Origin of the sequence: Parabacteroides johnsonii DSM 18315, from assembly GCF_025151045.1 — a bacterium.
GTDB lineage: Bacteria > Bacteroidota > Bacteroidia > Bacteroidales > Tannerellaceae > Parabacteroides > Parabacteroides johnsonii.
The window spans coordinates 288,358-519,043 of sequence record NZ_CP102285.1 but is presented as its reverse complement, the minus strand read 5'-3'; the positions used below and the strand labels follow the sequence as shown (position 1 = coordinate 519,043).

Sequence of the window (230,686 nt, the reverse complement as noted above, 5' to 3'; positions counted from 1 at the left end):
CATTTTTCAACTCCGCCACCAGCGTATAACGATACGGGTATTCAGCCGACCATTTGTTAGGAGCCTTTACATTTAATAAAGCCTGCGAAGTTTGCGTCTGGCCCGGATTTATGACATCTACTGTTGCCGAAGCAGCCACATTATCGACTTTCGTGTTCTCATCCGAATATAGTTTGTTGGCATACAGCGTATATTCCAACTTATACCCTTTAGCCGCTTTCTTATCCAGATTCCGTACATCAGCCGAGATCGCCAGCGAGCCATCCCTATAAGCAGCATCCAGATCAGGAATCACGATCAGGTCGCGAACGTGTACTTTCGGAGCTGAATAAAGAGCGACCGTCCGGAAAATTCCCGGCAGGCGGAACATATCCTGTGCTTCCAGAAAAGAACCGTCGGAACTGCGATATACTTCGGCGGCTACCACATTCGTTCCTTTACGGAGATAAGGAGTAATGTTGAAATTAGCCGTATTGCGTGAATTCTTGGAGAAACCCACATAACGACCGTTAATCCACAGATAGAAGAAAGAGTCGACTCCATCAAAGCTGATAAAAACTTCTCGTCCGTCCCAATCCTGCGGTATCTCGAAGTCACGACGGAAAGAACCGACTTCATTCCGGTGCTTGTAAGTCGTCCAGTTTGTCGGCGGAGTACGCATCACGCCTCCGCGCCAGTCGTCGACCGCCACTTTATGCTGGAAGATTACCGGCTGGTTCACATAGATTGGAACTCCATATTTCAAGCTACCGTCTTTTTGGACTCCGTATATATTCCAACTGGAAGGAACCGGAATATTATCCCAACCGGATACATCAAACTCTGTCTTATAGAAGTCTTTCGGCCGTGAATCGGGATCAGGCGCCCAATTGAACTTCCAGTTTCCATCCAGAGACTGCCAAAATTTACTGTTTTCCGGCAATACTTTACGGGCACTTTCCACATCCTGGAAAGGGAAAATATAAGCATGCGGTTGTTCTTTGTTCAGAGCCAGGTTCTCAGGAGACTCCCACTCTTTACCGGTCGGTGCTTCCACCGGTCCGTAACCAAATCCCCCAAGCGGCAATTGATCAGCCATGCTATAAAAAGAAGCACAGCAGAGCGCTAAGGCTAACGAGATTTTTTTCATGATGTTCATTTTAGGAATAATAGATTTTATTTGTGTATTCATTCTTAGACGTGCCAAATCGTTTACAAATATACGCAATTAAGATAAAAGCATAAAAGAGATACCCCTCAAAAAGCAAAATCCAAGTATCTTTTTATCAAAGAGTCCTTGAAAGAACTATTTCCTAATTATCATTTCGACAGAGAAAAGAACTGAATAGCGTTCATATCGATATGTTAAAAAATATTACCCGCTATAGTAATTCCATTTTCATGGGGTAGAAAATAAATTTTCACGGTATAGCAGTGACATTTTGATATATCCACCACATCGTTATATATTTGTGCCATGAAAGCAAATTGAATAAAAAATGGAAAGATATATTTACGCACTTTTGCTACTCTTCGCTTCCGTCTCGCTTCAGGCGCAATATCCGTTGCTCAGCAAAGATGCCGAGATCAGCTTGTTGACTGTTTCGCCATCGGAAGACGAAGTGTACACAGTTTACGGACATACGGCTTTACGGGTAAGAGATACCTCGAAAAAACTCGATACCGTATTTAATTACGGGATATTCGACTTCTCAAAGCCCAACTTCATCTACCGGTTTGCAAAAGGAGAAACCGATTACAGACTCGCAGCGCAATATACACGCGACTTCCTGATCGAATATGAGATGCGGGGGAGCGAAGTCACCGAACAAATCCTGGATATCGATTCCGCAGGAAAAGCACGGATATGGGAAGCCTTGATGATTAATAACCGGCCGGAAAACCGCGTGTATCGCTATAATTTCTTTTTTGACAATTGTGCGACAAGACCCGCCGCCATTATCGAAAATCAGACAGATGGAAAAATAGATTATGATGCACCATTCAAGCAGCAGACGTTCCGCGATCTCATCAACTATTGTACACGTAACAGACCTTGGCTTACGTTCGGGTGTGACCTGGCACTTGGCAGCCCGACCGACCGGATCGCGACTCCCCATGAAATGATGTTCCTACCGCCCTACTTGAAAGAAGCGTTCGGCACTGCAACCATTACCGGCGCAGACGGTTCCCGGAAAAAATTGGTAAGTTCAACCAAAACATTGGTAAACGGGCTTGCCGATGAAGAAAGACCGGACACGGGTTTCTTTACGCCACTTGTCAGCTGTTGGGCCTTTTTCCTGGTCGTGTTGGCTGTCACGTTCATAGAATGGCGTCGCAAATCTTATTTCAGGATTGTCGATTGCCTCTTGTTTCTCATCGCCGGAATAGCAGGAATCGTACTGTTTTTCCTGAGTTTCGTTTCGACACATCCATGTGTTTGCCCGAACTGGAATATTATCTGGTTGCAACCTTTTGACTTGGCAGCTGTTATTTTGTTTACAGTAAAAAAGTTAAGAAAGGCCGCATATTATTATCATTTTATTAACTTTGCGGCGCTTACGCTGATGCTGGCTGGCTGGCATTTCATTCCGCAGCATTTAAATACAGCATTTATCCCGCTGGTAATGAGCATTTGGCTCCGTTCGGGATATGGCGTTTACAGAAAAATATGGAACATCGGGTACGGAAAATATTAACATCGCTTATCGCAATTCTGGCAGCAACCAATCTGGAGGCTCAACAAAGCACGCCCAAATTGGTCGTGTGCATCACCGTCGACCAGTTGCGGGGCGATTATATAGAATACTTTTATAATACATTCGGCGAACGCGGTTTCAAGCGGTTGATGAATGAAGGACTGGTGTATAACAACATCCGGTTCGAATTCTCTGACATCGACGAAGCCAGTGCCTTTGCCACCCTATTTACCGGAAGTAATCCTAATTTCAGCGGAATATCAGGAAAGAATATCTACGATTTTGACAAGGAAAAAGAGGTTTCGGTCTTATATGATCCGGACTATATCGGCAATTATACGAAAGAACATTATTCTCCCCGGAAACTGATCAGCTCCACGATCGGAGATGAACTGAAAATCGCTTCCAAAGGCAGAAGTGACGTATATGCCATTGCTCCCAACCCCGAAAGTGCGATCCTTTCTGCCGGACATGCGGCAAACGGTGCTTTTTGGATGGACGATTACAACGGCAAATGGGCGACAACGACCTACTACAAAGGGCTTCCTTGGTATGTGGACCGCTACAACAACGGCCCGGAATCCCTGTCGGCCCGTTTGGAGCAGATGGCTTGGACACCGTCTTTGTCACCGGACAAGTTCAACGCATTCCCATACGTATTAGACGAGATACCTTTCAAATACACATTCAAAGAAAATACGAACGAGTGTTTCTTCAACCTGAAGACCTCTCCTTTTATCAATAAGGAAATCAATCGCTTGGCGCTTCAGTTCCTCGAATACGGGGCTTTCGGTACACGTTCCTGTCCGGATATGCTTGCCATCACTTATTATGCAGGCAACTATCGTGGCAATATGCATAAGGAATATACCCGCGAGATACAAGACACCTATTATCAGTTGGACAAGGATCTGGAACAGTTGTTGGACAAGATCGACAAGAAGGTCGGACTGAGCAACACGCTGATCGTATTTACCGGTTCGGGATATTATAAGAGTGAAGAAGAATATCCTGACGGCATGCAGTTGACGAATGGCGAATTCCATCCGAAACGTTGCGTCGCATTGCTCAATATGTATCTGATGGCTATTTACGGTCAACATACAAGTTGGGTAAAAGGATTCTATAACAATCAGATCTACCTGAACCGCAAAGCGATAGAAGACGCAAAGCTGGAACTGGCTGTCATACAAGAAAAGGCTGCCGAATTCCTGCGCGAATTCAGCGGCGTACAGTTTGTAGCGACCGAAAACGTCCTTCGTACGGGTAACTGGAACGAAAAGACTTCCAAATACCTGCACGGTACACACCTTTCAAGTCGTGGTGACCTGATCATCGAGTTGCAGCCCGGATGGACTATCAACAATGACGATCCGAAAGCAAAAGTAAAAGTAATACGAAATAATGCAGTTATAACCCCGCTGGTATTTATGGGTAACGGTATCAAACCGGAACACATCTACCGCGAAGTAAAAGCCACAGAAGTAGCCCCTACGGTAACCCATGTGCTGAGGATCAGGCCACCCAATGCATCCCTCAGTCTGCCGTTGAGGGAATTGACAATTGACAATGGACAATTGACAATTTCATCTAAATAAATATCCATTGGTATATAATTAAAACAAAATAAACATAGTAACCATCCAATTGATAGAGCCAATTGCATTGTCAATTGTCAATTTAATAAGTTATGGGATTTAATGAATTTATGACGAAGCTGTTCGGCAATAAGTCGCAGCGTGACCTGAAAGAAATTACCCCGTATGTGGATAAGATTAAGGCCGTATATCCGTCAATCCAAAAGCTCTCGAACGACGAGCTTCGTGCAAAAACTGATGAAATCAAACAGCGTATTCAAGATTATGTAGCCGATGAACGCGCAAAAGTGGAAGAACTGCGCAAAGGTATCGACAACAAGGAACTGGAAGAACGTGAAGCGATCTGGGCCGAAGTAGACAAAATCGAAAAGAACATCACGGATAAGATGGAAGTGGTATTGGAAGAATCCCTTCCCGAAGTATTCTCCATCATGAAAGATACGGCCCGCCGTTTTTCCGAAAACGAAACAATCGAAGTAACGGCAAATGACTTCGACCGTAATCTGGCTACCAAATACGACTTTGTGGAAATCGACGGCGATAAGGCTCTCTATCACAACCATTGGGTTGCAGGTGGTAACGAAATCACCTGGGATATGGTCCACTACGACGTACAGTTGTTCGGTGGTGTCGTACTGCACAAAGGTAAGATTGCTGAAATGGCGACCGGTGAAGGTAAAACATTGGTGGCTACCCTGCCTGTATTCCTCAACGCATTGACTCGCAACGGTGTACATGTGGTAACCGTAAATGACTATTTGTCAAAACGTGACTCGGAATGGATGGGCCCGTTATATATGTTTCACGGATTGTCGGTAGACTGTATCGACAAGCATCAGCCGAACTCCGACGCCCGCCGTGCTGCTTACAATGCCGACATCACGTTCGGTACGAACAACGAATTCGGTTTCGACTACTTGCGTGACAATATGGCGATCAGCCCAAACGACCTGGTACAGCGCAAACACAACTATGCCATTGTCGATGAGGTCGACTCCGTGTTGATCGACGATGCCCGTACACCGTTGATTATTTCCGGTCCGATCCCCCGCGGTGAAGAGCAGTTGTTCGAACAGTTCCGCCCGAATGTGGAAGTAGTCGTAAACGCACAGAAAGACCTTTGTTCCAAGATGCTGATCGAAGCCAAGAAAAAAATGGCAAGCAGCGATCAGAAAGAGGTAGAAGAAGGTTCTATCCAGCTGTACCGTTCCTTCAAGGGATATCCGCGTAACAAGGCGCTGATCAAATTCCTGAGCGAGCAAGGCGTAAAAGCCCAGATGTTGAAGACGGAAGAATACTTCATGTCTGAAAACATGCGTCATATGCACGAAGCGACAGACGAACTGTACTTCGTAATCGACGAAAAGAATAACAGTATCGAACTGACCGATAAAGGTATCGACTTGCTGACAGGTAAGACCGACGACCCGACATTCTTCGTATTGCCGGATATCACTTCCCAGCTTTCCGAACTTGAACATATTCAGAACGAAGAAGAAAAACAAGCCAAGAAAGACGAATTGCTGGCCAACTATTCCGTCAAGAGCGAACGCGTACATACGATCAACCAATTGCTGAAAGCTTACACCTTGTTCGAGAAAGACGACGAATATGTCGTGATGGACAACAAGGTCATGATCGTTGATGAACAAACGGGCCGTATCATGGATGGACGCCGCTATTCCGACGGTCTGCATCAGGCTATCGAAGCAAAAGAACGTGTGAAGGTGGAAGCCGCTACACAGACATTTGCAACCATCACTTTGCAGAACTACTTCCGCATGTATCACAAGCTGTCAGGTATGACCGGTACGGCTGAAACGGAAGCCGGCGAATTCTGGGACATCTATAAACTGGATGTTGTCGTAATCCCGACCAACCGCCCGATCGCCCGTAACGATATGAACGACCGCATCTACAAGACGAAGCGTGAAAAATACAACGCCGTAATCGAAGAGATCGTCCAACTGACCGAAGCAGGACGCCCGGTACTGGTAGGTACGACATCCGTCGAAATCTCCGAATTGTTGAGTCGTATGCTTACCATGCGTAAGATCAAACATAACGTCTTGAATGCGAAGTTGCACCAGAAAGAAGCTGAAATCGTAGCGACTGCCGGACAGAGCAGTACGGTGACGATCGCCACCAACATGGCCGGTCGTGGTACCGACATCAAGCTGTCTCAAGAAGTAAAAGCTGCCGGCGGTTTGGCCATCATCGGTACGGAACGTCACGAAAGCCGCCGTGTAGACCGCCAGTTACGTGGTCGCGCCGGACGTCAGGGTGACCCGGGTTCTTCCGTATTCTTCGTTTCTCTGGAAGACGATTTGATGCGTCTGTTCGCATCCGAGAAGATCGCCGGACTGATGGATAAATTAGGATTCAAGGAAGGTGAAGTATTGGAACACAGCATGCTCAGCAAATCTGTTGAACGTGCCCAGAAGAAGGTGGAAGAAAATAACTTCGGTATCCGTAAACGTCTGTTGGAATATGACGACGTGATGAACTCGCAACGTAACGTAATCTATACCCGCCGTCGTCACGCCCTGATGGGAGAACGTATCGGTCTGGACGTATTGAATACGATTTATGACACTTCCGTTGCAATCGTCGACCAACATGCCGATGGCGACTACGAAGGTTTCAAGTTGGAATTGTTCAAGACTTTCGCAATGGAATGTCCGTTCACGGAAGAAGAATTCAAGAGCGGCAAAGCCGACAAGCTGGCCGATAAACTGTTCGACGAAGCGCTGCAACTGTTCAAACGCCGTATGGAACGTATGACTCAAGTTGCCAATCCGGTGATCAAACAGGTTTACGAACATCAGGGTGCAATGTATGAAAACATCATGATCCCTATTACGGACGGTAAACGCATGTATAATGTTTCCTGCAACTTGAAAGAGGCTTACGAAACAGAAAGCAAAGCTATCACGAAAGCATTCCAGAAATCGATCGTCCTGCATACAATCGACGAAGCCTGGAAAGAACATTTGCGTGAGATGGACGAACTGCGTCACTCGGTACAGAACGCCAGCTACGAAAACAAAGATCCTCTGTTGATCTACAAGCTGGAATCTTACAACCTGTTCAAAAACATGGTGGATATGATGAACCGTAAGACTGCTGCCGTCCTGATGCGCGGTCAGATCCCTGTTCGCGAAGAACCGACTGAAGAAGAAAAGCAGGCTATGGCGGCCCGTCAGGCTGCGATGGAAGAAGCTGCTCGTCAGCGTATCGCTATCCAAAGAGCAGAAGCCGAACGCCGTCAGGACATGAGTAAATATCGTGCTGAAAAGACCGATATTTCCGGTAACAACGATCCGGAAGAACGTGCCCCGCAACAACCGCGCCAAGAACCGGTTCGCGCCGAAAAACGCGTAGGCCGCAACGATCCCTGTCCCTGCGGAAGCGGTAAGAAATATAAGAATTGTCACGGACAAGGTTTATAATCCTATCCGGCAACATGAAAAACGAAAGCGGCCCCGAAAAGGTCGCTTTCGTTTTCTTTATAAATCTAAAAAAACACAAAATCCTTTGTCCCTTACAATACACTTGTTACCTTAGTCGAACTAATTTAAATATTACATTTAATCACCATGAAGAAAATTATCTTATTACTGGCTTTTTGCCTGAGTGTAGGCAATTTATTCGCACAAGATGCGAACGCAGACAAACTGCGCGAAGAAGGGGACGCAGCCATGACTGCAAAAAACTATCCCGAAGTTGTAGCAAAGTACAGCGAATACTTAAAACTTACGAACTATGAAGATGAAAGCCGCGTCTTTAACTGTGCATTTGCAGCTTACAATGCTAAAAAGTATGACGATGCCATCAAATTCTACGACATGGCCATTCAAAAGGGCTATAAGACAGACGACGCTTATGTAGGCAAAGCTATGTCTTTGCGTAGCCAGGACAAAGCAGCCGATTTTACAGCAACAGTCGAAGCAGGTCTGAAAGCTAATGCCCAGAACGCAAATCTCGAAAAACTTCTGTATGCTTATTGCATGAAGAAAGGACAGGCTGCCCAGAAAGCAGGTAAGACTGAAGAAGCGGAAGAACTGTTTAAAGACGTATTAGTTGTAGGTAACGCCAAATATAAAGGTAACGCCCTTTACAGCCTCGGCGTTATGTTCTACAATGCAGGTGCAAAAATCCTGGCAGATGCCAACCCGATCGCAACATCCGATCCTGATAAATACGCAGCTGAAAAGAAAAAAGCAGATGCTCAAATGGCAAAAGCCAAAGGTTACCTGGAGCAGGCAATCGCTCTGAACGCAGCCGATGCCAATTCTAAAAAGATTCTGGATGCTATCAATGCAGCCAAATAAGCAAGACGGATAACAAAACGGATGCAATCCTCCAAAAGACAGGACATCCGGTTTAAGGGTGCTAACCCTATGCCTTACGACTGCTAACCCATAGGGTTACGACCGCTAAAGCATAGGGTTTTCATCATAATTGCACTTACTTGCAAACTCCAATCCTTATTCGAATAAAATCCTGAACCGCGTCAATCCATCCGCATACGTCCTGAGGGAAAAGGAACAGTTGTGTTTTTGGAGAACTTCACGGATAAATATCAAGCCGATGCCCTGGCCACCACGTTTAGTCGAAAAGAAAGGGCTGAACAGCTTGGCCTCCGTTTCCTTGTCAATGCCTTTGCCAGTGTCGGCAATCTCTAGACAGACCGGATTACGGGAGGTACGGATATAAATCTCACCATCATGGTCGATCGATTCGGAAGCGTTCTTGATGATGTTGACCAACACCTGTTCAAAGAGTGAATTGTCCAGATTGACAATCGGCGAAACAGGGTCCAGATCCATCACGATCCGGATATTCCGGTTCAGGCAAATCGTTTCCATAAAACGTTTGCACGAAAAGACAACTGCATTCAGCGGCTGTGTCTTGGCTTGAGGTTCCGGTATGCGAACCACGTCTGCAAACTTCGTGATAAAATGACTCATACTATAACAACGCTCTATCGAAACACGCAGGACTTCACAAATATCTTCTGTGTCCTGCATCTCGCTGAAGGTCGCCTCAAGCGTGTCCAATGTGGAAGTAATACCGGCAGTCGTGTTGTTCACCTCATGAGCAATCATACGGATCACCTTCTCATACGCTTTCTTTTCGGCCTTAAAGACCTCCTGCGTCAACATTTCCACCAAATAGAAAGAATGATGGAAGCCACGATCCACAAACGATGAATGCGTACATTTATATATATTGGCATCGTTCAGGCGGACTGTCTGCGAATCGTATAAGGGGATCGGCTCCAACTCCGCCGCCAAAGGTGAATCCAGTTCCGACAGGCGCTTGCCCACGATATCCGGCAAGGAAGGAACTCCCAGCATCTTATGAGCCGCCGGATTGACCGAAAGGACTTCCTTATCAAGGTTCAACATAATCACCCCCATCGGCGAGGCATTGATCAGCAAATCCAGGAAATGGTTCTGTTCCCTTAGATGCAAGCGTTCGTTCTTCAACTGTTCCATCATCTTGTTGAAAATATCGACAATACGATCCGCCTCCTTCTGTCCCACACGACTCAGACGGGAACTGAAATCCTGCTCCTTCAACAAATCCATACCATTCCCTATAATCGTAAGAGGCTTAATGATACGACTATAGAACACAAACAAATAGATGATTGTCAGGATCACGATCCCTTCCACGAAAAAGAACATAAAAGACGACTCCGCATAGAAAGCATGATAGGTAATAATCGCCAATACAGACAACAGCAATGCAGTCAATATCCAAAACAATCCTTTTATTCTCATCAGTCGGGGCGATTTATTTGTCTACAGGAATATCATATTTCTCAAGACGGCGGTACAGGGCCGCCCGACTGATACCGAGTGCCATGGCAGCGTGTGAAAGATTACCGGCATGTGTTTTCAGCGCCTGGAGAATCGTTTGCTTTTCCAACTCATCCAATGTCAGGCCTTCAAACGAAGGAGCCCCTTCAGCCTTTGCCGACAATGTCGTATGAAGACACTGGCCCTCGAAGTCAGAGGCCTCCAAAACAGCCTTGCCCGATACCAGTATCGTCCGCTCCACCAAATTCTTCAACTCACGGATATTACCCGGATAAGGCAGTTTTTGCAGGAAGGTCAAAGCTTCGGATGAAAAACGGACAGTAGGCAAGCCGTTTATCTCTGATTGTTTATCGGCAAAATAACGTGCCAACAAAGGGATATCATCTTTACGATCGCGAAGCGCAGGCAGATGAACAGTTATTAGGTTGATACGATAAAACAAATCTTCCCGGAACATGCGTTCAGCCACCATTTCGCGCAAGTTGCGGTTTGTCGCACTAACCACACGGATATCGACTTTGCGAGGACGGCTATCACCCAAAACCTCGAATGTCTGGTCTTGCAGGACACGTAGCAGCTTTACCTGGCAGGACAGTTCGAGATCACCGATCTCGTCAAGAAAGATCGTCCCCTTGTTTGCCATCTCGAAACGTCCGGTACGGTCGATGTAAGCGTCAGTAAACGCTCCTTTCTTATGCCCGAACATCTCGCTCTCGAAAAGACTTTGTGAAAGCCCGCCGAGGTTGACCTTTACAAACGGCTCTTTCGTACGAGGGCTGTTCGTATGGATCGCCTCGGCAATCAGCTCCTTCCCTGTTCCGCTCTCGCCGGTTATCAGAACGGAAGCGTTGGTCGGAGCAATCCGGGAAACCGTCCCCAACACATCCATCAACGGGGCACTCTGGCCAATGATCTTATCAAAATGAAATTTATTATCGGCATCCAAGCGGTTCAAAGGTGTTTCCAGTTCCTTCTTCTGTTCGCTCAGTTCGATTGCCGTACGGATGGATTTCAGCAGAACGAGATTGTTCCAAGGCTTGGTCACAAAATCAAAAGCTCCTGCCTGCATCCCCTGCACGGCAAGCGAAATGGATCCCCATGCCGTCATCAGGATAACCGGGACGTCAGGCTGGAAAATCTTCACCTGCTTCAGCAGTTGTATCCCCTCTTCACCGGTCGTAGTCAGTGTAAAGTTCATATCCATCAGGATCAACTGTGGCACCATCCGGCGTACAACAGCCAATGCCTCTTCCGGTCCCGGAACAGCTTCCGGCTCGAACCCGGCCCGTTTCAACAAGAAAGTTAACGAAGAACGAACGGCTGCATCATCGTCTATTATCAGGATCATTGATGTATGATTTCAAATTTATGATTTATGATTTGCAAATTTATGGAATTTAATCGATCATCGCCTTACGATCTTCTCAAATTCCACATCAAGAGTCCGGTCATTGATAAAATCATAAAGGGTGACACTTCGTATATTGTAATAGTAGTTCCAATAGTCGTACAACTCCTGGATATGCTTCTGTTTAGCCTCATCCTTCGATTGTTGCGCGTCGTTCAGGTCCAAAATATTGATCTTACCGATCATGAATGTCTCGATAGAGGTCTTGTAGCGCTTCTCAGCAATCGCATCGGCTTCCTGAGCGATCTCCAACTGAGCGGCCTGGTTATTAAAGTTTTCCACCAACAAAAAAATATCCTGGTTAAAACTGATCTCCTCCTGACGGATCTTGGATAAAGTCACATCTCGGTTAGATTCGGCAACTTTCACTTTTCCCCGGCGCTTGCCCCAATCGAGGATCGGGATCGTCATGCCGACTTCCACCACCTGATTTCCCTTTAATCGGTTATAGGCGGAATCGAACGTATGATCTTTTCCTGTATAACCGATCGTGGCGAAAAGATTGATACTGCGACGATTTCCTTTGGCTGTCGCCACCTCATAATCAGCTTCCAGCTGGCGACGGCGAATATTCTTGGCGAACGAATTGTTTTCCTGCGCTTTTTGCAACACTACCTCATACATCATCCGTAAAGAAGGGGCAGACTCCGGCAGGATCGGCTCGATCACTTCCTGTTCGCTCAACCCCAAAAAAGCGCGGAGCTGAAACATATTGGCATTTAGACCGGATTGTGCCTCGGTCAGCTTCCCCTTCATCTGCAAGGCAGACAGCTTCAACTGCATCAGTTCGCTTTCGGAGATATGACCGATCTTACGCTTGGCAACCGCTATCTCGTACAACTTATCGGCATTTTCAAGGTTCTGCCTGGCAATTTGCAAGTTTTCATTTGCCAGCAGCAGGTTGAAAAAATAGCCGATCGTGTTGATCGTCACTCCTTCCACACTCTCGATATAAGCGGCTTTCGCTTCCTGATAACGGACAGGCTCGATGCGCCTTTTCCATTTCTGGTCGTTCACACCGAAAATCGGCTGCGTAAGCGTCAACCCGATAGGTACGCTCATATATTCGTTGAAAGCCCCCTTCCCCAACTGCCGGTTAAAATCGAGAGAAGAGTTCAACGATATCTTACCACCTGTCAAGGCTATATTCTGATCGATCGAAATCTCTCCGTTCAGGCCGAGCGAATTGTTTTGGACAAAAGTGTACGAACCGTCGGACTGCTGGTATTTAGTATACTGTTTACTGTAGGCTGGAAGCGTTCCCTTGAAGTTGATCTCCGGCAACTGGTCGGCAATATGCGTACGGTATTCCCAATAAGCAGTCTTCAGCTCGTTCAAGGCCACTGCTGCATCCACCGATTGCATTTGCGCCAAGTTGATCGCTTCTTTTAGAGTCAGCCTGACAGTATCTTGTTCCTGTGCCTGCAATCCGGTACCCGACAACAGAATAGAAATGATGGCTATATAGATCTTTTTCATCGTAATAAATGTTTTGACTTTCCGTTGGCAAAAGTTATGCCAAAAAGATATATAACTGATTGTCTGTAACATGTCCAAAACAATAGTGTCCGAAAATGAACAGTGTGTCCGTTTTTGAAGTATTATTCATATCTTTGTCCCGTTCTCTCAAAACAATAAATAATATGAAAAACAGCGGCTTCACTTTTCGTAAACGACTGGCCAGTTTCCGGTATGCTTTTAATGGCATCCGTTTATTGATACAAAAAGAGCACAATGCATGGATACATTGTTTTGCTACTATTTGCGTGATTATAGCCGGCTTTTCTTTCGGTTTATCCCAAACAGAATGGATGGCGGTCGTGATCGTAATCGGAGCCGTATTATCGGCCGAAGCAATCAATTCATCCATTGAATCATTGGCAGATTTGGTCTCACCCGAATACAACGAAGCAATAAAAAAAACGAAAGACCTCGCAGCAGGAGCCGTTTTAATTATGGCAATAGCGGCTGCCATAGTCGGATCGATTATTTTTTTTCCTAAACTGGGATTCTGAATGACTATTTAAAAGAATAATCCTTTATTTCATTGTTTTACAATTCTCTTTGTTTATATTTGTGCCATTATTAATTAAAAATTAAAACAGGAGATTATGGCACGCACAGTAAATTATTCGAAAAGAGCGGAGAAAATTAAAGAAATGATTGACGATTTAGTAAAGGAAATGGGACATTCTCCACACAGAATGGCTAAAAAAGACAAAATCAAACTCATCGATATTGACTTTGAAAATATTGACGTTGTAACACTAATGCAGGTACAGGCACGCATCAGCCGCCTTATTCTTGAAAAAAGTAAATAACGTAAACAAGACATATCTATAAATGAAACGAATTCTTACCCTGATTTTCGTATTATTCGTTTGTTTATCGGGAAAAGCGCAAGAAGTTGAGATAAGCGGAAGTCGCAAGGCTGTCCGTACATCGGGTGATGTGTTGGCGTTCATAACGCCTGTAGCGAGCCTGACTACCGTGTTGGTATTGCAGGATTGGCAAGGATTGAAGCAAGGCGCTTTGGCAGGAGTTTCGACTATAGGTATGACATACGCTTTGAAATATCTGATTAAGAAAGAGCGGCCGGACGGTAGCGACAAACATTCGTTTCCTTCTATGCATACCTCGGTTTCATTTACGGGAGCTGCGTTCATCCAACGGCGCTATGGCTGGAAATGGGGAATTCCGGCTTATGCGATTGCCTCATATGTAGGATGGAGCCGGACATATGCCAAGAAGCACGACTGGTGGGACGTAGTGGCGGGAGCTGCTCTCGGAGCTGGAAGCGCCTACATTTTTACCCGTCCGTTTGCTACGAAGCATAACCTGTCTATCAGCCCTGTTGCGAGCGATAAACACTTCGGCATATATGCATCCATGACATTTTAGAAGTTTAAGCCCGGTCTCGCAATCCCTGCGAAATCGGGCCTTTCTTTGTTAAACAAATAGTGTTATTCCGTTTTACATTACCTGCCGCCCATCGAAGAAACGTACCGTACGACTTGTCTGTTTTGCCTGCTCCTCGTTGTGGGTAACCATGACAATGGTACGACCGTCTTCCTTGTTCAGCTTGTGGAGTAATTCCATGACTTCAGCTCCCATCTTGGAGTCCAGGTTACCGGTCGGCTCATCGGCGAGGATGATGTCAGGGTTGCCGACAATGGCACGTGCGATGGCGACACGCTGGCACTGGCCGCCAGAGAGCTGCGTCGGGAAGTGGCGCATACGGTGAGAAAGGCCGACCTTTTCGAGTACGGCTTCAGCTGCGGCACGGCGCTCCTTGGCACTGACCTTGCGGTAGAGAAGGGGCAGTTCGACATTATCAAGCACGTTTAGCGAATTAATCAGGTGGAAAGACTGGAAAACGAAGCCTAGCTTTTGGTTACGGAACTCGGCTAGTTGCTTGTCGTTCATATTGATTGTGTTGACTCCGGCAATCTCGACTGTACCGTAGGTCGGGGCATCCAGTAGCCCGATGATGTTCAGCAGTGTAGATTTACCGCAACCGGAAGGCCCCATGATACTCAGGAATTCTCCTCTATCGACCGTCAGGTTCACGTTCTCCAGGGCTACCGTTTCAATTTCTTTCGTCCGGTAGATCTTCTCAAGATTTGTAAGTGTTATCATAATCGTTATTGTTTGTTGTGGACAGGGTTGAGGCTGCCCGTTGTTATTATATTCTTCGTATATACTTCCAACTGGCAAATTGCATACCAAAGAAGTAAATAGCTATTAATCAATTATTATACAAAACAAAAGATGTCCGATATTGAACACATTGTCCGTTTTGTCATCATTCATAATGCAATGCCTCCGCCGGCGCCAACCGTATCGCCTTACGTACCGGAAACCAGACACCTATACAGATCATGGCACCCATCAGAAGATAGGTGAAACTGAAAGTCATGAGGAAACGCATAAATGTAAGTGGTTGGCGGTAAGAATCGAGCTGGTCCATATAAGCCATATTAAAGGCGAAGATGACTAGCAAGGGCAATGTCAAGACAAGTAAACAAAGTCCCTCGGTATACATATAGCGTTCCAGCGTGATACGGTGAGCCCCCAAAGCCATCCGGAGACCGATCTCGCCTTTTCGGTTCTGCATACGAAGCCAGAAAGTGCCGATGATACCAAAAAAGACATTTACCAGCATAAAGGCCATCAAGGACATCTTGTTATTCGCCTCCCGTTCTTTCCAACTCAGTTGCTGTTCACGGAAAGAAGAGATCGGGGTAATGCCGTAGACATAGAGATTGTTGACCCTCAACCTCTCTCCCATTCCATCCAAGAACAGGTTCATCTCGTTCTGCGTATAAGAACGTTTCATCCGGACACAAAACTCGGCACTACTGGCACCGAAGCTGCTGATGGTTGAATTGTAAGTTTCACCTTCCAAACACTGGAAATAAGAGGCTTCGGAACGCTCATACTCATTCGTTCGGATGGAAGTGGAAACCGCTGCGATCTCAGACGACAGATCATGACCGCCATGATACACACGACGGCCGACAATATCCGGAGCACCATGATAGAAACCTTCCGCCATTTCCGGTGTGATCACAATCACGTTATGCCGCCCTACGACCTTATCATACACCGGTTCCCCATCAACTGTCCGGATACGGAAAAGACGGAAATATTCCGGTGTGACGTTGCGCATCTGGAATGACTCCATATGAGCCGCATAGATAGTGTCGCCATCCACAGGCTTGACTTCCCGCCATGAATTACCACTCGAATAGGGACAGGAATAGAAAGTGACGCAAACGTCCTCCACCTCCGGGTTCTGACGGATCTGAGTCATCAACTGCGTCAGATCTTCCGGGTCGGACGAATGGTAAAGAGAATCGGGCACGTAACCTGGTGCCTTCACATCCAAATTACTTAACTTAAAACGCCATACATTTCCGATATCGAAGCCTAAAGGAGCATGATAGGTCCGGTAATCCACCCAGAACGTATCTACCATCATCCAGAGCACTGCTGCCACTACCAACAACTCCGCAAATATCCAGCCGTTGCTACGACGCTGGTTCCACATTATCTTTAAAATATGTTTGATCATTATATTGGGTTTATTTATTGTTTAACGCATCCACAATCTGTTCACGGGAGATCCGGATTGCCGGAAGGCCGGCACTCAGCAAGTTCAACAGCAGGGTGAAAAAGAGGGCAGCAACGAACAGGATAGGCTTGAAAAGCATCTCGAAGGTAACCGCCGTTTCCTTTGTCAAAAGAAACGACTTGCAAAGTTGAAGCAAAATTACAGACAGGACGATCCCGATCAAGCCCCCGATCAAGGTGATGATCAGATTCTCGCATAAGACCTGTGTCAGCAGACGTCCTTTCGTCGCTCCAAACGCTTTACGAAGCCCCATCTCGGAACGGCGTTTCTGGACGGATGACTGGACGACACCTGTCAGATTCAAGGTTGGTACCAACAGCAGGAACAACAACAAAGGAGCCGTTTGCGTCAAATATTCTTTCCATCCCTTCAATATACCTCCGTTCACATCGTTCGATCCCAATGCCACGTCCAATCGAGAGAACACGAAGTTCATCCCTAAGACAAACTCACGACCGGTAGCATTATAACGGCTGACCGCTTGCTTGATTTCCGTACGGATCGCATCAAAATCGCTCGCCGAACGAGCCAGGATAACCCCTTGGAAACTACCGCAGACACCTCCGCACGACATACTGTTCACATAATTCGTATTGCTGGTATAAGGAGCCCAAACATCTGCGTAAGCACTATTAGCTGCTCGCGTCGGAGCTTCCACCACTCCCGTTATGGTATACGGCACATATCCCATCAACACCTCTTTCCCGATCGGGTCTTCCGATCCGAAAAGCTTACGAGCCAACGTATTTGTAATGACCGCACAAGGCAGGCCTGAACTGAAATCCGCCTCCGTAAACGGTTTGCCGGAAATGAAGCGAAAATCAAAGACCTTCCAGAAACCGGGATCGGTATACTTTATCACATATTCCTCAAACAACTGACGGTTCGGCAACGAGACAATCGCTCTGTTGCTCGCTATCGCCGTCACCGCTTCGGGTGTTTGAAGCGGATAAAGACATTCCTTCACGACACCATCGGACATAGCGGTCGAATTCCGGTCTCCACTATTCCGTGAATCCGCTCGTATTCCCATGATATAAAGCATTCTACCACGGTTCGACTCCGGACGAAAACCGACCAGCTTGATTTGGAACTGGAGGATCACCACCAATATCATCGCGATTGAAAGCGCCGTTCCAAGGATCGAGATCACACTGGTGAGGCGATTCTCCTTCAACATCTGGATGGCTTGTTTAAAATACTGTTTGAACATATTCCTCGTTATTTATTATTCATAATGTAAAGCCTCTGCCGGATTCATCTTCGCAATCCTGCGTGCCGGGAACCAGATACCGACCCAGATCATACCGGCCAGCAACAGGAACGCACCACCGAAGGTGACAAGGAAGCGCCACCCCGAATAGGCCATCCGTCCCGTATCGGGCAAATCGAAATAGAGTATATTGACAATGAAGACCAGCACCAACGGTACCGTAAAGGCCAACAGCGAAAGCCCCTCCACATCAAGATAGCGCTTTAAGATACCCTGCGAAGCCCCCAATGCCGACCGTAACCCTAGTTCGCCCCGGCGGTATTGCGTCCGCAGCCAGAAGGTGCCGACGATGCCAAAGAAGACGTTCACCAGCATGAAGCCGACCAAAGCCGTTTTCTTCTTCAAATTGTCCAACCGCCCTTTCAGGATCACAGGACGCTGCTCTTCCAACGGGATCACGCAAGAGACATACAGGTTGTTCACTTCCAGTCGCTCGCCCATCTTGCCTAAGAAGGCATCCATCTCATCCGCCTTGAAACCATTCTTCATGCGGACGAGGCAATCCATGTTTTCTGCTTTCCTCCGAGAGACCCACTCGGCCACCTCTTCATCCGTGCGCATCAACTGGTAAAAGCAAGGGGTACTCACCTTGAACTCGTTCTGGCGGATAGGGGAAGTAACTGCGGCAATCGTTTCCGTCTCCGTGCTTTTGGCAAACCATTTGAGCTGCTTACCGACACAAGATTCCCCTTCAAACAACTCCTTTTCAAAATCAGAAGAAACAGCCAGAGTGCCCACGTTCTTCTCCACCACCGGGCGCAACTGATGCCCTTCCCGGTCTTTGATCCGCAACACATCGAAATAGGGAAGTGTCACCTCGAAGCATTGGTAATAGTTGGCTTTCACGCTCGTATCGGCATCCGCCCGCACCCGTTGCGACCACATGTTGCTCCAGGTGTAAGGGCAAGAAGTACTCGCCACGCAAATCTCGTCCACCTCCTCCGCCCGGCGGATGTTCTCCACCAAACGGATCAAGTCTTCCCCTTCCGATGTCGCCAGCAGCGAATCCGGTTGGTAACCCGGTATGCCGGCCGATTTCTTTCCTATGTTTATCTTATACACATTCGTGATATCGAAGCCCAACGGTTGCCGATAGATATACCAACTAACCAACATCGAGTCCATCATCGCCCAAAGCCCCCCGAACACCAGCAGCAGTTCCAGGAATATCCAGCCATTGCTGCCCCGCTGGTTCCAAATCATTTTCCATATATGCTTGACCATATCTCTTTTCCTCCTTTATTTAGTAAACTCTTCCCCATCTTTCAATGCAACCACGATCTTCTGCCGGGCAATCCGCAAAGCCGGAATACCGGCAGACAACAAGTTCAGCAACAAGCAAAACAGCAAAGCCGCTCCGAATGCCATCGGCTGGAACAACATCTCTCCACTCAAAGCCGTGTTCGTGCTCTCCAGCAAGAAATCCTTGCCTAACGAGAAGAACAACAGGGATAGCCCGCATCCAACGACTCCACCGATCAACGTCGTCAGGCCGTTTTCATACAACACCTGGCACAACAGGGTTCCGGTCGTCGCCCCGAACGCCTTGCGCACCCCCATCTCTGCCCGCCGTTTCTGTACGGCAGACTGCGTCACGCCCAAAAGATTAAGAGCTGGGACAAACAACAGGAAGAGCAACAACGCCCCGGTCTCCAACAAGTAATCCTTCAACGCCACATGCGCTTGTCCCTGGGAACCGATCGCCACATCCAACCGGGAGATGGGATTCCCCATGAAGTTGATCTTGTTATCCTGCTTCATCCCGTTATAACGTTCAACCTGCCGGTCCAACTCCTGCCGGATGGCCCTAAAGTCTCCCTTCTTCCTTGCCAAGAGGCAAACCGAGAAAGAACCAGCCATATTCTCTTTTATCGTATTGGCCAAAAGAACCCGATCGGTCGTATAAGGCACCCAAACAGACGCGAAAGCCGTATCAGCAGCCCGGCTGGCATCTTCCACCACCCCGCAAATCGTATAGGCAGCCATGTCGATGATTACGCTCTTCCCTACCACCTCCGTCGAGCCATAGAGCTTGCGTGCCACGCTTTCCGAGACGACCGCGACAGGAATGGCCGAATCGAAGTCCGCCTGCGTGAACGGTTTCCCCGACACGAAGCGGAAAGAGAAGACCTGCCAGAAGCCAGGATCGGTATATTTGATCTCATACCCCTTGTACATCCGCTTGCCCGGAATGGACAACGGCTTCAACTGCAACGCATAACCAGAGACGGCTTCCGGTATCTGCAACGTATAGAAACATTCCTTCACCGCCTCGGCCGACATATTCCCCCGGTTCCAACCATTGTCGGACCGGACTTCCGTCCCACCGTCCACATACATCATCCGGTCACGATTGTTCTCCGGATAAAAGCTGGCAAACTGTACCTGGAACACCAGGACCACTACCATGATCATAGCGATGGAAATGGCTGTACCCGCTATGGAAATCACGCTGACGAACCGGTTCTCTTTCAGCATGTATAACGCTTGCTTCAAATATTGTTTTACCATAAAGCCAATTATTTTTGATCAGTCCTCTATTTTCAATTTGTTCTTGTCCTTATAAGCGTTCATGTCCGAGACAACGACCTGATCACCTTCCTGCAGGCCACTAACCACTTCTACATATTCGAAATTACTGTCTCCCAACTGTACTTTGCGTTTCAACAACTGGTCTCCGTTTACGACAAAGAGTTCGTATTCTCCTTTTCCTACATAATAAGAGGAGTTGGCAATGCGAAGCACATCATCCTTCACGGCATTCATCACATAGATATCGGTCTTCAAACCGGAACGGAGACGTTTATGATTGTCTTCCTCCAATTGGACAGTGAAAGAGATCACGCCGTTCTTTGATAAAGGAGTAACATCACTGACCGTTCCGTCCAGTTTCTCACTGCCGATCTTAATAACAGCCTTACTGCCTGCGGCAATACGGTCGCCATAGGTGTCAGCGATCTCGCCTTCGATCTTGAAATGAGACAAGTCGGAAACGATTGCCACCTTAGCCCCCTGGCCTATCTGCGAGCCGATCTCGTTATTCACATAGGTCAGGATCGCTCTGCGAGGTGAACGGATCTGAGCATCTTCCAACGTGCGCCGGGTCTCGGCAAGGCTTTTGCGGAAGATATTCAGTTCCAGCTTTTTTACCTTCAGGTCCGCTTCAGCCAAGGCTTGTTCGTTCTTATATTTTTGCTCATCTTCCTTCAGTTTGAGGACACTCACATTATAATCAAGTTCCACCTGGCGGACTTTATCGGTTGTACCGGCTCCCAGGCTGTCTAAATAGCGTTCGTTACGGAGTTCGACAGCTTTGCGATCCAGTTCCATACGGGAGACTTTCAGGTTCATTTCCATCTCCGAAAGTTTGTTGTGGTTCGTCACACGTTGCTGTTCCAGTTGCAAGCTCTTCATCTGTTCTTCGTCCAACTGCTTGTTATATTCCGTCTCGGCGCTCTGCAAATCTAATTTCAGAATAGGCGTACCGATATCGACTGAATCCCCGCCCCGCTTATATACCTCCACGATACGGGAGTTGATCGGTGAGTTGATAATCTCCTCAAATGCGGGGATCACTTTGCCGGATGCACTGACCGAAACTTCGATCACTCCCCTGTCGACCGTCGAAATGTTGAGGTCTTTCCGTTTCAGACTGGTCTGAAGCATGGAGATCACCACTACGATCAGGACGATAAGACCACCGGCAACCACCCCTATCTTGATCAACTGTTTGCGCTGCTCTTTTCTCTGTACTTCTTTTGAAATCTCTCTGTCCATATTTACTATTATTTTAATTCTTCTTTTTCCAGCATTTCCACCTTGACGGCTTTCACAAGGCAAACTTCATGCCAAAAACATAAATCATTGATTACATGAAGTTATCTTTCAAAATAAGTGTTCAATATCGGACAGTGTGTTCGGTTTTGAGAAAACTTTTCCATCCCTGCTGTTGTTTATTCGTAACAAATTAAAACGATAAATTATGAACGCTAAAATTTCAGTCTTTACGATCTTCGCGAGTTTCGCCCTACTCTTTGCCGGCTGTAGCAAAGACGACGAAAACGTACCGGGCGGTATTGAACCTCCTAAAACTATCCTGGACGCTTTCAAGGCCAAATATCCGGATGCCCGCGACACAGAATGGACAGTCAATGACGATTATTATGTAATTGACTTTGAAAACAACTCTCTCGACAACACCGCCTGGTTCAACCATCTCGGAGTATGGGCCATGATTAAGACGGATCTGCCGCTTAGCCAGTTGCCTACAGCTATCTCGACCGATATCAAACAAGGCAAATATGCCGATTGGAAGATGGAGGAAGCCGATACCATCGGCAGAGCTGGAATGGGAACCGTATATAAGGTGGAAATAGAAAAGGCGGAACAGGAGACTGACCTGTATTACACCTTATACGGCGATCTGATCAAAGCGGTCGATAATGCTAAAGACGATGTCGACCAACCGATCACCGTCCCCGAAAAAGTGGCCGACCTAATGGAACTGACCTTCCAGGGAGCAGAGTTACTGGATATAGAAAACACGACTTTCGGTGTACAATTGGCAATCCTTGACGGGAAGACTTTAAAGATTGTCGAACTGACCCAGATATATACCTGGAAAAGTACGGCCTGGAAAGTTTCGGAACAGGAAGTCCCGACAGTTATCATGGACGCATTCAAGACCTCCGAATACGGAAGTGACCCAGTGGAATCTATCTATATGTTTACCGATGCCAACGGCGCATTCCACAAATTCAATGTCATACACAACGGGCAGGTTGTAACAATCGAGTTCGATGTATTTGGGAATATCGTCACCAACAAATAAAAAACAGATAGGCATCGGATTCATAACGGATGCCTATCCGCTTCCAATCCGATGCCTATCCGTTTTTATCGGGACAATCACGAAATTCGACTTATTCGCTGATCAGTTCTATTTTTGCACTTTTCACACCCGGAGCAGAAGCTTCGAAGACAATGACACCCGGTGTTTCTTCTGTCTGTACGACTGCTGTCAGTTGTCCTTTGAAAAGGGACATCTGCGGAGCCTGGAAAGATTCGAGTGACGAAGGATCACCGTTGGCAGCCGCACGATAAGAGCCGGAACCACGAACATTGAACTTCACCTTGTTCGTAGCGTCAGGACAGAGGTTACCGTTCTTGTCGACAACGCGAACATTGATAAAAGAGAGATCCTTGCCATCGGCTTTCAGGCGGTCACGGTCAGCTTCCAACTCGATGCGGTAAGGCTTGCCGGCTGTATGTACCACCTCTTCGGCAACGGCTTTGCCATCTTTGTCATAAGCCACCACTTTCAGAGTACCCGGCTCGTATTTCGTGTCCATCCACATCAGGCGATAGCGTTTCTGGCGCTCGAAGCTCTTTTGAGCGGCTTCCGTATAGCTGCTGTCCAGTTCGACGCTCAGATCTTTCGTGCGTTTTCCCTGACTCTTACCGTTGATGAACAATTCGGCAGAAGGATAATTCGTGTACACAAAGACAGGCGTCACTTCCCCTTCACGTCCCGGCCAGGTCCAATGAGGCAGAATATGCAACGTACGTGCCGTTTTGTTCCAATGGCTGCGGTACAGATAGAAACGATCCTTCGGAATACCCGCAAGGTCAATGATGCCGAACAGGGAACTATGGCTTGGCCAATCCGTATAATAGGGAGTCGGTTCTCCCAAATAGTCGAATCCGGTCCACACAAACTCACCGATACAATACGGCAAATCTTCATGCTGGATAAAGTCGTCCTCCGGCAAATTGGACCAACCGCAATGTTCCACATCATAAGAGGAAGCTTGGTGGTCATCATATTTCGCCATCGCCTTACGTTCGACCGGGAACTTATAAACACCGCGGGAACTTACCGTCGAAGCCGTTTCGCTACCTAAAACAATCCGCTGCGGCAACTTCTTATAGTTTACCTTATATTTGAAAGGACGGTAGTTGAAACCGGCCACATCCATCACAGCAGCAAAGTTATTGTTGACTACGGCATCCGGAGCATCCATTCCCTGCGTGACCGGACGTGTCGGATCTTCGCGGTGACAGATATCCTGCAACCATTTAGCAATCTTCGTATCTCCCTCATTCCACTGGTTGGGCACTTCATTACCGATACACCACATGACAACGCTCGGATTGTTGCGGAAGTTATGAAGCAAGTTCACGAGGTCTTTCTCCGCCCATTCGTCGAAGAGCAAATTGTAACCGTTCTTACATTTCGCCACGTTCCACTCGTCAAAGCTCTCCGCCATGATCATCATCCCCATTTCGTCACAAGCCCTTATCAGTTCGGGAGCAGGCATATTGTGGGAAGTTCGGATCGCGTTACATCCCATGTCTTTCAGTATCCGTATCTGGCGACGGATGGCAGCATCATTGACGGCAGCTCCTAACGGGCCGAGATCATGATGGTTACAGACACCCTTAAAGACAGTCCGCTTGCCATTCAGGAAGAAACCTTTGTCCGGTATAATCTCGATCGAGCGGATACCGAAAGGAGTCGTATAGACATCCTTCAGCTTGTCGCCTTCATACAGACGGGTTTCCGCAGAATACAAAGCCGGCATTTCAGGAGACCATAAGGACGGGTCTTGGATAACAAACTCCTGCTCTGCCTGATCATTGTTGTATTTCATCTGGGCAAGAGAAGTGCGGACAGCCGTCAGCTTCTGCTTGTTCGGGTTCCATACGCTGGTTTCTACGCTATATTTGGCGGGATCGGCACCTTCGGGAAGCACCACTTTGGTAAGCACGTTCACTTTGGCAAACTTTTCATTTACCGAAGGAGTCGTGATATAGGTACCCCAAACCGGGATATAGGCGTCTTCGGTAACGATCAAGTGAACATTCCGGTAAAGACCGGCACCGGGGTACCAGCGGGAAGATTCCGGCAGGTTTTCCAAACGTACAGCCAACGTGTTCTTCTCGCCCGGCTTCAGATATTTCGTGATATCGAAGTGGAAAGAGTTGTAACCATACGGCCAATAACCGACCTTTTGCCCGTTGATATAAACATTGGCATGGCTCATCGCCCCGTCGAACAGGATCGTCGCCCGCTTGCCGGCCTGGAACTGCGGGACGTCGAACTCGGTACGATACCAGCCCACACCGACGAACGGCAATCCGCCGGTACGCCCGGCATGCTCCATTGCCTCTTTCTGGCCATCCTGAGAAATGGCAACCTCCTGTTTATCGTTCTGGGAACTGAAAGGGCCATAGATCGCCCAATCATGCGGGACAGTCACAGACTGCCACTTGCTGTCGTCGAAAGCAGGCTTTATAAACTCATTGTTGTCTTCGCGGGTGAACTTCCAGTTTTTTTCCAACAAAAGCTCACTCCGTCCCTGTGCCGACAATACCGACACACACCCAAACAAGCCTACCAAAGCTGCGAAATAGATTCTTTTCATTCGTATTAATTGTTTTTGTAGTATTTAGCAGGGCAAAAATAATTAAATTTGCGACCTTAACAAACTAAATCTGCATTTTACAAAACATGTTACTACAATTACTCTTCGTTTTAGTTGCAATTATTATCGGTGCCCGCCTCGGCGGCATCGGGTTGGGGGTATTGGGTGGCCTGGGACTGGCCGTCCTCACTTTCGTATTTGGATTGGAGCCGACCTCCCCTCCCATCGATGTAATGCTGATGATCGTTGCAGTCATCGCCGCCGCCAGTTGCATGCAAGCGGCCGGCGGATTGGACCTGATGGTGAAGTGGGCGGAAAAACTGCTGCGCAAGAATCCCTCCAAGATTACGCTCCTTAGCCCGCTGGTCACTTATATCTTCACATTCATTGCGGGAACGGGGCACGTGGCCTATTCGGTCCTTCCCGTAATAGCAGAAGTGGCAACGGAAACGAAGATACGTCCCGAACGGCCATTAGGAATCGCAGTGATCGCATCTCAACAAGCCATTACAGCCAGCCCGATCTCGGCGGCAACCGTAGCATTGCTCAGTATGCTGTCGGGACATCATATCTCATTGATGGATATCCTGATGATCTCCGTCCCTTGCACGTTGATCGGTGTCCTGGCGGGAGCGTTCTGCTCGCTGCACGTTGGAAAGGAACTGGCGGAAGACCCCGAATACCTGCGCCGTATCGCAAACGGAGAGTTCACAAGCGATCAATACAGGACGAAAGGCGTCGAGAACCATCGTGCCGCCCTCCTGTCAGTCGTCATATTCATAGCGGCGACAATCGGTATCGTCCTGTTCGGCTCGATGACAGAGCTTCGTCCCTGGTTCAGCCTGCCCGATGGCAGTTCCCGGCAGATGCAGATGGCGCATATCATCGAGATCCTGATGCTCTCGGCTGCCGCCCTTATCCTGCTCGTCACCCGGACGGACGGCATAAAGGCCGTACAAGGCTCCGTCTTCTCCGCCGGCATGCAAGCAGTCGTCGCGATTTTCGGTATTGCCTGGATGGGCGACACCTTCATCGGCGGGAACATGGAGGAACTGAAAGGCTCGATCGAACATATCGTAACGGAAATGCCCTGGCTTTTCGGCTTGGCCCTGTTCGTGATGTCCATCCTACTGTTCAGCCAGGCGGCAACCATCCGGGCGATGTTGCCGTTAGGAATCGCCCTCGGCATCTCTCCTTACATGCTGATCGCCCTTTTCCCCGCAGTCAACGGCTATTTCTTCATTCCCAACTATCCGACCGTAGTCGCTGCCATCAACTTCGACCGTACCGGGACGACGCATATCGGCAAATATGTCCTAAACCATTCGTTCATGATGCCGGGACTGGTCGCCACAGGAGTGTCGGTGGCATTGGGGCTGTTGATAATCCAGTTGTTTTAAAGTAAAAAAGAATACTTCGACAATTGTTCTAGCTACAGAGAAGGTAGCATATACACAGTTATTTCAAATAGCCGGCGGTAATGATTGCGAAGAGTCGAACAGGTGGGTACTCAACGCCTGCAAGGCCCGTGTTTTATCCTCCTTCCGCATGACGAGCGAGACGTTGCTACTGCTGCCTCCATACGAGATCATGCGGACGGGAATATCTTTCAGAGCCTCAATAATCAGTGCCTCGAAGCCCACATTCCGCCACTCCAGATCCCCGACAACGCAGATAATCACCATCTCTTTCTCAACAAATACCGTAGCATAAGATTCCAACCGGGCGACAATCTCCTGCAAGTATTCCGTGTTGTCGATCGTAACGGAAACCCCGATATCGGATGTCGTTACCATATCGACCGCCGTTTTGTAGAACGCGAAAGTATCGAACACATGGCTCAAGAACTTATGGGACGGAAGTTGGTTTATCGACTTGATCTTGATATAAGTTATGTCATCTTTGGCAGCCACCGCCTTGATCCGTCCTTTCTCTGCGGTGTTGGAGATGAGCGTCCCCGGAGCAGACGGTTCGAAAGAGTTCAACAGACGAACCGGAATATTGCTTTCCTTGGCCGGGCGGATGCAACAGGGATGGAGAATCTTGGCCCCGAAATGTGCCAGCTTCGCCGCCTCCTCGAAGTTCAGTTGACGGACAGGTGAGGTATGGTTGACAACACGCGGATCGTTGTTGTGCATCCCGTCAATATCCGTCCATATCTGTATCTCCTCAGCATCGACAGCCGCCCCGATCAGGGAAGCGCTGTAGTCGCTCCCTCCCCGTTGCAGATTGTCGATATCACCGTATGCATTCCGACAAATAAATCCCTGGGTGATAAAGACAGACGTATCGGGATGCTGATCCAACAAGGCAACCAGCTTCTCTCGGATATAAACGGGGTCCGGTTCCCCGTCGGCAGTGATACGCATGAAGTTCAGTGCTGGCAGAAGGACAGACTCAATCCCTTGCTCTTGCAGGTAAAGATCCATCATGCCGGTGGAGATCAGTTCTCCTTGCGCCAGTATCACCTTCTCGTCAAAAACGGTAAAAGGTTTGCCAGAGAAAGACCAGACATGATTGAAATGCTCGGTGACCAATTGTAGGGCACGCTCTTTGTAGAGATCTGTCCGGTATAACGCTTCTATTTCCCGCGCATATTTCTGTTCCTGTTCACTGATCATCTTATTCGCCTCGTCCGGTGCTTTCCGGTAAAAGCATCCGGCGATACAGACCAGCGCATTCGTTGTCCCCGACATGGCCGAAAGAACCACTATCTTTCGTTCACTGCTACCTATTATGGATGCGACGTTCTTCATCCGCCGGGCCGAGCCGACGGAAGTTCCGCCAAATTTCAATACTTTCATACTGATTGTTTTGTTGTTTCTAAGCGATATTAAACATTAAAGGTAATGATAAAAGTACTCCCCTTGCCGACTTCGCTGTCCACACGGATCGTTCCACCATGGGCTTCGACAAAGTCTTTGCTGATGGCAAGGCCGAGACCGCTTCCCTGTACTTTCGTGCCTGGAACGCGGAAATAACGGTCGAAGATACTCTGATGGTAACGCGGATCGATTCCTTTCCCAAAGTCCTGCACGAATATTTCCACCTTCTTGTCCTCCTGGCGCGCACCGATAATGATACGACCATTCTCCGGCGTGTAGTGGATGGCATTGGAAAGGAGGTTCGTGAGTACCCAGGCGATCTTCTCGCTGTCGACAAAGAGCTTGGATATTTTTTCGGGATAATCCACTTCGATATGGCAATTGAAGCGCTCCGCCTGCACACGGTTTGCCTTGATCGCATAATCGATCAGTTCAATCGGCTTCGTGATCTTCGGGTTTAGTTGTAGCTTGCCCGTCTCTACCTGTGTCATTTTCAGCAATTCGCCGGTGATTTCGAGTAGGCGGTCGCTACTTTCACGAATGCTATCGGCAAGCGCGATCTGCTCGTCGTTCATTTCTCCGACACGTTTGTCCTTCAGCAATTTGAGACTCATAAGGATAGCAGATATCGGAGTTTTCAGCTCATGGGAGATAGTGGAGATAAAAGTCGTCTTGGCAGAGTCCAATTCCTTGAATTCAGTGATATTTTTCAAGAGGATCACATCACCCACATACTCTGTCTCACCTCCGTCACCATTCGTCACATGGATCGGGATATATTTAGCCTGGAAATAGCTTTCTTTATCATCAGCATAGATTTTCAAGGGCTCCTTCTTCTCGTCAGGCTGTATCAGTTCACGTACCAGCCGGCGTAACAGGTCGTTTTTCAACGCCAGTTCGGCAGCAGACTTTCCCATCACATTCTCACGTTTCAGATTCAATATGGTAAGCGCCTCGTCGTTAGCGAAAAGAATGGAACGGTCCCGGTCGAGCCCGATTATCGGTTCGGTAATGCTGTTGACAATCGCCTCGATATATTTTTTGGCCTGGATAATATCAGCCAGCGTGCTTTTCCTGTATTCCGTCAAACGTTCCGCCATCCGGTTGAACGAAGAGGTGACTTCAGCAAACTCCTGATTGTCGCCCAGATCGAGCCTCTTTTCGTAATTGTGGTTGGCAATCTCCAGGATACCGTCGGTCAGTTTACGGATCGGCGACGTAATGGAACGAGGCAAACGGATCAGGAAAGCAAAAGCGATCAGGATACAAGCCACCGCGATAATACAAATCCACAGCAATGCCTGGTCCGCCGTATGCTCGGCCACTTTACTCTTCCGGTAGATCGTCGACATATTCAGACTCATAATATCGTTGAGTGCCATCCTGACACGCTGTATAGTCGTGTCATTCAAGTTCTGATACATCGCCTCATATTGTGCGACCAGATGTGCCGTCGCCACATTCTCGTCGATCTCTGTGATATTCTTCTGCTGCAAATCCAGGTTCTTTTCAAACTCTGCGTGTGCCTGCGGATCGTTCTTGATCCGTTCGAGAGCATCCAGCATCCGGCGGGAATAGAGAAGCGAATTATAATTATCTGCCAGGATATTCTGCGTGTCGGAAGACATATCCGTAATATTCCGCACGGCCAGCCCACCCAGCAGAACGATCATCGTAAACAACAAACCGATTCCGAAGGTCAGTTTTGTTTTTATTTTCAGGCTTAAGAACTTGTCCATACGCTTATGCTATTATTATCAGATCAATATTCAACTGCGACAAACTGTTTAACAACGTCCTGTATTGGAAAACTGACAGCAGGACAGAACGAAGGCTGAATGAAGGTTTACCCACGCACACCGTGCTGATTTGTTTTTCCCTGCACACCCGGACGATACTTTTCGGGATGCTCTCGGACTGGATACGGATCACTTCGCCGCCCAGTTCCGTAGCCAATTTAAAATGGTTCGAAAGATAACGCTGGTTCGCCAACGGTATCCGGTCCATACTCTCACGCGGTGTCTGGACATACAGCACGTAGAATTTCGAATTATAGCGTGTTGCCAAACGAGCCGCCTTGCGGATCACCTTCCGGGGAGTCTTCTCGTGACTGCTGATACAAGCAAGGAACCGCTCGTGACGGACGCCCGTATTAACAGGGACCGAGTTTTCGACTTTCTTTTCGACCCGGAGCGCTACCTCCTTCAACGCCAGTTCGCGGAGTTGCAGGATATTTTCGGCTTTGAAGAAATTGTTCAGCGCCGTCTGCACCTTTTCCGGCTTGTAAATCTTGCCGGCTTTCAGGCGCGCCACCAGCTCGTCGGCGGTCAGGTCGATGTTGACCACCTCGTCTGCTTGTTCCAACACACTATCGGGAATGCGTTCCTTCACCTCGATGCCTGCAATATCCTGGACCTCCTCGTTCAGCCCTTCGAGATGCTGTATGTTGACAGCGGTAATCACACTTATTCCCGCTTCGAGGATATCCATCACATCTTGCCAGCGTTTTTCATTCTTGCTGCCCTCGATATTAGTATGCGCCAGTTCGTCTACAACCACCACTTCCGGATGAATGTTCAGGATAGCATCCAGATCCATGTCCTCAACTTCCTTTCCCTTGTAAAAAGACTTGCGACGCGGAATCAGTGGTAAGCCACCCACCAGCGCCTCCGTCTCGGTTCTTCCATGCGTCTCGATATAGCCGATCCTGACGTCTATCCCGCTACGGAGCAGTTCGTGTGCCTCCGATAACATCCGGTATGACTTGCCTACACCGGCAATCATACCGATGTAGACTTTGAAGTTGCCGCGCCGTGACTTTTTCAGCAAATCCAAAAAGTGTTGTACACTCTCTTCCCTGTTCATCCGTTTGAAAAACTGTTTACGGTTTCAAAGTAAAGCCAAAGACCAGATGTGCATCTTCCAACCGGGGATTCCAGATGGCCTGTGCAAAAATAGGCAAAGAAAACGAATCAGTGATCTTTATAGCGGTAGTTCCTTTCAAAGCCACGTTCGTAACAGCAAATCCGCTGGTATAGTATTGGGCAGCTTCGTAAGGAACCAACCCGCAGGTGGCGGTCAAGTCGACACGTTTCACCGAGAAAGGGTAGTTCAGTTCAACGTAGGAAGAATAGTTCTGGTTGCCTTCGGCATCCTTATCCTGTCCGGCGAACATCGTGTACCAAGCCAACGACAAAGGGAACTTTTCAAGCGGGAAAGTGTAGGCAAGCCCCGCCTCGAAATGATGGGCAGTTTCATGGCTCTTGAAATTAAAATACTTGTTGGCGCCTTGTCCCGCCCACCAGAGATCAGCAATGGACAGTGTCAACCCAGAAGCACCGAACGTATAGGCGGCAGTAAGGTCTATCTCCTTATTGGCAAGACCTTCGGAAGACCGGTAACCGTCGAAATCGGTCGATCCCCAAGCTGTCAGTGAGAAGCCGGCTACACTAAAAGCCAATGTAGGTTGGAAACTCGCACCTGTCTGGTACATGCCACGCCATATGTAAGAACTTACTAAATCACTCTGGACTGCAAATTTCACCCCGGTTTCATTTTCGGAAGCTTTTGCCATTCCGAATGAGCATAAAGAAACAGTTACTACTGCTGCTACTATCTTTTTTATTATAGAGTTCATAATTTATTCCTGTTTTATTTATTAATCCTTTCTTTCTAACTTTTCCAATGCCACGTTCAATTTCAGGACATTTACTTTTTCCGGTCCGAAAAGCCCCAATAGCGGACCCTCGATATGGGCGTTGACTATCGCCATGACCTTATCGGGAGAGATACCGCGTGCCTTCGCTACACGTTGCACTTGGCTATAGGCGGCTTTCGGAGAGATGTCGGGATCGAGACCGGAAGCGCTGGCTGTGACCATTTCGACAGGAACTTGCTCACGTTTCAGGTAGGGATGATATACGAGGAACGTATCGATACGTGCTTGTATGTCCGCCAGATATTCTTCATTGGACGGCCCTTTGTTGCTACCTGCCGAGCTCGAAGCATCGTAACCATCTCCGGCATGGGACGGGCGGCCCCAAAAATAAATATCTTTTGTGAACTGCTGCCCCACGTTAGCAGCGCCTACGATCCGACCGTTCAACTCGACCACATCGGCATTGCCTTTGTTGGGAGAAGCGACCTGGGCGAAAAGCCATAAGATAAAGATATAGCCAACACTGAATAGAATGCAGAAAGCAATCGTCAGTTTGAATGATTTAAACAGATTTGATATCATAAGATTCAATTTTTTTTCGTTTTTAATTGGGAAACACCCGCTACCCCCGGCAACCTTTCCGGACAACGTAGAAGCCTTGGCCGGGAGGCGCGCAGTGTCAAAAGATATTTATACTTAGAAAAATAGAGAAACAACCATGTCGATCAACTTGATCCCGATAAAGGGAGCGATCACACCGCCCACCCCGTAAATCAATAAGTTACGCCGTAGCAGAGCCGATGCCCCTATAGGCTTGTAAGCCACCCCGCGCAGAGCCAGCGGAATCAGGATCGGGATAATGACCGCATTAAAAATCACGGCACTCAAAATCGCACTTTCCGGACTGTGCAAATGCATGATGTTCAAAGCAGCTAACTGTGGTATCGCCACCATGAACAAGGCCGGGACGATCGCAAAATATTTCGCCACATCGTTTGCGATACTGAAAGTCGTCAGCGTTCCGCGTGTCATCAGCAATTGCTTACCGATCTCTACGATCTCGATCAGTTTTGTCGGGTCGTTGTCCAAGTCCACCATATTACCGGCCTCTTTTGCCGCCTGCGTACCACTGTTCATTGCCACGCCGACATTTGCCTGAGCCAGTGCAGGTGCATCGTTCGTCCCGTCGCCCATCATGGCGACCAACTTGCCCGCTTCCTGTTCTTTCTTGATGTAGTTCATCTTGTCCTCCGGCTTCGCTTCGGCAATAAAATCATCTACTCCGGCTTTCTCAGCGATATACTTTGCTGTCAACGGATTGTCACCCGTGACCATCACCGTCTTGACCCCCATTTTGCGTAACCGTTCGAAACGCTCTTGGATGCCGGGTTTTATAATATCTTGCAACTCGATCACCCCAATGATGAAATCATCTTGTGCCACCACCAGCGGCGTGCCTCCGTTACCAGTAATCTTCCCAACCAATGCGGCAACCTCTTCCGGATACTTGTTTCCGGCCTCCTCGCACATCTGGCGGATAGCATCGAAAGCACCCTTGCGAATACGGGTTCCGTCTTTCAGATCTACCCCCGAACACTTCGTCTCGGCCGTGAACTTGATCATCCGTGAACCTGATGTGCTCAAATCGCGGATGCGGACGCCACGTTCGCGTCCCAGTTCGACGATCGATTTGCCTTCCGGTGTCTCATCTGACAGGGATGCCATCAGACAAGCCTGCACAAAAGAATGTTCGTCGACCCCGGCTACCGGATAAAACTGTGTCGCTTTACGGTTGCCAATCGTGATCGTACCGGTCTTGTCGAGCAATAGGGTATCTATGTCTCCGGCTGTCTCTACAGCCTTTCCGGATTTGGTTATTACATTTGCACGCAAGGCACGATCCATTCCCGCAATACCGATCGCAGACAACAGTCCGCCGATCGTAGTCGGGATCAGACAAACAAACAAGGAGATGAAGGCCGCGATGGTGATCTGTGCTCCTGAATAGTCGGCAAGCGGTTTCAACGTGCCGCATACCACCACAAACACCAGTGTAAAACCGGCCAACAATATCGTCAAGGCAATTTCATTCGGCGTCTTTTTCCGCGAAGCTCCTTCGACAAGCGCAATCATCTTGTCGAGAAAACTCTCGCCCGGCTGTGTCGTTACCATCACCCGTATCTGGTCGGACAATACTTTTGTACCGCCCGTCACGGAACTCTTATCGCCTCCGGCTTCCCGGATGACCGGAGCCGACTCGCCCGTTATGGCACTCTCGTCGATCGAAGCCAGCCCCTCGATGATCTCGCCGTCGGAAGGGATCGTATCTCCGGCCTCGCAGATAAAGATATCGCCTTTTTTCAACTGCGAACTGCTCACCGTCGTAATTTTTCCACCAGCTTCCACCCGTTTCGCAGGTGTCTCTTCGCGTGTCTTGCGCAAACTGTCGGCTTGTGCCTTACCACGTGCCTCGGCAATCGCTTCGGCAAAATTGGCGAACAGTAGTGTCAGGAAGAGTACAATGAAAACCACTATATTATAGCCGAACGATCCCTGTGCCGTATCACCTCCGGCAGCCGACCAGACCGTCACCACCAACATGACGAAGGTTACCACTTCGACAATAAACATGATCGGGTTGCGGAACATCGTTCGAGGGTCCAACTTCACGAACGACTGTTTCAGACTTTCTATTACAAGCTCCTTCGGAAACAAAGAAGCAGATCTATTCTCTTTCATCATATTATTATTCAATTCTCAAATTTGAAACTCCGGTTTACATATAGATGCTAAAATACTCCGCGATCGGTCCCAACGTCAGTGCAGGGAAGAAAGACAGGGCAGCCACGATAAAGATCACACAGAATGTCATCACGGCAAATGTCACGGTGTCCGTTTTCAAAGTCCCTGCACTTTCGGGGATAAACTTCTTCTGTGCCAATAGTCCGGCAATCGCCACCTGTCCGACAATCGGAAGGTAACGGGAGATGATCAGCGCCAAGCCTGTCGTAAAATTCCAGAAATAGGTGTTGTCGCCGAGTCCCTCGAAACCTGATCCGTTGTTGGCGGAGGCAGAAGTATATTCGTAAAGCATCTCGCTGAAACCGTGGAAACCGGGATTATTCAACCAACCTCCCTCCGCTTCCACAAAGGCCGGATTATACACCCAATAATAGCAAGCGACAGCTGTCCCGATCAGGATCACGAACGGATGTGTCAGTGCCACGATCGTTGCAATCTTCATCTCGCGCGCCTCCACCTTCTTTCCTAAAAATTCCGGAGTACGACCGACCATCAAGCCACTAATAAACACGGCGATAATCAGAAAAGCATAGTAATTCATGAACCCTACGCCCACACCTCCGAACCAGGTGTTTATTTGCATATTCAACATCTCCATCATCCCGCTGAGCGGCATCGTACTGTCGTGCATCCCGTTGACGGAACCGTTTGAGGTGACTGTCGTCGTACAACTCCACAGGGCCGTTGCCGCCGGACCGAGGCGAGTCTCCTTTCCTTCCATCGCGCCGGCTCCCTGGTCAATCCCCATCTGGGAGATCATGGGATTACCTTTCGTTTCGTAATAGGTGTTGATCCCTACGCTGGCGAGGTAAGCAAAAAGCATAACCCCGAAAATCGTGTAAGACAACTTTTTTCTTTTCAGATAGAATCCCAACGCAAAGACCATTGCCATCGGGAGAATCAGGATCGACCAGCACTCTACCATATTGGTCAGGTAAGTCGGGTTTTCAAGCGGATGTGACGAGTTCACTCCGAAATAACCTCCTCCGTTGGTTCCCAACTGTTTAATCGGTATGACAGCGGCGGCAGGACCTTGCGAGATCAGTTGCTCGTTACCCTCCAATGTCGTCAGCTTCATCTTTCCGTCGAATCCCATCGGTGTTCCTTCAATAATAAGGATGAACCCGACAATAAGCGACATCGGCAACAGAATACGGGTGCAACTTTTCAACAGCAGGTTCCAGAAGTTACCAATCGTATTGGTTGTCTTGGCGGCCATCGCCTTGAAGATTCCGGCAAGGGCGGCCATCCCGGTAGCTGCCGTGATAAACTGGAAGAGCATGATCACGAACAACTGGGTAAAATAGGTCAGTCCGCTTTCCCCACTATAGTGCTGGAGATTACAATTGACCATAAAACTGATGCAGGTATTGAACGACAGGTGTGACGACTGCCCCCCATTGCCATCGGGGTTGAGAGGCAGGTATTGTTGTGTCCACAGCAAGAGCATTCCCCAAAAAAACCAAAAAAGATTGATGGTCAGCAACGCTTTCAAGAAACTTTTCCAGTTCATTTCCTCGTTCGGATTGATCCCGCATATTTTAAAGATCCATCTTTCCACCGGGGCAAGAAAATCGAGGCATGTCTTCTCCCCTTTATATACTTTTGCGATATACTTACCCAGCGGATAAGCCAGAACGACCATGAGTACGATCTGCGCAATACTTCCTATTAATTCTGTATTCATCTTTTCACTTAAGCTAATCGTTTAAAACTTTTCGGGCTTCACCAATACATAAAGCAGATACCCGAAGATAACCAAGCAGAGTACAAACAGTGCTGCAAACATACTTTCCTCCTTTTCTAAATCTTTTCGAACCAATCCACACATTTAAAGAAAAACCAGTAGCAGGCCCCGCCTACCACACACAAAAAAACAAAAGACACAAATTCATTTTCCAACATCTTAAAATACTTTTAGTGTTAATACTATTCATCGTTTCGCCTTTTTATATACCAACGGTGTGCCAAACAGATAAGAAGTTGCGTGAAGAAAAGAATATCAGCAAGTTAAAGTTTCAGCTTAAAAGCCGGAGCAGATGGCCACCCTTCCATTTTGAAAAGGTTACCTTTTCAGAATGGAAAAGTTCACTATTTCGGCAGTATCTGGAGTAAATGTTTCATCAACGAAAATAGGTTCAAATTTGCAGACGAAAATGATAACTGGTATAAGTGGACAGTTTTCTTAAGGGATAATAATACGGGAAAGACGAATCTATTGAAGGCGATTGCAGTTTGGAACCTGATTATGATTCCTCCTTTACTTCGAAGACAGGTTGTTTCAATTAGATTTTGCGGCCAAAAACAACAGTACAGCAAATCATTCTCTTTTCGCAAAACCCGTGTACCCTATCCTATGTCGATATTAGGCCATTACAACCCGTATTCCTCTATCTTCCGGTAGAGGGTTGTCAGGCCGATACCTAATAAACGGGAGGTTTCCGTTTTATTGCCATTGGTATATTTCAATACCTTTTGAATATGCATCTTCTCGACGCCGCTGAGGTCGAAGCCGGAATAGTTGCCTTCGGTATTGGCTTGAGGGGTCTGCATTGCGAGCGGCAGGGTATCCGCCGCCAAGGTGTCGCCGTCGGAAATAATAAGGCTGCGCTCCACGACATTGCGCAGTTCGCGGACATTCCCTTTCCAGGGGTACCGTTTCAGAATGCGGATATAGTCCGGCGAGATCGTGCGGATGGTCTTTCCCATCTTGGAAGACAGTGCGGAGACAAACGCCTCGACATGCAAAGGGATGTCGTCCACCCGTTCACGGAGTGGCGGCAGGTGAATCTGGAAAACAGAAAGCCTGTAAAACAAGTCCTCGCGAAAATGTCCATCGGCAATTTCTTTTGCCAGGTCGCGGTTGGTGGCGGCTATCACGCGCACATTCACTTTGATAGGCTTCGTATCGCCGATCTTGAGAAACTCGCCGGTTTCGAGAATACGGAGCAGCTTAGCCTGAAGATCGAACGCCATCTCGCCGATCTCATCGAGGAAGATCGTGCCGTTGTCGGCTTCTTCGAACAGGCCTTTCGTCTCTTTGAGTGCACCGGTGAAAGCTCCTGCCTTGTGACCGAACATCTCGCTTTCCAACAGGTCGCGGCTGAAAGAGGAACAGTTGATGGCGACAAAGGTTTTATCGCTACGGGAACTATACTGATGGATGGACTGGGCAAACACCTCCTTGCCGGTCCCGGTCTCGCCGGTGAGCAGGACGGGAACATCCGTTGCGGCAACCTTGCGTGCCAATGAGACAGCCTCCTGTATGGCAGGTGAACGGCCGATGACAGTGGCAAACGAATACTGTTTGCCAACAGCAGTCCCGACAGCTTTCTGCTGCTGGTAGGCAGCAGTCGCCTTTTCCATCGCTTTCGCGATCAGAGGGAGGATTTTATTGTTGTCATCGCCTTTGGTGATATAGTCGAACGCTCCGTTCTTGATAGCTTGCACGCCATCGGGGATATTACCGTGGGCCGTAAGCAAAATCACTTCCGAAAGGGGACGCAGACGTTTCAGTTCGGTGACAAGCTCCACTCCGCTCCCGTCTGGCAGGCAGACATCGCAGAGCACCACTTCGGGATCATTCTGTTCGAGCTGTTTGATGCCCGCTTTACAGCTGGCGGCCTGGAACACATCATAGCCTTCCAGCCCGATAATACGGGACAGCAGGCTTAAAATTTGCTTCTCATCGTCGATAATCAATACTTTTCCCATCTTCCTATTCAGCTATGAGGAAGCAAATATAGCATATTATTCAGAGGTGTCCATTACTTCTTCCATTTTCATACCACCTTAATTATAGTTTAATTATTTGCAAATATCCTAAACCCGGTACAAGTAACGTGTAATAAATAGTACATTCGCTAAAATTATCTACAAAATGAAAAAAGTTCTATTAGTTGCAGTCTCCGCACTGCTTGTCTGCACTTCTTGTGTAACAAAGAAAAAGTATCTGCTGGCCGAGAACGGACGTCTGGAAGCCATTGCCCGGGGAGACGATCTGCAGAACCAGCTTGTGAACTGCCGCGACAACAACGACGGTCTCACTTCGCGTCTTACCGCACTTGAACGGGATACCACCCGCATGGGCAAGAACATCCGCAACTATCAAAATATGCTCAGCACAAACATGACGGAGCAGGAAAAATTGAATTCACTCCTAAGCCAGAAAATGAGCGAACTGGATGAACGCGAACGTACGATCAACGAACTACAGGATATGATCAATGCACAGACCGAACGAGTACAGAACTTGCTCAACAGCGTAAAGGATGCGCTTCTGGGGTTTAGCAGCGACGAACTGACCGTCCGCGAAAAAGATGGGAAAGTCTATGTTGCCATGTCGGACAAACTTCTTTTCGAATCGGGAAGCGCCCGTGTCGACAAGCGTGGCAAGGAGGCTTTGGCCAAACTCGCTGAGGTCCTCAACAAGCAATCCGATATCGACGTGTATATCGAAGGACACACTGACAGCAAGCCGATCAACACCGCCCAATTCAAAGATAACTGGGATCTCAGTGTCATCCGCGCTACCTCGGTCGTCCGCATCCTGACAAAAGACTACGGTGTCAAGCCTTTGCAGATACAACCTTGCGGCCGTGGCGAATTCATGCCTGTCGACGACAACGAAACTGCCGACGGCCGTGCCAAAAACCGTCGTACAGAAATCATCATGGCTCCGAAACTGGATAAGTTATACCAGATGTTGAACCAGTAACACTCATAAGAAGGCTACTATCACGGTTTGTCCGTTACCTTTGTTTTTCCCAAAAGTAACGGACAAATTTTACAAAAAGCAAGCAGATCTTTTCGAGAAAGCTCTCGTTTTAACGCGGTTCCGATCCCCTTCTGCACGGTATTGAGACCTGGGTGTTAGGGGTATCGAGATCGGGGTGTTGAGAGGAATAGATAGGTAGTTGCTTAAAAATAAGTAACATGCTTTGATGAAAAATATGCTCGTCTTTATGATAGTATAATAGTGATTATCTCCAGTGTTATTCCCTCTTGCACCGCAAAGCAAAATATAGAATATACAGGAAAGACAACAATGGAATCACAAACCCAACCGCCATGTTATCGGCTCCGATATATCCCATCAGCATTGGAGCAAAGGCTCCGCCTGCTACTCCCATAACGATATAAGAGGAAGCTTTCTTCGTATAGGAACCCATACCTTCCAAGCCGAGTGCAAAGATTGTCGGAAACATAATGGACATAAAGAAAAAAGAAAGATAGAGCGCATACAAAGAAACCGTACCGACAGACACGACGACCAACGCCATACAGACAGCATCTGCCAAAGCGAACCATGTCAGAAGACGGGCCGGAGACATCCACCTCATCGTAAAACTACCAGACAGACGGCCTATCATAAACAAAGCCATTCCTCCAAAAGCCAAAATACGCGAAGCCTCGATATTCGTCATGGAAGTATCGACTTCCGTCACATAATTAATGAAGAAACTGAAAATCCCCGTCTGGGCGGCACAATAGCAGAACTGTGCAATAATAGCCCGGATAAATTGCGGATGTCTCCACATCGAAGCAGTACCGGACACAGGAGCAATCATCTTTTCCTCTTTGTCCGTTTCCTCCTGCACTTCAGGCAGTTTTGTAAAAAAGAAAAGTATGGCGACCAGCAAAACGACCGAACCGACCAATATATAGGGTTTCGTCAAAGTAAACGGATCATCTTCCGCCCCTCCGAAAATCAACATTCCTCCTACCAAAGGTCCCAATATCCAGCCTAATCCGTTAAACGATTGGGAAAGGTTCAAGCGCTGAGCCCCCGATTCCTCTGGTCCCAGAATCGTGGAATAAGGGTTAGCTGCCGTTTCCAGAATACAAAGCCCGCAGGCAATGACAAAAAGGGCTATCAGAAACGGAGAGGCTGAATGCAGATAAGCTGCCGGAATAAAAGCAAACGCACCAACCGCAAACAGGCATAACCCTAAAATAATCCCTTTCTTATATCCGAACCGCTTCATAAACATACCGGCAGGAAGCGCCATCAGAAAGTAAGCGATATAAGTGGAGAACTGCACAAGACCGCTCTCCGCCTTCGTCATCGTAAAGACACCTTGAAAATGCTTATTCAATACGTCCAACAGACCATGAGCAAAACCCCACAATAAGAACAGGCTGGTGATCAATATAAACGGGACAAGATAAGATTTCCCGTCAGGAGCGGAAAACAAAGTTTTCTGATTATTCTTTTTCATACTTGCTATTTGTTATGAGTCAGCAAAGATACTCTTTTTTTCAGAGATTACTTTCCTGTCACTATTTACATGTCAAAACGGTTTGTTTTCTGCCAAATTTTCCTACGAATGTTCTTCCTTAACAATCATGTTTCCAAATACATATATAAACCTCAGTAAGTCTATTCGCCTAAATTCATGACCTCAGGAAAAGGTTTTCAGCTTCGTTTATCATCCTTTATTCATATTAACGCCGGACACATTGTCCTGGCATACCTTTTGAAGTTGGTATAGTGCTTTCGGATTAGAAAAGACGAGAGCGGAAGAAGAATATAAATGTTTAACTAAATAATTGGAGGACTGTATTATGACACCGATGAGAAGAAGTCAAAATTGGTTACCGTATGTATTCAATGATTTATTTGACAATGACTGGATGATTAAAGCAAACTCTACAGCTCCAGCCATCAATGTGATTGAATCGGAAAAGGACTATCGAGTAGAAGTTGCTGCTCCGGGCATGACAAAAGACGATTTCAACATCCGTATCGACGAGAACGACAACCTGGTCGTATCGATGGAGAAAAAAGAAGAAAAGAACGAAGAAAAGAAAGAAGGGCGCTATCTGAGACGTGAATTCTCCTATAGCAAATTCCAGCAAACAATGGTTCTTCCCGAAAATGCAGAGAAAGAGAAGATCGAAGCAAAAGTCGAGAATGGTGTGTTAAACATCATCATTCCGAAAATGAGCGAGGAAGCAGCCAAGAAAGCTGAAAAGATTATCGAAATCAAATAATCTGTTTGTCCTTTATAAACTAAAGGCTATAATGGTTTGTTTTATTGGAAAAATATTATCCGGTTAAAGCAAACCATTATTTTTTTATCTATATCTTTGCCTGTATAAAATTATATTGTATTATAAATCTAATTGAAAGAAAGGAAACAGAATTATGATTTTAAGCAAGAAATTATCTGAAGCATTTAACGCACAGGTAAATGCAGAAATGTGGTCATCCAATTTGTATCTGTCCATGTCCGTGCATTTCCAAAAATTGGGATTAAACGGTTTCGCTCACTGGATGAAAAAACAAGCTGAAGAAGAAATGGAACACGCCCACAAAATGATCGACTTCGCTATCGACCGTGGCGGTGACATCACAATCGGCCAGATCAATGTCGTTCCTACCGCATGGGGCAGCGTCACAGAATTATTCGAACACGTTTACAAACATGAATGCTACGTTTCTGAACTGATCGACAAAATGGTCGATATCGCAGAAGAAGAAAAAGACCATGCCTCAAGAGACTTCCTCTTCTGGTTCGTTCGCGAACAGGTAGAAGAAGAATCTACAGCCAAAGGAATCGTAGATCAGTTGAAGAACTATGGCGAATGCCACGTCGGTATCCTTGACCACAGATTGGGCAAAAGATAAAAACAATGGGCAATTGACAATTAGTTGACACGGTCTTTTAATTGTCAATTGCTTTAAGCATCGCTTTCCCCCACAGCTCTCCCAAAGCAGAAGCCCCTTTCCGGTTAGGATGCAGATAGAAAGTTCCTGCATTTCCTTTTTCGGGGAAAAGCTCACTTTTATAATGTGCCTTGAAATAATCGAAACCATCTGTATCCCCCATAAAGACCTGTCCGGGAAAACGTTTGGAATAATCGAGAACCAATGCCTGTAATTCAGGATAATAACTTTGCAAACGATTCAACCCTTCTTCCAGATATTTGGCTCCGTTGTATGTATTGGGGCTATACCATACCGGCCGGTGCAATACGATCTTGCATTTCGGATAGAGTGCAAGCAACTTATCAACAATCGTTTTCATATTCTCATAATACTTGGCAGGCGAAGCCGGAGCCCCACTTGGCCCTGTAATAGCACTGTCATTCGTCCCAAGCATAATGGAAAAGATCAAAGTCGCCCACGTTTCATCTTTGAACTGGTCGGCAACCTGAACCACCTTCGGAAATAGCAAATCGGTTTGAGGTAAAAAATCAAGAGTCGTACTTCCGCTTACCCCCTGGTTGGAATAACGGACAGTTCCGACAGACGGTTGCCTGCGCAGATATAAAGCAGCCTTCACAGGGGGCGCCTCACGTCTCGGATTTTCCAACAAAGCCCCTTGCGTTATGCTGTTTCCGATAAATACTATATTCAGATTTTTCTTTTCCTCTCCCATCATATAACAACTGATTGTCATACACAACAACAAACCTATAACTTTCCGGATATCCTTCATAATTCAATCTTTTCTACTCTTCTGCGAATGTAGGAAAAAATTCATTCACTTCCGGATGTTCCGATAACCAAATTTTAGCACCTTCTTCCTCGTGCATAGGATAAGCCTCCACCAAATCCATCAATTCGCTCAATTGGTCATTATCGAGAGCAAAGTTCCGGAAAAAAGCGGCTGCATACGGATCTTTATCAGAGAAGCCTTTGGTAGCCATAATCTGAATGTGTTCGGCATCGCCGTACTGTTTCTGCGGATCATCCAGAAATTTCAGATCGTAGCGGGAGAACATCCAGTGAGGAGTCCAGCCGGTTACTACGATCCATTCCTTGTTTTCGATCGATTTCTGGAGGAATGCGACCATTGTCGCTCCGCTCGAAGGTTTCAGCGTCAACTCGACCGGATATTCCCGGATGACACGCTCAGTCTCATTCATCAGGCCAGCCCCAACGTCGATACCGATAATCTCATTACGGAACTTCTCTTTATGCTCATTCAATTCTTCTATGGAACGGATCGTGACATACGAAGGGACTACCAGCCCCATCCTGGCATTTTTATAGGCTACTCCTAACGCTTCCAAGTTATCGCCATATTTCCTTATATAATCGGCATGTGTAGCCGGAAGCCATGCATCCATAAAAACATCGACTTTACCAGCCGCCATCGAAACAAAGACCGGCGCGATATCCGCATTTCGCAGCATCACGTCATAGCCCTTGCTCTCAAGCATGACTTTCGCCAGATAGCTCATAGCAATCCCTTCCGACCAATTTACATAACCGATCGAGACCTGTTTTCTGTCTTTCGAGGAATTGCTGCAATCAGCAAACATCATCATGAAGGCTACAATAAGGGATAAATTTATAATGATAATCAATCTTCTCATAAATACTTTTCTTTTTATCTGTTTTACTTTCTACGGACAAAGCCCTGTGTAATACGATCCAGGACAATCGCCAGAATCACGACGGCTATGCCGCCTTCAAAACCAAGTCCGATTTTCATTTGTGTGATTCCTTTCAATACGATCTCACCTAACCCGCCGGCCGAGATCATAGCCGCAATCACAACCATAGACAGAGCCATCATGATTGTCTGGTTCACTCCTGCCATAATGGTCGGTAAAGCCAACGGGAGCTGAACTTTAAAAAGAAGCTGTCCCGAAGTGGCCCCAAACGAACGAGTCGCCTCTACAATATCTTCCGGAACCTGACGGATCCCCAAGTCGGTAAGACGGACAACCGGAGGCATGGCAAATATCACGGTGGCAAAAGCGCCCGGAACAGGTCCCAGTCCGAAAAACAGGACAGCCGGAATCAAATAGACAAAAGCGGGCATCGTCTGCATCAGGTCCAAAACCGGCCGGATCACTTTAGCCGCCTTATCGTTTCGTCCGGTCCAGATTCCCAGCGGAACACCGAGCAGCAGGGCAATGATCGTCGACGACAAGACAAGTGCCACGGTCTGCATGGTCTGTACCCAGAATCCCATCCCCCAAATCAAAAGTAAACCGAGCAAGGTCAGGACAGCAGTTCCCTTTCCGGCTTTCCACCAAGCCAAAGCTGCTATTCCCGCAATCATCAGGTAGAACGGGACCCACATCAGTATTCCCTGGAAGCCGTCGATAAAGCCGCCTACGATGTGGTTGATTACATCAAAAAGGCCGGCAAAGTTTTCTGTCAGCCAATTAATGGCCATTTCTATATATTTTCCGATATTTATCATAAATCTATTGCGTTTTGAATGATTTCTTCTATTTCTTTCTGATCCTTTCCGGTCATCTCGATAATGATGGCTGAAGTCGATACGACACCTTTCAAACGGTTATTCTCATCGACCACCGGCAAAGCCTGCTGGACCTTCGGCAAGAGAGGCAACATATCTTCGACTGTCATATTCTCCAATACGGAAGGGACCTCTTTCATAACAATCGAACTGATGTCCCTCGTCCCTTCCTTACGCAGCCGCAGCACATCTTTCAACCGTATTTCACCAAGGAACTGCTCGTCCGTTCCGATCACGGGCAACGCATACAAACGTTTTTCCCTCATCTTGCGGATAATAGCCTCCGGACCATCTTTGCGGATACGGACAACGATCGGTTGAGTCAGCATGATGGAAGAGGCCGTAACAACACGCCCACGATCCACACTCTCGGTAAAACGGGTGACATAGTCGTCGGCCGGATCAGTCAATATCTCTTCGGGCGTCCCGACCTGTACGACTTCGCCATCCTTCATAATGGCAATACGGTCGCCTAATTTGATGGCCTCGTCCAGATCATGTGTGATAAAGACAATGGTACGTTTCATCTTCTCCTGCAAATCCAGCAACTCGTCCTGCATCTGTTCGCGGATAAGCGGGTCAAGGGCTGAAAAAGCCTCGTCCATCAGCAGGACTTCCGGGTTATTCGCCAAAGCACGTGCCAGCCCGACGCGCTGCTGCATACCTCCAGAGAGTTCGTCCACACGCTGGTTCTCATATCCCTTCAATCCTACAACAGCTATGCTTTCATGTGCTTTCTTCTCGCGCTCTTCTTTAGGTATACCCTGCAATTCAAGCCCGAAAGCTATATTGCTCAAAACTGTCCGGTGAGGCAACAGACCAAAATGCTGGAATACCATCGCCATCTCCTTACGACGTATTTGCAACAGATCCTTATCCGACAGAGACGTGATGTTCCTGCCACTTAACCATATCTCCCCCATAGAGGGTTCGTTCAGCCGGTTAATGCAACGCACCAACGTCGACTTGCCACTACCGGAGAGCCCCATTATCACGAACATCTCTCCTTCCTTTATTTCCAGATTGGCATTACGGACAGCTACGGTACAGCCTGTTTCTTTTAAAATTTCCTGTTTGCATTTACCTTGCTTGATCATCTTTTTCGCTTTGGCCTTCTCAGGTCCGAAAAGAATCGATAAGTCTTTTATTTCTATTTTCGTCATATTAAAAAATTATATTTGGTCATGTTTAGAAGTAATTCCCGGGACCGGGCATGTGGCGTCTATTAATTAAACAGGGAAAACTGAATTTAGTTTAAAAAAGATATAGCAGAAATCGTTCCTTCCATTTTTTTCAATAAGACTGCCACATCAAAAAATATTATTTTGACAACCAAATAAGATATTCGCAAACAAAATAGTATGTTAAAAAATATTACCCGCTATACTAATTCCCCAAATATGCCTTATTAATTTCGATTTTGATGGGGTGGCAATGACATTTTGATAAAAACAATTTTCACGTTTTTATCCTCTTGCATTTACCGGAAATATGCTCGATGTCCAACCGCAGGATATTCGTCCGGTGAAAGGACTTGTCGATATACTTCTCTCCTATCGCTTCAAAACCGGAGCAATATTTCTTTGCCAACAGGCGTAAAGCGTTCCGGCGTTCTTCTTCGGGAAGGTCCATATATATCGTACCGAATGCAAGCGCACATTCATAAGCCGTAGTGAACTGATTCGGAATAATATGTGTTTTTCCCACTACGCAAAAACTCACTTTCGGATTTTCCCGGAGGCATTCCAACTTATATCCTTCCGGTGCACAGTGGAAATAGACACTTTCTCCTTCCTTCACAAAAGAAATCGGGATTCCATACCCGAAGCCATCCGTCCCCACCATCGACAGGAAACCATATTCAGCCGTTTCCAATAACTCAATTGCGCCTTTTTCATCCAAAACGCGGTCTTTTCTTCTTATTTCATGATACATAGTGTTACATATTTAAACGATATCGACCGACAAATCTACAAAAAGTCTTATATTTGCGAGTAAGAATTACACATAATAACGCATACTAATATGAAAACAAAGATTTCGCTTTTGTTTCTTGCCATTCTCTGCAACTTCGCCGTATTTGCCCAGAGTGACTTCAATACCTATTTCGAAAAGAAAAGCCTCCGGGTGGATTTCGCCTTGAGCGGTAATCTAACCTCACAATCGGCTGCCATCCAGCAGTTGCGTGAAGAACCGGTATGGGGTGGCCCGGTCAAGAACCTGATCGACAAGTCGGGCTATGGAGGCTACTATATCAACGTATATGACAAGGCTACGGACCGACTGATCTACTCACGCGGTTTCAATACATTGTTCGAAGAATGGCGCTCGACGGAACAAGCCAAGACAGAAACACAATCGTGGACAAACAGCGCTTCCGTTCCTTTCCCGAAAGCACCTGTCTATGTCGAGATCACAGCACGCGACAAAGCTGACATGCAATTCCATCCGTTGCTCCGGCAGGAGGTCGATCCCCAAAGTATTTTCATCGACCGGGGAAAGCTGAAAGACAATAAAGTGCATCAGATACAGAAAAGCGGCGACTCGGCAGAAAAAGTCGATCTTGTTTTCATTGCCGAAGGATACACGACGGATGAACAGGAGAAATTCGTAGCAGATGCAAAACGATTTACAGAAGCTTTGTTCGCGACTCCTCCTTTCACGACACGGCGCGGGGACTTCAACGTATGGGCTGTCTGCCTCATATCGGAAGAATCGGGCACGGATGTTTCGGGCAAAGGTATCTTTAAGAACACAGCCCTCAATTCCGGTTATTATACATTCGGCGTGGACCGTTATCTGACAACACCGGATATGAAATCGATCCGCGATGCCGTCTGGAACGTACCCTGTGATGCCATATTCCTGCTGATAAACACAGATATGTACGGCGGTGGCGGAATGTATAATTTCTATGCCTGCGGGACAGCCGACAACCCACGGACACCTGTCGTCTTTACGCACGAGTTCGGACATAGCTTCGCCGGCCTGGCAGACGAATATTTCTCTTCGGAGGTAGCTTACCAGGATTTCTACAACTTGAAATACGAACCGTGGGAACCGAACATCACGACTTTAGTCGATTTCGACAGCAAATGGAAAGACTTGTTGCCAGCCAATACGCCGATTCCTACCCCACTCGACGCCGAACATAAGGACAAAGCCGGTGTGTTCGAAGGGGGCGGCTACCTATCCAAAGGCATTTATCGTCCGATGGACCACTGCATGATGCGCGATTATGCTCCGTTCTGCCCGGCCTGCTCACGGGCCATTCTGCGGATGATCGATTTTCTGACGGATAAGAAATAGTAAGAATATTTTTCAACTATTTTCATAATTGGGATATTCATTGCTGTTATTATGATAAGAAGCACTCACCTATTGCTCAAATATGGGGAACACACATATCTAATTTAAGACGACCGTCTTCATCGCGATGAAGTCCATGTTCATTGGGGACGAACATGGACTTCATGGAAACAAAGACGGTCGCCATGGCGATAAAGACGGTCATTATTTTAATCGTACCGCTTCCCCATATTTACTGATATCGATCAACTCGGAAGTATCGACCTTGATTTTACCGCGAATGAGTTCGGGGATATTGAAAGAGAAAAGAGAACGTTCATAATAATCCGTCTCTTTCTGAGGCAACAGGAAAGGTTTGCCGGGAACACCATTCGCATCCAAATAACAAATATAAGGCCGTGTATACAGCCCGTCACCCCGGCGGCTACTGAAAACGAACCACCGGCTGTTGCTGCTCCAGGAATGATAGCTTTCGACATCGTCACTGTTCACTTGAAGAAGGGAATCTGTTTGACATGTCAACATATCCAATAACCGCAAATCCGCATCCTTGTGCCAGATAGAGAAGTTGCCATAGTCCGAAACCGTGTACATCAGGAAACGACCATCGGGCGATACTCTCGGAAACTTCGCGCTGCGTCTTTCCTTATTAGCGTTATACAGCGTATCTATCTTCTGGCCGAAACTCCGTTTTTCCGGATCGAAAGCAATGCTTTGCAGATTGTAGTGGATTTCCCGGTACGACTCAGGCATCTGGCATGCCGGTGCGGAACAGAAATACAACCGTCTGCCATCCGGAGAGAATGCCGGAAAAGTCTCCATATTCTCCTCCGATGACAAGTGGGGAGATGTTATGATTTCATGTTTCTCCACGTCATAGACCACTACATCCGACCGATTGTCGAACACTTCCACCCGATTCGCATCCGAAAGGTGAAAATCCTGTTTCGTATCATTCGTCGAAAACGCGACATATCGCCCGGACGGGTGCCAGGCGGGATAGACCAAAGCGGAAATAGTCCGTTCGGTCTTCGTAGCCAGCTTCTCGATATGACCGTCCTTCAGAAGGTAAGTCCCGGCGTGTAGCGCACGTTGGTGGAAAAGCATCCGGTCCGGATTCTGCATACAGAAGGAATGGCAGTTCATGCAATTATTGTTCGTCAACTTATTGTCGAGAAAAGTTTCTTCCGTAAAATCCTCCAGGCAACGCTGGTAAATCCCCATCCTGTTCCACATCCGGTAGCCCGGTGCGATACGGCGATAGACCAGATAGGAATCGATCTTATCTTCGACAACCTGAATGAAAAAAGAAGGATAGCGAAGCCATCTATCCTCTTTACGGATATAGATCCCGACCGTAAGTTTTCCTCCCGCCGATGCGTCCAACAGCCGGCGCCACTTCTTCTCCGGGATTTGGAAAGAACCGTTATCCGAATCCACCCGTATTTGCAAGTCCTTGCCGGAAAATAGGGCGATTGCTTCGCAAGGTTCTTTCAGTTTGAAGTTCAGCGGAGCGATATTGCAGGGGACCGCGACCTCTTTATAATCGGGAAAGATTTCTATTTCTCCTTCCGTTTCCTCCGCATCGGGCAACACATCGTTACAGGATAAAAAGACAAAAAGCCATAACAGGGGATATAAATACTTCATAGACTATCCATTCAATTTTTTACAATAATAATAAAACCAGAAAGTGTCTCCATATTGCTGGTAAAGCCAAGAAAGTCCGTCACTACTATTCTTGAGTTTCAGAATATCTTTCTGGAATTGTTTATACCGTTGCACGATCTCAGATCGGACAGCAACCCTGTCAAGGACAGAAAGATCCTCGACCGCCAAAACCAATGCCGCCTCCTGAAAATGAATGGGAAGGGACCGTCCTTGAACAAACGTGCCGGCACGGGACAGGAATGTCTTGAATTTCTCCATTTCCTTCGCCAGCAGATAGGAACAACCTACATATTCCCATGCGACCCGATTTACGCCTGGTTCAGAAAGATGTCCCGACCAAAGGCTGTCGATGTCGATCAGGCAAAGCAAATTGTCCGGCCGGAAGGCCGGCACAGTCTTCACGGCAAGCTCTTCATCCCGCCCGATCCTTTCGGGATGAAGAACATAACCGGCATATTTTTCCGCCCAACGCCGATAGCCCGGCAACCGGCCGAGTATGTCCAGATACTTATCTGCCAAAGCAGAGTCTCTCCGTATCAGGCTAATCTTGACCAGGCGTTGAAGCATGCGGGGACTTCCTCCCCGCTTGGCAAGTGTCAACCCTTCCATCGCATATCCTTCCGAAAGGCTGATATCCCCGATCATATAATGGAGATCACTCAACAGGCAACTCATATAATAAGTCCGGTCCCAGGAAACCAGAAGGCTTTGCGGCCCTTTCTGGTCATAATGAAACAACCGGTCACCTAAAAGACCTTTTTGCGCCAATGCCATATTCAGATAGTTTAGGCTGACATAATCCGTCACTTCCTTCTCAGGATGTTCACGGATAATCGTGTCCCACTCGTTCCTTTGCTCCCAAACGGACAGCTCGTTCATCCGGTTGTTCCGTACTTCATACGGTCCGGGCAGACAAAATGCGGAAAAGCAAAACAGGACGACCAACAAACTGCCTGTAACGGCAACTCCGACCGAACGCTTTCCTCTGGGAAGAAACTTCATCGCGAAGGCCGCCACCAATAGAGTCAAAAGCAAGACGACAAAACGAATCCAGATAAAATAGACATAAGAGTCCGGCTGCAACTGAGACTCCTGATACCTTTCCGAATAAATCCCGTCTGTCAACGGAATGCCGGTAGCCAAACGAATACCGATATAAGTCAACAACACTCCTATCAAAAACACGGCAAACGAACCGTACCATTTCTCCCTCCGGCACAAGAGGCTCATGAAAACCACCACCAGACCGTAAAGCGCCGCCAACTGACCGGCCAAACCATAGATAAGAACCACACTTGCCACACCATAAAACAACTGCACCTTCGGTCTCCGGATACGGATAAAAACAGAAGAAAAGAACAATAAGAGGAGAAGTCCGACCGTTCCGTCCAAGACATAAAAAGGGCTCGTATGAGCTTTCACCAATCCCAAAACAGGAAATAAGGCAAGCAACAGATTATATCCGCGCGGTGCGATCTCCTGTAAAAGCAGATAACACAAGAAACCGATTACACACAAGAAAGCACTGTTAACCCACAAAACAAACAGGGAAGAGGTATAATATTGAACCAAAGCCTGCCCAACCACCGCACAAAAGCCGCCGGGAACAGACAGCATATCCCGGATAACCACCCATTCGGGAATAAACAGCTGCACTTCTTCCTGCCGTTGGAACGTAGAAGTCCCGAACGAACAAAAGAAGAACCAAAGCCCTGCAAAGACGAACAGCCAAAATACAAGCGTCCTCCCTTTCATAATCCTATTGTTTTCGTTAAAAAGAAATGAAACAAAAGAAGAGAGGAAGTCATCTTCTGGCGACTGTTCCTCTCTCCCCCGGTCTAAAGAGTAAAATTATACTTTATAATCTTTCACATTTTACTTACTGCCGTAACCCGGGTTTTGTTCCAGCAGGTTATTAGCACCGATCAGACTGTAGTGGATCGGGAAACGATTCAGGTTCGGATTGTTCGTCGCCTTATGATCCCACCAGTCTTCCGTCACATAGGCATCCCAACGGATCAAGTCCGTACGGCGGCGTCCTTCGGCCAAGAATTCCAATTGCCACTCGTCCAGCATACGGTATTTGTCCAGATTAGTAGCCGTTACCGGATCTGGATCGACTCCGTCTTCGAAGTAACGCTTGCGAACCGTATTGATCAAATCGGCAGCCCCCTGTTTGTCACCGGCACGCATCTTGCATTCGGCCAGCATATAATAGATCTCGGCCAGACGGATCACCGGTACATCCGGATCGCCTTTCCGCTTGAACTCTTCCTGAGTCGGACGCGGACTGCGTTTCGTCACACGTACCCCGGAGTTTTCTTCTGCTGTCGCAACCGTCGAAGGTAACGAAGCCACATCCGGATAAAGCGGATCTTTTCCTACCTTGGCAAAATAAGCGATCTGGTCAACGACCGTGATCACCTCGCCGGCATACTCGCGCGTACCCGTACAAACCCATTCCGGATTCAGCGGATTCACCAATTCACCCACGATAAACATACCGCGATATTTGCCATTGCCTTCATATACATACGGTTGCTTGCGGATATCCTTGTCATGGAACTTCGCATACGCTCCGCCCAATTTATAAGAGTAGCGTTTACCTGTAGGATCGAGACTCGGCACCAGTCCGAGGGCATTGTCCGAACCGGAACCTTCCAGTCCACCCAGATAGTTCTTATAGTTATAAGGAACCATCATACCCCAATACATGGCATCCGTCTCGGTCTTCGCATTCTGGCTGGGTACGGACCAGATCAGTTCGGGACAACGTTCGTTGTCAAATCCGAATATGTTCGTCCAATCCGTTTCCAACGCATACTGCCCGTACTTACCGTCGATAATATCCTGGCAGATCTGGGCGGCTTCGGTAAACATCTCCTTGCCGATATAAGACTTGGCATTGAAATACAAACGGGCCTGCAAAGCTGCACCGGCAGCACGATGGATCGAACCGGTTTCCATCCCGCCCAGTTCTTCTTTGATCGGAAGATTCGGAACGGCTATTTTCAATAAGGAATCGATAAAGTTGAATGTCTCGACATCCGTCGAACGTCCTTTCACTTCGCTCTGGGTCGTCGTGTACAAAGGCACCCCGCCGAAAAAGTCCAAACCATCCAAATAGAAAGATGCAGCCAACGTACGTTGTTGGTTCAACATGGATTCGCGCGTACCCTCTTCAAAGCCCAAGGCATCGAAGTCGACATTTTCCAGATCTTCCAATGCATCCCAAGCCAAAGCGACTCCCATCGCAAAGTTGGTCCAGCCCGTCTCGACACGCGTCATGTCTTCCGTATACTCATGATGATGGAATTTCTGATAGACAGCCCCGTCATACCAGTCGCTACCACGCGTAGGCAGACAGAACTCGTCCGTCCCCAGTTCCTGCAACAACCAACGCGGACTGTCGTGAGCGATGTACCAGCGCCAGTGAGTAAACGGCCGGTTGAAACGTTGCCATACGGCATCTTGTGAGCTATAAAAAGTCTCCGGAACCACCTGCGAATAAAAATCAGGTTCGACACTACAGGAAGTAGTGCACAGCAGGCAGATCACTCCGGATAAAAACAATTGGAATATATTTTTCTTTTTCATCTTACAATCTTGTATTAGAAGTTAAACTGCATACCTAATGTCCAAGTACGGACGACCGGATAGAAATCGCTCCAGAACTTTTCCGTTCCTTTATCCCAGCCCGTGATATCCACTTCCGGATTCATACCGCTATAGCCGGTGATCGTGCAAACGTTACCCACCGTACCATAAATACGGATCCGGTCGATCAGGTTGTTCGTGTACTTCTTCATCGGAAGCGTATAGCCCAGCGTGATCGCATCGATCTTCAGGAATGTACCGTCTTCCAGGAAATAGTCACAAACCTGCTTTTCGCCCTTGATATGGTTGAATTTGCCATAAGCATCTTTCAAGACATTCAGATTGCCCTGTCCCTGGATACCGTAATACATATTGATTGTATTATACACATCGAAATCGATCCAGCTACGCAGATTGATACCTAAATCAAAGTTCTTATAAGTCAAGGTGTGACTCCATCCGATAATCAGTTTCGGAGTATAGTTGCCTATATATTGTTTGTCGTTCTCCGTTTTCTGTGCAGCCGGGATCACTTCGCCGTCTTTGTTATACAGCAAGAAACTGCCCTCATCATCGAACCCTGCAAACTTCCACATATAGAAAGAACCGATTGTCGAACCGGCTTCCATACGGGCTGCATCGCCCGGAGTTCCCGGAGCCACGAAACCGTTACCGTTATGATAGGAGTTGTCACCCTCCAACGTCAGGATCTTTCCGGTATTATGGCTCAGGTTCATGCTGGAAGACCAAGTGAAATCTTTTGTACGAATAATGTCGCCACCGACTTCGAACTCCCAACCTTTACTTTCCATACTACCGATATTTTGCATCTGGCTACCCTGTGTATAAGGAGGTTGCGGAACCTTTACACTGAACAAAAGGTTGTCCACCTTACGGCGATAGTAGTCGAACTTACCATACAAGCGGCCTTCGAAGAAAGAGTAATCGACACCCAAGTTCCACTCCTTCTTTTCTTCCCATCCCAAATTAGGATTGACATTTTGCGATTTACCGTATGAGTACGCCCATGTTCCGTTCGGCATCATCCAGTTCGTGTCCGAACCTAACATATTGGCCATATAAGTCGCACTAAAATCATTATTACCGGTCACACCATAACCGAAACGGATCTTCAAATCGTCCAACCATTCAAAGTCTTTCATGAACTCTTCGTTCGAGATACGCCATCCTGCCGTTGCAGACCAGAAGTTCGCCCAACGGTTGTCGGCCGCAAACTTGGAAGAACCTTCATGACGGATAGAGGCAGAAAGCATATATTTATCCTGGTAGGAATAATTGGCACGGGCAAAGAATGAGAACAAACGTTCCGTAACCGATTTACCGGAGCTCATGCCGGCCTTGCCATCCGTCAGGTAACTGCCCTGGCCTATATCCCAATATTTGATACCATCGACCGAGAAATTATAATTATCCATACCGAAATTTTCCCCGTTGACTTCAAAATAAGAATAACCAGCCGTTGCGTTCAGATTATGTCCTCCTTTAAAGTCTTTTACATAAGAGAAATATCCTTCCGAAGTCAGGTTTTCCGTCTTACTGAAAGCCAGATGAGCATGCCCCTTACGGGAATTGTCAATCTCGCTTCGGTGTGTGCTGGGCCAATATTGGTGCAATTCCCATTGACGGTTTTCATAACCGATAACCTGCTGGTAATTCAAACCTGGAATAGGCTTGATATTCAACTTCAGGTTTACTTCCGGCTTGAACCATTTATCCAATCCGTAGTAATCTTCCAGCATGGCATCCGCTACGACGTTATAGTCCAACGATTCGTTGATCCACACATTATAGCCGGTTTCACTATCCGGATCGTACGGAGAGCGGGTCGGGTTATTACGCATGGCTTGCTGGAAATTCGGATAGTGGTTGTTACGGGCAGCCTGGCGATAATCCACAGCCGGACGGACTTCCAGCCAATCATCGAACAACTTGAAAGAAGCGTTCACACGTCCGCCATAATCCTGGCGTTCGTCTTGCAACGCGATGCCCTGGTTCTTTTCATAGAAGAAAGAAGTATAAACCTGTGCCTTTTCCGTACCCATCTCCAATGCCAGATGGTGTTTCTGGGAGAAATTATCCTTATTGATCAACTCGTCCCACCAGTTTGTATCGGAACCGTAATCCGTACCGATATTATGTTCGGCATATTCGCGGCCGGACAACATCTCGGGAGCATTGTAGTTTTGTTTTTTCGTAAACTCGTTGCTGTACGTGAGTCTCACTTTCCCATTCGTATCCGAGCCGCTTTTAGTTGTGATCAAGATCACACCGGCGGCCGCACGGGTTCCGTAGATAGCACCGGCGGAAGCATCTTTCAATACATCGATAGACTTGATATCATCCTGCGTCAACGAACGGATATCACCCCCTGGGAAACCATCGATCACGATAAGAGGCGCCTTTCCGGAATTGATGGAAGTCATACCGCGAAGCTGGAAAGTCGTACCGGAATTGGCACTTCCCAAGTTATTCATCACCAAACCGCCGATCTTACCTTGCAAGGACGCCGAGATATCCGCCCCACTCACACCGACCATCAGGTCATCGGCTTTCAACGAGGTGATGGCGCTGGTCACCTGCTTCTTGTCCAAAGAACCATAGCCGATCACCACGACTTCTTCCAATGCTTTGGCATCTTCAACCAACTTCACATGGATGGTCGCCTGGTTGCTTACCTTCACTTCCTGAGTTATATAACCGATAAAAGAAATCACTAAAGTCGAGTTATTGGGAACATTCTGCAAAACGACCTTTCCGTCCATATCCGAGATATTTCCGTTTGTAGTTCCTTTCACAACAACATTAGCTCCCGCTACCGGCCCCATTTCATCCTGGACTATAATCGTTACAGTCTTTCCTACTTGATCCGGTACTGCATTCTCTATCCGATTCGAGGTTAACAATTCAACATTCTCACCAGCCGCAAATGCTCCTGTCGTCAGACAAAAAAGCAGTCCGCAAGTGACTTTCGATACTCGAGATATTGAACCTTTCCTTCTTAGAGGATAGTCACAATTCTGTTTTTGTTGCATTTTCTTGTATTATTATAAAAAGGTTAATAATAAATCGATCTAAGCCTGAAGCTTATCACACTCTAAATAAGACCTAAAGTCTTTCTGTCAGTTTTCTCTATTCCTATCTCATAGGCCTATCTATTTAAGTTGTCCATATAAACTATTTTTAATTAATACAGGCAGTTAAAATGACTATAGTCTTAATAGAACTATGGTACTTATTTTCGGATTTTATGATATGGTTTGAATATTAACAGAAGCGGATACAAGTCTTACTCTCATCTCCTCAAAAGACGTTTTTCAAACAAATAAGTATATCTGTAGTAGTACATTAGAAGCGGTTCGAGAACTTTTCAGCGTTTCTTCCTTTGAAACTTTTTGGGAAACCAATCCTTTTATTTGAATATTTTTGTTTAATTTTACGCCCAACTGAATGGTATTGTTAAAACATATCCGAGGTAAGAGTTTGGTAATGTGTTTTTAATGAATTTTCAATTACAATACACGGTGGGTTTGTAAAAATACCATAGTTCTATTAAGACTGTAGTTCTTTTCTTTCCAACAAGAAATTTCTTCGATTGATTTTTTATAAAGAGATGAAAAGGCTTTTCTGTACTTCCTCCAGCACAAGTATTCTGATAAATCAAAATAACACCCAGTCTCTATCTTACCGGACATTTTATTACCGATCAAACAATTAGGCTAACACATCAATACTGTAAGCCCGCCCTTACAGATTCCCTTACAAGGCAAATCAGGCTACATTTGCATGTATTCCCTGCTCCATAAGCATATGTTTCTGGTTTCATTAGCATGTATGCGAATATACATAGGTATGTACGGGTAGGAATATAAGGACCTTTTACATAGAAAGTGCCGACCTTCATGCAAGAAAGTCGGCACTTTTATAAGATCAAGTCCCCTATTTTGAGAAAAACCATTGTCGGAGACGTTCTATTTTGTCTGGAAGCATCTGTCGGACGGACTGTTCCGGATAATCGTTTTGCCTGCTATCCTCGACTATTTCTATCACGACCGATAGACATAGGCTTATTGATATTCTTTCAGCAGACAAAAAGATTCATATAGCTCCATTCCTGTAGCAAAACGGAAATCCTTATCTCCGCGAGAAGACGACAAACGCTACCTCCCGATACTTATCCCGGCTACAGCCAATAGAAACCGGAGCCTGTTTGACGTTTTGTCATTTTGACAAAGATTATTCCATCGGAACTTCCATCAAAAGCACAGTCGCGTGTTTCAGAACTTCTATGGCAATACTGTCGGTGTCCCAGAAACCGGCTCCGTCACGTTTGGAAAGGACTGTATCAGCAACCTCCACTTCGCCTTCAATCACAAACAGGTAAACGCCGTTCTTCTTGCCATGCAGTTTGTACTCCTTCACCAGTCCCGCATCCAACGTACCCATCGAGAACCACGCATCCTGGTTGATAGAAGCCGGGGCGGAACCATCCGGCGCAATCATCACTCCCAGCTCATTCTTCTTCAAGACGGAACGGATATCATAATTCTTATAATGAGGTTCTGTATTCTCCTCGCGCGGGAACACCCAGATCTGAAGAAGATCCAGCTGCTCTTCACCGCTATCGTTGAACTCGCTATGGAAAATCCCCGAACCTGCACTCATCACCTGGATATCGCCCGGAGTAATCACTTCGCTGTTCCGGATGCTGTCGCCATGACGCATATATCCTTTCAAAGGGATAGAGATTACTTCCATATTCTTGTGTGGATGTGTATCGAAGCCCTCTCCCGGAGCGATCGAGTCGTCATTCAGGACACGAAGCATGCCAAAATGTACTCGCTTCGGGTTGTAGTAATTGGCAAAACTAAAAGTATGATGGGTCTTCAGCCATCCATGATTTGCATACCCGCGAGTATTGGCTTTATCCACTATTGTTTTCATAAATAATCCTCCTTTGTTAATTACGTCTATAGAACATTATGGAAGGAAGAAAAGTTTTTAGTACTTTTGTGCCCTAATAAAATCATCCAGTAAATATAAACACTATGGCAGTTTACTTAAACGATGTATCAAGAACATTCGGTGAATACTTGCTTATTCCCGGTTTAACCACCAAACAATGTGTGCCAACCAACGTTTCGCTGAAAACTCCGCTTGTGAAACACAAAGTGGGCGAAAAGCCTGCGATCGAGTTAAACATTCCTTTCGTTTCAGCGATCATGCAATCTGTGTCCGGTCCCAAGTTGGCCATCGAATTGGCCCGCAACGGAGGACTGTCTTTCATCTTCGGTTCACAACCTATCGACAGCCAGGCTGAAATGGTTCGGAAAGTAAAGAAGTTCAAAGCCGGATTCGTAATCAGCGACTCCAATCTGACTCCTGAAAATACGCTGGCAGATGTAATCGCTCTGGTACAGCGCACCGAACACTCTACGATCGGTGTGACGGACGACGGTACTCCTAACGGTAAATTGCTGGGAATGGTGACCAGTCGCGACTATCGTGCGGAAAAAGATTCTCCCGACAAGAAGGTGAAAGAATTCATGACTCCGTTCTCCAAGCTGATCGTCGGCGAACTGGGCATGACGTTGAGTGAAGCCAACCAGATCATCTGGGATCATAAACTGAATACGTTGCCGATCATCGACAAGGAGCAGAACTTGCAATACTTCGTCTTCCGCAAAGACTACGACAGCCACCGCGATAATCCGAAAGAGTTATCCGGCAGCGATAAGAAACTGCTCGTTGGGGCCGGAATCAACACACGCGACTATATGGAACGTGTTCCTGCGTTGGTTGAAGCGGGTGTCGATGTTTTGTGTATCGATTCATCCGACGGCTATTCCGAATGGCAGCAGGAAACTCTGCAATGGATCAAGAAAAACTATGGTGACAAGGTGCTGGTCGGTGCCGGCAATGTTGTTGACAAAGAAGGTTTCGACTACCTGGTCGAAGCCGGAGCCGATTTCATCAAGGTGGGTATCGGTGGCGGTTCCATCTGTATCACCCGTGAACAGAAAGGTATCGGCCGCGGACAGGCTACCGCATTGATCGACGTAGCACAGGCACGCGACGAATATATGAAAAAGACGGGTATTTATGTGCCTATTTGCAGCGACGGCGGCTTGGTACATGACTATCACATGGTCCTTGCTTTGGCGATGGGTGCGGACTTCCTGATGATGGGACGTTATTTCGCCCGTTTCGACGAATCTCCTACGAAGAAGATGAAAATCGGTAACAACTTCGTGAAAGAATACTGGGGTGAAGGCTCAAACCGCGCCAAGAACTGGCAGCGTTACGATATGGGCGGCAGCGAAGCACTGAAGTTCGAAGAGGGCGTCGACAGCTATGTTCCCTATGCCGGTAAGATGAAAGACAACCTCAACCTCACATTAGGCAAAATAATCGCCACGATGTGTAGTTGCGGAGCTATCACCATCCCCGATCTGCAAAAGAACGCCAAAATCACACTGGTCTCTTCAACCAGTATCGTAGAAGGCGGTGCGCATGATGTGATTTTGAAGGAGCAGAACTAAGAATAAAATTAAGAACTGCATAAAAAAGAGTATCAGGAAAGTCCCGATACTCTTTTTTAGTATATCACAATAATAAAGTTATCACTATATTTTGTAATACTGCTCCCAGCCTTCACGAGGTTGTTCGCCTATTAACATTTGATTTGCAATAGGATCATTACTGATTTGTTTCGACTCCCGGTCAAAAACCAACTTTCTGTTCAGACGTTGTGCCAATACTCCAAGACAAAAGACTTGGCTTAACGGCCCGGCCACAGAAAAAGGAGAACGAGTTTTTTCTTTTCCTTGACAAGCCAATAAGAAATTTGCATAATGATCTGAAGGACTTTTTCCATACTCCGGTAAAACCGGATTCATCTCTTTCGCTATTTTATCCGGAATAACAGACAATGTACTTCCATGAGATCCTCCCTTAAACGTCAATGTTTTCGTATAAATTTCTTTACCTGGATTCAGATTCACCAACTGCAATTTACCTCCATTCACAGCAGGGATATTCGGATCGACCTCCGAAGTACCATAATTTTCAGGAACAGCCGGAATATTATCCAAACCATCATACCAAGTTACATCTACCGCCGGCATATTATTCCGCTCAGGGAATTTAAAAAGGATCGTAGACGACATCGGATAAAAAAACGGATTATGGTCTTTCAGATATAACGGATTAATTTCATTAGGCAAACCTAAATCAAGAAATTCATGAGCCGTATCTAAAAGATGAGCTCCCCAGTCACCCAAAGTCCCCATCCCAAAATCATACCAGCAACGCCATTGTCCCAAATGATAATCATGATTATATTCGTGATAAGGCCGTACGCCGAGCCAAGTATCCCAATCCAATGATTCCGGAACAGGTTCACCCATCGGCAAATGCTTAATATTCGGATTCCAACCATGCCAACGACGAGGGTTATTCATGTGAGCAGTAATTGCAGTGACATCTTTTATTAATCCAGCCTCTTTCCATGCTTTAAACTGAAAATAATTCGCCTCCGAATGTCCTTGATTTCCCATTTGAGTAACTACTCCAAATTTCTTTTCCGCCCGCATCATCAGTTCCACTTCCTGGAAAGTACGAGCCATCGGCTTTTCCACATAAACATGCTTTCCATGAGCCATTGCTTCAATAGTAATTGGAAAATGGGAATGGTCAGGAGTACAAACCGTGACAGCGTCGATCTTATCAGCCATTTTATCAAACATCTGACGAAAATCCTGAAAACGAGGAACGTCCGGAAACATTGAAATAATCTTCTGAGTATGCGGAGCTCCCATATCGACATCACAAAGGGCAACCACTTCACACAGTCCGGTCTTAAACATCCGTTGTGAAATATCAGCTCCCCGGTTGCCGATACCTATAAAAGCAACTCTCACTTTATCATTTGCACTCATACGGGATGCAACAGAAGCAGCATTCGCTTTGGGAATCCAAAATGAAGGTATCGCCGATACCGCAGAAAAAGCCAAAGCCTGCTTAAAAAATGAGCGACGTGAAATAATATCTGACTTCATTATCTTTATAAATTCAAATTAAACATCAATAAACCATATCACTAACAGCTTTGAAATAACCGATAGATTCAGCAATTCCTAAAAACGGATCATTCCTATCCTTTTCATATTCCAAGCTACACATTCCTGTATAGTTGACCTCACGCATCATCTGTACTAAAGCAGGAAAATCAATCTTTCCACGGCCTAATTCAATAGCATGTCCTGCTTTTGTCGAGTCTGTCACATCCTTGATATGCATATCAAATACACGCGTATGATATTTTTTCAAATCAGCGACAGGGTCACGACCGCTACGCAAATCATGTCCTATATCCAGACACATACCTATACGCGGGTCCAAATCTTTAGTATGTTCCCACACATCTTTGGCATCCGGGAATACTGGTAAATCCGGTCCATGCAAATGGATGGCATAGTGAAAATCGTACTCCTTTACCTTTTTATCCACGTATGACAATAGTTCATACGTAGGAACACCGACTATCGTTTTTACTCCTACTCGTTTTGCATATTCAAACGCATGGTCTATTTCATCTTTTGTCTTCATATTGATCGGACCGACAGCATATCCTTTCACACCATACGAAGCACATTTGGCATGCAACTCTTCTATTTGTGCATCCGTACAATCGTAAGGCAGATGAAAATCTTTAATACAGAGATAATGAATATCCAGACGCTGCAAAGTCTTCAACGTAGTTTCCAAATCAAACGCAACAAACGTAAAGCCAGCCATGCCAAGATGGAAAGGATTTACAGCTTTAGCCACTTTCGGCTTGGCCATATCCATTACGCCGGCTTTCACTATATTCGGGGTGGCCATAAGCATAGCCCCAGTCACCCCTTTTATTAAAAATGATCTTCTTGATTTTTCCATGAAATTATTCCTGGTTTACCAATATCTAACATACATATTAATTATAACCAGGATTTTGCGTAAGCGCACCACCGGTAGCATCTATTTCTGTTTGAGGGATCGGCCACAAAACATTGTGGTCTTTCACATTCATTCCAGGAGCCTGCGGATTATTGTTATACTTTCGCAGATATTCAAGGAATTTGCCAGTGCGACGCAAAACAACTTCACGAAATTCTTCCGTATATAATTCGCGGATTCGTTCATCCAACAAATAATCAATAGTAACATCGCCTACTGCTACTGGCTTAGCATTTGCACGTGAACGGACAACATTGATATCATCTGCTGCTTTTTGCATTTCACCTAACTGAATATAAGCTTCTGCCCGATTTAAATAGGTTTCTGCCAATCGCATAAAGTAACAATCCTTCCATGTATATCCTCCACCACTACGAAGGGGTTCTGCTTGGATATGACAAGGATCGCCAACCTTTCCGATCCAATAAGGATATATAAAATTACAAGTATCTTTCATCGGATTACGACCATTTGTTTCATAACTACCCCACAAAGAGAAATCTATGACTTGTCCATTATAAGGCGATTCCGGATTTTGGAAATAATAAGTACGCTTAATATTATGAGGTGCATTTCGAATATCATTATCCCAATCAGAAGCCCAAACTTCATGAGTCACATGATATGTCGGACGTGACCAAGAAACCGGACGGCTTAACGTATCACTATATCCAGTATATTTACCGTCAATAAATTCACCTAATATACAAGCGTATCCAGCTGGGTCATTTCCCAAAGAATAATAACGAGGGCCATGACGACGAGGACCGTTATTTTGTCCTCCACCACCCGATACATTTGAACCCTGAGGACCATTGCCTGTTCCTCCTCCCCCTGACAGGTTAGCACCAAACTGAGCTACCCATATCGCCTCTTTATTTTCACTCAGATTTTGATTACCATACGCAAACAAATCTAAGAATACATCACCTGTTTTAAAGACATCAGTTGTCGCCCCGAAACGCTCAGTCATCAATCGATAACCAAAATCATCTATCACATGTGTAGCAGCTTCAACCGCTTCTTTATATTTACCCTCTTGTAAATAAACCTCTGACAACAAATGGTAGGCAGCACCTTTTGTAACACGTCCTTTTTCTTCTTCCTTACCAGGATCTGGCAAATGTTGAGTAGCAAAAAGTAAATCACTCTCCACTTGAGCGTACACATCTTTTAATGATGTACGAACAAATTCTGTTTTAGGAACAGTCACCGCATCAACCAACAGAGGAACATCTCCATAAAAAGAAGTAAGTAAACGATAAGCATACGCACGGAAAAACAAAACTTCTCCCTTATATAATGCTCGCTGTTCAGGACTATCCCAACCTGTCGTTTCTTCCTCATCTATATAAAGTAACAACTCATTAGAACGACTGATCAGAATATACATATTCTTCCACAATTTATAAAACAAACTATTGGAAGGGGTCAATACTTCATATGTTACACCTCCTGGATTTTCCCCATTGTAACTGACATCAGCCATTGAACTGTAAAAATAGACAATAGCATCATCTCCATAATACAACACGTCGCGCAAATAACTGTGAAGTCCATTTATTCCTAATTTAATACCCGATGCTTCCGAATAGGCATTTTCCGAAGATAAAAAGTCTAACGGTTTCTCTTCCAAAAAGTCATCATTACACCCGAACAAACCTCCCAAAAAGAACGCTACTGCTATTAATTTAGAAAAGATCGTATTTGATATAAAATTGTATTTCATAATTCCATCTATTTAAAGTGATAACTTAATTCCAAATTGCAAACTACGAGTCAATGGAAATGCTGTATATTCAGGATCCCATCCATCCCAACCTGTAAACGTATACAAATTTTTTCCTGTTAAAAACAGCTGTAACTGACTAATGACTCCTGTCTTTTGTAACAACTTCTTATCGAATGAATACATCAAAGACACATCCTGAAGACGGACAAATCCTCTATTTTGATAAATACTTGTAGATATCGGCTGATTTCTAAACAAAGCAAGTCCCTCATTGGAATGGTTTTCCGGTGTCCAATATTCTCTGATAGCCGGTTGATTCAAACGAACTACATAATCTGAACTATTATCCGGAGCCAAAAGACCATTGCCTCCCATATAATAGCCACCTCCGCCCAACATTGAGTTCAGCATAAAGTACAAAGACCAATTTTTCCATGTCAATGTATTGCTAAAACTGAAACGGCAATTAGGATTCTTATTACCGATAATCTTACGATCATGTTCAGCATCAATCTTACCATCACCATTCAAATCAGCAAATTTCTGTTGCCCTGGATACCAACCTTCATAAATCTTACCGGAATACAAATCTTCCTCTTGCCAAACACCTTGCATTTCATAAGAATAGATAGCACCTATCGATTCACCGACAAACCATCCATTCGTCAAATCTTGTGTTGTTCCATCACCATACAAATCTGTAATCTTATCTCGATTCAATGAGAATGTAAAACCGGATGTCCAAGAGAAATTTTTATTCTGGATATTGACAGAATTCAGTTCGACTTCCACACCCTTATTATCAACACCACCTAAGTTTGCCCAAACCCAACTATATCCTGTGACATTCGGCAATGTTCGTTTTACCAAAACATCTGTTGTATGCGATTTATAGACTTCAAACGAACCATTTAAACGTTGATTAAAGAAACCGAAATCAATACCAAAGTTCCAAGACGAAGTACGTTCCCATTTCAAATCCTTATTAGCCATTTCAGAAGGATATAAAGAAATAACCCTATCATCATCATAATTATAAGCCCCCATTCCTAATTTAGCTAATGAGGCATAACGTCCAATACCCTGATTACCATTCTGTCCATAAGAAAGACGCAATTTCAAATATACATCCTCAAACGGATTAAAGTCTTCCTCTGAAATCACCCAACCAATAGAGGCAGAAGGCAATGTTACAAACTTATTATTACTTCCAAATCCCGAAAAGCCATCACGACGTACTGTACCTGTAAACAAATAACGATTTTTATAATTGTAACTAATACGTCCCATCAAACCCACATTGGATTCCTGCCAAGCTGTACTTTTTTCAGTAAACAATGTACCGATACCTAAATTATTATAACCTAAATTGTCCGTATCGAACGATTCTGCAATAGCAGTAGTCTTATCACCCCATCTTTTTTCCTTTGTATAAACAAATGTTGCATTCAATGAATGATCGCCAAATGTTCTTTGATAAGCAAAAATATGATTAAATAAATAAGCATTTTCATTCTCCGGCTCTTTTATAGCTTTACCATTATTAATAAATCCTCCATCCACATCTGACGGATAAAACGAATTATTATCTCGATGATACCGGGTAGTTGAATAATTAAAATCATAAGACAAGCCTTTAATAAAAGGAACATCAATACGCCCGTTCAAGGTCAAAAAGAGTGTATTTCGCAAATCTGAATTATCAATAGCCAAATATTGTAATGGATCTTTCATAGATGATTCTGTTGCCAACTCCAGACGATGATATCCTGGTGTATCAAAGTCATACGCGGCCAAAGGTGATGCTTTTGTTGCATAATCAAAATTAGCAGACACTCCCGAATAATCACGATGGGAGAAGTTAATGTTTGCACCGATTTTCAACCAATCAGTCACCTTTGTATCGACCTTCGCATTGAATGTATAACGCTTAAATTGATCATTTAGCAACAGACCTTCTTCATCATGATAGGCTCCCGATAAATAATAATTCACATAATCTGAGCTGCCAGAAACACCGATATTATAATCTTGCGTCAAACCAGTCTGCATAACCTTGTCTATCCAATCAATATCATACGCTGCTCCCGAAAGATAGCTATCTTTTTCTTCTTGAGATCTCAGATAATAAGCATTAGCTTCTCTACTCGACAAATCCGGATAAGCAGGACGACCTACATCGCTTGTCGGATTTGTTTTATACCACGCACGTAAATCCTGTTGATAGGCATAATCAGCCAAGCGCCTTGTATATTCTTCTGCATTCATATAATTTGCACTATGATTAGATGCAGACTGTGTCCCTATAGACATATTAAATGAAACTTTCGGTTTCTCAGTTTTTCCTTTTTTAGTTGTAATCAAGATTACGCCATTGGCCGAACGAGCACCATAGACAGCCGCTGCACTTGCATCTTTCAAAATATCAATACTGCTTATGTCATTTACATTGATATCGGACATTGCCCCATTGTAAATAATGCCATCCAAGACAATCAAAGGATTTTGAGAAGCAGAAAATGAAGTTGTTCCACGAATACTCAGACTTACATCCTCCCCAGCATATCCGCTTTGAGCCGTATTGACACCTGCTGTAGACCCAACAAGTGCCTGAGATAAACTTGTATTAGCAACTGCAGGAGATTCTTCCAAATTCACCCTTTTCACTGCGCCTGTCAAGTCTTTCTTTTTCATGGTTCCATATCCGACAACCACTACTTCTTCCAATGTTTCGGTATCTTCCCGGAGTGTTATGGTATAGGACGCCTGATCATTGATTTTTATTTCTTGAGAGACATATCCTATATAAGAAACTATTAACGTTGCACCAGGTGCAACGTTAAGGACGAAGCGTCCTTCCGAATCAGATATAACACCGTTCATTGTTCCTTTTTCCACAATGTTCGCTCCGACTACCGGGCCGAATGCATCCAAGACAACACCTGTGATCTTCTTTCCCTCTTGAGTGGCTTTTGTTTCCTCTGCCTTTTTCTCCGTTATTATAATATTCTTATTATAAATCTTAAAATCACAATCCGGCAGAATCAATGCCAATATCTCCGATATATTTTTATCTTCGGCATTCACAGTGACTCGCTTGTTCGTGTTAATAACCTTGTCATTATAATAAAAAGTAAACTCACTCCTACTCTCTATTCCTTTTAGAACATCTTTGACAGTAGAGTTTTCCATGCTTAGGTTTATCCGAGTACTTTGTGCATAAGACTCTGTAGCAGAAACCCTAAATAGCATAACGGTTAACATAATCAGGACTAATTTCATAATCCGAACATTTTTGTGTGTTAAGAAAGGGTACAAAACATCCTTTCCATTAAAATTATTCATATTTTTACATGGATTTTTTTGTTAGACTTTATCGCCGAACTCCGCCAAGAGAAGCGATAGGTTAATAAAATTCTTGAATAGGTGGATGTTGCCGCATTCACCTATTGCATTAATAATACTTACATCATTCCTCCTTTCTCATATTTTTATTATTTTTAAGGTTAATACTTCGCTTTTATACTATTTTGGTATAATATATACTTTTCCATTTTTCATCTCGTACCTGATAGGCGCTATGAGACTCATTGCCTCCATCACCTCTTCGATGCTCTCCTGCCGGATCGTGAAAGAAAGGTGAGTGGAAGCAGCAAACTGCTTCGGGCATTCGATATCCATATTATAGCGTCCCTCCATACTGATCAGGATATCAGCCAGACAGTCGTTGTCGAACACCAGGCGATCCTTGATCCAGTCGGCATACAAACCGACTTTCGCTTCTTCGACAGAGGCGATCTGATCCGATTTACGATATCTGAACAGTTCATTCGGTTTCAAGTAAACCGGATCTTTCAAAGCTTTTCCCGATATCTTCACACTGCCGTTCAGCAAAGCGGTCTCTACAAATTCACCGGAAGAATAGCTATCGAGATCGAAGCAAGTACCCAAGACCTCCACGTCTATCTCTCCCGCCTGTACGACAAAAGGCTTTTTCGCATCTTTCGCCACCTCGAAATAGGCTTCTCCTTCTAAAGAGACGAACCGCCTGTTACCGGTAAATTGATTCGGATAAGTCAGTTTGGTTTCCGAATTCAGCCAAACCACTGATCCGTCGGGCAACGTGAACCGCCCCTTGCTTCCTTTTGCTGTTATCAATTGGTTTTGTACGATGACATCCGAAACGGAATGCTCCCTCCAACTACCGATGCCATAACCTATTCCCAACAAAAGCAACAATACGGCAGCAACCCGCGTCCAACGCAAAACCACCGATAACGTTTTTCTCTCCGTAAGCGATTCCTTTTCCATCCGGCCCTGCTCCAGCAAGATACGGTCTTTCAGTTTCTCCAAAGCGATATCGACCTCCAACTCGTTTCCGGCTGCAACATTACAAGACAGCCACAAGTCACGGGTTACAGCAAAATCATCCCGATTACCGTCCGATTGTTTCAGCCACCGAAGCAGCAACATCTTCTCTTCCAGCGCTGCCGAGCCATCCAGATAACGGATTATGATTTCGTTGATATCGTTTGTACTTTCTTTCATTTACAGATTCATTTATTAGTAATACAAAAAAAGAAGTTTTTACCCTACCTCCATTCTACAAAAAAATTATGTTTCTTTTTATTCTCCAGCATGAAACTTTATTTTCTAGTTATGGAAACTTTTGTTTCATCCGAGGAAAATAAAGTTTCACGAAAAGAATTTATCTGAAACTTTTGTTTCATGCAAGAGATTTGTTTGAAACTTTTGTGTTACCCTCCTACTGTCTAATGAGAAAGACAAGTGACAGCCAGCACCAACAAAGGGAATAAGTCCTTTTGGACAAGATGCTCCTTCAAGCCGTAAAGAGCTTTACTTATCTGCTTTTCAACCGCCTTGATGCTAATATCCAGTTGTTCCGCAATCTCGCGGTTTTTCAAACCGTAGCTCCGGCTGAGCATAAATACTTTACGGCATTGAGGGGGAAGCGTGTTTATATAAGACATGATTTCTTCTTCCAGTTCTTTCAATAATAAGCTTTGCTCGGAATTTTGCATATAAGAAGTGACATACTGATCCAAAATGTCTGCTTCCCTTGCCGGCTCCAAGGTACATACATCCTGCTGCTTTTTATTCAGCGCATTCAAGGCATGCGTATAAACCGCCCTGAAAAGATAGGACTTCACAGCAGCGTCTTCAAAACGAATGCTTTCACGCCGTTGCCACAGTTCAAAAAAGACATCCTGCACGATATCTTCCGACAGATCTTTGTCGTTAACAAAACGGAAAGCATACGCTCGCAAGGGCTTGTAAAAGCGTTTGAACAAAGCCTCCAACGCCGTAAAATCTTGAACATATCTTTCTGATGACATGAGCTTATTATTTTATGAAAGACAAAAATACGGATATTTTTCATTTAATGCCGGCAGAAGGGGAATATTGATAATTCTATAAGCGATATTGCCATTTACAATGCAACCATATTTATGTATCTTTGCAATATCAATTATAAAAGGAAACAATATGACACCGATTGAATTAACAAAAGCGGAATTTATACAGCGAGTAGGAAACTTCGAAGAAAACCCCAAAGATTGGAAATATGTAGGAGACAAGCCTTGTATCGTAGACTTTCATGCCCCCTGGTGCGGCTATTGCAAACGTCTGGAGCCGATACTCGACGAATTCGCAAAAGAATACGACGGAAAACTCTACATCTATAAAGTAAATGTAGACAACGAAGAAGAACTGGAAGCCGCTTTCAAGATCCGGACGATCCCGACTTTACTCCTCTGCCGTATGGATGGGAATAAAGAGATGATGCTCGGCACGATGGGGAAACCGGAACTTCGCAAAGTGATCGAAGGCATCTTATAATATATCTTCAGAAATTAGGATATAGAAGGTATGAATCAGGAAAGCCAAACGCTAATTCTGATTCATACCTTCTACTTTTATACGGATCGAGCCCGGAGTCCGTTGGAAGCAGGAACAAAATAGATTCAAATCATTCGTCTTTTGCATCAACTCTTGTAATATCCGGCATTCCTCATCCGACCATGTTTCATAATGACGAGGATATTGCTTACGAACTCTCATTATCGACTCGGAAACGTCCGTTTTCTTGACCCCCAGTTGCCGGATACGCTCTTTGAAACCGGCCATCTCTTCATTCGTACAGTGGTTTACAGGTTCGGCATCAAAGAAACCCGGACAATTCTTATTCCCGACCTGAGCCTGTTTCGTTACAGAGACAGGAATAGGCTCGAAAAGAACGGACTCCGGTTCTATTGCGTCCAACTCCTTTCTTAAGTTTGAAATATGCTTCGTTGCTTCCGGAGAAATCAGTTTCACGGAACATTCATGACGGGAATAAATCCCATTTCTACTTGCAGAAAGCCAGTTAAAGGAACCTTCCACCAATACCGAATCATCAATTGCAAGCGATTTATTATGAATGCCTTTCAACAAAATCAACTTAATCCCGTTTTCAACTAAAGCCTTCCGACCGGCATCGGCCTCTTTCCCCAACAAACCGGTTTGTTTGTCACAATCCAAGCGGAAGTCCGAATACACCACGACTTCCACACCCCGCTCCACCGTTTCCCGCATTAGGGGAATAAGGTGATCATGTTCGATCGCCCGGATCGATATAAAAGGAGATACGATCAGTAACTTTTTTGTCGCTTCTTTAAAGGCTTGCCGCAACAAACCGGTGTGTTCCTCCAATGTCGATAAACGTTCGGCCGGCTGATAGCGACAAAGCGGTTCCTGTTGCCGATAGATAAAATTGCCGGACACTTCGTTCGCCGGATCGTCAAACAACCATTTTGCCAGGTTACCGACGGGTGTATTCTGTTCAGGATGGAATATATTCATATTCCCGAACACCAGGAAATGATACTGCGCACGCGAAACAGCCACGTTGAGCATATTGTACTTTCCACCTTGTTCCATAAAATAAGAAGCATCACCGGGAGAATTGACCGATGAAAAGATCACGACCGGGCACTGCGCCCCCTGTAAAGAGTGAACGGTACCGATCGTCATACCGGCAAACGCTTCCGCCTCCGGCGACCGTTCTGCAAAGCGACGGATCGTTTCTTCCTGCGCTTTAAAAGGAGTGACTATCGCCACTATTTTACAAACCGGATTTTTGTAAGCGTTTTCCAGATTTCCCTTTTCTTTCTCCAGCCAGGAGACGATTGCGGCCGCCTCCGCCTTGTTCAATACACTGCCCGTCGCTCCCTTTTCACTAACTCCGTTTACATGGACATACCCTTTAGGTGGCAGGTCTTTATACTTCACCTTGTTTCCTTTCTTCGGCAGCAAACGGCCATGATACACATAGTCGTTGCAATAAGCAATGATCGGATCGAGGCAACGTCTGTGTTCGGTCAGGAAGGCGCCTCTTTCGCCGGCGACCTCGAAATTGCAACTCTTCCGCGCCATCTTCATGATGCTTCCGGATGAGGAAAGGAAACCGTTCTCATGCAGGAACATATACCGATCATCAAATTCGGAAGAAATCAGGCCGAAACGTTGCAGATTGATACTGGAATATTCGTCCGAGATGGACCATATCGGTTCGATCTGCTCCACGTCTCCCACCAAAATGGCTTGCTTGGCAAGGCTGAAAGACGGAATAGCCAGTTCAGGAGACACCTGCCCTGATTCATCCACGATCAACAAATCGATCGCATCATAGAGCGGCGCATCCCACTCTCCATTGTCCACACAAACCATGTATTTCGGCAAAGAATGGAAAGTCGAAATAAAGACAGGCATCACACAGGCCAAACGTTTCAGCCGTTCGGTATAGTCCTCACGACCACGCGTCTCTCCTTCTTTGTCACATTCGGCCAACCGGCGGATGAACTCGGCTTCCCGGTCATGGATGGCATACCAGAACAAGAGATAACGGTAGCTGATATCCAGCCGTACCGCCATATCTTCCGTATAAGGAAGGGATTTATATTCTGAGTTGACAATCAACTTGTCATAGCGTTCTTTAAAATCTGCCGTCTGCTCCCAGTCGCTTATCATAGCTTCATAGCTCGGAAGTTTCTGAAATTTACGGAGCAGTCTACTCAGGAAACCTTTATCCGCCATCTCTTTTCCATACTGTTTGAGAGAGGCTACATTCAAGCAGGTTCCAATCTCATCCCGTATCTTCTTCATTTTCTTGCGAAGGAAGCGCTGACACTCAACTTCATTCTGACAGGATGCCTGAAAAAAACGATTGAAATGTTCCAAATAGAATCCACGATATTCTTCCAGCCGGGCAGGATCGTCATAATCATTTGGAAAGCCGTCACCTTTCGTATTGAACATCATTTTGTACTGGTCCTTCTGCTCGTCTTTACCGGAAAGATACAATCCCAACGTATCCAAACCGGGCAGCCAGCGGAGAGTCAGCAGATTTACAGGCTTACCGTCAGAAGGCTGTTCGACCTTGAAATCTTTCAGAATATTGGTTATCGCCTGGTTATTGGCCGAACTGGCTACAATGATATCCGGATCATCAGGATGCTCCAGCACGGTATGGACGATCCGGTTGGCAATTACTGTCTGCAAAAAAGTTGTTTTGCCTGTTCCCGGAGGTCCGTTAACTGCAAAAATATCGGAACTGCCCGGTTCTGTATACATGGCAAGCGTCTCACGTTGGGAAACAGACAACGGGAACTCGCCACTCATCTGTGCCCAATGGGTTCTATTGCAATAGACTTGCTGTTTTTCCGGTACCGGTAGCAATGTTTCCTGCTTTTTACGGATCAGAAGTTCCAGTAATGGGTGGGAAGATTTACTTTCCAATAGTTTGTCATACAGGTTGATGATCTTTTGTGCCATTCCACGTCCGGGAGCTTTCACGACGATGATTTCAGGCTTGTCGGCATAGTTCATTTCACGGAAAGTCAAGCCGGTCGCATCCTGAAACAAGGTTTCGCAAGCACTCCAGTATTTCTTCCAATCCGTCTCTTCGGTATCGAACTCGCTCAAAAGCCGGTCCACATTCGAAAGAGAGGCAACAGTCCTGTCATTGCGTGCATTCGGAGATAGAAACTTACGAACAAAAACCGGAATACGTTCAGACTTATTGTCACAGACCTGAAAAGTTCCGTCCGGCAATAATGTCGCGGAAATCAGAAAGGGATATTCCGGGGCATTCTGCCTGGAAGTCCATCCGTTCTCGTACTCAGGAAGAAAGACACAAGGAGCAATCTGTATTTTACGTTTCTCGTCATTCTCCTTTTGCTTCCCTTTGGGGAAAAGCAAGGGAATATCTTTACGAAGTATAAATTCCGGAAGCTTATCACCAATCCGCAATGTAACCCGCGCTTCTTTCGTTAGCGACCTGCTCCTTCGTTCGGCATCCAGCAGGCAGTTTTTCCAGTATTTCAGTAGTTTTTTGTCCATTCGATCAGTAAGCCGTTGTGTTGCCTCTTTTTATTTCTTTTCCCGGACGGTTATATGAAAACAACCTTGCTTGCGTTCGTGTTTGACATAGCAGCGCTCTTCCCTTTTCAAATCGCGCAAAACCATTGCCAATACCATTTTCAACCGGTCCTTGTCTATATTCAGGGTATCGCTTTCGTCTACTTTAGTATAGCGAACCCAGGAGACATCGAAGGTCGTTCCGTAGCGGTGAGCCGAGTTTTGGGAAGAATTGGTATTTCTTTTTTTCAGGTTCTTGACATCATCGACCGTGCGGGTGACACTGGTCACTTTGACTTTATAGATCGAAGCATTCAGATTACGCAAGGAATCCTGGAAATTATGTCCGATATCTTCCAGCAACTGTGCCGCCGAAGGGATCAGATATGGGATGGAATGCGTCAGCTTTTCCACTTCATAATATTCGTTGGTTTCGATCTCCTCCATCTCCTTTTTTACTTTTTCCGCTTCTTCACGATTCGATGCAGGTTGAATACCGATACGTTTCGCTTCGGCCAGATGTACATCGTTCAGATCCTTGAAATCACGGTTATAGCTCCCATTATACCAGATACGTTTCAACTCGCCGCGTTCTTCCTTTTTTCCACAAGACGAACATAACACTGCCACCGAGCAAGCAGCCACTATCAACCAAATACTAAATACTATCTTTTTCATTATTTCTCTTTTATATGGAAACAAAAGTAACCAAGATTCACTGATCTCAAAATATTTATGACTATTTTTGTGAATCCGAATATAAACTAAACAAGGATATAATGTATGGAAGCACTGGAATTAAGATTATCACTTATTGAACAATTGAAAACAATTGACGACGTAAAGCTGTTGACACAGATCAAAAATCTGATCAGCCTTGCGACAGAAAAGAAAGAAACGCGCTATCCGGCACAAATGACGCTGGACGAATTAAAAGCTGTGTTGAAGAAATCAAGAGAAGAATCAAAAAAAGGATTAGGTATGACAACGGAAGAATTACGTAAACGACATCCACTATGCGAATAATAATAAAGTGGTTACCTCAAGCCATTGCCTTACTTGACAACATTTACAGATTTTACAGTGAAAAGAGCCAGACCGCAGCTATCCGTTTATACAACAGACTATTGGATTCTGCCGAACCCTTACGTGTTTTCAAATAATCTTCATGAAGCGACAACAAAATTCCTCACAATTTATTTTTACATAAAGAATATTACTAATTTTGTCTGCCTGAACGAGAGTGGCAGAAAATTCACGGCAAAGGCAAAACTAAAACAAATTGAATGATTGAACGAATTTATATTCTTGAGAGCGTAGATCCAGTTATATTCTACGGAGTAAACAATGTCAACATGCAGTTGATAAAGACGTTGTTCCCTAAACTGCGCATTGTGGCAAGGGGAAATGTGATGAAAGTGATCGGAGACGAAGACGAGTCGGAACTCTTTCTCAAGAAAATTCGCGAGGTAGAAAAATATTGTGAGGAATTCAACTCGCTGAGCGAAGATGTCATACTGGACATCATCAAAGGCAAAGCCCCGGTGATCACCAAGCAAGAGAATCTGATCATCCACGGGATGAACGGAAAACCGATCGTCGCCCGCACGGAAAACCAGCAACGTCTTGTCAAAGCATTCGAAGAAAACGATCTCGTTTTTGCCACAGGCCCCGCCGGGACTGGCAAGACATTCATCGCTATAGCTCTTGCCGTAAAAGCACTTAAAAACAAAGAAATCCGCAAGATTATCCTAAGCCGTCCGGCAGTGGAGGCCGGTGAAAAATTAGGATTTCTCCCCGGTGAGATGAAGGACAAACTCGATCCATACCTCCAACCTCTATATGACGCCCTGCAAGACATGGTACCGGGAGCCAAATTGAAGGAATATATGGAAAACAATGTGATCCAGATCGCCCCCCTCGCTTTTATGCGCGGACGGACGCTGAACGATGCGGTCATCATCCTCGACGAAGCGCAGAACACGACGACACACCAGATCAAGATGTTCCTCACCCGTCTCGGAATGAATGCCAAAATGATCATTACCGGCGATGTGACACAGATCGACCTGCCGCCGACAGCCACCTCCGGACTCGTACAGGCCATGCAAATCCTGAAAGGCGTAAAAGGAATCGGCAAAGTCGAATTCGAGAAAAAGGACATCGTCCGCCATAAGCTCGTCCAACGTATCGTAGAAGCCTACGACAAATTCGACAGCAAACAACCCCGTAAGAGCGGTTCGCGAACCGCCCCCGCCGACACAACGAACAATATTAATAACAGTCAGGACGCCCCATAAGCGCCCCATAAAAACAAAGGTATGAAGAAGGCATTAACAAAAACAGACTTCAATTTTCCAGGACAAAAGAGTGTCTATCATGGTAAAGTACGCGACGTGTACAACATCAACGACGACGTATTGGTGATGGTTGCGACAGACCGCATCTCGGCATTCGACGTAGTCCTGCCGGAAGGTATCCCCTACAAAGGACAGATGCTGAACCAGATCGCTGCCAAATTCCTGGATGCGACTACCGACATTTGCCCGAACTGGAAACTGGCGACTCCCGATCCGATGGTGACCGTAGGCGTGATGTGCCAGGGATTCCCCGTTGAAATGATCGTACGCGGTTACCTCTGCGGAAGCGCATGGCGTGCTTATAAGAGCGGCGTACGCGAAATCTGCGGTATAAAACTACCGGAAGGTATGCGTGAAAACGAACGTTTCCCCGAACCGATCGTTACCCCGACGACAAAAGCCGAGATCGGTGAACACGATGCCGACATCTCCAAAGAAGAAATCCTGGCCCAGGGCCTGGCTACTCCGGAAGAATACGAACTGCTGGAAAAATACACGCTCGCACTCTTCAAACGCGGTACGGAAATCGCTGCTGAACGCGGCTTGATCCTGGTCGACACGAAATATGAATTCGGCAAACATGGCGGCAAGATCTACCTGATGGACGAAATCCATACACCGGACTCTTCCCGCTATTTCTACAGCGAAGGCTACGAAGAACGTTTTGCCAAAGGCGAACCGCAGAAACAACTCTCCAAAGAGTTCGTACGCGAATGGCTGATGGAAAACGGTTTCCAGGGCAAGGCTGGCCAGAAAGTTCCTGAAATGACTCCGGCTATCGTAGACGGTATCAGCGAACGCTACATCGAACTGTATGAACACATCACAGGCGAAAAGTTCGAAAAAGGCGATACGGACAACCTCCTTTCCCGTATCGAAAAGAACGTAACCGAATATCTCAACAAATAAGGTAAACGGATATGACGAAGTACGGTTCAGAACAGGTTCTACCCTACAACAACGAGGAGCACAAAACGACACAAGTCAGGCGCATGTTTGACTCCATCGCTGGTACATACGACCAGCTGAACCATACGCTCTCGCTGGGCATCGACAAAATATGGCGCAGGAAAGGAATTGCTTTCCTGCGTCCTTTTTCTCCCGCCTCGATCCTCGATATCGCCACAGGCACGGGAGATCTGGCTATCTCCATGCACCGCCGCCTGAAAGCCGACCGTATCATCGGAGCCGACATCTCGGAGGGCATGATGGAAGTCGGACGGCAGAAAGTCGCCGAAGCGGGATTGTCGGACCACATCACGTTCGAGTACCAGGACTGCACGGCATTGACCTATCCGGACAACTCGTTCGACGCTGTCACCGCCGCATTCGGAGTACGGAATTTCGAGAACATAGAGCAAGGGATCGCCGAGATGTACCGGGTACTGAAACCGGGAGGCCATCTGATGATCCTGGAACTATCCTCGCCGGTGCATTTCCCGATGAAGCAACTCTACAACATCTATTCGAAAGTCGTGATCCCTACCGTCGGACGCCTGCTCTCAAAAGAGCATACAGCCTACAGTTACCTGCCGGCCTCCATCAAAGTCGTTCCGCAAGGGAAGGTAATGACCGACCTGCTCAGCCGGGTAGGTTTCAGCGAAGCCCGTTCGCGCACTTTCACTTTCGGCATTTGTTCGCTATACACGGGCAGTAAGAGCGGTTCATGAACTGCCCTAACAATATGAATCATCTTAAATTTACAGATCATGCAAAAATATGGTTTAATTGGCTATCCCCTCGGACACTCTTTTTCAAAGAATTACTTTAACCAGAAGTTCGAATCCGAGAAAATCGATGCAACTTATCTGAACTTCGAGATCCCGAACATCAAAGATCTGAAGACCGTATTAAAAGAGAACCTGGAATTGAACGGTCTGAATGTCACTATCCCTTACAAGGAACAAGTCATTCCCTACTTGGATGATCTGGACGAAGACGCCCGCCTGATCGGAGCCGTCAACGTCATCAAATTCACAAAAGGCCTCTTCGGTAAAAAACTGAAAGGCTACAACTCCGATATCATCGGTTTCAAGCGCTCCATCGAGCCGCTCCTAAACGAGACACATCGCAAAGCCTTGATCCTGGGGACGGGAGGCGCATCGAAAGCTGTCTTCCACGGATTGAAACAATTGGGTGTCGGCGCCACGCTGGTTTCCCGTAAACCGAAAGATCACTGCATCACCTACGAAGAAATCACTCCGAAGACGATGGAACAGTACACCGTCATCGTCAATACGACCCCGTTAGGGATGTACCCGAATATCAATGCCTGCCCGGACATCCCTTACGATCTGCTCACTCCGGACCATCTGTTGTACGACCTCTTGTACAACCCGGATGAAACCCTCTTCATGAAGAAAGGCAAAGAAAAAGGAGCCATCGTCAAGAACGGGCTCGAAATGCTCCTGCTGCAAGCGTTCGCAGCTTGGGAGATCTGGCAGAAATAAAGCATTGCTTTACGACTCCTAACCCATAGCTTTAGAAGGCGTAACCCTATGGGTTAGGATATATATACCGATACTGAAAAAAAACGATTCAACTCCGGGTTAATACGAAATCGGGGGTAACGAGGTAGTTCAACCGGTAAACCGTCCCTTCTCCCGTACGGGTTTCATAGACGGTAAAACTCCCTTTCTCCGCATACGGGAACGGACAGACATGCAGATGGCGAAGGAAATCGACCTCTTCATAACCGACCATTTTAAAAAGAGTCTCTTTCGCACACCAATGGAGCAACAGATGTTCCGTCTCGTACTCCTTGTCGATACCCGCCTCTTCTTCGGGATTCATAAAACGACTGCGTATCCTCGACACCCTCTCGGAACGGTATTCGATGTCGATGCCGGCGGCAGGATGATCCTGTAACAGAACGGCAGCATAGCCTTTCGTATGGGAAATGCTGATATGCAAAGACGAGCCGGATAGGTAAGGCGCACCGTTCGGATGGTAGGCTATAAGGGCCGATCCACCCGTAAGTTCCTGCAAAAGGACACGGCTGGCAAGCCATTCCCGGCGGCGCTGCTCCGTACGGATCAGCTCCAGCTGCGGCAGATATTCTTTCCTATTCTGCAAAAGGGCAAAAAGCACCTCGGAAGGTTCCTCGATCTTCCAGATACCCCACAACGGACCGGTATGTTTCATCAGGAGAGGCATTATTTCTTCCACTTAAAAGATTGGATCAGTTCTACGATATCCTGTTTCAAATATCGGGTGACGGGAGCCAACGAATCTGCATTCGGGATACAATCATAATACAAAGCTCCCCGGAAAAAGCGTGAGACACTGTCTGTCAACATAAATTGCAGCGGCGAAGCGGATTCGCCATCCAGCATGAAAAGCGAGCCATACACCGAAGCCTCCGGATGACTGTACGCCTGCACCTTGATCCGTTCCGGATATTTCGCCTGCCGGACCACCAACGCGCGACATTCCTCCTCCGCCCTACCCAGCGTAGCCGGAGTGACAGGAAAATAGCTGCAATAGAGCTTCACATTCAACTGCGGATAAGAAAGATTGATCCACCCTGCCGGATTCCCGGCAGGAGGCAACTCCACCTCCGCCCATCTGGAAAGCCGGAAAGTATAAGGTAAATCCTCCACCGGAAGTGTCTGATAGGAAGGGACAGGTGGTTCGATGCGGAAATAGCCGCGTGGCTTCGGTGTATATTCCGTGCAGGAAACACACAAGGCCAACAGCAGCCCCCCTACTATGCCGATCGACGCACGCATTACTCCTCCTGCCGGCCCTTTCCTTGGTCCGAAATACGGTTGAACTTGACTTTCAGGATACGGCGGTTATCAATCTCCAGAACCTGGAAACGATAGTCGTCATATTCGATGATCTCGCGACGACGCGGGAAGTCCCCTTTGATCTCCAACAGAAGGCCGGCAAGGGTTTCGACCTCCTCCGTCAGTTTACCGAATTCGGTAGGATCGGCATCGATCACACGGAAAAAGTCGGTCAGCAATATCTTGGCTTCAAAAATAAGACTACCGTCCGCCAAGCGGATAAACTGCTTTTCATCTTCGTCATATTCATCGGAAATCTCGCCGACAATCTCTTCCAGGATATCCTCCATCGTCACGATGCCGGAAGTGCCGCCAAACTCGTCCACCACGATCGCCATATGGATCTTGCTGGTACGGAATTCCTCCAGGAGATCGTCGATCTTCTTCGTCTCAGGCACGAAATAGGCCGGACGGATCAAGCTCTGCCAACGAAACGTGTCAGGCTTCTCCACATACGGCAAAAGGTCTTTGATATACAGGATGCCCTTGATATTATCCTCCGAATCGGCATAAACCGGAATACGCGAATAACCGGATCGGATGATAAAATCGACCACGGTGCGGAAACTCGTCTTGATATCGATATCCTCCATATCCAGGCGGGGAGTCATGATCTCGTCGGCAGTCTTGTTGTAGAATTTGATGATCTCCGAAAGCATCTCCTTTTCTTCCGGCATTTCGGTGGAAGTGAGTTCCAATGCTTTGGAAAGTTCGTCGACCGAAAGATCATACTTCTTCTTGACCAACGCCTTGTTGATGACGCTGGTCGACGTAACCAATATTTTCGAAAGCGGCCGGCAGATGCGCTCCACGATATTCAGCACGGGAGCCGAACTGCGCACGAACCGCAGCGAGTTTTTCTGTGCGTAAATCTTCGGCATGATCTCGCCAAACAACAAAAGGAGAAAGGTCAGGACGATCGTCTCCAGGATAAAGCCCAACATCGGAGCGGATGAGAAATTGACGATCGCGTTGATACCGTAGGTACAAAGCATAACGACAGCCACATTCACAAAGTTGTTGGCTATCAGAATAGCGGCGAGCAGGTACTCGGAACGGTCCAGCAAACGCTGGATTAATAGGTCGGAAGGCGCATTCTCCTCCCGGATGTCATTGATATCACCCGGGGTTAACGAGAAAAATGCCACTTCGGAAGCCGACACGAAGCCGGAAACCAACAGCAGAAGAATTGCAAGGCTTAACGCTATTACAGGGCCTGCTGTGAGCGCCTGTATGGTAACCTGGTCGAATAAGCCCGATAAATAATAGTCAGAGTCCAAGGGGAACAGTATTAGTTAAACAATATCAGAACGGAAGATCGTCCGCACTGTTGGAATCTAAAGATGTGTCCGGTTGTCCGGATGCAGGTTGCTGGTAGCCTGTCGCCTGCTGGTATCCAGTAGATGGCTGGGCGGTCTGAGGTTGTGTTCCTGTCATTCCCGTACCGGAAGCGTTGTCACGATTCATACCCGAACCGGTGCTGTAAAATTCGACACGGTCGGCATGGATTTCCGTCACATACCGCTTCACGCCGGACTGGTCGTCGTAACTACGCGTACGAATCTTGCCTTCCACATAGAGTCCGGAACCTTTCTTCACCCATTTTTCAACAAAGGAAACCAAATCACGACGAACGACCACATTGTGCCATTCCGTACGTTCCGGAACAACCGTACCATTGGCCAACGTATAACCTCTCTCGGAAGTAGCAAGCGGGAAGTTAGCAACAGCAGCGCCACTATCAAAGTAACGTACTTCCGGATCACGTCCGACATTGCCGATCAATATAACTTTATTCAATGACATAGCTCTATTTTTTTATTAATCCCACAAATGTACATAAAAAACCGACTTCTTCCGTTTCCTATAAAGGAAAAATAAAATTCACTGGTGGCTTCCGAAGAACGCGACAAAAGTTTTCAGCTAATTCATTTGCATGAAAATAAATTTTCACTGGCGGGAAAATTTATTTTCACCAGCAGGAAAATTTTGTTTCATGCCGAAGAAACTAAACTTTCCCTATAATCTTTTCCAAATAAATCTGTATCAAACGAGGGACAGCATACTGTTCGATCTCTTTTCCCGATACAGCGATAAACTGCTGCAACGCATCCCCCTCCCGCTCTATCTCTATCCGGTAGAAAGTCGCATACAGGATCTGATGGGACAGGACATGTTTCACCCCCTGCAAATCCACCGAAACATTCAGCCAGCCCGCTCCTTCGAACAAACGGCGAAAGGCATCCGTCGTCTGTAACTCTGCAAAATCCATCGCCTTGTCCGTTTCGATAAGCGGAAACTCGTAAAGCCCTTCCCAAATATCTTTCCCTTTCCGACGGGCCAACCAGGTTTTTCCTTTATATATAATGTATAAGTAATGAAAATACCGGTCACGCGTCTTGGTCTTCTTTTGTTTCACCGGATAGGTCTGCACATCACCTGTCCCGTAAGCCGCACAGCGTTCTTTCAGCGGACAAGCCTCACAATCCGGATTTTGCGGCACGCATTGCAAGGCCCCCAATTCCATTATGGCCTGGTTGTGTTGTCCGGCATACCGCGGGTCCATCACCAAGCCTGCCAGTTCCGTAAAGGCTTTTTTCCCTCTGGGCGTATCGATCGGAGTATCTACCGCAAACAGGCGCGAAAGCACTCGGAAGACATTCCCGTCAACAACCGGATACGGCTGGTTCCATACAAAAGAAACGATGGCTGCCGCCGTATATTCCCCTATCCCTTTCAAAGAGATCACATCCTCATAGCGTCCTGGAAATATTCCGTCGAAACGCTCCATAATATCTTTTGCCGCGGCATGCAGGTTACGGGCGCGACTATAATAACCAAGCCCCTGCCAATATTTCAACACCTCATCTTCCTCCGCCGAAGCCAGCGAAGCCACATCCGGAAACCGTTCGGTAAAACGGAGAAAATAGTCCATTCCTTGCACCACCCGTGTCTGTTGAAGGATTATCTCGGATATCCAGATGATATAAGGGTCGGAAGACTCCCGCCAGGGTAGCTCTCTTTTATGTATTCGATACCAGTCACGCAACAAACGGCTGGTTTCTAATTCGTTTTCTATCTGCGACATACAGTTCTTTTTTTGCCTCTTCAAAACTTGCAACTAATTGATTACTGCAAACATACACAGTTCTAACGAATTGTAAGGAAACTTTTTTCTTAAAATTTGGTTGGCAATTCTTTTTCCACTTAAATAAAAAGCTATATATTTGCATTCCAAAAAATTAATAGGTCCAAATCAATTATTTAATTAATTTATAGACATGACTAAAGCAGATATTGTTAGCGAAATTTCAAAAAGCACTGGCATTGACAAACAGACAGTGTTGAGCAGCGTAGAATCTTTTATGGATATCGTAAAAAGTTCATTGTCTCAGGGCGAAAACGTATACCTGAGAGGTTTTGGAAGTTTCGTGATTAAAAAGAGAGCCCAGAAGACAGCTCGTAATATTTCAAAAAATACTACGATCATCATCCCGGAACATAATATTCCGTCATTCAAGCCGGCTAAGACTTTCCTGAATGAAGTAAAGTAATTTAGTTATTATAGTTTAATTTAAAATTTTAAAACAATGCCTAGCGGAAAGAAAAGAAAAAGACATAAGATGTCTACGCACAAGCGCAAAAAGAGACTAAAGAAGAATAGACATAAGAAGAAATAAGTCTATTTGAGTAACTCTGAAGAACAAACTTAATAAGAGACCTTTTAAGTTTGTTCTTTGCGTATTTAATAAGGTCTCACATTTTAACACCTCTTTTTATAGTGATTAGTGAATTAGTAGTTGATGTACAACCCAAAGAGGTATCTATAGCCGTACTGGAGGATAAGAACCTTGTTGAGCTCCAAAAGGAAGCCCGCAACGTCTCTTTTGCCGTCGGCGATATATATCTGGGCAAAGTGAAAAAACTGATGCCGGGTTTGAATGCTGCTTTCATTGATGTAGGTTATAAAAAGGATGCATTTCTTCACTATCTGGACTTAGGTCCTAATTTCAACACCCAGCAGAAATTCCTCAAACAAACATTAGGAGAACAAAAGGGAGATAAGAAACTCCCCGTCATCTCCAAAATGCAGTTGCTTCCCGAAATCGAAAAAGACGGAAGTATCAGCAATGTGCTCAAAGTCGGACAGGAAGTGCTGGTGCAGATCGCCAAAGAGCCGATTTCAACAAAAGGTCCCAGACTGACTTCCGAACTTTCTTTTGCCGGAAGATACATCGTGCTGATACCGTTTGCCGATAAAGTATCGGTTTCCACAAAAATCAAATCGAGCGAAGAGCGTGCCCGTCTACGCCAACTCATCCAAAGTATCAAACCGAAGAACTTCAGCGTAATCGTACGCACCTCTTCGGAAGGGAAGCGCGTTGCCGAACTCGATCATGAATTGAAGACATTACTGAAACGTTGGGAAGAGAACATTCCTAAGATCACCAAAGTAAAAGCTCCTGCACTCATCTACGAAGAAACGGCAAGAGCAGTGGCTTTGTTGCGCGACATTTTCAATCCCTCTTTTCAGAACATTTATGTGAACGATGCGGACATCTATCACAATATCCGCGATTATGTCAGCCTGATTGCCCCCGGACGGGAAGAAATCGTACAACGGTATACCGGCGAACTTCCCATCTTCGACAACTTTGCAATCACCAAACAGATCAAGTCCCTATTCGGACGCACCGTCACGTACAAAAGTGGAGCCTATTTGATTATCGAACACACGGAAGCCATGCACGTTATCGACGTAAACAGCGGGAACCGCTCAAAGGGCAGCGATGCCCAGGAAAAAACGGCGATCGACGTGAACACGGCAGCGGCAGACGAAATTGCCCGCCAATTACGTCTACGCGATATGGGTGGCATTATCGTAGTCGACTTCATCGATATGTCAGAAGCAGCCAACCGGCAGAAACTGTATGAACACATGCTGAAAGCGATGTCGGGTGACCGGGCAAAACATAATATTTTGCCGCTGAGCAAATTCGGCCTGATGCAGATCACCCGTCAGCGTGTCCGTCCGGCAATGGATGTCGATACATCCGAAGCCTGTCCGACCTGTTTCGGCACAGGCACCATCAAACCCTCTATCCTGTTTACCGACAGCCTGGAAGGAAAGATCGACTGCTTGGTCAACAAACACAACGTGAAGAAATTCGCCCTGCACGTACATCCTTATGTTGCAGCATTTATTAAGAGTGGAAGATTCCCGCTCAGTTGGAAATGGAAACTGAAATACTCGATGGGTATTAAAGTGATTCCGAATCAAAGTCTGGGCTTCTTGGAGTACAAATTCATAGACTCCGACAAGAATGAACTGGACATGATGGAAGAGAAAGAAATCAAGTAACATAAAAGTCCCCGGATCTCATAAAAGTTCGGGGACTTTTTTTAATGAAAGAAAAAACGATGAAACATTTTTATATTTGGCTATGGCTGCTCATACTGGTTTGCGGCAGCTGCACAAAAGAGACACATGAGTTGAGCGTATTGCATTTGAACATCTGGATGGAAGGAACAGTCGTCGAAAACGGCTTCGAAGCTGTTGCGGATGAAGTAGTCCGGATAAATCCGGATATCGTGATGTTCAGTGAAGCCAGCAACAAGGAAGGCGCATTGTTCGTCCCCCGTATGCTAGATGCTTTGCGCGAGAGAGGGAAAATCTATTATGGACAAGGCAGCTCGCTGGACGTCGCATTGCTGTCCAAATATCCCATACTGGAACAAACAGAAAATATCCCACACAAAGACCGAGTACTAAGGACCCGTTTAGATGTGAACGGCAAACAGGTAGTAGCCTATACTGGGCATTTGGATTATACGCATTATGCCTGTTACCTGCCACGTGGATATAGCGGTGTGACATGGAAGAAACTGGAAGCTCCGATAACAGACAAGGCAGAAATCGAAAAGGCCAATAAAGAATCCTTGCGTGACGAATCCATCCGACTCGTGATAGAAGACGCCAAAAAGTCAGATGCCGATTTCGTGATCTTAGGCGGTGACTTCAACGAACCTTCCCACTTGGATTGGACGGAAGAAACGAAAGGGCTTTGGGATCACAACGGGGCGATAGTCGATTGGGACTGTTCCAAACTATTATACGAAGCCGGCTTCCGCGATGCCTATCGCGTCAAATATCCGAATCCGATCACCCATCCCGGCTTTACTTTCCCTTCGGACAATCCGGACATGCCGGTCGAACGGCTAACTTGGGCGCCTGAAGCGGATGAACGTGACCGCATCGATTTCATCTACTACATACCGGCAACCGGTTGGGAAGTGAAAGACGCCGTCATTGTCGGCCCCAAATCTTCCATTATCCGCAGCCAACGTGTCGAAGAGGACAGCCAGGATGTTTTCTCAACTCCGGCAGGTGTTTGGCCGACGGACCATAAAGGGGTGTTGATCAAGTTCAAATTCTGATCTCATTGGGGAAGGGCTGTATCATTTAATACCGCCCTCCTTATACCGGCGGTTTACGAATTCCGCAATGCGTTCGTATGCCTTAGCGATATGTATATTCACGGTCTTTTCACTGATTCCTAAAACATCAGCGATTTCCCGATTCTTTAATTTATCGGAGAGGACAAGACGAAAAACCTCTCTACATTTTGGCGGCAATGAATCGATCGCTTGTTGGACCAACGCTTGGTACTCTTCATCCATCAAACTTTTTTCCGGTGTATCCGAATCCGGGATCAACTCGATCTCATACAAAGAGAAGGGATCCTTTTCCTGTACATACCCCCTTCTCAGATAATGCAAAGCCTGGTTTTTCACCGATATATACAAATAGCGTTCCGGTTCTTTCACATGGGACAATGTTTCTCGCTTTTGCCAAATAACAGTAAAAACATCCAGAATAGCTTCTTCAGCCAGCTCACGAGAGTTCAGATAGTAATAAGCCACATGGAACAGGCGCCGGGAATAAGTTTCAAACAATAACCGGAACGCCGCTTCATCTCCCTTCACTACTTTCCCAAAAAGAGATATGATACTCTCCTCTTCCATCTCAGATACAGTCCTTTTATAATATAATTAGTCAGTAAATGTAGTTAAAATTTCTTCAAGACACTGCCTAAAGATAAAAATGTTTCTTCTCATGAGTTCGATTTTGTAAGATCAAACAGCCTTCCTTTTAATCCCAACCAACCTGTTCCTTTTTTATCCGTCATTATTCAAACACTTGTCTAACATCTCTAGAACGCTTGTCTTCCAGGTACCGAATAAGTGTACTACAACTGTCAAACAAAATAAAACATCCTATTTATGGCATAGTAGAACACAAGAGGATAATTAAATAACATAATATTTTTGCATCTTGAATAGGAGTTTTTTGCTTTACCTGTCATCTCTCTTTATAAAGCTACCGGAATAAGATGGAAAATGAACAGAACAATAAAGAACTCGAATCATTGACAAAGCGCATACGCTTCAAGTCTTTGCCATTTGATGAAAAGCAGATGTCCGACCGTTTAACAGACAGGGTCAAACGGCCTGTCGTCATTTCTTATGCCGGTAAAGGGAACTCCGTGTGGAAATATTTGTCTATAGCAGCATCTATTGCCCTCCTGCTGGTTACCGGTGCTCTGCTGACCGACAAAGCTCCGGAACAAGAGCTTGTTTATTATGAAACGACTGCCGTCCCCGATGCAAAAACAAAAATAACCTTACCGGACAGCAGTGTAGTTTGGCTAAATGCAAACGCTTGCCTGCGTTATCCGAGAGAGTTCAGCGAACAGATCCGGCAGGTTGAGATAAAAGGAGAAGCATTCTTTGAAGTCCGTAAAGACGAAAAGAAACCTTTTATCGTCCAAACCGATGGTATCGGAATACGAGTATTAGGAACAACATTCAATGTCGACGCAGAACCGGAAAAAACAGAGATCACTCTCCTTACCGGAAAAATCGGGTTGTATAAATACACGAATCAATCGCAAACGGCAGACCGGATACTGCTACCCGGTGAACGAGCAGTTTTTCTTAAATCGGATAACAAGCTGAGTATTTCAACTATACGTCCGGAAAATACGATATCATGGGTTACCGGAATATTCAAATTCAAAGACAATTCATTAGCTGATATCATGCAAGAGTTACAACGGGCTTTCCATGTGAAAATACATATTCAAAACGAAAACCTGAAAAAACAGACTTTCAATGCCAACTTCACAGAGAAAGAGACATTGGAAGAAATACTATCAGTTTTGCAAATCTCAGCCAGATACAAAATAGAAAAAAGGAAAGGAGAAATTTTCCTGCAATAAATACAGAATGTTAAACCACAAAGACAAACGATTATGGACAGTACATGAAAAACAAGATTTAATTAATAGAGAGACATACAAAAAGAATTGGGAATGTTGCGACCATTCCCAAATTCTACATTGTTAATCGGCAGATAGCACACCTGCCAATTTTAAAAATTAATACATACAAAATTATGGATAAAATTTTATTTATCAGGCAAAATCCAAAGGATTTTACCTGTGAGGAACATTATTCCTCTTTAAAAAGAATTTTCAAACACGGAATCAATCTTTTAGGACTTCTTTTATTGTTTTTGTTCGTCAATATTACCTTCGTTCATGCACAAGCGGTAAAACTGTCTCTGAATAAGCAGAATGCAACATATGAAGAGATTTTCAATGAGATAGAGGAAAAGACCGGATACAAATTTGTTTATAACACATCCGAGATCGACCGAAACGAAAAAACCTCTATCCAGGGAACAAATATGGATCTAAACGAGTTGCTGCGAAACTTATTCCGCAGCAAAAGAAATATTTCTTTTCGTATATCAAATAAGCACATTGCCTTGTTCAAAGCACAGATCAAAACTATTTCCGGAACAGTCATCGACACACAAGGAGAATCTGTCATCGGAGCTAACGTCTTAGTAAAAGGTAGCACAACCGGCACAATTACCGATGTCGACGGCAAATTCAGCCTGGAAGCAAGCGAGGGAGATATTTTGCAAATATCTTATATCGGCTACAACACACAAGAAATCACAATTGACAGGAAATCCATCTTAAAAGTGGTTTTGCAAGAAGATCAGCAAGCCTTGGAGGAAGTTGTCGTAATCGGCTACGGAGCTGTAAAGAAAAAAGACCTTACCGGGGCCATCGCCCAGGTAAAAGCTGATAAATATGCCACTCAGCAAAGTACGAACGTATTGGATATGTTGAATGGAACTGTTGCTGGTTTTAACTCTAACATCGGGACTTCTGCTTCCGGAGCTAGTGAAATGGAAATACGAGGTCCCGCTTCACTTTCAGCCAACAATTCACCCTTGATTGTATTGGACGGGGTTATCTTCAATGGTTCTATCAATGACATCAATCCATCGGATATCGAAACTATAGACGTATTGAAAGATGCCAGCTCTGCTGCTGTATACGGTTCAAGGTCTGCCGCCGGTGTTGTAATCATCAATACCAAACAAGGCAAAGGGGAAAAAATGAGTATAAATTTCTCCGCACAACTGGGTTTAACAGATTTTACCAACGAAATCAAACCGAATGATTTATCTGGATTCATCCAACGCAGACAAGATTTCCAACGCAGAATAAATCCAGACAAGCCAGAAGGATATTACAACAATCCTAATCAGTTACCGGAAGGCATTGACGTAGATACTTGGCAAAATTACGATGCCTCATACCAGTCCGATCCAATTCTGACTTGGATGACACGTCTGAATTTGCGTGATATCGAACAACAAAACTATCTGAATGGGAATGCCTATGATTGGTATGGTGAAGCTACACGTCCCGGATTAAGGCAAAACTACAATGTCAACATATCCGGAGGCATTGGCAAAACTAAATATTACTGGTCATTAGGCTATACAGACAATCAAGGTTATATAAAAGGAGATGAGTATAAAACAATCCGTTCCCGTATTAATGCAGATACCAAAGTTGCCGAATTTCTGACAGTGGGAATCAATGCTCAATTTAGCAACAAAGATGAAAGTAATGAAGCCATCAAATTATCGAATATAAGCCGCCAGAGTCCTTTAGGACAACCTTATGATGAAAACGGAGAACTAAAATGGTATCCTCATGACGATTCAGGAATTGAACAAAACCCATTTCTTTTATACAGAAAACGGGACAAATTCAATGTCACCCAAAATCTGTTTGCCACCATGTATGCCGACCTGAAACTGCCATTCGGTTTTAGTTACAAAGTTTCTTATATCAATCGCTATGATTGGCAAAAGAACTATTACTATGATCCGTCAAGTATCCCAAGTGGCAACAAGACAGGTGGCTTCGGGCGGCGTATCAATTATTCGCTTTACGAATGGCAAATAGACAACATCATTGCATGGAAAAAAACTTTTGGAGTCCATGATTTTTATGCAACATTCTTATACAATGCAGAAAAGAAACAAACATGGAAAGATACAGGCGAAAATGTAAATTTTACCCCCAGTGAAGCATTGGGCTTCCATCAATTAGGGACGGGAGGATCACCAACTATTAAAAATGAAGATACTTATTCGACCGGTACCGCAATAATGGGCCGTCTGAATTACACGCTCATGAATCGCTATTTCCTAACTCTATCTATTCGTAGAGACGGATATTCGGCTTTTGGTATGGAAAATCCTTACGCTACTTTTCCATCCGGAGCTTTAGCCTGGAATTTATCAGACGAATCGTTCTTCAATATCAAATGGATAAATAATCTCAAAGTCAGAGCCTCTTATGGAATAAACGGTAACCGGGATATAGGGATTTATGATGCATTGGCAAAACTTGAAACAAACAAATACCTGACTGGAAGCACATTGATCTCAGGTATATACAGTAGTTCACTGGCGAACCAATATCTAAAATGGGAAAAGACTAAAGCTTTAAATTTAGGTCTGGACTTTTCCGTTTTAGATAGCCGGTTAAATGGTTCGGTCGATTATTATAGCATGATTACAAATGACTTGTTGTTAAAACGCAGCCTACCGACAATTATTGGATACGACAATGTAATGTCTAATATGGGAGAATTGCAAAACAAAGGATTTGAAATGACTCTTAATAGCTATAATATCCAAAATAAGGATTTCAGTTGGAACTCGACATTGACGTTCTCATTTAATAGAAACAAGATCAAACATCTCTATGGAGAAACAATCAACATTTTAGACGAAAATGGCAATGTTATCGGACAAAGAGAAGGTGATGATATCGACAATGGATGGTTTATCGGACAATCAATAGATCGGATATGGGATTACAAATTCCTTGGTATTTACCAGCTTGGAGAAGAAGAATTGGCTAAATCATTCGGGAAAGCTCCTGGCGATGTCAAATTATACGATCCTAATGGAGACGGAGTGTCTACTCAGGAAGATAAAGTATTTCAAGGTTATACAAAGCCACGCTTCCGTTTAGGACTTCGAAATGACTTTACTCTTTTCAAAAACTTCCAGATTTCTTGTTTCATCCGTGCAGATTTAGGACATTGGAGAGCAAACAGTCTATTGAGCAACACGTCTAATGTCGAGGATAGAGCCAACAGTTATGCATTACCTTACTGGACTCCGGAAACCCCGACAAACAAATATACACGGTTAAATACGGTAAACACACCTGGATACAACATTTATGAAAGGAGCAGTTTTGTACGTTTGCAAGACTTGTCCATAGCATACAATATCCCGGAAAATATTCTCAAAAATCTGAAAGTAGGACATTGTAAAGTATATTTGAGTGGACGTAACCTGCTAACTTTCACAAAATGGTCTGGTTGGGATCCTGAATCTGGAAACACTCCTATGCCTCGAATCTTTACATTTGGAATTGATGTCACATTATAAATAAACAAGTTATGAAAAACTGGATAAAATATATCATTTGTGCGTCTCTGTTTACAACCGTTTCATGCGGAGACGATTTCTTGGAGATAAAGCCCCTTTCTATCTTCACTCCGGAATCTATTTATACGGATAAGGCCGGATTTGACGGAATACTGGTTAACCTCCGTAAAAACTTACGCCCCGATTTCTACGGAGAAGGAGGGGGCCTGGCTTCTGAATTAATCGCCTCAGATATTGCAATCAGTGCCAATAAAGCAGCTAATGCCATACATAATTTTGATACTCAAGTATTACCGACAGGGACCGGTACGACCTATGACTTCCATGAGATTTGGACAAGAGGATATAACCAGATACGAAATGCGAATGTTATTCTGTCGCGTATCGACAATGGCAAATTCGACACAGAAGAAATCAAAAATGCAATTATTGCTGAAGCATATTTTCACAGAGCCTATTGGTATTATAGATTAGTCCATTTATATGGAGATGTCCCCTTTTTGAATATAGAACATACGGCTCCTAAAATCGACTTCTATACGCACTCACGAAAAACGATACTTGCAAAAATAGAAGAAGATTTAGCATGGGCTGTCCAGTGGCTACCCAAAACAGCTGTTCCCGGAGCAGTCTCTAAGGCTGCCGGCAACCATTTGCTTACAAAAATATATCTGTCAAATGGAAAATTCACAGAAGCTGTCGACGCCTCTTCTGCGGTCATTAACGACGGAATTCACTTTTTAATGACTGACCGCTTCGGGGTAGATGCTTCCGATCCTCAGTTTAATACGATCTGGGATCTCCATCAAAAAGACAATAAAAGCTCATCTTCAAATAAAGAAGGCATCCTTGTCGTACAGGAACGTTACGGATTTCCGGAAGCAGAAATAAGTGGAGGCACCCAGGCTATGCGTCGCTATGTTCCCTCTTGGTGGAATTCGTCCTACATGAAAGATCCCGACGGAAAAAGAGGAACTATCGACACACAAGGAAATGAATTTGTCATAAAAATAGGAAGAGGAGTCGGTTATGTCCGGCCTTGCAGTTATTACAATTATGAAATATGGAATAACTGTAATAAAGACTTGAGGCATGACAATCAAGTAAACTGGTTCTCTGTCGATAAATTCATTTACAACAATCCATCTTCCAAATATTTCGGACAACCCGTACAGATACAATACACAAATCCCAAAGACACCATCCATTGCTGGTATCCTTTCCCTTATTACAAAGTATATGTCGAAGATGAAGAAAGACCCGATCAGCCATATGGAGGACATTCGGACTGGTATTTATTCAGGTTGGCCGAGACTTATCTTTTAAGAGCAGAAGCCTACTATTGGCTAAATCAAACAGATAAAGCCGCTGCCGATATAAACTCGGTAAGAGTACGCGCAAAAGCCGATCCTATTGTAGCTTCACAAGTTTCAATAGAGTATATATTAGATGAAAGAGCCAGAGAACTTTTCGCTGAAGAATTCAGAAAAACGGAATTAACCAGAATCGCCTTTATCATGGCAGAAAAAGGGTTAAACGGCTATTCCTTAGAAAATTTTTCCGAAAAAAATTTCTGGTATGACCGGACTGTTGCTAAAAATGAATTTTATAAGGCAGGTGATATCTTATGGGGAACAAACGTATTCAAAATAAGCCCATTCCATGTCCTTTGGCCCATTCCGGCAAATGCCATCGATAGCAACCAAGGAGGAACCATTAACCAGAATAAAGGCTATATCGGGTACGAAAAAAATATTCCTCCATTAACAGCCATAGACGATCAACAATAATTTTCTAAACCTACCGGCTATTATCGACCGGTAGGTTATATTTGTAAATCTTTTGTATTCACATTCAATTTAGATATCATGAAGAAGAATTATCCTTTGCTATCGGTCTGTTTGCTGGCATTGCCTTTTCAAGGCTATGCACAAAAAAAGGCAAACGAGACGAAGCCTAATATACTTTTTATATGCGTAGACGACCTTCGCCGGGAATTAGGTGCTTATGGTTCTGTTGTAAAAACCCCGAACATCGACCGGCTGGCATCACAAGGCAGTTTATTTTTCCAACATTATGTACAAGTCCCGACAAGCGGAGCGTCACGAGCCAGTATGTTGACTGGACATTTTCCTAAAGACAAATCGGACCTCTCCAACGAAGCATGCCGGACAAGGCTGTCAGATAAACCGGAAGGAGAAATCCCGGAAACTATGTTCCACCATTTACGCAGAAATGGCTATTATACTGTCGGTATCGGAAAGATAAGCCACTATGTCGACGGCTGCCTGTATGGCTATGAAGCTCCGAAAACCGAAAAACCGGAACTACCTTATAGTTGGGATGAAATGCTTTTCGATGCCGGAAAATGGGGAAACGGTTGGAATGCCTTTTTCGGATATGCAGATGGAAGTAACCGGCAAAGTCGCAAAAAACAAGTGAAACCATACGAATGTGCAGATGTCGCCGATGAAGGCTATCCGGACGGGCTAACGGCAAATCTGGCAGTCAAAAAGCTAAACGAGCTAACAGCTAAGAATGAACCGTTCTGCCTGGCTGTCGGTTTTTTCAAGCCTCATTTACCTTTCACATCCCCTAAAAAATATTGGGATATGTATGATGAAGCCTCTATCCCCATTTCACCTATGCCCGACATTCCGGAAGGATGCGATCCGGTCAGCCTACATGAAAGCGCAGAGTTCAAGAGCTATCAATCAGGAGACGAAATGCCTTCCATAAAAAATAGAGTTTCTGACGAATATGCACGCAAACTCCGTCACGCCTATTTTGCTTGCGTAAGTTATATGGACGCTCAAGTAGGAAAAGTATTAGATGCCCTTGAAGCCAGCGGAAAAATGGATAATACGATTATTATTCTATGGGGAGATCATGGATGGCACTTAGGAGATCTGCGTGTTTGGGGGAAACATACACTACATGAAACTTCTCTGAGCAGCGCACTCGTAATAAAAGCTCCCCAGTGTAAGCCAGGGATTAAAAATAACAGGATTGTCAGTTCTATAGATATTTATCCGACTCTTATGGAACTTTGCAAAATCTCCTTGCCCAAAGGACTGGACGGGCATAGTTTTGCAACCTTGCTCAACAATCCTGATAATCCCAAATGGACAGACGCCGCTTATAGCTACTATCGGAATTGTATAACCCTCCGGACTCCGGAATATCGTCTTACTCGTTATAATAAAAAAGGAGAAACGATCACCGAACTTTATCAATACGGGCCGGACCGCATCGAGCGTAAAAATATAGCGCAAGAGAACCCCCACATTGTAAACAAGTTACTGCCTCTTTGGGAGAAGGGTGTCAGATTTGATTATTAGCAGAATACCAAAAGAGAGTATGTGCCCAATTGTACTTCCGGCACATACTCTCTCTTCCATTTCATCTCAATACATTTATTTTGTCTTCGCTTTCGCCATATCCAGCGCCGAAGTTGTCGTGTAATACTTAGCCAGCATATTAGGCACTTCCCAATCCGGCAGTTTGCCGTCTTTCAGATAGTCAAGGAAATGTTCCGTCACTTGGCCGAAATGAGCTTCATGGCCTACACGGTATTTTGCGGGGATTTCGACTTGCCATACGCCGTCGCCTACCTTATTCAAGGCCACACCAGGATATTCGGCTGAGACTTTTTCCATAGAAGCGGTAAGGTCCTTTTCGTAAGCGGCCAGATCCACTCCTTTCACTGCTTCGACAAACAGTTCCGGCTGATAGTTCTGTTCCTTGCCCTGGCGGATGACCAAGTCGGCCTTGCTGCCTTTCATGACGGAGAAATGGGTATCACCGCCACCTTTGGGGAAGGTATAATTCCAGATCACCGAAACCTTCGCTGTTACCCCTTTGATCTTATAAACGATATCACCGTTGCAATATACTTTCAATGTATCGTTTTCTACATCTTTCTTCAAGAAATCAGGATAAGCTTCCGTTCCCGTCACCTGTTTGAATTCTTCAGGGCTGATAGAAGTTGTCCAGCGGTTGGCATCTATCAGTTCGATATCTTTCTTGTAGTCGATCACCTGATCCGGGAATGCTTCCCACTGCACAAGATCAACCAGATGAGTCGTCACATCGACGATACCTTCCCCCTGCTGAGTCACATCAAGATACCATACCGGACGAGTCAGCGGTTTATTGTCGACCAGCTTAAACAGATGATGCACACTCTCCTTCACGATAGCCGGTTCTTCGGGAGAACCTTTCAACTGCTCGCCATAAATAGCCGGGATAGTGGAAAGTTCACGCTGCAACATCGTAGTGATTTCATTCCGTTCAGTCATGATGTCATACAGCATGATGTTTTTCTGTTTAGCGATAGCAAAACATTCTTCCAGCAATTTAAAGCTCTGGCTGTTGATCGCCATCGGCTTGTCGGAAAGCACATTGATGCCGGCCTCAAGCGTTTTCTTGATATATTCGGTCTTCTTGCCGTTGTTTCCCGCCTGGATCATCACGTTTCCCTTCTTCTCGGCCAACATTTTTTCCAGGTAATCATCTCCCGTATAAACGATTTCATTCCAAGCTGTCGGATTCTCCGCACGTGTGTTGAATCCCTGGATACGTTTCAAGTGCTCATCCACGTCGAAACCGGTGGGTGCGTACACATAAACATCTTTAGAAACTTGCGGATAAGACACTTTCTGCACTAATGCGGCATGGAAATGTCCGGGATCGAGCGTGATCAACTTAACTTCTCCCGGTGCGCCGGTAAAGCCTTCAGCCGCCTTCTCCTGCTTTGTGTTACAAGAAGCTCCAACCAACAGAGCCGCCATAGAAAATACAAGATAGTTTTTCATACTATTATAATTAAATTATTGATAAGCTTTTACATTAGACTGTTTGCGGCCACAAAGATAATATAAAAACAAAATCATCTCTATGACTTCGCTATAAAACAAGAAGATTTTATTCGACAATCACAGCTACCGGATTACTTTCGTCCATATGACTGCCAAGCTCCTCCACCAAAATTTCTCCTGGCTGCCCGAATGTTTGCCCTATATCTTATCATGCCCGGCTACAACTTGCAGATATCCTCCGAGAACCAATTCATCACAGACTTCGCCCTCTTCCCCACCCCGGCCGGCCGCTCTCCCTGGAGGGGGCGCATTGCTTCGGCCACAACCGTCACAGCATCGGCATCTGCTACGAAGGGGGACTGGACGGTGAAGGCCTCCCGCGAGACACCCGCACGCCTGCCCAGAAGGCAGCCCTCACGCAGTTGTTGCAGGAGTTAGGCCGCCAATTCCCGGCAGCCCTCACCGTAGGACACTGCGACTTGAACCCCAAAAGGCCTGCCCTTCGTTCGACGCGGTAAAGGAATATAAGGGCCATTTGAGTGCAGTTACCCTAAGATCCGGAGTTGGACTTTTTCTTTAAACGAAAAAAGCGTACGCACCGCAGGACATCCTGCGACCGTACGCTTCTCGTTTACGCGGTGTTGTTATTGTGCGCGTTTTCCTTGTTTACTGGGCTGATTCAGAAGGAACTTCCTGACCAACCTTCAACGGAGTGATATTGTTCTCAGTACCCGGATAGCCCACATTCTGGTTGATAACGCCACCGGTGTTGGATGTGATAGAACCTTCCGGGATCGGCCAAAGAACATGATGCGTACTGAAACGATATTCAGCATAGTTTGTCTTTATTCCTTTGTTATAGAAATTGTTCTTGGCAGAAACCCAATCGAAATAGAAGTTCACGCCAGCATCCTTACAATTTACACTCGTACCTTTCGGACCAGAGAAATTATCCAATTTGTAGACATGACCGCCAAATACTTCACATGCTTTACCTGTCAAAGCATACACATATGAAATACGGGAAAGTTCCACATGGCGGTTTTCTTCGTAATACAATTCACGTGCACGTTCGTCCAGAACCGTACCGATATTGATATCCGAAGCAGCCAGAGATTCTGCACCGGCACGCTGACGCACCACGTTCATCATATTGGCAGCCTCCTGTTTCATATCTTTCCAATAATAACATTCAGCCAACATCAGATATACTTCTGCCGAACGATAAATATACCAAGGAGTTTCACCGCCTCTACGGTCTGTTGTCACGGAAGGGTCCGGAACAAACGTTTTATAATGAGGCCACTGGAACCAGCAACGGATAGAATCCGAAACAGACATACCGACAGGTTTTACCGGATGTTTACCATACCATTCTGTTCCTTTAAGAGCCGGAGCATTATAGTATAGGTCGAACACACCCTTCCAGCTATCGCGGTTATATACACCACGCAAGTCGTTTTTCTCCTTTTCCGTCCAGATGTCATACTGATAATAATTGGTCGGACGGCAAGTTCCGATACCACGACCTACATTGGCATCATTATCCAACTCGGTACCTTTGGCTTCATTTGCCGGAACAATAGACATACCCGTCTTACCGTCAGGAGTCTTAATCGATCCATTCGCCCAATAAGGAGTGGCATTACGCATCGTATTGATTCTGTCACGACCTTCTACTTCCGGATAAGACACGACATACAGGATACCCTCCGTATTTGACATATCCATTTTAGCTTCCACACTATGCAGGTCATGCATCAAGTTCGTATTCGGCTTTGTTTTGTTTGTCGTAAAACGTTCGGTCATCAACGGGTTGGCAGCGATAACTTCTTTTCCGATTTCGATCGCTCTGTCAAAATGACCCAACGACATACAAACTTTCATCAGCAATACACCGCAAGCCCATTTGGAAGGTTTTCCTCTATCGACCTTCTCCGGTACCCACTGATAAGCGAACTCCATATCTTTTTCTATCTGTTCCAGAATGCTCCAACGGTCATACGTGTAGAAATCCACTTTCGGTGTTTCAATCTCCTGGCTCAGATAAGGAACATCTCCAAACAGATGTGTCAGCTTGTAATAACGATATGCACGCTGGAAATAGGCGGCACCCCGTACTGCGTTTTCTTCAGCTTCATCTTTGAACGTCGCATTCTTCATACGGTTCAGAACGATATTGGCATATTTGATTCCTTTGAATCCTTCATCCCAGTACCATCCGATCTTGTTTTTATTCACATCGTTTGCTGTACGGCTCGGCAACAGATCCGCATCCATATCTATCAAAGGCCCTGATTTATCGGTCGTACCAGTGACAGCTAAGTCTGTCGTATACATGTCGGTTGTGATCGGAGCGCCGTCTCCGAAAAACTCATGACGCATATTACGTTCACAAGCAACCAATGCAGCATACAAACCATCTGCATCCACATATGTATTTTCCGGAGTATAGATAGACAGAGGCTTCGGTTCCAACCAACTGTCGCTACAAGAATTTAACAAAGGCAATCCGGCTACTGCCAAAATAAGACATTTCTTTATATGTTTCATTATTCAATCTCCTCTTTTATAAAGTAAAGTTTACACCAATATTGAATGTTCTCGGAACCCACAAGTCGTTTTTATCCGGATCTTCTTCAGGATCTCTGAATGTATATCCAGACAATACGAACGGATTACGCACGCTTAAAGACAAACGCATGTTCTGTACGGAAACCTTCTTCAAAAAGTTCTTCGGAACATTATAAGAAAGAGAGATATTTTCCATACGCACAAAAGACTTGTTCACGTAATGGTTACCCAAGTTCTTCGATCCCAGACGTCCATATTCATTTGTCGGGTTATTGACTGTCCAGCGTTCGATATCCAAAGCACTGCGACGGTCTGCCAATTCAATGGCGTTTGCAGCCGGATTGAATGTACCGTATGTTCCGATATGAGAATACATCATGAAAGACAAAGAGAAGTCTTTATAAGTGAACTCATTTCTCCAAGACAGGTAGAAACGGGGAGTTTTGTACTTCTGGAACACTTTATCCTGGTCATTCAATACTCCATCGCCATTCTGGTCTACATATTTGAAGTCACCCGGCTTATTTCCATATTTGGCCGCTTCTTCCTCTTCTCCAAGCTGCCATACGCCATCACCTTCGTAATCCCAGATCTGGTCGGGGTCATGACCGATAAACCACTTGTTTTTGTAGTCGTCAGCTTCCTTCTGACCAATCACATTACCGTTTTCATCCTTGATGTCTTCCATATCTCCGTAAAGATGTTTGATCTTACGACGGTTGAAAGAGAAAGTAACGCTCGAATTCCAGTTAAAGTCCTTTCTGCTCATCACATCACCATTCAGAGACAATTCAAAACCACGGTTTGTCAAAGCACCCAAGTTTGCCTTTACATCAGAGAACCCGGTGATATTCGGCAAAGAACGTTTAACCAACAAGTCGTTCGTTTCAGACATATAGGTTTCCATAGAACCTCTCAATCTGTCGTTGAACAAAGAAAAGTCCAAACCGATATTATAAGAACCGGTACGCTCCCATTTCAAAGCCGTGTTACCCATGTGGTCTACATAGACCTGTGATGTCACATAGATATTACCATTCTGATCGATAAACGGACTCAAAGATGATTTCAGCCATGCCAATGCTTCATACTGACCGATATCACGGTTACCGTTCTGTCCCCATGAGAAACGCAACTTACCGTAATTCAACCAATCGCTTGCCGGTTCCATAAATTTCTCGGAAGTGAAAACCCATCCTAAAGCGACAGCAGGGAAAGTCGCACGCGGGTTCATCATACCAAAAGCAGAATAACCGTCACGACGAACAGAGGCCGTCACCATATATTTATCCTTATAAGAATAATACAGACGTCCCATCAAAGCATCGCCAGTCCTGTATGTATCCTGGTTTTTACCATCATCTTGCAAGAAAGACAGAACAGTCCCGGCTCCCATATTATGATAACCCAGCAAATCGCTCGGTGAGAAATTCTGAGCACCTACATACGTATCCCAATATTGTCCTTTTTCAGCATTTGCCAATAAGGTCACTTCAAAATTATGTCCTCCGTTAAATTGATGTTTCCAGCGGATGATATTATCTAATAACCAGTTAAAGCTTTTTGAATTTCTACGCTCTGCATATCCACCTTTTCCTGCCCATTCAGGATGTTCGGCTGATTCATGTTTCATAAACTCATACCATTTATATTTCGGGGTATAGTTCATTTGATACTCAATTCCAAACGGAAGTTTTACAATCGCATAAATATTTGCATTCAGCGTATGTTCAATTTCGCGTTTGTCACGATACATGTTATCGAAAAACGGATTCTTACCATTGTTGTCACCGGAAGGATACATACGATACGGGCTGTCCGGATCATCGATATCATTGGGGGTATAAGGTGAGTTATTTGTACGCTGAGTAACATCGGCAGCCTGTGCACCCTTGTCTTTAGTCGCGAACTGGGAAGTCAAACCGATAGTCAGGAAGTTGGTTACTTTCGATTCCAAGTTCAAACGGGTACGGAAGTTCTTGAAACGATCGCCAACGCGAATGCCTTCGCGGTCAGCATATCCTAAAGACCAATAATAAGAAAGATCCTCTTTCTTATTGCTTATACTGGCAGTATAATCCTGCTGTAAAGCAGTTTGGAAGACAATATCATCCCAATTTGTTTCAACACCGTTCAGATAGTTTTCAATTTCAACAGTCTTGAAATCCAGACGGCCTAACCAGGTTGTCAGCATTTCCTGTTCGGAAGGCAAAGTCGTTACAGGAGTTGACTGGTCATAGTTATACCAAGTCAACGGATCGACTCCAAGGCCGCTTAATTGACGCGGGTCTGTAAATTTACCCGGTACTTTTGCCATTTCTTCCGGAGTCAGTTTGCCTTCCTGATAGTCTTTACGGAACTGGATAAATCCGGGACCATCCAAGGCTGCCGGAATACGTGAAGGCTGTGCAAAACCGACATTTGCATTGAAAGATACAACCGGTTTGCCTGTTTTACCTTTCTTAGTTGTAATGGCAACTACGCCATTCGCGGCTTTTGCACCATAAACGGCTACGGAGCTGGCGTCCTTCAATACATCTACTGACTGAATATCCATCGGATTGATATCAGACAAATCGCCGTCATAAATAACACCGTCCAAAACCAACAAAGGAGAAGATCCTGCAGTCAGCGTATTTTTACCACGCACCTGCAAATTAGCCGTACCGGCAGCATCTGTCGAAATACCGATAGAAAGACCGGAAGCACTTGCACGCAAAAGGTCCTGTACAGAACGGGGAGTCTCCTTTTCCATGTTTTCCGCTTTCACAGTCGAAATAGCACCGGTCAAGTCTTTTTTCTTTGCCGTACCGTAACCGATCACAACAACTTCCTCCAGTTCTTCCGTATCTTCTTTCATCGTCACATCAATCATTTTCTGGTTTCCAACCGTAATGTCCTGTGACAAATATCCGATATAAGAAAATGTAACAATAGCCTTGCTGCCATTGACAGTCAGGCTATATTTTCCATCCACATCCGTAATAGAGCCATTCGTAGTGCCCTTTTCCATTACGTTCACACCGATCAGCGGTTCACCCGTCTGATCCTTAACAACACCGGTTATCGTCTGCGATTGCGCATAGGCTTCGCCAATAACCATCCCCAAAAATAGCAACAAGATACTAAATCGGGGTAAGAAACTAAAAACACGATTCTTCATACAATTTTTCAGTTTAGTATTAAGTTTGATAGTTTATATTAGAATTTATAGATTCGCATAACAATCAATACGACAAGCTTATTCACTGCAAATGTGCGCGTTAACACATTTACTTAAAACCATGTTATCCCATTCGAATAATGACCTAAAGAGGAAACTATTCAATACTTTCTATGTAGTTTTATATTCCAGACAAGTAAACAACCTTTTGTAAATCAAGAATTTAAAAACACATATCTCAACATTCAGCACATGTTCATAACATCATTGTCCTAAGTTAATAGCAAATTACACTGTCTAAATTAAATTGATCAAAAGAATATTCATTTTGGGCGCCAAAGTTATTGACTAAAATTGAATATTCATAAATATATATTCTTTTTTTTACAAAAAAGTAACAAGCTTCTACGATTCAATACATTACAAAAAAAATCTTCATCAGAAAAAACATTCTTCGCGACAACCTCTTCTCGGTCGTCCAACAGGTAACCCCCTACTCATACGGTTAGCCATTTTATCAAAGCATAGGCTCAACTTCATATTCTGCCATATCCACAAAAAAAATCTACTAACATACATATTATAATATAATCCATATTTTCGTTAGGGGCAGCAAGAGAAACTGACGTATTGTCACACTTCCTGCCACCTGAACTTTTCTAAACCTATCCTTGTTACTTTGGCATACGATTTGTAGAATAGTTAATGCAACTCGAAAGAGAAAAGCAAATACAGGAAAATAATAACAATATAAAATAGTAGAAAATTATGGGAAAAATTATCGGAATCGACTTAGGAACAACCAATTCTTGTGTTGCCGTATTGGAAGGTAACGAACCGGTTGTAATTGCAAACAGCGAAGGAAAAAGAACGACGCCTTCAATCGTTGCATTTGTTGAAGGAGGTGAACGTAAGGTAGGTGATCCTGCAAAACGTCAGGCTATCACAAACCCGGAAAAAACAATATTCTCTATCAAACGTTTCATGGGTGAAACCTATGATCAGGTTCAGAAAGAAATCAACCGCGTACCTTATAAGGTAGTTCGTGGTGACAACAATACACCGCGTGTCGATATCGAAGGACGTCTCTATACTCCGCAGGAAATTTCCGCAATGGTACTTCAGAAAATGAAGAAAACTGCTGAAGACTATTTAGGACAGGAAGTAACGGAAGCCGTTATCACCGTTCCGGCCTACTTTAGCGACGCACAGCGCCAGGCTACTAAGGAAGCCGGTGAAATTGCAGGTTTGAACGTTCGCCGTATCGTAAACGAACCGACTGCCGCATCTTTGGCTTACGGTTTGGACAAAACGAACAAAGACATGAAGATCGCCGTATTCGACTTGGGTGGCGGTACATTCGATATCTCTATCCTGGAATTAGGAGACGGTGTGTTTGAAGTAAAATCCACAAACGGTGATACTCACCTGGGAGGTGACGACTTCGACCATGTGATCATCGACTGGCTGGCAGAAGAATTCCTGCGCGAAGAAGGCGTCGACCTGCGTAAGGACCCGATGGCTTTGCAACGTTTGAAAGAAGCGGCTGAAAAAGCAAAGATCGAATTGTCAAGTACGACAAGCACGGAAATCAACCTGCCGTATATCATGCCGGTAAACGGTGTTCCAAAACACTTGGTCAAGACACTGACACGTGCTAAATTCGAACAGTTGGCAGACAGTCTGATCCAGGCTTGTATCGAACCTTGCCGCCAGTCTTTGAAAGATGCAGGTTTGAGCACTTCCGACATCGACGAAGTAATCCTGGTAGGTGGTTCGACACGTATTCCGGCTGTACAGGCCATCGTTGAAAAATTCTTCGGCAAGGCTCCGTCAAAAGGTGTCAATCCGGACGAAGTAGTGGCTGTAGGTGCTGCCATCCAGGGTGGTGTATTGACAGGTGAAGTAAAAGACGTTCTGCTGCTCGATGTTACTCCGTTGTCATTGGGTATCGAAACAATGGGTGGCGTAATGACCAAGTTGATCGAAGCCAATACGACTATTCCTACCAAGAAGTCTGAGACATTTACAACTGCCGTTGACAACCAGCCTTCTGTAGAGATCCACGTATTGCAGGGTGAACGTTCACTGGCTAAAGACAATAAATCGATCGGTCGTTTCCATCTCGACGGAATTCCAGCCGCACAGCGTGGTGTTCCTCAGATCGAAGTTACTTTCGATATCGACGCAAACGGTATCTTGAATGTATCGGCTAAGGACAAAGGCACCGGAAAAGTACAGAGCATCCGTATCGAGGCTTCCAGCGGTTTGAGCGACGACGAAGTAAAACGTATGAAAGAAGAAGCTCAAGCTAACGCCGAAGCCGATAAGAAAGAAAAAGAACGTATCGACAAACTGAACCAAGCCGACAGCATGATCTTCCAGACTGAAAAACAGTTGAAGGATCTGGGTGACAAACTTCCGGCAGACAAGAAGGCTCCTATCGAAACAGCTTTGAACAAGCTAAAAGAAGCTCACAAGGCTCAGGATATCGCCGGTATCGATGCCGCTATGGCGGAACTGAACAGCGTATTCCAGGCTGCAAGCCAGGAAATGTACAATGCCCAGAATGCACAGGGTGGCGCACAACCGGGTCCTGACTTCGGTCAACAAGCTGGTGGCAACGCCGGAAACAACAAGCAGGATGGCGGTGTAACGGATGTTGACTTCGAGGAAGTGAAGTAAACACATATTTTCACATAACACAAAAAAAGCGATTGCCGGGAATAACCAGCAATCGCTTTTTTTATGTTCAAATCCGAAATTTTATCTGGGAAATATCATTTGATCTCAAACATATCCGCGTCCTTCCATGCCGGAAACTTACCTCTTAGTTCTTCCAGGTCTGCACGGGTAAGCGTACACGTACGGGTGACTTCCTCACGTTTGCCAGCATCCGCCAGCTTTTTCCCTTTCGGAGAGAAGATCATGGAATCGCCCCGGTAGACAAACCCCTTGCCGTCGATCCCTACCCGGTTCACCCCGCAGACATACGCCATATTCTCCATAGCACGTGCCTGGAGCAGCGTCTTCCAAACTTTCTTACGCGCCTCGGGCCAGTTGGCGACATAGATCAGCAGATCATATTCGTTGTTCACGTTCCGGCTCCAAACCGGAAAACGAAGATCATAGCAAACTTGCAAACAGATATTCCAGTCCTTATACCGTACGATCGTCCGTTTATCCCCGGCTGTGAAATGCCGGTCTTCGCCCGCCATCCGGAATAAATGCCGTTTGTCATACAAATAAGTCTCACCTTCGGGCGTGACGAAAAAAGCGCGGTTGAAGAATTTCCCGTCTTCTTTTGCGATAAAGCTGCCGGCCACAGCAAGTTTATATTTCTTCGCCCACCCCTTTATGGTAGGGATGGTAGACCCGTCCATCGTGTCGGCCAGCTTTTCCACATCCATAGAGAAACCTGTCGTAAAGGTTTCCGGCAAAACGGCTATGTCCGTCCTACCACTGACCCGCCGGAGCAGTTCTCCATAATACCCCAGGTTTTCATCTCTGTCCTCCCAAATAATATGGGACTGGACCATACTGATACGCAAATTATCTGCCATAATATTAAATTTGAACAAAGTTTTCCGGGTGACAAGCTGTCACACCTCTGTAATGCTCACGGATCTCACGGATATCTTTATCCGCATCACCCGTAGGATAAAATACTCCTTTAAAACCGGCCTCTTTCTTTTCGTAGTCGAAATAGGCCATCAGGATAGGTACGTTGGCTTTTTGTGCAATATAGTAGAATCCTTTCTTCCAATCATCCACCCGTTTGCGTGTACCTTCGGGAGTTACGGCCAGCTGAAATTCTTTCCGCAGGTTAAACTGATCCACCATCTGGTCCGTCACTGAGGTTCGCTTACAGCGATCGACAGGCACACCTCCCAACCAGTCGAACAACAGGTTGAACGGGAAAAAGAACCATTCCTTTTTAATCAGGAAACTGGCATTACGACCAATCGAGGTATAAAACAGTTTTCCTACGATAAAATCCCAATTGCTGGTATGCGGAGCCACACATATCACACATTTAGGCACATCCTCAACCACCGGTCCAAGTTTCCAGCCGGCCAAGCGAAGAAGTGCCTTACTTATAGCTTTCTTCATTCTTTATTTTCTATTTGCTCAACTCTCCGATTTCAGTTGCTATTGCGTTGACTTCCGTTTGCAGATCCGCCCGTAATTTACGATAATATTCTTTCACCCGTTTTGGGTTGTCTTTTCCGTCCGGACGGTTGGCACGACGAATAAATTCGTCCTGCATATCGAGTATTCTCGCCATCACCACGTCAGCCTTCCCTGAATCGACTCCCGGGATATACAGCATACAAACCAATGCTTCCGAAAACAAATCGCCAGCCACATAGCTGATGTCTTTCTTTAAAATTCTTCTTTTAGCCATAGTTATCTACATTTAAAATATCTACAAATCTACATAATTCATTCATTAAACAAGCCCTATAGTTGAAAAAAAGACAAAAATTCGTATCTTTGCCCCCTCAAAATATCTGATTATAAACAAAATCGTTTATGGATAATACAACAACAACGCCAGAATATCTTTTCGAGAGCAGTTGGGAAGTATGTAATAAAGTAGGCGGTATTTATACCGTCCTTTCAACGAAAGCTCATACGTTACAACAGTCATTTAAAGATAAGCTGATCTTTATAGGACCCGATGTGTGGGATAATACAAACGCTCCCGACTTTATTGAAGACGATGTTCTGTTTGCTGACTGGAAAACTTATACGAAGACCACTGAAAATTTGAAAGTAAAAGTAGGCCGATGGAATGTTCCGGGGACACCGCCTGTAATCTTGGTAGATTTTAAACCTTTCTTCAAAGAAAGAGATGCTTTTTTCTACTCGATGTGGGAAAGTTTCCGCGTAGACTCGATCCACGCATATGGTGACTACGACGAATCCTGTATCTTCGCTTACGCGGTAGGTAAGGTCATCGAAAGTTTTTATCATTTTTACAAGCTGGAAGACAAAAAGGTTGCCGCTCTGTTCAATGAATGGATGCTGGGAATGGGTGCGCTTTACATCCAAAAACAACTCCCGGCCATCGCAACGCTCTTCACGACACATGCCACTTCTATCGGCCGTTCCATCGCCGGAAACAACAAAGCCCTGTATGCTTATATGGACGGCTACAACGGTGACCAGATGGCCGGAGAGCTGAATATGGAAGCAAAGCATTCGTTGGAAAAACAGACTGCCTTGCATGTCGACTGCTTTACGACAGTGAGTGACATTACAGCTCGCGAGTGTAAACAATTGCTGGACAAAGCGCCGGACATCGTCACGCCGAACGGTTTCGAGCCCAACTTCGTCCCGACCGACAAGGAATACGACAAGAAGCGTACGGCTGCCCGCCGCGATCTGCTCAACGTCGCAGAGAAACTGCTCGGATGCCCTATCTCCCCGGATGCATTTCTGGTTTCCACCAGCGGCCGCTACGAATACCGCAACAAAGGTATCGACGTCTTTATCGAAGCTATGAACCGGGTACGCACTTCCGGCAGGCTCCAGCGCGAAGTCGTCGCCTTCATCATGGTTCCGGCCTGGGTACGCGATGCACGCGCAGACTTGAAAGAAGTCATCGACAAGAATATCCGCACCACCTCTCCCATGCAAATGCCATTCGTCACACATTGGCTGAATCTGATGGAGCAGGACAAGGTGCTGAACTATATCTCCCATTCCGGTTTCACCAATTCAGCGGCCGACAAGCTGAAAATCATTTTTGTACCTTGCTACCTGGACGGACGCGACGGAATCTTCAATAAACCCTACTACGATCTGCTGATCGGTATGGATGCGACCGTCTATCCTTCCTACTACGAACCTTGGGGATACACTCCGCTGGAAAGTATCGCATTCGGGATTCCGACCATTACCACCGATCTTGCCGGTTTCGGTCTATGGGCTAAAAAGCATGTGACAGGCAACAACATCAGCGAAGGCGTAGCCGTCGTGAACCGTGACGATTTTAATTATTTCGAAGTAGCAGATGCCATCACGTCTTCGATCCTGACACTCGCTGGAAAGGACAAAAAGGAAGCGGAAGAGATCCGGAAACGCAGTTTCTGTCTGGCGGCAAAAGCAGAATGGAGCAAATTCATTGTCTACTATGAAGAGGCTTTCAGAATCGCTTTGGAACATGCAAACAAAAGAAATAATTAAAATACGCTCATAATTAAACAGATAATCTCTATCTTTGCAGCGTTTTAGGCAAAATAGAGATGAGACAATAATAAAATAAAAATTGAAACATTTTAAACTTCACAATAATGAAAATCAAAGCGAATAACGCAAACAGCCCGATTTGGAAAGATGTTTATTCCCACTCTATGCTCCCCGAGCAATTACAGCCGTTATATGAAATGGCGACAAACCTGTGGTGGGTATGGAACCATGAAGGAGCCAAATTATTCGGTAAGATCGATTCTGAACTCTGGGCATCAACAGAAGGTAACCCCGTACTTTTACTTCAAAGCCTGTCCTACAAGCGTATTGAGGAAATCCTGGCAGATGACGTCCTGATGGCCGAAATCAAAGCTGTGTACTCAATATTCAAGGACTATGTAGATGTTAAACCGGATCAGACAAAACCGTCTGTTGCCTATTTCAGCATGGAATATGGTCTGACAAACGTGCTGAAAATCTACTCCGGTGGTCTGGGTGTATTGGCTGGTGACTACTTGAAAGAAGCCAGCGACAGCAACATCGACCTGACAGCAGTAGGTTTCCTGTATCGCTACGGATACTTTACACAGTCTCTGTCTATGGACGGACAACAGATTGCCAATTACGAACCGCAAAACTTCAACGCACTACCCCTTACACAGGTCATGCAGGCGAACGGCGAACCGATGGTATTGGAAGTTCCCTACCCCGGCCGTACCGTTTATGCACACATCTGGAAAGTAAGCGTAGGACGCGTTCCTTTATATCTGATGGATACGGATATTCCTCAGAACAGCGAATGGGATCGCTCTATCACCCATCAGCTGTATGGCGGTGACTGGGAAAACCGTATGAAACAGGAATACCTGTTGGGTATCGGCGGTATCCTGATGCTGAACAAATTAGGAATCAAGAAGCAGATTTACCACTGCAACGAAGGACACGCTGCGCTGATCAATGCACAGCGTCTGGTAGATTTCATCCAGAACGACGGCCTGTCATTCAACCAAGCTCTGGAAGTCGTACGTGCTTCTGCTTTGTACACCGTTCACACACCGGTTCCGGCAGGTCACGACTACTTCGATGAAGGCCTGTTCGGACGTTACATGGGTGAATTCCCCGGCAAGTTAGGTATCAGCTGGCAGGAATTTATCGATATGGGACGTGAAAACCCGGGCTCCAACGAGAAGTTCTCTATGAGTGTATTCGCTTTGAATACTTGCCAGGAAGCAAACGGCGTAAGCTGGTTGCATGGAAAAGTATCCCAGCGCATGTTCGCTCCGGTATGGAAAGGCTATTTCCCCGATGAACTGCACGTAGGATATGTGACCAACGGCGTACACATGCCAACTTGGGCTTCTACCGAATGGAAACGTTTCTTTGCCGAACATTTCGACAAGAAGTTCCTCAAAGACCAGTCTAACAAGAAATATTGGGAAGCGATCCAGAATGTTACGGACGAAGACATCTGGTCTATCCGCAAGACTCTGAAGAACAAGCTGATCACATATATCAAGAATCAGTACAAGACAAACTGGCTGAAGAACCAGGGAGATCCTGCAAAGGTTGTTTCCATCCTGGACAAGATCAACCCGAACGCTCTGCTGATCGGTTTCGGTCGCCGTTTCGCAACTTACAAACGTGCTCACCTGTTGTTCACCGACTTGGATCGTTTGGCTAAGATCGTAAACAACGAACAGTATCCGATCCAGTTCGTATTCACCGGTAAAGCTCACCCGGCCGATGGTGGCGGACAGGGATTGATCAAACATATTGTCGAAATCTCCCGCCGTCCGGAATTCTTAGGAAAGATCATCTTCCTGGAAAACTACGATATGCGTCTGGCCCGTCACCTGATCGCAGGTGTCGATGTTTGGTTGAACACTCCGACCCGTCCTCTGGAAGCATCCGGTACGTCTGGTGAAAAAGCTGAGATGAACGGTGTCCTGAACTTCTCCGTACTGGACGGATGGTGGTACGAAGGTTACAAACCGGGTGCAGGTTGGGCATTGACCGACAAACGTACTTACGAAAACCAGCAGTATCAGGACCAGTTGGATGCCGCTACTATCTACCATACACTGGAAACAGAGATCATCCCGACTTATTATGCAAGAAACAGCAAGGGATACTCTCCTGAATGGATACAGTATATCAAGAACTCGATGTCTGAAATCGCTCCCGACTATACGATGAAACGTATGTTGGACGATTATATCGACCGCTTCTACAACAAATTGGCAACCCGTTCCGCTCACTTACACGAAAACGGTTTTGCCGAAGCCAAAGCAATCGCTGCATGGAAAGAAGAAGTGGCAGAACATTGGGACAGCTTCCAGGTTGAATCGTTTACATGCAGCCAGGATTTAGCTATTGACGGTCCGGTTGTCGGTAAAGAATATAAGTTCGATCTGGTTATCGACCGCCACGAACTGAAAGGTATGTTAGGAGTTGAAATGGTTGTTACGAAAGAAAATCCGGATAACCATCAGTTGGAATTACTGGCGACAGAACAGTTCAAGCTGATAAAAGAAGAAGGTTCCAAACTGTTCTTCGAACTAAAGACAACTCCGAGCGAAGCAGGCCTTCACAAGATGGGCTTCCGCGTTTACCCTGTGAACAAAGAATTGCCTCACCGTATGGACTTCGCTTTCGTCCGCTGGATCCAGTTGTAATCGATACAAGCACAACAAAGATAAAAGGTGGTGTGTCAAAATCTCCTTGTCCCCGCACTTGATGCGGGGCCGCAAAAGGACGGACCTTATCAATCAGATTTTTATAGGGCCAGTTTTAATGCGATCCCGCGTCAAGCGCGGGAACAGGATAGTTTCGACACACCTCCTTTTTGCATATCAAGACAACCGTAACCAAATTCAGTTTTCCATTATCATTTATGTCCCGTAACCCATAGCTTTAGAAGGTGTAAAGCTATGGGTTAGGAGGCATAAGGCATAGCTTTGTCTATTCCTAAAATCACTTTGTCGAAACTGAAACTGAGCTCAATCCCTCATGGTGTGATTGGAGAAGGAACATTTTAATGCGGCCACACACAAATAAAAAGGGGCTGAATTCTAAGTCCTTTCCAAACAATATCTCTCAAATCTTACCCAAGTTTACGAACATTAACGTATCCTTGGGTAAGTTCGTATATAGACATAACAACTCTTCAGAAGTGTATAGCTACTTCCTAAACCTAAGATGTTTTCGAAGTTAAGGACCTTTTTTATTATACGGCTAATGTTACAAATGGAGTCTGCCTTCGTATCACAGCAAAAGATCTTGCTATGATTTTGGCTCTTACTGCATTGATTACAGATGCTTTATGTTTCCCCTCCGCTATTTTCCTTTTATAATATGCTTTCATCTGCGGATCCCAAGATATGGCAGTAATAGCTGCTCGGGTAAGGTATACTTTTACTTCTTTGTTAGCCAATGAAGAAGTCTGCGTTTTTCCCCGTATGGAAATACCTGAAGTATGTTCAAATGGGGCAACCCCACAATAGCAGGCAAATTTCCTCGGGGTGTCAAATCTTTGAAAATTGTCAGTAACACACAGTAATACAATGGCATTGATAATTCCTATTCCTTTTATACTTCTTAATAGCAAGTAGTTTGTGTAAAGCGATGTACTGGCGGCTATTAGTTGCTCCATATCTTCTTCCACTTCCAGGATCTTTTCTTTTATCGACTTGAGCTGCTCTTCCAAAAAAGAAATGGATTCTGTCACATCAGCCAACTTAGCCATCTGGGAGAATGTTTCCAATAACTTTATGCTTGATACTTTTTGCTTGACCAAATTGTCACGTATAATAATCCATCCCCGCAGTCTCACCAAGTCTTTGTTAGGTAATTTGTATAACTCTAGTTTTCGATAATGTAATACCGCATAGTTCGCTATCCTTTTGGCGTCAATGCGGTCATTTTTGCCTCGTTGTAGGCCCATGGACTTCTTGATGGTCAACGGGCAAACCAAAGCCAGGGAAAATCCCATGGAGACACTGGAAACAGATAACTCTGTGACATAGCTTCCCATGTTTTCAGCACAGAACAAGAGTTTGGATAAAGAGAGATGATAACCTGCTATCCAATCCAATAAAGATTGGATCCCTTCTGGAGTGTTATCAAAAGACTTGTGAGACAACTCTTTTTCGGCCGCAGACATTAATGATGCATCGAAAGTTTTTTTTCCTACATCAAGACCTACAAAATGAGAATAATTCATAATTTTGTATTTTACAGTATTAAACATGAAGGAGAAACAGCTAATACATTTATTAGGTCGTGAACCTACAATTCTAACTGGCTAGGTTCTCCTATTAAGAGAGTTGCAGTCTGATTCAGCCTATAGTCATTTAAGACTAGTGTCAAAGTTAGTTCACTGCAACTCTTCTTTTCAAATATACACTTATATTTTATTGTGATATTTAATACTGCAAATGTAAATGTGTCATAATTCCTGATTATGTGCAGCCTCTTTTTTGTGTCTATACAGCAATAAATTTGATTATGCCGTCATTTTTTCAAACTTATCCTGGCATATTTCCAGTTTATGCATGTAACAAATAAAAATAACCACGAATTTTCCATAAAAAGACGCTTTTCTTCCCTTTTTGTCCACTTTTCTCATCATTGAACATAGTTTCTTTATATTGAAGGCTATGGCAAAGAAGGTAAAATCCATCACGACCTTGTCTTTTCCCATATGCCTGAAACGGCGGTAAGCCATATTGGACTTCATCTGTCCGAAGACTGCCTCCGGTTCAATGCACCGCCTTCCCCTTTCCTTGATCCCTTCTTCTGAAGTCAATAATTCACAGGCCTTTCGCTTATAGGCATTAAGCCGGTGATTGACCCTGATCGTCCTTTGGTTGGCCTTGGCCTTGTAACAGAGGCAGCGCAAGGGACACCCCTTGCATCGTATGGCGCGATAACAGGCGCTCTGGGAGATATAACCGCCCTCCGTCCGGGTTTGCACCGTACCGGTCCGGGACATGCGCTGCCCCATCGGGCATATGTAATAATCTCCTTCCTCATTATAATAGAGGCTGTCGGGATGAAAGGTGTCAGGTTTATAGCGGGGACGGTGTTCCAAATGGAAACGATTGTATTTGACGAACCCCTCAATGCCGGCTTCGTCCATGAAACGGTAGTTCTCTTCCGAGCCGTATCCGGAGTCGGCGACGACCCTTTTTGGGAAACGACCGTAACGGCCCGGGAAAGAGCCAAGGAATGGTATGAAGGTCAGCGTGTCGGTCGGGTTCGGAAAGAGGGCGAAGTCTGTGATGAATTGGTTCTCGGAGGATATCTGCAAGTTGTAGCCGGGCTTGGTTTGTCCATTACACATGGCGTCTTCCTTCATGCGCATGAATGTGGCCGAGGGATCGGTCTTGGAGATGGAATTGCGGCCTTCCATCTGTTCCAGGCGGCTGTTATATTCCGCTAGCTTCTCGCCATGCCTCTCCAATTCTTTGAACATCTTGTTCTTTCCTCTTTGCGCGGCCTTCTCTTCCTTTGTCTTTGCCTCAGGTGCCGAACCGAGTGCCTCCTTGAATTCCTTGGAGATCTCGCACAATGTCTGGGGGTAAGCTCCAAGGTGTCAACATCGGCCGCCTTGTCTTGTGCCATCTGCTCGTTGATCTGCTGGAGTAACACACGGATTTTCTCCAACAGCTTCTCACGGTTCCTTTCCACGCTCTTGCGCCATACGAAGGTATACTTGTTCGCCTTGGATTCTATCTTCGTCCCGTCAAGGTACTCGACCTCAAGCGTGACAAAACCTTTCTCTACCAATATCAACACTAAGAGGGTGAATATATGTCCGATCTCATTCTTGACACGGTTACGGAAACGGTTGATGGTAGCGAAGTCAGGCTTCTGATATCCCGACAGCCAGATATAATAGATGTCCCGGTATAGGAGTTTCTCTATTTTTCGGCATGAGTATACGTTATTCATGTAACTATAAAGGATTACCATGAGCATCATTTTGGGATGATAAGGGCTGCGGCCACGCTCATGGTATAGTTTCTTGAAACCTGACAGGTCCAGGCTCTCGATAACCGACTTGAGGATACGTACAGGATCATCCTTAGGGATATCCCGGTCGATCCTCTGGGGAAAAAGTAGCGTTTGATCGGGATCATAACTTCTGAAGTGTAAATTTTCTGGCATCTTGCAAGCGTTTATTTGTCACTAAATTACAAAAATATCAGAACTTGGGCAAGTTCTTGCAATAGAAAATCAAGATAAATAACTTGATTTTCATATCTTATAAAAAGAATAAGACTGCTGTGGGAATACCGGCTTTTACAAAAGGAGCGCGCCCCAAATATGGGACACGCTCCTCGTCATAATTAAAGTTTCGGCTGTCATTATTATATTATTATTTATCCTTGTCAATCCCATATTACAAAAAAGCTTGACACGATAAGTTGTCAAGCTACACATCCCGTATAGTCAAGGCTTCTTTTGCTTGGTTACTCTCTACTTATAATATCTCTTAAAACGAGTGACTTTGCAAAGGAACAATTTTATTTTATACAAAACAATTTTTTTAGACTTTACTTTATATGTTGGCCAGCATAAAAAAAGAAAGGGGGAATTTTGACACATTTACATTTGCAGTATTAAATATCACAATAAAATATAAGTGTATATTTGAAAAGAAGAGTTGCAGTGAACTAACTTTGACACTAGTCTTAAATGACTATAGGCTGACAGACTGCAACACTCTTAATAGGAGAACCTAGCCAGTTAGAATTGTAGGCTTACGACCTAATAAATGTATTAGCTGTTTCTCCTTCATGTTTAATACTGTAAAATACAAAATTATGAATTATTCTCATTTTGTAGGTCTTGATGTAGGGAAAAAAACTTTCGATGCATCATTAATGTCTGCGGCCGAAAAAGAGTTGTCTCACAAGTCTTTTGATAACACTCCAGAAGGGATCCAATCTTTATTGGATTGGATAGCAGGTTATCATCTCTCTTTATCCAAACTCTTGTTCTGTGCTGAAAACATGGGAAGCTATGTCACAGAGTTATCTGTTTCCAGTGTCTCCATGGGATTTTCCCTGGCTTTGGTTTGCCCGTTGACCATCAAGAAGTCCATAGGCTTGCAACGAGGCAAAAATGACCGCATTGACGCCAAACGGATAGCGAACTATGCGGTATTACATTATCGAAAACTAGAGTTATACAAATTACCTAACAAAGACTTGGTGAGACTGCGGGGATGGATTATTATACGTGACAATTTGGTCAAGCAAAAAGTATCAAGCATAAAGTTATTGGAAACATTCTCCCAGATGGCTAAGTTGGCTGATGTGACAGAATCCATTTCTTTTTTGGAAGAGCAGCTCAAGTCGATAAAAGAAAAGATCCTGGAAGTGGAAGAAGATATGGAGCAACTAATAGCCGCCAGTACATCGCTTTACACAAACTACTTGCTATTAAGAAGTATAAAAGGAATAGGAATTATCAATGCCATTGTATTACTGTGTGTTACTGACAATTTTCAAAGATTTGACAACCCGAGGAAATTTGCCTGCTATTGTGGGGTTGCCCCATTTGAACATACTTCAGGTATTTCCATACGGGGAAAAACGCAGACTTCTTCATTGGCTAACAAAGAAGTAAAAGTATACCTTACCCGAGCAGCTATTACTGCCATATCTTGGGATCCGCAGATGAAAGCATATTATAAAAGGAAAATAGCGGAGGGGAAACATAAAGCATCTGTAATCAATGCTGTAAGAGCCAAAATCATAGCAAGATCTTTTGCTGTGATACGAAGGCAGACTCCATTTGTAACATTAGCCGTATAATAAAAAGATCCTTAACTTCGAAAACATCTTAGGTTTAGGAAGTAGCTATACACTTCTGAAGAGTTGTTATGTCTATATACGAACTTACCCAAGGATACGTTAATGTTCGTAAACTTGGGTAAGATTTGAGAGATATTGTTTGGAGAGGACTTAGAATTCACCCCCTTTCTTACTGATATATGATATTGTTAGGTTAAAAAGCGTAGGATACTCCGATCGACGGCATCAAAGCATAGATGTTGTAATGTCCTCCGAATGTACGGTCATTACCAGTAATCAAGCTCTTGTCACTATAAGAACCGTCACGTCCGAAACCTGTCACATAAGAAAATGCAAAGTCGATAGATAACGGAGCGATAGGACGGAAACTCAAACCGGTAGTAATACCGAATTTATTCATACTCGGTGTTTCAGGGTTCAGATAATCGTCTTTCACAGGTGATTCGTCGAAGTAAGCACCTAAACGAACATCCAAGCGATTCGTTGCGGCAAACTGTGCACCGACACGGTAGATACGTGAGTTCTTATATTCCTTTCTCGCTACCATGTCATATTTGCTTAAAGATGACGGAGCGAAATTGATTGCCAAGTTCTTGTAAGCGCCCCAGCCCACAAACTGAACTTCCCCGGAGAGGATCCAACGGTTAGTCGGCTTGAAGGTAACCCCTACATTCCAGTTATCCGGCAATGGCAGTTCGGCGGAGAAAGTGCCTTCATCCAATGGAGGAATAGAAAAATCCTTCATCGATTCGGGGATAGGGAAACCGGCTGCTTCAGCTGTTTTCAACAAGCCTGCTACCTGAGGAAGCAAATTATTCTTCAAATCTGTTTCATTCGCATAACTCAATGAAATGTTACCTTCTTTCACACGTGCCTTTACTTTCGAGCGATAAGAAACACCTACCGTCCACTTTTCGTTAATATCGAACATAGCACCCACATTAAAACCTAACCGGACACCGGCATCCCCTTTCAGATTGACAGAAGCGGCGGATGCATCCTGATATTTCGCCATATCAGTCATCAGCTTATCAACGGTAGGCTTAATCAAAGCGGCCAATTCAGGATGTTGAGCCAAAATAGGGCCGAACTGCTCCATCAATCCGTTTGCCATATTATTCATTTCACCAGGGCCGATCAACGCACGGCTCAGTTCGATATTGCCGAACTCCATCATCAAGCCGGCACCGACACTCAGACGGTCCGTGATCTTCCAGGAAACAGTCGGTTGCACATTAAATGCTTTCAAGGCGATATCCTGTACCAGATGAGCACCTTTCCAATCCTTTCCCCAGTTCATGGAACTACCGTAGGGAGTCGTTACGCTCACACCTGCTGCCAGATTATCATAGATTTTAAAACCGGCATATACATAAAGAGGAGTGCTGGGCGTATTATCCGGACGCTGCACATAATCTCCGTCTGTAAATTTACCTTTTGAGAAAACACCGGAAACACCAGCCGACAAATGTATCTTATTTTCCATAAATGCCAATCCGGCAGGATTGAAGTGCATACTTTCCGCACCCAGTTTCATTGCAACACCGACATGCCCCATACCGGCCTGCTTCGTACTCTGTGCGTTTACCTGATAACCTTCTGCGGCCACATACGTCATTGGAAGCATGGAAAGACATGCTAACGCGATAACTTTCTTCATAAAAACTTTATTTATTAATACCTATTTCTATTATGCCTTCCCGGAGACATAAACGGCGGCAAAGATAACTACTTTTTTTAAATATTGCACACTTATAGCAAAAATGTGCCGCACAAATTCACCAAAATTGTGCAACTCTTCTTCTCTGCGTTCCATAAATACCGATATTTGACATACCCTTTTGTCAATAAAAAAAGTATCTTTGCACCCGAAAAGGGACGTTTCCTTTTCCGTGTGCTTGCTAAACCACGTATTAAAAACAAGAAAAATATGAAACATCAAGAAGCCGCTTTGGTATGCTTCTCCGGTGGACAAGACTCCACGACCTGCCTGTTCTGGGCCAAGAAGCACTTTTCTCGCGTAGAAGCCGTATGCTTTACATACGGACAAAAACATTCCCTGGAAATAGAGGTTGCACGAAAAATTGCAGCCGATGCCGACGTTCCGTTCCAATTGTTGGACGTATCGTTGATCAGCCAGCTCGATCCGAACTGTTCGCTGACAAATACCGACATCTCAATGGATCAGGAAAAACCGGCAGACAGCTACCCGAACACCTTCGTCCCGGGACGCAACATGGTATTCCTGACCTTCGCCGCCATCCTCGCACGCAGCAAAGGAATCTTCCATCTCGTAACCGGTGTATCGGAAGCCGATTTCAGCGGTTATCCCGATTGCCGCGATACATTCGTCCGCTCCCTCAACGTCACCCTGAACCTGGCAATGGACGAACAGTTCGTGATCCACACGCCCCTGATGGACCGGGACAAAAGCGAAGTGTGGGAACTGTCCGACACGTTAGGAGTTTTCGACCTTGTACGGACCCAAACCCTCACCTGCTACAATGGTATCATGGCAGAAGGCTGCGGCCATTGCCCCGCCTGCACACTACGCCGCGAAGGTTTGGAGAACTATTTAAAAAGACGCCGATAAACCATCATTTACAAGAATAACAAAAGAAAACATCATGGATACAAGAAAAGATGAAAACGAATTGCACCTGTTAGGAGGTTCAACCGTATACAAGCAGGATTATGCTCCGGAGGTATTGGAAGCATTTACCAACAAGCATCCGGACAATGATTACTGGGTGCGCTTCAACTGTCCGGAATTTACCAGCCTCTGTCCTATCACCGGCCAGCCGGACTTCGCCACCATCTACATCGATTATATTCCCGATGTAAAAATGGTGGAAAGCAAGAGCCTGAAATTGTATTTGTTCAGTTTCCGCAATCACGGGGCCTTTCATGAGGATTGTGTCAATATCATCATGAAAGACCTCATCCGCCTGATGGCCCCCAAATACATAGAAGTAACCGGCATTTTCACCCCGCGCGGCGGAATCAGCATTTACCCGTATTGCAATTACGGCCGGCCGGGCACTAAATATGAAGGGTTGGCAGAGCAACGGCTTTTCAACCATCAGGCGAGATAAAAAAGGCACGCACTGCTTCTATCTCCATAAGCCATTAGTTTGCAATTGGATGTAAGTGTATTTTATTCTCGACAACGTCGAAAATATATTCGACAACGTCAAGAATATACACGACAATGCCGAAAATATATTCGCCAACGCCGGAAACCGAATACACTTACATGTATTTTTTATTACCTTTGCAAGCAGTAAATTATTAAACCTAATAAAACAATTTAGACCATGAACAAAAGCATTACAATGAAGACTGTTTTGGCAGCCTTGGCTTGTACGGTCTGTATCAGTGCAAGCGCACAAAAACAGTACCCCGAACAGGAAAAAATGAAACCGGGAATGTCCGAATACTGGACTCCGCAACCGAAAGTTGTCACTCCTGGCGACATCAAAACAAACAGTGCCCCTTCCGATGCCATCGTCCTGTTTGACGGAAAAGACCTTTCCGCTTGGCAAAGCGCTAAAGGCGGACCGGCCGAATGGATCGTAAAAGACGGTGTTTTCACGGTGGACAAGAAGAAAGGTGATATACTGACAAAACAAAAATTCGAGAATTTCCAGTTGCATATCGAATGGTGCGTACCTGAAAACATCACCGGCACAAGCCAAGGACGCGGCAACAGCGGCATCTTCCTGCAAGACATGTATGAAATCCAGGTTCTGGATTGCTATAACAACGAAACCTACGTGAACGGACAGACCGGAAGCGTCTACAAACAAACGCCTCCTCTGGCAAATGCCATGCGCAAGCCGGGTGAATGGAATGTTTACGATATTATCTATTCCGCTCCTATCTTCAAGGAAGACGGTACTTATCGTGTTCCGCCGCGTGTTACGGTTATCCAGAATGGCATCGTATTGCAGAACAACACGACTATCCTGGGCACTACGGAATATATCGGTTTCCCGAAAGTTGTAAAACACGGAGCAGGCCCGATCCGTTTGCAGTCTCATGGCGACCCCAGCGAACCGATCAGTTTCCGTAATATTTGGATCAGAGAAATGTAAAGTCAGGTGAAAGTTGAAAGTTGAAAGTTAGATTTATATTTCTTTTCAACTTTCACCTTTCAACTTTCAACTATTTAGTCAAGTGTCAGATTAAACTCGTCTTTCAACTTAGCCAAAACCGGATTTATGCTTAGTAAGTGTTCGTACTTCTCTGCTGATGTATAGGCCAAATGTTTCTGGTTCGTTTCATCTATACGGACACGCATCTGGATACGGGTATTCTTCAACTGCATCCGCAGATAACTCAATATATCGATACAATTATTCGTCAATTCATCCTGCTGGCCGGGATTATGTACACAGACTTCAAAATAATAATGATCCTGTAAAGTCGGCTTACAATTGATCATCGTATTTTTCAGATATACCTTCTTGTCAATCGTAGACGCATAAGCGTCCCAGTAATATACCAATGCCTCCTGGCTGAAAGGGTTCTGCATTTCCTGTACCACGGTAGCGGCCTGCGTCGTAGCCTGCTGTGCTTTCGGATGCTCTACACCTATCTCTTTAATGGACGTGCCGAACTGAGGTGGACGCGCCACTCTCTTGGGAACCGACGCCGGAGGAGCCTGCGGAATAACAGTCGAAGAAGGCGGTACATGAGTGGAAACAACCTGCTGGCGAGGAGTCGCCCCCGTCATTTCCTGTGGAGATTGTACCGGACGTTGCAAAGGAGGAGCGGATTGTACGGTGTACGTCTGAGTCGCTACTGCCTGCCCTGATTGAGCAGGGGCTTGACCCGGCCCGTTGGATGCTATCGGCTCAATCAGCCCTTTTTTTTTATCATCGGCCGGTTGTCCGGCACTGCTTAATTGGCAAAGTTGGATAAGCGTAAGTTCCAATAACAGACGTTTATTCCGGCTGGCCCGGTAATTCAGGTCACATGTATTTGCCAGCTCGATCGCCTTAAACAACAGCCCGTCGGAACAGCGCTTCGCCATCTCCTTATAACGTTCACGGATAGAAGCGCCTACCTCGAACAATATCAAAGTAGCCTCATCCTTACATACCAGCAAGTCACGGAAATGCGACGCCAAGCCGGTTATGATATTCTGCCCGTCAAATCCTTTGCTCAAGATATCGTTCAAGATCAGGATGGCAGACCGGACATTCCCGGAAAGCATTGCATCCGTCAGCCGGAAATAATATTCGTAATCCAGAACGTTCAGGTTATCGATAACTGCCTGATAGGTAATATTTCCATTTGTAAAACTGACCACCTGGTCGAAGATGGACAACGCGTCGCGCATACCGCCATCCGCTTTCTGGGCAATCACATTCAAGGCTTCCGGTTCAGCCGTCACCCCTTCGCAGGAAGAGACATATTCCAGATGTTCCACCATATCGGCAATCGAGATACGCGAAAAGTCGTATATCTGGCAACGGGACAGGATGGTCGGCAAGACCTTGTGCTTTTCCGTCGTAGCCAGAATGAACAAGGCATGATGGGGCGGTTCCTCCAATGTTTTCAGAAACGCATTGAAAGCTGCCGAACTCAACATATGAACCTCGTCGATAATAAAGACCTTATATTTTCCGATTGGAGGTGGAATACGCACTTGGTCGATCAAGGCACGGATGTCGTCAACCGAGTTATTGGAGGCTGCATCGAGTTCATGGATATTATAAGAACGCTGCTCGTTGAAAGCCTTGCAGGATTCGCATTCGTTACAGGCTTCCCCGTCGGCAGTCGGATTCAAACAATTGATCGTCTTGGCAAAGATACGGGCACAAGAAGTCTTACCCACTCCACGGGGACCGCAAAAGAGATAGGCATGAGCCAGCTTGTTACTTTGTATTGCATTTTTGAGTGTAGTTGTCAAGGACTTCTGGCCTACCACACTACGAAAAGTAGAAGGACGGTATTTCCTTGCCGATACAATATAATTATCCATTCTCTGCTTTTTTATTAACAAGACAAAGATAAACAAAATAATTCATTTACCTTTGCAAAAACGAAGTTCCGATGTCACGCATAAAAGACTTTTACAACAAGTATCTATCCAGGATCAATGCCTACTGGCTGGTAACCATAGTGTTCTTCGCTCTGACTTTTGCAATGGGCGATAGTAGTCTGTATAAGCGTTATACCTATGATGAAAAGATTCGTAGCCTGGAAAAAGAAATCAAGCATTACCAGAAGGAGATCGAAATCAACAGCAAAAAGCTGAACGATCTGCATACGGATAAGGAAGGCCTCGAGCGCTTTGCCCGTGAAGAATATTTCATGAAAAAGCCGAACGAGGATGTATATATTATTAAGAATAAGTAAATGAACGAAAAAGCAAGAACGATAGTTTTCAATATCTCCGCCCTGCTGTTGCTTGCCGGTGCGGGATTATATCTGGCATTGCCGGTTGTAGCTCCTTACCTGTTCGCCATCGGAGCTGCCGGTATAGCAGTCAGTTACCTGACAATGCCTACCAAGGATATGGATTTCCGCAGACGCAGGTTGCACCGCTACAATATATTTGCCGGATTGCTATGCATATTCGCCTCCGCCCTGATGTTCAGCGGACGGAAAGAATGGGTGATTTGCCTGACCATTTCAGCCTTGCTTCAACTATACACGGCGTTTGTGAAAACGAAGAAGAGCCAGTAAACATATTAATTCCTATTAAGAATCCCTGAATTTTTATCTTTATTCTGCATTTTCAGTTTCACACTCTCTTTGTTCTTTCCAAAAGAAAAATTATAGACAAGGTGACATACACCATGTTTGCATTATTGATAATTCTCTCTGTTTCGGTTCGTTGCAATAAGGATGTTCCCAAAACGGATACCGTCTGTTTCCATGCATCATAGAAAGGGTATCTGATTCCTCCTGCCAGAGTCAGGGTCTTCATCGGTTTGTATGACACTTCTACGGATGCCATACTCGGAGTGTTCTTCATCGTTTGGCCCGCAAGAGATTTTCTTCTTTCCATGTAAATAAACCATAGAAAACATACCCCACAAAAAACTGATTCACATCCTCTATAATGTATTCTTTTGCCGTAGTATAGTTTGTATATCCAAAGAACAATGACGGCATCATTAAAGAAAAAGAAAGAACAAAAAACAATGGCGGTGTGTCAAATATCGGTATTCATGGGAAGCAGACAACGCAGACAAGCACAGATTAACACAGATATTATTAATTATCAGCAAAATAAATCTGCGTTTATCTGCTTATTCTGCGTCATCTGCGTCCGGGAATGTCAATTTGAAACAGCCTCATGTGAAAAGTGTAGCATCCCATTGTTTGCGTGGAACACACAACACTTTAGGACTATTTAGAGGCTTCTGTTTTGTGAATTGGCATCATATATTTTGGAGAATGCATCCAAAATGCAGCAACAATCAACAAACTTGTTAAAATTTCAGATAACGGCAAAGCAAGCCAGATACCCTTTACACCCATTATATCAGGCAATATCATGAAACACGGAACCAAGAAAATGAAACCACGTAAAATGGCAAAGGTTATGGCTGGTTTTACCCGTTCTATACTTTGATAATATCCGATAATAGAAAGATTCAGAATAAAAAAGATGAATCCTACACCATAATATGGAAACCCTTCTATTGCTATACGTGCAGCAGCATTGTCAATACGCAAAAATAATCCGACAAGTAACTCTGGGAAAAGAATGAAAGCAACTGTCGAGATAATTCCGCAAATAAACGCCGCAGCTAAAGATACACGTAAAGCAGAATGTACTCTTTCCTTACTTTCTGCACCGAAATTATAGCTGATAATAGGCTGGGCAGATTGAGCAATGGCATTGCCTATCATGAAAACGAATGGAAGATAATAGCAACTAACTCCAAAAGCTCCTACTCCGTCATCTCCCAAATGCCGCATAAATACATGGTTCCCAATGAACAATAAAATAGCCATTGTCAATTCTCCCAATAGTGCTGACGAACCAATTTTACATTGAGTAATTATATTACGGAAAAAGAACATAAGCCCTCTCCCGTCCAAACGTAAAGAATGTAAACGTGTATTACGGGCATAAAACAATAAATAAACAATAGCTACGGAAGCTCCTATCAGACAACTAATAGAAGTAGCAAAAGCAGCACCCATCACTCCCCAACCAAAAGGAAAAATAAACAGCCAGTCAAGAACAACATTTACCATAGCAGCTATGATACTACACCACATAGCAAGTTTTGGAGCACCATCCAATCGCATTGCAAATAAGGCAACAGCTATCCATAGTTCGAACAATAAAGATGGGGAAAACCAAGTCAAATAATCGACAACCATAGGCAATAGGTGTTCTGAAGCCCCCAACAAATAAGCTATCTTTTCGGGAATAATCAAAATCAATGCCCCCACAATTATAGATATTAGTGTCACAAAGAGCATGGCTTGCGTAATACTGGCTCGTGCTAAAGAGTTTTTCCCTTTGGATAAATGAATAGACGCAATTACAGAACAGCCAGCACCAATCATTAATCCTACCCCCATAAGCACCATTAACAGAGGAACACAAATATTTACGGCGGCAATTCCATCGCTTCCAACCCCGTGCCCGACAAAAATACCGTCAATGGTTGTTACGGCAGACATGCTTAACATTCCCAATACTGTCGGGAAAAATAGTTTTTTAAACAGAACGGAAACTTTCTCGTTTCCAAAATCAATAACTTTTTCTTTCATACTACATTTGGTTTTTATATTTATGTTGTTTTTTTATTCAAAAACAAAAGCCGGATAAGATGATGGTTTTACCCAATCATCTTATCCGGCTTTCATAGCCCTCCGATGAGGATTATCAAATGTCCTTTTTGTTATTTCGGCGCAAAGGTGGGTCAAAGAATTTACTTATCCAAATATAAATAGCATTTTTCCATTATTTAGTTCAATTATCAAAATGTCACTTCCACCCCATCAAAATCGAATTAATACCCCACATTTTGGGAATTAGTAGCATGGGTAATATTTTTTAACATTACAATCACTGCTATTTTACGATCCTTAAAGTAGCAAATTGTCAAACGGGTAATTCAATTGTTAATTGTTCAAAGTCGAGCAAAAATACCTACGCGTAGTGAGTAATGCCAACAAATCGCCTCATTGAAGGACGGCAAATTACCTAAAATCCGCGATTGATGCGCTTTTCATTTATAAAGATCTTTGCAGCGTTTTACTAACGATACAAAACTCTTTATAAATTGAAAGCGACTATTCTTAAACTTTCCGGCTTATTCCTATTTCTCTTGGCCGCGATATCCGCCTCTGCCCAAGACAGAGCAATGATCTCTGGTAAAATCATATCTACGGAAAAAGAAATCGTTGATTTCGCAACGGTTTACCTGAAAGGTACGACCTACGGCGGAACAACCGACGAACAAGGTATTTACCATCTGAAAGCTCCGGCTGGCGACTATACATTAGTCGTTTCCGCCATCGGTTATCAGACGGTTGAAAAACCGGTAAAGCTTGCCAGCGGAGAAAGGACCAAGCAGAATATCACCATTACTCCGCAATCGACGGAACTGGACGAAGTGGTCGTTGTCTCAAACGGAATAAGCCGTTTGAAACGTTCGGCATTCAATGCCGTAGCACTCGACACGAAAGAACTGCAAAATTCCAACAGAAGCCTGAGCGAGGCATTGGCAAAAGCTCCGGGAATGAAAGTGCGTGAATCCGGAGGTGTCGGTTCGGACATGCAACTTACGCTGGACGGTTTCAGCGGCAAACATGTGAAAATATTTATCGACGGTGTGCCACAGGAAGGTGTGGGAAGTTCGTTCGGGCTGAACAACATCCCGGTAAACTTTGCCGAACGTATCGAAATCTATAAGGGAGTGGTCCCGGTAGGCTTCGGTACGGATGCAATCGGAGGCGTGATCAATATCATCACTAAAAAGAAACGAGACAGATGGTTTTTGGACGCATCCTATTCGTACGGTTCTTTCAATACACACAAATCTTATGTGAATTTCGGGCAGACGTTCAAAAACGGATTCACCTACGAAATCAATGCTTTCCAAAACTATTCGGACAATGACTACTACGTGAACGCTCCGGTAGAAAACTTCGAGACCGGAAGCATCGACAGAAGCAAAAAGGAACGGGTGAAACGCTTCAACGATACCTACCACAACGAAGCAGTTATCAGCAAGCTAGGGATCGTAGACAAGAAATGGGCGGACCGCCTGCTGCTGGGTTTCACCTACTCCAATATGTACCAGGACATACAGACTGGTGTACGCCAGGAAATCGTTTACGGCCAGAAGCACCGCAAAGGACACTCTCTGATGCCTTCATTGGAATATGGCAAACGCGATCTGTTCACCAAAGGGCTGGACATCGTGTTGACAGCCAACTACAATAAAAACCTGACAACCAACGTGGACACTTCTTCTTATGAATATAACTGGCGGGGAGAAAAACACCTGATGAACTCCGCCGGAGAACAGTCAAGGCAGCATTTACGGGCAGACAACAATAACTGGAACGGAACGTTGACACTCAATTACCGGGTCGGCAAAATGCATACATTCACCTTCAACCACGTATTGAACACTTTCCATCGTTCCAATACCTCCCTGCTTGCAGCCGAAGAAATGAAAAGCGCCATTGCCAAAGAAACCCGCAAGAATATTTCGGGCCTTTCCTACCGGTTAATGCCATCCGAACACTGGAATTTTTCCGCTTTCGGAAAATATTACAGCCAATTTGTAGCAGGCCCGATGGCCACCTCGAGTACGCAAGACGAATATGTACGCAAAACACGTTCTGTCAACTCATTCGGATACGGGGCGGCCGGAACCTACTTCATCCTGACAGGCCTGCAGGCCAAGCTGTCTTACGAAAAGGCTTATCGTCTGCCGACCATCGAAGAGATGTTTGGTGACGAAGACCTGGAAATGGGCGAACTGAGTATCCGACCGGAAAATAGCGACAATATCAACCTCAACCTGAGCTACAACAAGACATTCGGGAAACATACCTTGTATGTGGAAGGTGGAGTGGTCTACCGCAATACGAAAGACTACATACAACGTAACATCACAGATCTGAGTGGCGGCAAGCAAGCAGCGACCTATATCAACTACGGCAAGGTCGAGACAAAGGGATTTAATCTGTCCATCCGCTACAACTTCGCAAACTGGGTAAGCGTAGGCGGCAACTTTACCCAAATGGATGTACGCGACAGAATGAAGACCTCCATTACCAGCAATGCCGAAAACCTGGCCTATGGGGAACGGATGCCGAACCTTCCCTACCGGTTTGCGGATTCCGACATATCGTTCTACTGGCGTAACCTTTGGAAAAAAGGCAATGTGCTGACTGTTACTTACGACAATCAATACCTGCATAGCTTTACATACTATTCGTCGGCTATCGGATCGAAAAACAACGACTATGTCGTACCGAACCAGTTCTCTCATAATTTAGCTCTTTCCTACAGCCTTCAGAACGGACGGTACAACGTGTCGTTAGAGTGCCGCAATTTTACAAACGAAAACTTATACGACAATTTCAGTTTACAGAAAGCCGGACGTGCTTTCTATGGTAAAGTGAGAGTTTATTTCGGAAATTAATTCAATTATCACAGTTACTAAATATAAATACATTTATTGCAAAATGAAAAAGAATCATTTATTAACCGGTATTGCCGCAGCTATGCTGGCGGGTGGGCTGTTTACTTCCTGTAGTGACAACGATATCCCGGCACCGGACGAAGGAGGGAAGGGTGAAGTCAAAAACACATTCGTAATCCCAGCTTCTACAACGGCATCCGGAAATACGACCAACGTACTGCTTACAGCCGAAAGTGTGGACGAAGGGACCATCACGACATTGAACAACGGCCTTGTGAATGACGGAGCTACACAATGGGTCTTCTACAAAGACCAGTATTTGTACGGCCTGACTTACAATCAGGGAAATGCCGGCGACACACGCTCGTATATCCTGAATGCGAACGGAGAACTTGAAACCCGTTCACAGAGCTATAAGGTCAAACGATTTACGACTTACGGCATTTATGACAAGTATATCATGACCCTTTCTTCAGGTGACGGTCCGACGGAATGGGCGGACGAGAACGGCTATGTTCCCCAGTCATTCCTGGTATCCCTTTTAGATGTCGCAGCCGAGACAAAAACGGACAACGACACGAAGAACAAAGCCTACCTGTCCGAAAACTTCCTGGGCAATGGTGAATATGTAACGCTGGCAGGTATTCTGGAACATAACAGCAAGATCTATAGCGTAGCCGTACCGATGGGATTAAGCCAGTACGGGACAAAAGACGGAAACGGAAAATGGGTCTTGCCGGGTAACGAAGACTTGGTGAAAACCGAATCCGGAGGTTCGAACAGCAGCGCTTACGAAAAAGACGAGCTATTGTGGACACAATATCCGAATTCCTGTTGGGTCGCCATCTTCGACGATGCAACATTTACAAATAAGAAAATCATCAAGACTGATAAAATCAGTTACGCTTGTGGCCGTTTCAAATCGCAATATTATCAAATGATCTGGGCCGCCGACAATGGTGACATCTATATATTCTCACCATCTTATGCCAAAACGATGACCGACCCGCGCCAGCAGACCAACTTGCCGGCCGGTGTAGTGCGCATCCCGAACGGAAGTGAAGATTTCGACGATTACTACTGCAACTTGGAGGCACAGAGCAATGGAAATTCCTTCCTTCGCAGCTGGCATATCACAGACGATTATTTCTTATTACTGATGTATGACCGTCCTTTCAGTGAAACAGGCTATACAGCCAATCAGTTGGCCGTGTTCAAAGCCGGAGCCGAAAAGTTGACTTACGTGAGCGGACTTCCTTCAACCGATATCATTTCCGGTTTCGGAAACACGATACATGTTGAAAACGGCAAGGCTTACATCGCTGTAACGACAACCGATGGAAATCCAGCCATCTACAAGATCGACCCAGCTAACGCCAGTGCAACGAAAGGTGTAACAGTCGAAGCCACTCAAATAACCGGTATCGGTAAATTGGCAGTAAAATGAAAAAGTTCTTTGCGAAAATACATTTATGGTTATCGATACCCTTCGGTATCATCATCGCGATCGTCTGCCTGACAGGAGCCATCCTGGTATTCGAAACAGAGATACTGGAGCTTTGCTATCCTTCCCGTTATTTTGTCAAAGAGGTAAAAGGCGAAGTGCTTTCGCCGGCGGTGCTCATGAGCGCCGCCGGCCAGCAACTTCCCGACTCCATCAAAATAAACGGAATACGGGTTTCCTCCGATCCCAAACGGACCTACCAATTAATTTTACCGGGGAAAAAAGCTGCTTGCTTTATTAATCCCTACACCGGAGAAATTACCGGCATAGACGATGGGAAAGGGTTCTTTATGAAAATGATGCGCCTTCACCGCTGGCTGCTGGACGAATATAAACGGGATGGAAGTTTTGCCTGGGGAAAGACTATCGTCGGATATTCAACCCTGGTATTGGTCATTATCATCATCAGCGGCCTTGTTATCTGGTATCCGAGAAACAAGAAAGTACTGAAAAACCGGCTCAAAATAAAAACAAAAGCCGGCTGGTTCCGTTTCCTGTACGATCTACATGTCTCCGGAGGTTTTTATGCTGCTTTACTTTTGCTTGTCCTGGCATTGACCGGCCTGACCTGGTCGTTCGGCTGGTATCGTGACGCGTTCTATACCGTGTTCGGCATCAGCACAACTTCCAAGCAGACACATGCTCCGGCATCCTCCTCTCCTCAAAAAACATCAGGTGACAGAGGGCTGAAGAAACACCCCAAAACCAATTACACACAATGGGCTGAAGTCTTGGCCGATTTACAAAGCCGTTATCCGGAATATAAATCGATCGCCATCCAGGACGGATCGGCAACGGTTTCTACTGCCACCTATGGAAATACAAGAGGAAGCGACCGCTATTCTTTTGACCCGGCTACCGGCAAGATCACCGAAATCCAATTATACAAGGACCTCCCTAAATCCGCCAAAATAAGAGGATGGATCTATTCCGTCCATGCCGGAACATGGGGAGGGATGGCAACCCGGATATTGAGTTGCCTGGTTTCGCTTTTAGGGGCTGTTTTTGCCATAACCGGCTACTATTTTTGGCTCAAGAAGAAACTCCGGAAGTCCATACAAAGGTAAACAAGCACAAGCATGCTTCGCTTGCCGTAATACATAGCTTTACAAAAAGGGCTGCCCAGCGATATGCGCGGGCAGCCCTTTCGTATATATCTATATGTTCTGTTCCTTATTTTCCGGAAGAGTAGTTCTTATTCAGCACTTCAAGAAATTCGGCCGTGATGTCGTATGCCGGATTAGACAGCAAAATATTGTCCCCCATTGTATTGCTGAAAATGATCTGATAACCTTTTGCCTGGTTAAAAGTCGTCAACTGGGCAACGATCGTATCGCGAAGCTGTCCGTTCAGTTCCATCTGCTTGGCAGCCAGTTCTTGTTCTTTCTTAGCGGCATAGTTCTGAAGTTCCTCCTGCTTTTTCTGCAAACGGTTTCCTTCCTGCTGCGCTCTTTCCGTAGTAAGGAAAGCATTGGCTTCATATTTACGCTGGAAATCATTCAATTCTGTCCGTAAGGCATTTGACCGTTGGGTCATATCTAAACGATAATCTTCCTGCATCTTGAGGATACGTTCATTCAGATCTTTCGAATAGTTGTAATTCGCTAAAAGAGAGTCTACATTCACATATGCTACAGGGAGCAAATTGGTAGAATCTCCCTCCGTTGTGAAAGCCGGAGCTACTGTGGATTCTTTTTTACTGGAAAACTGCATAACAAACAAGATTATGACAGCCACCGCGAGCACACCATTAATAACGTAGTTAATGTTCTTCATAAAGTGTAAATTAAATCTTTATTTTATTTTATTCTTCTATTTCCTTTATCTTATCATATAGATTCTTCCGCAAACTATCTCTCTTATGCTGGGTTTTAGCACAGCATATACCTTTCTCCCTTAGTGCTGCGTTACCTTCAATGTGTGTATTAGGAAACTTCCCTCCCTTTTTGAAAAGAACTTTTACACTGAGCAACACAACACAAATAAAAAGAATTATGACGGTAATCAATAACGTTGTAAGCATTTTCTCTATATTTGTGGACGCAAATATAAGAGTTTAAGTGATTGGAAAGTATGTTTTTGATATTTAATTGTACTTTTTTTCATACAACCCCCTGTTTGCAGTGGTATTATTAACTATAGAGTAACATCTATAATATATTGTAACATTATGAAGATTACTGATTTAAAACCTGAAATCGTCTGGAAGTTCTTCCACCAGGTAACACAAGTGCCCCGTCCTTCAAAGAAGGAGGGAAAAATGATCGAGTTCCTTGAATCATTCGCGAAACAGTATAAAATAGCTATCAAAAAAGATGCCGCAGGCAACATCCTGATGTCTAAACCGGCTACTCCCGGTAAGGAAAACCTGCCGACAGTCGTTCTGCAATCCCATATGGATATGGTCTGCGAAAAGAATAATGGAACCGTACATGACTTCGACAATGATCCGATCGAAACAATCGTCGACGGGAACTGGCTTTGCGCCAACGGTACGACTCTGGGTGCCGACAATGGCATCGGTGTAGCTGCCGAATTGGCTATCCTCGCATCCGACGATATCGAGCACGGACCGATCGAATGCCTTTTCACCGTAGACGAAGAAACCGGACTGACCGGAGCCAAAGCACTCGAAAAAGGATTCATGACAGGCGATATCCTGCTGAACCTCGATAGCGAAGACGAAGGTGAAATCTTTATGGGATGCGCAGGTGGTAAAGATACGCAAGCGGTGTTCCATTACGAATCACGTGACACCAATCCGAACATGCAATACTTCAAAATCGAAGTGAAAGGCTTGAACGGCGGACATTCCGGTGGCGAAATACACAAAGGGTTGGGCAATGCCAACAAAATCCTGGTGCGCTACCTGTACCTACTGAAAAACCAAGCTGATTTCAACCTTTGCTTCATCCACGGCGGTAACCTCCGCAACGCTATCGCCCGTGAAGCGCAAGCGACCATCGGCCTGTACCCGGAAGAAAAGGAAGCAGCCCGTATCCTGCTGAACCATTTCACGGCAGATATAGAAAACGAACTGAAACATGTAGACCCGAACGTACAGATAACAATGGCTTCGACCGACCGTCCGGACAAATATATCAGCGACTATGATGCCGAAAAACTGATTTTGGCTTTACATGCCTGCCCACATGGCGTGATCGGCATGAGCCACGACATCGAAGGGCTGGTGGAAACCTCTACCAACCTGGCTTCTGTCAAGATGGGAGATGACAACACGATCATTGTCGGCACAAGCCAGCGCAGCTCCATCGAGTCTTACAAGAACATGATTGCCAACCAGGTCGCATCTGTTTTCAAGTTAGCCGATGCACAGGTAACTCACGGCGACGGCTATCCCGGTTGGGCGCCTAACCCGGATTCAAAGATCCTGAAAGTGGCACAGGATACCTATAAACGTTTGTTTAACAAAGATGCCAAAATAATGGCGATCCATGCAGGACTGGAATGTGGCTTGTTCCTTGAGAAATATCCGAATCTGGATATGATCTCATTCGGACCGACGCTTCGGGACGTCCATTCCCCCAACGAACGCATACAGATTGATACCGTTGGATTGTGGTGGTCTCACTTACTCGAACTATTAAAGAGCATCCCTGCAAAATAAAACGATACATTTCTCGTTATAAAAAGAGGATTAACATTCAACGGATGTTTTTCCTCTTTTTTTATGTTAATGCCCGAAAACTTATTTATAATAAATTTGTTTTCTTATTGACATTATATGGTAAATAACAATTTACCTGGACTATTAATAATTAATGAAATGAAAAAATTAGCCGCTCCGTTACTCATATTATTCTTTATAGTGCTCAACCTGTTGTCGTGCGACGGGCTGGACGAAAACTATTCGAGTAACCCCAACCATCGGCTGAGCTTCTCGGTCGACACGCTTTCTTTCGATACGGTATTCACCACAATAGGCTCCGCAACCAAAGAGTTCATGATCTACAACCGTAACGATCAGCCTTTGCTGATCAGCGAGATCATGTTGGCAAGCGGTGAAGAGACCGGTTTCCGCATCAACGTGGACGGGCGTAAAGGCGACCATTTCCAAAATGTAAGGATACAGGCAGACGACAGCTTGTATGTTTTTGTGGAAGTCACCGTCAATCCGAACGCATCCAACCAACCACTGCTGGTGGACGATTCCGTCATTTTCACCACAAACGGCATCAAACAGTCTGTCCGCCTCGAAGCATACGGGCAAAATGTAAACCTGTATAAGAACGGGCTTATCCTGACACAAGACACGCATTTTACAGCCGAACGGCCTTACCTTATATATGACAGCCTGGTTATTTCTCCCAATATCACACTCAACATCGATCCGGGGGCCATCTTCTATATGCACGACACTGCGAAAGTCATTACATACGGGACATTGCTGGCCAAAGGGACACGTGAAAAACCGATTGTTTTCCGCGGAGACCGCCTGGATTTCATTCTGAACGACATCCTGCCCTACGACCGGACACCGTCACAATGGGGGGGGATTTTCTTCCGTCCGGAAAGTTACCATAATATTATGGACAATGTTATCGTGCGAAATGGGAAAACAGGACTGACGTTCGAAAAGTCGTCTCCAGGCGAATCCAAACTGAAACTAAGCAATTCCCAGATCACGAATATGGGAGAAAACCTGTTCTTCGCACTCAATTGCAATATAGAAGTGACCAACACGGAATTGACCAATGCCGGAGGAGGCGTCGTCGTGCTGATTGGCGGGGAATACCGCTTCATCCATTGCACACTGGCTAATTTCATGACACTGGAAAAACGAAACACGTCTTGCCTCACGATGGCAAACAATGCGAATAAAGAGGCTTACCCGCTCAAAACGACATTCGACAATTGCATTATCGACGGTAGTTTCGCTGCCGGCAAGGAAGAATACAAAGGGGAACTCAACCTGTCTGTCGACGATGCAGCGCCATTCGAATACCTGTTTAATCATTGCGTGGTCAAAACGAATGGCAGCAACAATGATCACTTCAAAGAGGTACTGTTCACAAATGTCAGTCCTTCCTATAGGCTAAAGGGCGGTGAAAAAAACAAATACCGCTTTGATTTCCGTCCGGATTCGTTGACGACTTTGGGAGTGGGAAAAGCCGATATCTTCGTTACGCAGCAATATCCGGTGGACCGCTACGGTATCAACCGCCTGACAAACGACGGTCCCGATATCGGAGCCTACGAATTCGTACCGAAAGAAGATGAAACAAAATAAAACGACATGACCAGAATCTTAACTATGACGTTTTTTATACTGACATTGTTTTCTTTGCCTTCACAAGGGCAAACAGACTTCCGGGTGATGAGTTACAATGTCGAGAACCTGTTCGACACGAAAGACGATCCGTTTACAGCAGACAATGATTTCCTTCCCTCCGGCAACCGCCACTGGACACCGGGACGGTTTTACCATAAATTACAGCAACTGGCAAAAGTCATTACGGCAGCGGGAGAATGGAGCACCCCGGCTTTGGTCGGACTTTGTGAAGTAGAAAACGATTCCGTCCTTGTCCGGCTTCTGAACTACACTCCGCTCCGTCGGCAGCATTACCGTTATTGCATGACGCACGGACAGGACACGCGAGGGATCAATGTAGCATTACTTTACCAACGGGACAAGTTCCGCTACCGGGGGCATACGGAACATCCGGTCCGTTTTACCCGCAAACAGCATAAGCATACCCGTAATATCCTGCATGTATGGGGAGATGTAATTACCGGGGACCGGATCGATGTTTTTGTCTGCCATTTTCCCTCCCGTTACGGAGGAGAAAAAGAAAGCGAACCGGACCGTTTGGATGCGGCACGCACCCTGCGCGTATTATGCGACTCGCTCCACCATCTCCATCCTGCCCCACACATCCTGATTATGGGAGATTTCAATGATACGCCGGACGACATGAGTATCCGGGAAATATTGTATGCCCATCCGTTTCCAATTTCATGCCTGTCCGGTTCAGACTCCATGCCTATGAAATCTCGGACGGATGCCTATCCGTCTCTCCATCTATACAATCTGTTTGCCAAAGACAAGCCATTTTTTCCGGGAAGCCATAAATATCAAGGAGAATGGAGCCAGTTAGATCAACTCATCCTCTCCTCCTCCCTCACCGACACCACCTCACGGATGCAGGTCATCCCGGGAAGTGCCCGCATCTTTTCACCGCCATTTCTGCTTACAAAAGATAAAACTTGGCGTGGTGAACGCCCTTTCCGCACCTACTACGGTTTCAAATACGAAGGCGGCTACAGCGACCATCTCCCTTTGATCGTCGACTTTCTACTATTGAAATAAATGATTACTTTTGTTTTTCTAAATAAACATATAATATGTACAAACTATACATCCCCCTATTGTTTTTTTGCATACAGACAATAAGCGCCCAACAACTCCGCCAGCCATTCGATTTTCCGATCTTGTTGAGCGGAAACTTCGGGGAGTTGCGCAACAATCATTTCCATTCCGGAATAGATTTTAAGACACAAGGAGTTGAAGGAAAACCCGTACACGCCGTACAGGACGGATATGTATCACGCATATCCGTCAGTCCGTGGGGATACGGAAACGGCTTATACCTGACACATCCGGATGGAACGACAACCGTCTACGCCCATTTGCAACGATTCGCCCCTTCCATCGCCCGATATATCAAAGAGCAACAATACGAACAGGAAAGTTTCAACGTAAACCTGTTCCTCGACCCGGACCAATTCCCGGTCAAAAAAGGAGAAATTGTCGCCTATAGCGGAAACACCGGAAGCTCAGGAGGTCCGCATCTCCATTTTGAAGTGCGCGACACGGAAAGTGAAGAGGTACTCGACCCGATCGAATATTTCAAAGAGAAGATAACCGACACCCGCGCACCGAAAATACAGGGAATACTGATCTGTCCGCAACAGGGCAAAGGAGTGGTCAACGGCAGCAGCCGTAAACTGGAGCTAAAACCAGTCACAGCCAAAAACGGCAAACAAACCATCACCGGCAAGATCGAAGCTTGGGGAGAAATCGGACTGGCGGTCAAAGCCTACGATTATATGGATAATACGACAAATATTTACGGAGTGAAGGATATTACCCTTCGCCAGGACAGCCAGATCATCTACCATAGCAACCTGGACCGCTTTGCTTTCGACGAGACCCGCTACTTGAACAGTTACGTCGATTATGAGGAATGGAAAGACCGTCGTTCCTTTTATATGCGCAGTTTTGTAGAACCGGGCAACCGCCTCCGTTTTAACGAAAACGTCAACCGGGGAATCATTCATATAGGAGAAGAGAAAACGTATCATCTCACCTATACGCTTTCCGATGCATTCGGTAACACGACCCGCCTCTCCGTTTGGATAGAAGGGAAAGAACAGGAGATTCCGGAGATCGAGACCGAAGGTACAGAATTGTTTCATTGGATGTCCGACAATCGGTTCGGAGCAAAAGGCATCCGGATGACGATCCCGAAAGGAAACCTGTACGACGATCTTTATTTCCGTTATTCGGTAAAAGAAGACAGTACGGCATTGGCAGACAGGCACATTTTGCATAACCGCCCCGTTCCGCTTCACAACTCGGCCTTGCTGTCCTTACGTTTACGGACCGACACGTTGGAAAACAAGCAGCAATATGGTATCGTCCGCACTCAGAAAGGACGTCAATCCTGGATCGGCGGTACTTACCGGAACGGCTGGATCGACGGCACGATCAAAGAACTTGGCAATTATACGGTCGGACAAGATCTCAAAGCACCGACGATCACCCCGTTGGGCGCCAACACATGGATCAGCAAGCAGGCATTTGTTTTCCGCCTGTCCGATAACCTGAGTGGCGTACAAACCTACCGAGGAGAGATAGACGGACAATACGTCCTGTTCGAAATGAACAGCAAATCGGTCATTACCTACAAATTCGATAAAGAACGGCTCGAAAGAGGAAAACATACCCTCAAACTGACCGTTACGGATGCAGCCGGAAATCAATCGGAATACAAGCATTCTTTTGTCTGGTAAATAAAAAGCCTAAATCTTGGAAATTATCAATTTATTTGTACCTTTGTTAATTTCAAAATCAGGATTTCTTTAAATTAAAAGCAAGACATATAGGTCATGGAAAACAAGGAACTGTTAGAAATGGTAAGAAGCAAAGCACAAAGCTGGCTTACTAAAAGTTATGACGCCGAAACACGTGCACAGGTGCAAGCTCTGTTAGACAATGAAGATCCGACGGAACTGATCGAATCATTCTACAAAGATCTGGAATTCGGAACAGGCGGCCTGCGAGGCATCATGGGAGTAGGTTCAAATCGTATGAACATCTACACGGTAGGAGCAGCCACACAAGGCTTATCCAACTATCTGAAAAAGGAATTTGCCGATCTGGACCAGATCAAAGTTGTCATCGGCCACGACTGCCGTAACAACAGCCGCAAATTTGCTGAAATCTCTGCTGACATATTCTCTGCAAACGGCATTAAGGTCTATCTGTTCGAAGACCTTCGCCCGACTCCTGAAATGTCATATACCATCCGTAAATTGGGATGCCAGAGTGGTATTATCCTGACTGCTTCACACAACCCGAAAGAATATAACGGTTACAAAGCCTATTGGGACGATGGCGCTCAGATGATCGCTCCGCATGACAAGAATACGATTGCCGAAGTCAACAAAATCCGTAATGCCAGCGAAATCAAGTTCAAAGGCAACAAGGAACTGATCGAAATCATCGGCAAGGAAATCGATGAACAATATATCAATGATCTGACAAAGGTATCTTTGTCACCGGAATCCATCGCACGCCACCACGACATGAAGATCGTCTATACTCCGATCCACGGAACAGGTGTAACGGTTATCCCGCCGACATTGAAAGCGTTCGGCTTTACGAATATCATCCACGTTCCTGAACAGGACGTAGTAAGCGGCGACTTCCCTACCGTTGTTTCCCCCAATCCGGAAGAACCGGCAGCATTGGCTCTGGCAGTTGAAAAGGCCAAGGAAACAGATGCCGAGTTGGTATTGGCTTCCGATCCGGATGCAGACCGCGTAGGTGCAGCCGTTAAGAACAACGAAGGCGAATGGGTATTGCTGAATGGCAACCAGACCGCTTTGATGTTCGTCTACTACCTCATCACACGCTGGAAAGAACTCGGCAAGATCAACGGCAAGGAATATATCGTAAAGACAATCGTCACGACCGAGCTGATCCGCACGATCGCCGAAAAGAACGGCGTCGAAGTGTATGACGTTTACACCGGCTTCAAATGGATCGCTGATGTCATGAAAAAGAACGAAGGGAAAAAGAACTATATCGGTGGTGGTGAAGAAAGCTACGGCTTCCTGTGCGAAGATTTCGTTCGCGACAAAGATGCCGTTTCTGCTTGTGCCATCTTGGCCGAAATCGCCGCCTGGGCAAAAGATCAGGGCATCACGATGTACCAGTTATTGCAGAACATCTATGTTCAGTACGGTTTCTCTAAAGAAAAAGGGATCTCCGTTGTAAAGAAAGGAAAGAGCGGTGCTGAAGAGATCGAAGCGATGATGAAACATTTCCGTGAAAACCCGTTACAGGAAATCGCTGGTTCCAAAGTTACATTATTCTACGATTACGCATCCCTGAAAGGCAAAGACTATGTAGAAAACGAAACATTGACATTGGATATGCCGACTACCTCTAACGTCCTCCAATATTTCACAGAAGACGGAACGAAAGTATCTATCCGTCCTTCCGGTACGGAGCCGAAGATCAAGTTCTATTGCGAAGTCCATTCCAAAGTAAAGAGCCTCGATGAACTGCCGGTTGCCGAAAAAGCAGGAGCAGAAAAGATCGAAGCGATAAAGGCTTCGTTGGGAATCTAAAATAACCAACCATCTTCTCAAAAAAAGCTGACAGTTCTATCAATTAGAGACTGTCAGCTTTTTTCTTTTACAAATATCTATCCTTCCATAAATTCCTATAGATATCCTAAAATATCTTCACATACATCTTTTGTTCATTGAAATATTTGATCTCCTCAAATTGAACATTTACTAAACTCATAGAGAAAGAAAAGTCAGACTCGGCAAATGCCCTTTATTCCTAAACCTTAACCAACCATAGTTCTTTCTGAACTATGGTATATTGTTAAAGAAAAAATTAACAACTATACATATTCAGATCGTACGTGTCCGCAAACATACGGATAAATTTAAACTAATACAAATTTCAGGAACTTTTATTTGCATACATAAAGTGTTTAGGAAGTGTAATCCTTAGAATATAACAGTAGTTCAGAAAGGACTAAGTTACAAATACAAATTAATCTAATATTATGATAATCATTATGCATTTCCTATTTGACACTTCATAACTTTAAATTTCCCATATACAGCTATTTTTCAATCTATTACTATAAATATTTTTAGAATGTTCAATCTAATACCCAATTAAGATGCGAAAACAAAACTTATTTTTTATAATACGAATCAACCTGATCTCAATTCTGTTAGGGTTATTCACGACTCAATCATTTGCCCAAAATATAACGATTACCGGTACTGTCAAAGATCAATCCGGTGAACCTTTGATTGGTGTAAATGTGATGGAAAAAGGAACAACCAACGGCTCTATAACGGATATGGACGGAAAATACAGTGTTTCCTCAACAGGTAAAAAAACAATCCTTGTATTCTCTTATATTGGATACATATCCCAAGAGATTCCTGTTGGCAACCGGAAAACAATCAATGTAACGATGAAAGAAGATACGGAAGAGCTGGAAGAAGTGGTTGTAATCGGTTACGGTACGGCAAAGAAGAAAGATTTGACGGGGGCGATTTCGCGTGTAAAAACAGAAAAATTAGAAACTGAAGCCCCACGCTCTGTCCAAGACCTGTTGCGTGCCAGTGCTTCCGGTCTGTCGATTTCAATGGCTACAGATGCCGCCGGTACCGCTGATCTGCAAATACGCGGAAAAAATTCTTTGAAAGCAGGCTCCTCTCCTTTGTTAGTTTTGGACGGTGTTATCTATGATGGATCTTTACAAGACATTAATCCTATGGATATCGAAAACATCGATGTTTTGAAAGATGCCAGTTCAGTTGCCGTTTATGGAGCAAAAGCCGCCAATGGAGTAGTAGCTATTACCACCAAAAAAGGAAAAACAGGAAAACCTGTAATTTCATTTAATGCTAACGTCGGTATGGTAAGCAACGCACTTCTGCCTAAAACGGTTGATGGTGCAGGATTCATCAAATTCCGACAAGAATATGGCGAAAGCTTAATGACGGAAGCAGAAATAGCTGCACAGCCAGGTAAATTTACCGATCCGCGAACTTTGTCGACAGCAGGAATTGACCCATTGGCTTGGTATAACTATGACCAAAAATCTCCTGTCTCTGCCTTACCGGATGAAAAGACAATGATCTACAAATGGTTGACCCGTTTAAACTTCAAAACGATCGAAATGGAGAATTATTTAAACGGAATCGAAACAGATTGGGATGATGTTGTTTTCCAAACCGGATTACAGCAGGATTATACTGTCAGCATTTCAAACCGTAAAGAAGACTTTTCTTATTATTGGTCTTTGGGATATGCAGACCGCGAAGGAGTAAAAGTCGGCGACCGCTATCGTAATTTCCGCTCTCGCTTGAATTTGGAATCGAATGTAACTTCTTTTTTGACAGTGGGTGTAAATGCACAATTTGCAACCCGCTTAGGGGGATATTTAGCAGCCGATGTGGGCCAACGCGAGCATAACTCTCCTTTTACGACAAACGATATCGATATATTGGACAGTCCATACCGTATGTATCCATCCGGCGACAACAATACGAAAAACCCGTTCTTCGATAATTTATACCGTGACAGGCGTGACATCAACCATGACCTGAATGCGAACTTATATGCAATTGTCAAATTACCGTTCGGCTTGGAATATCAAATGAATTTCACGCCTCGTTACCATTGGTACGAATATATGAACCACGAATCATCCGAACATCCGGAATGGGCAGGTGACGGTGGCCGGTCCGAACGTAAAAATGAAAAAACATTCAACTGGCAAGTAGACAACATTGTCCGTTGGAAAAAAGAATTCGGCAAAGACCATCGAGTTGAAGCGACTTTCCTGGCCAATGCAGAAAAAGGGCAATGGTGGCAAACAGTGGCAAGCAATAAACTCTATTCACCGAGCGACATATTGGGATTCCATAATATAGGTGCCGGTACGGCTCCGTCTGTTTCCAGCAATGACACATATAAGACCGGTGATGCTTTGATGGGACGTTTGTTCTACTCTTTTAAAGACAAATATATGCTAACGGCCTCTGTCCGCCGTGACGGTTATTCGGCATTCGGGCAGATGAACCCACGTGCCACGTTTCCGGCCGTAGCTTTGGGTTGGGTATTCACATCTGAAAAGTTTATGGAAAAAACATCCGACTGGCTGGATTATGGTAAATTACGTTTTTCCTGGGGGCAAAACGGAAACCGTGACATTGGCCAGTACGAAGCATTGGCTCAACTAAATTCCGGAGCTTATACATACGTCGACCCGAACGGAAATGTCTATCTGACTTCTCAGGTATACATCAACCGTATGCCTAACAGCCAATTGAAATGGGAACGAACTGAGTCTTACAATATCGGTTTAGATTTCTCTCTGTTCGGAGACAAGTTAAGCGGTAGCGTCGAAACGTATATGGCCGAATCGAACGACCTGTTAGTCAATCGCTCATTACCTTCCATCTTAGGATATGCCAGCGTAATGGCCAATCTGGGAGCTTTAACAAACCGAGGTTTCGAACTTTCGTTGAATGCCAATTTGATTAACCACGACAATTTTGCATGGAATTCAAGCGGTACGTTTTCTTTCAATCGTCGTAAGATCAAACATCTTTATGGCGATGTAGAAGAAGTGAAAGACGACAATGGGAACGTGATCGGATATAAAGAGGCCGACGACTATGAAAACAAATGGTTTATCGGTCATGACACCGAACAGATCTGGGACTACGAGCGTGACGGGGTTTGGCAATTGGGTGAAGAGGAAGAAGCATCAAAATATGGTAACAAGCCGGGTGACTTCAAGTATATTGACCAAAACGGGGATGGAGTACTGGATACGAAAGACAAGGTATTCCAAGGTTACAAGACTCCGCGATATTATTGGTCTTGGCGTAACGAATTCACATTCTTCAAAAATCTAAGTCTATCATTCATGATGTATTCACATGTAGGACAATATGGTACGTTCAACCGTGCCGCCAATACAGGCGGTATGTATGACCGCTATACGATTGTCGACATTCCACGCTGGACCGCAGACAACCCGACAAACGATTATGCCCGTATCGGTTCAACCAATAAGGGTAGCAATTATGTAAAGAAAACGTTTGTCCGCATGGAAAACATCACTTTATCCTATAGCGTTCCCAAACATTTATTGAAAAAGATAGCTGTACAAAACATGCGCTTCTCTTTAGCAGTCCGTAATCCGTTCGTGATTACCGGTTGGGATTTCGGTGATCCGGAAGGTGGCGATACAACTTTGCGTACGGTGAATTTCGGAGTGAATTTTACTTTATAATTAACCTGAAAAAATATAATAAGAATATGAATATCAACAAGAAAAATTGTATAATCCTGGCATTGGCCACCTTACCCATGCTAAATTCCTGTAGTGACAGTTGGCTGGAACCGAAACCTTTGTCTTTCTATTCACCAGAAAACACATATGTGGATGCAGAAGGACTTTATGCCGCTTTGACAGCCTGTGAACGTAATATGCGTCATGAATTTTTCGGAGACGGCGCTCCGATTCTAACAGAAATGTATCTGACCGACATCGCCATACATGGAAAGACAGACGAAAGCGGTTCCCTGGTCGATTTGGATAACGAAATGTTACCCTCCCGGACGAAAAACGACATGAAAGGTAAAAACAAATGGTATTGGGAAGAAGGATTCAAAGGCATCAAATATGCAAATATCGCCATCAGCCGTTTGGATGCAGCCAAATACAAAGACGAAGCAGAGCGAAAGGCGGTATTGGGAGCTGCTTATTTCCAACGTGCCTATCGTTATTACAAACTGACACACCAGTTCGGCGACGTCCCTTATCTGGATCGGGAAATCACTGAACCGAAATTGGATTTTTATACGTACGACCGTTGGAGTATCTTGGAACAGTGCAAGAAAGACATGGAGTTTGCTTACCAGTGGGTGCCGGAAGTACAACCGCGCGGACGTGCCAACAAGGACGCGTGCGGTGTCTTACTTATGAAATTGTGTATGGCCACCGGTGATTTCGACCGCGCTATTACGGTCGGTAAAGAAGTCGTCGGACGTCATCCGTTGATGACCGAACGTTTCACAGGGAATCAGACAAAGCCCAACACCAACCTGATGCATGATTTGCACAGTGTGGAAGCCAAAATTGACATGAACAACACGGAAGGTATCATGTATGTGGTCGCCCATCCAACGACCACCCCATTGGATAAAGACAACCGTATTTATACCATGCGTAATGCTGTGCCTTATTGGGCAAAAGGTGGTGCCATTAAAACACCTGACGGGAAAAGCGGCACTGCCATTGCACCCGACGGAGCGGACAAAAATACGGAAATCGATAACGACACCCAATACGGTCGCGGTATCGGAACGTTACGCCCAACCAATTATTACCAATACGATATTTGGACTGAAAAAGAAAAGAACGACTTACGCGGACCATTCAATCATGATAGCTGGAAGCGGATGGAAGATTTACGCTATAACGATCCCGGCTTGAAGAAATCGAACAATTCTTATTACGGACAAAACTTGATTCGCCCGGTTGACCTTTCTGTCGCCGATTCCATCCGTTGCTGGTACATGTGGCCACATTATAAAGTATTCGTCCCTGATCCAACAAAGACTCAGGATTTCCAAGGAGGAGAAACACCTTGGTATATTTATCGTTCTGCAGAAGTTTACTTGATGTTGGCAGAATGTTATTATTGGAAAGGCGATATGGCAAATGAAGCTGCAATGCTGAATGTTGTCCGTGAACGTGCCGGTGCGGAACCTCTAAACGGAACCGTCGGTATTGCCGACGTACTTGCCGAACGAGCCAGGGAATTGTATTACGAAGAAAACCGCCATGTCGAATTGGTCCGTATCTCCTATTTGTATGCCAAGACCGGTAAGGCATGCGAAGCTTTGGACGGACGTGTGTATAAATTGGATAATATTTCAGGACCGGGTGGTATCGGTACGAACTGCAAAGATACCGGCGTAAACTTCTATTTCGATTGGGTTTCCGTCAAGAATAATTTCTTCAATAAGGGTGTTAAAATTCCGAACGGTGAATACCGCATGAGCGTACACCACATTTTATGGCCGATTCCTGAAACCGCTATCACAAGTAACACAGGAGGCGTGATTAACCAAAACATAGGTTATCCGGGAGCAGAAAACAACCTGGAACCTCTGAAGGTCGAACCTATTGATCCGGATATTTGACAATTAAGAAAATGCGCATAACAACAGCGCACAAGAGGCACACCGCCGCCAGGAAGCAGTAAGCTAATTTATCACCTCCCCAGGCTTGTGCCTCTTTTTCTTTTTAATCATCTTTCAGATCTTTCGCCCCGAAACAAAGTGGCAACAGCGATTCGGCACTCTCCGCCACCACTACTTCTTTTGTACCACACAACAAGACCTTCATTGACTTGCCATAACGCTGTTCCGCCTCCAACAAAACCTGGCGGCAGGCACCACAAGGGGAAATGCTCTCGACCTGGCTACCATTCGTGGCGGCAGCAATAGCAAGAGCGACAACGGCAATATCCGGATATTTATGGCCGGCATGAAACAACGCCACGCGCTCCGCACACAAACCGGAAGGGTAAGCGGCATTCTCCTGATTACTGCCGGTTACGATCGTGCCGTCCTCCAGCAAGGCTGCCGCTCCGACATGAAACTTCGAATAAGGAGCATACGATTGTCCCGTCGCTTTTATGGCTGCCTCCATTAGCCGCAACTCCTCTTCCGGAAGCTCGGCAAGAGGATAGATCCGGATTTTTGTCTCCAACTTGATTTCTTTCATGAAATAACATTCTAAATGATACAAGCAAAAATAAAGAAAATGTAGAGAACCCCCAAATACATTTATTGTCAAACATCCCAACCATAGACCTTTTACCCTTAGTCGAAAAGGCTTTCGCCCTTGGTCAAAAGCACTTTCGACCAATGTCAAAAGCCTTTTCGACCAAGGGCGAAAGGTTAAAAAGTGGTAGTAATAGCTGTAAATACTTACCTTTCACTTAAATACATAGTAGTAAAAACGAATCAGAGCGACATGGTCAACCTAAATCAGGACAAGACAAGGGTGAAGACAGTTCGGATGATTACCTTCACCTTTATACCTCATAATAATCAAAAAGTTTCGAGGGCAGGTGGAGCCAAATCAGAGATCCGCGTAATCCTTATTTATAAATAGCATGGTGACCAATCATCATTTATAATCCATATCTATCAAATTTTGATACGGCCTCCCGCCCCGGCACACGACTATGACAATGATGTAAAACAAATTAATTATCTTTGCCGTTAAATATAATTACATACAACGAATCAGTCATGCGATTAACATTACGAATCCTTTCCCTGCTGTTGGTGCTGTCCGTTACCGGGACGGCACTCGGAGCCAGCCAACGGAAAGTGCCGGCATACGAAAAGTATATCAAACAATACAGCAGTTTAGCTGTTCAGCATCAAAAAAAGTACCGTATCCCTGCCAGTATCACGCTTGCACAAGGATTATTGGAGTCGGGGGCCGGCCGGAGCGAGCTGGCACGCAAGTCGAACAACCATTTCGGCATCAAATGTCATTCCGATTGGAGAGGTGGGCGTGTCTATCACGACGACGACCTGCGGGGAGAATGTTTCCGCAAATATAAAAATCCGGAACAGTCTTACGAAGACCACGCCCGTTTTCTGGTCGACCGTCCCCGCTATGCCCGCCTGTTCAAACTGAAAGTCACCGACTATAAAGGCTGGGCAAGAGGGCTTCAGAAATGCGGGTACGCTACAGACCGCGCCTACGCCAACCGGCTGATCAAGTTGATCGAAGATTATGACCTCTACCGGTATGATACGGCAAAAGGCGGCAAGAAGAAGGGCAAACAACCGGCACGCATCTCCCGCTATACGATCTACCGTACAAACGGCTTGCTGTATGTCTACTCCAACGGTAAAGATAGCTTCGACGACATAGCCGCCAGCCTCGGCTTCCGGGTAAAAGACTTGAAGAAATACAACGAAGTACCGGAAGATTTCCCGTTACAGAAAAACGATATTGTTTATCTGGAAAAGAAAAAGAAGAAAGCAGACAAGCCGAATTATGACCATGTCGTACAGGTAGGCGAGTCCATGCACAGCATCGCACAGAAATACGGAATACAGATCAAGAGCTTATATAAGATAAATAAAAAGCACAAAGATTATATTCCCGAAGAAGGAGATGTGCTAAAACTTAGATAAGTAAGACAAAAAAATAGTATCTTTGCAGACAAATTCACAAAAACAATGAGTGACCAACGTTATAATCTACGCGGTGTATCCGCTTCGAAAGAAGATGTTCACAACGCAATAAAGAACATCGACAAGGGAATCTTTCCCCAAGCATTCTGTAAGATCATTCCCGACATTCTGGGAGGCGATCCTGAATATTGCAACATCATGCATGCCGACGGAGCCGGAACCAAGTCATCTCTGGCTTATATGTATTGGAAAGAAACCGGCGATTTGTCCGTATGGAAAGGTATCGCGCAAGATGCTTTGATAATGAATATCGACGACCTGCTGTGCGTGGGCGCCGTAGACAACATATTAGTATCCTCCACCATCGGACGCAACAAGCTGTTGATTCCGGGTGAAGTGATCTCCGCCATCATCAACGGGACAGACGAACTATTAGCCGAACTTCGCGAAATGGGAGTCGGTTGTTACGCGACCGGTGGCGAAACGGCCGATGTAGGCGATCTGGTCCGCACCATTATCGTCGACAGTACGGTTACCTGCCGCATGAAACGTGCCGACGTGATCGACAATGCGAACATCCGTCCGGGCGACGTGATCGTCGGATTGGCTTCTTTCGGACAGGCTACATACGAGAAAGAATATAACGGAGGCATGGGAAGCAACGGGCTGACCAGTGCACGCCACGACGTGTTTGCCAAATATCTGGCAGAAAAATACCCGGAAAGTTTCGACAATGCTGTCCCCGACGAACTGGTTTACAGTGGAGGCTTGAAGCTGACCGACCCCGTAGAAGGATCGCCGCTGAACGCAGGCAAACTGGTGCTTTCTCCTACACGGACCTATGCTCCGGTCGTTAAGAAGCTGTTGGATGTTTTGCGCCTGGATATTCATGGAATGGTACATTGCTCAGGCGGCGCACAGACTAAGGTGATGCACTTCGTCGGCAATAATTGTCGCGTGGTCAAGGATAATATGTTTCCCGTTCCCCCACTGTTCAAGACGATCAAGGAACAGAGCGGTACGGCTTGGGATGAGATGTATAAAGTGTTCAACATGGGACACCGTCTCGAAGTCTATCTTTCTCCGGAACATGCGGAAGAAGTGATTGCCATCAGCAAATCATTCAATATCGACGCGCAAATTGTCGGCCGGGTAGAAGAAAGCGACAAGAAGGAACTGATTATTAAAAGCGAGTTCGGTGAGTTCATATATGGCTGAGAATAACACGCTATTAGAAAAACTGGAAGGTCTGGTGTCCCGCTTCGAAGAGGTGTCGACGCTCATTACGGACCCTAACGTCATCGCTGACCAGAAAAGATACGTCAAGCTCACGAAAGAATACAAGGAGCTGAACGAAATCATAAAAGCCCGCAAGGAATACATGCAATGCCTCAACGGTTTGGAAGAAGCCCGTTTGATGATGGCCGAAACCGATCCGGAGATGAAAGAAATAGCCCGTGAAGAAGCGGCTGCCTGTGAAGCGCGTATTCCGGAACTGGAAGAGGAGATCAAGCTACTCCTCGTGCCGGCCGACCCGCAGGACGACAAAAACGCCATTGTCGAAATACGTGGCGGAACGGGTGGCGACGAAGCAGCACTCTTTGCCGGAGACCTGTATCGCATGTACGTGAAGTATTGCGAGATGAAAGGCTGGAAAGTGGCCCTGTCCAGTTGTAGCGAAGGAGCTGCCGGCGGTTTCAAGGAAATCATCTTTACCGTAAGCGGAGAAAAAGTGTACGGAACTCTTAAATATGAATCGGGCGTTCATCGCGTACAACGTGTGCCGGCTACCGAAACACAGGGACGCGTGCATACATCAGCTGCAACCGTTGCCGTCCTTCCCGAAGCAGATGAGTTTGACGTGGAAATTAACGAAGGCGAAATCAAATGGGATACGTTCCGTTCGGGTGGAGCCGGAGGACAGAACGTAAACAAGGTCGAATCAGGTGTCCGCCTGCGCTATGTCTGGAAAAACCCGAATACAGGCGTAAGCGAAGAAATCCTGATCGAATGTACCGAAACACGCGACCAACCGAAGAACAAGGAACGCGCCCTTACGCGCCTGCGTTCATTTATATATGACAAGGAGCACCAGAAATATCTGGATGACATTGCTAACAAACGTAAGACGATGGTCTCCACCGGTGACCGGTCGGCAAAGATCCGTACCTACAACTATCCGCAGGGACGCATCACCGACCACCGTATCAACTACACGATTTACAATCTTTCAGCCTTTATGGATGGAGATATACAAGGATGCCTCGACCAACTGATCGTGGCCGAGAACGCTGAACGACTGAAAGAGTCTGAACTATAACATCATTTTTAGACTAATTTTTTACACGTAACAACATGAACAAGCAGCAATTATTCGAAAACATCAAGAAAAAGCAGTCCTTTCTTTGCGTGGGGCTCGATACAGATATAAAGAAGATCCCGCAGCACCTGCTGTCTGAAGAAGATCCGATCTTTGCATTCAACAAAGCGATTATCGACGCGACAGCCGATTACTGCGTGGCTTATAAACCAAACCTGGCCTTCTATGAAAGTTTGGGCGTAAAAGGTATGCTGTCATTCGAAAAGACTGTCGCTTACCTACGTGAAAACTATCCCGACCAGTTTATCATTGCCGATGCAAAGCGCGGGGACATCGGAAACACTTCCGAAATGTATGCACGTTCTTTCTTCGACCATATCAAGGTGGATGCCGTAACGGTCGCTCCGTATATGGGTGAAGACAGTGTGAAACCATTCCTGATCTATCCGGAAGCCTGGGTGATCCTGCTGGCACTGACCTCTAACAAAGGTTCGCACGATTTCCAGTTGACAGAAGATGCAGCCGGTGAACGGTTATTCGAAAAAGTACTGAAAAAGTCGCAGGATTGGGCTACAGACGAACAGATGATGTATGTGGTAGGCGCCACCCAGGGAAAAATGTTCCTGGATATCCGCAAACATGCTCCCAACCACTTCCTGCTGGTTCCGGGCGTAGGCGCACAGGGTGGAAGCCTCGCCGAAGTGGCTCAGTACGGCATGAACGACCAGTGCGGATTACTGGTAAACTCCTCCCGTGCTATCATATATGCAGACAAAACGGAGAATTTTGCCAATGTAGCGCGTGAAGCAGCCCTGGCCGTACAACGCGAAATGGCAGGATATCTGCACGATAAAGGAATTATTCCCTGCAAAGCATAGGCTATCCCAATAATTTTCACCATTTTTGCAAACTGCCTTGAAGCAAGTCCGGGCAGTTGCATTTGAAATACATATAAAAGATTAAGTAATGGAGTTTTCAGCCCAACAAATAGCGAGCGTTTTAGGTGGAACCGTCGAAGGCGACCCTGAAGTGAAAGTCAACAACTTCTCAAAGATAGAAGAAGGTAAGCCGGGAACATTGACCTTCCTGGCAAATCCTAAATATGAACATTTTATCTACAAAACTGAAGCAAGCATTGTTTTAGTAAACAATGATTTCACTCCCGCCGAACCGGTAAAAGCTACATTGGTCAAGGTTGCCAATGCCTATGCTTCGCTCGCCATCCTGTTGAACATGGTGGAACAGGCGAATGCCAAGAAAGCGGGTATAGATGCTACGGCGTTTATCGCCGGTTCGGCAACGGTCGGCGAAGGATGTTACGTCGGCAACTTCGCCTACATTGGCGAAGATGTGAAGATCGGCAAGAACAGCCGCATTTATCCACACGCCTACATCGGAGACCATGTGACCATTGGCGATAACTGTACGATCTATCCACACGCAACTATCTACAACGGCTGTGTAATCGGCAACAACTGCATTCTGCACGCCGGAAGCGTGATCGGATCGGATGGTTTCGGTTTCGCTCCGGAAGGCGATAACTACAAGAAGATTCCCCAGTTGGGAAATGTCGTACTGGAAGACGATGTCGAAATCGGAGCCAATACCACGATAGACCGCGCCGTTATGGACTCGACCATCATCCGCCGAGGAGTCAAACTGGACAATCTGGTACAGATTGCTCACAACGTGGAAGTCGGCGAAAATACGGTCATGGCAGCTCAAGTAGGTATTGCCGGGTCCGTAAAGATTGGCAGCCATTGCATGTTCGGAGGCCAGGCCGGGTTATCCGGTCATATCCATGTGGCGGACCATGTAGTATTCGGTGCACAATGCGGCGTGATCAGCGATGTAAAAGAACCGACAACCCTGTTAGGTGCTCCGGCTATCAACGCAAAGGCGTTTATGCGCTCCAGCGCAATCTTCAATCGCCTGCCGGATATGTATCGACAGATGGGACAGATGCAGCGTGAGATAGAACGACTTAAATTGGCAATTGACAATGCACAATTGACAATGAATAAATCATAAATTATAAATCATAAATCATATAGATCGTATGCAGAAACAGAAGACGCTTGCCACGAGTTTCTCTATGCAAGGAAAAGGGTTGCATACAGGTTTGGATATCCAGATTACTTTCCATCCTGCACCCGAAAATCATGGATACAAAATCAAACGTGTTGACCTGGAAGGAGAACCTGTAATCGATGCCGTTGCTGAAAACGTAGCCGGAACCCAGAGGGGAACCGTACTTTCCAAAAACGGTATCCAGGTAAGTACCATTGAACACGCGATGGCAGCTTTATATGCCTACGAAATAGATAACTGCCTGATAGAGGTGAATGCACCCGAATTCCCGATTCTCGACGGTAGTTCCCGTTTTTTCAGTGAAGAGATTCAGAAAGCCGGTGTCGTGGAACAAAACGCACCGAAAGATTATTATATCGTAAAGCACAAGATCGAAGTGAAGGATGAAGAGACAGGTTCTTCCCTCATTATCCTGCCTGACGACAAATTTAGCGTCAATGTACTGATTTCTTTCAATTCACCAGTGCTTTCCAACCAATTCGCCACACTGAATGACCTGAGTGAATTCCCGACAGAATTGGCCGCTTCCCGTACATTCGTGTTTGTCCGCGAAGTAGAGATGTTGTTACAGAATAACCTGATCAAAGGTGGCGACCTCGACAACGCAATCGTCATCTATGACCAGAAAGTATCGCAGGAGGTGCTTGACAACCTTGCCGACAAGCTGTCTATCCCGCATAAGGACGTACAAGACTTAGGCTACATCAACAATAAACCGCTGGTATTCGACAATGAGCCGGCACGTCACAAGCTGATTGATGTGATCGGAGATCTGGCACTGATCGGCAAACCGATCCGCGGCCGTGTAATCGCTACCCGTCCGGGACATAAGATCAACAACCAGTTGGCACGCATGATCCGCAAGGACATCAAACTAAACGAAGTTCAGGCTCCCGTCTATGATCCGAACAGCACTCCGGTTATGGATATCAACCGTATCCGCGAACTGCTCCCGCATCGTTACCCGTTCCTGTTGGTTGACAAGATCATCGAAATCGGCGGCAACTATATCGTGGGGGTGAAAAACATCACGAGCAATGAACCTTTCTTTACAGGCCATTTTCCCCAGGAACCGGTTATGCCGGGCGTACTGCAAGTAGAAGCGATGGCCCAGACCGGCGGGTTGCTCGTTCTGAATTCGGTAGACGAACCAGAACGCTATTCTACTTATTTCATGAAGATCGACGGCGTTAAATTCCGCCAGAAAGTCGTTCCGGGCGACACGCTGATCCTCCGTTTAGAGTTGTTGGCTCCCATCCGCCGTGGTATTTCAACCATGAAAGGATATGTATTCGTAGGTGATAAGCTGGTCAGCGAAGCCGAGTTTATGGCACAAATCGTAAAAAACAAATAATAAATCATAAATCATTATGAACATATCCCCTTTAGCAGTCGTTCATCCCGAAGCTAAAATCGGTCAAAATACAACAGTCGACCCTTTTGCCGTAATCGAGAAAGATGTCGTGATCGGTGACAACTGTCGTATCTATTCGCACGCGACTATTTTAGACGGTGCCCGGATCGGTAACAATTGCCAGGTATTTCCCGGAGCCGTTATTGCCGGCATCCCTCAAGACCTGAAATTTAAAGGAGAAATTACAACTGCCGAAATCGGAAACAACACCATTCTTCGCGAATGCGTAACCGTCAACCGCGGAACGGCCTCCAAAGGTAAAACTGTTGTCGGAAACAATTGCCTGATTATGGCCTATTCCCATATTGCCCATGATTGCTTGCTGAAAGATAATATCATTATCGGCAACGCTTCACAGATAGCCGGAGAAGTAGAGATCGACGACTTCGCCATCGTTAGCGGTGGTAGCCTGGTCCACCAATTTTCCCGTATATCCAAGCACGTCATGGTACAGGGCGGTTCGCGTATCGGCAAAGATATTCCTCCTTATACCCTGATCGGACGTGACCCGATCGTGTACTGCGGTATCAATATCGTAGGATTACGCCGTCGCGGATTTACCAACAGCCAGGTATTCTTGATCCAAGACATCTACCGTACACTTTATACGCGTGGCCTCAACAATACGGAAGCCTTGAAAGCCATCGAAACCGAATACGAGCCCAGCGAAGAACGGGATCTGATCCTGAACTTCATCAAATCATCCCAGCGCGGTATCGTCAGGGGTTCGATCGATGAGTAAATAATGTAACAAAAAATAATAACGATTATGGTATTTAGATTTCTAATTCTATCAGATGAAGTTGACGACTTCAAACGCGAGATTAAGATCGACTCGGAAGCGACATTCTTGGATTTGTACAATGCCATTATGGACTCTGTTGGGTATACAAAAGATCAGATGTGTTCTTTCTTCATCTGTGATGACGACTGGAGCAAGAATACGGAAATCACACTGGTTGAAATGGATACCACTTCTGAGGTGGACAATTATATAATGGAAGATACACGTCTGGAAGAGCTTCTTGAAGACGAGCATCAGAAGTTGCTTTTCGTCTTCGATTATATGACCGAACGTGCTTTCTTCATGGAACTCCGCGAAATCATCCCGGGCAAAGATCTAGACAAAGCCGTATGCAGCAAATCTATCGGTGAGGCACCTGTACAGATCATGTCGTTCGACGAGATGGACACCAAAGCCGGCAACACCGAAATAGGTGAAGATTTCTACGGCGATTCCGAATACGATATCGACGAACTCGATAAAGAAGGTTTTGACGGGCTCGGCGACGGACCGATGGAGAACCCCTATGACGAATTCAATTGACAATACTCTTATCATCCTATTGGGGCCGACAGGAGTCGGCAAGACGGAACTGAGCCTGCGTATAGCAGAGCATTTCGGTTCTCCGATCATTTCTTCCGACTCCCGTCAGCTTTATAAAGACCTTCCGATAGGTACGGCTGCCCCTACGGCTGAACAGATAGCACGTGTACGCCATTATATGGTCGGCACATTGTCACTCACCGATTATTACAGTGCGAGTAATTTCGAAGAAGATGTGATGTCCCTGCTCAGGGAACTCCACCAGACACATCCGACCGTCGTTATGACAGGTGGCAGCATGATGTATATCGATGCCGTTACAAAAGGGATCGACGACATCCCCACTATCACCCCCGAAATCCGGACTGCCATCTATAGACAATTTGAAGAAGAAGGGCTCTCTCCTATCCTTGCCGAGTTGAAAGAGGCCGATCCTTTGCATTACGAAGAGGTCGACCGCAACAATTATAAGCGTGTGATCCACGCCGTAGAAATCTGCCGTATGACAGGCAAACCCTATTCTTCTTTCCGTACCAACACCCGCAAAGAACGGCCTTTCCGGATCATCCAGATAGGACTTACCCGTGACCGTGAAGAACTTTACGACCGCATCAATCGCCGTGTAGAACAAATGATGGCCGATGGCATGCTGGAAGAAGCACGCCGCGTCTATCCTTTCCGCGAATTGAACTCCCTTAACACAGTCGGTTACAAAGAACTGTTCAAGTACCTGGATGGCGAATGGACATTAGATTTCGCTATTGAAAAGATAAAACGCAACTCCCGCGTTTACGCCCGCAAACAAATGACCTGGTTCAAACGGGACACCAGCATCCGATGGTTTCATCCGGATGATGAAAAGGCAATAATGGATTATCTGGATCAACAAATTCGGACTATTTCTTAAACACCAGATAAACCGCTGCCACCAGAAACAGGAAAGCCAGTGCATGGTTCCACTTAAACGATTCGCCTTTGAAGGCTATCGAGCTGAAACCGACAAAGACGACCAGCGTAATCACCTCCTGGATCACCTTCAACTGGATCAGGTTAAACGGCCCACCATTATCGCGAAAGCCCATCCGGTTTGCCGGAACTTGGAAGCAATATTCGAAAAATGCCAGAAACCAGCTGAACAGGACAACACCGATCAACGGCAGATGCTCGAACCAGCTGAACTGCTGCTTCATCTTCAGGTGCCCATACCAAGCACACGTCATAAAGATATTGGATGCGACCAATAACAGAATAGTATAAAATCCTTGCATGAGATGATTTATGATTTATAATTTATGATTTTCGGAAGATAATTTTCCTGGATATTCGACATACTGTTCCAAAGGCTATAACGCGCCTCGGGGTTGATCACCTCCAGACGCGACAGCACCTCCTTCATGTCCGAACGGCTGGAGCCGGATTCGTACGGGCAATTCTTAATCTGTTTCCGATATCCCCTCCACGCAGCAATCCGGGTCAAGTCTTTCTCCTCCACCAGACACATGGGGCGGATAATCTCCATATCGAACTTATCCATCTTCAAGCGCGGCGGCATCGTTCCGATCGCTCCCTGGTGGATCATGTTCATCAGAAGGGTTTCAAGAATATCGTCCTGATGATGTCCGAGGGCAATCTTGTTGCAACCATGCTTCTTTGCTATATCAAACAAAGCTTTCCGCCGTGTCCAGGAGCAAAGGAAACAAGGGGATTTACGGGTATCGGTCGAAGCGTCGAAACTCGTCTCATGCACGAAAAAGGGAAGGCCGTACTCGTCTGTCCGGCTTTTCAAGTAGCTGATATCCGAACGATAAGGAATATTCGACATCACGATATGTGTCACGACCACCTCGAACCGGGGCCGGAATATCTTGGAACGGCGTCCGAGCAGATCCACCAGCGCCAGCGAATCTTTCCCCCCCGACAATCCGATCAATATGCGGTCGCCATCCACAATCAGGCCGTATTCGAATATCGCCTTCTTGACTTTCTCTTCTACTTTACGAAACAGGAGTTCCTCTTCTGTCAACTTTGCCATACTTTACTAATTAAGAATTAAAAATTAAGAATTAAAAAATAAGGGTTTTGATTCTTGATTTTAATTCCTATTTTTGTAATCGGACACAAAAGTAATGATTTATGATTTTAGATTTATGAATTATAAGCCATAAATCCGAATCATAGATCATAATTCATAAATCATAAATCGATGAATTGGTTATCTAATAAACTGTTTTACACAATAGGAATTACGTTACTCTGCGGCGGGCTGCATGCACAAAGTCTGGCTGAAGCAAAAAAATTATACAACGAAGGAAAGTACGCAGAAGCCAAACCCGCCTTTGAAAAGCTGGTTAAGCAAGCGCCAAGCAATTCCTCCTATAATCATTGGTATGGTGTCTGCTGCTACGAGACTGGCGATCTGACCGGTGCGGAAAAGCATTTGAAAGTAGCTGTCAAACGCAAAGTACAGGAAGCATACCGTTATATGTCCGAAGTCTACTACAAGACCTATCGTTTCGACCAAGCCAGAGAAATGCTAGAAGAATACATCAACCTGCTGGCAAAGAAAAAACAGAACCCACAGGCGTTCGAAGCCAAGCTCGATCTGGCAAACAATGCACAACGCATGATGGAAAAGGTGGAAGACATTCAGATCATCGATAGCCTGGTCGTGGACAAAGACAATTTCCTTTCCGCCTATATCTTGAGTGAAGAAAGCGGCACACTCGATTCCTACAAAGATTTTTTCCAGACAAACGAGCCTGTAAGTTCAACCGTATACAAGAACCAGAAAGGCGACAAGATTTACTATGCACATTCGACGGACAACGACCATTATTGCCTTTTCACCCAGTCCATGCTTATGGACGAATGGGGTGACGAAAAACAGTTACCGATGAATATCAACAGCAATGATGACGACAACTACCCGTTCGTCCTTTCCGATGGCGCTACAATCTATTATTCTTCCAAAGGGAACGGTTCGATTGGCGGTTATGACCTCTTTGTCACCCGCTACAACATCAATTCTGACACTTATCTGGCACCAGAGCAGTTGGGTATGCCGTTCAATTCGCCCTACAACGATTATATGATGGTCTTCGACGAAGTGAAAGGATTGGGATGGTTCGTGTCCGACCGTTTCCAACCGGAGGGTAAAGCCTGCGTCTATCTTTTTATCCCGAACCCGGAGCACAAACGAGTGGAGAGCGAAGACATCGAAATGAAACGGACCCGTGCCGCGATTACTTCCATCCGGGATTCCTGGAAGGAAGGTTCCGACTATACCGATCTGATTCGCCTGTCCCATACGGAAATACCCTACGGAGAGGAAAAGATCGAAAAGGATTTTGAATTCATCATCGCAGGTAATATCGTCTATTACAAGCTCGATGAGATCAACAGCCCAGAAGCAAAGAGCTATTACGAAAAAGTAGTTGCCTTGAACAAACAGATCAAAGAGTTGAATGAAAAACTCGATGGTCTGCGCACTTCCTATGTCAAAGGCAACACGGCCCGCAAAGAGCAGTTGAAGCCTACCATCCTGCAAGCGGAAGAACAACTGAATGCTTTGCTGGAACAACCCGGCGAATTGGAAAAGAAAGCCCGTAATGCAGAGATCAATTATCTGAAAAACAAACGATAAAACAAGTGCCTATATGATATTTGAAACGTTCATCATCGCTTTCCTAATGGTTGTAGCCATCGTACTCATCCTGCTGGAAATATTTATGTTACCAGGTATCACGGTTGCCGGTGTCGGAGGATTCCTTTTTGCTGCCGGTGGCCTGATCTATGCCTACTCGGTCGGTACGCCGGTGGGAAATGTGACATTGGCGGTATCATTGCTCGTATTCGTAGCCTCCTTCGTCTGGTTGTTGCGTTCCAAATCCTTCAACCGGGTGGCTTTGAAAACCGACATCGATTCCAAGCTGGTGTCCAGCCGTGATCTGGGGATCGTGCCGGGTGACGAAGGGTTGACACTTTCACGCCTCGCTCCAATCGGGAAGGCCCGTATTAACGGGATTATGGTGGAAGCCAAATCGGTGGACGAACTGATTGACGAAAACACACCGGTCGAGGTGATACGCGTCGACGGTTATAATGTAATCGTGAAAATTAAAAGTTGAAAAATAAATCATAATTCATAAATCATAATTCTACTCACATGGAAATGACCTTTGTACCTCTCGCCCTTTTGGGGGCAGCGATATTGCTGCTGGTAATTTTCTTTTATTATGTGCCGTTCCTCCTATGGATCTCGGCAAAAGTTTCAGGTGTCAACATCTCGCTGATACAGCTTTTCCTGATGCGTATCCGTAACGTGCCGCCTTATGTCATCACTCGCGCCATGATCGAAGCCCACAAAGCTGGTCTGAAAATGCTGACTCGTGACGAACTGGAAGCACACTACCTGGCAGGCGGACATGTCGAAAAGGTTGTCCATGCCCTCGTTTCCGCATCGAAAGCGAATATCGACCTCCCTTTTCAGATGGCAACCGCTATCGACTTAGCAGGACGTGACGTATTCGAAGCCGTGCAGATGTCGGTAAACCCGAAAGTCATCGACACACCTCCCGTTACAGCCGTTGCCAAAGACGGTATTCAGTTGATCGCCAAAGCGCGTGTGACGGTCCGTGCCAATATCAAGCAGTTAGTCGGAGGGGCCGGCGAAGAAACGATTCTGGCCCGTGTCGGCGAAGGTATTGTATCCTCTATCGGTTCGTCTGAAAATCATAAAAGCGTATTGGAAAACCCAGATTCCATCTCCAAACTGGTTCTCCGCAAAGGTTTGGATGCGGGGACTGCATTCGAAATCTTGTCCATCGACATCGCCGATATCGACATAGGCAAGAACATCGGAGCTTATCTGCAAATGGACCAGGCTCAAGCCGACAAGAATATCGCCCAGGCAAAGGCCGAAGAACGTCGTGCTATGGCCGTTGCTGTCGAACAGGAAATGAAAGCCAAAGCACAGGAAGCCCGTGCAAAGGTTATCGAAGCCGAAGCCGAAGTACCCAAGGCTATGGCCGAAGCTTTCCGTAGCGGCAATTTGGGTATCATGGACTATTATAAGATGAAGAATATCGAAGCAGACACCAGCATGCGAGAAGCAATCGCCAAACCGTCAAGTGCACCTTCGAAACCATTAAAAGACTAATAAGGATTTATGATTTCAGATTTATGATTTATTATCCACACATAAATCTGAAATCATAAATATAAAATCATAAATCAAATGATCGCTCCTTCTGAACTTATTATCAATCCCGATGGCAGTTGCTTCCACCTCCATCTGAAACCGGAACAGCTCGCCGACAAGATCATCATGGTCGGCGATCCCGATCGCGTAAACACTGTCGCCTCCTATTTCGATACGAAAGAATGTGAAGTGTCGAGCCGTGAATTCCACACCATCACCGGTACTTACAAAGGGAAGCGTATCACGACGCTTTCACACGGCATCGGGACCGATAATATCGACATCGTCCTGAATGAACTGGACGCTCTGGCAAACATCGACTTTGCCTCTCGCACCATCAAACCGGAATTCCGGCAACTGACAATGGTGCGTGTCGGCACTTCAGGAGGATTGCAACCGTTTGTTCCTGTCGGGACTTATGTCGCTGCCGGAAAATCGATCGGGTTCGACGGAGTCCTGTATTTTTATGCCGGCTCCGAGGAAGTGCGCGACAAGGCTTTCGAATCAGAATTGATAAGACAATTGGAATGGAAGCTAAACGGCATCAAGCCCTATGTTGTTTCCGCTGATCCTTCTCTGGTCGAACAGATCACGCAATATGATATTATCCGGGGAGTAACGATTGCGGCCAACGGTTTCTACGGTCCGCAAGGTCGTCGGCTCCGCCTGCCACTCGCCGATCCGGAGTTGAACCGGAAAATAGAAGCCTTCAAGTTCAACGATAGCCGGATTACCAACTTCGAAATGGAGAGTTCGTCCCTCGCCGGGCTGTCCGCCTTGATGGGACATCGTGCCATGACCGTGTGCTGCATCATTGCCGGACGGGTAACCCAAGACATGAATACCGAATACAAAGGTTCCATCGCCGGGCTGATCGAAACAGTATTGGATCGGATCTAAAAAAGCTATGCTTTACGGGGGCTAACCCTATGGGTTATGCCACCTAATGCATAGGGTTATGGTTACTAAAACAAAGTCGATAAATCATGGAATGGGGAAAGACAATATTATCATCTTTGGAATGGGGAAAAACCATCTCCAACAGAGAAGAGAAAGAGAGAGTGGCAGACATCATTTCCTCGATGGTAAAAGAGGGAGAAATCATCGGAGTAGGTTCGGGTTCGACTGCCTATCTGGCCTTATTAAAAATCGCCAGACGGATGAAAAACGAACAATTACATATCCGTGCAATCCCAACTTCACAGGAAATCCGTATGGCATGTGTTCGTTTGGGTATCCCTGTCACCAGCCTGTGGGAACACAAACCGGACTGGACATTCGACGGGGCCGACGAAATAGACACGGAACATAATATGATCAAAGGGCGCGGAGGAGCAATGTTCAAAGAAAAGCTACTGATCAACTCCAGTCCCCGCACCTATATTATCGCCGATCCATCCAAGATCGTAACCCAATTAGGATCCCGCTTCCCGGTCCCTATAGAGATATTTCCCGAAGCACTTACCTACGTCGAAGAAGTGCTCCGGGCTTATAATCCCAAAGAAATCAAATTAAGAATGGCTAAAGGGAAAGACGGCCCTGTGATCACGGAGAACGGGAACCTGATTCTCGATACCTGGTTCGATCATATCCCCAATAACCTGGAAGAATCGATCAAGTCGATCACCGGGGTTATCGAAAGCGGGCTGTTCATACACTACGACGTGCATATCATTTCATAAAACCCTGATCATTCAAGACTTTCAGTAATACACCGGAGAAATATTCATTATTGGCCTTCGTATAACGTACATCCGTAAATACCTGGGCCAATGTCTCTTTATCATTCTCCCGTACAAATTGCTTATTTACTTCCAGTTCCTCCTTATCGTGATACAATGCATCAATAGAAGTTGGCGTATAATCCGTATAAACCTCCTGGTGAACCACTGCTCCAAGTGGCAGACGTTCCACCTGATCAGGCATTCCGTCGGGATAGCCGACCGTGACTGTCACGATAGGGACAACCAAGCGTGGAAGCGACAAGGCGTCGATAATCTTATCTGCATTATAAGCCGTCGTTCCCAAATAACAGATCCCCAAACCTTTTTCTTCTGCTGCCGTACAGAAACTCTGGGCAAACAGCATCGCATCAATAGTCGAAGCGATAAAAGTTTGGAAATTGTCGAAACCGGCCAGGGCATCACGCTGCTCCGCCCATTTTACAAAACGGTTGGCATCAGCACAGAAAGTGAGCACGACTGGAGCTGTCGTAATCATCGGCTGATTGAAATGGGCTGGAGCCAACTTTTCCTTATTCGCCTTATCGCGAGTAATGACCACGCTATACAGTTGCATATTCCCCGTATTGGATGCACGGGTGGCAACTTCCAGCAATTCATTCAACAAAGCATCCGGAATGTCCTGAGTCGTATATTTACGGATCGTCCGTCTGTTTTTCATATTTTCCAACATAACTTACATATTTAGTTGATGACAAAATCGATCAATAACAAAGGCCAAGCGCCCAGATAGGTATCTTGTTTCCTACACTCTTGGGCTGCCCGTGTATGGCGGCAAACGTATTTTCTACATTCTTGATACGTTCATAGTCCATCAACGGATCACCAATCACGAACGTGTACTTTCCATTCACACGATAGTCTCCATTATGCAGAAGTTCCACCGTTCCACAATTAGACATCTGATCGACGAAAAACGTTTCTCCCAAGTAAATCCGCTCCATCTCCCGGAAAAGGCTTGCCATCAGATTCGTGTTCGCCAAGAAAGAGCGATACGAACGGGTCAGTCCGCCGTCTTCTTTCCTGACTTGTAGAATGCGGAGCACTCCTATTTCTTTTATATAATCCAGCAACTTGTGTATTTGTGTGTTATCCATCTCATACTTGGATGTCAGAACCTGCATGCGGGGAAACTCCGGAGCTTCTTTGGCAAGCTGAATCAGCAATTGTTTCATCTTCCGGGACATGGCATTGTTCATCTGGCGAATGGCAGGCAGGTCCACATCAACCGAATCCCGCACCAAATCCTGCAAACGAAAATTGAAAGCATCCGGATCTTCCCAATAGAAAGGATAGCAGCCATGTTCCAGATAATTCCGGAAAATGGGGACTATGTTTATCTCGTCCATCACCTGTTGCGTCACTTCCGCATGGTGAAGCAAAAGCTCGTCCAATGGGATCGGTTTGAGGTCCAGCGCACCTTCATAGGACAAATATTCACGAAACGACATGGTATGCAACGTATACCAATCGCCTTTCCCGCCCAAAGACGGCTCCATCTTTTCACCTTCGACTAGCGAAGGTGCGGCAAACACAATTTGCATATCAGGATAATCGTCATGCAAACGCTCTATCGCCTGTATCCAGTTTCCATATCGATGGACATTATCCAAGAAAAGATGCCTCCCTCCCTTCTCATGGAATCGCCTGACCGTTTCGGACAACATGTGCCGTTTCTGAAACCATATATTATCAAGTGGCAAATACAGGGCTTCATGAGAATCACCATAAGTCGATTTGATATGCTGTAACAAAAGCGTAGTTTTTCCCACCCCTTTCGCTCCAAAGAGACCGATCAACCTCCTGTCCCACTTGACCTGCCGGGATAAGTAACGTTGGAAACTCAGATTTACGCCTTTAAGTAATTGCTCATGGTTTAACCGAAACATGTCCATATTTTAACTGATTTGACACAAAAATACTATATAAAAGCCAATCTACAAAACCAACAACTCGCAGGAAAAATAGTTTTTTGTACCTTTGCCCACATAAACCAATAAACAAATGGAAACGTCTAAAGTTTACTTTACCAATCTCCGTACAACTCCGTCCAGCAACTTGTTGGACAAGATGGAACGTCTCGTAAAACGTGCAGGCATAGCAAACATTGATTTCCAGAATCAGTTTGTAGCGATCAAGATCCACTTCGGCGAACCGGGCAACCTAGCCTTTATTCGACCAAACTATGCGGCCCGGATGGCCACGTTGCTTCGCAGTTTAGGGGCGAAGCCTTTTCTGACAGATTGCAACACATTGTATTCAGGTCGTCGCGCCAATGCTGTAGATCATCTGGAAAGTGCAATGGAAAACGGCTTCAATCCCATTTCCGCCAAATGCGATGTGATTATCGCCGACGGCCTGAAAGGGACCGAATACCGTGAAATCGAAATCGACGGTGAATATTGCAAAGCTCCCAAAATCGGTTCCGCCATTGCCGATGCAGATATTGTCATTTCCATGAACCACTTCAAAGGACACGAGCAGACCGGATTCGGCGGTGCATTGAAGAACCTCGGCATGGGATGCGCCAGCGTGGGGGGCAAACTTGAACTTCACTCGGCATCGCAACCCAGAATCGACATCGAAAGTTGTAAGGGTTGTAATATATGCGTCAAACATTGCCGCCACGATGCCATTCATTTGAATACTTCCCATAAAGCAGAAATCGACTACGGCAAATGTGTTGGTTGCGGCCAATGCGTAGCTCTTTGCCAATACGATGGAGCCGTCATGGGTGAAGGCGACACGTCTGAACGTTTGAACTATAAGATCGCCGAATACACCCAAGCAGTCTTGTCGGGCAAACCGAATTTCCACATCAGTTTTATCATGAATGTCTCACCTGAATGTGATTGTTGGAATCACAATGATGCTGCGATTGTGCCAGATCTGGGCATCGCCGCCTCTTTTGATCCGGTCGCATTAGACAAGGCTTGTGCCGATATGGTGATCAAGGCCCCGATCCTGGAGACAGGCAACCGCCTTTCAGACGCTCCGCATCACGAACATCTGGAAGGTTGCGACAAATTCCATCTCATGCACCCCGACACAAACTGGCAAGCAGGGCTGGAACATGCTGAAAAGATCGGCCTCGGAACACAGGAATATGAATTAATAACCATATAGAAGAATGGAAGATACTATCTGCGCCGTATCAACTGCCCCCGGAGCTGGAGGAATTGCCGTCATCCGTATCTCCGGACCAGAAGCAATCGCAATCTGCAACACGATATTCGTACCGCGTATAACAGGGAAAGATCTGTTGTCACAGGAAGCTTATACACTGCGTTACGGTAGTATCAGGCGGAATAAAGAACTCATAGACGATGTGCTAGTCGCCCTTTTCCGTGCACCTCATTCTTTTACCGGCGAAGACACGGTAGAAATCACTTGCCACGGTTCCGTCTATATCCAGCAGCAGATCATGCAACTTTTGATTGAAAGCGGTTGCCGCTCCGCCCTCCCCGGCGAATATACTCAACGCGCCTTCATGAACGGTAAGATGGACCTGAGTCAAGCCGAGGCGGTCGCCGATTTGATCGCCTCGACTTCAGCCGGCCAGCACCGTTTGGCATTAAACCAGATGCGCGGGGGGTTCAGTCATGAATTAAAGAACTTACGTGAACAACTTTTGCATATCACTTCTTTGATGGAACTGGAGCTGGATTTCAGCGACCACGAGGAACTGGAGTTTGCCGACCGAAGTGAACTTAGCACGTTGGCAACCCATATCGAAACCGTTATATCGCGTTTGGCCAACTCTTTCAGTGTAGGAAACGCAATCAAGAACGGTGTTCCTGTTGCGATCATAGGTGAAACAAATGCCGGAAAATCGACTCTGCTAAACGTCCTGCTGAATGAGGATAAAGCGATTGTCAGCGATATCCACGGTACAACCCGCGACATTATCGAAGACACAGTCAGCCTCGGAGGGATCACTTTCCGCTTCATCGATACCGCCGGTATCCGAGAAACGCACGATGCGATCGAAAGTATCGGCATCGAACGCACCTTCCAGAAGCTCGATCAAGCAGACATTGTCCTCTGGATGATAGATGCAGCCGATGCCTCCCTACAGATCGCCCAATTATCTGAAAAAATACTACCCCGCTCGAAAGGGAAACAGCTAATCCTCGTTTTCAACAAGGCCGACCTGCTCACCGACCGTCAGTTTAAAACAACCGACCTTCCCGATAATGTACAATCGATCTTCATATCGGCCAAGAAAAGAGAGCATATCGACGAGTTACAGGATCTCCTGATCCAAGCTGCTCATATCCCCTCTTTATCCTCAAACGACGTCATCGTCACTAACATCCGTCACTACGAAGCCCTAACCCACGCCCTCGACTCCATCCACCGTGTCCAGGAAGGCTTATCCGCCAACCTTTCCGGAGATTTCATCTCCCAAGATTTAAGAGAATGCATCTTCCACCTCTCAGACATCGTTGGAGAAGTCACAACAGACCAGGTGTTGGGGAATATATTTGAGAGGTTTTGTATCGGCAAGTAAACATCTGATTATCAATTAGTTAAATTAATTGTAATCGATTGATATGGCGCTCTTTACGGAGCGCCTTTTTTGTTGCTCGAGTATCGTTGATAATCGTTGCTAAGCCTTTTTACGCCATTTTTTGTACCTCCTGTGTACCTCACAAGCCCAAAGTCGGGTTTACTGTCTGCCAGATGGTGAACAACCTGGAACGCCTTGGAACGCTGTGGTACGCAATGAAACAGATTTGGCGAACTAAAGAGATAATTAAAATGGCTAGTAACATTGAAATTCAAAAGAAATGCGAGTGGTGTGGCACCATTTTTACCGCCCACAAGATCACTACCGCATACTGTTCACACAGGTGCGCAAACCTCGCATACAAAGATCGAGTTAGAAAAAAACGAATTCAAGAATTCCACTTGAAACACGATGCAGAATTAAAACCTAATTCTGAAAAAGAGTTCTTAACCCCTACTGAAGTTGCCGCATTTTTAGGTGTAGGCCGTACCTCAATTTATCGGTATATCAAAAACGCGAAAATTAAAGCGGTTAGATTTGATGGGAAAACTCTTGTACGGCGTTCGGATATTGATAAGATGTTCGACTACATTATTGCTTCCAATAATGAGAATAAGCCCAAAGAGAAAACTCCAATATCAGATTTCTACACCACAGCTGAAGTTAAGGAAAAGTATGGCGTAAAGGATTCCTGGATATTCCATATCGCTAAGGAACATAATATCCCACGAACCTTTCACCGTGGTAAAACCTATTGGAGCAAAAAGCATATTGATGACTACTTTGCAAAGAAAGCTCCCGATCCTGAGATCAAGGAATGGTACAGCACGCAAGACATGCAGGAGAAGTTCGGCATGACGCTGACGGCCATATATTCTTTTGTATCAAAGAATGCCATTCCCAAAAAGAAAGTCGGCATCATGGTGTACTACTCCAAAAAGCATGTGGACATTGCCAAAGGTCTCATAGCTCCTGAAGAGCCCAAATACTACACCATTGCCGAAGCGATGGAACGATTTAATCTGACACGAGACCAACTCTACCATTATGTGAAATACCATAATATTCCCCGTATCAAAGTCGGTAAATATACCAAGATCCTGCGGGCAGAGCTGGACAAGTTCTTTGAGCCTCCAAAGATAGAATGAGCCGAAAGTTATTTTCCGGTGATAAATACCACCATTAGAACACCTATTTTATTTGCAACAAAACAAGTATTAATCAAAAAACAATATAGCTATGACACTTACATGCACCAACGTAACACTGAGACAAAAGCCATTGCGTAACGACCGCATATCCCTTTATCTGGATTATTATCCGGCCATCCGCAATCCTTACACGATGAAGATGAGTCGCCGGGAATTCCTCGGCATTTACATCTATGCTAAGCCCAAGAATGAGCAGCAAAGAATGTTCAATCAGGATATGCTGAACAAGGCAGAGGCAATCCGCTGTATCCGTGTCCAGTCGCTTATCAATGAAGAATTCGGGTTCCTGGACAAGAACAAGCAAAAGGTAGATTTCCTCGCCTACTTCCGGACAAAGGCACGGGAAAAATATGAGAAATGGGATTGTGTTTACAACCACTTTGAGAAATTTGTCGGCGGCAAATGTACCTTTGGCGATGTCACCGTGGAACTGTGCGAGAAGTTCAGGGATTACCTGCTCAAATGCAAACAGATTAATCACCCCAATGCTTATATCTCACGCAATTCGGCAGCTGGTTATTATTCGACGTTCCGTGCCTTATTGAAAATAGCCTATAAAGAGAAGATGTTGCGTGAGAACTTGAACGACTTTCTAGAAAAAATCGAATGGAAAGAGGTCAAGAAAGAGTATCTGACACTTGATGAAGTCAAGAAACTGGCAGCTACGCCATGCAAGATTCCTGTCTTAAAACAGGCATCCCTGTTTGCCTGTATGACCGGCCTCCGTATCAGTGATATTCTGAAGCTGGACTGGCGTGATTTTGAGGTCGGCCCAGATCAAGGCTACTACATCCGTATCTGCACCGAAAAGACAGAAACCGAGGCCACCCTTCCCATCAGTCAGGAGGCACTGGAGTTGTGTGGCGAAGGGGGTACTGGAAAAGTTTTCAAAGGCTTGACCCGCTCCATGACTCATCATCCCTTGAAACAATGGATTGCCGAAGCCGGAATCAGAAAACACATAACCTTCCACTGCTTTAGGCACTCGTATGCGGTCATCCAAATCTCTTTAGGCACAGACATTTACACAGTATCGAAGATGCTAACACATAAGAATGTCACCACCACTCAAATCTATGCTGATTTAGTCAATTCAAAGAAACGAGAGACGGCGAATAAGATTTCATTGAAATGAATGTACGATTTAGACATATAGTGAAAGATTTTTGTCTTTCACTATATGTCTAAATGTAAAATTCTTCTATACTTTAAACGAATGGATAATAATGAAACACTTCTAATGTTAATCTATATGCGAAAAGTGCCATTTTTTCGAGTTCAATATGGTCAATCTGAATATTACATTCTTTTTGTTCATTAATATGCACCCATTTATTTCGGTATTCTCTCAACTTATGTAATTTTATTTTTGTTTTTGCATCATATGAACATTGTTCTATTAAATCATAAAAAGACCGATTCTTCAATCCTTCATCATCCCTCATATAAGACTCTATAGCTGCCTGACACATGAGTATACAAGCTAAATCAGCTCCTGCACAGAATGCAATATAAGCATTTTCCAACTGAAATGTTGTCCAATCTTGTAAGCAAATGCTTCCTTTTAAAACATCATCTTGGATATTAAGTAAAATTTTCTCTCTTTCAGCTGATAAATCCATATTATATTTACTCATAAAAAATTAAATGTATACTGAATATCTTACAAAACAATAAAAGTTCTACTATGATGGGCTTGATGGTAGGAGAAATTATACATAAACCGATAAAAAATATGCCCATTGATTACATACCACATCTTTTTAATTGAGAAAATATTGTCTTAGTTTGTCCAAACAGTTCTAATTTTACTCATAAATACTGTATAACAACGTATAAAAATAGAATGTATCATATTAATTAATTATTTATTACTTCCTTCAAAGTACTATACGAATCAGACTGAATCTCAAACATTTCTAATCCTAATAAACTAGAAATATATTGAGCATGTTCTATTTCTGTATTTTGCATTTTTTCAAGAAGTGAAGTTTCATATCTTTTTCCGTCTCTTTGAGATAAACGTTTTGCTATAATTTCTGGCGTTTCGCTTACTACAATTATTTTCTTTGGGTTTATCCCTATAAATACTTCTTCAGGAACTTTCTCAATTTTACTTTCCTTATTCAGCAAACAAAAATGTCCATCCAACAAATAAGTTTTACCTGAAGTGACAACTCCTTTCAAATTTTTCAATAAGCGGTCTTGTGTAGCATCAATATCTGCTACACGCTTATCTGAAGAATCCACATTAAAATCTTTCCATTTCAATACTTCACTAGCTGATAAATGTACAATTCCAAGTTCAGATTCGATACGTTCGCATAATGTACCTTTTCCAACACCATGAATACCGCCAATAAATATAATATCATTTTTCATAATTCCACAAAACTCAAAACAGATTCCTCTATATCATCTTCTTCTAGATATTTGAATGATTGAGGGGCTACAAATGAAGTAAAAACATCGAATGGATTTATTGGTTTCTTATACAAAACAGGATTCTCTATCTGTAATGCATAACCTTTGTCACGTCCTTTAAAATATTGGTCAAAGAACTCTTTAGAGATACCGGAAACGAAGGATGTTTTTTCCCATAATTTTTCCGGAGTATCACTTAATATCTTTTTTACAGAAAACTCTCCAACAATCATTCCTTCAGGCTTAGTTGAATATACGACTACCTGAGTAACGTGTTTTGTAAACACGTTTTTCCTATATTCAAACTTTTTTCGTCCTTGAAAAATTTCACGAACAAATTCCGGTTTAATCGACAATAAGACTTTCATCTATTTGACCTCTTTCTATAATATCATTAAACTGTTCATCTGTTAACTCTAAAAATCCCCAATAAGCATTTTGAGAAATACCAACTTCTTCTATCAACTCTTTTCTAATTATCCTACGATTAAAAGCGGCATTATATGTCATCTTAATGATAACTGTTTTAGAATTATTATAAAATATAGTTAATGTGTTTTTATCAAATATACTGTAATAATTTGTATATTTGATGTATTCCTCATAACTTTTAAAATCTTTTGGAGTTTTCACTTCCTCAACGACACAAACAGAAGTTGCAACACTTCTATACATTGCAGATCCCCGATCATCTGATGTACGATAAATAACAACAAGATCACCTGGGTTCATTTGCTTAGCATCTTCCATCCTGCATAAATAAATTTTATGGATACTATTTGTATGAGAAACGTCTTTGATAAGCGAATCTTTATCTCTTATTTCTGTATTCAAAATAGAGTCGGGGAACAATACCGTATGAAATTTAGGATATATAGCCAACAAATATTTGTTCTTTCCAGCTGTATGTATAAAAGGAAAATCTTTACAAATATCACCAGTATAACATTTCATGGATTTGACATAAACACTTTCAGGATTATCGGTATCTCCTTTTATAGCTTTCTTCTCAAACCCGTATTTTTTCAGAAGATTTACAAGACCTACATGCTTTTCAAATATCGTCACATAAATCTCTTCTACCTTCTCATATAAAGCATGATGCATTATCATCCTAACAAATCTCTCGCCTAATTTCGTATTATGCGCTTCTATCTTAAAAGTTCCGACTTTCAGTCTTTTAGCTTCAGGGAAATTAGGTATTACATCAGTTATTGCTTCATCTTCTATCTTAAGATAAAGAAAAGCCTGCAAAGAACTATCATTTTTTTTCTGAATGTATGCATCATTATCGCTTTTTCTGCCAAACCATTCTTCAAAACCTTTATAATCAGCTTTCAAACTATCGAAGAATGGATCCTCTAAATTGACCTCTTTAAATTTTACTAATTCCATAATAATCAATTTTTATATGTGTCCTGATTATTGTTTTCAATTATTCTAATATACAAATATACGGAATTTCATTTTCTTCTTAGTAGTGTGAGGAAGCAAAATATCTAAATTTATCATAGTGTATACCCAATATATTGATTTTGCTCTATTCATATTCAGTATAAAACATGTCAATACAGTCTTTGTCTTATTTATAGCTGAAAAAAGCTACATATTGAGGACAAATGCTGCCACTTTCTTGGATTTATAACATGGTATCTATGAAATGACATATATTTGCGCACAAACAATTAGCAAATATCACTATGAATCAGAAAAGTATAGAACATATAGCACGCTATTCCCTTGTATTGGTAGGTAATCTTGTTGTTGGCGTTTTAGCTCGTCAGTTTGTTTTATCCAGAGGTGTTGACGATTTCAGTAGTATTGTCGCATTTTTTGCAACAGTAATTGTCTTGATGGCGATCTATGCCAGTTTACAGACAACTTTTAATCAGTTTCTGCTACCACGCATAGAAGCTTTTCTATTGCGTTTCTCTGCTTTTCAAACGATGAAAAATCACAATGATACCGTTTCTGTTCCGGAAGCCCCTACAATCAAAGATTCAAACCAAGCTACGCCTGATGTCATTGAGTCTGCTCTTACCGCTGAAGAAACAATCTCTGGACCTTCAGAATATGAAGTTATGCGAACCAATTCTATCGCAAAAAAGAATCGTGCTATTCAAACTAAATTGGAAAAGGTCATTAGCTATACGAAGCAAACAATGGTTGCCTATATGAGTGAAGAGGATCTCAACCGTCTATGTACATACGTTGCTGAATATAGTTCAGGCGATACCTTGCAAAAGATAACGCCCGTAAAGGTGGATTCACAACTTAAAAGCATTGATATTATGCATTTTGGTTGGAACATTGGCAAGGCTTTTGGTATAAAGCGCATTCACACAGCCACATTCATAAAGAATGTTTTTGCCCATACCCTCCGTGACTTAGAGATCTCAACGATTGAACGTAAAATGTCACATACGGAATCTGAATGTTACATTAAACTACAACAATTAAAAGAGTAATATATGTCATTTATCATCTTCCATTGAGTCCCAATAATCACTATCCATTTTCATCACCTTAAAGGTCATTTCTGTCTGAAGCCCCAATCCAAAATCATATATATTCTGTTAATTGATGGCCATTAATCAAAATAACAGTAGGCGAACCATTTAAGCTATCTACATAATCCATAGCTCCTTTTGTAAAATCTGAAGTAGTGATAAAAACCCCCTTTTTAGATGGAGTTCCTGCTACAGCTCCCACAAAACTCTGAACTTCATTACGTCCAACATTATTACCTAATGCATATCGTTTAGCTTGAATAGAAATATGATTAAAGCCAAGAATATCTTCTTTTATAATGCCATCAATACCTCCATCATTTGAAAATTTTGTAACAAATCCTGAGTTCTTTACTTCACCTCCATATCCCATTGCTTGAAGTAATCTCACAACTAATCGTTCGAATTCTTGGGGCTTTTTACTAAGTATTGTCGTGAGAATTTCTGATTGAATGGATTGTTTTATATTATCATACGAATTATATAAACTTTCTTGAGGAGTCGGTTCATTCTCTCCGGTTGTTTCTGATGCTTCTTCTAATGTGTCTTTAATTTTAGATTCTTTCTTCGGAGTTCGTGCGTTGACAGTTGTCTTAATATACTCACTTATCTGTTCATCAGAACATGATTCAAGCATAGCCAATCCTTTATCACTAATTTTATAGTCTCCTCTTTTAGGCTTTTCAACTAAGCCAGCAATGAATAGATAAGACAAAGCCCAGGAAATACGATCTAAAAATATTTCTCCATTACCTGATGGATACCATGCATTCATCTCTTCATCTGTCAAATGAAAATGTTCTGCTAAAGGAACTCTAAAATCTTTGGCTCTCATAACGGCCCCCGACTTTAGTGTTTTCAGCGCTTGTATCCTAATTTGATCAAATTGCGGTATCATTTTGGTATTCACTAAATTAAATTGATAACAAACAAAGTTACTGCTTTTTCCTCATATATTCTAATAATATATTTCTTTTACACACGAACTCTGTGTATCCAATCGCTTTCTATATTGATATTTAATTATTTACCGTCAACAATCATCATCAAAAGTTATCTCACAGTTATATTCCGGTGATGTTTTCCACCATCAAAACACCAATTTCCTTTGCCAGCGAACAATTAAAAATGAGTACGTATGGCAAACGAACAAATCACTTTTGATAAGCTGCCGCAGGCGGTAGGTTATCTCACAGAACAGATGGAACAAATCCGACAAATGGTGGCGGCACTGCAGCCACAAACTTCTTTAGACAAGCATCGTATTGTTGAAATTGACGAAGCCTGTAAAATCACACGAAAAGCGAAGCCTACCATTTACACGCTTGCACGTAAAGGACTGATTCCAGCCTATAAAAAAGGTAAGAAACTCTACTTCTATGAAGATGAGTTGCTGCAATGGATTGAGTCCGGGCGCAAGCAGATGCAGGCAATATCGCTCCAGGAACAGGCAGCGGAGATAGTACATGGAGCGAAACGCAAACCAAAGGGAGGCTATAACTTTTGATCTGCACGGCTATGGAAACTTCCAAATTAACAGCAGAAGGTATCATCGGAGAGGCTGTGCGCATCGGAGCCAAGATGTCCGGTGGTGAGTTCCCGATAGAAATCTTTCCTATCAGGATTCAGCGCATCATCAGCAGTTTACACGATTGTCAGGGCTATCCCGTGGATTATGTCGCCGCAGCTATCCTTGCGGCCATTGCCGTGGGGATTGGCAACTCCCATTTGGTACAGGTGAAGCGCAACTGGCTGGAAAGTCCCATTCTGTACATGGCACTGATTGGTCGCCCCGGGGCCAATAAGAGTCATCCGCTGAGCTTCGCTTTCCAACCGTTCATTGAGCACGACTATTGTCAGAATCAGGAGTATCAGAAGCTGTATGCCGAGTATGAACGCACTATGTCCATGAGCAAAAAGGAACGCATGGAAGCCGGTTTGGATGAGTTTCCGCAAGCTCCCGTGCGCAGACGCTTTCTTGTTTCGGATATCACTCCTGAAGGATTGAGCCTGATACATGCCCAGAATCCCAGAGGACTCTGCCTTTGGTCGGACGAGCTGTCGGCCTGGTTCAAGAATTTCAACCGTTACAACAACGGTTCGGAAGAACAGTTCTGGCTTTCGGTGTTCAATGCCAAGCCTACGATTTCCGACCGCAAGAGTACGCAAAGTTCCATTTTTATCAGACGTCCCTATATCTCTGTTATCGGTACCATCCAAAAGAAGATTCTGGGCGAACTGGTCAAGGGCGAGCGTTCGAGTAACGGATTTATCGACCGTATTCTTTTCGTGATGCCTGAATCTGTCTTGAAAAGCAGATGGAACGACCGGGAAACTCCTGAAGAACTGGAAATCCAGTGGCAACAGATTATCGACAAGCTGATTGCACAGGATTGTCCGCATGACGAGAATAATGAGTTGCAGCCTCAATGCCTGCCATTCGATGAAAATGCCAAGCAACGGCTTTACGGTTGGCAGCATGAAAATGCCCGCCAATGTGATATGGAAACCAACGATGCTTTGGTCGGTATTTACTGCAAACTGGAAATCTACATTATCCGGTTTTGTTTGATTATCCAGCTTGCCCGATGGACTTGCGGAGAGTGCGATAAGACTACGATTGACCTTGAAAGCGTGAACCGTGCCATCCTGCTGACTGAGTATTTTCGGACAACAGCCGTAAAAGTACAGACTGCCGTCAGCCAAGAACAGTTGAGCGAATTGCACCGCAACATCTACCTGAACCTGCCTCAGAGGTTTACAACGGCAGAAGGTATCGGCATTGCTGAAAGCTACGGGATGAAGGAGCATGCTTTCAAGATGTTTCTAAAACGCCACATCGGAACATTATTCAGAAAAGAGAATCATGGAGAATACAGTAAATAAACCTGTTACTATGCACATTTTCGCAACCGAGGGGTTTGTGAAGTTGCGAAAATGTGCATAGTAACATCCAACCAGAAAGAAAAATGAACTACAGATTTACATTAGAACCATACAAAGGTGTCAGCACCCGGCATACATGCCCGAACTGCCACCGCAAAAGTTGTTTTGCCAAATACATTGATACGGAAAAGCAAATCAGTTTTCCCAATTATGTAGGGCGATGCAACCATGAACAGAAGTGTGGCTACAACTATACGCCCAAAATGTACTTTGACGAAAACCCGATTGCCAAAGAACGATTGAGCGAAAAGTTTGTACCGGTGTCAAAGCCCCGCATCAGTCTGCCTCCTGAACCTTCATTCATTGAGCCGAAAATCATGAGGCAGTCCCTGAAGCTGTATCACACGAACAAGCTGTTTCAATTCCTGAGTTTGCATTTCGGACAGGAGGCTACCAAAGAACTGATGTTGCGCTACCATGTAGGAACCTCGAAGCATTGGCCGGGAGCTACAGTCTTCTGGCAGGTGGATATTTCCGGACGGGTACGCACCGGAAAAGTGATGCTCTACAATCCTGAAAACGGGAGACGGATTAAAGAGCCGCACAACTACATTACGTGGGTACATTCCCTTTTGAAGAAAGAGAATTTCAACCTCCGGCAATGCCTGTTTGGTGAGCATCTTTTGTCCTCTGACCAGCAACGTCCGGTAGCCCTTGTGGAGAGTGAGAAAAGTGCCTTGATATCCAGCTTCTATCTGCCGCAATACCTTTGGATTGCTTCAGGCGGAAAGAATGGAGCGTTCAATCGGGATGCCATGAGTGTATTGAGAAATCGCCGTGTCCTGCTCTTCCCCGATCTGGGGGCGACCGACTATTGGAACAGCAAAATGGAGATGATCCGGAGCCTGGGAATAGAGGTCTCTCTCTTCGATTTTATGGAAAGAAACGCAACAAAAGAAGAACGTGATGCAGGTTATGACATCGCCGATTTTCTGCTGAGAGAAGAGACAAAGGACGCAATTTTCAATCGTCTTATCACGTTGAATCCGGCCTTGAAAACGCTGATCGAGACTTTCGATTTACAGCTTGTCAATGTGGAGAAAGCACCGCTTTCAGCAACGGTCCAAAGTACCCGGAAAGGACTTTTCAAACGATGACTTTCAGATGTCTGATTCACTTCTTTTTCACTGGAGCAAGTTTATGCCGGTGTATTACATTTCCCGGCCACTTGCTCACTTCAAAAGAAGGTGAGACAGCTCCCGATGGTCACAATTATTAATCTCAAAAGCAAATATTATGGACAAGAAAAATACAGTTACAATCCGTCTTACAGACGAACAATTCGGCTGGCTCAGAGCACTCAGCCGACGCAGTAAACGCAGTCAAAGCGAAGTAGTGCGTTCACTCATCGAACACGGTACGGTGCGCGAACGAATTACGAGAGAAAATCTTGACATTATCCGAAAACTGATTGGAGAAAGCACAAACCTGAACCAGCTTGCCAAACGAGCCAACGCTTACGGTTTTTATCGTGTGGCCGATGAATGCCGGACAGTCACCCAGCAGATTTCACAACTCATAAAACAGCTCAAGGATGATAGGTAAAATTGTAAAGGGCACGTCGTTTTCCGGATGCGTAAACTATGTGCTGAAAGAAGATAAATCGCGCCTGCTGAAAGCGGTTGGTGTCTACGGCTCGCCCGAAGAAATAGCGGAGCAATTCGAGTTGCAGACTTTACTGAACGACAAGGTCAAGAACACGGTCGGTCATATATCATTGAGCTTCTCCGCAGAAGACGGAGACCGTATCCGTGACGATGATGGGCTGATGCTGAAGATCGCCCACGACTATATGAAACTGATGGGAATTGAGAACACGCAGTTCATCATCGCCCGACATACCGACCGTGACCATCCGCATTGTCACATCGTTTACAACCGGGTGGATAATGACGGCCGCACCATCAGCGACAAGAACGACCGTTACCGGAACGAAAAGGTCTGCAAGATGCTGACAGCCCGTTACCGTTTGCATTTTGCCGAAGGAAAAGAGCATGTCAATTTCATGCGGTTGCGTCGTTACGACAAGGTAAAGTACTTTATCTATCATGCCTTGAAACGAGAAGTTCCGAACGCACGAAGCTGGAGTGAACTGCGACTGGCCTTACGGAAGTACGGAATTGATACGCAATGGAAGCAAAGTCGCACGACCGGAGAGATGCAAGGTGTCAAGTTCACATGTGACCAACTGACCTTTAGCGGTTCCAAGATTGACCGCCAGTTCAGTTTCCTGAACATCGACCAGGAGCTGAGATATAACGCTCTTTCTGCTACCATGAACCAGCGTCAGGCACAGGCAGAAACCATACGCGAGGAACCTCGTCATGAATACCAGCAGGAGAATCATTCCAGCATCAGTGTGGGATTGTTCACGCCCTCTCCTACGGATTATGATACGGAGGAAGCGATACAGGCTAACCGGCTTAAAAAGAAGAAAAAGAAACCGAAACGCAAGCGAGGTTTCAGTCTATAATCAATTTTTTATTAACCATCAAAATTCAAATTATTATGAACTATTCCGATTTTATTTACGATTTCAATCTTTATTTGTGTGAGAGATTCGGTTACAGAAACTGTTGTTCCGTTATGCACAATGCCAACGGCATTTGTGTTTCTGTTCATGTAGGCGAAATGGATTTATATATCCGTTTCTGGGAATACAGTTGTGGTGTTGGCAGCATCCCCGACTGGAGCATTATCATTGTACGCAGCAACTTCAAACGAAACCAACAGGAAAATCTGAAAGACCTTGCCCGCTTCTTCAAGGAGTATGCCCCGCGCTATGGTTACAAATACCTCTGCACCGAAGATGATGACTACAAGTATTATCAGACCCTTGGCTTGAAACTTATCCATAAAGGATTTTTCAGACAATATAATTATGGGTTGCCGTTGAAGGAGCTGGAGGTGTAATGTGGATGTCTTTATTAAGGAGAGGATTTTCCTCTCCTTTTTGCGTATCTTTAAAATATTACATAATTGATATTTCGTCAGAGTCAAACCAATCATTTCTAGTAACAGTTTGTTTAATGATTTCTGGATTATCGGTATAAACTGCAATAGCTAATGAATGACGTGCTCGCGTGCATGCAACATAAAACAAGCGCATTGTACGTTCTATCGTTGTTTCTTTTCCCTCTTTTCTATTATTGATATCAGTCGTTGACAGTGGTTCCACTCCAAAAAGTTTATTATAATTAAAGAGAGGCATATTTGATTCTTTTTCGTCTATAATAACTAAAACACGATCAAATTCTAAACCCTTCACACCTTGATGAGTACCAAACATAGAATTTCCATTAATGTAATTATTAAATTTGACTATTTGAATTACAGGTAAATTCATAACTGAGCACCATGCATAAAGCACTTCATCATTTTGCTCTTCTAATGATTCTAATGATACAGACAATGCATCTATCAATAATTGGGGAACATTAAATAAATTAGTCACTACAATATTTTTTAAGAATTCTTTTATAGTGACTCTTCCTAAATCCATCTTTTGTAAACCATCTAATATTTCTTGACATTTAGACAATGTTTCATACGCTTTGTCTGATGGCAAATTCATTAATAATGGAGAATATGATTTTAACAAATTAAGAGCATTTAAATTATCACCTTTTTTTAATGAATCTATTAATGGAAATGATAGTTTGGAAAATATGTCCATATCATCAACCTTACCCTGAAGCAAAGTTTGACTATACTTATCTACATGTCGCATAATACCAAAAAAATCTTCAAAGCCCAACCTTCTTGCGGCCATCATATGCTCAAGGGTAAGTATTTTTACGTTATTGCCTTCCATTGACCATTTATCGTCACCAGTTAATTCCTTCATTGATAGGACTACATTAGCTTCCTTTTCAAATTTATTCATCTCATCGTTGTTCCTGATCAAATAAAGATGAACAAATCCTTCTTCAGCATTTTCTCTAGGATTCTGCGTAGCATTTTGCTCAATAGATTCACTGATCTTATTTGATAACTTAATTATCCTTTTATCACATCTGTAATTCATAGGCTTAACAGGTGTTTCCCACTCTTTGGGAATGATTGTTGTTATTCTTTCTTCTCCATCAGTATATATACGTTGTTTTTGGTCTCCAATAAATCCCAACGTGAAATTCTCACCTCCAAAATTTCTTTCTAATTCAAAAAAGGCTTGTACTAGTTCTTTTTTAGTATCTTGACTTTCATCTATCAGGAGAAATGGATATTGCTGGGCTATAATTTTTTGAAGCAATTTATTCTCTACAATCATTTTAGCTCCTATTTTAATCACTTCTGCATGACTAAGAGCATTATATTCAAAATTATTTCCATTGGGATTATATATAAATTTATGTACTGTTTCAATTTTAGCAATGCTTTTGATAACCTTATCAAATTTGCCCACATTATTTAAATAGGTCTTACCATCTTTTTTCCTAGCCTTATTTATTTTCTCTTCTAATTCAGCCTTTTCTTCTTCTTTAAATCTTAAATAATACTTTTTAATATCGGATTGATACGATTGAATTACATTCCAAACAAAGCTATGAATTGTAGAGACATGAAAAAGTGGACTGTAATTTAAGCGTGAAATTATTTCATCTGTGGCAGCATTTGTGTATGTAATAACGGCCACATGTCTATTTTCTATTTTGAACTTTTGCCCCCACTTATCTCGTATCTTATTTAAAAGTACAACAAGCGAATGAGTCTTTCCAGAGCCTGCACCTGCAAAAAGAAAGAAACTTTTACGACTTCCTTTTGTGATACACTCTTCCAATATATTATCAACAGATTTATTCATCCTATTTACGAATTTTATTGTTTAAGCATTTCTGTAACCATATTAATCCCTCTTTAATATAAGAAGGCGCCTGTATCTTATCGAATTGTTCCGTACAGAGTATATCCGTAGCAAAAGAAGCCTTTACATTTTTTCGTTTTTCCAAACAAGAAAACATCTTTTCATGAAAATCTTCTAAAGAAATAGCTTTTTTGAGATAATTATAAAAGGTCGTTATTACTCCCATTTTTGCCATTTTTTCATCACTCTGGAATAGCTTTATATTAGTAAAAACCAATGAATCTTCAAAAGTATACGGGTGTACTTCATATAATTCATCTTCCTTCTTTTGATCTGTCCAATTTACTGATATTGGTGTCTGGTATGATATGCAAATATTGCCTCTCTGCTTATTTGGGAAAGGTAATTCTAACAACATATCAATGGATTCTATTTTAAGCCAGTGTTTTATTGTATCATTATTAGTTATTTGCTTTTTATTTTTTTGAGGTATTGCAGATTTCCATTTTAATTCTCCTTTTTCCAACCGTCCCTCCTGTGCATCTATATCTGTAATAATTAATGTTGGTATACCTAATTTCTGAGTTAAAGAATCAAATCTATGAGCATGACTTCCATTTATTTCTATGACAGAGATATAGAAATTATCCATATTCTCATCACGAATAAATTTAGGCATAAGAATTCTTTCTGCAGCCCCTTCTACAAGAATTATTGCATCTGCAAAGAAAATGTCACAATGAGTTAATCTTATATATCTGGTAACAAACCTTTTAGTATCATTATCATCTCCAAATGTACGAGAAAGATTAACAACCTCTGATACTGGAATTTTTATGTTATCATCAATAATTCTTTTGAAATATCTAAGATGACACATATCAACTTCGTTTACAATATGATTTGAATGGGTTGAAACAACTAATTGAGTCGTCAAATCTTTATTGTTTCTAAGTATTTCATTAGTACTATCATTCGTCAGGGCATCCATAGCCTTACGAATAAAAACTTGCTGTGCCTGTGCGTGCAAATGAGCTTCAGGTTCTTCAATAAAAACAAGATGAATAGGTTCAATATGATTTATACCAGCTTTATCTATTCTATCTAAATTAGTCCATTGCTCACGGAACTGAACCATTTTTAAATAGATAGAGATAAGATTACGCAACCCTAAACCGTTATATTTTTCTGGCAGGGATAATTCTGCATCACCTTGAACTGTAAATTGAACAGAAGATTCATGTGTTATTGAATCAACAATATTAACATGACTTTTTACATGAATTTCCGGATTCTGAAAGCCTGGATAATTTATATTATTAAGTTCTGCAATAGGAGCCTTGAAACTTCTATCTAACTTTTCATCATAGGTTTCTGTAGCCCTTTTCATCTCTCCAAGCAATTTTAAATCATCTAAATCAATTTGTGTTTCATCTTCAAAATTAGATTTATAATATGATTGCAACTGTCTTGATAAAGTATCAATATCATTATCATTTCTACCTTCTGGATCTGAAAATTCACGGAATGCTTCAATACTATCAATCTTTATTAGGCTAACTAAAGGATTATTTTCTAGAGAAATTGATGGAGTCGCTTGAACATTACAGTCTGGATTTTCATAATCAATATTTTGCGAATCTAAAACATAGTATTTTATTTCAAAATACTTATTTAAATTGCCTCTACGATTTAAAAAATCCCACATGTTTTGAGGAAATAAATCTACGTTATTTGCGTCTTTGTATTGAGGACTTTCCTTTATTTCCTTAACTTTCAAAGAGGCTGTTCGAAAATCAGCATATAGTTTTTTTATATCTTTGGGTTCGAACCGTAATCTTACACCAACTAAATCTTTCTTCCACTCTAATGAAGGAATTAATTTATAAACCATGTATGCCTCTCTTTCGTCTACATTAATCCATAAATCCAAAGAAGGGACATGATTATCCCATTGTTCTGGTGAAAGAAGGGATGCAAGGAGTTCTTCTCTATTTTCCATTTCATCATTAACGGCAAGCCAACTATTGGCAAGTTCGTTGATATCTCTCCAATTCGTCAATGTAAATTCACGAGTCGTAAAACGATTTTGATCCTTTAAAAACCAAATTATAGCACTCATAGCAGATGTCTTACCACTATTATTAGCTCCAACGAAGATTGTTTGATCTTTATTAAAATCAATACGACAATTTTTTAGTTTTCTAAAGTTTCGTATATGGATATGATCTATTCTCATTATAGCTTAAATTTTAATTTTTAATCAAAACTTACTTAAGTTTCTGTCTTATATGCAAATGTAATGATATTCAACTATACTAAAGAATAAATTTCCTATATAATTTGGCATAATATTGAACTAATTCGCAATTTATATTGCAAATAGTCCTATTGAAATGATGAAAAATAGATAGGCTTTCTTATCTTTGCATGGAACGAAAGAAAATCCTTATGGAAAAAGAAAAAGACATAAACCGCATCAAGGTTGTTCTTGTGGAGAAGAAGCGGACCAACAAATGGTTGGCCGAACAATTGGGCAAGGACCCTGCCACGGTATCAAAGTGGTGTACAAACACATCACAACCCGGACTAGAAACACTGTTGGAGATAGCACGTGTTCTGGATGTAGATATTAAAGAACTGCTGAACTCTACACGCGACGATGTTCAGTTAGTCAGAATTCAAAAACAGTAAAGCCAAGTAATGTTATGAACAGTAATGATAGAGCCAATCTTATAAAACGTATCAACACTTTAGAAGGACTGACCGATAAGGAACGTAGTGCCCTGTTAGGTTTGCTACGAGAGAATAAAACTTATGGTCTGGTATGGGAAGATAAGCCAGAGGACGTAGAAGAACGTCTTCGCGATGAACTGCCCATCTTGACAGAGGTGCCGGAACGTGCCATAATTAGTAATGATAAAAATGCCCCTAACCATATTCTGATTGAAGGAGATAACTTGGAAGCTCTTGCTACCTTGGCTTATACACATGAAGGGAAAATCGATGTAATCTATATCGATCCTCCATATAATACAGGAAATAAAGATTTTATCTATAACGACAGTTATGTGGATAAAGAAGATTCTTATCGCCATTCTAAGTGGTTGTCGTTTATGAGCCGACGGCTAAAAATAGCAAAGAAGTTGTTGTCTGAACATGGGGTAATTTTTATTTCTATTGATGATAATGAACAGGCACAATTAAAATTACTATGTGATGAGATCTTTAATAACAATTTTGTTGGTATGATTTCTAGAGCAACTGGAACAACAACAGGTCAAGATACAGGAAGTTTAGGTAAAGCTTGTGATTACATATTAGTGTATTCATCAAAAAACAACTATGTTATTAGTGGCATTCCGCTTACAGAAAAAGATCTTGAAAGATATTCATTATCAGATGAAAGAGGCTTCTTTTCGATCTTACAATTAAGAAGAACAGGTGGAGAAGATAGAAGAGAAGATAGGCCTACAATGTTTTTCCCTATTATTGCTCCAGATGGAAGTGAGGTTTTTCCTTATGGGCCTACAGGTTACGAAAGTAGATGGAGAGTAGGACCTAAGAAAGTAGAACAAATGAAGAAAGATAATCTCCTATATTTTAAAAAAGATAAAAATAACGAATGGAAGGTATATTACAAATTTTATTCAGAAAATAAAGTTAAAAGACCATCAAATTTCTGGCAAGATATTGAAGGGAACAAAAAAGCTCAAATAGAACTCAAAAACATCTTAGAGTCAAAAAAATTTGACACACCTAAGCCAACAGATTTAATACGTAAAATACTAGGGCTTGCAAATAGTAGTCACTCAATTATACTTGATTTCTTCGCAGGTAGCGGAACAACTCTCCACGCCACTATGCAACTGAATGTAGAAGATGGAGGCCATCGCCAATGTATTCTTGTTACTAATAATGAAAACAATATCTGTGAAGAAGTTACTTACGAACGAAACAAACGAGTGATCCAAGGTTATACAAACTCAAAAGGCGAAGAGGTAACTGGTTTAACAAAGAATAATCTCCGTTACTATCGTACCGGATTTGTTGGTCGCAACCGCTCTATGCAAAATATGCGAAAACTGGTAAATCTTGCTACAGATATGCTTTGTATCAAAGAAGACCTTTATACGGAACAAAATACCTTTGGAGGTCAGAAAACCTATAAAGGTATCTTCCGCTATTTCGATAATGGGAAAAAACAGATGCTTGTAATTTATCGTGAAGAAGCCATCGATGAGTTGGTTGATATAATCTATGATTTGGATATAACCCAACCAATAAAGGTTTATGTGTTCTCACCCAGTGAAGACCCTTGGGAAGGTTCGTTTGACGACGTCAGCGATAAAGTAGAACTCTGCGCTCTGCCACAAGCTATCTACAATACTTACCGCAGAATTTTGCCCAAGAAAAAGGATGCCGTCGTTATGCCGGAAGATGATGCTCTGGCAACCACTCAAAAAGATAAAGACCTGTTTGATGGAATGTTGAACTTTACAGATGAGGAGGAAGCATGAAAGAGCAGTCAGATAAGAATAAAAAGAAAAAAGAGCAAGTAACTGTACGCAGCAGTGCAGCAGAATACTTGAACTATGTGGCATGCGTGGGAAATGATGAACAGCAAATAGAAATACGCTACGAAGATGAAAACATTTGGCTCACCCAGAAACTGATGGCAGCACTATATGGTGTAGAAGTACATACCATCAATTATCATATCAAAAAGATATTCGCAGATAGTGAATTGCAAGCAGATTCAGTTATTCGAAAATTTCGAATAACTGCTCCGGATGGGAAACAGTATAACACAAATCATTATTCATTGGAAATGATTATTGCTGTTGGTTTCAAGGTTAATTCAGAAAAGGCCGTACAATTCAGAAAATGGGTAAATGGAATAGCCAAAGAGTACACCATTAAAGGGTGGGTTATGGACTCGGAAAGATTGAAGCGCGGAACTTTTCTTACTGATAAATATTTTGATGAACAACTGGAACGTATCCGTGAGATACGCGCCAGTGAACGTTTGTTCTATCAAAAAATAACGGATTTATATGCAACAGCCGTAGACTACGACAAGACAGCATTGGCTACTCGACGTTTTTATGCTACAGTACAGAATAAGATGCACTATGCTGTTCATGGACATACTGCAGCGGAACTCATTGTAGAACGTGCAGATGCCACAAAAGAACACATGGGATTGACTACATGGGCTGATGCTCCTGATGGGAAAATACGGAAAAGCGATGTAGTGATAGCTAAAAATTATTTGTCAGATACAGAAATGGGACAACTTCAACGCATGGTTACTGCCTATCTGGATTTTGCAGAATCAATGACTTTGCGTCACATTCCTCTGACTATGGCCGACTGGGAACAGCGTTTGAACAGTTTTATCAATCTCTTTGAATACGGTCTTCTTAATGATGCCGGACGTGTGACTGCTGAAATTGCACGTTTGCATGCAGAAACGGAATTTGAAAAGTACAGAATCATACAAGATCAGTTATTTTTATCTGATTATGACCGTTTCCTACTGGAAATGAAAGAGATAGAAAAGAAAAACTTAGAGAATAAAAAAGGAAGAAAACAATGAAAAATATACCATACCAACAGAACGCTGTCAATGAACTGACCGATAAAACAATCCGTCTGTTAAACCTCGGTGGCAAACGACACAAAATTGTGTGTGAAGCGCCAACAGGTGCGGGAAAAACGGTCATGACCTGTCAGGCTTTGGCAAATATTACCGACGAATTGAAAGAACGTGGTGACAGCCGTTATCAGGAAGTTGCCTATATTTGGTTTGCACCTCGTAAACTTCACCTGCAAAGTTATGTCAGCTTAAAGAATGCCTTTGGCGAAACACGGAAACTTCGGCCTGTAATGTTTGACGAGATTGACCAGAGTGAAGGCATACAATCTGGAGAAATATTGTTTGTCAACTGGGAAAGTGTGAACAAAGAAAGTAATGTCATGGTACGCGAAAACGAAAGCTTTGCTTCTTTGTATGAAATTGCACGACGGACACAAGAAGAATACGATTTGCCCATTGTTGCCATCATAGACGAGGAACACATGTTTTGGTCAAAAACTGCCGATAAATCGGCAGCAGTGCTGGAACGTATCAATCCGGCTGTGGAACTGCGTATTTCGGCCACTCCCAAGACACTTCATCCTGATGAAAAAGTAAAAGTTTACCGACAGGATGTTATTGCGGCTGAAATGATTAAGAAAGAAGTCGTGCTGAATCCGGATATAGAACTGGATTTCAGTGAAGAACGCACACTGAACGAAAATCTGATTAAGGCGGCATTGGCAAAACGTAATCAGTTGGCTGAGCTTTATCAGGAATTGGGCGTCAAAATCAATCCCCTATTACTTATCCAGCTGCCCAACGATGTGAAGGAAACCATGACTTCGGAAGATCAAGCTATCGCAGAACAGGTGAAAACCTATTTGGAAGCTATATGCGGGATAACCGCCGAAAATGGATTATTGGCCGTATGGCTCGCCAACGAAAAAGAGAATCTCGCCGGACTGGAACGTCCCGATAATATGACGCAAGTATTGCTATTCAAAGAAGCAATTGCTTTGGGTTGGGACTGCCCTCGTGCAGCTGTTCTTTTGATCTTCAGAAAATTGCAAAGCGACCAGTTTACAATACAAACCGTAGGACGTATTCTGAGAATGCCGGAACAGAAACATTATCCGAAAGAACAGCTTAATATCGGTTATGTTTATACCGATATTGCAAAAGATAAAATTCAGATTGTCACAGCCGACTCTGACTATATCCTGAAAAATACAATTACGGCATGCAGACGTGAAAATCTTGAGAATGTGTCTCTACCGGCTTACTATTCAGAACGTCCTAATGTGGAACGAAATTATTTGGGGCCAGACTTCAAGAAAACATTGTATGAAGTAGCAGATGAATTCTGGAAACTGGAAAGAGGTGCCGGCTTGTTTTCTATCGCAGAATTGGCCACCTTAAGAAATGATAATGCTGAATTTACTCCGTTGCCGGAAAGTGATGACGATTTAGTAAATGAAAACAGAAGACGGGTAAAGAATTCAATTCGTTTGGATGTCAAGACAATCAATGTGGAGATTCCGAAAGATGTACACTTCCAGAATGAAGAACAGATATTGAAAGTAGATCAAGTGCGCTTTGCCCGTAAAGCATCTGAAATAGACCGCGTATTTATGGCATATATAAGCGGTAAAGGACATCAATTTGAGAGTAAAGGTAGAGCTGATAAAATAGCCAACTACCTGCTTGAAATGCTTGCTGACTATTTTGGAGTCTTCGATACTGATGCAAAAAAGGTAGTCCTTTATTATGATAACAAACCAAAGTTTGACCGTTTGCTGGACATGGCCTTAGAAACATACGCCCGTAAAAGAGAACATGCGAAAAGAAGATCTGCCGCTGCCAGAGAATTAAAACAATACAACTGGGAAGTTCCGGAAGAAAGAGTCTATGACAGTGAAACCAACCATATTGAGACTGCAAAAAATCATGCTTTGTTGCCATTCGTACAACTTAACGAAGCTTCTAATCCAGAGAAGGAATTTGTGAAATATTTGGAAGAACATTCACAATGGATTGACTGGTGGTATAAGAATGGGGACAAAGGAAAACAACATTATGCCATTGCATACGGAAAATCTTTATTTTACGTTGATTTTGTTATCCGTATGAAGAATGGACATGTATATCTTTTCGATACGAAAAGTGCCGGAAGTGATGTAACTGCTCCGGAGAAACATAATGCCTTGTTGCAATATAGCCAGGAATATTCAACTAAAGATACACCTCTTTATGGAGGAGTTATCATTCAAGATGGAAGTAACTGGCTATATTCCAAACTACCTATTGAGAATACTACTGATTTGTTAAACTGGGATGCTTTTTATCCTGAAAACGCATAAAGATTATGGCTAAAGGTATAGATCCGAAATTTGTTCACTACGGCATCCGCAAAGATGATTTAGCTATGATAGAAGCAATCTGTGAAGCGGAAGGTGTAGATTTTGACTGGTTAAGTGAAGATATTCTGAAGGCCTATCATGCCAAGAAGGTTGACGTGATAGAAATGAGTGATAATGAAACGGAAGACATCATCCGTAATGCAATCCAAAAAATACGTCAATAAATACGATTATGCTGATACAGAGAATTAAAATAAGCAATTATAAGACTTACTTGTCACTTGATCTGGATTTGACAGTCGATGACGATCGCCCTATTATTCTGATTGGCGGTGCAAATGGTGGCGGTAAGACTACTTTATTCGAGGCCATAAGCGGAGCTCTTTATGGTTTGAAAATTGAAAACAAAGAGCATTTCATGGAATTGCTCAATCAGGGAGCCTTAAATACAGCCAAACCTGAGATTTCCTTACAAATAACATTTGTAGGGAAAGTACTCGGCCAGCAACAGAAGTACATATTAAAGCGTGTTTATCAGTTAAATCCGCAAGGCAAGCCATTGGAAAGCGTATCGCTGAACATGAACGGGAACATGTATGTTTACGGTACAATGACTGCTCCCAAAGACCGGGTAAAAGCAGAACAGGAAATCAATAAAATCATCAAAGCTAATCTGCCTCAGGAACTGAGCCAGTATTTCCTGTTTGATGCAATGCAATCGAGTGAATTGCTGAAGAAAAATGTATTTGCCCAAACCATTCGTGATAATTTTGAGAATGTGTTGGGCTTCAAAAAATACCTTCAGTTAAAGCGTGCTGCTGAAAAACTACAGCAAGAATGGGCACAGCAACGTCTTGAAGCAGAAAAAGAAGCACAGGAATATAATGAATTATGCGCACAAAAAGACAAACTGACCGCAGACTTAAATACGTGTATAGCGGAACAAGATACAAAATATAAGTATCTTGCGTCGGTAGAAGTGGAATATAAACGGGCAAAAGACGGTGCCCAAGAAGCATCTGCCCTTAATAAGAAGATACAGGAACTTGCCAGTAAAATTGACGATATTGTAAAACGTGCAGCAACGTATGCTGAGGACTTGAAAGCATTTGTTGATAACATAGAAATTGATTTATTCTTACCTAAATTAGCTTCGAACCTGGCACAAGAAATCAATAATATCCTCCACATAAAGGAACAACTTCAGAAAGAGAATACTGGTGCTTATCCGTTGGAGACATTGAAAGACGTGACAAATAAAATTATAACTTACTTAAAAGATTTGTCACTATGCAGTGAATCTGTGGATGAAGAACAGGTTGTATCTCATATTGTAGCTATCCAAAATAGTACTAATAAAGAAGATCCTTTTGGTTATCTTGACGAAGCGGAAGTAACCGCTTTATCCAACTTGGTAAAAAGAACTGGCTCCAATCAGTTCATTGCACTTGACCGCCAACGCCAGGAACTGGAAATTCAACTTTCCACGTTGGATAACTTACGTTCGCAAAAACAGACCTTGGAACAAACACAGGCCGGTGGTAATGAATATCTAATTCAAAATTATGAAGCCGCTCAAAAACAGATAGAGAAACTGAAAGGTCAGGAAGCGGCTCTGAAAGCAGACATTCAACGTCTTGAGAAACGGATTCATCAGTTTGATGTACAAATCCAGCAAGAACCTGATATTAAATTCGACACTTTGGTCAAGCTTAAACCTCTGTTTGAAAAGATTGCAGACAGTTTGCTGAAGAAGAAAAAAGCCCAGATTGAAAGTGAAATGCAACAGCAACTCAACAAGTTACTGGTTTCATATAAAGGTCATGTAGCCAAAGTTGAGTTGTCCGACAGCATTGAACAATTCAATATAAAACTCTATCATACTGCCGGAAATGAGATTTCATTGAATCAGCTTAATGCTGCATCCAAACAAATCTTCATCCAGGTTTTATTGAAAGTATTGCGAAACCTGGGAGATTATAATCCACCTGTAATGATTGATACAGTAATGGGTGTTCTTGATAATGAAAGTCGTGATGCCTTGATGGAAGAATATTTTCCACAATTGGCAGAACAAACGATTTTGCTTTGTACGACCTCTGAAATCAGAACAGACAGCGACTACATCAAACTGGAACCGTTTATTTCCAAAACCTATACACTTCATCGCAATGTAGAAGCACAGAATACTACGGTTGAAGACGGTTATTTTGGTTTAACTCTTAATCAGTAAAAGAAATGAGCATCATAAATTTTTCAAATACGCGCCAGATGGAAGGATTGTTTGACGCAATCAATCCAATCAAGGAACTGATTGAATCAAAAATCAATCTTTCCAGAACAGCTGATCGGGAGAAACGTATAAACTTGAATCAGAATAAGGTAATGCGTATCTGCTTCATCGTGGGACTAAGTTTGCCTACAAAACGTTCCATAGATGATTATAAGGATATACAGCTATCAGTGTCATCAGCCAGAATCATACCAAGTTTTTTCACGATGCATGATTTAAGTACCTTATATTCAGCATTGTTAAAGCTAAGATATGCAGACTTGAATATTGATTGGACTCAAAACGCTACTCTTTCTCGAATTATCGCAGCAGAAATGCTTCGTGGACGTGACTATCTGATGTCTGACAACAATCTGGATTCCTTCTTATACGCTATGAACAACAAAGTAGCCATAACAAAAGATATTCCAGTGCTGAATCTTCTGATTGGCAACTATGGTGATGAAGAAATGGAAGCGACTTTGGACATAAACAGTCGTTCCATTACCAACTCACAGATTATCATTGCGGGAGCTACAGGATCTGGAAAGACTAATTTGCTGGCTGTTTTGATTCAGCAATTCAGAATGTTATCCACAGAATCACAATATCCCGTGAACTTCCTTTTGTTTGATTACAAAGGAGAGTTCAGCGATATACAGAATAACCATTGGTTATCACTTTTCGATGTGGACCGTTCTTGTATTCTGGATCCATTGACACAGCCATTGCCTTTTACTCCATTTAAGGATTTCACTGGGCGTTCTATCAATGAAATCAATCTGTACTCTACAGAAATGTCTTCTGCTTTATGTTCCATAGACCGAGTAAGTGCGAGTGCCAACATGAACAATCGTCTTAGTGAAGCTATTGTAGAAGCCTATAAATCGACAAATGGCGCCCCTATTTCATTTGAATTAATGCTGAAATGCTATCAATCACGAATGAAAGATGCAAATAATGATGATAGTATTTCTTCTGTTCTGAAGCAATTGGTTAATGCGCATATCTTTGAATCAGAAGATAAAGTTTCTTTGATTGATGACAGCTACATCATCAAGATGGATGGATATCCAAAAGATGGCCCTATAGCCAAAGCTATTGTGTATTTCCTGATGTCTAAACTTAATAACATTTATGAGTTATTGGATAAACAAGCAGTGAATGATGAAGTAGTACAAATACGTCATTTCTCTATTATTGATGAAGCTCACTATATGCTTGACTTTGACAATCGCCCTCTGCGTAATCTAATTGCTGTAGGCCGAAATAAAGGTCTGAGTATTATCCTTGCCACTCAGAACATGAGTAGCTTCAAATCAAAAGGTTTTGATTTTTATGCCAATGCACAATACCCACTTATTATGAAGCAGCAGACTATTGATGATAAGGTCATCAAAGACTTGTTTGGCGTGAGTGGTCAAGAACTTCAAGAAATCAGAACTGCTATAGCCGGACTTCAAAAGGGTGAGCTGATTATAAAAGACCAGATGGCTTTTGCCCTTGGCATGGGGAATAAGTATAAGAAAATTAATGTGACACACTTGATATAAACAATTTAATTTAAGAGTATAAAATGTGGTCAGATAATGAAACAACGCAAGATTTGCTTGGCTATCAGGTCCATGCAGATTTACTCAAAAAAATAATTTTGAATGATGATATGTTACCCATTTCCATAGGGGTATTTGGAAATTGGGGATCTGGAAAAAGTAGTTTGATGCTATTGCTTCAAAAGTCCTTGCATGAATGGGAAAAATCTCAACATGAAAAGGGTTGTAAGATTATACTTCAAGTGTATTTTAATAGTTGGCAGTTTGAAAGCTATGACTCAACAAAACTGACAATGATAGAAAGTATATTAGAAGCACTTGACAAAGATATTAATAAGCGAAAAAATGTATTTGAACGGGTAGATGATTTGCTCGAGCGAATCAACTTTTTGAAAGCAGGCGTATTTATCTTGAAGAAAGCCTATGAAAATCTCACTCCTGATTGGCTGAAGAAATGGTTGCCAACAAAGGAAGACCTTGATAAGATAACAAACAAGGATAAATACAACAATCTACTTAAAGATGTAGCAAAAGGTAATACATCAAAATTTATCGCAACATTCAGAGAACTCTTTGATGAATTGGTTGACGATATGGGATATAAGGCTGTTGTTGTCTATATTGATGATTTGGATAGATGTGAACCCAAAAGAATTATTGGTTGCCTGGAGGCCGTCAAGTTGTTTGTAAATGTAAGGAAAACCGCATTTATCATTGGTGCAGATGAACGTATTATTGAATATGCTATTAGTCAGCATTATCCTATTCAAATGAAGAAAGAAGATATATCCAGTCCATTTTCAGACTATTTGGAAAAACTCATTCAGCTACCATACAAACTGCCACGTTTGTCTGACAACGAGCAAGAGACTTATATCACACTTCTTCTATGCAAAAATCATTTAAATGATATCTACTTTAATGAAATACATCAGAAATATTTGGAGTTCAGAAAAACAGACAAGCATTCCAAATATAATATAGATGACATCAAAGCAAATATTTCCAAAGATAAAAAAATTGATTTTCATGCAGTAGAATATCGTTTACCAACTGTACCTCTTATTAAGCGTTTTTTAAATGGTAATCCACGACAACTAAAACGTTTTCTAAATACCTTATATGTACGTCAAGAGTTAGCTGAGGTAGCAGGTTTTACAGATATACGCCCTGAAGTATTAACCAAACTAATGGTATTGGAGTACAACACACTGTACAATTCTCGTTTTGAAGAACTTTATAAACTTCAAAATGCAAATGGAGGTGTTTTGCCATTGGATGATGTTGAGCAAGAAGCAAAAACTGAAAATGGTATTCAAAATCCACAATGGAAAGACAACTGGTCGTCAGATTATTTGAGGCAATGGTTAAGCTCAGATCCGTCATTAAAAGATATAAATTTACAAAACTACTTCTGGATAGCACGAGATGCTTTGAAAAATGAAAAACCAATAGCTTCGTTGGTTACAAACAAAGTCATGCTGTTATTCCGAAGATTATGTACCTTGCAAACAAACAGTATGATGAAGCGAGATTTGCCTGGAATTATTAATGCTTGCGATGATTCAGAAAAAGACATGATTATTCACTTGATTAATGATAACCTAAGAAAAGATCCAAAGTCAGAAAATTGTTGGAGAATACTTAATTGCGATGAGAATAATTTATTATTTGGTGACAAAATAGACAGATTAAAATTATTATTCAGTAATATAAAGACCGAAGATATAGATACAAAAGCGGATATATTTTTTGTTAGAATGCTTTCATTAAGCAATGAGATACATAACTATATAAATAGTTTGCCAAAAGCGAACCCTTTAACAAAAGCTATCGAACGAAAAATTCAAAAATAATAAATATGGGTACATCACAATCACATAATTTGAAATCTTCGCCTAATTGGTCTGCAGCAAAACGAGCCATGACGAGTCTAGCAAATGGAACAGACAATAAGCCTGCCTCAAATGCAAAGTTTTTTGGTAATTTAGGAATAGCGCTCGGCAATGGTTTGTATAGGGGTGGCAGAATTGGAGGGCATGGAGGTAAGAGAGGCGGCAGTTCGTTTGGACGTGCTGGTGGACATGCAGTCAGAGGGTTGGCTACTGTTTTAAACAATATTAAACAATATGGACTTGTATCAAGTTTAGGCATTGATAGACTGCCTGATACACAAAAGCCGAAAACGCCACATGATTTCAAGGAATTGCTTTTGCACGAGATCATTGGAGACAATGATTCTACAATGGATGATGCAGCAGCAACTTATGCAATGGATAAAGTGCTGAATGATATTTTGTCAGATTGTAAAGACGGACAAGAAATTGAAGATAAACTTCAGAATGCAACAGATGACGATCTTCATGAATGGATTATAACATTTGAAATTGAATACATACTGGAATATTCTGCAGAATTATTTCAAAGCCACATATTTGACAAAGGGAGTAATCCCGAAGAAATAAAGAAGGACATGAGAGGTTGGCTTCATAACGAACTAGATGAGAAGTTAAGCAAAGAACTAACTCAAATCGACTTCAATAGCCGAGAAGGAAAAGAATACCTGGATTCTTTAACATCAGAAATATTGGATATATGGAAACAAGAATAAACATTAATTATACTCCGTCAAAAACAAGCGAAGTTTTTGGCCTTTTTACTCTTTCATTTCAAGGAAGTGACGGAAAAATTCATTCTGTCAACACAAAGTTTAATCCCAAACAGTTATGGGAGTTTTCACGAGATACATCATCTGTTGCTTTTGATTTATTAGTTTTATCCATGATTGTATATAATGTGGACAGAGCTGTACTTCGTTTGTCTAATTCAGATGATGGATGGAAACGAAACTTGATATTATTGAATGTTCCTGTAATAAATCTTGAGGATATGAATAAAGGTCGTGAAGCTTTTAATAAAGCAATCAATTTTCTTACGGGCGACAATTGGGATATTCACTTTATACAGGCAGATTCATACTCGTATAATCCAACTAAAAAAGTAAAGGAATATGATCCTCAGTTTTTTGAAAAGGTTGCATTGTTTTCAGGAGGTTTAGACTCATTGATTGGATTTATAGATGAGGCCAGCACTCTCTCTGTTGATAAAAAGATACTACTTGTTTCACATATGGAACTGGGCAAAGAGCATAGTGATCAAAAAAGCATTTTAGAATATTGCAGGGAAAACAATATCTTTTCGAATAAATACGAACAAGTGTTGCTGAACGCAGGGCTTAAACCTCATTCTTGGAATATTAAAACTCCAACAGAGAGTACATTCCGCTCACGTTCCTTATTATTTTTTGCAGCAGGAATATATATTGCAAACAAAATATCCCCACAATGTCAATTGATAGTTCCAGAGAATGGAACTATATCAATAAATATACCTCTTGATAGTGGAAGAAGGAGTTCATGCAGTACTCGAACTACGCATCCTACTTTTATCAAACGCATACAGGAGGCTTTATATGCTATAGGTATATCAAACTCAATATACAACCCATATCGATTAAAATCAAAAGCAGACATGGTTCTTGAGTGCTGTCAAGATACTTCGAAAAAGGCAATTTTAGAATCATTAGTTGACTTATCATGCTCTTGTGCAAAACGTGGTCACAATGTTTTTTGGGACAAAAGCGGAATAGAAATACGCAATGCCAAAATCAAACATTGTGGTATGTGTTTGCCATGCTTATATAGAAGAGTCGCACTAGATACAATAGGTCTAGATAATGAGGCATTGCTTGGCACTGATGTACTTCATGGCATTAAATTTAATCTTGACAATAAACATCAAAAAAGGAATAGGGATTTTAACGCTCTTCTGTATTTCCTAAAAAACAGAATGAATGAACGTACAATTCGCCAAGAACTATTCTTTAATGGAATTATAGAAAAGCAGGAGTTAGATGAATATACATCATTAGCCTTACACTCATACAGACAAGTTATCAATTGGCTTAAGAAAAAAGCTACAAATGAAATACAAATAAGAGCAGGAATATGATTATAGACACCCATTGTCATTTTGACATGATGCCAAATCCTGAACAGTATCTCAAACAACAAGAGGTAAAAAAGAATATCTCGATAGGAATGACAAATCTGCCAAGTCATTTTTTATTGGGCTATGAGCATGTAAGACAATATAAGTTCTCACGTTTGGCTTTAGGATTTCATCCATTATATGCAAGCGAAAATAAAAATGAATTACGACTATTTAGCCAGTGTTTAGATAAAACTAGCTATATTGGTGAAATCGGTCTAGATTTTAGTAACGAAGGACTAAAAACAAAAGATGATCAAGTTTTCGTTTTAGAGAAAGTATTGCAGCTATTAAGTAAAAAAAATAAAATAGTAAGTGTCCATTCCAGACGAGCTGAAAAAGTCTTGTTCGAAATGCTGATTACCTATGGCATTAAGAATGTAATATTCCATTGGTATTCAGGTCCTCTCTCTCTAATTCCTAAGATAGTAGAACATGGATATTATTTTTCTGTCAACGAAAAAATGACAAAAACTAATAGTGGAATAGAAATAATTAAGCGCATACCACGTAATCTTATTCTAACAGAAACAGATGCCCCTTTTAATAAAGTTTGCTCAATCAGTAATACTCTAACAAATATAGGTTTGGGAGAAAGTGTCATTTATGATAATTTTAGCCGCCTTATATATACTATTAAAAGATAGTTAGGCACTAAAAATATATTGTGTAAATGGAAATACGGGATTCAATTTAGAGTCTCGTATTTCCAAGTACATAAAATTTTAGGTGGGGTGTGTACAGCGTTAATTATTTTTACATTTCGTGTCTTATCTTCCTAAAATCCTCTTCATCTTTCTCCATGTCAAGCAACTTCTTTTCGTTATTAATACATTTTTGTGCCCATTCCCGTACCTCTTGTTTTTGATGATCCAACAACTGTTCAAAACATTTGATATTCCTCTCGTAATATGGGGATATATCACCACTCCATGAGAAAGAGCCTAAATTAGATGAAATATTATCCCTTACATCTTTTCGTTCCCCGAAATTATCCAGAAGCCAGATAATCCATTTATTGAAATACTCTTTTTCATTTCCATCGTCTTCTTTTTCAAAGCAAGGTACCATTAAGGCAATCCTTGCAGGTGCAGACTCTGGATTCTCTATGCAAAGCTGTTTGATTAACTCTTCGTTGATATCAAATAGCGGACCTTTGTCAAAGCTAAACCCAGACCCCAGCTCATCCTTCACTTGGAAATAGAACAAGAAAGTATCTGTTCCCAAAAAAGCATTAACAAATTCCGGCCATACATCATCGAAATAATCCTTTAACAATTCTGTGAACACTCCTTCAGTATTTAAATGCACCATCTGAGTGTTGTACAAGTCGATAAACTTCCTGTTTACTTGCTTTGCAAATTCAGCATCATGCCATAATTGTAAGGTCTCTACAAGAAGACGGCTATAGTCATATAGTAAATGTCCCATATTGCTATTTATTTGAAACTTTAACATCGCTTCTTTTACAATGTTAACAGTTTCGTCTAGGTCGTCTTTTCGCATCATGAATCGTTCTGATATTACGTATGCAATCAAATCATTTGGACGATCAGGAAAACAATCTCTCAGAGCCTTTAGTATTAACAAGTAATGTTCGGAACTATTCGACCTGAAATACTGGAGATAAGTAGCTAGATAGTCTATCGTCAGAACTCCGCTCTCTTGTTCTGAAAAAAGCTGATAAAAATGACTTATCTTATCGTCTTCGGTGCTGGCCATTAATGATACATATAGGTATTCATGTCCGTCATCTCTTAATCTCTTCAGAAACGACAACAGTGGTTTCTTTTCCTTGGCGCATGAAGATAGGTTACCAAAAAACGGGCTATAGAAGTCTTGGGGCATTGTTGCTAATACATTAAAGATGGTATCAAAAAGTATTCCTAATTGTTCGTCTGTGGCTGTTGTTACTAATCGTTTTACAAACTCGATAGGAATATACTTGTTATCCTCAAGTAACGCTTTCACTTCTTCAGTATTAGCATATATCTCCTTGTCTATGAACTCAGCCGCCAGCGGAGCATACAGTTTCTCGGATAACTCGATTTGTTCTTTGTCCTTCAGTCGGTATTGTCCATGCTGTATATACCTGGCTTCGTTCAGTTGCATTTTAAAAGATTGGTTCCTCATTTTCTCCATCAGTCCCGCAATTCCTAAGGATTTCGCGTCGATGCCAAAGGTATGTACCATCTGGAATAAGGCCTCATAACCAGTGTCCCAGGCATAGTTTTTTAGTTCTGCTATTTTCTCCAAGAGCGGAACAAAGACTTCCTTTCGTACTGTACGTGCCCAATTGTAGACTTTTCTTTCTGCCATTTCGGCCAAGAGATTGACAATCTCAGGATTCTTGTTTATCCATTCCAACAACAAGTCCCGGCATCCGTACCAGTATTCGAAGATTTCATCCCAAGTATTCGGTGTATAGTCCTTCCTGTTCTCAAATCCGAACTTCTCGGCTCCACCTATCCGGACAAATCCTCCGTTTTGTAATGCAGCTTCAAAGCAACGTATGGTTAACGGTATATAAGTCTCTCTCTCATCGATGAGTCCTTGCAGGGTCGCCAAGCGATCCTTCAGATTTACTTCTGTTCCTGCTAAATAAATATGGAACAGTTGAACTAATTGTGCCGTAGCATTATTACCAATCTCTTCATTCTCGGCCACGGCCAATCGTGCCATCATGAACACGCCATCATGATAACTCTCGCGGGCAAAGCAAAGACGTTCTAGAGCCCAGATTATATTCCGCCTTACATCACCATAAACCTGTTCTCTCAGCCAATCGATATCCTTGTATCCAAGCACTCTCCGTAAATGTGTAGCTATAGCGGCAGGGTTCACGGTACTCATGGCGAGGAAAAGTTCAGAACCCAAACCAGAACATAAGTTCTCCTCGTCGAAAAAAGGGTGGTCGATGTTTGCATTGACCAGTTGCCCTACCATTTTAAATGCTTCCTTGTTACCGGACATCTGCTGTATGTGCTTACAGAAGCCTTCGCTAATGGCTGTTTGTATGCTTGGTGGCTGTTTTTTGATGTCCTCAATAAGTTCGTTGAAATGTATCCGTGAATTACACACATATTTAAACCACTCGGCAGTCAGCCAGACAGCTAGTGGAAATGGCCTTACATAAAGCCATTTGCCTTGTATATCAATCAGTGTTGGATGGTATTTCGTCACGATTCTTACCGCGATACTCCTCCGCTCTTCATATTCCATTCCGTTAAGTGGCGTTACGTGATTGTTACCTAACAGGTATGCAAAACCCTCATGTGTAGCATCTTCATAAGGGAGGGGTAAGCAAAGTGATAATGTTTGCCAAATCTTTTTTTCCTCTTCTTCTTTATTGGGGGTAAGGTTTAGTAACTTCGGCATTAGATGCGTTACATCCTCGGGACCAGCAATTTTGTTATTCTTGTATGCCTTAACAAGTTCTATCGCCATTTGAGGGTATCCACCTGCTAACTGTTTGATAACCAAAATGTCATTCTTATTCTGTTCATCTTCGTGCAGTGCCTCACTAATATAGTGTCCTATGCTCTCCTCCATGTCTTGAGGTCTTAACTTAATAACGGGGAAAGTGATACGTTCAAGCTCTTCATTAAAATAGTCATGATGAGCAAAAATCAATCGAAATAAGTTGTTGTATTTATCTCTGATACTGATAATTTCCGTAACAAGTTCCATTGGGCAGTCATCCACGATGATAATTCCATCACTTTCGGGATTATCTTTCAGTATTTGCTTCAACTCGCCCATCAGTTTATCTCGATTACCATTAAATTTCGTATAATATCGGTTTGGTTCGCGTTCTGTCTCCTTGAAAGCCTCATAAATCAGTTTTGACTTACCCATTCCCGATAATGCTGTCAGCAGCAGCGTTGAAGTATCATCGTCCCTCAGTTGGTCGATAATCTCTTTCGTCTTATCGTTTTCTATAAAGTAACCAGTCTGATTCAGATTATAATCGGATTTGTCTAATAGATTTAACAGTTGACGGCTATCAACCTCTCGAGCCACACCGGTGTCGGCAATAAACGTATATTCACGACTGTCGACAATGGAATCCAACAATCCGCTTGGAATATAATTGGATGAAGGCATACAAATAAACTCGTTGTTGTTCCCATCAAATCTACCTACTTCCGACATATAGGCAACCATATACAGTACGTCGTCCGTACCTTGATAGAAGATACCTCCTCCAGATGTTCCTTCAAAGTTTATTTTAGGACTTAAATTTTGAAACTGAAGTTGAATATCTGTACTTGCCCAACTTTTTTCCCCTCGTTTTACAACATCGTAGATTTTCAGAGAAGTGTCGTCTTTATGAAAACCACAGAGGATTGCTTGGCCAGATATATCCGTTGTCAATAGTCGCACTTGGTCAAGTCCCGATGTGGGCATACCGTTGGGTTTTATCACACGCAACACAGTAGCATCATCCTCTTCTGGCTTGTTGTAGTAAACCACTTCTTCCACAGTTAAGTGGAATGTCCGGCTGTTCCTCTTGAGCAAAATACCTATCTGCTCTTTGTCTAGAGGGCCATCCTTGGTATCTTTTTGTATTATATGTGCAGCAGTAAGGACATAGAGGTTCTCTCCGACAGAAACGATGATGCCCGATCCTTTATTGTTGTTGGAACACTCAATCTTAACTGTTACCTTTCTTAGGGCTTTTATGTTTGCTTTTGTCAGATTCATAGTTCTTTGATATTATCATGTACTTCAAAATTCCATTTTTCACATTCGCCTTCATTTAAAAAAGGAATACCATTTGTTTCAATCAGTTCTAATTTATAATTAAAATACAAATGTACTTTTGTGTCCATGTTCCTTTTCGTGTGACATAAAATATGAGCGATTGTAGTTCTATCGGGGTGATTGGAACTTCCGTTGCCTCCGTTGGTCGATATAATAAACTTATCACATTGGATAATGTCCAATAAGCTATTGCTCGTATTGTTTCTACTTCCATGATGCGATACCTTTACGAAATCAACGACTAATGGGTTTTCTTCAGAGTAGCCTTTTTCCTCTCTCAGGTATCTCTCCACATTCTGGGGATAGCTGTCGCCCAACATCAATATGCTCAGATTATCACACCTTAGGATAAAGGCTATACTCGCTGCATTTGCCAATTCATTATCCTTCTTCAGATTAGGCTCTGGGGGTATTTCTTTTGCTAATTTATCGAGAGGTTTCTCTAGGTCTATCGTATCCTTCTGAGTCGCATTCAATAGCTGCCTCGCTTCATCTTTCTGTTTCTCTATGACCATCTTCGTGACATCCTCTGTAGGTGATACCACCTCTATGCTGGCAAAAGGCCTATCAAACTCCATCCCCTCATGCAAATCATTACGCCAGACCATTCCATGTTGCTTTGCCAATTCATTCAACCTTACGGATAGCAGCATACCGTGTGCGGCAGTTGTATACTTACTCGCTGCCACCTCTACGTAACCTGCGCAGTTTGCCCATACCTCTTTAGCTGGTATCATGTTATCGTCCAAGCATGTGTCTACCAACTGCAGAATTCCACCAATATGATCTTCATCATAATGGGTCAGTACCATAAGGTCAGGAGTGCCCAACTCATTCAACTTGCGCTTAAGCTCAAACCCACAACTCCTTGGCCCACCATCAACAACGACTACCCCCTGAGTATCTCCACGAACGCATTCTATAATGAACGCATCGCCATGTTTTACAGGAAGGAAATAAATCTTACTCATTTATGTGTCTATATTTTTTTTGTATCTACAATACTTCACTTATATATATTGATATGCCCTCCAATCAGTTTTGGCTCTTTAAGCCAATCAAAATCAACAAATATATAGAGTCTTTTCTTATTCCTTTTTGGATGCTCTTTCTCGTTTCTTAAGGCTCAAATCCTGCAAGGCCTTTCCCATTGCATCTTCTTTTGCAAGCAGAAGAATATCATCATCCAGCTGAAGTGCATAAAGCACCCTAAGATAAATGCCTATTGCCACCGTTGGTACACCTTTCTCTATGCGTGAAACCGTCAGAGGTGAACAGGTGGCACGTTCGGCGACTTGGGCAATACTAAGATTCCTGCGTAGTCTGGCCAGCCTGATCTGCTCACCTACTATCAACATCTTCTGCTCTAATTTTCTTGGCAACTTGGTACCCATTGTACTTTTTGTCATAGCTCAACATATCATATAATATACAAATATAGCAGTTTTACTTTATTTTATGATGTGTTACAGAGATAAATTTTTGAATTTATTCCTGTTGAAATCTGCTTTGGTCATATTATTGGGCGTTGGAGATATTAAATGCTATTATATTATTCATAAGGCTGATATTTTACAGATAACAAACAATATATTATTTATAGAAAGAAAGCAATAATTTGAACAGAAAAAGAAATAATACTTCCTTTTCTGTACAGAATATTACTACTTAGGTAATCTTGAAAAATAGCGACCGCTGTCACATAGGTCTGTTGTTTGTAACAATCACCGAAACACTGACCACACACAGCAATTGAACTATTTCAAAGCTCTTATTGCCGGCGAAAAGGCCATCAGTTCGACCGAAGTGATGCATCGCTATCAAATCTCTTCAACAACCTCAATATTCCGTTCAAAGGCAGTCCTTATCAAGAATGATTATTGGATAATAAAGCCGGTGAAATCTCGTTCCAAGACCCGATTTATGCCTATTGGTTGAAGACTGAATACTTCGCAAAATAATCATAATGTCCCCCCGGTTTCAGAGCTATTTTTGTACCTTTTCTCATCAAAAAACGGCATTTTTCACAAGTTTTTGTACCGCGCATTTTGATATTCAAGAAATTACACTTACTTTTACTTTCCAAAATGGAGGTACAAGCCGAGAATGGTGCTAAAAATCACTAACTTACACATTCTCAGATACTTGCCAACCTGCTGGTTGTACCTTTTAGAGCGCTATGCTATTGATAATCAACGATGTACACATGCTGTATCGGCAAATAATCGAATGAAAACAAAATCATAAAAAGAGAAAATACAAAGCTATAAAACGCATAATATCAGCCTATTCCGAGAAAATTTTATTTTCTCTTTTTCTCCATATTTTCTGTGTGATTACATATTTTTTCCTTATTTTTGTCCCCAGATTGTCCCCCAGAGGGACAGCGAGGGACAAAAAACCGTACCCCAAAACCGAGGGACAAATAGAGAAAAGTATTCATCAAAACAGAAGACAGATATGGCAAAGCAAACTACCACCCAAAAAGAACCCGTCAAACTTCGTGAAAAGAAGTTGTCGAACGGCAATGTGAGTTTGTTTCTTGACATCTATCGGAACGGCAAGCGCCACAAAGAATATCTGAAGCTGTACCTGATAGATGCAAAAACACCTTTGGAAAAGGAACAGAACCGACAGACGTTGGCCACAGCACAGGCGATTAAGTCCAAACGTCTGATTGAGTTGCAGAATGGAGAGTATTCGTTCACCCATCAATTTAAGGAGAACACTCCATTTTTGGAATATTACCGAAAAATGGTCGAAGAACGTCGCAAGAACCCTGAATCGAAAGGAAACTGGGGCAACTGGAGAAGCTGCCTTCGCTACCTCGAAATCTATTGCGACGAGAAGACCACATTCCGCGATGTTACTCCGGAGTTCGTCATGGGGTTCAAAGAGTTCTTGGAGCATGTAGAAAAGGATACGCACAAGCGCGTCGGACCTCGCAGGGAAAGAGATACGTTTCAGGGTTTGTCGCAAAACTCCAAAGTGTCATACTTTAATAAACTGCGAGCTTGTATCAATCAGGCATACGACGAAAGGGTTATCCCCATCAATCCGCTCCGTGGCATAGAGGGGTTCAAAGCCGCAGAAGTGAAACGCGACTATCTGACATTGGACGAAGTAAGGCAGTTGGCCGCTACTCCATGCCGCTATCCCATTCTGAAACGCGCATTCCTCTTTTCATGCCTTACGGGGATTCGTAAAAGCGACATTCAGAAACTCACATGGGGTGAAGTGCAGAAATTCGGCGAGTACACCCGGATCGTATTCAAACAAAAGAAAACGGGCGGGCAGGAATATCTCGACATTACCCCGCAGGCCGAAAAGTATCTCGGAGAAAGGGGTAATCCCGATGATCTCGTTTTTACGGGATTTACATACGGTGCATGGACATCCCTCGAATTGCAGCGTTGGAGCTTGGCGGCCGGAATGAACAAGAACCTGACTTTCCACTGCGGTCGGCATACATTTGCCATTCTGATGCTGGACTTGGGTGCCGACATTTACACCGTATCGAAATTACTCGGACACAAAGAACTGGCTACGACGCAGATATATGCCAAAGTATTGGATAAAAACAAGCAAAATGCCGTATCTTTGATACCGAATATCGAATAATATGACCAGACAGGAAATAGTTATCAAAATAGCCAAAATCAACCACATCATAGGGGAATGGAAATACCGGTTGGATTTGGACGGCGAGGTAGAAATCGAAACTCTCTCACCCGATTTGCTGTATATCGACGAATGGGTACGCGAGATCGGTCAATATATAAAACAGAATCCCTCGCCTATTTTAACCCGGAAAGTGATGGCTTGGAAATAGCCATAAGCAACCATAACCATTTAGAATAAAGTCGCTGTATTTCAGCAACTTTTACATTTTAACGGTTTCCAATCCGTATTTGGAGATAACGGTTTTTATCCATATTTTTCTATCATATTTCTACCACGACAGAAATTCACGGTTAACCCGAATGTCACAGTGACGCATTAGTTGACGTGTGTTGACAGTGGTTTACATGTGTTGACAAAAATCGGGAGAAATAAGGCGAAATTACCGCCAATATAAACGAGAAAATATGGAAGTAAGAAAGATTTGTCAATGGTGCGGAAAGCCATTCATAGCTCAAAAAACAACGACCTGTTATTGTAGCCATCAGTGTTCCAATCTTGGCTACAAGGAGCGCATCCGGGAACGTAAGCGACAGTTGAAACGGTCGCAAGAATTATTGCAACCTCGACAAGCCGCCGAGGGGCAGGATTTCTTCTCTTTTGCCCAAGCAGCAAAGTTAATGGGCGTAACCAGACAGTACATATATAAATTGGTAAAGGAATCCAAACTTCGGGCTTCACGCATCAGCGGCAAGAAGTCACTCATCCGCCGTGCTGACATTGAACTGATGATGAAAACCAAACCTTACGAGCGTGTCGTGCCCAAAGAGGACTTCGACATCTCTGAGTATTACACAGCCGAAGAGATTGCAGAAAAATACAAAGTCAACGCTAAATGGGTGTGGACTTACACAAGGCAACATAAAGTGCCGAAAGTGAGAATCCGCCAGTTCAACTATTACAGCAAGAAACATATCGATGCCGCCTTTGCCAAATACGAGGTGGATTCCAACCTTACTGAATGGTACACACCGGAAGAGATTCAAGAGAAGTACGGCATGACACGTGTCGCCATCCGTTCACAGGTGTATCGGAACAACATTCCATCCAAGAAGGAGCATGGGCAGATATTCTACTCCAAGCTCCACTTCGACCTCTCGAAGAGTTCCGAACAGGAGAGCAAGGCGGAATACTATACCGTCAAGGAGGCAATGGAGAAATTCAAGCTCTCTCGTGATTCGGTTTACGGTATTCTGCAATTCCATCAGATCAACCGTGAGAAGAACGGACGGTTCGTCAGATTCCTGAAAGTGGAGTTTGACCGGGTAATGGGTGTCCGCAAATAGTCTAATTTATGACTATCCGTAAATTATTCAAAAATTAATCCCTGCTGTAGGTAATCTGCATGATTACATTATAGAGTTTCGCCGACGAATTAATAATAACCATAAAAATATAACATTATGCATGAATGCAAGACCGTGACATTAAGGACACGTCCGCTAAAAGGCAGGATGATGTCTTTCTATCTGGATTATTATCCGGGGTATCGAGACAAAGAGACAATGAAAGTTATCCGTCATGAATCGCTTGGTATTTATATCTATGCCAATCCGAGAAACAAACGTGAACAGAATTTCAACGAGGTAATGACCGAGAAAGCCGAAGCCATCCGTTGCCGCAGGTTCGAGTCGGTAGTCAATGAACGGTATGACTTCTTTGACAAGTACAAACTCAAGGCAGACTTTCTGGAGTATTATCGCAAGCAGCTCCGTAAGCATGACCAGAAATGGGAGTTTGTCTATCTGCATTTCAGTAACTTCGTACATGGTAAATGCACCTTTGAAGAGATTGACATCGACCTCTGTAACAAGTTTCGGGAATATCTGCTGAGTGCCAAGAAGCTAAGGCGTAACGGACGTATCACACGGAACTCCGCATCAGGATACTGGTCTACTTTCAGAGGTTTCCTGAAAATACTCTATCGTAATGGGATGATAAAGACCAATGTCAATGATTTCTTGGAAAAGATAGAGACAGAAGATGTAATGAAAGAGGCCCTGTCAGTTGAGGAATTGTACAAATTGGCTGAGACACCTTGCAAGAAACCTATTCTGAAAACGGCATCGCTGTTTTCCTGTATGACCAGCTTGCGCATCAGTGACATTCTCTCACTATGTTGGGAAGACATCGTGGACTATTCTGCCGGTGGGAAATGCGTACACATCATTACACAAAAGAACAAGGCGGAAGACATCATTCCCATTAGTGAAGAAGCTTTGGGATTGATTGGCTATAATTCTGAAAAGAAAGGTTTTGTATTCAAGGGGCTTATGCGCAGTTGGACGCAAATACCGATGAAAGAATGGATTCGTTCTGCCGGAATTACCAAGAACATAACATTTCACTCGTATCGTAGAACATTTGCGACGCTACAAGCAGCTGCCGGGACGGACATCCGCACCATACAGAGCATTATGGCGCACAAGAGTATCACCACCACTCAAAGGTATATCAAAGTCGTGGATGCCAACAAACGTGAAGCCAGCAAGAAAATTACCCTGACACGGCAAGACTGACAGCGGCTTTGTCCTCGATTTCTGCGGTCAGAGTATGATTTTTCACCTAAAATCATACTCTGACCGTGATATTTAGCATGATACGTGGTAACTATCAGTCTCTTTATTGCAACTATCTGGAATATCGATTATATCTTTAGCGCAAAACGATTCCAAATACTTGCAGACCATGACGAATAAAAAACAAATTCAGACTAAAAAGATAAGTTTTATCCTCGCACTGTCCGTTATCATTTATGCGGCCATAGATACTTATCTTTTCCTTTGCCATGACATCAATATCATGCGTATAACGACTCCAGTCATCCTTGGACTGGTAATAGCTATCATATTGTGCGGACTCCTGCACAAATTTTTCTATAACTGGCTGACAAAAAATCCTATCAACTTCTCTTTGGGCGAACCATATACCCCTATTGTAAAATCAGAGAACGCCATAGAATCTACGGATGCTACTGAAACACTGCCCATCGAGCAACCGATGGATTTGCTTGAACAGAAATGTCCTCCGTCCCAACAGTCGAATCAAGATACTGTAAACTCTGATTGTCCGCAAGATTCTCATTTGAATAAATATGATTCCATATTGGTGGAACTCAAAAAGAAAGAGATTGAAAGGCAAGCGGAAATTATGGATGCGATTCGGGAATATGTAACCGTCAAGACTGCCCCCTATCTCTCCAAAGAGGATATTGCCACCCTCATTTCCAATATAGAGTATATGGCTTACGATCAACCTGAGTCATATAAACCGATTCGTTCCAATATAGACAATCCGCTGAGGTCACCGGGACTTCGCCATTTGGCATGGAATGTCGGTGAACGCTTGGGAGTGCCCTTAGCGAAAAGAGCCGTTTTTATCAAGAAATCATTTCCATACGAACTTGCAAACGCAACCCTTGAATATCTTAAACTTAATTTACGGGATAATGTCTCAAGCCAGATTCCCATTGATATACCAGATAAAGGCGACTATCGCTTCCATTTAGATGCAGATAATGATGACTCGCAATAAAAAAAGTTTGCAGACGAAATAATTAATCCGGTCTGTATTGTTCTGCAAGGTTTCATTGAGTTGGTTCGCAGCATGTTGAACGATTAAAAGAGTTACAATATGGAAAAAGGCCAACTGACATTCAACGACCTGCCGACTGTGGTAGGCGAACTATGCGACAGAATCGCAAGTATGGAAAACCTGCTTACGGAGAAACTTTCCAAGCAGTACGAAACCAAAGAGAACACGCACGTCCCCATGACCGTACAGGAGGCTTGCAACTATCTTAAAATGCCGTTGTCGACCTTTTATTACAAGGTCAAGAATGACGATATTCCGGTTATAAAACAAGGAAAGCATCTCTACATCTACCGAGACGAACTGGATAGATGGCTGGAATCTTCCCGGAAAAATCCGGCTCCGCAAAGTTTCGAGGACGAGAATGAGTCCATGCTCTCCTCTCATCACCGTAAACCAAACCCTAAAAGCTGGTAGTGATGGAAAAGACAGACACTATTATTCTTTCTCCGGAAGAATTGGCCGCTTACATGGCGGAGTCTACAATAAGCGTAACAAGTACATACGAACACTCCCCGGTGGTTCTGATGGTGGACGATACTGTTATCGGAACATTGGGAAACTTCAGTGCTTCCATCGGGAAAGCCAAAAGCAAGAAAACGTTCAACGTTTCAGCCATTGTCGCATCGGCATTGAGTGGCAGCACCGTTCTTCATTATCGGTCTACATTTCCCGAAAATAAGCGGAAGATTCTATACATAGACACAGAGCAGGGGCGGTATCATTGCCAGCAGGTATTGAAGCGCATCTTACGTTTGGCCGACTTGCCGGAATACAAGAATCCGGATAATCTGATTATGCTGGCTCTGCGCAAGTTTTCCCCTAAACTACGTCTGGCGATAGTCGAACAGGCCATTGGCATAATACCGGATTTGGGATTGGTCATCATAGATGGCATTCGTGATTTCCTTTACGACATCAATTCCTCCAGCGAATCCACCGACATCATCTCCAAATTCATGCAGTGGACGGATGACAGGCAAATCCATATCCATACCGTCTTGCATCAGAACAAGAATGATGAACATGCCCGTGGTCACATCGGCACGGAACTCAACAACAAAGCAGAAACCATCATGCAGGTCGAAGTGGACAAAGAGGACAAGACTGTAAGCGTGGTCGAAGCCGTCCATATCCGTGACCGTGAGTTTGAGCCTTTCGCCTTCCGCATAAACGAGGAAGCCATGCCCGAACCAGTAGAGTCCTATCTGCCAAAAGAGAAGAAGACCGGACGACCAACCAAAGGGCCGTTCGATCCGGACAAGGAGATTCCAAAGAATGTACATCGTCCAGCATTGGATGCCGTTTTTGCCAATGGCAACATCAACAATTACGATGATTATATAGAACGCTTGAAAGAGGGTTACGGATTACAGGGTATAAAACTCGGTTATAACAAGGCGGTAAAGGTCGCAACATTGCTCAGCGACAAACAAATGGTTATAAAAGAAGGGAAAGATTATGCCTTCAATCCAGAATACCATTATTGAGTTCAACTTTACTTTATTGTTGGGGCGTATATATAAGAATAAAGCAAAGTCGGAGGAAGACATCATGTGAGATATTCATATTCTCCCCTCTTTTAGAGGCTAGTATCATCCTATGTTTCCTATCCGAGTGCCAGTTCACTATACGCAACCGATATGGCTTGCCGTGAAGCATCAACAGGTAACTGTTGCGAGATATGCCAAGGTATAACCTCACTGCGTTACGGTTGTACATTGGCGCTCTCGCCTGCTCAGTTCCCTCGCCGGTGCGGTACTCGCAAGCTCGCACCTATTCAACCATTATAAAACGATTCAAATGAAAGAAGATATTGAAAATACATCGGACTCCTCGAAAGAAACCAGAAGTGTCTTTATCGGAGCTAAAGTCACTCTTACTCAGAAGGAGCATATAAAATCTCTGGCCGGACAATGCGGCATCACTGTAAGTGACTACATATTATCACGTGCGTATAACTTCAAGCCAAAAGCAAGGCTCACGAAAGAAGAAGCGGTACTGTTACAGAATCTGGACGATTGTCGGTCAGACCTCGTAAAATACACCTCCGCCCTACACGGAATGTCCACAAAGCAGCGCATGGCAATGTTCAATCAGATTCCGTTTATGGTGGGCTGGCTGAAAGAATTAGGCAATGTGGCTGAAAATATCTGCCAGTTCCTAAATGCTGTAAAAGAGAAGAACAAAATTCCGTCCAACCCTAAATCCGAAGAAGAATGATTGCGAAAGCCAAAGCCATATCACACGGCATAAACGACCTCCGTTACATTACCGGCGAATCACAGCATAAGAAGCATCCGGAAAAAATCTATCGGGTATTGGACAATCTGTTGACCTCAGAACCAGACGCTATGGGGATATGGAACTCCATGCAGTTGACCCTATCCCAATATCGGCCTATAAAGAATTCTGTAATCAGAATCGAATTGAGCCCATCGCCCGAACATACCCAATTCTATGACATCGAAGATTGGCAGAAACTTTGGCAGGAATTCGCCGAGGAGTTCGACAAACAAGTGATTATCGGCAAGAACGGAAAAGTCCGTTCCTGTCCGACCAATTTGGCGGGTAGCAAATACTCAGTTTGGCTTCATACAGAGTCCAAAGGCGAAGTCCCCCACCTTCATGCTGCGGTTTGCCGTTTGGATGAAGACGGCAATATCAACAACGACCACAACATTCATCTTCGTGCGCAACGTGCTGCCGAGCGAGTGGCAAAGAAACGAGGGTGGACAACTGCGGCGCAAATCCGAAATCGCAACATTCCACAAGTGAACCGGGACTGTATGGAGGTGTTGAAAGCAATGCTATCGTGGTCATGGGATGAATACAAGAATGCTCTTATACGGAAAGGTTATACCGTCCATGAAAGAGAGGACAAGAAAGGTATTCTTCGTGGATATGCCCTCATGAATGGAAACACCAAATACAAGGCTTCAGAATTGGGAGTCGGCAGGAACCTGATGGTCTCGAAACTTCCTGCAACATGGAAGAAACTGCACCATCAGCCAACTTCCGTCATTAGAAATAATACTTCCCAAACCGTTCAACAGGTAGCGACACATAAGGTTGATCCTATTGACTATACCCAATATCGCCCAGACCATCAGAATATCATTCCTTATGTCTTTACTTATGAAGGCAAGGAACATCGATTCTATATTCCGGAAAAAGTACTTGACTGTTTCAATGACGAATTTGATTACAGGTTTATTGCCAACTGTCAGGAACTTACCGATATGGCTGTAGCTATATTTGTCGGACTGATAGATACCCCCAACGTAACAAGCAGTGGAGGTGGTGGAGGCTCACAAAGCGACCTTCCGTGGAGAGACAAGGACGAAGACGATTTGCAATGGGCTCACAGATGCGCTCGTGTTGCCGGTCGTTCGTTAGGGAAGAAACCGAAAACAGGATTAAAACGATAAGCCCATGAAAAAGAAATTTGATTTTTCCGCAGAAATGAGTGAAACAGAAACCATAAAAGCTACTCCAAAGAATGAATATCTGGAGGAAGAAAACCGCTTACTCGATATCAATGTGCAAGAACTTGCCAAGCTGAATGACAACGTGTTCAAGTTGAGAACAGAAGTTGAAAATCTGTCCGGCTCTATACGTGAGTGCAAACCTATTATTTCTGAAGAAATGCAGAAGATGGCAGTTGAATTTGGAGCAAGGCTTCTATGTGATTTTCTCAGTCAGATTGAGAGCAAATGCAAGGAAGCCGAGCGAAGAATGAAGAAAGCCGACAATGCCATCCCCATCCCAGATACGGCATTCTACATTTTGATTATCATTGTAGTCGCTCTATCTTCCTTTTTCGTGTGCATGATAGTGGCTAATGCAGAGATTTTGCATTCCGGATTGATTTGGAAGGCTGCTATTGGTTGTATTCTTATGGTTGCTTTGGAGATTAGTATAGCGTTAATAGTACAGAAGTTTTTGGATAGAGGTAAATAAACGAAAAGTCTCAACTGGATAGAAGTGCTATCGGTTGAGACTTTATTTTATTCGTTATCAAACAATCCCTTTTCTTTCCATAACTTAATTTCCTTATCGAAATCTGAAAGATATTCTTTATCTTGAATCAAGCGAAATTTGTCATATTCAGCATACGCTTTTTCCTTTGCTTGTTCAGCAGAAATGATACGAGAATCATGAAATTTGTCATAGCCATATACAGTCAGGAAATCATCCAATTGTTTTTTCCAGTCTTCCATAGTAGAAATTATCTGACGTTCCGCACGCGCTTCTGCCAAATCAAGAAACGAGGTTGTCAGACGGTTTAAAGAGATTACTTCTTTATCCGATAAATAATTCTTTGCGATAATCGTATCTGACTTTTGAACTCTTCCTTCCGGTGCATTTTTCCATGTAGTAAGTCCCATATGAGGCATTTCTGCATCTGCTCTTGTATATACGATTTCAGCAGCAGTTTGATGAGTAACCGCCCAATGCATCATATTTTGCACCATTTTAAAGAATAGCTGAGTCGTCTCGGCCTTAGGATCATAATCGGAACTACATTCTGCATATACATCAGTGATTTTTTGATAATATCGACGTTCAGAAGCCCGTATTTCCCGGATACGCTCCAATAAGTCATCAAAATAATCTTTACCAAAATATTTTCCTTGTTTCAAACGTTCATCATCCAAAACAAAGCCTTTAACTATCATTTCTTTAAGAACAGATGTTGCCCATATTCTAAACTGAGTAGCTTGGTAGCTATTTACACGATAGCCCACAGCTATGATAACGTCCAAATTATAAAACAGTGGTGTGCGTTCCACTTCTCGTTCTCCCTCTGACTGAACTATCCCAATTTTTCGGATAGTTGCCTCTTTAGTGAGTTCGCCTGTTTCGTAAATCTGACCAAGATGATAATTGATGGTTCGTACATCTACCCCAAACAAATCAGCCATGCGCTTCTGCGACATCCAGAATGTTTCACTATTGAAGACTACCTCTATACGCACTTCCCCTTGTCCTGTTTTATATAATAAAATATTAGCAGATAGACTATTATTAATTGATTCAGGAGTAGATATCTCTTGCTTGAAATATTCTCTTGCCATTTGTACTTGTGGCTTCTTTCCATCTGCATTTTCCGCAATAATCAAGCAAGCGATACGAGATAAATGGATATTTTCCACCTTGCGAAAAGAGCCAGAACCAACCTTAACCATTTCAACCGTTTGGTTAAAATGCTCCGATACATTAAATCCTTTATTATTGGCTATCGCAATGGCTTTGTTTATAATACGAGTGAATTTTTGATATGTACTATATCCTAATACAGCACATAAATCCCTTGACGACCAATATTCTTTTCCGCCATCCTTCCGTTTCTTAATCTGTTCGAAATCAGAACTCAAGAATTCAACATTATCTTCTATCATACCAAAATCTTATTCTTTTAAAGTTGCTTTAAATCCTGACACAAAATCTTTATTAATGGAAACTTTCATCGATTACTATTAATCACTAGCAAACATCACTGATAGTTATAAATTACTCTATTCTTTTGCATTTGATTTAATAATTACGTTTATGGCTTACACGAAGTTTATCATCATCTTCTCTATATGATGAGATATATCCAATAGTTTTTAGCTTCCCTAAAAACATTTCATTCATGTGATTATTTTCTATAGTAGCCTTTTTTGATTTATCTGTAATACTTCGATAAGAATCGCCTAAAGACTCTATTAATTCTGTCACAATATCAAAATCATCTCTATACTTTTCAATCAAGTCTATCAAAAAAGACAAGCGCTCTGGCAAATTAGTAGAATCGACCAAAATGTTCTTCTCTGTATCATAATCAAATTTTTCAATATTGTTTTTCACCACAGGAAGAGTGATATTTGCCAATTCGTTATCCCACACAATATGAGGAAGAAAGTGTTGAACTACACTTAGAGCTTTTTCACCGATTACTCTTGGATTTCTCATAAGATACTTGTATAACCTCATATCTGTAGGTAACTCCTCTATTTCTATAATGCACTCATCCAAATACTTATCTACATAATAAGTAAGTACATCACTATGATTGTCTCTAATTGTAGTCGTATAATATGTGCTATATGGAAGCATATTGGCACAAAGTAACGATTTAAAATGAGCGTTATCTACACTGTTAATATTCGCATCCTTAAATGTAACTCCATCAAAGATTTTGATAAGTTTATCGTATACCGACATTTCAAAATCTGATGTCAACAAAGCACTGTTTGCCAGTAGTTCTTTCTGAGTATCATCCAATTCAGATATATCTGTTAATTCATCAATATGCTTCGTAATGAATATTCGCAAACTAGCAATCATTACATTATTCTGACTCTCATAGAATGCATATATCTCAGGCCATGCTGGTGTAACTATATCAACTTCAATAGCGGACTCCCACTGTGTATTGTTAACATAGGAAAGAGAAACTCTATTATGTTGCCCCGAAAGGTATTTGCGTTTTGTCTCCTCTGTTATATCTTCAGAATTAATAATTTCAAGAATAATTTCCACACTCTCTTGTTTCGCTGCATCTGTGATAAATACATTATTTAGTGCATCATCAAAACGTTCATCTATATAATCTGACACTGGTTTAGCAGATTCACAACTCCTCAGTATTGTAACATTTAAAGGATAATTATTCAATGCTTCCATCCTTTCATTTCGATAATAAACAAATGCGCATACAACATTTTCAGGTGTCAGCATATATGCTTCGTTTTCTACAACATATTCCAGCAAACACCCTGATTCTGCATCTATATCTGTAAAAATCAGTTTTCCATTCGACACTGTTTGTTTGACTATATCAAAACCTATAAGATCTACTCTATGAGATATAAATGCGAAGTGTTTATTCAACCAGTTACGACTTTCTTTTGTGGAATAGTTTAATTCTAGGAATCGCAACCAAGCCTCGAATAATTCATCGGAATTCTGTTTCACGAAGATCTTCCATAATCCATCAACGATACTACCCAAATGGTTGAAAAGCGGGCTCGAATCTTCAACTGACTTATAGAAATCAATCAAAAAGTCCCACTTTTTATTATTCTTAACAACTTGTGCTATCGAATGAAGTTTTGAGTTATTAGTTTCTTCTTCAAGATGCTGACAAATACAATCCACCACCTGAATATTCAATATACTTACATCATTGTAACATTTGTCAGGAATGTTTTTCACGCACAGTTCTATTTTATCTATATGATAATCATATGGTAAGCTATGCCGAAGTTTTAATTCCAGAATAAAATCATGGTCATGCTTATTAATTGACTTACCAAAAAAGAAAGAGATATAATCAAAGTAATCTTCATTTATAAGTCCTTCTTTCAAGAAAGCTTCAAGCATTTTAGAGACTTTGAGTTCACTAAAAATCTTATGCGTCTGCATATCAATATCCAGCAACAATTCATGTATTGGAGTAGCATAATGATTGTTCCGAGACAACTCTAGTATCTTGATTTGTTCACGATATTTTTTTTCGCCCTCTCGCAAGGCTTCTAATCGCTCATGGTAAGTAAAGTCCGAATTAACTATTTCCTCTATCTGACTGAATTGAACATTGCAACTATCTTCAGATGTATCATAACAAGATCTAACATGACCATAATATGTGTTAATTTGACATCCCTTAAAATATTGGTATCGAATTGAAGGTTGCGATATCAATGAATTAAATAAAGTTTCATTTTCAGCGATATCTTCAAGAGGTATAAAATTGTTCTCAACAAAAAACGAAAAGACATTACTTTTATATTGTTTTGATAATTTTTTACGATACCCTTCAATATAAATCAGCCTTAATTCTTTTTCTTGCATGGCATGCGTCGCTTCTAAAGATTGAAGTTTTTTAGTGATTACGCCAATACGTTCATCAATTTGCCTATTACGTTCAATTAACAACTCGCTTTTCTTATGCAAACAATCATATAAAACACCCTTTCCTTTATGTAGATCAGCAAAATCCTTTGGGTAGTAGTTTTTATATACAATCATGGCAAGAAGCTTGTTTTGATCAAGTTTCTCATCAAGTTTTTCTCTATATTGGGCATATTCATTGACAATGTTCTTAAGTAATCTCATATCGTCAATAAAAAAAGCTAAACTTTCTATTACCTCAACATTAAGATCTGAAAAACCTTTTATCTCTAGTTCCTCTTTCAGTTTGTCTGCCGAGTTTGAGGAGTTGATTATTGGAATTACAGTTGTGATATAATCAAAGAATTTAGTACGTTCTTCATCAAAGAACATATCATCCTTAACCGCATAAATGAACGTAACTTTACGTCCTACGGAGTTTGACTGATTTAAGAGTTGATTGACTTCTCGTAACTTAAGAAAAATATCAGTATTATTAAATCTATCTAAATCCTCTATAATCACGACATTATAATTAGTGACCTCAAAGAAATAGACAATTTCATCCATGTGCTTATTGAAAACAGATGTATCTTCTTTATTTTCTTTTAATTCAATCTCCCCATTCTTTAGATTTAACTTATTAAGTTTACTATTACTCAATGACTTGATAGTCTTTTGAGCGAATATTATTGTTGCAATAAATATATATGATAGAGCAAAAATATCAGACCATTTATTTAATATCGGATTGCTTAAGCGGTTGCAAATCCATTCCACTTTCAAAAACGATGGTTCAAATACAATAATTAAAGCAACAGCATAAAATATTATTGCAAATGATAAAACATATTGAGCCCAAGTTGATTTATGATAAATCCTTTTTAATCTAGAATTATAAAGCGTCTCTTGTTTTTCTTTATAAATAAGTTGTTGAAGAATGCTGTATTCAATACGATTATTCATCGTATCAATATCTATTTCATTCTTTTTATCATCTAATGGAGACTTTAATGTAGCAAGAGATATTGAAAGATATTTGTATTTAGGATAGTCTTTCTTCAAAGAGCGAAGAATGGAACTCTTACCGGCTCCATAAGGACCTGTAAGAGCAATGTTCAATATGTCTTTCTCTTCTAGTTTTCGTGCAAGATTCAAAACACTCCTATACTGCTTCTTATCACTTTCACTATCACGATTAAGCAGAGCAGGAGTTAATGATACTTGTTTATCATCCTCCATCGAATTATTTGCACATATTTTCTTCCAAAATCTCCAGTTCATTTATTTTCAGCTATTTATTAATCACATTTTTCTAGTTTGTTACAGATTGCTATCTATATTAAAGCAACACCAAATTCACGGATTGTTTCTTCGCTATCTCTTCCTGAGACAGATTTGCCTGTCGCTTGCTCTATTCTGTCAAGCAATTGTTTTGCTCGATCTATGAAATAAGCATTGAAATCATCTAATACAAGATGAGCATAACTTACCTTATGTGACTCTATGGCTTCCTGTATCTCAACTTGTTTTAATCCCTTATTTGCCATAGTTCCAATATAGGTACTTGGTGCATGCCCTCCTATTGAACGATTGGAAGATGCATAAATTGGAGTCTTATTAATGACAGAATTCCATTTTATACGTGGAAGGTTATTTTTCTCGCAATAAGTTTGAGGGAATATATGATGAATATCAGCATCTTCATCAATGTAAGATGCTATATCCATACGATGACCTGTCATAAAATCAAGTGGTGAGTCTTGTAAGATAAGTGCCATAACACCTTTGTACGCTGCACTATTCCTAGTCTGCATGGTCAATAAACGAGTTGGTTGTATATTAGAACGATATACAGTCTCTGGCATTTCACCACCTTCCATCCAACGGAATACGCCCATTATATCAGTTGCAAATCTAGCTTCATTGGCACCCCCATATAGTTCACCCATTACGCCACACCAATACCAACGAGACAATAATTCCTGTTTGCTTCCAAGATGCAACATTTTTTTATTTTCGTTGTCGTATGCAAAGATTGCAGCAAGTGGAATAAGTTGTGACGAATATGGAAGATCTCTGGAACGGAAAATCCCCTGATGTACTAAGAAATCAGCTGCATCACAGAAACCTTTAATCAAAGCGTCATGATACTTCAAATAATCTTTCAATTCAAGCCTAAGAATATCTTTTTTCTTACATGTTACAGCCACACGCTCATCATCACCTGAAACCACTCTTTTATAATATGATACCAACAGAGTCATTGCCGCCAAAAAATTAGCACCAGTGATTTCTTTCAATAGCTCGCCATTTACTTTTTGAGCAAAAATATGACGAATGGTCTCCCAATCTTTTCTCAATTCATGTCCTTCAGCAGCAAATGTAGCTGTGACGAGTTCGAAAACCGTAAGAGGTATACCACCAGTGTTTACATTCTCAAAAATCTGACAGACAGCTTCTTTTGGGGTCTCTTTATCAAGCTGAATTATAGGTATGTTATACTCTAAAATTGGACGAAGAATCTGCTGGGAGAAATCACGGAATAAATTTCTATACACTCTATCACCTTTGTAATAGTCTTCCATATCATAATGCCAATCTTCCGTATCATTATGAGAAAACGTAATATTCAGGGGAAACATCAGGTTCTCAAATTCTTTCTCTCTTGTGGATAAGTCCAGCGTTACATCACGGCCAATATTTGTTGTAAGCTGTTTCTTCTCTGATACAGATATAATTGCTTCCAATCTGTCCGCAGTAGAGTCTAGACATTTACGAATATCTAGATAATAATAGCGTTTGATAATTGTATCTCGATTGGTCTCTAATCGAGTATTAGTTGCTTTCTTACTCTTCAAGACCTGATATAAGGTTGTGAGTCGCTGTTGTCCATCGAGCACAAGCCACTCAGGTGTAACTTCTGATATAGAATCCACACCTTCAAATGTGCGATACTTAAAACGGATATGCTCACCACCATTAGCCAAAAACATCGCTGCACCCATTGGGAAGCCAGATGTGATACTTTCTATTAGTTTACATATTTTCGTGTCATCCCAAACCCAACTACGTTGAAAGTCGGGTAATTGAGCCTTACCTTCTTCAACCATTTTTAGGAGGTCATCAAGTTTCTTATCGTGTGATTCAACAGCCATAACAAATTCATTTTATCAACCGATTAGTAATACATCTCAATATACTGATAAGCCTTATCAAAAACTTCTTGATCTTTAATCTGGTAGTTAACCCACAGAATAGAACGTAGTTTCTTTTTTATCTCTCGCTGAGCTGTAATGCTTTTAAAAGCATCTTTAAACTTACGTACAATAGCTACCACATTTTCATCAATATCAGCAACTACACGTTCTACAATAATAGGTGTATCCTCAGTTTTAATTGATTCAAACAACTCCGTAAGAGCAGCTTTAGCTTGTTCCCTCTTGTCAAGAGGTTGATTTGAGTTTTTTTCTTCTTCAAGCACTTCTTTGGCAAGGGTGAGCAATCCTCGGAGGAAATCAATACTAGTTATAAGATTCTCCTCCATATGACGGCGCAGTTCATCCAACTTCTCAGCAAATGCCTTGTAATTAGGGTCTCCATGATGCTCTCCTAACCTCAAACGAAGCATTTTTTCCACTTCCAATATCTTTTTAGGATTATCTTTGGCTTGCTCCAACACCATATCAATTACATCTCCATCTACCACAAGATCCTCAAGTGGAGTCCCAATATCAATTGTATCAATGTTACGATGAATGATTTCAATGGTTTTAGCACCCAATAAAGTCCATATGAGTGATCCTCCGGTACTAACAGGACGTACACTTTGATATACCTGAGCCAGCCAAGTATAATCCGCCTGATAAGCAGCCAGCATTGCATCCGGGCTTACTGTTTCCCAAGCTTTAGCCAATCGTGAAAAATGTTTTGCAAAATTCGTTTTTGTAGACTCATCAAGTAAACATTGCTGGGCAGCTTGCAAACCTTCCCAACCACCGATTGTCCGGTCTACACCAGGGAAAAAGTCAATACACTCTTGCAAAAATTGAGGTATCAACACTTTTATCTCATCAATATTCTTTACAACCGTTTTTACCGTCTCCTCATCAAAAGCAAGGCTTTTGGCTACATTATCAAATACACCAACGAAATCTACAATCAGACCACATTTCTTATCAACATTGTACTTTCTATTCGTACGGCAAATAGCTTGTAACAACGTATGATCTTTCATTGGTTTATCAAGATACATACATTGCAAAATTGGAGCATCAAAACCTGTCAATAGCTTTGAAGTGACAATCACCATTTTAATCGGTGACAATGGATCACGGAATTGGTCAAGAAGTTTTCTTTCTTGTTCTCTATCACGACGGTATGCCTTATACTCATCAGCTTTATCGCCAGCCGTATGCATAACGATAGTGGTTGCATCTTCCGAACCCAAAAGAGCATCAATCGCTTGCTTATATTTCACACAGCAGTCTCGGTTATATACCACGACTTGAGCTTTCATTCCAGTGGGCTCTACATACTCTTTGAAGTGATTTACAATATAACGTGCGACATCGTTAATTCGCTTCTCCGCTGTAAAAAATGCTTCAACAGAAGTTCGTTTTACTAATTCGTTCTTTTCTTCCTCTGATATTTGATCGGTCAGTTCATCAAACTCTTCTTGTAATTGAGCTTCGTTAAGATGCATCTCTACCGGCACTGTTTGGAAATTCAATTCAAGCGTAGCTCCATCTTCAACAGAATTTTGGAAAGTATATTTTGAAATATATCCACCTTTCTCTAAATCCTCATCAGCTCCAAAAGATTGAAAAGTATTCTTATCTCGTTTATTGATAGGCGTTCCGGTAAGACCAAAGAAAAATGCATTAGGTAGTGCATTGCGCATTTTTTGTCCTAAATCCTTTTCCTGAGTTCGGTGTGCTTCATCTACCAACAGTATGATATTATCTCTTTCATTCAGTACACTATCAACATCTCCGAATTTGAAAATTGTCGTTATCAAAATCTTGCGCTGATCCTGCTTGAAAAATGCGACCAACTCTTCTTTTGTCTTTGCTGATTCTATATTGGGGATATCAGCACGAGTGAAATCGCCAGTTATCTGATCTTCCAAATCAATACGGTCATCAACGATAACAACAGTGGGAGCATGTAATTCGTTCTGCAAACGTAATTTTTGGGCAGCAAATACCATCAACCATGATTTTCCCGAACCTTGGAAATGCCAAATAAGACCTTTCTTCGGACCTTGTTTCTCTCGATATGTATTTAAGACACGCTGAACAATAGCTTCACCTCCTAGATATTGTTGATAACGGCAAACTATTTTTATTTTTTTGCCTGATGATGTTCCTGTAAAAACACTATAGTAACGATATATGTCAAGTAGTCGGTTTGGTTGAACTAACCCCATTACATTACTTTTAACCGACTCTATTGTGCCATGCTGACGACCTTCATCTTTAAACCAAGGCCCCCATTTGTCAACAGGAGCACAGATACCGGCATATTGAAGTTCTTTGCCTTCAGTAGCAAAGGTCAATATATTCGGAACAAACATTTCTGGAATGCTTTTTTCATAATGCAGCATATCGATGGCTCCGTCAGCCCATGTTATCTGAGGGCGAACAGGAGATTTTGCTTCACCAACACAAACCGGAATTCCATTTATCAGATAAACCAAATCCAAACGTTTACCTCCATCAACAGAACTACGTGGAAACTCCCATTGATTGGTCACAACACAATAATCTTCAACAGCATCTTCGCTAAAGAATCTGATAGGTATATATTCACCATCCTTTCCAAAAGGTTCTGTGTTTTCATTAAATAACAATGTACGAAAACGATCATTGGCAGTCACTAATTCATCATAATTGCCTCCACAAGTAATCGCAGCACGTAGTTTATAAATAACTTGTTCCGCTTGTTGACGTGTTATCGGGTTCAACCTGATAAGAGCTTCCAATAACCATGATCCCACAAGAACAGAATCTGTACTGCGAGGTATATCCTGTGACTTTACATACTGCCAACCACTTTGGGTTGCAGCTTCTATGAGCATTTGCTCCACTGTATTGTCTTCGTTAAACATATCTATAGTTTTTATTGTTATCAATTTAATAATTAAGCGATTTTACCTAATTCGTCACTCTGTATATCATTCAAATATACTAAAGTCTTTTGAATGACAGATTTTGATTTGTCGGCTTGTCTATATATTGCTTCAAAACGCCTTTGTTCCTCTATCGCAGGCAACCCAACCATAAAATGGTCCAGATATGAAGCACTAACTCTTTTCTGCCCGCCTGTTCCAGACATATTTTTTGCAGCACGCTCACGAAATATAGGCATTCGTGTTAATGCTAACAGCCAATAGGGACTAGATATTCCGTTAATTGGCCGCAATACATGAAATTCTGTAGATCCCATTCCTATACCATTTATAAGTCCATGTACAATAGCTCCTTTGCCATTCTCCATACAAGGTGTAATCTTAGCAAACAAGACATCATTATTCTCAAAATATGTAAAGCCTTTTTTTACTTTTCCATATTCTTCGTCAGTCATATCTACCAAATATCCATCCTCACTTACCGCCGGCATAGGAATAAAAGAGACTTTATCGGTGTCGCAAAGAGCAATGTTAGGACGTCTTGGATTTAGAATACAACATTCTCCTAATCTTTTCAACTCATTCTTCTGATTTAAAGAAAGAGGATTCCCAAACATCTCGATAAATTGCGATTTGAAGTCGCCAAATTTTGATTTGTCGGCCTGACGGTAGATCTGTTCAAATTTGTTTTGTTCGTCTCTTGAAGGTAGTACTATAGACTTAGACATAAAGTCCGACATGCTTAAATTTTGGATACCGGTAGTTTGGCTTGCCATTGCTCTCATTGCAGCCTTATTGATATTATAGGAATTATATAAAGCGTAGAATAAGTATACTGGATTTACAGATTCCTTAGGACGCAATGCTTGTGTAAAATTATTAAGCAAATAATCACCTATTTCATCGAAAAACACGACTCTACCAACCGGATTATCCTTAGTACCTCCGGACCTCTCCAAGATTGTGTCACCTTGTTTGAGCTTTTTTCGTGCAACTTTTTTAGGCTCAATATCTCTAGTTACAACATCCGCCAGATCAAGATGTCCTTCATTAGTAAAGTTTGTTGTGCGAATCACTTTTATAGCATTTTCAGAAGTCGGTTCGCTTCCCCATTCCCCTGGGAATGTATCAGATACCAAATCTTCCAATTTGCAATAAGATTCAACAGTCCCAAACATCTCGATAAATTGCGACATACTAACCAATAAATTTACGGTGAGACATTTTTACATTTGTCTGATTCACCATAGCATATTGCAATGTTGTATCAAGACTTTGATGCCCTAAGAGATGCTGGACCTGCTCTATGGGCATACCTTTATCTATCGCCATTGTTGCCAACGTGCGGCGGAATTTATGAGGATGCACCTTAGGAATATTCAATTCACGTCCCAATCGACGCAATCGAATTTCCACGCCACTTATCTGTAGTCGATCATAAGGTGCTAATAACGAAACAAACAGCGCAGGATTGTCATCTATCCGTTCTGCCAAATAACGTTGTAAATGTATCTTTGCGCGAGCATCGAAATAAACTCGACGTTGCTTATCGCCTTTACCGGTAACGATGCATTCCCGGTTTTCAAAGTCTATATCGTTCCGATTGAGTTTGACCAACTCCCCAACACGCATACCGGTAGAGGCCAACAAATCAATCAAGGCTAAATCGCGAATACCTTCACAATGGTCACGCATTTGTTCCAACGCTTCATCGGAGTATGTTTCTTTGACTGTTTTTCCGACTTTTACTTTATGAATCCGACGTACCGGACTCTTCACAATATAATCCTCATCCTCAAGCCATGAAAAGAAACTTGACAAAATGCGGCGTATGTTGTCTACCGTAACCTTTGTGGCACCGCTTGTCTGCTGATAATCATTCAAGTAATTACGCAAGTCATCAGTAGTGATATGGCGAATATTTTTCCCTATTTTCCTGATAGCATTATTTAATGTACTTCGATAATAGTGTATCGACTTATCCGAACAACCTTCGACTCGTTTAGCCGACAAAAAACTATCTATTAATTCACTATTACCACTGCACTCTTCATTGTTCTTAGACGACACGTTGATATCACGAAAGGCATAATCTAGCACCTTTCGTAATTGACTCATTTGCTCGTTGTTTAAAACTCCCAGCATAGCCTGCTCTATGTCATTAATCAGATTCTCTATCATATTATTAATAAATTTGTTATCCAATTAAGCCGCAGCTATCAACGCATCTCTTTTATTCTATCCGTTTATTAAACTCTTTATGACTTTATCGATATGTTCAATGCACTGCTTCAATTCAAATTTTGATTTATCTGCCTGAGAGGCGATGGCCGATAAAGTCTCTCGAACATCTTTGTCGGGGAAGGGAACCTCGACTTTATCAAGCATCTTTTGCGTGATTTGGTTCATTGTTGAGGACTTTCCCTCACTAACACGTTCTCTGAAATCTTGAGATTGGAAATAGAGGTACAAGTATTTTGCCTCGGCAGAACGTATTATAGTCATGAACGCACCAAAAGTCATTGGTTCATTAATGTCGGGAATCATAGCCACTTTACCTACAAGTGAAGCACTTCCATTACGGCTGCACATCAGGATATCGTCTTCTTTCACGAAGAGGCTTTCTTTGATTGGCGCATTAACCCTGACAATATCTGAAAAGGATATTTTCCCATCTTGTATGTTACCAGACCTAAGCACAATGGTACCATCATCACAAATTTGTTCGGGCTTATAAGTTAAGCCTATGGAATATTCTGCCAATTCTGAAAGTCTTTTTGTTGGCCAGCCTTTCGGGTTGTTCCTTGGATCACCCACCATCTCGATAAATTGCGATTTCACCATTTCATCGGTGGCAACAAGTAGTTTTTTATAGGCTTCCTTCAATCTATAGGCTGCCCATAATTTATCAGCAAGAATTTTTTGTTCCTCTAATGGAGGTAATTCGAACTCATAATCAGCCAAATGCTCCCATTTTACACGAGGTGATAGAGAGCCAGCAGAGCCTCTATTAGCATAATCAAAAAATACAGGTGTTTGAATTATGAAAGGCAATAACTCAGGCAGCATTTTCCCTTCTATTGCTTGTATTACAGTTATGTCGCCTGAGCATATACCATCAAATTCAGCAATTGCAGCCTTACGTTGATAAGCTCGACGTCTACCAAATAAGACTTGTCCCTTTACAAACCTTTTTGAAAAAGTATTATCTGTATTTATATCATATGCATCAAAACGTATTTCATCAGGGATAAGATGTTCCAAACCAACTATAGGAACATCCTGTTTACTTTTTGTCCATTTAAGTCGACTTTCACGAGCGACATCACCTAATTTTACTACACCCATATTATTTAATCAACTTAATTAACTCATCCATTTCATTTATACATTGACTATGAGAGGAAATCCAAACATTTATAGCATCCTCTTTAGAGACAGTAAGTGCATCCTGTAGTACACTTTGATATGCGTACAATGATATATTCAGATTAAACTTCTTTTCTCTAATTTCATCATTACTTACAATTCTCGAGAAGCCATCCAATTCTCTATTTTGTTGGTATGCATTTACAATCCTTTGTATATGCTCTGCCAACAACATACTCTCTGCATTTTTTCTTGTAACTTCATTCACAGCATTTATCATCAAAACTCGATTCTTTTTGCTATTAGCCTTTGAGCAGTTACATATTAATATGCAAGCTTCCATAGGAGAATTATAAAACAAGTTTGCTCCCAAACCTATTATACAATCAAGTATATCCATTTCAACGAGTTTCTTTCGTAATTCTAATTCTTCATCACGAAATAGTACACCATGGGGAAAAAGAATCGCACATCTTCCCTGAGTTTCATTCATTGAAGCTATGATATGCTGAAGAAATGCATAATCAGCTCTTCCTTGCGGAGGCGTTCCCAAGAAATTACGTCCCCACTTATCATTCATGAATTTTTCACGATTCCATTCTTTGATTGAATAAGGAGGATTTGCCAGAACAATGTCGAACTTACGAAGATGGCTGCCATCCAAGAATGCAGGATGCTCCAACGTGTCAGCACATACTATTGAAAAATCCTCTACGCCGTTCAGATAAAGATTCATTCGTGCAATAGAAGAGGTCAATCCATTTACCTCTTGTCCGAACACCTGCACACTCTGCCACTCTTCCCCTTTGTTGCGAAGATAGTCCAAACATTTAACCAACATTCCCCCGGAACCGCAAGTCGGGTCATAAATACTTTCATTCGGTTTGGGCTGCAGTATTTCAGCCATAAGCTGAACGACAGTTCTATTCGTATAGAACTCCTGAGCCGTATTCCCGGCATCATCGGCAAACTTTCCAACAAGGTATTCGTATGCCTGTCCCATTTCGTCGGCAGGACATGCCTTCAAACTCAACGTATATTTAGAGAAATCCTCAATCAACGAAGTGATTATACTATCGGGCATCTTCGCCTTATTGGTCCAGCCATCCTTAGGTCCGAAAATTCCTTCTAAACCTCCGATTTTTCTGCCATCCATTTCCTTAGCAGGATTGGCTTGCTCAATGGCAATAAATGCTTCGACTAATTTATTACTAACATTTTCCGTTACTTCACGAACATCTCTCCAATGCGCACCATCAGGAATGCGGATGGGGAGATCTTCTACTTGCATACCTGCATACTCAACTCCTCCTTCACACACAAATCCTTCAAACTGTTCATCATAAACATCGGAAATGCGTTTGAAAAAAAGCAAAGGGAAAATATACTCTTTATATCCTGCAGCATCAATCTGACCACGCAAATGAGTAGCAGCCGCCCAAAGGAAACTTTTAAGTTCATCGAGCGTAATAGGGTCATCCGGAAGACGATATTGTTTTACTTTTTCTGCCATATTGATTATGCGTTAATGAGTAATGAAAATTCGTTCTCCAATCGCTTCACATCTTCGTATGCTTGTTTGAACTCAGCCAACACTTCCGTATAAGGACGAATTTCCTCCTTGTGGTAAACCACATAGCGATTGGGCGAAAGATTATACTCTTTATCTCTTATCTCCTGCAATGTAACGATTCGAGAATAGTCCTCTTCATCGGAGTAATTTTGATAAAGTGAATATAACCTATCTATATCATTCTCTTCTAAAATATTCTGCGCTCTCTTTTGAGTTAGAATTTTGGAACCATCTATCATCAAAATCCGTCCGGAATGATGAGCCTGTTTCATTCTTCGTATTATCAAAAAGCACGGTGAAAGTCCAGTTCCATAAAACAATTTATCTCCTAATGTAACAACGGCTTCTATCAAATCACTTTCGACTAATTGTTTCCTTATTTCTGCTTCTTGATTTCCACGAAACAGAATACCTTGCGGCATTACAACAGCCATACGCCCCTTGCCGGAAGACATAGAACATATCATATGCTGAATCCACGCATAGTCACCACAACTATCACTCGGCGTTCCATAAATATTCCGCTTATATTTATCTGAACTCCATTCCGTTGCTCCCCAATTTTCAAGAGAAAATGGAGGGTTTGCTATAACACAATCGAATTTGGCGATATTACCACCTTGAAGAATTTTTGGATCTCTCAATGTGTCGCCTTGCATTACATTAAAATCAGATGCACCATGCAGGAATAGATTCATTTTAGCAATGGCCGCATTCACGACATTCTTCTCTTGTCCGAATATACTTCCACAGCAAAGAGAATCATCGTGCATATATCGTATAGCTTCGATAAGCATTCCTCCACTACCACAAGCAGGATCATATACAGTTTCCCCCGGTTGCGGATCAAGAATATGCACTAATAATCTCACAACAGAACGAGGAGTATAAAACTCTCCGGCCTGGGCCTTACTGTCATCAGCAAACTTCTTTAATAGTATCTCGTAGGCATCACCCATTAAATCTGCAGGATAATCCTTATTACCAAGTTTTCGTCTTGATAGATGTTCTATCAGGTCACGAATCTTACTGTCATTGAGAATTGCCTTATTAGTCCATTTCTGAGATGAAAACATAGATAGCACCCCATACAATGTATCTGGGTTTGCTATCTCTATCTGTCTCATAGCACCAACTATGGCTGCTCCAAGATTTTCTGTACGTTCTCGGACTTCTTGCCAATGACAACCATCAGGAATAACAAAACGATGTTGCTCTGGAAGAGATGCATATTCCTTATCACCACCACTTGATATTAAAGCTTCTTCTGTTTCTTCATCATAAACATCAGATATCCGCTTGTAATAAAGCAAAGGCGTGATATAATCCTTAAAATTATCTTGACTTACAGGACCGCGTATTATATTACAGGCCTCAAACAAGAAATTGTATAAGTCCTGTGCACCTGTAAGCTCTTTATTTATTGTTTTTTTTGCCATCTAATAACTCTGTCAAATAGTGGATTTGAGATTCCTTTATTTCATTAACTCAACAACATCTTCTGGCAACATTACATTCCCAGCATCATCTTTCGGAGTGTTCTTAAGGAACAGCACTGGAACGACGGTGTAGCTCTTGGCAAACGGCAGCAGATTAGCCTTGTGGAGAAGTTCAGTTGTTAACTGTTTACCATTCTCTTGAGTTGTCCATTTACATTCACCAACCAGCAAATACTTTTTATCAAGCGATTCTGCCATCACATCGAATTCGACCTGTTCAGGTTTCTTATCCTCATTGAGAACAGCCCCCCACCAGCGTTTTGCCTTACCATAAACTACTCCATTGACAAGATTACCTGTTACAGAATCCCGGCATAATTTTTCCCATTGCATACTCACATACTCAGAGAAATGGGCGTTTAAAGCCTGTTCAATGGGCAAGCGACGACCAAGTTCAATGAACGAGCGATTCGGAACAACAAACTGGTAATAGAATGCCATAAACGGATCGGCTATCTTATAAAGGCTCTTTTTCGCATTCTTTTCATCAATCCCGAACGGAACATCTTTTTCCAAGAATCCGAGATCAATAAGTTTCTTTAATGGTCGTGATAGATTTGTTGCCGGTTCATAGCATCGTCCAGCAATCTCAGAAAGACGATTTGCCCCAGTCCCAATATAAGACATTATTGTCGAAGTCTTGACAATATCCTTAACATCATCTTGAAACAGTTTTATAGGTTCTTCGTAAAGAGTGCCATTTACAGAAAGGATATTGTGCCACAATGCATCATCAAGCGAACTTCTGTTTTCCCTTAGTTCCCAATAACGTGGTACACCTCCCCATACGGAATACTCCTCAATGGCATTCATCGCATCAAGACTCAAAGCCTCCTGAATATACGGCAAACGTATCGGCGCAAGCCTCATTATCTCATCAGCACGACCATAGAGAGGTGCTGTTGAATCAAGGAACAACCCATACATCATATTTTGAGAAGAACCACAGAGCACAAGATTATACTTCAGTTGCTTCTCATCAACAAGTTTCTGCAGAACAGACGGCAGCTCTGGAGATTGTTCCACAAGATACGGAAATTCATCCAAGCATAAGGTAAAACGCCTGTCTGTTCGATAATTGACCGCACGAAACATAGATTCCCAGTCCGGATATGTTAACTTATCGAAATCCGGAAACACTTGTGCTATTACTTTAGCAAGCAACGCTCTCTGATGTTGGCCTTCAGAACGGTCAGCGAGAAAATAAACATCATTGTCCGACAACACTCTTTTGATAAGCGTTGACTTACCTAATCGTCTACGACCATACATAACGACTAACGAGGACCTCTCTCTCGCAAGAGCATCCTTCAAACGTGCTGCTTCATCTATTCTATCAACGAATTTCATATGTCATATCTATTATGCAATGCAAACATAATGATTTTGGAACATAATACGAAATTTCAAGTCTTGTTTTTATCCTCATAAAAACATTTTTAACTTACGGATAGGGAGTATGCACTCTATCACTTTTTTGAAGCTCGCTTCCTTGTCTTCAAACTCAAATCCTGCAGGGCTTTCCCCAATCTATCTTCTTTGGCCAGCCATAGAATATCATCGTCAAGCTGCAAGGCATACAAAACACGCAAGTAAATACCGATTGCCACTGTCGGTACACCTTTCTCTATTCGGGATATGGTCAACGGGGAGCAGGTAGCACGTTCAGCCACCTGAGCTACACACAGATTCCTACGTAGACGAGCTAGTTTTATCTGCTCTCCCACTACCGACATCTTTTGCTCCAGTTTTCGGGGTAATTTAGTCCCCATTGTATTCTTTGTCATATTCAACATATCATATAATATGCAAAGATAGCACACTTTATTTATTTAATGATATGTTACAGGGAGATATAGCGACCATAAAAAACACGAAACCTGTACATCCCTAAATAATTTCCCAAAATAGGATTAAGCATACAGTTAAAAAAAATTCTCCATCTGGTAAAGCGTTTTATTGAACGATATCCTCAGTTCAGCTGGACATTTGGGGTCTTTCAGAAGTTGTCTTAATCTTTTTATCTGGACTCTCATCTTGATATTGCTCGCTTTCCTGGTCTTATCCACTCTTATCGCAAACTCAGCCATTAGGCTCTTCAAGAACTTTCGGATTCTACCCATAATCTTTATAAACGTTGAATAAGCATTGATTTCTATCAGCAAATCAATTCCTTCAACACTTTCTAATATGCGAAGAACATTACTTTCGTTGGTATCTCTGTCCAAATAGTGCACGTACAAAGCCCTCCGCTTCACATTCTCCTGCTTTAAAAGACTTTCTAACTCAATTCGAATTTCCGCCGCTTCAGTTTTCAACTTTGCAGCATCAGTTGGAACAGCTTTCTGTATAAATGTCCAAAGTGCATTTCCTTTTTCTGCATCATTATATCCGACAAGATGGCCAAGCGTTGAAACCTTTGATACAAGCAATCGACGAAATGTCAAGGGGTATTCTATATCACTTCCTGCATTCATAAAAGCCCTCATGACACAAGCCATATCAGCAAAAGACATTTCCACCAGAAGATAAACATTCATTAAGTCTTTCATGTCCTTTATTGTCTTTGGTTTGTCTTGTTTGAGTGCGTTCTCGCCCAACCAGTCTCCCAACCGTCCTAGTTTATCCTTTTCTTTAGCGGCCCAGTCAATGCTATCAATATCTTTAAGCACCTTACCGAGCACTTCCTTCAATTGATCATTTTTTGAAAATTCAGAAACCATTCGTTTGTAGAAATCTTGTTTGATAACATTGATTTGAAAATGATGAAAACCTGTCACCTTAGAAAATGTATTTCCCTGCAAGGCCTCCACGTATTCAATAGTATCACATAATACCTGTATCCAAAGCAGTGCATCCATCCACGGAATTACGCATTTCATGGGGTCATCCTCGCCTTTATCTTTTACCTTTACGAGTTGTTTATACACTTTATAGAGGTCATCATCATAATGGTAAGTAAGATTCCTACTTTTACGCTCTTCATTGGTTGT

Annotated in this window: 176 protein-coding genes and 3 pseudogenes (2 of these 179 running past the window's edge); 93 read left to right on the top strand and 86 right to left on the bottom strand. The window is 43.5% G+C overall.

All coding sequences use genetic code 11. The features are described from left to right. On the bottom strand, window positions 1-1,078 hold the 5' end (the start) of the coding sequence (locus NQ564_RS02295; RefSeq protein ID WP_449406519.1) for a glycoside hydrolase family 2 TIM barrel-domain containing protein. Its footprint begins 2,894 nt before the window's first position; only the first 1,078 of its 3,972 coding nucleotides appear in the window; its start codon is at window positions 1,076-1,078; the stop codon falls past the left edge of the window. Window positions 1,079-1,478: 400 nt separating this feature from the next. Between NQ564_RS02295 and NQ564_RS02290 the strand changes: the two genes are divergently transcribed. The 4 genes from NQ564_RS02290 (at window position 1,479) to NQ564_RS02275 (ending at window position 8,610) form a co-directional block, all read left to right on the top strand. Next, window positions 1,479-2,678: a lipoprotein N-acyltransferase Lnb domain-containing protein gene (locus tag NQ564_RS02290; protein ID WP_087375515.1), complete on the top strand. Its 1,200-nt coding sequence runs from the start codon at window positions 1,479-1,481 to the stop codon at window positions 2,676-2,678. Continuing rightward, a complete protein-coding gene (locus NQ564_RS02285) occupies window positions 2,651-4,276 on the top strand; it encodes an alkaline phosphatase family protein (RefSeq protein ID WP_008148862.1) in 1,626 nt (541 codons plus the stop codon). The genes NQ564_RS02290 and NQ564_RS02285 overlap by 28 nt, the downstream gene beginning before the upstream one ends. A 92-nt stretch (window positions 4,277-4,368) precedes the next feature. Continuing rightward, complete coding sequence (gene secA / locus NQ564_RS02280; protein ID WP_008148864.1) at window positions 4,369-7,728, top strand: preprotein translocase subunit SecA; 3,360 nt, start codon at window positions 4,369-4,371, stop codon at window positions 7,726-7,728. Between the two features lie 147 nt (window positions 7,729-7,875). Next, a complete protein-coding gene (locus NQ564_RS02275; protein ID WP_008148866.1) occupies window positions 7,876-8,610 on the top strand; it encodes a tetratricopeptide repeat protein in 735 nt (244 codons plus the stop codon). Between the two features lie 156 nt (window positions 8,611-8,766). Here the strand turns inward: NQ564_RS02275 and NQ564_RS02270 are convergent, their stop codons facing one another. The 3 genes from NQ564_RS02270 to NQ564_RS02260 are packed head-to-tail and all read right to left on the bottom strand — an operon-like array spanning window position 8,767 to window position 12,994. Then, window positions 8,767-10,068: a sensor histidine kinase gene (locus NQ564_RS02270; RefSeq protein WP_008148868.1), complete on the bottom strand. Its 1,302-nt coding sequence runs from the start codon at window positions 10,066-10,068 to the stop codon at window positions 8,767-8,769. Window positions 10,069-10,081: 13 nt separating this feature from the next. Further along, entirely contained in the window at window positions 10,082-11,455 is a 1,374-nt protein-coding gene (locus NQ564_RS02265) for a sigma-54-dependent transcriptional regulator (RefSeq protein WP_008148870.1), read from the bottom strand. A 57-nt stretch (window positions 11,456-11,512) separates the two neighbouring features. After that, entirely contained in the window at window positions 11,513-12,994 is a 1,482-nt protein-coding gene (locus NQ564_RS02260; protein ID WP_008148872.1) for a TolC family protein, read from the bottom strand. 164 nt (window positions 12,995-13,158) lie between these two features. On the opposite strand from NQ564_RS02260, the gene NQ564_RS02255 reads away from it, so the two are divergent. The 3 genes from NQ564_RS02255 (at window position 13,159) to NQ564_RS02245 (ending at window position 14,416) form a co-directional block, all read left to right on the top strand. After that, a complete protein-coding gene (locus tag NQ564_RS02255; protein WP_081450214.1) occupies window positions 13,159-13,530 on the top strand; it encodes a diacylglycerol kinase family protein in 372 nt (123 codons plus the stop codon). Window positions 13,531-13,626: 96 nt separating this feature from the next. Continuing rightward, window positions 13,627-13,836 carry a hypothetical protein gene (locus NQ564_RS02250; RefSeq protein WP_008148875.1) on the top strand — a complete coding sequence of 70 codons (210 nt, stop codon included), beginning with the start codon at window positions 13,627-13,629 and terminating at the stop codon, window positions 13,834-13,836. Window positions 13,837-13,858: 22 nt separating this feature from the next. Next, window positions 13,859-14,416 (top strand): phosphatase PAP2 family protein, encoded by a 558-nt coding sequence (locus tag NQ564_RS02245; protein WP_008148877.1) that lies wholly within the window; start codon window positions 13,859-13,861, stop codon window positions 14,414-14,416. 72 nt (window positions 14,417-14,488) lie between these two features. On the opposite strand, the gene NQ564_RS02240 is transcribed toward NQ564_RS02245, so the two are convergent. From NQ564_RS02240 to NQ564_RS02215, 6 genes are all read right to left on the bottom strand, one after another. Beyond that, the gene (locus tag NQ564_RS02240; protein ID WP_008148880.1) at window positions 14,489-15,154 is read right to left on the bottom strand and encodes an ABC transporter ATP-binding protein; all 666 of its coding nucleotides are present in this window, start codon (window positions 15,152-15,154) and stop codon (window positions 14,489-14,491) included. Between the two features lie 166 nt (window positions 15,155-15,320). Beyond that, window positions 15,321-16,592 (bottom strand): ABC transporter permease, encoded by a 1,272-nt coding sequence (locus NQ564_RS02235; RefSeq protein WP_008148881.1) that lies wholly within the window; start codon window positions 16,590-16,592, stop codon window positions 15,321-15,323. A gap of 10 nt (window positions 16,593-16,602) precedes the next feature. After that, complete coding sequence (locus tag NQ564_RS02230) at window positions 16,603-17,865, bottom strand: ABC transporter permease (RefSeq protein ID WP_008148883.1); 1,263 nt, start codon at window positions 17,863-17,865, stop codon at window positions 16,603-16,605. Between the two features lie 15 nt (window positions 17,866-17,880). Then, on the bottom strand, window positions 17,881-19,149 hold the full coding sequence (locus NQ564_RS02225; RefSeq protein WP_021862036.1) for an ABC transporter permease: 1,269 nt from the start codon (window positions 19,147-19,149) through the stop codon (window positions 17,881-17,883). Window positions 19,150-19,164: 15 nt separating this feature from the next. Continuing rightward, window positions 19,165-20,436 (bottom strand): ABC transporter permease, encoded by a 1,272-nt coding sequence (locus NQ564_RS02220; protein ID WP_021862037.1) that lies wholly within the window; start codon window positions 20,434-20,436, stop codon window positions 19,165-19,167. 18 nt (window positions 20,437-20,454) lie between these two features. Continuing rightward, window positions 20,455-21,702: an efflux RND transporter periplasmic adaptor subunit gene (locus tag NQ564_RS02215; protein WP_008148891.1), complete on the bottom strand. Its 1,248-nt coding sequence runs from the start codon at window positions 21,700-21,702 to the stop codon at window positions 20,455-20,457. Window positions 21,703-21,907: 205 nt separating this feature from the next. Between NQ564_RS02215 and NQ564_RS02210 the strand changes: the two genes are divergently transcribed. Continuing rightward, complete coding sequence (locus NQ564_RS02210; protein WP_008148894.1) at window positions 21,908-22,756, top strand: PepSY-like domain-containing protein; 849 nt, start codon at window positions 21,908-21,910, stop codon at window positions 22,754-22,756. 91 nt (window positions 22,757-22,847) lie between these two features. Here the strand turns inward: NQ564_RS02210 and galB are convergent, their stop codons facing one another. Beyond that, window positions 22,848-25,352: a beta-galactosidase GalB gene (gene galB / locus NQ564_RS02205; RefSeq protein WP_008148896.1), complete on the bottom strand. Its 2,505-nt coding sequence runs from the start codon at window positions 25,350-25,352 to the stop codon at window positions 22,848-22,850. 86 nt (window positions 25,353-25,438) lie between these two features. Between galB and NQ564_RS02200 the strand changes: the two genes are divergently transcribed. Next, window positions 25,439-26,752, top strand: coding sequence for an anaerobic C4-dicarboxylate transporter family protein (locus NQ564_RS02200; protein WP_008148898.1), 1,314 nt, complete (start codon window positions 25,439-25,441; stop codon window positions 26,750-26,752). A 63-nt stretch (window positions 26,753-26,815) separates the two neighbouring features. Here the strand turns inward: NQ564_RS02200 and NQ564_RS02195 are convergent, their stop codons facing one another. The 9 genes from NQ564_RS02195 to NQ564_RS02160 all read right to left on the bottom strand — a co-directional run bounded on the left by NQ564_RS02195 (window position 26,816) and on the right by NQ564_RS02160 (window position 38,351). Then, entirely contained in the window at window positions 26,816-28,156 is a 1,341-nt protein-coding gene (locus NQ564_RS02195) for an aspartate kinase (protein WP_008148899.1), read from the bottom strand. A gap of 29 nt (window positions 28,157-28,185) precedes the next feature. Further along, the gene (locus tag NQ564_RS02190) at window positions 28,186-29,916 is read right to left on the bottom strand and encodes a sensor histidine kinase (RefSeq protein WP_008154842.1); all 1,731 of its coding nucleotides are present in this window, start codon (window positions 29,914-29,916) and stop codon (window positions 28,186-28,188) included. 4 nt (window positions 29,917-29,920) lie between these two features. Then, window positions 29,921-31,042 carry a sensor protein KdpD gene (locus NQ564_RS02185; protein ID WP_008154840.1) on the bottom strand — a complete coding sequence of 374 codons (1,122 nt, stop codon included), beginning with the start codon at window positions 31,040-31,042 and terminating at the stop codon, window positions 29,921-29,923. A gap of 16 nt (window positions 31,043-31,058) precedes the next feature. Beyond that, on the bottom strand, window positions 31,059-31,814 hold the full coding sequence (locus NQ564_RS02180) for a TorF family putative porin (RefSeq protein ID WP_008148905.1): 756 nt from the start codon (window positions 31,812-31,814) through the stop codon (window positions 31,059-31,061). A 21-nt stretch (window positions 31,815-31,835) separates the two neighbouring features. Further along, on the bottom strand, window positions 31,836-32,417 hold the full coding sequence (locus NQ564_RS02175; RefSeq protein ID WP_008154837.1) for a K(+)-transporting ATPase subunit C: 582 nt from the start codon (window positions 32,415-32,417) through the stop codon (window positions 31,836-31,838). 114 nt (window positions 32,418-32,531) lie between these two features. After that, window positions 32,532-34,574 carry a potassium-transporting ATPase subunit KdpB gene (kdpB, locus tag NQ564_RS02170; protein ID WP_039848174.1) on the bottom strand — a complete coding sequence of 681 codons (2,043 nt, stop codon included), beginning with the start codon at window positions 34,572-34,574 and terminating at the stop codon, window positions 32,532-32,534. A 37-nt stretch (window positions 34,575-34,611) separates the two neighbouring features. Further along, complete coding sequence (kdpA, locus tag NQ564_RS02165; RefSeq protein WP_008148912.1) at window positions 34,612-36,324, bottom strand: potassium-transporting ATPase subunit KdpA; 1,713 nt, start codon at window positions 36,322-36,324, stop codon at window positions 34,612-34,614. A gap of 21 nt (window positions 36,325-36,345) precedes the next feature. Beyond that, entirely contained in the window at window positions 36,346-36,426 is an 81-nt protein-coding gene (locus tag NQ564_RS19390; RefSeq protein ID WP_129650369.1) for a potassium-transporting ATPase subunit F, read from the bottom strand. A gap of 584 nt (window positions 36,427-37,010) precedes the next feature. Next, window positions 37,011-38,351: a sigma-54-dependent transcriptional regulator gene (locus NQ564_RS02160; protein WP_008148916.1), complete on the bottom strand. Its 1,341-nt coding sequence runs from the start codon at window positions 38,349-38,351 to the stop codon at window positions 37,011-37,013. Window positions 38,352-38,517: 166 nt separating this feature from the next. On the opposite strand from NQ564_RS02160, the gene NQ564_RS02155 reads away from it, so the two are divergent. Next, the gene (locus NQ564_RS02155; protein WP_008154828.1) at window positions 38,518-39,354 is read left to right on the top strand and encodes an OmpA family protein; all 837 of its coding nucleotides are present in this window, start codon (window positions 38,518-38,520) and stop codon (window positions 39,352-39,354) included. 277 nt (window positions 39,355-39,631) lie between these two features. On the opposite strand, the gene fucP is transcribed toward NQ564_RS02155, so the two are convergent. Beyond that, window positions 39,632-40,858 carry an L-fucose:H+ symporter permease gene (gene fucP, locus NQ564_RS02150; protein ID WP_008148922.1) on the bottom strand — a complete coding sequence of 409 codons (1,227 nt, stop codon included), beginning with the start codon at window positions 40,856-40,858 and terminating at the stop codon, window positions 39,632-39,634. Window positions 40,859-41,204: 346 nt separating this feature from the next. Here fucP and NQ564_RS02145 point away from each other — a divergent pair, with 346 nt between their 5' ends. Both NQ564_RS02145 and NQ564_RS02140 read left to right on the top strand, forming a co-directional pair. Further along, complete coding sequence (locus tag NQ564_RS02145; RefSeq protein ID WP_008148924.1) at window positions 41,205-41,633, top strand: Hsp20/alpha crystallin family protein; 429 nt, start codon at window positions 41,205-41,207, stop codon at window positions 41,631-41,633. 154 nt (window positions 41,634-41,787) lie between these two features. Beyond that, window positions 41,788-42,270 carry a ferritin gene (locus NQ564_RS02140; RefSeq protein ID WP_008148926.1) on the top strand — a complete coding sequence of 161 codons (483 nt, stop codon included), beginning with the start codon at window positions 41,788-41,790 and terminating at the stop codon, window positions 42,268-42,270. Window positions 42,271-42,307: 37 nt separating this feature from the next. Here the strand turns inward: NQ564_RS02140 and NQ564_RS02135 are convergent, their stop codons facing one another. The 5 genes from NQ564_RS02135 to NQ564_RS02115 form a co-directional block, all read right to left on the bottom strand. After that, entirely contained in the window at window positions 42,308-43,084 is a 777-nt protein-coding gene (locus NQ564_RS02135) for a GDSL-type esterase/lipase family protein (RefSeq protein ID WP_008148928.1), read from the bottom strand. Between the two features lie 13 nt (window positions 43,085-43,097). Then, window positions 43,098-43,967 (bottom strand): glycine betaine ABC transporter substrate-binding protein, encoded by an 870-nt coding sequence (locus NQ564_RS02130; protein ID WP_008148930.1) that lies wholly within the window; start codon window positions 43,965-43,967, stop codon window positions 43,098-43,100. Between the two features lie 23 nt (window positions 43,968-43,990). Next, the gene (locus NQ564_RS02125; RefSeq protein WP_008148933.1) at window positions 43,991-44,806 is read right to left on the bottom strand and encodes an ABC transporter permease; all 816 of its coding nucleotides are present in this window, start codon (window positions 44,804-44,806) and stop codon (window positions 43,991-43,993) included. Beyond that, on the bottom strand, window positions 44,803-46,029 hold the full coding sequence (locus NQ564_RS02120) for a quaternary amine ABC transporter ATP-binding protein (protein ID WP_008148934.1): 1,227 nt from the start codon (window positions 46,027-46,029) through the stop codon (window positions 44,803-44,805). The genes NQ564_RS02125 and NQ564_RS02120 overlap by 4 nt, the downstream gene beginning before the upstream one ends. Window positions 46,030-46,324: 295 nt before the next feature. Then, window positions 46,325-46,801: a pyridoxamine 5'-phosphate oxidase family protein gene (locus tag NQ564_RS02115; RefSeq protein WP_008148936.1), complete on the bottom strand. Its 477-nt coding sequence runs from the start codon at window positions 46,799-46,801 to the stop codon at window positions 46,325-46,327. A 90-nt stretch (window positions 46,802-46,891) separates the two neighbouring features. On the opposite strand from NQ564_RS02115, the gene NQ564_RS02110 reads away from it, so the two are divergent. After that, the gene (locus tag NQ564_RS02110; protein WP_008148938.1) at window positions 46,892-48,175 is read left to right on the top strand and encodes a M64 family metallopeptidase; all 1,284 of its coding nucleotides are present in this window, start codon (window positions 46,892-46,894) and stop codon (window positions 48,173-48,175) included. 204 nt (window positions 48,176-48,379) lie between these two features. Here NQ564_RS02110 and NQ564_RS02105 read toward each other — a convergent pair whose 3' ends face one another. The 5 genes from NQ564_RS02105 to NQ564_RS02085 form a co-directional block, all read right to left on the bottom strand. Next, window positions 48,380-49,825: a TolB family protein gene (locus NQ564_RS02105; protein WP_008148941.1), complete on the bottom strand. Its 1,446-nt coding sequence runs from the start codon at window positions 49,823-49,825 to the stop codon at window positions 48,380-48,382. Between the two features lie 3 nt (window positions 49,826-49,828). Continuing rightward, window positions 49,829-51,601: a DUF6057 family protein gene (locus tag NQ564_RS02100; protein ID WP_008148943.1), complete on the bottom strand. Its 1,773-nt coding sequence runs from the start codon at window positions 51,599-51,601 to the stop codon at window positions 49,829-49,831. A 120-nt stretch (window positions 51,602-51,721) separates the two neighbouring features. Continuing rightward, complete coding sequence (locus NQ564_RS02095) at window positions 51,722-53,443, bottom strand: RagB/SusD family nutrient uptake outer membrane protein (protein WP_008148944.1); 1,722 nt, start codon at window positions 53,441-53,443, stop codon at window positions 51,722-51,724. Window positions 53,444-53,457: 14 nt separating this feature from the next. Further along, complete coding sequence (locus tag NQ564_RS02090; protein WP_008148947.1) at window positions 53,458-56,496, bottom strand: SusC/RagA family TonB-linked outer membrane protein; 3,039 nt, start codon at window positions 56,494-56,496, stop codon at window positions 53,458-53,460. A gap of 1,201 nt (window positions 56,497-57,697) precedes the next feature. Continuing rightward, the gene (locus NQ564_RS02085) at window positions 57,698-58,405 is read right to left on the bottom strand and encodes a pirin family protein (RefSeq protein WP_008148950.1); all 708 of its coding nucleotides are present in this window, start codon (window positions 58,403-58,405) and stop codon (window positions 57,698-57,700) included. Between the two features lie 104 nt (window positions 58,406-58,509). Between NQ564_RS02085 and NQ564_RS02080 the strand changes: the two genes are divergently transcribed. Next, complete coding sequence (locus tag NQ564_RS02080; RefSeq protein ID WP_008148952.1) at window positions 58,510-60,003, top strand: IMP dehydrogenase; 1,494 nt, start codon at window positions 58,510-58,512, stop codon at window positions 60,001-60,003. 84 nt (window positions 60,004-60,087) lie between these two features. Here NQ564_RS02080 and NQ564_RS02075 read toward each other — a convergent pair whose 3' ends face one another. The 6 genes from NQ564_RS02075 to NQ564_RS02050 form a co-directional block, all read right to left on the bottom strand. Next, on the bottom strand, window positions 60,088-61,521 hold the full coding sequence (locus NQ564_RS02075; protein WP_008148953.1) for a Gfo/Idh/MocA family oxidoreductase: 1,434 nt from the start codon (window positions 61,519-61,521) through the stop codon (window positions 60,088-60,090). 25 nt (window positions 61,522-61,546) lie between these two features. Further along, window positions 61,547-62,401 carry a sugar phosphate isomerase/epimerase family protein gene (locus NQ564_RS02070; RefSeq protein ID WP_008148955.1) on the bottom strand — a complete coding sequence of 285 codons (855 nt, stop codon included), beginning with the start codon at window positions 62,399-62,401 and terminating at the stop codon, window positions 61,547-61,549. A gap of 37 nt (window positions 62,402-62,438) precedes the next feature. Beyond that, the gene (locus NQ564_RS02065) at window positions 62,439-64,190 is read right to left on the bottom strand and encodes a RagB/SusD family nutrient uptake outer membrane protein (protein ID WP_008148957.1); all 1,752 of its coding nucleotides are present in this window, start codon (window positions 64,188-64,190) and stop codon (window positions 62,439-62,441) included. Window positions 64,191-64,202: 12 nt separating this feature from the next. Continuing rightward, on the bottom strand, window positions 64,203-67,475 hold the full coding sequence (locus NQ564_RS02060) for a SusC/RagA family TonB-linked outer membrane protein (RefSeq protein WP_227963206.1): 3,273 nt from the start codon (window positions 67,473-67,475) through the stop codon (window positions 64,203-64,205). Window positions 67,476-67,718: 243 nt separating this feature from the next. Beyond that, a complete protein-coding gene (locus NQ564_RS02055) occupies window positions 67,719-68,741 on the bottom strand; it encodes a FecR family protein (RefSeq protein ID WP_008148963.1) in 1,023 nt (340 codons plus the stop codon). Window positions 68,742-68,965: 224 nt separating this feature from the next. Next, entirely contained in the window at window positions 68,966-69,550 is a 585-nt protein-coding gene (locus NQ564_RS02050; RefSeq protein ID WP_008148965.1) for an RNA polymerase sigma-70 factor, read from the bottom strand. A 151-nt stretch (window positions 69,551-69,701) separates the two neighbouring features. On the opposite strand from NQ564_RS02050, the gene NQ564_RS02045 reads away from it, so the two are divergent. Then, the gene (locus tag NQ564_RS02045; RefSeq protein ID WP_008154802.1) at window positions 69,702-70,055 is read left to right on the top strand and encodes a thioredoxin family protein; all 354 of its coding nucleotides are present in this window, start codon (window positions 69,702-69,704) and stop codon (window positions 70,053-70,055) included. A 51-nt stretch (window positions 70,056-70,106) separates the two neighbouring features. Here NQ564_RS02045 and NQ564_RS02040 read toward each other — a convergent pair whose 3' ends face one another. Next, complete coding sequence (locus NQ564_RS02040; protein WP_008148971.1) at window positions 70,107-73,595, bottom strand: AAA domain-containing protein; 3,489 nt, start codon at window positions 73,593-73,595, stop codon at window positions 70,107-70,109. Between the two features lie 30 nt (window positions 73,596-73,625). Continuing rightward, window positions 73,626-74,291, bottom strand: a complete 666-nt coding sequence (locus tag NQ564_RS02035; RefSeq protein WP_008148972.1) for a DUF5715 family protein — start codon at window positions 74,289-74,291, stop codon at window positions 73,626-73,628. A 105-nt stretch (window positions 74,292-74,396) separates the two neighbouring features. On the opposite strand from NQ564_RS02035, the gene NQ564_RS02030 reads away from it, so the two are divergent. From NQ564_RS02030 to NQ564_RS02010, 5 genes are all read left to right on the top strand, one after another. Then, window positions 74,397-74,639: a hypothetical protein gene (locus tag NQ564_RS02030; protein ID WP_008148974.1), complete on the top strand. Its 243-nt coding sequence runs from the start codon at window positions 74,397-74,399 to the stop codon at window positions 74,637-74,639. 260 nt (window positions 74,640-74,899) lie between these two features. After that, window positions 74,900-75,913, top strand: coding sequence for a PhoH family protein (locus NQ564_RS02025; RefSeq protein WP_008148977.1), 1,014 nt, complete (start codon window positions 74,900-74,902; stop codon window positions 75,911-75,913). Window positions 75,914-75,934: 21 nt separating this feature from the next. Further along, on the top strand, window positions 75,935-76,882 hold the full coding sequence (locus tag NQ564_RS02020; protein ID WP_008148979.1) for a phosphoribosylaminoimidazolesuccinocarboxamide synthase: 948 nt from the start codon (window positions 75,935-75,937) through the stop codon (window positions 76,880-76,882). Window positions 76,883-76,893: 11 nt separating this feature from the next. Next, window positions 76,894-77,643, top strand: coding sequence for a bifunctional demethylmenaquinone methyltransferase/2-methoxy-6-polyprenyl-1,4-benzoquinol methylase UbiE (gene ubiE, locus NQ564_RS02015; RefSeq protein WP_008148980.1), 750 nt, complete (start codon window positions 76,894-76,896; stop codon window positions 77,641-77,643). Between the two features lie 39 nt (window positions 77,644-77,682). Beyond that, window positions 77,683-78,423 (top strand): shikimate dehydrogenase family protein, encoded by a 741-nt coding sequence (locus tag NQ564_RS02010; RefSeq protein WP_008148982.1) that lies wholly within the window; start codon window positions 77,683-77,685, stop codon window positions 78,421-78,423. A gap of 88 nt (window positions 78,424-78,511) precedes the next feature. Here the strand turns inward: NQ564_RS02010 and NQ564_RS02005 are convergent, their stop codons facing one another. The 5 genes from NQ564_RS02005 to mutY all read right to left on the bottom strand — a co-directional run bounded on the left by NQ564_RS02005 (window position 78,512) and on the right by mutY (window position 82,852). Beyond that, on the bottom strand, window positions 78,512-79,129 hold the full coding sequence (locus tag NQ564_RS02005; RefSeq protein WP_008148984.1) for a 4'-phosphopantetheinyl transferase family protein: 618 nt from the start codon (window positions 79,127-79,129) through the stop codon (window positions 78,512-78,514). Further along, window positions 79,129-79,704 carry a gliding motility lipoprotein GldD gene (gene gldD, locus NQ564_RS02000; protein ID WP_008148986.1) on the bottom strand — a complete coding sequence of 192 codons (576 nt, stop codon included), beginning with the start codon at window positions 79,702-79,704 and terminating at the stop codon, window positions 79,129-79,131. Before gldD ends, NQ564_RS02005 begins: the two co-directional genes overlap by 1 nt. Then, a complete protein-coding gene (gene gldE, locus NQ564_RS01995; RefSeq protein WP_008148988.1) occupies window positions 79,704-81,044 on the bottom strand; it encodes a gliding motility-associated protein GldE in 1,341 nt (446 codons plus the stop codon). The genes gldD and gldE overlap by 1 nt, the downstream gene beginning before the upstream one ends. Before the next feature lie 25 nt (window positions 81,045-81,069). Next, on the bottom strand, window positions 81,070-81,570 hold the full coding sequence (gene ssb, locus NQ564_RS01990; protein WP_008148990.1) for a single-stranded DNA-binding protein: 501 nt from the start codon (window positions 81,568-81,570) through the stop codon (window positions 81,070-81,072). Window positions 81,571-81,772: 202 nt separating this feature from the next. Continuing rightward, complete coding sequence (mutY, locus tag NQ564_RS01985; RefSeq protein WP_008148994.1) at window positions 81,773-82,852, bottom strand: A/G-specific adenine glycosylase; 1,080 nt, start codon at window positions 82,850-82,852, stop codon at window positions 81,773-81,775. 193 nt (window positions 82,853-83,045) lie between these two features. On the opposite strand from mutY, the gene NQ564_RS01980 reads away from it, so the two are divergent. The 3 genes from NQ564_RS01980 (at window position 83,046) to NQ564_RS01970 (ending at window position 86,202) form a co-directional block, all read left to right on the top strand. Next, the gene (locus NQ564_RS01980; protein WP_008148996.1) at window positions 83,046-83,318 is read left to right on the top strand and encodes an HU family DNA-binding protein; all 273 of its coding nucleotides are present in this window, start codon (window positions 83,046-83,048) and stop codon (window positions 83,316-83,318) included. A gap of 227 nt (window positions 83,319-83,545) precedes the next feature. Then, a complete protein-coding gene (locus NQ564_RS01975; RefSeq protein ID WP_008148997.1) occupies window positions 83,546-85,126 on the top strand; it encodes an Rne/Rng family ribonuclease in 1,581 nt (526 codons plus the stop codon). A gap of 59 nt (window positions 85,127-85,185) precedes the next feature. Next, complete coding sequence (locus NQ564_RS01970) at window positions 85,186-86,202, top strand: endonuclease/exonuclease/phosphatase family protein (RefSeq protein ID WP_021862249.1); 1,017 nt, start codon at window positions 85,186-85,188, stop codon at window positions 86,200-86,202. 21 nt (window positions 86,203-86,223) lie between these two features. On the opposite strand, the gene NQ564_RS01965 is transcribed toward NQ564_RS01970, so the two are convergent. Then, the gene (locus tag NQ564_RS01965) at window positions 86,224-86,790 is read right to left on the bottom strand and encodes an RNA polymerase sigma-70 factor (RefSeq protein ID WP_008149002.1); all 567 of its coding nucleotides are present in this window, start codon (window positions 86,788-86,790) and stop codon (window positions 86,224-86,226) included. Between the two features lie 368 nt (window positions 86,791-87,158). On the opposite strand from NQ564_RS01965, the gene NQ564_RS01960 reads away from it, so the two are divergent. The 4 genes from NQ564_RS01960 (at window position 87,159) to NQ564_RS01945 (ending at window position 94,950) form a co-directional block, all read left to right on the top strand. Next, window positions 87,159-88,046 (top strand): FecR family protein, encoded by an 888-nt coding sequence (locus NQ564_RS01960; RefSeq protein WP_008149004.1) that lies wholly within the window; start codon window positions 87,159-87,161, stop codon window positions 88,044-88,046. Between the two features lie 176 nt (window positions 88,047-88,222). Then, window positions 88,223-91,609 carry a SusC/RagA family TonB-linked outer membrane protein gene (locus NQ564_RS01955; RefSeq protein WP_008149006.1) on the top strand — a complete coding sequence of 1,129 codons (3,387 nt, stop codon included), beginning with the start codon at window positions 88,223-88,225 and terminating at the stop codon, window positions 91,607-91,609. 11 nt (window positions 91,610-91,620) lie between these two features. Beyond that, window positions 91,621-93,399, top strand: a complete 1,779-nt coding sequence (locus NQ564_RS01950) for a RagB/SusD family nutrient uptake outer membrane protein (RefSeq protein ID WP_008149008.1) — start codon at window positions 91,621-91,623, stop codon at window positions 93,397-93,399. Window positions 93,400-93,477: 78 nt separating this feature from the next. Next, window positions 93,478-94,950, top strand: a complete 1,473-nt coding sequence (locus NQ564_RS01945) for a sulfatase (protein WP_008149010.1) — start codon at window positions 93,478-93,480, stop codon at window positions 94,948-94,950. A gap of 75 nt (window positions 94,951-95,025) precedes the next feature. Here the strand turns inward: NQ564_RS01945 and NQ564_RS01940 are convergent, their stop codons facing one another. Beyond that, a complete protein-coding gene (locus NQ564_RS01940) occupies window positions 95,026-96,426 on the bottom strand; it encodes a putative oxidoreductase C-terminal domain-containing protein (RefSeq protein ID WP_008149012.1) in 1,401 nt (466 codons plus the stop codon). A 278-nt stretch (window positions 96,427-96,704) separates the two neighbouring features. Here NQ564_RS01940 and NQ564_RS01935 point away from each other — a divergent pair. Further along, window positions 96,705-97,009: pseudogene (locus NQ564_RS01935) on the top strand (N-acetylmuramoyl-L-alanine amidase); the annotation flags it as partial. Window positions 97,010-97,095: 86 nt separating this feature from the next. On the opposite strand, the gene NQ564_RS01930 reads toward NQ564_RS01935, so the two are convergent. Continuing rightward, complete coding sequence (locus NQ564_RS01930) at window positions 97,096-98,982, bottom strand: RagB/SusD family nutrient uptake outer membrane protein (protein ID WP_008149015.1); 1,887 nt, start codon at window positions 98,980-98,982, stop codon at window positions 97,096-97,098. Between the two features lie 16 nt (window positions 98,983-98,998). Continuing rightward, window positions 98,999-102,166, bottom strand: coding sequence for a SusC/RagA family TonB-linked outer membrane protein (locus NQ564_RS01925; protein WP_129649729.1), 3,168 nt, complete (start codon window positions 102,164-102,166; stop codon window positions 98,999-99,001). A gap of 768 nt (window positions 102,167-102,934) precedes the next feature. Here NQ564_RS01925 and dnaK point away from each other — a divergent pair. Further along, window positions 102,935-104,851, top strand: coding sequence for a molecular chaperone DnaK (gene dnaK / locus NQ564_RS01920; RefSeq protein WP_008149022.1), 1,917 nt, complete (start codon window positions 102,935-102,937; stop codon window positions 104,849-104,851). 95 nt (window positions 104,852-104,946) lie between these two features. On the opposite strand, the gene NQ564_RS01915 is transcribed toward dnaK, so the two are convergent. Genes NQ564_RS01915 through NQ564_RS01905 form a run of 3 tightly spaced genes read right to left on the bottom strand, consistent with a single transcriptional unit; the run spans window position 104,947 to window position 106,574 of the window. Further along, window positions 104,947-105,729 (bottom strand): amidohydrolase, encoded by a 783-nt coding sequence (locus NQ564_RS01915; RefSeq protein ID WP_008149025.1) that lies wholly within the window; start codon window positions 105,727-105,729, stop codon window positions 104,947-104,949. A 4-nt stretch (window positions 105,730-105,733) separates the two neighbouring features. After that, window positions 105,734-106,279 carry a lysophospholipid acyltransferase family protein gene (locus NQ564_RS01910; protein WP_021862246.1) on the bottom strand — a complete coding sequence of 182 codons (546 nt, stop codon included), beginning with the start codon at window positions 106,277-106,279 and terminating at the stop codon, window positions 105,734-105,736. A 10-nt stretch (window positions 106,280-106,289) separates the two neighbouring features. Next, window positions 106,290-106,574 carry a hypothetical protein gene (locus tag NQ564_RS01905; protein ID WP_008149030.1) on the bottom strand — a complete coding sequence of 95 codons (285 nt, stop codon included), beginning with the start codon at window positions 106,572-106,574 and terminating at the stop codon, window positions 106,290-106,292. A 128-nt stretch (window positions 106,575-106,702) separates the two neighbouring features. On the opposite strand from NQ564_RS01905, the gene NQ564_RS01900 reads away from it, so the two are divergent. Together NQ564_RS01900 and glgP are read left to right on the top strand one after the other, a co-directional pair. Continuing rightward, window positions 106,703-108,361, top strand: coding sequence for a glycosyltransferase (locus NQ564_RS01900; protein ID WP_008149031.1), 1,659 nt, complete (start codon window positions 106,703-106,705; stop codon window positions 108,359-108,361). Window positions 108,362-108,468: 107 nt separating this feature from the next. Further along, window positions 108,469-111,039, top strand: a complete 2,571-nt coding sequence (glgP, locus tag NQ564_RS01895) for an alpha-glucan family phosphorylase (RefSeq protein WP_008149033.1) — start codon at window positions 108,469-108,471, stop codon at window positions 111,037-111,039. A gap of 551 nt (window positions 111,040-111,590) precedes the next feature. On the opposite strand, the gene NQ564_RS01890 is transcribed toward glgP, so the two are convergent. Continuing rightward, window positions 111,591-112,586, bottom strand: coding sequence for an IS110 family RNA-guided transposase (locus NQ564_RS01890; protein WP_129649941.1), 996 nt, complete (start codon window positions 112,584-112,586; stop codon window positions 111,591-111,593). Window positions 112,587-112,876: 290 nt separating this feature from the next. After that, window positions 112,877-114,535: pseudogene (locus tag NQ564_RS01885) on the bottom strand (IS1182 family transposase). 659 nt (window positions 114,536-115,194) lie between these two features. Between NQ564_RS01885 and NQ564_RS01880 the strand changes: the two are divergent. Then, entirely contained in the window at window positions 115,195-116,190 is a 996-nt protein-coding gene (locus NQ564_RS01880; RefSeq protein WP_008158695.1) for an IS110 family RNA-guided transposase, read from the top strand. Window positions 116,191-116,383: 193 nt separating this feature from the next. Here NQ564_RS01880 and NQ564_RS01875 read toward each other — a convergent pair whose 3' ends face one another. Beyond that, entirely contained in the window at window positions 116,384-117,850 is a 1,467-nt protein-coding gene (locus NQ564_RS01875; RefSeq protein WP_008151656.1) for an OmpP1/FadL family transporter, read from the bottom strand. 30 nt (window positions 117,851-117,880) lie between these two features. Next, window positions 117,881-118,006, bottom strand: coding sequence for a hypothetical protein (locus tag NQ564_RS01870; RefSeq protein WP_260056987.1), 126 nt, complete (start codon window positions 118,004-118,006; stop codon window positions 117,881-117,883). Window positions 118,007-118,120: 114 nt separating this feature from the next. Here NQ564_RS01870 and queC point away from each other — a divergent pair, with 114 nt between their 5' ends. The 3 genes from queC (at window position 118,121) to NQ564_RS01855 (ending at window position 120,287) form a co-directional block, all read left to right on the top strand. Then, the gene (queC, locus tag NQ564_RS01865; protein ID WP_008154618.1) at window positions 118,121-118,783 is read left to right on the top strand and encodes a 7-cyano-7-deazaguanine synthase QueC; all 663 of its coding nucleotides are present in this window, start codon (window positions 118,121-118,123) and stop codon (window positions 118,781-118,783) included. Window positions 118,784-118,817: 34 nt separating this feature from the next. Next, window positions 118,818-119,285 (top strand): preQ(1) synthase, encoded by a 468-nt coding sequence (gene queF, locus NQ564_RS01860; RefSeq protein ID WP_008151659.1) that lies wholly within the window; start codon window positions 118,818-118,820, stop codon window positions 119,283-119,285. Between the two features lie 222 nt (window positions 119,286-119,507). Continuing rightward, entirely contained in the window at window positions 119,508-120,287 is a 780-nt protein-coding gene (locus NQ564_RS01855) for a 3-keto-disaccharide hydrolase (RefSeq protein WP_008151661.1), read from the top strand. Between the two features lie 74 nt (window positions 120,288-120,361). Here NQ564_RS01855 and NQ564_RS01850 read toward each other — a convergent pair whose 3' ends face one another. Beyond that, a complete protein-coding gene (locus NQ564_RS01850; protein WP_008151662.1) occupies window positions 120,362-122,182 on the bottom strand; it encodes a DNA polymerase III subunit gamma/tau in 1,821 nt (606 codons plus the stop codon). A 71-nt stretch (window positions 122,183-122,253) separates the two neighbouring features. Here NQ564_RS01850 and NQ564_RS01845 point away from each other — a divergent pair, with 71 nt between their 5' ends. Together NQ564_RS01845 and NQ564_RS01840 are read left to right on the top strand one after the other, a co-directional pair. Next, window positions 122,254-122,559 carry an FtsB family cell division protein gene (locus tag NQ564_RS01845; protein ID WP_008151663.1) on the top strand — a complete coding sequence of 102 codons (306 nt, stop codon included), beginning with the start codon at window positions 122,254-122,256 and terminating at the stop codon, window positions 122,557-122,559. Further along, a complete protein-coding gene (locus NQ564_RS01840; protein WP_008151664.1) occupies window positions 122,560-122,889 on the top strand; it encodes a hypothetical protein in 330 nt (109 codons plus the stop codon). A gap of 669 nt (window positions 122,890-123,558) precedes the next feature. Here NQ564_RS01840 and NQ564_RS01835 read toward each other — a convergent pair. After that, complete coding sequence (locus tag NQ564_RS01835) at window positions 123,559-124,941, bottom strand: MATE family efflux transporter (RefSeq protein WP_008151669.1); 1,383 nt, start codon at window positions 124,939-124,941, stop codon at window positions 123,559-123,561. A gap of 596 nt (window positions 124,942-125,537) precedes the next feature. On the opposite strand from NQ564_RS01835, the gene NQ564_RS01830 reads away from it, so the two are divergent. The 3 genes from NQ564_RS01830 to NQ564_RS01820 are packed head-to-tail and all read left to right on the top strand — an operon-like array spanning window position 125,538 to window position 130,406. Beyond that, window positions 125,538-127,835: a TonB-dependent receptor gene (locus tag NQ564_RS01830; protein WP_227963272.1), complete on the top strand. Its 2,298-nt coding sequence runs from the start codon at window positions 125,538-125,540 to the stop codon at window positions 127,833-127,835. A 43-nt stretch (window positions 127,836-127,878) separates the two neighbouring features. Then, window positions 127,879-129,282 (top strand): DUF4374 domain-containing protein, encoded by a 1,404-nt coding sequence (locus tag NQ564_RS01825; RefSeq protein WP_008151673.1) that lies wholly within the window; start codon window positions 127,879-127,881, stop codon window positions 129,280-129,282. Continuing rightward, entirely contained in the window at window positions 129,279-130,406 is a 1,128-nt protein-coding gene (locus tag NQ564_RS01820; protein ID WP_008151674.1) for a PepSY-associated TM helix domain-containing protein, read from the top strand. Before NQ564_RS01825 ends, NQ564_RS01820 begins: the two co-directional genes overlap by 4 nt. A gap of 106 nt (window positions 130,407-130,512) precedes the next feature. On the opposite strand, the gene NQ564_RS01815 is transcribed toward NQ564_RS01820, so the two are convergent. Both NQ564_RS01815 and NQ564_RS01810 read right to left on the bottom strand, forming a co-directional pair. Further along, the gene (locus NQ564_RS01815; RefSeq protein ID WP_008151676.1) at window positions 130,513-131,115 is read right to left on the bottom strand and encodes an OmpH family outer membrane protein; all 603 of its coding nucleotides are present in this window, start codon (window positions 131,113-131,115) and stop codon (window positions 130,513-130,515) included. 28 nt (window positions 131,116-131,143) lie between these two features. After that, entirely contained in the window at window positions 131,144-131,362 is a 219-nt protein-coding gene (locus tag NQ564_RS01810) for a hypothetical protein (protein WP_008151678.1), read from the bottom strand. A gap of 147 nt (window positions 131,363-131,509) precedes the next feature. On the opposite strand from NQ564_RS01810, the gene NQ564_RS01805 reads away from it, so the two are divergent. The 7 genes from NQ564_RS01805 (at window position 131,510) to NQ564_RS01775 (ending at window position 144,853) form a co-directional block, all read left to right on the top strand. Beyond that, window positions 131,510-132,967, top strand: a complete 1,458-nt coding sequence (locus NQ564_RS01805; protein WP_087375698.1) for an aminoacyl-histidine dipeptidase — start codon at window positions 131,510-131,512, stop codon at window positions 132,965-132,967. 159 nt (window positions 132,968-133,126) lie between these two features. Beyond that, complete coding sequence (locus NQ564_RS01800) at window positions 133,127-134,590, top strand: hypothetical protein (protein WP_039848327.1); 1,464 nt, start codon at window positions 133,127-133,129, stop codon at window positions 134,588-134,590. Between the two features lie 6 nt (window positions 134,591-134,596). Continuing rightward, a complete protein-coding gene (locus tag NQ564_RS01795; protein ID WP_008154609.1) occupies window positions 134,597-135,670 on the top strand; it encodes an endonuclease/exonuclease/phosphatase family protein in 1,074 nt (357 codons plus the stop codon). Between the two features lie 35 nt (window positions 135,671-135,705). Further along, a complete protein-coding gene (locus NQ564_RS01790) occupies window positions 135,706-137,376 on the top strand; it encodes a M23 family metallopeptidase (protein WP_227963204.1) in 1,671 nt (556 codons plus the stop codon). A gap of 96 nt (window positions 137,377-137,472) precedes the next feature. Beyond that, window positions 137,473-139,221, top strand: coding sequence for a phospho-sugar mutase (locus NQ564_RS01785; protein WP_008151693.1), 1,749 nt, complete (start codon window positions 137,473-137,475; stop codon window positions 139,219-139,221). 572 nt (window positions 139,222-139,793) lie between these two features. Beyond that, complete coding sequence (locus NQ564_RS01780) at window positions 139,794-142,934, top strand: SusC/RagA family TonB-linked outer membrane protein (protein ID WP_087375699.1); 3,141 nt, start codon at window positions 139,794-139,796, stop codon at window positions 142,932-142,934. Between the two features lie 26 nt (window positions 142,935-142,960). Next, the gene (locus NQ564_RS01775; protein WP_087375700.1) at window positions 142,961-144,853 is read left to right on the top strand and encodes a RagB/SusD family nutrient uptake outer membrane protein; all 1,893 of its coding nucleotides are present in this window, start codon (window positions 142,961-142,963) and stop codon (window positions 144,851-144,853) included. Between the two features lie 103 nt (window positions 144,854-144,956). Here NQ564_RS01775 and cdd read toward each other — a convergent pair whose 3' ends face one another. After that, complete coding sequence (gene cdd / locus NQ564_RS01770; protein ID WP_008151702.1) at window positions 144,957-145,439, bottom strand: cytidine deaminase; 483 nt, start codon at window positions 145,437-145,439, stop codon at window positions 144,957-144,959. A gap of 533 nt (window positions 145,440-145,972) precedes the next feature. Here cdd and NQ564_RS01765 point away from each other — a divergent pair. From NQ564_RS01765 to miaA, 9 genes are all read left to right on the top strand, one after another. Next, window positions 145,973-146,875, top strand: a complete 903-nt coding sequence (locus tag NQ564_RS01765; RefSeq protein ID WP_008151706.1) for a glucosaminidase domain-containing protein — start codon at window positions 145,973-145,975, stop codon at window positions 146,873-146,875. A gap of 45 nt (window positions 146,876-146,920) precedes the next feature. Continuing rightward, window positions 146,921-148,093: an AIR synthase-related protein gene (locus NQ564_RS01760; RefSeq protein WP_008151708.1), complete on the top strand. Its 1,173-nt coding sequence runs from the start codon at window positions 146,921-146,923 to the stop codon at window positions 148,091-148,093. Further along, entirely contained in the window at window positions 148,086-149,195 is a 1,110-nt protein-coding gene (prfA, locus tag NQ564_RS01755; protein WP_008151711.1) for a peptide chain release factor 1, read from the top strand. Before NQ564_RS01760 ends, prfA begins: the two co-directional genes overlap by 8 nt. Window positions 149,196-149,230: 35 nt before the next feature. Beyond that, on the top strand, window positions 149,231-150,073 hold the full coding sequence (gene pyrF, locus NQ564_RS01750) for an orotidine-5'-phosphate decarboxylase (protein WP_008151713.1): 843 nt from the start codon (window positions 149,231-149,233) through the stop codon (window positions 150,071-150,073). 88 nt (window positions 150,074-150,161) lie between these two features. After that, complete coding sequence (lpxD, locus tag NQ564_RS01745) at window positions 150,162-151,226, top strand: UDP-3-O-(3-hydroxymyristoyl)glucosamine N-acyltransferase (protein ID WP_008151715.1); 1,065 nt, start codon at window positions 150,162-150,164, stop codon at window positions 151,224-151,226. Between the two features lie 28 nt (window positions 151,227-151,254). Continuing rightward, window positions 151,255-152,640 carry a bifunctional UDP-3-O-[3-hydroxymyristoyl] N-acetylglucosamine deacetylase/3-hydroxyacyl-ACP dehydratase gene (locus NQ564_RS01740; RefSeq protein ID WP_005646299.1) on the top strand — a complete coding sequence of 462 codons (1,386 nt, stop codon included), beginning with the start codon at window positions 151,255-151,257 and terminating at the stop codon, window positions 152,638-152,640. Window positions 152,641-152,656: 16 nt separating this feature from the next. Continuing rightward, on the top strand, window positions 152,657-153,442 hold the full coding sequence (lpxA, locus tag NQ564_RS01735; RefSeq protein ID WP_008151719.1) for an acyl-ACP--UDP-N-acetylglucosamine O-acyltransferase: 786 nt from the start codon (window positions 152,657-152,659) through the stop codon (window positions 153,440-153,442). A gap of 27 nt (window positions 153,443-153,469) precedes the next feature. Continuing rightward, window positions 153,470-154,027, top strand: coding sequence for an IS1096 element passenger TnpR family protein (locus NQ564_RS01730; RefSeq protein ID WP_008151721.1), 558 nt, complete (start codon window positions 153,470-153,472; stop codon window positions 154,025-154,027). After that, window positions 154,011-154,934: a tRNA (adenosine(37)-N6)-dimethylallyltransferase MiaA gene (gene miaA / locus NQ564_RS01725; RefSeq protein ID WP_008151723.1), complete on the top strand. Its 924-nt coding sequence runs from the start codon at window positions 154,011-154,013 to the stop codon at window positions 154,932-154,934. The genes NQ564_RS01730 and miaA overlap by 17 nt, the downstream gene beginning before the upstream one ends. On the opposite strand, the gene NQ564_RS01720 is transcribed toward miaA, so the two are convergent. Both NQ564_RS01720 and NQ564_RS01715 read right to left on the bottom strand, forming a co-directional pair. Beyond that, the gene (locus NQ564_RS01720; protein WP_005635919.1) at window positions 154,924-155,295 is read right to left on the bottom strand and encodes a DMT family protein; all 372 of its coding nucleotides are present in this window, start codon (window positions 155,293-155,295) and stop codon (window positions 154,924-154,926) included. The two genes, miaA and NQ564_RS01720, sit on opposite strands and share 11 nt — an antisense overlap. An 8-nt stretch (window positions 155,296-155,303) precedes the next feature. Then, window positions 155,304-156,059 carry an ATP-binding protein gene (locus NQ564_RS01715; protein WP_008151726.1) on the bottom strand — a complete coding sequence of 252 codons (756 nt, stop codon included), beginning with the start codon at window positions 156,057-156,059 and terminating at the stop codon, window positions 155,304-155,306. Window positions 156,060-156,230: 171 nt separating this feature from the next. Between NQ564_RS01715 and NQ564_RS01710 the strand changes: the two genes are divergently transcribed. The 5 genes from NQ564_RS01710 (at window position 156,231) to rpiA (ending at window position 160,909) form a co-directional block, all read left to right on the top strand. Next, window positions 156,231-157,670: a tetratricopeptide repeat protein gene (locus NQ564_RS01710; protein WP_008151728.1), complete on the top strand. Its 1,440-nt coding sequence runs from the start codon at window positions 156,231-156,233 to the stop codon at window positions 157,668-157,670. 13 nt (window positions 157,671-157,683) lie between these two features. After that, a complete protein-coding gene (locus tag NQ564_RS01705) occupies window positions 157,684-158,154 on the top strand; it encodes an NfeD family protein (protein ID WP_008151731.1) in 471 nt (156 codons plus the stop codon). A 38-nt stretch (window positions 158,155-158,192) separates the two neighbouring features. Next, on the top strand, window positions 158,193-159,185 hold the full coding sequence (gene floA, locus NQ564_RS01700; protein WP_008151733.1) for a flotillin-like protein FloA: 993 nt from the start codon (window positions 158,193-158,195) through the stop codon (window positions 159,183-159,185). A 78-nt stretch (window positions 159,186-159,263) separates the two neighbouring features. Beyond that, on the top strand, window positions 159,264-160,127 hold the full coding sequence (locus NQ564_RS01695) for a nucleoside phosphorylase (RefSeq protein ID WP_008151735.1): 864 nt from the start codon (window positions 159,264-159,266) through the stop codon (window positions 160,125-160,127). 86 nt (window positions 160,128-160,213) lie between these two features. Next, on the top strand, window positions 160,214-160,909 hold the full coding sequence (gene rpiA / locus NQ564_RS01690) for a ribose 5-phosphate isomerase A (protein ID WP_008151737.1): 696 nt from the start codon (window positions 160,214-160,216) through the stop codon (window positions 160,907-160,909). Here rpiA and NQ564_RS01685 read toward each other — a convergent pair. Next, on the bottom strand, window positions 160,899-161,642 hold the full coding sequence (locus tag NQ564_RS01685) for a nitroreductase family protein (protein ID WP_008151740.1): 744 nt from the start codon (window positions 161,640-161,642) through the stop codon (window positions 160,899-160,901). The two genes, rpiA and NQ564_RS01685, sit on opposite strands and share 11 nt — an antisense overlap. 31 nt (window positions 161,643-161,673) lie before the next feature. Further along, the gene (locus NQ564_RS01680; protein ID WP_021861838.1) at window positions 161,674-162,858 is read right to left on the bottom strand and encodes an AAA family ATPase; all 1,185 of its coding nucleotides are present in this window, start codon (window positions 162,856-162,858) and stop codon (window positions 161,674-161,676) included. A gap of 115 nt (window positions 162,859-162,973) precedes the next feature. Here NQ564_RS01680 and NQ564_RS01675 point away from each other — a divergent pair, with 115 nt between their 5' ends. The 4 genes from NQ564_RS01675 to NQ564_RS01660 all read left to right on the top strand — a co-directional run bounded on the left by NQ564_RS01675 (window position 162,974) and on the right by NQ564_RS01660 (window position 167,828). Next, a complete protein-coding gene (locus NQ564_RS01675) occupies window positions 162,974-164,095 on the top strand; it encodes a DUF362 domain-containing protein (RefSeq protein WP_008151743.1) in 1,122 nt (373 codons plus the stop codon). 4 nt (window positions 164,096-164,099) lie between these two features. Next, a complete protein-coding gene (mnmE, locus tag NQ564_RS01670) occupies window positions 164,100-165,482 on the top strand; it encodes a tRNA uridine-5-carboxymethylaminomethyl(34) synthesis GTPase MnmE (protein WP_008151744.1) in 1,383 nt (460 codons plus the stop codon). Window positions 165,483-165,733: 251 nt separating this feature from the next. Beyond that, a complete protein-coding gene (locus NQ564_RS01665; protein WP_039848381.1) occupies window positions 165,734-166,630 on the top strand; it encodes a helix-turn-helix domain-containing protein in 897 nt (298 codons plus the stop codon). 91 nt (window positions 166,631-166,721) lie between these two features. After that, on the top strand, window positions 166,722-167,828 hold the full coding sequence (locus NQ564_RS01660; protein ID WP_039848328.1) for a site-specific integrase: 1,107 nt from the start codon (window positions 166,722-166,724) through the stop codon (window positions 167,826-167,828). Between the two features lie 73 nt (window positions 167,829-167,901). On the opposite strand, the gene NQ564_RS01655 is transcribed toward NQ564_RS01660, so the two are convergent. The 4 genes from NQ564_RS01655 to NQ564_RS01640 all read right to left on the bottom strand — a co-directional run bounded on the left by NQ564_RS01655 (window position 167,902) and on the right by NQ564_RS01640 (window position 170,512). Further along, entirely contained in the window at window positions 167,902-168,330 is a 429-nt protein-coding gene (locus tag NQ564_RS01655; protein ID WP_008151747.1) for a hypothetical protein, read from the bottom strand. A 223-nt stretch (window positions 168,331-168,553) separates the two neighbouring features. Further along, entirely contained in the window at window positions 168,554-169,075 is a 522-nt protein-coding gene (locus tag NQ564_RS01650) for an ATP-binding protein (RefSeq protein ID WP_008151748.1), read from the bottom strand. Further along, complete coding sequence (locus NQ564_RS01645) at window positions 169,072-169,485, bottom strand: ASCH domain-containing protein (RefSeq protein ID WP_008151749.1); 414 nt, start codon at window positions 169,483-169,485, stop codon at window positions 169,072-169,074. Before NQ564_RS01645 ends, NQ564_RS01650 begins: the two co-directional genes overlap by 4 nt. Next, the gene (locus NQ564_RS01640; RefSeq protein ID WP_008151750.1) at window positions 169,463-170,512 is read right to left on the bottom strand and encodes a hypothetical protein; all 1,050 of its coding nucleotides are present in this window, start codon (window positions 170,510-170,512) and stop codon (window positions 169,463-169,465) included. The genes NQ564_RS01645 and NQ564_RS01640 overlap by 23 nt, the downstream gene beginning before the upstream one ends. Window positions 170,513-170,817: 305 nt before the next feature. Between NQ564_RS01640 and NQ564_RS01635 the strand changes: the two genes are divergently transcribed. After that, on the top strand, window positions 170,818-171,585 hold the full coding sequence (locus tag NQ564_RS01635; protein ID WP_008151751.1) for a hypothetical protein: 768 nt from the start codon (window positions 170,818-170,820) through the stop codon (window positions 171,583-171,585). 6 nt (window positions 171,586-171,591) lie between these two features. On the opposite strand, the pseudogene NQ564_RS01630 reads toward NQ564_RS01635, so the two are convergent. Next, window positions 171,592-172,525, bottom strand: a pseudogene (locus NQ564_RS01630) (restriction endonuclease). Window positions 172,526-172,765: 240 nt separating this feature from the next. On the opposite strand from NQ564_RS01630, the gene NQ564_RS01625 reads away from it, so the two are divergent. The 6 genes from NQ564_RS01625 to NQ564_RS01600 all read left to right on the top strand — a co-directional run bounded on the left by NQ564_RS01625 (window position 172,766) and on the right by NQ564_RS01600 (window position 177,486). Beyond that, window positions 172,766-173,134 carry a helix-turn-helix domain-containing protein gene (locus NQ564_RS01625; protein ID WP_008151755.1) on the top strand — a complete coding sequence of 123 codons (369 nt, stop codon included), beginning with the start codon at window positions 172,766-172,768 and terminating at the stop codon, window positions 173,132-173,134. An 11-nt stretch (window positions 173,135-173,145) separates the two neighbouring features. Next, window positions 173,146-174,513, top strand: coding sequence for a DUF3987 domain-containing protein (locus NQ564_RS01620; protein ID WP_008151757.1), 1,368 nt, complete (start codon window positions 173,146-173,148; stop codon window positions 174,511-174,513). Window positions 174,514-174,596: 83 nt separating this feature from the next. Further along, window positions 174,597-175,670, top strand: a complete 1,074-nt coding sequence (locus tag NQ564_RS01615) for a DUF6371 domain-containing protein (protein ID WP_039848329.1) — start codon at window positions 174,597-174,599, stop codon at window positions 175,668-175,670. A gap of 139 nt (window positions 175,671-175,809) precedes the next feature. Continuing rightward, entirely contained in the window at window positions 175,810-176,118 is a 309-nt protein-coding gene (locus tag NQ564_RS01610; protein WP_008151762.1) for a MobC family plasmid mobilization relaxosome protein, read from the top strand. Then, a complete protein-coding gene (locus NQ564_RS01605; RefSeq protein ID WP_008151763.1) occupies window positions 176,108-177,046 on the top strand; it encodes a relaxase/mobilization nuclease domain-containing protein in 939 nt (312 codons plus the stop codon). The genes NQ564_RS01610 and NQ564_RS01605 overlap by 11 nt, the downstream gene beginning before the upstream one ends. A gap of 35 nt (window positions 177,047-177,081) precedes the next feature. Continuing rightward, on the top strand, window positions 177,082-177,486 hold the full coding sequence (locus NQ564_RS01600; protein ID WP_008151765.1) for a hypothetical protein: 405 nt from the start codon (window positions 177,082-177,084) through the stop codon (window positions 177,484-177,486). Between the two features lie 58 nt (window positions 177,487-177,544). Here the strand turns inward: NQ564_RS01600 and NQ564_RS01595 are convergent, their stop codons facing one another. Continuing rightward, window positions 177,545-179,377 (bottom strand): UvrD-helicase domain-containing protein, encoded by a 1,833-nt coding sequence (locus tag NQ564_RS01595; protein WP_008151767.1) that lies wholly within the window; start codon window positions 179,375-179,377, stop codon window positions 177,545-177,547. A 1-nt stretch (window position 179,378) separates the two neighbouring features. After that, entirely contained in the window at window positions 179,379-181,616 is a 2,238-nt protein-coding gene (locus NQ564_RS01590) for an ATP-dependent nuclease (RefSeq protein WP_122131918.1), read from the bottom strand. A gap of 212 nt (window positions 181,617-181,828) precedes the next feature. Here NQ564_RS01590 and NQ564_RS01585 point away from each other — a divergent pair, with 212 nt between their 5' ends. From NQ564_RS01585 to NQ564_RS01535, 11 genes are read left to right on the top strand one after another with little or no spacing between them, the layout of a single operon-like run. Continuing rightward, the gene (locus NQ564_RS01585) at window positions 181,829-182,071 is read left to right on the top strand and encodes a helix-turn-helix transcriptional regulator (RefSeq protein ID WP_005646253.1); all 243 of its coding nucleotides are present in this window, start codon (window positions 181,829-181,831) and stop codon (window positions 182,069-182,071) included. A 14-nt stretch (window positions 182,072-182,085) separates the two neighbouring features. Continuing rightward, window positions 182,086-183,897: a site-specific DNA-methyltransferase gene (locus NQ564_RS01580; protein WP_008151774.1), complete on the top strand. Its 1,812-nt coding sequence runs from the start codon at window positions 182,086-182,088 to the stop codon at window positions 183,895-183,897. Next, window positions 183,894-184,979: a virulence RhuM family protein gene (locus tag NQ564_RS01575; RefSeq protein ID WP_007855535.1), complete on the top strand. Its 1,086-nt coding sequence runs from the start codon at window positions 183,894-183,896 to the stop codon at window positions 184,977-184,979. Before NQ564_RS01580 ends, NQ564_RS01575 begins: the two co-directional genes overlap by 4 nt. Beyond that, complete coding sequence (locus NQ564_RS01570; protein WP_008151777.1) at window positions 184,976-187,321, top strand: DEAD/DEAH box helicase; 2,346 nt, start codon at window positions 184,976-184,978, stop codon at window positions 187,319-187,321. Before NQ564_RS01575 ends, NQ564_RS01570 begins: the two co-directional genes overlap by 4 nt. Window positions 187,322-187,326: 5 nt before the next feature. After that, entirely contained in the window at window positions 187,327-187,545 is a 219-nt protein-coding gene (locus tag NQ564_RS01565) for a DNA modification system-associated small protein (RefSeq protein ID WP_005646242.1), read from the top strand. An 8-nt stretch (window positions 187,546-187,553) separates the two neighbouring features. Beyond that, entirely contained in the window at window positions 187,554-189,554 is a 2,001-nt protein-coding gene (locus NQ564_RS01560; RefSeq protein ID WP_008151779.1) for an AAA family ATPase, read from the top strand. 5 nt (window positions 189,555-189,559) lie between these two features. After that, complete coding sequence (locus tag NQ564_RS01555) at window positions 189,560-191,146, top strand: ATP-binding protein (protein WP_008151781.1); 1,587 nt, start codon at window positions 189,560-189,562, stop codon at window positions 191,144-191,146. Between the two features lie 23 nt (window positions 191,147-191,169). Then, window positions 191,170-193,002 (top strand): KAP family P-loop NTPase fold protein, encoded by a 1,833-nt coding sequence (locus NQ564_RS01550; protein ID WP_005646236.1) that lies wholly within the window; start codon window positions 191,170-191,172, stop codon window positions 193,000-193,002. Between the two features lie 5 nt (window positions 193,003-193,007). Beyond that, window positions 193,008-193,757 carry a hypothetical protein gene (locus NQ564_RS01545; RefSeq protein WP_005646234.1) on the top strand — a complete coding sequence of 250 codons (750 nt, stop codon included), beginning with the start codon at window positions 193,008-193,010 and terminating at the stop codon, window positions 193,755-193,757. Next, window positions 193,742-195,157, top strand: coding sequence for a Qat anti-phage system QueC-like protein QatC (gene qatC / locus NQ564_RS01540; RefSeq protein ID WP_007855533.1), 1,416 nt, complete (start codon window positions 193,742-193,744; stop codon window positions 195,155-195,157). The genes NQ564_RS01545 and qatC overlap by 16 nt, the downstream gene beginning before the upstream one ends. Continuing rightward, window positions 195,154-195,843: a TatD family hydrolase gene (locus NQ564_RS01535; protein ID WP_005646230.1), complete on the top strand. Its 690-nt coding sequence runs from the start codon at window positions 195,154-195,156 to the stop codon at window positions 195,841-195,843. The genes qatC and NQ564_RS01535 overlap by 4 nt, the downstream gene beginning before the upstream one ends. Window positions 195,844-195,952: 109 nt before the next feature. On the opposite strand, the gene NQ564_RS01530 is transcribed toward NQ564_RS01535, so the two are convergent. The 3 genes from NQ564_RS01530 to NQ564_RS01520 form a co-directional block, all read right to left on the bottom strand. Next, window positions 195,953-199,903, bottom strand: a complete 3,951-nt coding sequence (locus tag NQ564_RS01530; RefSeq protein ID WP_008151784.1) for a serine protease family protein — start codon at window positions 199,901-199,903, stop codon at window positions 195,953-195,955. After that, on the bottom strand, window positions 199,900-200,934 hold the full coding sequence (locus NQ564_RS01525) for a ComEC/Rec2 family competence protein (RefSeq protein ID WP_005646225.1): 1,035 nt from the start codon (window positions 200,932-200,934) through the stop codon (window positions 199,900-199,902). Before NQ564_RS01525 ends, NQ564_RS01530 begins: the two co-directional genes overlap by 4 nt. Before the next feature lie 117 nt (window positions 200,935-201,051). Then, entirely contained in the window at window positions 201,052-201,372 is a 321-nt protein-coding gene (locus NQ564_RS01520; protein WP_008151786.1) for a helix-turn-helix domain-containing protein, read from the bottom strand. Between the two features lie 1,051 nt (window positions 201,373-202,423). On the opposite strand from NQ564_RS01520, the gene NQ564_RS01515 reads away from it, so the two are divergent. The 10 genes from NQ564_RS01515 to NQ564_RS01470 all read left to right on the top strand — a co-directional run bounded on the left by NQ564_RS01515 (window position 202,424) and on the right by NQ564_RS01470 (window position 211,198). Further along, window positions 202,424-203,584, top strand: a complete 1,161-nt coding sequence (locus NQ564_RS01515) for a site-specific integrase (RefSeq protein WP_008151791.1) — start codon at window positions 202,424-202,426, stop codon at window positions 203,582-203,584. Window position 203,585: 1 nt separating this feature from the next. After that, window positions 203,586-203,795, top strand: a complete 210-nt coding sequence (locus NQ564_RS01510) for a hypothetical protein (RefSeq protein ID WP_008151793.1) — start codon at window positions 203,586-203,588, stop codon at window positions 203,793-203,795. A 256-nt stretch (window positions 203,796-204,051) separates the two neighbouring features. Beyond that, a complete protein-coding gene (locus tag NQ564_RS01505) occupies window positions 204,052-204,930 on the top strand; it encodes a helix-turn-helix domain-containing protein (RefSeq protein WP_008151795.1) in 879 nt (292 codons plus the stop codon). A 117-nt stretch (window positions 204,931-205,047) separates the two neighbouring features. Next, window positions 205,048-206,163, top strand: coding sequence for a tyrosine-type recombinase/integrase (locus NQ564_RS01500; protein WP_039848331.1), 1,116 nt, complete (start codon window positions 205,048-205,050; stop codon window positions 206,161-206,163). A 169-nt stretch (window positions 206,164-206,332) separates the two neighbouring features. Further along, window positions 206,333-207,178 (top strand): hypothetical protein, encoded by an 846-nt coding sequence (locus tag NQ564_RS01495; RefSeq protein WP_008151798.1) that lies wholly within the window; start codon window positions 206,333-206,335, stop codon window positions 207,176-207,178. Window positions 207,179-207,277: 99 nt separating this feature from the next. After that, window positions 207,278-207,652, top strand: coding sequence for a helix-turn-helix domain-containing protein (locus NQ564_RS01490; protein ID WP_087375735.1), 375 nt, complete (start codon window positions 207,278-207,280; stop codon window positions 207,650-207,652). A gap of 2 nt (window positions 207,653-207,654) precedes the next feature. Continuing rightward, a complete protein-coding gene (locus NQ564_RS01485; RefSeq protein ID WP_087375736.1) occupies window positions 207,655-208,725 on the top strand; it encodes an AAA family ATPase in 1,071 nt (356 codons plus the stop codon). Window positions 208,726-209,038: 313 nt separating this feature from the next. Then, window positions 209,039-209,458 (top strand): plasmid mobilization protein, encoded by a 420-nt coding sequence (locus tag NQ564_RS01480; RefSeq protein WP_008153603.1) that lies wholly within the window; start codon window positions 209,039-209,041, stop codon window positions 209,456-209,458. After that, a complete protein-coding gene (locus tag NQ564_RS01475) occupies window positions 209,455-210,666 on the top strand; it encodes a relaxase (protein WP_087375737.1) in 1,212 nt (403 codons plus the stop codon). Before NQ564_RS01480 ends, NQ564_RS01475 begins: the two co-directional genes overlap by 4 nt. Window positions 210,667-210,670: 4 nt before the next feature. Then, window positions 210,671-211,198, top strand: coding sequence for a hypothetical protein (locus NQ564_RS01470; RefSeq protein WP_008151802.1), 528 nt, complete (start codon window positions 210,671-210,673; stop codon window positions 211,196-211,198). A 47-nt stretch (window positions 211,199-211,245) separates the two neighbouring features. Here the strand turns inward: NQ564_RS01470 and rhuM are convergent, their stop codons facing one another. The 12 genes from rhuM to NQ564_RS01410 form a co-directional block, all read right to left on the bottom strand. Then, window positions 211,246-212,640 carry a RhuM family protein gene (gene rhuM / locus NQ564_RS01465; protein ID WP_008151804.1) on the bottom strand — a complete coding sequence of 465 codons (1,395 nt, stop codon included), beginning with the start codon at window positions 212,638-212,640 and terminating at the stop codon, window positions 211,246-211,248. Window positions 212,641-212,776: 136 nt separating this feature from the next. Further along, complete coding sequence (locus NQ564_RS01460) at window positions 212,777-216,403, bottom strand: YobI family P-loop NTPase (RefSeq protein ID WP_087375738.1); 3,627 nt, start codon at window positions 216,401-216,403, stop codon at window positions 212,777-212,779. A gap of 53 nt (window positions 216,404-216,456) precedes the next feature. Continuing rightward, on the bottom strand, window positions 216,457-218,277 hold the full coding sequence (locus tag NQ564_RS01455) for a GmrSD restriction endonuclease domain-containing protein (protein ID WP_008151809.1): 1,821 nt from the start codon (window positions 218,275-218,277) through the stop codon (window positions 216,457-216,459). Window positions 218,278-218,300: 23 nt separating this feature from the next. After that, entirely contained in the window at window positions 218,301-221,231 is a 2,931-nt protein-coding gene (locus NQ564_RS01450; RefSeq protein ID WP_008151810.1) for a type I restriction endonuclease subunit R, read from the bottom strand. 32 nt (window positions 221,232-221,263) lie between these two features. After that, a complete protein-coding gene (locus tag NQ564_RS01445; RefSeq protein WP_008151813.1) occupies window positions 221,264-222,448 on the bottom strand; it encodes a restriction endonuclease subunit S in 1,185 nt (394 codons plus the stop codon). A gap of 1 nt (window position 222,449) precedes the next feature. Then, a complete protein-coding gene (gene xerA, locus NQ564_RS01440) occupies window positions 222,450-223,433 on the bottom strand; it encodes a site-specific tyrosine recombinase/integron integrase (RefSeq protein WP_008151814.1) in 984 nt (327 codons plus the stop codon). A gap of 57 nt (window positions 223,434-223,490) precedes the next feature. Continuing rightward, window positions 223,491-224,600: a restriction endonuclease subunit S gene (locus NQ564_RS01435; protein ID WP_227963203.1), complete on the bottom strand. Its 1,110-nt coding sequence runs from the start codon at window positions 224,598-224,600 to the stop codon at window positions 223,491-223,493. A gap of 1 nt (window position 224,601) precedes the next feature. Continuing rightward, window positions 224,602-226,134 carry a type I restriction-modification system subunit M gene (locus NQ564_RS01430; RefSeq protein WP_008151820.1) on the bottom strand — a complete coding sequence of 511 codons (1,533 nt, stop codon included), beginning with the start codon at window positions 226,132-226,134 and terminating at the stop codon, window positions 224,602-224,604. A gap of 5 nt (window positions 226,135-226,139) precedes the next feature. Further along, complete coding sequence (locus NQ564_RS01425) at window positions 226,140-227,633, bottom strand: type I restriction-modification system subunit M (protein WP_008151821.1); 1,494 nt, start codon at window positions 227,631-227,633, stop codon at window positions 226,140-226,142. Window positions 227,634-227,669: 36 nt separating this feature from the next. Then, window positions 227,670-229,043 (bottom strand): ATP-binding protein, encoded by a 1,374-nt coding sequence (locus NQ564_RS01420; protein WP_008151823.1) that lies wholly within the window; start codon window positions 229,041-229,043, stop codon window positions 227,670-227,672. Between the two features lie 119 nt (window positions 229,044-229,162). Then, window positions 229,163-229,480 carry a helix-turn-helix domain-containing protein gene (locus NQ564_RS01415; RefSeq protein ID WP_039848332.1) on the bottom strand — a complete coding sequence of 106 codons (318 nt, stop codon included), beginning with the start codon at window positions 229,478-229,480 and terminating at the stop codon, window positions 229,163-229,165. Between the two features lie 138 nt (window positions 229,481-229,618). After that, window positions 229,619-230,686, bottom strand: the 3' portion of a protein-coding gene (locus NQ564_RS01410) for a hypothetical protein (RefSeq protein WP_008151827.1). 468 nt of this gene lie beyond the right edge of the window; the window shows 1,068 of its 1,536 coding nt (coding positions 469-1,536); its start codon lies off the right edge, out of view; its stop codon occupies window positions 229,619-229,621.

Coding starts and splice junctions, on each gene's coding strand:
- NQ564_RS02290 (WP_087375515.1), top strand. CDS start 1,479: ATGGAAAGATATATTTACGCACTTTTGCTACTCTTCGCTTCCGTCTCG.
- NQ564_RS02285 (WP_008148862.1), top strand. CDS start 2,651: ATGGAACATCGGGTACGGAAAATATTAACATCGCTTATCGCAATTCTG.
- secA (WP_008148864.1), top strand. CDS start 4,369: ATGGGATTTAATGAATTTATGACGAAGCTGTTCGGCAATAAGTCGCAG.
- NQ564_RS02275 (WP_008148866.1), top strand. CDS start 7,876: ATGAAGAAAATTATCTTATTACTGGCTTTTTGCCTGAGTGTAGGCAAT.
- NQ564_RS02270 (WP_008148868.1), bottom strand. CDS start 10,068: ATGAGAATAAAAGGATTGTTTTGGATATTGACTGCATTGCTGTTGTCT.
- NQ564_RS02265 (WP_008148870.1), bottom strand. CDS start 11,455: ATGATCCTGATAATAGACGATGATGCAGCCGTTCGTTCTTCGTTAACT.
- NQ564_RS02260 (WP_008148872.1), bottom strand. CDS start 12,994: ATGAAAAAGATCTATATAGCCATCATTTCTATTCTGTTGTCGGGTACC.
- NQ564_RS02255 (WP_081450214.1), top strand. CDS start 13,159: ATGAAAAACAGCGGCTTCACTTTTCGTAAACGACTGGCCAGTTTCCGG.
- NQ564_RS02250 (WP_008148875.1), top strand. CDS start 13,627: ATGGCACGCACAGTAAATTATTCGAAAAGAGCGGAGAAAATTAAAGAA.
- NQ564_RS02245 (WP_008148877.1), top strand. CDS start 13,859: ATGAAACGAATTCTTACCCTGATTTTCGTATTATTCGTTTGTTTATCG.
- NQ564_RS02240 (WP_008148880.1), bottom strand. CDS start 15,154: ATGATAACACTTACAAATCTTGAGAAGATCTACCGGACGAAAGAAATT.
- NQ564_RS02235 (WP_008148881.1), bottom strand. CDS start 16,592: ATGATCAAACATATTTTAAAGATAATGTGGAACCAGCGTCGTAGCAAC.
- NQ564_RS02230 (WP_008148883.1), bottom strand. CDS start 17,865: ATGTTCAAACAGTATTTTAAACAAGCCATCCAGATGTTGAAGGAGAAT.
- NQ564_RS02225 (WP_021862036.1), bottom strand. CDS start 19,149: ATGGTCAAGCATATATGGAAAATGATTTGGAACCAGCGGGGCAGCAAT.
- NQ564_RS02220 (WP_021862037.1), bottom strand. CDS start 20,436: ATGGTAAAACAATATTTGAAGCAAGCGTTATACATGCTGAAAGAGAAC.
- NQ564_RS02215 (WP_008148891.1), bottom strand. CDS start 21,702: ATGGACAGAGAGATTTCAAAAGAAGTACAGAGAAAAGAGCAGCGCAAA.
- NQ564_RS02210 (WP_008148894.1), top strand. CDS start 21,908: ATGAACGCTAAAATTTCAGTCTTTACGATCTTCGCGAGTTTCGCCCTA.
- galB (WP_008148896.1), bottom strand. CDS start 25,352: ATGAAAAGAATCTATTTCGCAGCTTTGGTAGGCTTGTTTGGGTGTGTG.
- NQ564_RS02200 (WP_008148898.1), top strand. CDS start 25,439: ATGTTACTACAATTACTCTTCGTTTTAGTTGCAATTATTATCGGTGCC.
- NQ564_RS02195 (WP_008148899.1), bottom strand. CDS start 28,156: ATGAAAGTATTGAAATTTGGCGGAACTTCCGTCGGCTCGGCCCGGCGG.
- NQ564_RS02190 (WP_008154842.1), bottom strand. CDS start 29,916: ATGGACAAGTTCTTAAGCCTGAAAATAAAAACAAAACTGACCTTCGGA.
- NQ564_RS02185 (WP_008154840.1), bottom strand. CDS start 31,042: ATGAACAGGGAAGAGAGTGTACAACACTTTTTGGATTTGCTGAAAAAG.
- NQ564_RS02180 (WP_008148905.1), bottom strand. CDS start 31,814: ATGAACTCTATAATAAAAAAGATAGTAGCAGCAGTAGTAACTGTTTCT.
- NQ564_RS02175 (WP_008154837.1), bottom strand. CDS start 32,417: ATGATATCAAATCTGTTTAAATCATTCAAACTGACGATTGCTTTCTGC.
- kdpB (WP_039848174.1), bottom strand. CDS start 34,574: ATGAAAGAGAATAGATCTGCTTCTTTGTTTCCGAAGGAGCTTGTAATA.
- kdpA (WP_008148912.1), bottom strand. CDS start 36,324: ATGAATACAGAATTAATAGGAAGTATTGCGCAGATCGTACTCATGGTC.
- NQ564_RS19390 (WP_129650369.1), bottom strand. CDS start 36,426: ATGTTTGCAGCACTGTTTGTACTCTGCTTGGTTATCTTCGGGTATCTG.
- NQ564_RS02160 (WP_008148916.1), bottom strand. CDS start 38,351: ATGGGAAAAGTATTGATTATCGACGATGAGAAGCAAATTTTAAGCCTG.
- NQ564_RS02155 (WP_008154828.1), top strand. CDS start 38,518: ATGAAAAAAGTTCTATTAGTTGCAGTCTCCGCACTGCTTGTCTGCACT.
- fucP (WP_008148922.1), bottom strand. CDS start 40,858: ATGAAAAAGAATAATCAGAAAACTTTGTTTTCCGCTCCTGACGGGAAA.
- NQ564_RS02145 (WP_008148924.1), top strand. CDS start 41,205: ATGACACCGATGAGAAGAAGTCAAAATTGGTTACCGTATGTATTCAAT.
- NQ564_RS02140 (WP_008148926.1), top strand. CDS start 41,788: ATGATTTTAAGCAAGAAATTATCTGAAGCATTTAACGCACAGGTAAAT.
- NQ564_RS02135 (WP_008148928.1), bottom strand. CDS start 43,084: ATGAAGGATATCCGGAAAGTTATAGGTTTGTTGTTGTGTATGACAATC.
- NQ564_RS02130 (WP_008148930.1), bottom strand. CDS start 43,967: ATGAGAAGATTGATTATCATTATAAATTTATCCCTTATTGTAGCCTTC.
- NQ564_RS02125 (WP_008148933.1), bottom strand. CDS start 44,806: ATGATAAATATCGGAAAATATATAGAAATGGCCATTAATTGGCTGACA.
- NQ564_RS02120 (WP_008148934.1), bottom strand. CDS start 46,029: ATGACGAAAATAGAAATAAAAGACTTATCGATTCTTTTCGGACCTGAG.
- NQ564_RS02115 (WP_008148936.1), bottom strand. CDS start 46,801: ATGTATCATGAAATAAGAAGAAAAGACCGCGTTTTGGATGAAAAAGGC.
- NQ564_RS02110 (WP_008148938.1), top strand. CDS start 46,892: ATGAAAACAAAGATTTCGCTTTTGTTTCTTGCCATTCTCTGCAACTTC.
- NQ564_RS02105 (WP_008148941.1), bottom strand. CDS start 49,825: ATGAAGTATTTATATCCCCTGTTATGGCTTTTTGTCTTTTTATCCTGT.
- NQ564_RS02100 (WP_008148943.1), bottom strand. CDS start 51,601: ATGAAAGGGAGGACGCTTGTATTTTGGCTGTTCGTCTTTGCAGGGCTT.
- NQ564_RS02095 (WP_008148944.1), bottom strand. CDS start 53,443: ATGAAAAAGAAAAATATATTCCAATTGTTTTTATCCGGAGTGATCTGC.
- NQ564_RS02090 (WP_008148947.1), bottom strand. CDS start 56,496: ATGCAACAAAAACAGAATTGTGACTATCCTCTAAGAAGGAAAGGTTCA.
- NQ564_RS02085 (WP_008148950.1), bottom strand. CDS start 58,405: ATGAAAACAATAGTGGATAAAGCCAATACTCGCGGGTATGCAAATCAT.
- NQ564_RS02080 (WP_008148952.1), top strand. CDS start 58,510: ATGGCAGTTTACTTAAACGATGTATCAAGAACATTCGGTGAATACTTG.
- NQ564_RS02075 (WP_008148953.1), bottom strand. CDS start 61,521: ATGAAGTCAGATATTATTTCACGTCGCTCATTTTTTAAGCAGGCTTTG.
- NQ564_RS02070 (WP_008148955.1), bottom strand. CDS start 62,401: ATGGAAAAATCAAGAAGATCATTTTTAATAAAAGGGGTGACTGGGGCT.
- NQ564_RS02065 (WP_008148957.1), bottom strand. CDS start 64,190: ATGAAATACAATTTTATATCAAATACGATCTTTTCTAAATTAATAGCA.
- NQ564_RS02060 (WP_227963206.1), bottom strand. CDS start 67,475: ATGAAATTAGTCCTGATTATGTTAACCGTTATGCTATTTAGGGTTTCT.
- NQ564_RS02055 (WP_008148963.1), bottom strand. CDS start 68,741: ATGAAAGAAAGTACAAACGATATCAACGAAATCATAATCCGTTATCTG.
- NQ564_RS02050 (WP_008148965.1), bottom strand. CDS start 69,550: ATGTCATCAGAAAGATATGTTCAAGATTTTACGGCGTTGGAGGCTTTG.
- NQ564_RS02045 (WP_008154802.1), top strand. CDS start 69,702: ATGACACCGATTGAATTAACAAAAGCGGAATTTATACAGCGAGTAGGA.
- NQ564_RS02040 (WP_008148971.1), bottom strand. CDS start 73,595: ATGGACAAAAAACTACTGAAATACTGGAAAAACTGCCTGCTGGATGCC.
- NQ564_RS02035 (WP_008148972.1), bottom strand. CDS start 74,291: ATGAAAAAGATAGTATTTAGTATTTGGTTGATAGTGGCTGCTTGCTCG.
- NQ564_RS02030 (WP_008148974.1), top strand. CDS start 74,397: ATGGAAGCACTGGAATTAAGATTATCACTTATTGAACAATTGAAAACA.
- NQ564_RS02025 (WP_008148977.1), top strand. CDS start 74,900: ATGATTGAACGAATTTATATTCTTGAGAGCGTAGATCCAGTTATATTC.
- NQ564_RS02020 (WP_008148979.1), top strand. CDS start 75,935: ATGAAGAAGGCATTAACAAAAACAGACTTCAATTTTCCAGGACAAAAG.
- ubiE (WP_008148980.1), top strand. CDS start 76,894: ATGACGAAGTACGGTTCAGAACAGGTTCTACCCTACAACAACGAGGAG.
- NQ564_RS02010 (WP_008148982.1), top strand. CDS start 77,683: ATGCAAAAATATGGTTTAATTGGCTATCCCCTCGGACACTCTTTTTCA.
- NQ564_RS02005 (WP_008148984.1), bottom strand. CDS start 79,129: ATGCCTCTCCTGATGAAACATACCGGTCCGTTGTGGGGTATCTGGAAG.
- gldD (WP_008148986.1), bottom strand. CDS start 79,704: ATGCGTGCGTCGATCGGCATAGTAGGGGGGCTGCTGTTGGCCTTGTGT.
- ssb (WP_008148990.1), bottom strand. CDS start 81,570: ATGTCATTGAATAAAGTTATATTGATCGGCAATGTCGGACGTGATCCG.
- mutY (WP_008148994.1), bottom strand. CDS start 82,852: ATGTCGCAGATAGAAAACGAATTAGAAACCAGCCGTTTGTTGCGTGAC.
- NQ564_RS01980 (WP_008148996.1), top strand. CDS start 83,046: ATGACTAAAGCAGATATTGTTAGCGAAATTTCAAAAAGCACTGGCATT.
- NQ564_RS01970 (WP_021862249.1), top strand. CDS start 85,186: ATGAAACATTTTTATATTTGGCTATGGCTGCTCATACTGGTTTGCGGC.
- NQ564_RS01965 (WP_008149002.1), bottom strand. CDS start 86,790: ATGGAAGAGGAGAGTATCATATCTCTTTTTGGGAAAGTAGTGAAGGGA.
- NQ564_RS01960 (WP_008149004.1), top strand. CDS start 87,159: ATGGAAAATGAACAGAACAATAAAGAACTCGAATCATTGACAAAGCGC.
- NQ564_RS01955 (WP_008149006.1), top strand. CDS start 88,223: ATGGATAAAATTTTATTTATCAGGCAAAATCCAAAGGATTTTACCTGT.
- NQ564_RS01950 (WP_008149008.1), top strand. CDS start 91,621: ATGAAAAACTGGATAAAATATATCATTTGTGCGTCTCTGTTTACAACC.
- NQ564_RS01945 (WP_008149010.1), top strand. CDS start 93,478: ATGAAGAAGAATTATCCTTTGCTATCGGTCTGTTTGCTGGCATTGCCT.
- NQ564_RS01940 (WP_008149012.1), bottom strand. CDS start 96,426: ATGAAAAACTATCTTGTATTTTCTATGGCGGCTCTGTTGGTTGGAGCT.
- NQ564_RS01930 (WP_008149015.1), bottom strand. CDS start 98,982: ATGAAACATATAAAGAAATGTCTTATTTTGGCAGTAGCCGGATTGCCT.
- NQ564_RS01925 (WP_129649729.1), bottom strand. CDS start 102,166: ATGAAGAATCGTGTTTTTAGTTTCTTACCCCGATTTAGTATCTTGTTG.
- dnaK (WP_008149022.1), top strand. CDS start 102,935: ATGGGAAAAATTATCGGAATCGACTTAGGAACAACCAATTCTTGTGTT.
- NQ564_RS01915 (WP_008149025.1), bottom strand. CDS start 105,729: ATGGCAGATAATTTGCGTATCAGTATGGTCCAGTCCCATATTATTTGG.
- NQ564_RS01910 (WP_021862246.1), bottom strand. CDS start 106,279: ATGAAGAAAGCTATAAGTAAGGCACTTCTTCGCTTGGCCGGCTGGAAA.
- NQ564_RS01905 (WP_008149030.1), bottom strand. CDS start 106,574: ATGGCTAAAAGAAGAATTTTAAAGAAAGACATCAGCTATGTGGCTGGC.
- NQ564_RS01900 (WP_008149031.1), top strand. CDS start 106,703: ATGGATAATACAACAACAACGCCAGAATATCTTTTCGAGAGCAGTTGG.
- glgP (WP_008149033.1), top strand. CDS start 108,469: ATGAAAATCAAAGCGAATAACGCAAACAGCCCGATTTGGAAAGATGTT.
- NQ564_RS01890 (WP_129649941.1), bottom strand. CDS start 112,586: ATGAATTATTCTCATTTTGTAGGTCTTGATGTAGGAAAAAAAACTTTC.
- NQ564_RS01880 (WP_008158695.1), top strand. CDS start 115,195: ATGAATTATTCTCATTTTGTAGGTCTTGATGTAGGGAAAAAAACTTTC.
- NQ564_RS01875 (WP_008151656.1), bottom strand. CDS start 117,850: ATGAAGAAAGTTATCGCGTTAGCATGTCTTTCCATGCTTCCAATGACG.
- NQ564_RS01870 (WP_260056987.1), bottom strand. CDS start 118,006: ATGGAACGCAGAGAAGAAGAGTTGCACAATTTTGGTGAATTTGTGCGG.
- queC (WP_008154618.1), top strand. CDS start 118,121: ATGAAACATCAAGAAGCCGCTTTGGTATGCTTCTCCGGTGGACAAGAC.
- queF (WP_008151659.1), top strand. CDS start 118,818: ATGGATACAAGAAAAGATGAAAACGAATTGCACCTGTTAGGAGGTTCA.
- NQ564_RS01855 (WP_008151661.1), top strand. CDS start 119,508: ATGAACAAAAGCATTACAATGAAGACTGTTTTGGCAGCCTTGGCTTGT.
- NQ564_RS01850 (WP_008151662.1), bottom strand. CDS start 122,182: ATGGATAATTATATTGTATCGGCAAGGAAATACCGTCCTTCTACTTTT.
- NQ564_RS01845 (WP_008151663.1), top strand. CDS start 122,254: ATGTCACGCATAAAAGACTTTTACAACAAGTATCTATCCAGGATCAAT.
- NQ564_RS01840 (WP_008151664.1), top strand. CDS start 122,560: ATGAACGAAAAAGCAAGAACGATAGTTTTCAATATCTCCGCCCTGCTG.
- NQ564_RS01835 (WP_008151669.1), bottom strand. CDS start 124,941: ATGAAAGAAAAAGTTATTGATTTTGGAAACGAGAAAGTTTCCGTTCTG.
- NQ564_RS01830 (WP_227963272.1), top strand. CDS start 125,538: ATGATCTCTGGTAAAATCATATCTACGGAAAAAGAAATCGTTGATTTC.
- NQ564_RS01825 (WP_008151673.1), top strand. CDS start 127,879: ATGAAAAAGAATCATTTATTAACCGGTATTGCCGCAGCTATGCTGGCG.
- NQ564_RS01820 (WP_008151674.1), top strand. CDS start 129,279: ATGAAAAAGTTCTTTGCGAAAATACATTTATGGTTATCGATACCCTTC.
- NQ564_RS01815 (WP_008151676.1), bottom strand. CDS start 131,115: ATGAAGAACATTAACTACGTTATTAATGGTGTGCTCGCGGTGGCTGTC.
- NQ564_RS01810 (WP_008151678.1), bottom strand. CDS start 131,362: ATGCTTACAACGTTATTGATTACCGTCATAATTCTTTTTATTTGTGTT.
- NQ564_RS01805 (WP_087375698.1), top strand. CDS start 131,510: ATGAAGATTACTGATTTAAAACCTGAAATCGTCTGGAAGTTCTTCCAC.
- NQ564_RS01800 (WP_039848327.1), top strand. CDS start 133,127: ATGAAAAAATTAGCCGCTCCGTTACTCATATTATTCTTTATAGTGCTC.
- NQ564_RS01795 (WP_008154609.1), top strand. CDS start 134,597: ATGACCAGAATCTTAACTATGACGTTTTTTATACTGACATTGTTTTCT.
- NQ564_RS01790 (WP_227963204.1), top strand. CDS start 135,706: ATGTACAAACTATACATCCCCCTATTGTTTTTTTGCATACAGACAATA.
- NQ564_RS01785 (WP_008151693.1), top strand. CDS start 137,473: ATGGAAAACAAGGAACTGTTAGAAATGGTAAGAAGCAAAGCACAAAGC.
- NQ564_RS01780 (WP_087375699.1), top strand. CDS start 139,794: ATGCGAAAACAAAACTTATTTTTTATAATACGAATCAACCTGATCTCA.
- NQ564_RS01775 (WP_087375700.1), top strand. CDS start 142,961: ATGAATATCAACAAGAAAAATTGTATAATCCTGGCATTGGCCACCTTA.
- cdd (WP_008151702.1), bottom strand. CDS start 145,439: ATGAAAGAAATCAAGTTGGAGACAAAAATCCGGATCTATCCTCTTGCC.
- NQ564_RS01765 (WP_008151706.1), top strand. CDS start 145,973: ATGCGATTAACATTACGAATCCTTTCCCTGCTGTTGGTGCTGTCCGTT.
- NQ564_RS01760 (WP_008151708.1), top strand. CDS start 146,921: ATGAGTGACCAACGTTATAATCTACGCGGTGTATCCGCTTCGAAAGAA.
- prfA (WP_008151711.1), top strand. CDS start 148,086: ATGGCTGAGAATAACACGCTATTAGAAAAACTGGAAGGTCTGGTGTCC.
- pyrF (WP_008151713.1), top strand. CDS start 149,231: ATGAACAAGCAGCAATTATTCGAAAACATCAAGAAAAAGCAGTCCTTT.
- lpxD (WP_008151715.1), top strand. CDS start 150,162: ATGGAGTTTTCAGCCCAACAAATAGCGAGCGTTTTAGGTGGAACCGTC.
- NQ564_RS01740 (WP_005646299.1), top strand. CDS start 151,255: ATGCAGAAACAGAAGACGCTTGCCACGAGTTTCTCTATGCAAGGAAAA.
- lpxA (WP_008151719.1), top strand. CDS start 152,657: ATGAACATATCCCCTTTAGCAGTCGTTCATCCCGAAGCTAAAATCGGT.
- NQ564_RS01730 (WP_008151721.1), top strand. CDS start 153,470: ATGGTATTTAGATTTCTAATTCTATCAGATGAAGTTGACGACTTCAAA.
- miaA (WP_008151723.1), top strand. CDS start 154,011: ATGACGAATTCAATTGACAATACTCTTATCATCCTATTGGGGCCGACA.
- NQ564_RS01720 (WP_005635919.1), bottom strand. CDS start 155,295: ATGCAAGGATTTTATACTATTCTGTTATTGGTCGCATCCAATATCTTT.
- NQ564_RS01715 (WP_008151726.1), bottom strand. CDS start 156,059: ATGGCAAAGTTGACAGAAGAGGAACTCCTGTTTCGTAAAGTAGAAGAG.
- NQ564_RS01710 (WP_008151728.1), top strand. CDS start 156,231: ATGAATTGGTTATCTAATAAACTGTTTTACACAATAGGAATTACGTTA.
- NQ564_RS01705 (WP_008151731.1), top strand. CDS start 157,684: ATGATATTTGAAACGTTCATCATCGCTTTCCTAATGGTTGTAGCCATC.
- floA (WP_008151733.1), top strand. CDS start 158,193: ATGGAAATGACCTTTGTACCTCTCGCCCTTTTGGGGGCAGCGATATTG.
- NQ564_RS01695 (WP_008151735.1), top strand. CDS start 159,264: ATGATCGCTCCTTCTGAACTTATTATCAATCCCGATGGCAGTTGCTTC.
- rpiA (WP_008151737.1), top strand. CDS start 160,214: ATGGAATGGGGAAAGACAATATTATCATCTTTGGAATGGGGAAAAACC.
- NQ564_RS01685 (WP_008151740.1), bottom strand. CDS start 161,642: ATGTTGGAAAATATGAAAAACAGACGGACGATCCGTAAATATACGACT.
- NQ564_RS01680 (WP_021861838.1), bottom strand. CDS start 162,858: ATGTTTCGGTTAAACCATGAGCAATTACTTAAAGGCGTAAATCTGAGT.
- NQ564_RS01675 (WP_008151743.1), top strand. CDS start 162,974: ATGGAAACGTCTAAAGTTTACTTTACCAATCTCCGTACAACTCCGTCC.
- mnmE (WP_008151744.1), top strand. CDS start 164,100: ATGGAAGATACTATCTGCGCCGTATCAACTGCCCCCGGAGCTGGAGGA.
- NQ564_RS01665 (WP_039848381.1), top strand. CDS start 165,734: ATGGCTAGTAACATTGAAATTCAAAAGAAATGCGAGTGGTGTGGCACC.
- NQ564_RS01660 (WP_039848328.1), top strand. CDS start 166,722: ATGACACTTACATGCACCAACGTAACACTGAGACAAAAGCCATTGCGT.
- NQ564_RS01655 (WP_008151747.1), bottom strand. CDS start 168,330: ATGAGTAAATATAATATGGATTTATCAGCTGAAAGAGAGAAAATTTTA.
- NQ564_RS01650 (WP_008151748.1), bottom strand. CDS start 169,075: ATGAAAAATGATATTATATTTATTGGCGGTATTCATGGTGTTGGAAAA.
- NQ564_RS01645 (WP_008151749.1), bottom strand. CDS start 169,485: ATGAAAGTCTTATTGTCGATTAAACCGGAATTTGTTCGTGAAATTTTT.
- NQ564_RS01640 (WP_008151750.1), bottom strand. CDS start 170,512: ATGGAATTAGTAAAATTTAAAGAGGTCAATTTAGAGGATCCATTCTTC.
- NQ564_RS01635 (WP_008151751.1), top strand. CDS start 170,818: ATGAATCAGAAAAGTATAGAACATATAGCACGCTATTCCCTTGTATTG.
- NQ564_RS01625 (WP_008151755.1), top strand. CDS start 172,766: ATGGCAAACGAACAAATCACTTTTGATAAGCTGCCGCAGGCGGTAGGT.
- NQ564_RS01620 (WP_008151757.1), top strand. CDS start 173,146: ATGGAAACTTCCAAATTAACAGCAGAAGGTATCATCGGAGAGGCTGTG.
- NQ564_RS01615 (WP_039848329.1), top strand. CDS start 174,597: ATGAACTACAGATTTACATTAGAACCATACAAAGGTGTCAGCACCCGG.
- NQ564_RS01610 (WP_008151762.1), top strand. CDS start 175,810: ATGGACAAGAAAAATACAGTTACAATCCGTCTTACAGACGAACAATTC.
- NQ564_RS01605 (WP_008151763.1), top strand. CDS start 176,108: ATGATAGGTAAAATTGTAAAGGGCACGTCGTTTTCCGGATGCGTAAAC.
- NQ564_RS01600 (WP_008151765.1), top strand. CDS start 177,082: ATGAACTATTCCGATTTTATTTACGATTTCAATCTTTATTTGTGTGAG.
- NQ564_RS01595 (WP_008151767.1), bottom strand. CDS start 179,377: ATGAATAAATCTGTTGATAATATATTGGAAGAGTGTATCACAAAAGGA.
- NQ564_RS01590 (WP_122131918.1), bottom strand. CDS start 181,616: ATGAGAATAGATCATATCCATATACGAAACTTTAGAAAACTAAAAAAT.
- NQ564_RS01585 (WP_005646253.1), top strand. CDS start 181,829: ATGGAAAAAGAAAAAGACATAAACCGCATCAAGGTTGTTCTTGTGGAG.
- NQ564_RS01580 (WP_008151774.1), top strand. CDS start 182,086: ATGAACAGTAATGATAGAGCCAATCTTATAAAACGTATCAACACTTTA.
- NQ564_RS01575 (WP_007855535.1), top strand. CDS start 183,894: ATGAAAGAGCAGTCAGATAAGAATAAAAAGAAAAAAGAGCAAGTAACT.
- NQ564_RS01570 (WP_008151777.1), top strand. CDS start 184,976: ATGAAAAATATACCATACCAACAGAACGCTGTCAATGAACTGACCGAT.
- NQ564_RS01565 (WP_005646242.1), top strand. CDS start 187,327: ATGGCTAAAGGTATAGATCCGAAATTTGTTCACTACGGCATCCGCAAA.
- NQ564_RS01560 (WP_008151779.1), top strand. CDS start 187,554: ATGCTGATACAGAGAATTAAAATAAGCAATTATAAGACTTACTTGTCA.
- NQ564_RS01555 (WP_008151781.1), top strand. CDS start 189,560: ATGAGCATCATAAATTTTTCAAATACGCGCCAGATGGAAGGATTGTTT.
- NQ564_RS01550 (WP_005646236.1), top strand. CDS start 191,170: ATGTGGTCAGATAATGAAACAACGCAAGATTTGCTTGGCTATCAGGTC.
- NQ564_RS01545 (WP_005646234.1), top strand. CDS start 193,008: ATGGGTACATCACAATCACATAATTTGAAATCTTCGCCTAATTGGTCT.
- qatC (WP_007855533.1), top strand. CDS start 193,742: ATGGAAACAAGAATAAACATTAATTATACTCCGTCAAAAACAAGCGAA.
- NQ564_RS01535 (WP_005646230.1), top strand. CDS start 195,154: ATGATTATAGACACCCATTGTCATTTTGACATGATGCCAAATCCTGAA.
- NQ564_RS01530 (WP_008151784.1), bottom strand. CDS start 199,903: ATGAATCTGACAAAAGCAAACATAAAAGCCCTAAGAAAGGTAACAGTT.
- NQ564_RS01525 (WP_005646225.1), bottom strand. CDS start 200,934: ATGAGTAAGATTTATTTCCTTCCTGTAAAACATGGCGATGCGTTCATT.
- NQ564_RS01520 (WP_008151786.1), bottom strand. CDS start 201,372: ATGACAAAAAGTACAATGGGTACCAAGTTGCCAAGAAAATTAGAGCAG.
- NQ564_RS01515 (WP_008151791.1), top strand. CDS start 202,424: ATGGCAAAGCAAACTACCACCCAAAAAGAACCCGTCAAACTTCGTGAA.
- NQ564_RS01510 (WP_008151793.1), top strand. CDS start 203,586: ATGACCAGACAGGAAATAGTTATCAAAATAGCCAAAATCAACCACATC.
- NQ564_RS01505 (WP_008151795.1), top strand. CDS start 204,052: ATGGAAGTAAGAAAGATTTGTCAATGGTGCGGAAAGCCATTCATAGCT.
- NQ564_RS01500 (WP_039848331.1), top strand. CDS start 205,048: ATGCATGAATGCAAGACCGTGACATTAAGGACACGTCCGCTAAAAGGC.
- NQ564_RS01495 (WP_008151798.1), top strand. CDS start 206,333: ATGACGAATAAAAAACAAATTCAGACTAAAAAGATAAGTTTTATCCTC.
- NQ564_RS01490 (WP_087375735.1), top strand. CDS start 207,278: ATGGAAAAAGGCCAACTGACATTCAACGACCTGCCGACTGTGGTAGGC.
- NQ564_RS01485 (WP_087375736.1), top strand. CDS start 207,655: ATGGAAAAGACAGACACTATTATTCTTTCTCCGGAAGAATTGGCCGCT.
- NQ564_RS01480 (WP_008153603.1), top strand. CDS start 209,039: ATGAAAGAAGATATTGAAAATACATCGGACTCCTCGAAAGAAACCAGA.
- NQ564_RS01475 (WP_087375737.1), top strand. CDS start 209,455: ATGATTGCGAAAGCCAAAGCCATATCACACGGCATAAACGACCTCCGT.
- NQ564_RS01470 (WP_008151802.1), top strand. CDS start 210,671: ATGAAAAAGAAATTTGATTTTTCCGCAGAAATGAGTGAAACAGAAACC.
- rhuM (WP_008151804.1), bottom strand. CDS start 212,640: ATGATAGAAGATAATGTTGAATTCTTGAGTTCTGATTTCGAACAGATT.
- NQ564_RS01460 (WP_087375738.1), bottom strand. CDS start 216,403: ATGAACTGGAGATTTTGGAAGAAAATATGTGCAAATAATTCGATGGAG.
- NQ564_RS01455 (WP_008151809.1), bottom strand. CDS start 218,277: ATGGCTGTTGAATCACACGATAAGAAACTTGATGACCTCCTAAAAATG.
- NQ564_RS01450 (WP_008151810.1), bottom strand. CDS start 221,231: ATGTTTAACGAAGACAATACAGTGGAGCAAATGCTCATAGAAGCTGCA.
- NQ564_RS01445 (WP_008151813.1), bottom strand. CDS start 222,448: ATGTCGCAATTTATCGAGATGTTTGGGACTGTTGAATCTTATTGCAAA.
- xerA (WP_008151814.1), bottom strand. CDS start 223,433: ATGATAGAGAATCTGATTAATGACATAGAGCAGGCTATGCTGGGAGTT.
- NQ564_RS01435 (WP_227963203.1), bottom strand. CDS start 224,600: ATGGGTGTAGTAAAATTAGGTGATGTCGCTCGTGAAAGTCGACTTAAA.
- NQ564_RS01430 (WP_008151820.1), bottom strand. CDS start 226,134: ATGGCAGAAAAAGTAAAACAATATCGTCTTCCGGATGACCCTATTACG.
- NQ564_RS01425 (WP_008151821.1), bottom strand. CDS start 227,633: ATGGCAAAAAAAACAATAAATAAAGAGCTTACAGGTGCACAGGACTTA.
- NQ564_RS01420 (WP_008151823.1), bottom strand. CDS start 229,043: ATGAAATTCGTTGATAGAATAGATGAAGCAGCACGTTTGAAGGATGCT.
- NQ564_RS01415 (WP_039848332.1), bottom strand. CDS start 229,480: ATGACAAAGAATACAATGGGGACTAAATTACCCCGAAAACTGGAGCAA.